This window comes from Spirosoma lacussanchae (assembly GCF_005870035.1).
Classification (GTDB): Bacteria; Bacteroidota; Bacteroidia; order Cytophagales; family Spirosomataceae; genus Spirosoma; species Spirosoma lacussanchae.
The window spans coordinates 483639-714324 of record NZ_SWJG01000001.1 but is presented as its reverse complement, the minus strand read 5'-3'; the positions used below and the strand labels follow the sequence as shown (position 1 = coordinate 714324).

At 55.6% G+C, this 230686-nt stretch carries 205 protein-coding genes and 1 tRNA gene (1 of these 206 running past the window's edge); 120 read left to right on the top strand and 86 right to left on the bottom strand.

From position 1 onward, the window contains the following. On the bottom strand, window positions 1-904 hold the 5' portion of the coding sequence (locus FBR45_RS02955) for a M61 family metallopeptidase (protein WP_138499170.1). 680 nt of this gene lie to the left of the window's left edge; 904 of the gene's 1584 nt are visible here — the first part of the coding sequence; its start codon is at window positions 902-904; the stop codon falls past the left edge of the window. A gap of 173 nt (window positions 905-1077) precedes the next feature. On the opposite strand from FBR45_RS02955, the gene rpmH reads away from it, so the two are divergent. The 15 genes from rpmH (at window position 1078) to FBR45_RS02885 (ending at window position 13433) form a co-directional block, all read left to right on the top strand. Beyond that, window positions 1078-1245, top strand: coding sequence for a 50S ribosomal protein L34 (gene rpmH / locus FBR45_RS02950; RefSeq protein ID WP_077920829.1), 168 nt, complete (start codon window positions 1078-1080; stop codon window positions 1243-1245). A 72-nt stretch (window positions 1246-1317) separates the two neighbouring features. Next, window positions 1318-1731 (top strand): ribonuclease P protein component, encoded by a 414-nt coding sequence (locus tag FBR45_RS02945; protein ID WP_138501891.1) that lies wholly within the window; start codon window positions 1318-1320, stop codon window positions 1729-1731. 65 nt (window positions 1732-1796) lie between these two features. Beyond that, on the top strand, window positions 1797-3464 hold the full coding sequence (locus FBR45_RS02940) for a S41 family peptidase (protein WP_138499168.1): 1668 nt from the start codon (window positions 1797-1799) through the stop codon (window positions 3462-3464). A 79-nt stretch (window positions 3465-3543) separates the two neighbouring features. Further along, complete coding sequence (gene tsaB / locus FBR45_RS02935) at window positions 3544-4260, top strand: tRNA (adenosine(37)-N6)-threonylcarbamoyltransferase complex dimerization subunit type 1 TsaB (protein ID WP_138499167.1); 717 nt, start codon at window positions 3544-3546, stop codon at window positions 4258-4260. Between the two features lie 197 nt (window positions 4261-4457). After that, window positions 4458-5090, top strand: coding sequence for a helix-turn-helix domain-containing protein (locus FBR45_RS02930; RefSeq protein ID WP_138499164.1), 633 nt, complete (start codon window positions 4458-4460; stop codon window positions 5088-5090). A gap of 173 nt (window positions 5091-5263) precedes the next feature. Further along, the gene (locus FBR45_RS02925; protein WP_138499162.1) at window positions 5264-5485 is read left to right on the top strand and encodes a hypothetical protein; all 222 of its coding nucleotides are present in this window, start codon (window positions 5264-5266) and stop codon (window positions 5483-5485) included. A 90-nt stretch (window positions 5486-5575) separates the two neighbouring features. Further along, window positions 5576-5779, top strand: a complete 204-nt coding sequence (locus FBR45_RS02920) for a hypothetical protein (RefSeq protein WP_138499160.1) — start codon at window positions 5576-5578, stop codon at window positions 5777-5779. A 601-nt stretch (window positions 5780-6380) separates the two neighbouring features. Beyond that, entirely contained in the window at window positions 6381-6551 is a 171-nt protein-coding gene (locus FBR45_RS26300; protein WP_171044822.1) for a hypothetical protein, read from the top strand. A gap of 54 nt (window positions 6552-6605) precedes the next feature. Then, the gene (locus tag FBR45_RS02915; protein ID WP_138499158.1) at window positions 6606-7148 is read left to right on the top strand and encodes a hypothetical protein; all 543 of its coding nucleotides are present in this window, start codon (window positions 6606-6608) and stop codon (window positions 7146-7148) included. A gap of 282 nt (window positions 7149-7430) precedes the next feature. Next, on the top strand, window positions 7431-7859 hold the full coding sequence (locus tag FBR45_RS02910; RefSeq protein WP_246082088.1) for a hypothetical protein: 429 nt from the start codon (window positions 7431-7433) through the stop codon (window positions 7857-7859). Continuing rightward, entirely contained in the window at window positions 7856-8377 is a 522-nt protein-coding gene (locus FBR45_RS02905) for a peroxiredoxin family protein (RefSeq protein WP_138499156.1), read from the top strand. Before FBR45_RS02910 ends, FBR45_RS02905 begins: the two co-directional genes overlap by 4 nt. Window positions 8378-8493: 116 nt before the next feature. After that, on the top strand, window positions 8494-10623 hold the full coding sequence (locus tag FBR45_RS02900) for a peptidase domain-containing ABC transporter (RefSeq protein WP_138499154.1): 2130 nt from the start codon (window positions 8494-8496) through the stop codon (window positions 10621-10623). Window positions 10624-10700: 77 nt separating this feature from the next. Beyond that, entirely contained in the window at window positions 10701-11477 is a 777-nt protein-coding gene (locus FBR45_RS02895; protein WP_138499152.1) for a type III pantothenate kinase, read from the top strand. Between the two features lie 279 nt (window positions 11478-11756). Next, entirely contained in the window at window positions 11757-12410 is a 654-nt protein-coding gene (locus tag FBR45_RS02890; protein ID WP_138499150.1) for a hypothetical protein, read from the top strand. Between the two features lie 339 nt (window positions 12411-12749). Then, entirely contained in the window at window positions 12750-13433 is a 684-nt protein-coding gene (locus tag FBR45_RS02885; RefSeq protein ID WP_138499148.1) for a hypothetical protein, read from the top strand. 1 nt (window position 13434) lies between these two features. Here FBR45_RS02885 and FBR45_RS02880 read toward each other — a convergent pair whose 3' ends face one another. Both FBR45_RS02880 and FBR45_RS02875 read right to left on the bottom strand, forming a co-directional pair. Next, the gene (locus tag FBR45_RS02880; RefSeq protein WP_138499146.1) at window positions 13435-13632 is read right to left on the bottom strand and encodes a ribbon-helix-helix domain-containing protein; all 198 of its coding nucleotides are present in this window, start codon (window positions 13630-13632) and stop codon (window positions 13435-13437) included. 77 nt (window positions 13633-13709) lie between these two features. After that, the gene (locus FBR45_RS02875; RefSeq protein WP_138499144.1) at window positions 13710-14564 is read right to left on the bottom strand and encodes an SPFH domain-containing protein; all 855 of its coding nucleotides are present in this window, start codon (window positions 14562-14564) and stop codon (window positions 13710-13712) included. A 208-nt stretch (window positions 14565-14772) separates the two neighbouring features. Between FBR45_RS02875 and lysS the strand changes: the two genes are divergently transcribed. Continuing rightward, window positions 14773-16539 carry a lysine--tRNA ligase gene (gene lysS / locus FBR45_RS02870; RefSeq protein ID WP_138499142.1) on the top strand — a complete coding sequence of 589 codons (1767 nt, stop codon included), beginning with the start codon at window positions 14773-14775 and terminating at the stop codon, window positions 16537-16539. Between the two features lie 107 nt (window positions 16540-16646). On the opposite strand, the gene FBR45_RS02865 is transcribed toward lysS, so the two are convergent. Then, window positions 16647-16853: a cold-shock protein gene (locus FBR45_RS02865; protein ID WP_077920815.1), complete on the bottom strand. Its 207-nt coding sequence runs from the start codon at window positions 16851-16853 to the stop codon at window positions 16647-16649. A 339-nt stretch (window positions 16854-17192) separates the two neighbouring features. On the opposite strand from FBR45_RS02865, the gene FBR45_RS02860 reads away from it, so the two are divergent. After that, the gene (locus FBR45_RS02860) at window positions 17193-17414 is read left to right on the top strand and encodes a PspC domain-containing protein (RefSeq protein ID WP_077920814.1); all 222 of its coding nucleotides are present in this window, start codon (window positions 17193-17195) and stop codon (window positions 17412-17414) included. 32 nt (window positions 17415-17446) lie between these two features. Here the strand turns inward: FBR45_RS02860 and FBR45_RS02855 are convergent, their stop codons facing one another. The 3 genes from FBR45_RS02855 to FBR45_RS02845 all read right to left on the bottom strand — a co-directional run bounded on the left by FBR45_RS02855 (window position 17447) and on the right by FBR45_RS02845 (window position 20967). Beyond that, window positions 17447-18484, bottom strand: coding sequence for a glycosyltransferase family 2 protein (locus FBR45_RS02855; protein ID WP_138499140.1), 1038 nt, complete (start codon window positions 18482-18484; stop codon window positions 17447-17449). Between the two features lie 66 nt (window positions 18485-18550). After that, window positions 18551-18886, bottom strand: a complete 336-nt coding sequence (locus FBR45_RS02850) for a YbaB/EbfC family nucleoid-associated protein (protein WP_138499139.1) — start codon at window positions 18884-18886, stop codon at window positions 18551-18553. 80 nt (window positions 18887-18966) lie between these two features. Further along, window positions 18967-20967 (bottom strand): T9SS type B sorting domain-containing protein, encoded by a 2001-nt coding sequence (locus FBR45_RS02845; RefSeq protein WP_138499137.1) that lies wholly within the window; start codon window positions 20965-20967, stop codon window positions 18967-18969. Window positions 20968-21168: 201 nt separating this feature from the next. Here FBR45_RS02845 and FBR45_RS02840 point away from each other — a divergent pair, with 201 nt between their 5' ends. Next, on the top strand, window positions 21169-22443 hold the full coding sequence (locus FBR45_RS02840; RefSeq protein ID WP_138499135.1) for a bifunctional 3,4-dihydroxy-2-butanone-4-phosphate synthase/GTP cyclohydrolase II: 1275 nt from the start codon (window positions 21169-21171) through the stop codon (window positions 22441-22443). Window positions 22444-22520: 77 nt separating this feature from the next. Beyond that, window positions 22521-22826 (top strand): thioredoxin, encoded by a 306-nt coding sequence (gene trxA, locus FBR45_RS02835; protein WP_077920809.1) that lies wholly within the window; start codon window positions 22521-22523, stop codon window positions 22824-22826. Window positions 22827-22934: 108 nt separating this feature from the next. Here trxA and FBR45_RS02830 read toward each other — a convergent pair whose 3' ends face one another. The 3 genes from FBR45_RS02830 to FBR45_RS02820 form a co-directional block, all read right to left on the bottom strand. Then, the gene (locus tag FBR45_RS02830) at window positions 22935-23123 is read right to left on the bottom strand and encodes a hypothetical protein (protein WP_077920808.1); all 189 of its coding nucleotides are present in this window, start codon (window positions 23121-23123) and stop codon (window positions 22935-22937) included. Between the two features lie 123 nt (window positions 23124-23246). After that, on the bottom strand, window positions 23247-23690 hold the full coding sequence (locus FBR45_RS02825) for a cold-shock protein (RefSeq protein WP_138499132.1): 444 nt from the start codon (window positions 23688-23690) through the stop codon (window positions 23247-23249). Between the two features lie 397 nt (window positions 23691-24087). Further along, complete coding sequence (locus FBR45_RS02820) at window positions 24088-26568, bottom strand: ribonucleoside-diphosphate reductase subunit alpha (protein ID WP_138499130.1); 2481 nt, start codon at window positions 26566-26568, stop codon at window positions 24088-24090. A gap of 477 nt (window positions 26569-27045) precedes the next feature. On the opposite strand from FBR45_RS02820, the gene FBR45_RS02815 reads away from it, so the two are divergent. Then, complete coding sequence (locus FBR45_RS02815) at window positions 27046-27291, top strand: type B 50S ribosomal protein L31 (RefSeq protein WP_077920805.1); 246 nt, start codon at window positions 27046-27048, stop codon at window positions 27289-27291. 198 nt (window positions 27292-27489) lie between these two features. On the opposite strand, the gene FBR45_RS02810 is transcribed toward FBR45_RS02815, so the two are convergent. Further along, entirely contained in the window at window positions 27490-28995 is a 1506-nt protein-coding gene (locus tag FBR45_RS02810; RefSeq protein ID WP_138499128.1) for a peptide MFS transporter, read from the bottom strand. Between the two features lie 165 nt (window positions 28996-29160). On the opposite strand from FBR45_RS02810, the gene FBR45_RS02805 reads away from it, so the two are divergent. Both FBR45_RS02805 and FBR45_RS02800 read left to right on the top strand, forming a co-directional pair. Next, window positions 29161-29841: a peptidoglycan DD-metalloendopeptidase family protein gene (locus tag FBR45_RS02805; RefSeq protein ID WP_138499126.1), complete on the top strand. Its 681-nt coding sequence runs from the start codon at window positions 29161-29163 to the stop codon at window positions 29839-29841. Window positions 29842-29861: 20 nt separating this feature from the next. Beyond that, entirely contained in the window at window positions 29862-30794 is a 933-nt protein-coding gene (locus FBR45_RS02800; protein ID WP_138499124.1) for a D-2-hydroxyacid dehydrogenase, read from the top strand. Window positions 30795-30853: 59 nt separating this feature from the next. On the opposite strand, the gene FBR45_RS02795 is transcribed toward FBR45_RS02800, so the two are convergent. Beyond that, on the bottom strand, window positions 30854-31342 hold the full coding sequence (locus FBR45_RS02795; RefSeq protein ID WP_138499122.1) for a hypothetical protein: 489 nt from the start codon (window positions 31340-31342) through the stop codon (window positions 30854-30856). 175 nt (window positions 31343-31517) lie between these two features. Between FBR45_RS02795 and recQ the strand changes: the two genes are divergently transcribed. From recQ to FBR45_RS02775, 4 genes are all read left to right on the top strand, one after another. After that, window positions 31518-33650, top strand: a complete 2133-nt coding sequence (gene recQ / locus FBR45_RS02790; RefSeq protein ID WP_138499120.1) for a DNA helicase RecQ — start codon at window positions 31518-31520, stop codon at window positions 33648-33650. Between the two features lie 183 nt (window positions 33651-33833). Further along, window positions 33834-34889, top strand: coding sequence for a lytic transglycosylase domain-containing protein (locus FBR45_RS02785; protein ID WP_138499118.1), 1056 nt, complete (start codon window positions 33834-33836; stop codon window positions 34887-34889). Window positions 34890-35203: 314 nt separating this feature from the next. Beyond that, a complete protein-coding gene (locus FBR45_RS02780; RefSeq protein WP_394344354.1) occupies window positions 35204-36286 on the top strand; it encodes a lytic transglycosylase domain-containing protein in 1083 nt (360 codons plus the stop codon). Window positions 36287-36349: 63 nt separating this feature from the next. Then, window positions 36350-37585: a lytic transglycosylase domain-containing protein gene (locus tag FBR45_RS02775; RefSeq protein WP_317128597.1), complete on the top strand. Its 1236-nt coding sequence runs from the start codon at window positions 36350-36352 to the stop codon at window positions 37583-37585. 26 nt (window positions 37586-37611) lie between these two features. Here FBR45_RS02775 and FBR45_RS02770 read toward each other — a convergent pair whose 3' ends face one another. Further along, entirely contained in the window at window positions 37612-38919 is a 1308-nt protein-coding gene (locus FBR45_RS02770) for a cryptochrome/photolyase family protein (RefSeq protein WP_138499114.1), read from the bottom strand. Between the two features lie 142 nt (window positions 38920-39061). Next, window positions 39062-39409 carry a hypothetical protein gene (locus FBR45_RS02765; protein WP_077920797.1) on the bottom strand — a complete coding sequence of 116 codons (348 nt, stop codon included), beginning with the start codon at window positions 39407-39409 and terminating at the stop codon, window positions 39062-39064. Window positions 39410-39825: 416 nt separating this feature from the next. Here FBR45_RS02765 and FBR45_RS02760 point away from each other — a divergent pair, with 416 nt between their 5' ends. Then, window positions 39826-41883: a penicillin acylase family protein gene (locus FBR45_RS02760; RefSeq protein WP_138499113.1), complete on the top strand. Its 2058-nt coding sequence runs from the start codon at window positions 39826-39828 to the stop codon at window positions 41881-41883. Window positions 41884-41890: 7 nt separating this feature from the next. Here the strand turns inward: FBR45_RS02760 and FBR45_RS02755 are convergent, their stop codons facing one another. Together FBR45_RS02755 and FBR45_RS02750 are read right to left on the bottom strand one after the other, a co-directional pair. Beyond that, window positions 41891-42874, bottom strand: coding sequence for a GlxA family transcriptional regulator (locus FBR45_RS02755; RefSeq protein WP_138499111.1), 984 nt, complete (start codon window positions 42872-42874; stop codon window positions 41891-41893). 219 nt (window positions 42875-43093) lie between these two features. Beyond that, window positions 43094-43804: a GNAT family N-acetyltransferase gene (locus FBR45_RS02750; protein WP_077920794.1), complete on the bottom strand. Its 711-nt coding sequence runs from the start codon at window positions 43802-43804 to the stop codon at window positions 43094-43096. Window positions 43805-44163: 359 nt separating this feature from the next. Between FBR45_RS02750 and FBR45_RS02745 the strand changes: the two genes are divergently transcribed. The 3 genes from FBR45_RS02745 to FBR45_RS02735 are packed head-to-tail and all read left to right on the top strand — an operon-like array spanning window position 44164 to window position 48293. Continuing rightward, a complete protein-coding gene (locus tag FBR45_RS02745; RefSeq protein WP_138499109.1) occupies window positions 44164-45483 on the top strand; it encodes an MFS transporter in 1320 nt (439 codons plus the stop codon). A 54-nt stretch (window positions 45484-45537) separates the two neighbouring features. Then, window positions 45538-46335, top strand: coding sequence for an ion transporter (locus tag FBR45_RS02740; protein ID WP_138499107.1), 798 nt, complete (start codon window positions 45538-45540; stop codon window positions 46333-46335). Window positions 46336-46364: 29 nt separating this feature from the next. After that, window positions 46365-48293 (top strand): DNA polymerase III subunit gamma/tau, encoded by a 1929-nt coding sequence (locus FBR45_RS02735; RefSeq protein ID WP_138499105.1) that lies wholly within the window; start codon window positions 46365-46367, stop codon window positions 48291-48293. Between the two features lie 58 nt (window positions 48294-48351). Here the strand turns inward: FBR45_RS02735 and FBR45_RS02730 are convergent, their stop codons facing one another. Beyond that, the gene (locus FBR45_RS02730; protein WP_246082087.1) at window positions 48352-49476 is read right to left on the bottom strand and encodes a UDP-N-acetylglucosamine--peptide N-acetylglucosaminyltransferase SPINDLY family protein; all 1125 of its coding nucleotides are present in this window, start codon (window positions 49474-49476) and stop codon (window positions 48352-48354) included. A gap of 88 nt (window positions 49477-49564) precedes the next feature. On the opposite strand from FBR45_RS02730, the gene FBR45_RS02725 reads away from it, so the two are divergent. The 11 genes from FBR45_RS02725 (at window position 49565) to FBR45_RS02675 (ending at window position 59602) form a co-directional block, all read left to right on the top strand. After that, window positions 49565-50800, top strand: a complete 1236-nt coding sequence (locus FBR45_RS02725; protein ID WP_138499103.1) for a M16 family metallopeptidase — start codon at window positions 49565-49567, stop codon at window positions 50798-50800. After that, the gene (gene ispF / locus FBR45_RS02720) at window positions 50797-51273 is read left to right on the top strand and encodes a 2-C-methyl-D-erythritol 2,4-cyclodiphosphate synthase (protein WP_138499101.1); all 477 of its coding nucleotides are present in this window, start codon (window positions 50797-50799) and stop codon (window positions 51271-51273) included. The genes FBR45_RS02725 and ispF overlap by 4 nt, the downstream gene beginning before the upstream one ends. 16 nt (window positions 51274-51289) lie before the next feature. Beyond that, window positions 51290-52432, top strand: coding sequence for an amidohydrolase family protein (locus FBR45_RS02715; RefSeq protein WP_394344353.1), 1143 nt, complete (start codon window positions 51290-51292; stop codon window positions 52430-52432). 55 nt (window positions 52433-52487) lie between these two features. Further along, window positions 52488-53195, top strand: a complete 708-nt coding sequence (locus FBR45_RS02710; protein WP_138499099.1) for a thioredoxin domain-containing protein — start codon at window positions 52488-52490, stop codon at window positions 53193-53195. Between the two features lie 10 nt (window positions 53196-53205). Further along, window positions 53206-54321, top strand: a complete 1116-nt coding sequence (locus FBR45_RS02705; protein ID WP_138499097.1) for a mandelate racemase/muconate lactonizing enzyme family protein — start codon at window positions 53206-53208, stop codon at window positions 54319-54321. Next, window positions 54318-54998, top strand: coding sequence for a lysoplasmalogenase (locus FBR45_RS02700; protein WP_138499095.1), 681 nt, complete (start codon window positions 54318-54320; stop codon window positions 54996-54998). Before FBR45_RS02705 ends, FBR45_RS02700 begins: the two co-directional genes overlap by 4 nt. After that, window positions 54995-55561: a GNAT family N-acetyltransferase gene (locus FBR45_RS02695; RefSeq protein ID WP_138499093.1), complete on the top strand. Its 567-nt coding sequence runs from the start codon at window positions 54995-54997 to the stop codon at window positions 55559-55561. Before FBR45_RS02700 ends, FBR45_RS02695 begins: the two co-directional genes overlap by 4 nt. A 71-nt stretch (window positions 55562-55632) precedes the next feature. Next, the gene (locus FBR45_RS02690; RefSeq protein ID WP_138499091.1) at window positions 55633-56916 is read left to right on the top strand and encodes a serine hydrolase domain-containing protein; all 1284 of its coding nucleotides are present in this window, start codon (window positions 55633-55635) and stop codon (window positions 56914-56916) included. Window positions 56917-56956: 40 nt separating this feature from the next. Further along, entirely contained in the window at window positions 56957-57598 is a 642-nt protein-coding gene (locus FBR45_RS02685; RefSeq protein ID WP_246082086.1) for a Uma2 family endonuclease, read from the top strand. Window positions 57599-57736: 138 nt separating this feature from the next. After that, window positions 57737-58783 (top strand): aminopeptidase, encoded by a 1047-nt coding sequence (locus tag FBR45_RS02680; RefSeq protein ID WP_138499089.1) that lies wholly within the window; start codon window positions 57737-57739, stop codon window positions 58781-58783. Between the two features lie 30 nt (window positions 58784-58813). Further along, window positions 58814-59602 carry a DUF3108 domain-containing protein gene (locus FBR45_RS02675; protein WP_138499087.1) on the top strand — a complete coding sequence of 263 codons (789 nt, stop codon included), beginning with the start codon at window positions 58814-58816 and terminating at the stop codon, window positions 59600-59602. Here FBR45_RS02675 and FBR45_RS02670 read toward each other — a convergent pair. The 9 genes from FBR45_RS02670 to dnaA all read right to left on the bottom strand — a co-directional run bounded on the left by FBR45_RS02670 (window position 59588) and on the right by dnaA (window position 71267). Further along, window positions 59588-60901, bottom strand: coding sequence for a sensor histidine kinase (locus FBR45_RS02670; protein ID WP_138499085.1), 1314 nt, complete (start codon window positions 60899-60901; stop codon window positions 59588-59590). The genes FBR45_RS02675 and FBR45_RS02670 overlap by 15 nt on opposite strands. A 78-nt stretch (window positions 60902-60979) precedes the next feature. Then, on the bottom strand, window positions 60980-62377 hold the full coding sequence (locus FBR45_RS02665; RefSeq protein ID WP_138499083.1) for a sigma-54-dependent transcriptional regulator: 1398 nt from the start codon (window positions 62375-62377) through the stop codon (window positions 60980-60982). Between the two features lie 165 nt (window positions 62378-62542). Next, a complete protein-coding gene (locus FBR45_RS02660) occupies window positions 62543-63736 on the bottom strand; it encodes an ABC transporter permease (protein ID WP_138499081.1) in 1194 nt (397 codons plus the stop codon). A 92-nt stretch (window positions 63737-63828) separates the two neighbouring features. Further along, the gene (locus FBR45_RS02655) at window positions 63829-65070 is read right to left on the bottom strand and encodes an ABC transporter permease (RefSeq protein WP_138499077.1); all 1242 of its coding nucleotides are present in this window, start codon (window positions 65068-65070) and stop codon (window positions 63829-63831) included. A gap of 51 nt (window positions 65071-65121) precedes the next feature. Next, window positions 65122-65820 carry an ABC transporter ATP-binding protein gene (locus tag FBR45_RS02650; RefSeq protein ID WP_138499075.1) on the bottom strand — a complete coding sequence of 233 codons (699 nt, stop codon included), beginning with the start codon at window positions 65818-65820 and terminating at the stop codon, window positions 65122-65124. A 12-nt stretch (window positions 65821-65832) separates the two neighbouring features. Beyond that, window positions 65833-67392: a TolC family protein gene (locus FBR45_RS02645; protein WP_138499073.1), complete on the bottom strand. Its 1560-nt coding sequence runs from the start codon at window positions 67390-67392 to the stop codon at window positions 65833-65835. Window positions 67393-67394: 2 nt separating this feature from the next. Next, window positions 67395-68654, bottom strand: coding sequence for an efflux RND transporter periplasmic adaptor subunit (locus tag FBR45_RS02640; RefSeq protein ID WP_138499071.1), 1260 nt, complete (start codon window positions 68652-68654; stop codon window positions 67395-67397). Between the two features lie 95 nt (window positions 68655-68749). Then, the gene (locus tag FBR45_RS02635) at window positions 68750-69769 is read right to left on the bottom strand and encodes a GNAT family N-acetyltransferase (RefSeq protein WP_246082085.1); all 1020 of its coding nucleotides are present in this window, start codon (window positions 69767-69769) and stop codon (window positions 68750-68752) included. Window positions 69770-69857: 88 nt separating this feature from the next. Further along, window positions 69858-71267, bottom strand: a complete 1410-nt coding sequence (gene dnaA, locus FBR45_RS02630) for a chromosomal replication initiator protein DnaA (RefSeq protein ID WP_077920913.1) — start codon at window positions 71265-71267, stop codon at window positions 69858-69860. Window positions 71268-71581: 314 nt separating this feature from the next. Here dnaA and FBR45_RS02625 point away from each other — a divergent pair, with 314 nt between their 5' ends. Genes FBR45_RS02625 through scpA form a run of 4 tightly spaced genes read left to right on the top strand, consistent with a single transcriptional unit; the run spans window position 71582 to window position 75814 of the window. After that, window positions 71582-72946, top strand: coding sequence for a methylmalonyl-CoA mutase family protein (locus FBR45_RS02625; protein WP_138499069.1), 1365 nt, complete (start codon window positions 71582-71584; stop codon window positions 72944-72946). 12 nt (window positions 72947-72958) lie between these two features. After that, on the top strand, window positions 72959-73351 hold the full coding sequence (locus tag FBR45_RS02620) for an HI0074 family nucleotidyltransferase substrate-binding subunit (RefSeq protein ID WP_138499067.1): 393 nt from the start codon (window positions 72959-72961) through the stop codon (window positions 73349-73351). Beyond that, entirely contained in the window at window positions 73336-73659 is a 324-nt protein-coding gene (locus FBR45_RS02615) for a nucleotidyltransferase domain-containing protein (RefSeq protein ID WP_138499065.1), read from the top strand. Before FBR45_RS02620 ends, FBR45_RS02615 begins: the two co-directional genes overlap by 16 nt. 4 nt (window positions 73660-73663) lie before the next feature. Then, the gene (gene scpA, locus FBR45_RS02610; protein ID WP_138499063.1) at window positions 73664-75814 is read left to right on the top strand and encodes a methylmalonyl-CoA mutase; all 2151 of its coding nucleotides are present in this window, start codon (window positions 73664-73666) and stop codon (window positions 75812-75814) included. On the opposite strand, the gene FBR45_RS02605 is transcribed toward scpA, so the two are convergent. Together FBR45_RS02605 and FBR45_RS02600 are read right to left on the bottom strand one after the other, a co-directional pair. After that, the gene (locus tag FBR45_RS02605; protein ID WP_171044821.1) at window positions 75807-77033 is read right to left on the bottom strand and encodes a sensor histidine kinase; all 1227 of its coding nucleotides are present in this window, start codon (window positions 77031-77033) and stop codon (window positions 75807-75809) included. The two genes, scpA and FBR45_RS02605, sit on opposite strands and share 8 nt — an antisense overlap. A gap of 286 nt (window positions 77034-77319) precedes the next feature. Beyond that, the gene (locus FBR45_RS02600) at window positions 77320-79479 is read right to left on the bottom strand and encodes a tetratricopeptide repeat protein (protein ID WP_138499060.1); all 2160 of its coding nucleotides are present in this window, start codon (window positions 79477-79479) and stop codon (window positions 77320-77322) included. 108 nt (window positions 79480-79587) lie between these two features. Here FBR45_RS02600 and FBR45_RS02595 point away from each other — a divergent pair, with 108 nt between their 5' ends. After that, entirely contained in the window at window positions 79588-80463 is an 876-nt protein-coding gene (locus FBR45_RS02595; protein ID WP_138499058.1) for a DNA/RNA non-specific endonuclease, read from the top strand. 34 nt (window positions 80464-80497) lie between these two features. On the opposite strand, the gene FBR45_RS02590 is transcribed toward FBR45_RS02595, so the two are convergent. Both FBR45_RS02590 and gnd read right to left on the bottom strand, forming a co-directional pair. Further along, window positions 80498-81571: a fatty acid desaturase family protein gene (locus FBR45_RS02590; protein WP_138499056.1), complete on the bottom strand. Its 1074-nt coding sequence runs from the start codon at window positions 81569-81571 to the stop codon at window positions 80498-80500. A gap of 133 nt (window positions 81572-81704) precedes the next feature. Further along, window positions 81705-82601: a phosphogluconate dehydrogenase (NAD(+)-dependent, decarboxylating) gene (gene gnd / locus FBR45_RS02585; RefSeq protein WP_138499054.1), complete on the bottom strand. Its 897-nt coding sequence runs from the start codon at window positions 82599-82601 to the stop codon at window positions 81705-81707. A gap of 337 nt (window positions 82602-82938) precedes the next feature. Here gnd and FBR45_RS02580 point away from each other — a divergent pair, with 337 nt between their 5' ends. Next, the gene (locus FBR45_RS02580) at window positions 82939-84300 is read left to right on the top strand and encodes a tetratricopeptide repeat protein (RefSeq protein WP_138499052.1); all 1362 of its coding nucleotides are present in this window, start codon (window positions 82939-82941) and stop codon (window positions 84298-84300) included. Between the two features lie 41 nt (window positions 84301-84341). Here FBR45_RS02580 and FBR45_RS02575 read toward each other — a convergent pair whose 3' ends face one another. From FBR45_RS02575 to FBR45_RS02540, 8 genes are all read right to left on the bottom strand, one after another. Continuing rightward, window positions 84342-84698: a VanZ family protein gene (locus FBR45_RS02575; protein WP_138499050.1), complete on the bottom strand. Its 357-nt coding sequence runs from the start codon at window positions 84696-84698 to the stop codon at window positions 84342-84344. Continuing rightward, window positions 84695-85414 carry a gliding motility-associated ABC transporter permease subunit GldF gene (gene gldF / locus FBR45_RS02570; RefSeq protein WP_138499048.1) on the bottom strand — a complete coding sequence of 240 codons (720 nt, stop codon included), beginning with the start codon at window positions 85412-85414 and terminating at the stop codon, window positions 84695-84697. Before gldF ends, FBR45_RS02575 begins: the two co-directional genes overlap by 4 nt. Window positions 85415-85420: 6 nt before the next feature. Further along, a complete protein-coding gene (locus FBR45_RS02565; RefSeq protein ID WP_138499046.1) occupies window positions 85421-85939 on the bottom strand; it encodes a DUF4199 domain-containing protein in 519 nt (172 codons plus the stop codon). Window positions 85940-85950: 11 nt separating this feature from the next. After that, on the bottom strand, window positions 85951-86505 hold the full coding sequence (locus FBR45_RS02560) for a DUF4199 domain-containing protein (protein ID WP_138499044.1): 555 nt from the start codon (window positions 86503-86505) through the stop codon (window positions 85951-85953). Window positions 86506-86518: 13 nt separating this feature from the next. Next, window positions 86519-87817 carry a dihydroorotase gene (locus FBR45_RS02555; protein ID WP_138499043.1) on the bottom strand — a complete coding sequence of 433 codons (1299 nt, stop codon included), beginning with the start codon at window positions 87815-87817 and terminating at the stop codon, window positions 86519-86521. Between the two features lie 116 nt (window positions 87818-87933). Further along, a complete protein-coding gene (gene gcvH, locus FBR45_RS02550) occupies window positions 87934-88317 on the bottom strand; it encodes a glycine cleavage system protein GcvH (RefSeq protein ID WP_138499041.1) in 384 nt (127 codons plus the stop codon). A gap of 62 nt (window positions 88318-88379) precedes the next feature. Then, on the bottom strand, window positions 88380-89432 hold the full coding sequence (locus FBR45_RS02545; RefSeq protein ID WP_138499039.1) for an aldo/keto reductase: 1053 nt from the start codon (window positions 89430-89432) through the stop codon (window positions 88380-88382). A gap of 53 nt (window positions 89433-89485) precedes the next feature. Then, window positions 89486-90643, bottom strand: coding sequence for a BamA/TamA family outer membrane protein (locus tag FBR45_RS02540; protein ID WP_138499037.1), 1158 nt, complete (start codon window positions 90641-90643; stop codon window positions 89486-89488). A 434-nt stretch (window positions 90644-91077) separates the two neighbouring features. On the opposite strand from FBR45_RS02540, the gene FBR45_RS02535 reads away from it, so the two are divergent. Continuing rightward, window positions 91078-91824 (top strand): TlpA family protein disulfide reductase, encoded by a 747-nt coding sequence (locus FBR45_RS02535; protein ID WP_138499035.1) that lies wholly within the window; start codon window positions 91078-91080, stop codon window positions 91822-91824. A gap of 69 nt (window positions 91825-91893) precedes the next feature. Here the strand turns inward: FBR45_RS02535 and FBR45_RS02530 are convergent, their stop codons facing one another. Both FBR45_RS02530 and sov read right to left on the bottom strand, forming a co-directional pair. After that, window positions 91894-93270 (bottom strand): hypothetical protein, encoded by a 1377-nt coding sequence (locus FBR45_RS02530; protein WP_138499033.1) that lies wholly within the window; start codon window positions 93268-93270, stop codon window positions 91894-91896. Window positions 93271-93406: 136 nt separating this feature from the next. Then, window positions 93407-101068 (bottom strand): T9SS outer membrane translocon Sov/SprA, encoded by a 7662-nt coding sequence (gene sov / locus FBR45_RS02525; protein ID WP_138499031.1) that lies wholly within the window; start codon window positions 101066-101068, stop codon window positions 93407-93409. A 263-nt stretch (window positions 101069-101331) separates the two neighbouring features. Between sov and FBR45_RS02520 the strand changes: the two genes are divergently transcribed. From FBR45_RS02520 to FBR45_RS02510, 3 genes are all read left to right on the top strand, one after another. After that, window positions 101332-102102 carry an acyl-[acyl-carrier-protein] thioesterase gene (locus FBR45_RS02520; protein WP_138499029.1) on the top strand — a complete coding sequence of 257 codons (771 nt, stop codon included), beginning with the start codon at window positions 101332-101334 and terminating at the stop codon, window positions 102100-102102. A 239-nt stretch (window positions 102103-102341) separates the two neighbouring features. Next, window positions 102342-103262 carry a DUF1338 domain-containing protein gene (locus FBR45_RS02515; protein WP_138499027.1) on the top strand — a complete coding sequence of 307 codons (921 nt, stop codon included), beginning with the start codon at window positions 102342-102344 and terminating at the stop codon, window positions 103260-103262. A gap of 97 nt (window positions 103263-103359) precedes the next feature. Then, window positions 103360-104190, top strand: coding sequence for a sugar phosphate isomerase/epimerase family protein (locus FBR45_RS02510; protein ID WP_138499024.1), 831 nt, complete (start codon window positions 103360-103362; stop codon window positions 104188-104190). Between the two features lie 24 nt (window positions 104191-104214). Here the strand turns inward: FBR45_RS02510 and FBR45_RS02505 are convergent, their stop codons facing one another. The 6 genes from FBR45_RS02505 to FBR45_RS02480 all read right to left on the bottom strand — a co-directional run bounded on the left by FBR45_RS02505 (window position 104215) and on the right by FBR45_RS02480 (window position 109152). Continuing rightward, entirely contained in the window at window positions 104215-105333 is a 1119-nt protein-coding gene (locus FBR45_RS02505; protein ID WP_246082084.1) for an aminotransferase class I/II-fold pyridoxal phosphate-dependent enzyme, read from the bottom strand. An 11-nt stretch (window positions 105334-105344) separates the two neighbouring features. Beyond that, the gene (locus FBR45_RS02500) at window positions 105345-106361 is read right to left on the bottom strand and encodes a dipeptide epimerase (RefSeq protein WP_138499022.1); all 1017 of its coding nucleotides are present in this window, start codon (window positions 106359-106361) and stop codon (window positions 105345-105347) included. Between the two features lie 17 nt (window positions 106362-106378). After that, a complete protein-coding gene (locus FBR45_RS02495) occupies window positions 106379-107026 on the bottom strand; it encodes a response regulator transcription factor (RefSeq protein WP_138499020.1) in 648 nt (215 codons plus the stop codon). 124 nt (window positions 107027-107150) lie between these two features. Next, window positions 107151-107963, bottom strand: coding sequence for a sensor histidine kinase (locus tag FBR45_RS02490; protein ID WP_171044820.1), 813 nt, complete (start codon window positions 107961-107963; stop codon window positions 107151-107153). Next, window positions 107956-108621, bottom strand: a complete 666-nt coding sequence (locus FBR45_RS02485) for a hypothetical protein (RefSeq protein WP_138499018.1) — start codon at window positions 108619-108621, stop codon at window positions 107956-107958. The genes FBR45_RS02490 and FBR45_RS02485 overlap by 8 nt, the downstream gene beginning before the upstream one ends. 51 nt (window positions 108622-108672) lie before the next feature. Further along, complete coding sequence (locus FBR45_RS02480; RefSeq protein WP_138499016.1) at window positions 108673-109152, bottom strand: hypothetical protein; 480 nt, start codon at window positions 109150-109152, stop codon at window positions 108673-108675. Between the two features lie 490 nt (window positions 109153-109642). Here FBR45_RS02480 and FBR45_RS02475 point away from each other — a divergent pair, with 490 nt between their 5' ends. The 4 genes from FBR45_RS02475 to FBR45_RS26295 all read left to right on the top strand — a co-directional run bounded on the left by FBR45_RS02475 (window position 109643) and on the right by FBR45_RS26295 (window position 112216). Continuing rightward, the gene (locus FBR45_RS02475; protein WP_138499014.1) at window positions 109643-110194 is read left to right on the top strand and encodes a fasciclin domain-containing protein; all 552 of its coding nucleotides are present in this window, start codon (window positions 109643-109645) and stop codon (window positions 110192-110194) included. A 163-nt stretch (window positions 110195-110357) separates the two neighbouring features. After that, entirely contained in the window at window positions 110358-110621 is a 264-nt protein-coding gene (locus tag FBR45_RS02470; RefSeq protein WP_138499012.1) for a hypothetical protein, read from the top strand. 221 nt (window positions 110622-110842) lie between these two features. Then, window positions 110843-111655 carry a class I SAM-dependent methyltransferase gene (locus FBR45_RS02465; protein WP_138499010.1) on the top strand — a complete coding sequence of 271 codons (813 nt, stop codon included), beginning with the start codon at window positions 110843-110845 and terminating at the stop codon, window positions 111653-111655. Between the two features lie 396 nt (window positions 111656-112051). Further along, window positions 112052-112216: a hypothetical protein gene (locus FBR45_RS26295; RefSeq protein ID WP_171044819.1), complete on the top strand. Its 165-nt coding sequence runs from the start codon at window positions 112052-112054 to the stop codon at window positions 112214-112216. A gap of 41 nt (window positions 112217-112257) precedes the next feature. On the opposite strand, the gene FBR45_RS02460 is transcribed toward FBR45_RS26295, so the two are convergent. Together FBR45_RS02460 and metH are read right to left on the bottom strand one after the other, a co-directional pair. After that, complete coding sequence (locus FBR45_RS02460; RefSeq protein ID WP_138499008.1) at window positions 112258-113286, bottom strand: AAA family ATPase; 1029 nt, start codon at window positions 113284-113286, stop codon at window positions 112258-112260. Between the two features lie 91 nt (window positions 113287-113377). After that, window positions 113378-117205: a methionine synthase gene (gene metH, locus FBR45_RS02455; RefSeq protein ID WP_138499007.1), complete on the bottom strand. Its 3828-nt coding sequence runs from the start codon at window positions 117203-117205 to the stop codon at window positions 113378-113380. 343 nt (window positions 117206-117548) lie between these two features. On the opposite strand from metH, the gene FBR45_RS02450 reads away from it, so the two are divergent. Both FBR45_RS02450 and FBR45_RS02445 read left to right on the top strand, forming a co-directional pair. Next, window positions 117549-118436, top strand: a complete 888-nt coding sequence (locus FBR45_RS02450; protein WP_138499005.1) for a Ppx/GppA phosphatase family protein — start codon at window positions 117549-117551, stop codon at window positions 118434-118436. 88 nt (window positions 118437-118524) lie between these two features. Then, window positions 118525-119472 (top strand): GNAT family N-acetyltransferase, encoded by a 948-nt coding sequence (locus FBR45_RS02445; RefSeq protein ID WP_138499003.1) that lies wholly within the window; start codon window positions 118525-118527, stop codon window positions 119470-119472. On the opposite strand, the gene FBR45_RS02440 is transcribed toward FBR45_RS02445, so the two are convergent. Then, window positions 119469-120329 (bottom strand): hypothetical protein, encoded by an 861-nt coding sequence (locus FBR45_RS02440; RefSeq protein WP_138499001.1) that lies wholly within the window; start codon window positions 120327-120329, stop codon window positions 119469-119471. The genes FBR45_RS02445 and FBR45_RS02440 overlap by 4 nt on opposite strands. A 132-nt stretch (window positions 120330-120461) precedes the next feature. Here FBR45_RS02440 and FBR45_RS02435 point away from each other — a divergent pair, with 132 nt between their 5' ends. From FBR45_RS02435 to pfkA, 13 genes are all read left to right on the top strand, one after another. Further along, the gene (locus FBR45_RS02435) at window positions 120462-121451 is read left to right on the top strand and encodes an NAD-dependent 4,6-dehydratase LegB (protein ID WP_138498999.1); all 990 of its coding nucleotides are present in this window, start codon (window positions 120462-120464) and stop codon (window positions 121449-121451) included. Beyond that, window positions 121444-122589, top strand: coding sequence for a LegC family aminotransferase (locus FBR45_RS02430; RefSeq protein ID WP_138498997.1), 1146 nt, complete (start codon window positions 121444-121446; stop codon window positions 122587-122589). The genes FBR45_RS02435 and FBR45_RS02430 overlap by 8 nt, the downstream gene beginning before the upstream one ends. Further along, on the top strand, window positions 122586-123233 hold the full coding sequence (locus FBR45_RS02425; RefSeq protein ID WP_138498995.1) for an acetyltransferase: 648 nt from the start codon (window positions 122586-122588) through the stop codon (window positions 123231-123233). Before FBR45_RS02430 ends, FBR45_RS02425 begins: the two co-directional genes overlap by 4 nt. After that, on the top strand, window positions 123230-124252 hold the full coding sequence (gene neuB / locus FBR45_RS02420) for an N-acetylneuraminate synthase (RefSeq protein WP_138498993.1): 1023 nt from the start codon (window positions 123230-123232) through the stop codon (window positions 124250-124252). Before FBR45_RS02425 ends, neuB begins: the two co-directional genes overlap by 4 nt. Further along, complete coding sequence (gene neuC, locus FBR45_RS02415) at window positions 124249-125361, top strand: UDP-N-acetylglucosamine 2-epimerase (protein WP_246082083.1); 1113 nt, start codon at window positions 124249-124251, stop codon at window positions 125359-125361. The genes neuB and neuC overlap by 4 nt, the downstream gene beginning before the upstream one ends. Beyond that, on the top strand, window positions 125345-126388 hold the full coding sequence (locus tag FBR45_RS02410) for a nucleotidyltransferase family protein (protein WP_138498989.1): 1044 nt from the start codon (window positions 125345-125347) through the stop codon (window positions 126386-126388). Before neuC ends, FBR45_RS02410 begins: the two co-directional genes overlap by 17 nt. Then, window positions 126385-127083 (top strand): acylneuraminate cytidylyltransferase family protein, encoded by a 699-nt coding sequence (locus tag FBR45_RS02405; RefSeq protein ID WP_138498987.1) that lies wholly within the window; start codon window positions 126385-126387, stop codon window positions 127081-127083. The genes FBR45_RS02410 and FBR45_RS02405 overlap by 4 nt, the downstream gene beginning before the upstream one ends. A gap of 167 nt (window positions 127084-127250) precedes the next feature. Next, the gene (locus FBR45_RS02400) at window positions 127251-128825 is read left to right on the top strand and encodes a lipopolysaccharide biosynthesis protein (protein WP_317128593.1); all 1575 of its coding nucleotides are present in this window, start codon (window positions 127251-127253) and stop codon (window positions 128823-128825) included. Window positions 128826-128891: 66 nt separating this feature from the next. Continuing rightward, complete coding sequence (locus FBR45_RS02395) at window positions 128892-129734, top strand: class I SAM-dependent methyltransferase (protein ID WP_138498986.1); 843 nt, start codon at window positions 128892-128894, stop codon at window positions 129732-129734. Window positions 129735-129811: 77 nt separating this feature from the next. After that, the gene (locus FBR45_RS02390; protein ID WP_138498985.1) at window positions 129812-130618 is read left to right on the top strand and encodes an FkbM family methyltransferase; all 807 of its coding nucleotides are present in this window, start codon (window positions 129812-129814) and stop codon (window positions 130616-130618) included. Beyond that, window positions 130615-131883: a glycosyltransferase family 4 protein gene (locus FBR45_RS02385; protein WP_138498984.1), complete on the top strand. Its 1269-nt coding sequence runs from the start codon at window positions 130615-130617 to the stop codon at window positions 131881-131883. The genes FBR45_RS02390 and FBR45_RS02385 overlap by 4 nt, the downstream gene beginning before the upstream one ends. A gap of 21 nt (window positions 131884-131904) precedes the next feature. Next, the gene (locus FBR45_RS02380; protein WP_138498983.1) at window positions 131905-132678 is read left to right on the top strand and encodes a glycosyltransferase family 2 protein; all 774 of its coding nucleotides are present in this window, start codon (window positions 131905-131907) and stop codon (window positions 132676-132678) included. Window positions 132679-132873: 195 nt separating this feature from the next. After that, window positions 132874-133848, top strand: a complete 975-nt coding sequence (gene pfkA / locus FBR45_RS02375) for a 6-phosphofructokinase (RefSeq protein WP_077920726.1) — start codon at window positions 132874-132876, stop codon at window positions 133846-133848. A gap of 51 nt (window positions 133849-133899) precedes the next feature. Here the strand turns inward: pfkA and FBR45_RS02370 are convergent, their stop codons facing one another. Then, complete coding sequence (locus tag FBR45_RS02370; protein ID WP_138498982.1) at window positions 133900-134673, bottom strand: YdcF family protein; 774 nt, start codon at window positions 134671-134673, stop codon at window positions 133900-133902. A gap of 101 nt (window positions 134674-134774) precedes the next feature. Here FBR45_RS02370 and FBR45_RS02365 point away from each other — a divergent pair, with 101 nt between their 5' ends. Next, window positions 134775-136262, top strand: a complete 1488-nt coding sequence (locus FBR45_RS02365; protein WP_138498981.1) for a thioredoxin-like domain-containing protein — start codon at window positions 134775-134777, stop codon at window positions 136260-136262. 140 nt (window positions 136263-136402) lie between these two features. Here FBR45_RS02365 and FBR45_RS02360 read toward each other — a convergent pair whose 3' ends face one another. Both FBR45_RS02360 and FBR45_RS02355 read right to left on the bottom strand, forming a co-directional pair. Then, window positions 136403-137314, bottom strand: a complete 912-nt coding sequence (locus FBR45_RS02360; RefSeq protein ID WP_077920723.1) for a DUF58 domain-containing protein — start codon at window positions 137312-137314, stop codon at window positions 136403-136405. Window positions 137315-137419: 105 nt separating this feature from the next. Beyond that, entirely contained in the window at window positions 137420-137860 is a 441-nt protein-coding gene (locus tag FBR45_RS02355; protein ID WP_138498978.1) for a septal ring lytic transglycosylase RlpA family protein, read from the bottom strand. 271 nt (window positions 137861-138131) lie between these two features. Between FBR45_RS02355 and FBR45_RS02350 the strand changes: the two genes are divergently transcribed. Further along, a complete protein-coding gene (locus FBR45_RS02350) occupies window positions 138132-138461 on the top strand; it encodes a DUF3276 family protein (RefSeq protein WP_077920722.1) in 330 nt (109 codons plus the stop codon). A gap of 195 nt (window positions 138462-138656) precedes the next feature. Next, window positions 138657-139757, top strand: coding sequence for a redox-regulated ATPase YchF (gene ychF / locus FBR45_RS02345; protein ID WP_138498976.1), 1101 nt, complete (start codon window positions 138657-138659; stop codon window positions 139755-139757). A 57-nt stretch (window positions 139758-139814) separates the two neighbouring features. Here the strand turns inward: ychF and FBR45_RS02340 are convergent, their stop codons facing one another. Beyond that, window positions 139815-141089: a type IX secretion system plug protein gene (locus FBR45_RS02340; protein WP_449448570.1), complete on the bottom strand. Its 1275-nt coding sequence runs from the start codon at window positions 141087-141089 to the stop codon at window positions 139815-139817. 390 nt (window positions 141090-141479) lie between these two features. Next, the gene (locus FBR45_RS02335; protein WP_138498972.1) at window positions 141480-143423 is read right to left on the bottom strand and encodes an ABC-F family ATP-binding cassette domain-containing protein; all 1944 of its coding nucleotides are present in this window, start codon (window positions 143421-143423) and stop codon (window positions 141480-141482) included. A gap of 104 nt (window positions 143424-143527) precedes the next feature. Between FBR45_RS02335 and FBR45_RS02330 the strand changes: the two genes are divergently transcribed. Together FBR45_RS02330 and FBR45_RS02325 are read left to right on the top strand one after the other, a co-directional pair. After that, window positions 143528-143600 (top strand) — tRNA-Thr (locus FBR45_RS02330). Window positions 143601-144115: 515 nt separating this feature from the next. Then, window positions 144116-145687 carry a sensor histidine kinase gene (locus tag FBR45_RS02325; protein ID WP_138498970.1) on the top strand — a complete coding sequence of 524 codons (1572 nt, stop codon included), beginning with the start codon at window positions 144116-144118 and terminating at the stop codon, window positions 145685-145687. A gap of 78 nt (window positions 145688-145765) precedes the next feature. Here FBR45_RS02325 and FBR45_RS02320 read toward each other — a convergent pair whose 3' ends face one another. Together FBR45_RS02320 and FBR45_RS02315 are read right to left on the bottom strand one after the other, a co-directional pair. Then, window positions 145766-146131 carry a hypothetical protein gene (locus FBR45_RS02320; RefSeq protein ID WP_138498968.1) on the bottom strand — a complete coding sequence of 122 codons (366 nt, stop codon included), beginning with the start codon at window positions 146129-146131 and terminating at the stop codon, window positions 145766-145768. Window positions 146132-146241: 110 nt separating this feature from the next. Next, complete coding sequence (locus FBR45_RS02315) at window positions 146242-148518, bottom strand: FG-GAP-like repeat-containing protein (protein ID WP_138498966.1); 2277 nt, start codon at window positions 148516-148518, stop codon at window positions 146242-146244. Between the two features lie 132 nt (window positions 148519-148650). Here FBR45_RS02315 and FBR45_RS02310 point away from each other — a divergent pair, with 132 nt between their 5' ends. Further along, the gene (locus FBR45_RS02310) at window positions 148651-149943 is read left to right on the top strand and encodes a UDP-N-acetylmuramoyl-tripeptide--D-alanyl-D-alanine ligase (RefSeq protein WP_138501870.1); all 1293 of its coding nucleotides are present in this window, start codon (window positions 148651-148653) and stop codon (window positions 149941-149943) included. A 45-nt stretch (window positions 149944-149988) separates the two neighbouring features. Next, on the top strand, window positions 149989-150639 hold the full coding sequence (locus tag FBR45_RS02305; protein ID WP_138498964.1) for a GDSL-type esterase/lipase family protein: 651 nt from the start codon (window positions 149989-149991) through the stop codon (window positions 150637-150639). On the opposite strand, the gene FBR45_RS02300 is transcribed toward FBR45_RS02305, so the two are convergent. Together FBR45_RS02300 and FBR45_RS02295 are read right to left on the bottom strand one after the other, a co-directional pair. After that, the gene (locus FBR45_RS02300) at window positions 150640-151101 is read right to left on the bottom strand and encodes a GNAT family N-acetyltransferase (RefSeq protein WP_138498962.1); all 462 of its coding nucleotides are present in this window, start codon (window positions 151099-151101) and stop codon (window positions 150640-150642) included. Window positions 151102-151155: 54 nt separating this feature from the next. Continuing rightward, a complete protein-coding gene (locus tag FBR45_RS02295; RefSeq protein WP_138498960.1) occupies window positions 151156-151647 on the bottom strand; it encodes a MarR family winged helix-turn-helix transcriptional regulator in 492 nt (163 codons plus the stop codon). A 135-nt stretch (window positions 151648-151782) separates the two neighbouring features. On the opposite strand from FBR45_RS02295, the gene FBR45_RS02290 reads away from it, so the two are divergent. The 7 genes from FBR45_RS02290 (at window position 151783) to purQ (ending at window position 159369) form a co-directional block, all read left to right on the top strand. Next, the gene (locus FBR45_RS02290) at window positions 151783-152250 is read left to right on the top strand and encodes a RidA family protein (protein ID WP_138498958.1); all 468 of its coding nucleotides are present in this window, start codon (window positions 151783-151785) and stop codon (window positions 152248-152250) included. Window positions 152251-152390: 140 nt separating this feature from the next. After that, window positions 152391-153701 carry an adenosylhomocysteinase gene (ahcY, locus tag FBR45_RS02285; protein ID WP_129600987.1) on the top strand — a complete coding sequence of 437 codons (1311 nt, stop codon included), beginning with the start codon at window positions 152391-152393 and terminating at the stop codon, window positions 153699-153701. Window positions 153702-153801: 100 nt separating this feature from the next. Beyond that, window positions 153802-154956 carry a hypothetical protein gene (locus FBR45_RS02280; protein WP_138498956.1) on the top strand — a complete coding sequence of 385 codons (1155 nt, stop codon included), beginning with the start codon at window positions 153802-153804 and terminating at the stop codon, window positions 154954-154956. A gap of 48 nt (window positions 154957-155004) precedes the next feature. Beyond that, window positions 155005-156681 carry a M1 family metallopeptidase gene (locus tag FBR45_RS02275; RefSeq protein WP_138498954.1) on the top strand — a complete coding sequence of 559 codons (1677 nt, stop codon included), beginning with the start codon at window positions 155005-155007 and terminating at the stop codon, window positions 156679-156681. 168 nt (window positions 156682-156849) lie between these two features. Continuing rightward, window positions 156850-157593: a 5'-nucleotidase C-terminal domain-containing protein gene (locus FBR45_RS02270; protein WP_138498952.1), complete on the top strand. Its 744-nt coding sequence runs from the start codon at window positions 156850-156852 to the stop codon at window positions 157591-157593. Continuing rightward, the gene (locus FBR45_RS02265; protein WP_138498950.1) at window positions 157571-158503 is read left to right on the top strand and encodes a bifunctional metallophosphatase/5'-nucleotidase; all 933 of its coding nucleotides are present in this window, start codon (window positions 157571-157573) and stop codon (window positions 158501-158503) included. Before FBR45_RS02270 ends, FBR45_RS02265 begins: the two co-directional genes overlap by 23 nt. A 179-nt stretch (window positions 158504-158682) precedes the next feature. Next, window positions 158683-159369, top strand: coding sequence for a phosphoribosylformylglycinamidine synthase subunit PurQ (purQ, locus tag FBR45_RS02260; protein ID WP_138498948.1), 687 nt, complete (start codon window positions 158683-158685; stop codon window positions 159367-159369). A gap of 49 nt (window positions 159370-159418) precedes the next feature. Here purQ and FBR45_RS02255 read toward each other — a convergent pair whose 3' ends face one another. The 3 genes from FBR45_RS02255 to FBR45_RS02245 all read right to left on the bottom strand — a co-directional run bounded on the left by FBR45_RS02255 (window position 159419) and on the right by FBR45_RS02245 (window position 162256). Then, complete coding sequence (locus FBR45_RS02255; protein ID WP_138498946.1) at window positions 159419-160513, bottom strand: alkene reductase; 1095 nt, start codon at window positions 160511-160513, stop codon at window positions 159419-159421. A 93-nt stretch (window positions 160514-160606) separates the two neighbouring features. Further along, on the bottom strand, window positions 160607-160876 hold the full coding sequence (locus FBR45_RS02250; RefSeq protein ID WP_077920695.1) for an ArsR/SmtB family transcription factor: 270 nt from the start codon (window positions 160874-160876) through the stop codon (window positions 160607-160609). 171 nt (window positions 160877-161047) lie between these two features. Beyond that, a complete protein-coding gene (locus tag FBR45_RS02245; protein WP_246082082.1) occupies window positions 161048-162256 on the bottom strand; it encodes an alpha/beta hydrolase family protein in 1209 nt (402 codons plus the stop codon). Between the two features lie 211 nt (window positions 162257-162467). Between FBR45_RS02245 and FBR45_RS02240 the strand changes: the two genes are divergently transcribed. Further along, window positions 162468-163337 carry a glycosyltransferase family protein gene (locus FBR45_RS02240; protein ID WP_138498944.1) on the top strand — a complete coding sequence of 290 codons (870 nt, stop codon included), beginning with the start codon at window positions 162468-162470 and terminating at the stop codon, window positions 163335-163337. A 71-nt stretch (window positions 163338-163408) separates the two neighbouring features. Here FBR45_RS02240 and FBR45_RS02235 read toward each other — a convergent pair whose 3' ends face one another. Both FBR45_RS02235 and FBR45_RS02230 read right to left on the bottom strand, forming a co-directional pair. Further along, on the bottom strand, window positions 163409-164296 hold the full coding sequence (locus FBR45_RS02235) for a hydroxypyruvate isomerase family protein (protein WP_138498942.1): 888 nt from the start codon (window positions 164294-164296) through the stop codon (window positions 163409-163411). Between the two features lie 99 nt (window positions 164297-164395). Continuing rightward, a complete protein-coding gene (locus FBR45_RS02230) occupies window positions 164396-165121 on the bottom strand; it encodes a 3-keto-disaccharide hydrolase (RefSeq protein ID WP_138498940.1) in 726 nt (241 codons plus the stop codon). A 241-nt stretch (window positions 165122-165362) separates the two neighbouring features. Between FBR45_RS02230 and moeB the strand changes: the two genes are divergently transcribed. The 6 genes from moeB to FBR45_RS02200 all read left to right on the top strand — a co-directional run bounded on the left by moeB (window position 165363) and on the right by FBR45_RS02200 (window position 170037). Further along, window positions 165363-166502 (top strand): molybdopterin-synthase adenylyltransferase MoeB, encoded by a 1140-nt coding sequence (gene moeB, locus FBR45_RS02225; RefSeq protein WP_138498939.1) that lies wholly within the window; start codon window positions 165363-165365, stop codon window positions 166500-166502. A gap of 106 nt (window positions 166503-166608) precedes the next feature. Next, a complete protein-coding gene (gene panD, locus FBR45_RS02220; RefSeq protein ID WP_138498937.1) occupies window positions 166609-166962 on the top strand; it encodes an aspartate 1-decarboxylase in 354 nt (117 codons plus the stop codon). Between the two features lie 72 nt (window positions 166963-167034). After that, on the top strand, window positions 167035-168093 hold the full coding sequence (locus FBR45_RS02215; protein ID WP_138498935.1) for a lysylphosphatidylglycerol synthase transmembrane domain-containing protein: 1059 nt from the start codon (window positions 167035-167037) through the stop codon (window positions 168091-168093). 12 nt (window positions 168094-168105) lie between these two features. Further along, entirely contained in the window at window positions 168106-168585 is a 480-nt protein-coding gene (rfaE2, locus tag FBR45_RS02210; RefSeq protein WP_138498933.1) for a D-glycero-beta-D-manno-heptose 1-phosphate adenylyltransferase, read from the top strand. A 148-nt stretch (window positions 168586-168733) separates the two neighbouring features. After that, entirely contained in the window at window positions 168734-169147 is a 414-nt protein-coding gene (locus FBR45_RS02205) for a DUF2147 domain-containing protein (RefSeq protein ID WP_246082081.1), read from the top strand. 224 nt (window positions 169148-169371) lie between these two features. Beyond that, window positions 169372-170037, top strand: coding sequence for a zinc metallopeptidase (locus FBR45_RS02200; RefSeq protein WP_077920687.1), 666 nt, complete (start codon window positions 169372-169374; stop codon window positions 170035-170037). 71 nt (window positions 170038-170108) lie between these two features. Here the strand turns inward: FBR45_RS02200 and FBR45_RS02195 are convergent, their stop codons facing one another. Further along, window positions 170109-170513: a phage holin family protein gene (locus tag FBR45_RS02195; RefSeq protein WP_138498929.1), complete on the bottom strand. Its 405-nt coding sequence runs from the start codon at window positions 170511-170513 to the stop codon at window positions 170109-170111. 160 nt (window positions 170514-170673) lie between these two features. Between FBR45_RS02195 and FBR45_RS02190 the strand changes: the two genes are divergently transcribed. Further along, window positions 170674-171402: a class I SAM-dependent methyltransferase gene (locus tag FBR45_RS02190; protein WP_138498927.1), complete on the top strand. Its 729-nt coding sequence runs from the start codon at window positions 170674-170676 to the stop codon at window positions 171400-171402. A 24-nt stretch (window positions 171403-171426) separates the two neighbouring features. Here the strand turns inward: FBR45_RS02190 and FBR45_RS02185 are convergent, their stop codons facing one another. Next, window positions 171427-172260, bottom strand: a complete 834-nt coding sequence (locus tag FBR45_RS02185; protein ID WP_138498925.1) for an ion transporter — start codon at window positions 172258-172260, stop codon at window positions 171427-171429. Between the two features lie 62 nt (window positions 172261-172322). Then, a complete protein-coding gene (locus tag FBR45_RS02180) occupies window positions 172323-173987 on the bottom strand; it encodes an amino acid permease (protein ID WP_138498923.1) in 1665 nt (554 codons plus the stop codon). A gap of 131 nt (window positions 173988-174118) precedes the next feature. On the opposite strand from FBR45_RS02180, the gene gldA reads away from it, so the two are divergent. After that, the gene (gldA, locus tag FBR45_RS02175) at window positions 174119-175036 is read left to right on the top strand and encodes a gliding motility-associated ABC transporter ATP-binding subunit GldA (protein ID WP_138498921.1); all 918 of its coding nucleotides are present in this window, start codon (window positions 174119-174121) and stop codon (window positions 175034-175036) included. 184 nt (window positions 175037-175220) lie between these two features. Here the strand turns inward: gldA and FBR45_RS02170 are convergent, their stop codons facing one another. Both FBR45_RS02170 and aroB read right to left on the bottom strand, forming a co-directional pair. After that, entirely contained in the window at window positions 175221-175754 is a 534-nt protein-coding gene (locus tag FBR45_RS02170) for a DUF4136 domain-containing protein (protein ID WP_077920681.1), read from the bottom strand. A 176-nt stretch (window positions 175755-175930) separates the two neighbouring features. Continuing rightward, complete coding sequence (gene aroB, locus FBR45_RS02165) at window positions 175931-176968, bottom strand: 3-dehydroquinate synthase (protein ID WP_138498920.1); 1038 nt, start codon at window positions 176966-176968, stop codon at window positions 175931-175933. A gap of 266 nt (window positions 176969-177234) precedes the next feature. Between aroB and FBR45_RS02160 the strand changes: the two genes are divergently transcribed. From FBR45_RS02160 to FBR45_RS02150, 3 genes are all read left to right on the top strand, one after another. Next, on the top strand, window positions 177235-178623 hold the full coding sequence (locus tag FBR45_RS02160; RefSeq protein WP_138498918.1) for a beta-alanine-activating enzyme beta-propeller domain-containing protein: 1389 nt from the start codon (window positions 177235-177237) through the stop codon (window positions 178621-178623). 74 nt (window positions 178624-178697) lie between these two features. Then, window positions 178698-179939: an MFS transporter gene (locus FBR45_RS02155; protein WP_138498916.1), complete on the top strand. Its 1242-nt coding sequence runs from the start codon at window positions 178698-178700 to the stop codon at window positions 179937-179939. Window positions 179940-180075: 136 nt separating this feature from the next. After that, window positions 180076-180984 (top strand): manganese catalase family protein, encoded by a 909-nt coding sequence (locus FBR45_RS02150; RefSeq protein ID WP_138498914.1) that lies wholly within the window; start codon window positions 180076-180078, stop codon window positions 180982-180984. A 118-nt stretch (window positions 180985-181102) separates the two neighbouring features. Here FBR45_RS02150 and FBR45_RS02145 read toward each other — a convergent pair whose 3' ends face one another. The 4 genes from FBR45_RS02145 to FBR45_RS02130 form a co-directional block, all read right to left on the bottom strand. Further along, on the bottom strand, window positions 181103-182242 hold the full coding sequence (locus FBR45_RS02145) for a pyridoxal phosphate-dependent aminotransferase (RefSeq protein ID WP_138498912.1): 1140 nt from the start codon (window positions 182240-182242) through the stop codon (window positions 181103-181105). Between the two features lie 110 nt (window positions 182243-182352). Then, a complete protein-coding gene (locus FBR45_RS02140; RefSeq protein ID WP_246082080.1) occupies window positions 182353-182805 on the bottom strand; it encodes a hypothetical protein in 453 nt (150 codons plus the stop codon). A gap of 61 nt (window positions 182806-182866) precedes the next feature. After that, window positions 182867-184327 (bottom strand): SusD/RagB family nutrient-binding outer membrane lipoprotein, encoded by a 1461-nt coding sequence (locus FBR45_RS02135; RefSeq protein WP_138498910.1) that lies wholly within the window; start codon window positions 184325-184327, stop codon window positions 182867-182869. A 94-nt stretch (window positions 184328-184421) separates the two neighbouring features. Continuing rightward, window positions 184422-187589, bottom strand: coding sequence for a SusC/RagA family TonB-linked outer membrane protein (locus FBR45_RS02130; protein ID WP_138498908.1), 3168 nt, complete (start codon window positions 187587-187589; stop codon window positions 184422-184424). 136 nt (window positions 187590-187725) lie between these two features. Here FBR45_RS02130 and FBR45_RS26290 point away from each other — a divergent pair, with 136 nt between their 5' ends. The 8 genes from FBR45_RS26290 to FBR45_RS02095 all read left to right on the top strand — a co-directional run bounded on the left by FBR45_RS26290 (window position 187726) and on the right by FBR45_RS02095 (window position 197618). Next, a complete protein-coding gene (locus FBR45_RS26290) occupies window positions 187726-187878 on the top strand; it encodes a hypothetical protein (RefSeq protein WP_171044818.1) in 153 nt (50 codons plus the stop codon). Window positions 187879-188200: 322 nt separating this feature from the next. Then, complete coding sequence (locus tag FBR45_RS02125; protein WP_138498906.1) at window positions 188201-191290, top strand: SusC/RagA family TonB-linked outer membrane protein; 3090 nt, start codon at window positions 188201-188203, stop codon at window positions 191288-191290. Window positions 191291-191303: 13 nt separating this feature from the next. After that, complete coding sequence (locus tag FBR45_RS02120; RefSeq protein ID WP_138498904.1) at window positions 191304-192848, top strand: SusD/RagB family nutrient-binding outer membrane lipoprotein; 1545 nt, start codon at window positions 191304-191306, stop codon at window positions 192846-192848. An 18-nt stretch (window positions 192849-192866) separates the two neighbouring features. Then, the gene (locus FBR45_RS02115; protein WP_138498902.1) at window positions 192867-193643 is read left to right on the top strand and encodes a DUF4397 domain-containing protein; all 777 of its coding nucleotides are present in this window, start codon (window positions 192867-192869) and stop codon (window positions 193641-193643) included. A gap of 134 nt (window positions 193644-193777) precedes the next feature. Further along, window positions 193778-194917, top strand: coding sequence for a BamA/TamA family outer membrane protein (locus FBR45_RS02110; RefSeq protein ID WP_138498900.1), 1140 nt, complete (start codon window positions 193778-193780; stop codon window positions 194915-194917). A 55-nt stretch (window positions 194918-194972) separates the two neighbouring features. After that, complete coding sequence (locus tag FBR45_RS02105; protein ID WP_138498898.1) at window positions 194973-195659, top strand: TIGR04283 family arsenosugar biosynthesis glycosyltransferase; 687 nt, start codon at window positions 194973-194975, stop codon at window positions 195657-195659. 95 nt (window positions 195660-195754) lie between these two features. Further along, on the top strand, window positions 195755-196744 hold the full coding sequence (locus tag FBR45_RS02100; RefSeq protein ID WP_138498896.1) for an NAD-dependent epimerase/dehydratase family protein: 990 nt from the start codon (window positions 195755-195757) through the stop codon (window positions 196742-196744). Next, on the top strand, window positions 196698-197618 hold the full coding sequence (locus tag FBR45_RS02095) for an SDR family oxidoreductase (protein ID WP_246082079.1): 921 nt from the start codon (window positions 196698-196700) through the stop codon (window positions 197616-197618). The genes FBR45_RS02100 and FBR45_RS02095 overlap by 47 nt, the downstream gene beginning before the upstream one ends. Window positions 197619-197630: 12 nt before the next feature. Here the strand turns inward: FBR45_RS02095 and FBR45_RS02090 are convergent, their stop codons facing one another. From FBR45_RS02090 to FBR45_RS02075, 4 genes are all read right to left on the bottom strand, one after another. Continuing rightward, a complete protein-coding gene (locus FBR45_RS02090) occupies window positions 197631-198746 on the bottom strand; it encodes a hypothetical protein (protein WP_138498892.1) in 1116 nt (371 codons plus the stop codon). Between the two features lie 14 nt (window positions 198747-198760). Then, entirely contained in the window at window positions 198761-199474 is a 714-nt protein-coding gene (locus FBR45_RS02085) for a hypothetical protein (protein WP_138498890.1), read from the bottom strand. Next, window positions 199446-200003, bottom strand: coding sequence for an RNA polymerase sigma factor (locus FBR45_RS02080; protein ID WP_138498888.1), 558 nt, complete (start codon window positions 200001-200003; stop codon window positions 199446-199448). The genes FBR45_RS02085 and FBR45_RS02080 overlap by 29 nt, the downstream gene beginning before the upstream one ends. Before the next feature lie 132 nt (window positions 200004-200135). Next, a complete protein-coding gene (locus tag FBR45_RS02075; protein WP_171044817.1) occupies window positions 200136-200843 on the bottom strand; it encodes a GIN domain-containing protein in 708 nt (235 codons plus the stop codon). 464 nt (window positions 200844-201307) lie between these two features. On the opposite strand from FBR45_RS02075, the gene FBR45_RS02070 reads away from it, so the two are divergent. Both FBR45_RS02070 and FBR45_RS02060 read left to right on the top strand, forming a co-directional pair. Further along, window positions 201308-201898 (top strand): diheme cytochrome c-553, encoded by a 591-nt coding sequence (locus FBR45_RS02070; RefSeq protein ID WP_138498884.1) that lies wholly within the window; start codon window positions 201308-201310, stop codon window positions 201896-201898. Between the two features lie 440 nt (window positions 201899-202338). Next, entirely contained in the window at window positions 202339-202740 is a 402-nt protein-coding gene (locus FBR45_RS02060) for a PIN domain-containing protein (protein ID WP_138498880.1), read from the top strand. A 109-nt stretch (window positions 202741-202849) separates the two neighbouring features. Here FBR45_RS02060 and glmS read toward each other — a convergent pair whose 3' ends face one another. From glmS to FBR45_RS02045, 3 genes are all read right to left on the bottom strand, one after another. Next, window positions 202850-204688: a glutamine--fructose-6-phosphate transaminase (isomerizing) gene (gene glmS, locus FBR45_RS02055; RefSeq protein WP_138498878.1), complete on the bottom strand. Its 1839-nt coding sequence runs from the start codon at window positions 204686-204688 to the stop codon at window positions 202850-202852. A gap of 140 nt (window positions 204689-204828) precedes the next feature. Then, window positions 204829-206268 carry a DUF4270 family protein gene (locus FBR45_RS02050; RefSeq protein WP_171044816.1) on the bottom strand — a complete coding sequence of 480 codons (1440 nt, stop codon included), beginning with the start codon at window positions 206266-206268 and terminating at the stop codon, window positions 204829-204831. Further along, complete coding sequence (locus FBR45_RS02045; RefSeq protein WP_077920659.1) at window positions 206222-207028, bottom strand: glycogen/starch synthase; 807 nt, start codon at window positions 207026-207028, stop codon at window positions 206222-206224. Before FBR45_RS02045 ends, FBR45_RS02050 begins: the two co-directional genes overlap by 47 nt. 182 nt (window positions 207029-207210) lie before the next feature. Here FBR45_RS02045 and panC point away from each other — a divergent pair, with 182 nt between their 5' ends. Next, window positions 207211-208050 carry a pantoate--beta-alanine ligase gene (panC, locus tag FBR45_RS02040; protein WP_138498874.1) on the top strand — a complete coding sequence of 280 codons (840 nt, stop codon included), beginning with the start codon at window positions 207211-207213 and terminating at the stop codon, window positions 208048-208050. A 128-nt stretch (window positions 208051-208178) separates the two neighbouring features. Here panC and FBR45_RS02035 read toward each other — a convergent pair whose 3' ends face one another. Continuing rightward, window positions 208179-208880, bottom strand: a complete 702-nt coding sequence (locus FBR45_RS02035) for a M15 family metallopeptidase (RefSeq protein ID WP_394344352.1) — start codon at window positions 208878-208880, stop codon at window positions 208179-208181. 121 nt (window positions 208881-209001) lie between these two features. Here FBR45_RS02035 and FBR45_RS02030 point away from each other — a divergent pair, with 121 nt between their 5' ends. Both FBR45_RS02030 and FBR45_RS02025 read left to right on the top strand, forming a co-directional pair. Beyond that, entirely contained in the window at window positions 209002-210237 is a 1236-nt protein-coding gene (locus FBR45_RS02030; RefSeq protein WP_138498872.1) for a nucleoside recognition domain-containing protein, read from the top strand. A 113-nt stretch (window positions 210238-210350) separates the two neighbouring features. After that, window positions 210351-210533, top strand: a complete 183-nt coding sequence (locus FBR45_RS02025) for a hypothetical protein (RefSeq protein ID WP_077920656.1) — start codon at window positions 210351-210353, stop codon at window positions 210531-210533. On the opposite strand, the gene FBR45_RS02020 is transcribed toward FBR45_RS02025, so the two are convergent. Then, a complete protein-coding gene (locus FBR45_RS02020; protein ID WP_138498870.1) occupies window positions 210508-211167 on the bottom strand; it encodes a DUF1345 domain-containing protein in 660 nt (219 codons plus the stop codon). The genes FBR45_RS02025 and FBR45_RS02020 overlap by 26 nt on opposite strands. A 70-nt stretch (window positions 211168-211237) precedes the next feature. Further along, entirely contained in the window at window positions 211238-212077 is an 840-nt protein-coding gene (locus FBR45_RS02015) for a DUF2911 domain-containing protein (RefSeq protein WP_138498868.1), read from the bottom strand. Between the two features lie 378 nt (window positions 212078-212455). Between FBR45_RS02015 and FBR45_RS02010 the strand changes: the two genes are divergently transcribed. After that, the gene (locus FBR45_RS02010; protein ID WP_138498866.1) at window positions 212456-215905 is read left to right on the top strand and encodes a pyruvate carboxylase; all 3450 of its coding nucleotides are present in this window, start codon (window positions 212456-212458) and stop codon (window positions 215903-215905) included. Between the two features lie 22 nt (window positions 215906-215927). Continuing rightward, window positions 215928-216326 carry a DUF4870 domain-containing protein gene (locus tag FBR45_RS02005; protein ID WP_246082078.1) on the top strand — a complete coding sequence of 133 codons (399 nt, stop codon included), beginning with the start codon at window positions 215928-215930 and terminating at the stop codon, window positions 216324-216326. A 41-nt stretch (window positions 216327-216367) separates the two neighbouring features. Here FBR45_RS02005 and FBR45_RS02000 read toward each other — a convergent pair whose 3' ends face one another. Then, window positions 216368-216991 (bottom strand): hypothetical protein, encoded by a 624-nt coding sequence (locus FBR45_RS02000; protein ID WP_138498864.1) that lies wholly within the window; start codon window positions 216989-216991, stop codon window positions 216368-216370. Between the two features lie 140 nt (window positions 216992-217131). On the opposite strand from FBR45_RS02000, the gene FBR45_RS01995 reads away from it, so the two are divergent. From FBR45_RS01995 to FBR45_RS01970, 6 genes are all read left to right on the top strand, one after another. Beyond that, window positions 217132-218400, top strand: coding sequence for an alpha/beta hydrolase family protein (locus FBR45_RS01995; protein WP_138498862.1), 1269 nt, complete (start codon window positions 217132-217134; stop codon window positions 218398-218400). Between the two features lie 19 nt (window positions 218401-218419). Beyond that, window positions 218420-218974 (top strand): NUDIX hydrolase, encoded by a 555-nt coding sequence (locus tag FBR45_RS01990; protein ID WP_138498860.1) that lies wholly within the window; start codon window positions 218420-218422, stop codon window positions 218972-218974. A 113-nt stretch (window positions 218975-219087) separates the two neighbouring features. Further along, window positions 219088-220251 (top strand): pyridoxal phosphate-dependent aminotransferase, encoded by a 1164-nt coding sequence (locus FBR45_RS01985; RefSeq protein ID WP_138498858.1) that lies wholly within the window; start codon window positions 219088-219090, stop codon window positions 220249-220251. Beyond that, the gene (locus FBR45_RS01980) at window positions 220248-221105 is read left to right on the top strand and encodes a prephenate dehydrogenase (protein WP_138498857.1); all 858 of its coding nucleotides are present in this window, start codon (window positions 220248-220250) and stop codon (window positions 221103-221105) included. Before FBR45_RS01985 ends, FBR45_RS01980 begins: the two co-directional genes overlap by 4 nt. A gap of 208 nt (window positions 221106-221313) precedes the next feature. Continuing rightward, window positions 221314-221607 carry a type II toxin-antitoxin system RelE/ParE family toxin gene (locus tag FBR45_RS01975; RefSeq protein ID WP_138498855.1) on the top strand — a complete coding sequence of 98 codons (294 nt, stop codon included), beginning with the start codon at window positions 221314-221316 and terminating at the stop codon, window positions 221605-221607. An 84-nt stretch (window positions 221608-221691) separates the two neighbouring features. Beyond that, window positions 221692-222555 (top strand): aldo/keto reductase, encoded by an 864-nt coding sequence (locus FBR45_RS01970; protein ID WP_138498853.1) that lies wholly within the window; start codon window positions 221692-221694, stop codon window positions 222553-222555. A 112-nt stretch (window positions 222556-222667) separates the two neighbouring features. Here the strand turns inward: FBR45_RS01970 and FBR45_RS01965 are convergent, their stop codons facing one another. Further along, the gene (locus tag FBR45_RS01965) at window positions 222668-223123 is read right to left on the bottom strand and encodes a ferritin-like domain-containing protein (RefSeq protein WP_138498851.1); all 456 of its coding nucleotides are present in this window, start codon (window positions 223121-223123) and stop codon (window positions 222668-222670) included. Window positions 223124-223409: 286 nt separating this feature from the next. On the opposite strand from FBR45_RS01965, the gene FBR45_RS01960 reads away from it, so the two are divergent. Then, complete coding sequence (locus FBR45_RS01960) at window positions 223410-224159, top strand: ferritin-like domain-containing protein (RefSeq protein ID WP_246082077.1); 750 nt, start codon at window positions 223410-223412, stop codon at window positions 224157-224159. A gap of 13 nt (window positions 224160-224172) precedes the next feature. Then, the gene (locus tag FBR45_RS01955; RefSeq protein WP_138498849.1) at window positions 224173-224940 is read left to right on the top strand and encodes a ferritin-like domain-containing protein; all 768 of its coding nucleotides are present in this window, start codon (window positions 224173-224175) and stop codon (window positions 224938-224940) included. A 67-nt stretch (window positions 224941-225007) separates the two neighbouring features. On the opposite strand, the gene FBR45_RS01950 is transcribed toward FBR45_RS01955, so the two are convergent. Together FBR45_RS01950 and FBR45_RS01945 are read right to left on the bottom strand one after the other, a co-directional pair. Then, on the bottom strand, window positions 225008-226441 hold the full coding sequence (locus FBR45_RS01950) for a hypothetical protein (protein WP_138498847.1): 1434 nt from the start codon (window positions 226439-226441) through the stop codon (window positions 225008-225010). Between the two features lie 166 nt (window positions 226442-226607). Continuing rightward, window positions 226608-227927, bottom strand: coding sequence for a hypothetical protein (locus FBR45_RS01945; RefSeq protein WP_171044815.1), 1320 nt, complete (start codon window positions 227925-227927; stop codon window positions 226608-226610). A 376-nt stretch (window positions 227928-228303) separates the two neighbouring features. On the opposite strand from FBR45_RS01945, the gene FBR45_RS01940 reads away from it, so the two are divergent. After that, window positions 228304-230686: tetratricopeptide repeat protein (locus tag FBR45_RS01940; protein WP_212748612.1), on the top strand; the 2383-nt coding region annotated here is incomplete at its 3' end.

The following is a 230686-nucleotide window of genomic DNA, read 5'->3' as shown; positions in this document are numbered from 1 at the left end:
TAAAATCGTAGGGCAGCAGTTCGGCGGGTCGGATGCGGATGATATTCCAGGCATGATACAACTCGTGCGAAGCTACTCCCAGTAGATCCTGGTACAATCCTTCCCCTTCGTCGTTGGGGCCGAGCACCAGCATGGTCGAGTTGCGATGCTCTACGCCGTGGTAATGCGCAACCGGTAAAACCAGGGTCAGAAAGTGATAATCGGGTTCGGGAAACTCACCGAACAGCGCCAATTGCGCTTCCGAGAACCGGCTGAAATCACGCACAAGCCGATCCGGGTCGAACGTTGGGGTGCCGTCGGTCCGGCGTCCACCCTGTATCCAGACGTTGAACTGAACGCCACGCACCGCGTACTGAATATGCTGCATGACCGGCGCGGCCATGAGCGGTCCGTCTACGAGTTCGTAAAAATCGCGCGCGACCAGCGTCCGGGTGTCGCCCCCCGCCGACGACAGGCCACAGGCTACCATCCATCGCTCCGGAATAGCCAGTTCGAGCGTACAGGGCTCATCGATCCGGCCGTCGGCATAGACGCACAGATTGACCGGATTTACGTACAGCAAGGTGTCGCTGATAAAGCTGCTGCCCGCGTTGAGCAGATTAGGCGTCGGCAGCAGGGCGTAGTAGTTGTAAAGCACCGTAAGCGCCGTAGTACCGTTGGTCTGTACCCGCCAACGGTCTTTGGTCACTTTTTGAAACGGCAGCGGCTGCCCATCGGCATCAACCACCGTAAAGCGCTGAATATGTTTGGCAAAAGGCTGCAGTTCATACCGGCCGGGTCGCCAGGCGGGTAGCTGAAGCTCTACGTAGCTGCTGGTAATATCCGTAAGATGGGCTTCAACGGCAATATAGTGCTGCGGATTGGGCGTTCCGGCGTTTTGGTCGGCAGACAGGCGGTAATGCATAGTTCGGCAAGTAAGTACAGTCGATCAGGATAGCCGAGGCAGCCCGGCTATCCTGTTAACTACCAACACAAATAATGACAATTCGTTTTTCGAAATCGGGCTTGGTAAACTGTGCTGGTTCCGCTATCTTTGCGGACTCATTTGGAACCAAGGGTTTTAAGGCAACATAGATCATGAAAAGAACATACCAACCATCGAACCGCAAGCGGAAAAACAAGCACGGCTTCCGCGAGCGGATGTCAACCGCCAACGGCCGCCAGGTGCTGGCCCGCCGTCGTGCCAAAGGTCGCTGGAAACTGACCGTTTCTGACGAGAAAAAAGGCGAGCGGTTCAAAGTTTAATGAGTTTGTGGTTTTCTGTCTGCTGCTTCTCGGGAGTAAACTGACAGAAAACTATAAACTATGAACCGAATGATGCAGCAAACCTTCACCAAATCCGAGCGGCTTTGCAGCAAAAAAATTCTGGGCGAATTGTTTAAGAAAGGTAGCGCGTCGGTCCAGACGTTCTACCTTTTTCCGTTTCGGGTGCTCTATCTGTCGGCACCCGCCCCGCCCGATGCCCCCCCTCCTCTGCCGGCCATTGTGATCACCGTTCCCAAGCGCGGCTTCAAGCGCGCCGTTGACCGAAACCTCATTCGACGACGCGTACGGGAAGCCTACCGGCTCAACAAAGCGCTGCTCAGCAGCCGGGCCGACTGGTTTAGCCCGGCACCCGGCCAGGCGCGCCCTACGGCCATTGCCTTTCTTTATACCGCCAAACAGATTATTTCGTTTGAAGAGATAGAAAAAGGTATGAAATTAGTACTACCAAAAGTCGTGAGCCGATAGCCATCAGTTAGTCCTGCTGAGTGCTGTTTCCGAACGGCTTACGACTACTGACTGTCAACTGACTTATGCGCCTTCCCAAACGTTTTACGCTCCTTGCCTCCTCGGTCCTTGTGGCAGGCGGTATCGGGTTCTTCTCGTTCAAAACCGACGACCGGTTCTTCGAGATTGCCCGTAACCTCGACATCTACGCTACGCTCTTCAAAGAGCTGAATTTGTATTACGTAGATGAGGTGAATCCCAACCGCATGGTCAAGACCAGCATCGATGCCATGCTGAAAGCCCTCGACCCGTATACCAATTTCTTCGCCGAAGATGAAATTGAAGATTACATGACCATGACAACCGGCCGCTACAACGGCATTGGGGCGCTCGTTGGCCAGCGGCAGGGTAAAAGCATCGTGCTGATGATCTACGAAGGTACACCGGCCGAAAAGTCGGGGCTGCAGATCGGCGACGAAATCGTGAAGATCGACGGGATCGACCTCAAAAGCCGCAAAGATGCCGACCCCGGCAAACTGCTGAAGGGGCAGAACAATACGGCCGTTAAACTGACAGTTCGCCGGTTTGGCCAGAAAGACCCCGTCGACGTGAGCGTTACCCGCGATGTGGTGAAGATGACCAACGTGCCGTACTACGGCATGATCAACGACGAGGTGGGCTATATCGACCTGAAAGACTTCACCGCCACAGCTTCGCGCGAGGTAAAAACCGCGTTTCAGGAGCTGAAAGGGAAAGGCATGAAAAAGCTGATTCTCGACGTCCGCGAAAACCCCGGCGGTCTGTTGAACATGGCCATCGACATCTCGAACATTTTTATTCCGAAAGATTCGGAGGTCGTAACGACCAAAGGCAAGGTAACCGAGTGGAACAAAACCTACACGGCCCTCAACCCTCCCCTCGACCTCGATATGCCCATCATCGTACTGACCAACAGCCGCAGTGCGTCGGCCGCCGAGATCGTATCGGGCGTTATTCAGGATTATGACCGGGGCGTACTGGTTGGCCAGCGGACGTTTGGCAAGGGGCTGGTACAAACCACCCGCGAGCTGTCGTTCAATACCAAGCTGAAAATCACCACGGCCAAATACTATATTCCGAGCGGGCGCTGTATCCAGGCCATCGACTACAGCCACCGCAACCCCGACGGTAGCGTTGGTAAAGTGCCCGATTCGCTCAAAACGGCGTTCAAAACCAAGGCTGGCCGGGTTGTGTACGACGGCGGTGGCGTATTGCCCGATGTGGTCGTAGAAGCTCAGACACCAACCCCCATTGCATTGAGCCTGACCAACAAAGGGCTGATCTTCGACTATGCGGTCAAGTACCGGAGCGAACATGCGACTATCAAACCGGCCCGCGAGTTTCGCCTGACCGATGCCGAGTATGCCGACTTTACCAAATGGGTAGCCGATAAAGAGTATGATTATACCACCCAGGTCGAGAAAGATCTCGGCACGCTCGAAGCATCGGCCAAAAAAGAAAAATACTTCGATCAGATTCAGGATCAGCTCAAAGCCCTGAAAACCAAAGTGTCGCACAGCAAAGACGCCGACCTGATGACGTTCAAGAACGAGCTTAAAACGCTGCTCGAACAGGAAATTGCGGGTCACTATTACCTCCAGCATGGCATCAAGGAAGCCTCTTTTGCGACCGACCCCGAACTGAAAGCCGCCCTCGACGTCTTCAAAGACATGGGTCGCTACACCGCCATCCTCAAAGGCACCAAATCAAAATAACGATGAGCGATGAGTGCTGAGCGATGAGCAACTGACAGCACTCATCGCTCAGCACTCATCGCTCAGCACTTTTTACTGAATGCTTCTTCTTTCCATCGATACGTCCACGGCGTCCTGTTCGGTAGCTGTACACGGGGGCAACGGCCCGGATGCGGCTACCTTGCTGGGTTGTTACGAACTCTTCACCGAGCGTACCTCGGCGGCTATGCTCACCACCCTGATCGGTGATGTGGTGCGGCATACGGGGCATGAACTGGCCCAGCTCGATGCGATAGCGATCAGCAAAGGCCCCGGCTCGTATACCGGCCTGCGCATCGGCGTCTCAACGGCCAAAGGGCTTTGTTTCGCCCTCGACAAACCGCTGCTGGCGATCAATACCTTACAGGCTATGACCGAACAGGTGCGCCAGTACGCCACCCTGTCCTCGGAACAGCCCGTACTGTTCTGTCCCATGATCGACGCCCGGCGTATGGAGGTATACTGCGCGTTTTACGACATAACCGGCCGGGAAATTAGGCCCACGGCGGCTGAAATCATCACGCCCGACTCCTTTGCCGACCTGCTGGCCAGTAGCCGGGTGCTCTTTTTCGGCGACGGAGCCGCCAAATGTCAGCCCACGCTGGGGCACCACGCCAACGCTCTATTCCTCGACCAGCTCATCATCCCCTCGGCCCGGACGGTTGGTCAACTCGCCACCAAGGCCTTCGCTAGCGGCCAGTTTGAAGACCCGGCTACCTTCGAGCCGTTCTATCTCAAAGAGTTCATGACGACCCAGCCCAGGCGGGCAATAGCTTGACCGCAAGCTACTTATCGACACCAGAAACATTACATTTTCTCTATATAAGTCGCTACTGCCAGCCGCGAGAAAACGCTGCGCCCATTCTGGTATCATTTTGTTGGTTAGGTAACCATGTTCGTGAGTTAGCATGACTTATAATGCCTCTCTCCGTCAGAGGATAGTTACGTGCTGTTGACGTCTCTACCCCACCGTTCATGTCCCTGATTGCTTTATGTTCCCGGCGCTTGTTAACCCTACAGATATCGGCCGCTTCGGACGCGGCTGCGTTGCTCTGGCGCACTCCGCAAACCAATGCGATTGTGTTTCGGCAACGAGTCAGTACCGAACAGCCACGCTTTGCCTTAATCACCCAGGATTACCTGCAGGACGCTCCGCTGTTTACTGACCTGCGGGCGGGCAGTCCCGAAACACTGCTGATCGTTTGTCTCGAAACCAGTTCGGTGATGACAAAACCGCTCTGGAAACTACTGGACAATCTGGAGTTCGATGTTCTTTGTACGGTTCCCGAACTCACCGACTGTTTAGTAACGCTAAAAGCCGGGCGGTTTTTCCAATCGGCCCTGCTCCAGACAGCAGCTACTTATAGCATCAACGAGCCGTTTCCGGGCTGGCACAGTCTCTCCCCTGCCGAACGCCGGGTACTGCGCGGTGTATCATCGGGACAAACGGGACCGCAAATTGCCGACACCGAGTGCCTCAGCCAGAAAACAGTGAATAACCATAAACTAAATATAAGCCAGAAGCTGGGTATATCGGGTGGCCCCGGCAGCCTGACCCGCTGGGTAATGGCCCACCGCGAAACGCTGCTACTACTGTTGGCCGACTAAGTAAGTTTCGGGTAAGTAATAAGCAAAATTGCCCATCTAAAAAAGGTAAGTTTACCCACAGAAAAAGAGCAAGTTTGCTCATGCGCCGGGGTTGTTCGTGTATCACTTTTGTCTCGTCAAGCGCGCGACAAAGGCGGATGCCGAAAAGCCTGAAAGAGAGTAGGTTAATCATCATGTATTTCATGGATATGAAGCGGTTGTCTGACATTGATATGGCTACTATTGAAGGTAGTGGTAAAGTTGGGTGTGCAGTAGCAGTAGCAGGATTTGCTCTTGGCGTAGCAGGGCTTGCTATGACTGGAGTTGGAGCGCCCTTAGCAGCTACCCTAGTAGCTAGCCAAGGATATGTAGCAGGAACGGTGGGTTTAATGTCCTGTTTTACTAACAAATTTTAGTAAAAGTCAGTAACTTTATTTTGACACTGACATCTATTTTTCTACTGAGTAAATTCAATAGAAAAATAGATGTCATCAACCAAAATTAATATGAATAAGAAATTATTTAAAACGGTGTTGATGTACACATCGTTTACATTCTCAGGCTTAACCTTTGGATATGCACTATACAGCGATCTCAAAGATAAAGAGTTAGTATATGCTCTTTGCACAGGAATAGGCACTAATCTTACAGGTATTGCCATGCTCATAGATTTGAAACAGAGAAACGCCAATCTGAATAATCCAAACTGAATTTTCAAGGCTTACACCCGTTGACATGTATTTCTGTTGAAAATTTCATTGTCGAGCAGAAGTCAGATACAACTCCTTGCAAGCATCCTAACAGGCAACGAGGTAGCGTTTTCACGATAATTAACAAGAAAAAAAATAGGTAGTGGATGCAGTTATACTCGAAGAAAAATTAATTGACAAGCAAGCCAATTACTGTATCGAAAAACAGGTAATTAATAAGCCGATTATTTCGTCACAACCTACTATTGATATTAGAAAGTAGGCCATCAATACCTCATTATCAGTGATCGCTGGCGTGGCAAACTTATATCTACACATAAATCCTTAGGCCGTCTTTGTTTGCGTTGACTTACAAGTCTGGCTGGAATCAATTCTCCTGTGATCCGTCAAGTAACGCTACTCCTGGCCGACTAGCTACGTTATAGGTAAGTAATAGGTAAAGTTGCCCACCTAAAAAAGGTAAGTTCACTCACAAGAAAAGAGCAAGTTTGCTCATGCGCCGGGGTTGTTCGTATATCACCTTTGTCTCGTCAAGCGCGCGACAAAGGTGGATACCGAAAAGCCTTAAATAGAGTAGGGAACGTGTATTATATTTTTCAACATGAAAAAGCTGACTGAAGCACAGATGATAGCCACACAAGGTGGTGCCAATTTCTGGAAATGTTTACTGGGAGTTGGTCTGATAGTTCTTGGAGCAGTTGAAGCCGTTGCCCCCCCTATTGCCGCTGCTGGTATAGCCGGCGGTGTTGTACTGGTTGACAAGCACTGTTAGTTATTTACCCCCGAAAATAATTTTCGGGGGTAATCCTATCCGTTATCTACCAAAATGAAAGCCCTATTAGTTGTAGTAACAATGTGTATTTCTTTACTGGGCAAGTCCCAGCAAATAAATTACACAGGTAACATGATTCTGTCGAGTGCATTCAGTAATAGTTCCATTCAGGTTAATGATGGCAATGAACATTTTGCACGTATTTATCCGACAGATTATGGTCGACTAACTATTGACGTAGGTGGATTACAGTACTTTTTGACTGCCAAGAAGAAGTATTTAGTCATCGCCAACGTAAAAGGCGATTCAATTGGTTTGTTAAAAGGTCGGAAAATTTTCTTCCAGGGCAAAAGCTACAGACTAAGTTACCCGCCAGGCCGTGATTTACGCATCACGGGACCAGATAGAGTGGTAAGAGGCCGCTACCAAGCTAGTAAAGCACTGCGTGGAAGCTTCGAATTAACTATTGAAGCTAACTCTGCAGACAAGTCTCTAGCAGGGATTATGTTATATCTACTTACTCAGAAAGTAGCAATTGATAATGATAGTGGTTCTTATTGGCTCTTAGGCTTGACTTATCTGCTGGGTAATTCTTAGGCAGTAATTGTTCACTGATTTTGCCACAATAAATCGATGAATTTCTTAACAGATCCAGTACAGCGTAAGCGGTCTGCCCATGAAAGTAACATTTGGTTTGTATATACGGCGACCTCTCTTGTCAGTGTTTTTCTAGCTGTTGCGGTAAATCATCTGCTTATATCCGATGGGTTATATTTTAATGCTTTGGCAGAGCAGATGACTTATGAGCAAATTGAAAAGACTATCTCGCAAAACCATAAATGGGCTTGGCTTGGGTATATTTTGCTGCCCCTATACTGCTTGGTAAAGTTTTCTCTCGTCGCGTCCTGTCTGAGCCTTGGTTATTACTTCGCTACGAATCGGTGGGCCTACAAAGCCTTTTTTCGGGTAGCCATACAGGCTGAGTTGGTGCTGCTATTACCCGCTCTAATAAAGCTGCTATGGTTCCTGTTTGTACAAACCGACTACAGTTTACAGGATTTGCAGGTGTTTTATCCGCTTAGTCTGCTCAATCTGCTCGATGTTCATTCCGTTGAACCGTACCTATTTTATCCGTTGCAGCTGCTCAATTTATTTGAGTTGACTTACTGGCTGATGCTGGCCTACGGTGTGGCGGAGGTGGTGGGCTGGTCATGGCAGCGCGGGCTGGGTATGGTAGCGGCTTCGTACGGCTCAGGGCTACTCGTGTGGGTAATGTTCGTCATGTTCTTAACCGTTAGCCTGTCATGAACCGCTACGCAAAATGGGCCTTACCCCTACTAGTGCTGGGTCTGATGACCTACTTCGGTTGGGGATTCACCAGCGCCCTAAGCCGCAAACGCGAAGAAGCTGAGCGCATTCATACACTACCCGCCTGTGCGGTTACGCCCCTGTCGGGCGGGCCGATTCGGCTGGCGGCTACGGGCCGTCCGCTGGTGCTGGTTTATTTCGACCCCGACTGCGACCATTGTCAGCGTGAAGCGGATGAACTACGGCAGAACGCCCACCAACTGGCCCATACCGACGTCTGGCTACTGTCGGCGGCTCCGTTGACGGCCCTAAACGCTTTTGCCCAAACCCACCAGCTTGACACAATCAGTAATCTGCACGTAGCACACATAACCCAACAAAAAGCTTACGACACCTTCGGCTTTACGTCTGTTCCCGACGTACTGATCTATCACGCCGACGGGTCGCTGGCCAAACGCTTTCGGGGCGAAACCAGCGTAACAGCCATAGCAAACTATACAGCCCCTTTACCCAAATAAAAGCGGCCTGTAGCCATCACAATTCTTACTACCCACCACTATGGAACAGATTATATCAGTTCTCTGGCTACTGCTTTGCCTGCTATTTGAGCAATTGACCAAACCCTCGTGCTGACATGAAGCCGTTAAACTACCTGGAACGAACCCTGATACGCCAGCAGGGGCAGGCTGACTGCGGTGTGGCTTGTCTGGCTTCAGTTATGGCGTACTACGGTGGGCATAGCCGGCTCGAACGACTACGCGAACTCAGCGGTACCGATACGCAGGGAACCACTTTACTGGGACTCCATCAGGCCGCGCAGCAACTTGGTTTAGAAAGCGAAGGACTACAGGCCGACTCCATCGAAAACCTGAAAACCGATGTCAGCGGGCCCGTTATTCTGAACGTATTGATAGATGACAGGCTCCAGCACTACGTGGTCTGCTACGGCTGGGATAACATAGCTGGAATTTTCAGTATCGGCGACCCGGCAAGGGGTATTGAGCACTACACCACCGAGGAGCTGACGGCAATCTGGCCCTCCAGAATATTACTGGCCCTGACGCCCAACGCATCGTTCGTCAAACAAACCGACGAAAAGGTCGCCAAACGGCGGTGGCTTCTCGGATTAATTCGCGACGACATACCCTTACTGGCCATTGCCACGGGGCTGGGTATTGTCACCGCAGGGCTTGGCCTGTCAACCGCCATTTTCTCGCAAAAGCTGATCGATGAAATCCTGCCCCGGCATGACACAAAGCGGCTTTTACTGGGACTGGCCCTGTTGGCGTTTCTGCTGGTGGCGCGGGCCGTTGTTGGGTATCTGCGTGGTTTCCTGCTGAACCGCCAAAGCCAGGACTTTAACAACCGCATGGTCAACCGGTTTTACGGAGCGTTGCTCTATCTGCCTAAGTCGTTTTTCGATAGCCGCAAAACCGGCGAGCTGGTAGCCCGCCTGAACGATACCAGCCGCATTCAGCGCAGCATCAATCAGATCACGGGCGTGGTAGTTATCAACGCGCTGGTCCTGCTGGTGTCGGCAGGGTATCTGTTCACCTACTCGGCCTGGATTGGCCTGCTGAGTTTGGTGAGTATACCCCTGTATGGTGGGCTAGCCTGGTTTTTTCACAAACCAATTCTCGACGGTCAACGCGATGTGATGGCTGCTTCGGCCCACACAGAAAGCAATTATGTCGATACCATTCAGGGAATCGATGTCATTAAAACCAGCAATCGGGAGCCGTTCTTTCAGGAGATAACTACTTCCGTTTACAGCTTCTTTCAGAAAAAAGCCTACTCACTGGGGCTGGTAGGTTTGCGTTTCTCGCTGCTGGCAGAAGTTACCGGTGCGTTGCTGATTGTTGGCCTGATGGCTATTACATCGCTACTGGTGGTGCAAAAAAGCCTGCAACTGGGTGAGATGATGGCCATCCTGACACTGACCGGCACCATTCTACCCGCCGTTGCCAGTCTGGCCCTAACGAATATCCAGCTGCAGGAAGCCAACGTAGCCTTCGAGCGGATGTACGAGTATGCGCAGCTTGACCCCGAGCACCCGGCAGCCATACCACAAGCCGATTTTACCTTTAGCTCAGTAACGCTACATGACGTATCGTTCCGGTTCCCGGGCCGACCCACGCTTTTAGATCGCGTGTCATTGACCATCCACAGAGGTGAACAGGTGGCTTTATTAGGCGAAAGCGGCAGTGGGAAAAGTACGCTCCTGCAACTCATTCAGCGATTTTACAAGCCAGAAACGGGACGGATAAGCGTAAACGACACCGATTGGGAACGCATCGACACCCCAACATGGCGGCATGGACTGGGTGTAGTGCCACAACATATTAAGCTGTTTAGCGGCACCCTGCTGGATAACATCTGCCTCGGAGATACCATCGGCGAAGCCGATGATATTGTTGATTTTTGCCGAACCTATGGCTTTGCAGCCTACTTCGAGCAATTTCCACAGGGTTATTTTACCCGCCTTGGCGAAGATGGCGTAAACCTGTCGGGCGGGCAACGCCAGCTAGTCGCACTGGCCCGAGCCTTGTACCGCAACCCGCAATTTCTTCTGCTCGATGAGCCTACATCCGCAATGGACCAGCACACCGAGCAATTTGTGATGAATCTGCTGGACAATTTACGCCCGCAGCTCGCCATTTTACTCATTACCCACAAGCCACAACTAGCAACTACGGCAAACCGGGTTTATCGGCTCATTAACCATACTTTACACGTCTACGAAAGCGAAGTGCTGCCCATATAATGCCTGACTAGCCAGGCCAATCCACCAAACGATATATTTTTGCGTTACTTTGCGTCGGGCCATCTCCCCTTGTTTCCGTGCAGATCATTGTTGATATCGGCAATACCGACGCCGTTTTCGGTCTTTATAACCAAACCTCCTGGCAGCACGTCTGGCGAACACCCGCCCGAATCGATGAACCGGCTCAATCGTACGAAGCCCGGCTACGTCTCTGGCTCCTAGAAACTAACGTTACCCTCAGCGCTGTACAGACAACGGTCCTCAGCAGCGTGGTGCCAAACCTGACGCCTACCATGCGGACCATGCTGACCGAACTGTTCGGCTTCGAGCCGATTGTGGTAGGGCCTGGTGTTTATCCGCTGCTGCCACTCGAGATTCTACGTCCGCACGAGATCGGCACCGACCTTGTTGCCAACGCACTGGCCGCTTACACCCGCTACCGGCAAAACTGCGTTGTGGTCGATTTTGGCACCGCACTTACCTTCACCACCGTGTCGGCCGAAGGGAAAATACTGGGCGTAGCCATTGCACCCGGGCTGAAAACCGCCATCCGGTCCCTCTTCGCCAATACGGCCCAGCTGCCCGAAGTGCCAATCGAGGTACCTGCCTCGGCCCTGGGCACGAGTACCACCCACGCCATCCAGGCTGGCATTGTGCTGGGTTACGAGGGGCTGGTTCGGTCGCTGGTTGAGCGGATACGTGCCGAACTGCATAACGACTGTATAGCCGTAGCTACCGGCGGGCTGTCGGGTCAGATTCCGTCGCTGAAAGATGTGTTTACCGCCGTTATCCCCTCACTGACACTCGACGGGGTTCGGCTGATTGGCGAAACCGTAACGGCTTCACAGGTCTGACTGTCAGGCAGCTGTAGTCTTCGTTTCTACAGAATTGAGGAGCCATTTACTCAAAAAATTTTCGGCTAAAATGTTAGCCTGCACCGAAACAACTGGAGCGGATTTGTATAGTCCGTTTTAAGTCAAATAAATGCCTATTGGTCCAGTGGAATAATACAATTATTGACCTACCAGACCCAATGCCCCGCTGGTAATCGACTAGTGGTCAACCTGGCAGGGTTTTTTCTACACGCACGCTGTCTGGCCCCATACCGGGCCTTTCGATTGATAGACAGCGTTATGAAAAACTTATTTCTTTCTGTAATAACAGGACTCATGCTGACCGGAGCGGGCGGCATAGCAGCCCCCGTCTGGAGTACGGGCGAACTCCAACTGGCTAACGGCACTTTGCTCAAAGGTGAACTCAACTATAACTGGAAAGCAGAAATCGTCCGCTACCGGCAGGGCGATGTTGTCAAGGCCTACTCGGCTCTTCAGGTCAGCAATTTCCGGTACTTCGATACCAATCAGAACACCCTTCGGAAGTTTGTCTCCGTCCTGTATCCATTCAAATCGAAGCAGGTGCGACCCCAGTTTGCCGAAGAGTGCACCGCCGGGCCACTGACTGTTTATCGGCAGCTCCGGCCTACGCGGGAGATGCTCAAAATTGGTAATTCCATCGCTACCGAGGCCGATCCCGAACTGGTTAAAAACATCGATAACTTCGAGTACTTCGTGGTAGACGGACAGGATATAGTTCGTTTGCGGGATTTCAGCCGTACGCTCTGGCCCCGCATGTGCGACGAGTTTGGCCAGGCCCTGCAACAGTATGTCATCAAACGCGACCTGAATGTAAATACCACCCTGACCCGACTGCTGCTGATCAACCATTATAACTACCTCAAGATACAGGCCGTAACGGAACCGGAGGAAGTGCCATCGCTGGGCCGATGACATCCGGTGACCCGATTTTGCGCAGGAGGTAACTCACAAACGGGTTACCTCTTTTTGTATTTTTTCAGGCCATCCGGCTTGCATCTGTAATTCTTTGGACCGCTCAGTAAATTAACTATCTGGTTTTTAGTCTATTGTTTTTTCTACAAATACCATCGATATGTCTATTTCTCCTATCCGTCCAATTTAGTCTGTACATTATTAAAACACAAGGCATATGACTATTTAAAGGCCTGTTAACAAGATACTTAGCTTGTCGTTTATTTCAATAGCTTCGTTTAGATCAACGTGGCGCGGTAATTATCTGTGCTGCCGACATTCCGCAAACTGAATACAGCTATGAAACGACATGACGCATCAACTTTACTGGCATTTATTGTACTTTTCCTCTCTCAGGTAACGTTGGCAAAACCACCCTTGCCTGTCTGGCGATCGGGTCAGCTTACCTTCTGGAATGCGGCTTCAGCGCAGGGCGAGCTAGCCTATAACTGGTCGGCAGAGATGGTGCTGCTGAGGTTGCCTACCGGACAGATTCGTACGTACTCGGCCAGTCAGGTCCGGCAGTTTGGCTGGTTCGATACCAACCAGCACAAACAACGAACCTTTGTCTCGCTGGCCCGCAAACGTGTCGACGAGCAAACGGCGCATGGTTTCTACGAAGTATGCCTCGACGGCTCACTAACGGTAGTTCGCCAGCTTAAACGCCAACGAGGCTGGCTCAGCCGCTCGTTTCATCGGCCCGAACAGCTGATTGATACGCCCGAACTGGCCGATCTGCAGGAGCCGTTCAATTACTTTGTTTACGATGAGGGTCAGTTTCTGACATTCGAACGGTTTTTCCCGGATATCTATCACCCGCATATGACTAGCCAGAGTCGCGAACTGGATGAGTTTGTGCTTAGCCACAATCTGAACGCCCGTACTATTCTGGGTCAGTTGATCCTGGTCGACCGGTACAACAACCTGTCGAAAAACGGGCAGCAAACGGCCTCCGCCCGAACGTCCAGCCCAGGGTCTGAATAAGTCAGTCGGCCCGATTGGCAGGCTCGGGCGGATCGTTTGTTTCGCCCGCCTTCTGTTTCCGGCGTTTCCGCAACGCATCGTTCAGCAGATATTCGATCTGGCCGTTTACGCTCCGAAACTCCTCCTGCGCCCAGCGTTCCAGCTCCTTCAGCGTTTCTGGCTGTATCCGTAATACAAACGCTTTTTTTTCTGATGCCATAAGGAAGCAAGAAAAAGAAACGAACCGACAGAACGGACAGGTATGTACCTGTCCGTTCTGTCGGTTCGTTTCTCCTGTTAGTTATATAGTGTACCGGCATTCACAACCGGACTGACCGATTTCTCTCCGCAAAGTACAACCAGCAGGTTACTGACCATGGCCGCTTTCCGCTCTTCGTCCAGCTGCACCACATCTTTTTCGGCCAGCCGGGCCAGCGCCATCTCAACCATACCAACGGCTCCTTCTACAATCTGCTTCCGGGCCGACACCACCGCCGTAGCCTGCTGGCGCTGGAGCATGGCTCCCGCAATTTCGGGCGCGTAGGCCAGGTGACTGATGCGGGCTTCCATAACCCGAACGCCCGCCTGACTCAGCCGCTCGTCGAGTTCCTGCTCCAGGAATTTGTTGATCTGACCCGTATTGTCGCGCAGGGTGACCGTCTCGTGTTCGTCTTCCATATTGTCGTAAGCGTGTGAGCTGGTCAGGAAGCGCACAGCGGCCTCGGACTGAATCTGCACAAAAGTCTGGTAATTATCGACATCGAACAGGGCTTTGGCAGTATCGGAAACCTGCCAGACCACCACAGCCGCAATTTCGATGGGGTTCCCCATTTTGTCGTTTACTTTGATGGTTTGTCCGTTGAGGTTTCGGGCGCGCAGACTGATCTTTTTCTTGCTGTAGAGCGGATTCACCCAGCGCAGGCCGTTTTGCTTCATAGTGCCTACATAATCGCCAAAGAAGGTGCAGACAACAGCCTCGTTTGGGTTGATAACGGTAATACCGATAAAGAGTACGACAGCTGTCAAAAACAGGAGCGCAGCTACGAATACGTTCAGGTTGGCCCAGGCCACGGCCGTTGAACTGACTAAACAAACGATAGCAGCCAGCAGCAATACATAGCCAGACAGGGAGGTAAGTGGTTTTTCGTTCATGATTCAGGAATTGATAGTAGTTTGATATCACAATAATACTACACAACTCTGTTGAACACTACAGATTGGGACAAACGGTCGGGGCTGGCAATCAGCGGTCAGTTACAAACGCATCCTGTAAAGGCCAATCCTTTTCGCTATTTTTGCACCCTGATTTCGTAGACTGATTCCTGGAAATCATCTAAATCTGATAATCATCGTTCAGACAATGTTGAGTGAACAAGAGATAAATCGCCGACAAAAACGCGAAGAATTGATGCGAATGGGGATTGACCCCTATCCCGCTGAACTCGTTGACGTTACCACCACCGTTGCCGACATCCGGGCAGCCCATCAGCCAGGCGGGCCTGGTACCCATATCGAACCCGAGATGGATTTCTCCGACGATGAACGCTGGGGCAACGTTCAGCTGGCCGGTCGATTGATGATCGTCCGCATCAGCGGGAGCGCATCCTTTGCCGAATTACAGGATTCAACGGGTCGCATCCAGCTGTATTTCCGGCGCGACGACCTCTGCCCCGGCGAAGACAAAACGCTGTACAATACGGTCTTCAAAAAACTGCTCGACATTGGCGATATCATCTCCGTTCGGGGTCATGTGTTCTCCACGAAAACCGGCGAGTTATCGGTCTATGTAAAAGAATTCAAGCTGCTCAACAAAGCCCTGCGGCCGCTACCGGTCGTTAAGGAAGTTATCAACGAGCAGGGTGAACGCGAAACCTACGACGCCTTTACCGATCCGGAACAGCGGTATCGGCAACGGTATGTAGACCTGATCGTAAACCCCCAGGTACGCGATGTTTTTGTAAAACGGACCAAGCTGGTCAATTCAATCCGGCAGTTCCTGAGCCAGAAAGGGTACCTGGAAGTGGAAACCCCTATCCTGCAACCCATTCACGGTGGAGCAACTGCGCGGCCATTCCGTACGCACCATAACACGCTCGATATGGCGCTGTACCTGCGGATAGCCAACGAACTGTACCTCAAACGCCTGATCGTAGGTGGATACGACGGCGTATTCGAGTTCGCCAAGGACTTCCGCAACGAGGGGATGGACCGCACCCACAACCCCGAGTTTACTCAGGTTGAATTCTACGTCGCCTACAAAGACTACATCTGGATGATGGATACCATCGAAGAAATGGTCGAGAAAGTGGCGCTCGACGTGGCCGGTACCACTAAAGTAACCGTTGGGCAGAACGTCATCGACTTTAAGCGCCCCTGGAAACGCCTGACAATGTTCGAAGCCATTCAGGAATATACCGGTGTCGATGTATCGGCCATGGACGAAGCCGAGCTTCGGGAGGTGGCCGAAAGCCGCGGTATCAAGACCGACGCCAGCATGGGCAAATCGAAACTGATCGACGAGTTGTTTGGCGATGCCTGCGAACCGAACCTGATCCAGCCAACATTCATCACCGATTATCCGGTCGAGATGTCGCCCCTGACTAAAAAGCACCGGAGCAAACCGGGCCTGGTTGAGCGGTTCGAGGCCATCTGTAACGGCAAAGAAATTGCCAACGCCTACTCGGAGCTGAACGACCCGCTCGACCAGCGCGAACGGTTCGAAGAGCAGCTCCGACTGGCCGAACGCGGAGACGAAGAGGCCATGGCGCTCGACGAAGATTTCCTGCGCGCCCTCGAATACGGGATGCCCCCCACGGCAGGCGTTGGGCTGGGTATTGACCGGCTCACGATGATTATGACGAATCAGCCGTCTATTCAGGACGTCCTGTTCTTCCCGCAGATGCGGCCCGAGAAAAAGCAGGAGCAGTCGGACGAGAGCGACTTTGTGGCGGCAGGTGTACCGGCCGAGTGGGTGCCAGCCGTCCAGAAACTGGGATACATGACGGTCGACCAGCTGCGGGCCGCCAACCCAAATAAGCTCTTCAACGACCTGGGCGGTGTACGGAAGAAACTGAAGCTGGATGTGCCCATGCCGGATCTGGCTACCGTTCGGAGCTGGACCGAATAAACAGGCTACACGAAACAGCCGGGTCGCGGGTCTGATCCGGCTGTTTTATACACAAAAAACCCCGCTCGGCAACCGGGCAGGGTTTCTTTTTGGTCGGCCATAGAGGCTTAATAGTCCGACTCTAATTTCTTTACCTTAACCGCGTTAAGTCCCTTTTTCCCGTCAACCACTTCAAACTGTACCCGGTCTTTCTCGCGGATGGTGATTCCGTTTAAACCAGTAATGTGAACGAAAATGTCCCGGTTGGTATCGTCTTCTACGATGAAACCGTATCCTTTACTTTCATTGAAAAATTTTACTACACCTGTTTGCATAAAACTTAAACAATTAAACAATTAAACATACAAAGGGTCAGTTAGTAACAAAGACGCGAAACAGGTTCCAGAAGGTGCCTACTGGCCGGGGTACTGGGTTGAGGATCAGCGGGCTTTGTTTACGCACGAGTACCGACACAACACGTAAGTGTCGGCCCCGTTACAACACAAAGAAAATAAAAATGTTCCGACTTCAAATAGCCAGTAACTATTTTTTTGCCCTTCTCACGGGCTTCTGACGCTATTTCTGTGTTATCGGTAAACATTCTACAGCACCTTTGCGTTATTTTTGCTACGTTCGTTAAACGTATACAGGTATTACGGACTTATGTAGTCGGTATGGAAAAGATAAGATATTTCGTTGAAAAACAGGCCTTCGGTGTCTGTTCGCGCCTTGGCGAGAAGATGAATATCTCGGCCAGCAGCATCCGGCTTTATTTCATTTATACGTCATTCCTGACGCTCGGGTCGCCAGTTGTTCTGTATCTGATTCTGGCGTTCTGGCTGGAGATGAACAAGCATCTGCGTCGGCACGCTCACCCCACTATCTGGGAGCTGTAGTATAGCCCCGGCCGTTCAGGCTATCAGACCTTTTATTTCCCGTTATCTACAATTTCTCGGTAGGTCTTTTTGCCCTGCCCGAAATAGCTCCATACAATGCTGCGTGGAAACAGGCCGACGGCATGGGTTTGCTGCTGCCTGAGTGCCCGGCGCTGTTGGTTCAGCTGCGGCAGGTGGGCATAGAACGCAAAATGAGCGCGAATGATCGCCCATACGTCACGCCACTGCCCTACTTTTACAAACAGCAGCGACGATAGACCATCCAGGACCAGCCGCAGGAATATGCGCAGCCACAGTCGGCCGTCGGCAGGCCAGTTCTTGTACAGCATAAACAGGCTGTTGCGGTAATTCAGGTAGGTCTTGTGCGGGTTTGACTTAGGCAGCGTGCCGCCCCCCACGTGGTACACCACCGACTGCCCGCAGGTCCAGATTTCGTAGCCCAGCCGCTGTACGCGCCAGCACCAGTCAATCTCTTCCATGTGGGCAAAGAAGCTGGCATCGAAACCGCCGGTCTGGTGAAAAACACTGGCCCGCACGAACAGACAGGCGCCCGTTGCCCAGAATACGGGACGGTTGTCGTCATACTGCCCCTGGTCGGCTTCGAAGGTGGCGAACACGCGTCCCCGGCAAAATACATAGCCCAGCCAGTCGACGAACCCACCGGCGGCTCCTGCATGCTCAAACAGGTCGCGCTGCTGGTACGATCGGATTTTAGGCTGACAGGCCGCTACCGTCGGGCTGGATGCCATCACGGAAAGGATCGGGCTCAGCCAGCCGGGCGTTACGTCAATATCGGAATTGATGAGAGCATAGTAATCGAACGGAGCCTCGTTTGCACGGATGTAGTCGAGCGCCCGGTTGTACCCCCCGGCATACCCTTCATTACGCGCCAGTTCGATAACCCGCACGGTCGGAAAGTGAGCACGAAGAAAGGCAACGGAACCGTCGGTCGAGGCACTGTCGGCTACGTAAACCGGATGACCATCGGCATGGGCAAGTACGGCAGGCAGAAACTTAGCTAAGAATGACTGACCGTTATAATTAAGAATGACGAGTGCGAGGGAATCCAAAATGGGTGGGCAGTTTGTAGCAGAATGGGCCGCAACCCGCCCATTCTGCTACAAACTTATCAACTTTTAAGACATGAGTCCGTCTAAATTCAAACCGGGTATGTTGGGCAAAAGCCCCTCTGTGGCCTGCCGCAGGTGTTCACGGGCCTTGGTTTCTACGTTCTGCATGGCTTTGTTGGTAGCCGCTACGATCAGATCCTGCAACATCTCGCGGTCGTCAGCCGACTTTAGCAGGTCGGGATCGATTTCCATGCTCAACACGTTTTTCAGCCCGTTTACGGTTACTTTCACCAGACCAGCCCCCGACTCGCCGGTTTCGGTTACGTTCCGCAGGCCTTCCTGAGCGTCTTTCATTCGGGACTGAACTTCCTTCATCTTCCCGAACATATCCATCATATTCATAGTAGTTTCGATTCTTGTGGTCAGTACTGTCTACGCGCGTGAGCTATACCGCCTGGCCGGTAACCGGCCGGATGCACCCGCTAGCGTATTAACAACAACGCACCGGGCCGAACAGTTTTCTGCCCGGTCAGGTCCTGAACCTCGATCTGGTACATATACTGCCCCGCGGCCGCCGGCTGACCATTAACGGTACCGTCCCATCCCTGGTTTTTATCGGTTGTACTGTAGATGACGCTACCCCAGCGGTCATAGATCGTCATCCGAAACTGATCAACAAAAATGCCTTTGACCACAAACGTATCGTTGGTACCATCGCCATTGGGCGTAAAGGCATCGGGCACCAGAATCCGGGCCTCGCGCCGGAAGGTGAAGTAGTTCGAATAGCTCACCAGTGCCCCGCTCGACACGGCAATAATCCGATACCGCTGCGATTGCAGGTTCGGGTCGTTCGGGTCCGGTTCGTAACGCGTGTTACCACTAACCGGGATATCGCGCTTGGTACCGTTCAGCGAATCGATGACTTCTACGGTATAGCTGGCTACCGGTCCTGTCAGGAAGGGCGAATCAGCGGTCCAGTCGATGCTGTTGCTGCTGTTCGAAGCCAGATATACCGTACAAACCGGCTTCGACGGGGGTGAAGTCAGGCCGCAGTTGTTTCGGTAGGTAACCTCGTAGCAGTACGAACCCGCCGATGCATTGGCCGACTCATCGACAAACGTGTTTCGATTAACCACCGACCCGACGGTCTGCATAGCGCCCGATTTTCCGTCGGTCCGGTTTACCACCAGCGTATAGCTAGCCGACGTGCCGCTGACGGGCAACGAGACCACCAGGCGAGGCTGGTTGTTCTCTATCGAAGCGGTTACGCTCCGAAATTCACCGGGAACGTCTCCGTTGATACCCGTCACGCAGACAGGCGCCGATGTGATTGTTGTTGGGCCAGCGCTGGCTTCGATCGTGTAACAGTAAGCGACTCCGCATTCGATGCGGTTATTGTCGACGTAGGATGACGCGGACCGGCTGGTCAGCAGACCTCCAATCGGCGCGCCATTGCGGGTCAGGCGATACGAACGGAAGGGTCTTAGGGTAGTAACCGTACCCGCATAAGGCTGCCAGCTCAGGTTATTCTGCTTACTGGCAGCTTGCGCGTTAAGTACCAGACTACATACCTCGTCAGACCGAACCCCGGCGCTGTTGCAGGCATCCTGCGCAACCAGCTGAAAACATTGTACCTCTTTGGCATTGGTCTGCACCGTGAACGGAGTTGACCCATTTCCGTTCTGCCCCGTGGGCGCATACACGCCCGACGCATCTTTCTGGTACAGCTCTACCGTTGTACCCGAACTGACCTGATACTGAATAGAGATCGAGTTGTCGCTAACCGTAGTTAGTCGAGTGATCAGCGGCTGGGCTGTGGTGGCGAAGTTGATCGGAGCCGAGCGAGCGGGCACAGGCGTGCAATCGGTCAGGGCGGCATACCGCCCGGTAATGATCACCGTATACGTTCCCGGATTCAGGTAGGTGTGCGTCTGCTGTGTGGTTATGGAGCCGCGGGGTCGTTCCTGCCGGTTACCATCGCCCCAATCTATGATATAACTATCATATTTATTCGAGTTTTCGTCCAGCGTGACATCGACAACCGCCCGCCGGTCTGAGCAGGTTCTGACGGAGAGGCTGACGGGGCCCGTAGGCAGTACGGTTACGGTTTTACAGGCAACGGTTCCGGTGGCCTGCCCCCCTCCACTGCCAACCTGAAGAATAGTATAAGAACCGGGTTTGCTGTAGGTATACGTGGTGGCCGCGGTTCGGTTAGTCGGAATACCGTTGCCGTCATACTCATAGGTATACGCCACGTTGGCAACCGTAGCCGGTACACTGACAATCTGAATAGGTGTACCTACGCAGACACTCGCTTTATCAAGCGCAAAGCCGCCCTGGGCCGCACCGCCGGGGTTGATACAGACATTCTGGGCCTGAATCTGGCCGGAACCAGTCAGGTACATGAAGCTAACTACAATCGCTAAAAACCAGTAAATTGTGTGAACAGTTGCCTCTACTCCGGTCAGCCACAATCGAATCATTCGCACAGAAAGTAAATTTTTGTCGTTCCTATATATGGCGCAGTGTCTAGCGTTAAAAACGTTCCGGCTTACATTTTCGCGTTGGTCGAAACGTATCTTTCCCGAAATCAGTTTTGAGATTGACAACTGCCGATTCCGCCGTTGAGTAGATACCAAAACAACTACCAAAGATACTTCCACTGACACGCATCAACCAAACAGATGAGCAATAATAGTACCAAGTCTGCCGAGTTCCAGAACGAACCAGCCCCTATCCGGCTCGACCGCATCGAAGAGGCTATTGCGGATATCAAAGCAGGCAAAATTGTGCTGGTGGTAGACGATGAAGACCGCGAAAACGAAGGCGATATGATCTGCGCAGCCGAAATGATTACGCCCGAGATGGTCAATTTCATGGTTCGTGAAGCTCGCGGTCTTATGTGCGCCCCCCTCACGCAGGAACGCTGCGACGAACTGGGACTTGATATGATGGTGAGCAGTAACACGTCTGTTCATACAACCCCATTTACCGTATCGGTCGATCTGCTGGGCCACGGCTGCACGACCGGTATTTCGGCTTCTGACCGGTCCAAAACCATTCAGGCGCTGGTCGATCCGGCCACAACTCCCGACGATCTGGGTCGGCCCGGTCACATATTCCCGCTACGGGCCGTAGAGGGGGGCGTTATTCGGCGGGCTGGCCATACCGAAGCTGCCGTCGATCTGGCCCGGCTGGCGGGACTCTCGCCGGTAGGTGTGCTAATCGAGGTGCTCAATGAAGATGGCACCATGGCCCGCCTGCCCGAGCTCCGGGTACTGGCCGACCGGTTTGGCATGAAACTGATCAGCATTCAGGATCTGATTGAGTACCGGCTCCGGACCGAAAGCCTCATTCAGCGGCAGATCGGTGTCAATATGCCCACCGAATTTGGTCATTTTGACCTGATCGCCTTCAAGCAAAGCAATACCGACGATACCCACCTGGCGCTGGTTAAGGGAGCCTGGGAACCGAACGAGCCCGTGCTGGTGCGCGTTCACTCGTCCTGCGTCACCGGCGATATTTTCGGCTCATGCCGTTGCGACTGCGGGCCTCAGCTGCACGCATCGCTGAAGATGGTGGAGGCCGAAGGGAAAGGCGTGGTGGTGTATATGTTTCAGGAGGGACGCGGCATCGGGCTACTTAACAAACTGAAAGCCTATAAGCTCCAGGAAATGGGCCGCGATACGGTAGAAGCCAATCTGGAACTCGGCCTGCCGATGGATGCGCGCGACTACGGGGTTGGCGCCCAGATCCTGCGCGACCTGGGTGTTCGTAAACTGCGGCTGATCTCGAACAACCCTAAGAAACGGGCGGGTCTGATGGGCTATGGACTCGAAATCGTTGAGACGGTCCCGATCGAGATTCCAGCCAATCCGCATAACGAATACTACCTCCGAACCAAACGCGACAAGATGGGCCATACCATCATGAACGAGCCGGTAAACGAAGAACAATAAGTCAATCTGCCGGTTTCGGTGTAAGCCTCGTTACAGGCGTTGACCGAAACCGGCAAATCCCAAGACCGCAACACCGCATGAAAAAGCCATCGTTTCATGACCTCATTCACGGCGAAACGCCGGTGCTGGTCGATTTCTACGCCGACTGGTGCGGCCCCTGCAAGCAGCAGGCCCCTATTCTGAAACAGCTTACCGAGCGCGTAGGCGACAAGGTTCGCGTGGTGAAGGTCAATGTCGATCATAGCCAGGCTGCCGCCAACCAGTATCAGATCCGGAGCATTCCGACCATGATTCTGTTTAAAAACGGCAAGATTGTCTGGCGGCAGTCGGGCGTTCAGCCGCTGCATACCCTCGAGGGGCTGGTCAAGCAACATAGCGTGTAGCTCAGACTAATAATGCCGGTGCGCGCTGTTGATGCTTATATATACGTACGCACCGGCTACGTATATCGTATAGCCAGTGCCGTGTATGATTCGCTACCTGAGTAACGGTTATCGGTTTTCCCGCTTTCGCTTGATCGACGTCCGGGCGGCTACTTCGGCCTGAAACTTAACCTTCAGTTGCCGATCCAGCTCTTTGTCACGAGGAATATAGATACTGGTTTTGCCGTCGGAGTACTTAAGCTGCCAGTAAATAGTATCGGTGGTAGGCGGAATGGACGTATACACGGGTTTACTCATGACTTAGCTGATAAGAATGAAAATGGGTGCCTTGCGGCACCGTGTCTGAATGGCCAACCCGTTATACGTCTGTTTCTGGTCAGCAGAACAGCGATACTGGTAGAGCGGTCCGGCCGGATTACGCTACGCAGTTTTTCTGACGCTAACGGCATTAAGGCCCTTCGGTGTACGCGTCACTTCGAAGCTTACTTTATCCTGTTCGTTAACCGCATCGAGCAACCCGTTCATGTGTACGAATATGCTCTCCTGGCTCTGCAGGTCACGAATAAATCCGTATCCTTTCGATGCGTTGAAGAATGTTACTATACCTTGTCTGACAGCCTCCTGAGGAGCTGCATCTTCCTGTTTAGACACCCCGATCTGGATGTTTTCCACATCAATGGTTCTCTTCTTACGGGGGTCGGGGGGCGTTGAGGTGATGTTGCCGTTTTCGTCAACATAAGCCATCATCTCGTCGAGACCCTGCCCTTTTTGCGCATTGGCCCGACGTTCGTCTCTTTTTTCTTCTTTGTCTTTGCGTTTCTTCTGTCTTGCTTTTTCTTTTTCCTTTTTACTAAATGTCTCCATTCTGGATGGTATTAGATGAGATGATCCGACGTGTTTCGCCGGGACTTGTTTCGGAGAGGTGAAGATATCTGTGCGCCGATGGCCGCCAATCCGGGTGGGTTTATACCCCCCACTACTAATCAACCGTATTGTTTCGAAATAAGTTGTACTTTTTAAATATTATTCACGCACACCGTCAAATCGGTTGCAATAATTGGTAACGTGCTCCAGCTTGGTTACCCGTATCAGCTTAACTCGCTGTTAGCTAGTGTACGGATAGAGATGGTGTGTTTATCTGAACGGATGTACATATACGTTTATCAGTGGCCTGTCCAGCCTGTTTCTTCTATACAAGCATAAAATAAAACGCCAGACCGCAGTGGGATCTGGCGTTTTATTTTCAATAAGTAAAGACGGCCTACGAACCACACATTTCGCAACCCTCGGGGTCATCGAGTGAGCAGGTCATAGCGGCATACTGCTGTTCAAGATCGGTCACCATCGGCACCGGCGTGGGCTGGGCGTTGGTCGCGTGATCTTTGGCGTACTGCACATAGTCGAGTGGCTTCTCAACGGGTGCGCTCTCGGCCATAACCGGCTCCAGCTGCGGCTCGGCCTGGGGTTGAACAACGGTGAACTTCACAGCATCGGCAGCGGCTTTCGTGCGGAGGTAGTACATACCCGTTTTCAGACCCGCTTTCCAGGCATAGAAGTGCATCGATGTCAGCTTACCGAAGTTCGAATCCTGAATGTGGATGTTCAGCGACTGCGACTGGCAGATGTACGCGCCCCGGTCGGCGGCCATATCGATGATGTGCTTCTGCTTGATCTCCCAAACCGTTTTGTAAAGATCTTTGATGTGCTGCGGAATGTTCGGAATTTGCTGTACCGATCCGTTGGCCAGAATCAGGTTGTTTTTCATGGCATCGTTCCACAGGCCCAGCTTCACGAGGTCTTTGAGCAGGTGTTTATTCACCACGACAAACTCGCCCGACAGCACGCGACGGGTGTAGATGTTGCTCGTATAGGGCTCGAAGCACTCGTTGTTGCCCAGGATCTGCGAGGTCGATGCCGTTGGCATAGGCGCCAGCAGCAGCGAGTTCCGCACGCCATGTTCAACAACCTCTTTGCGCAGACCTTCCCAGTCCCAGCGACCCGACTTGGGTTTTACCCCCCACATATCGAACTGGAAGATCCCTTTCGAAATTGGCGAGCCTTTCCAGGTTTCGTACGGACCCGATTCTTTGGCCTGCTCCATCGACGAAGTCATGGCGCCAAAGTAGATCGTCTCGAAAATATCTTCGTTCAGCCGACGGGCTTCGTCTGACTCGAACGGCATCCGCAGCATGATGAACGCATCGGCCAGCCCCTGTACGCCAAGGCCAATGGGGCGGTGACGCATGTTGCTCCGGCGAGCCTCTTCCACCGGGTAGTAGTTGATGTCGATAATTTTGTTGAGGTTCCGCGTAGCCGTTTTGGTTACCTCATACAGCTTCTGGTGATCAAAACGCATCACACCATCGGGATCGCGCTTGATGAATTTCGGCAACGCAATCGAGGCCAGGTTACAGACGGCGATCTCGTCGGGAGCGGTATACTCGATGATCTCGGTACAGAGGTTACTCGACTTGATGGTACCCAGGTTCTGCTGGTTCGACTTTTTGTTGGCCGAATCCTTGAACAGCATGTAGGGCGTACCGGTTTCGGTCTGCGACTCCAGAATTTTGTACCACAGCTCCTGGGCTTTCACCGTCCGGCGGGCACGGCCTTCGCGCTCGTAGCGCTCGTAAAGGGCTTCAAATTCTTCGCCATGGCAATCGGCCAGGCCGGGGCACTCGTGCGGGCAGAACAGCGACCAGACGTCATTGTCTTCGACCCGTTTCATAAACAGATCGGGCGTCCAGAGTGCATAGAAGAGATCGCGGGCGCGGGCTTCTTCTTTCCCGGAGTTCTTTTTCATGTCCAGGAATTCGAAAATATCGGCATGCCAGGGCTCCAGATAGATCGCGAACGAGCCTTTCCGCTTACCGCCCCCCTGATCAACGTAGCGAGCCGTATCGTTGAAAACCCGGAGCATCGGTACAATACCGTTCGAGGTGCCGTTGGTACCTTTGATGTAGGTACCCGTAGCCCGAACGTTATGAATGCTCAGGCCGATACCACCCGCCGACTGCGAAATCTTGGCGGTTTGCTTCAGGGTGTCGTAGATGCCATCGATGCTGTCGTCTTTCATGGTCAGCAGGAAGCAGCTCGACATCTGCGGCTTGGGCGTACCGGCGTTGAAGAGCGTAGGCGTAGCGTGGGTGAACCACTTCTCCGACAGCAGGTTGTAGGTTTCGATGGCGGCCTCAACGTCTTCCATATGAATACCGACGGCTACGCGCATCAGCATATGTTGCGGGCGCTCGGCAATGCGGCCGTTGATTTTCAGCAGGTACGATTTTTCGAGCGTTTTGTAGCCGAAATAGTCATATCCGTAATCGCGGTCGTAAATGATGGTTGAGTCGAGCAGGGCTGCGTTGTTACGTACTACGTCATATACCTCACGCGAGATCAGCGACGCGTTCTCACCTGTTTTCGGGTCCTCGTAGTGATAGAGCTGCTTAATCGTTCCCGAAAATGACTTGTTGGTCTCCTTGTGCAGGTTCGAGATGGCAATCCGGGCCGCCAGAATAGCGTAGTCCGGATGTTTGGTCGTCATCGACGCGGCTGTTTCAGCGGCCAGGTTATCGAGTTCGGTAGTTTTAACGCCGTCGTAGAGGCCGTTCACGACTTTCATCGCAACTTCAACTGGCTGCACATAGGCTGGGTCGAGGCCATAGCACAGCTTTTCAATGCGGGCGGTAATCTTGTCGAACTTGACCGACTCCCGGCGGCCATCGCGTTTGATTACGTACATACGTTCTAGGATTAGTGGTTATCTATAGAGAAATGATAAATGCGCGCAGTAGGCTGGTACAGTTATGTTCAAATAGACAGAAAATCACACCTGAAGGTTCGGGTGATTTTCGGTTTCACAGAAAGATTCAAATCTACCGCCAGGGTTAATAAATTGTTAAGCCGTCGTTTCTAGATACTTATCAACTCGTTACGGTAGCTGCTTCTTTCCAAAACAAAATTAAGCGATTTTTTCAGGCTGAACCAGCGCCGGGGCCTGGTCTTGAGAGGAGGTATTCGGTACCGAAAGGTAGAAGAAAAGCCCGACTCAGGCAACGGTTTGTTACGCCATTATTAGGCAACGGATCAACTTTATTCGATTGATTTCTAACCCGTAAAAGAAGCCGCAAAAAGGTTTGTGGGTCTACCGAAAAGACCGTACCTTTGCAATCCTTTTCGGACGGAAACCGAGAAGATGACAAGAAACTGAGAATAAATCATGAAAAAGGGCATTCACCCGGACTACCGCGATGTGGTATTCCACGACCTGTCGAGCGATTATAAATTCGTGACGCGCTCAACGGTTCAGACCAGAGACACGATCGAGTTCGAGGGCCAGACCTATCCGCTCGTTAAGATCGAAGTTAGCTCGCAGTCGCACCCGTTCTACACGGGTAAGAACGTACTGCTCGATACGGCCGGCCGTGTGGACAAGTTCCGCAAGCGTTACGGTACCAAAGCATAACGTTTATCAGCCGTTCGGCCCGAGTCATCTACTGACCAGTCAATTGTGCTGATATACCCAGACCCCCAATCCGCCAGCCGGGTTGGGGGTTTTTCTGTGTCCGGCTCCCTCTGCAGCAGCTCCCCTTCCGACGTTCCATAAAAACGGATGCTGGTCCCGCCTTCCGGCCAGACCAGCATCCGTTCAGCACTGCTTCTATTACTCGATACCGCCCATCCACTTCTTCAGTACCCGCGAGAAAAGAAACATAATGACCCCGCCCCCCAGCGTAAACAGGGCTACACTCTGAAACAGCGCCGGCATCTGGCTCACGTTTTCTTCGTCGAACCCGCCCGCAAACAGGCCGGCAATCAGATTACCCAGCGACGAGCCGACGAACCAGATTCCCATCAGCTGGCTGGTATACCGCTTCGGTGACAGCTTGGAGAAGGCGCTCAGCCCTACCGGGCTCAGGAACAACTCGCCCAACGTAAAGAACAGATATGTTGACGTTAGGTACAGGGGCGACGTACGTACACCCGTCAGGGCCAGCTTTGCCGCCACAATCATGACCACGTAGGCCAGTCCCAGCAAAATGAGGCTCGTAGCAAACTTGGCCGGCACCGAGAAGTCAATCTTCCGGTTAGCCAGAAATACCCACAGCCCGGCCAGCACCGGCGAAAAAATGAGAATGAATGCCGGATTCAGGTTCTGGAACCAGCTCGACGGCATCTGCCAGCCAAACAGGTTCAGGTCTGTATACCGGCTTGCAAAAATCTGTAGCGATGAGCCCTGCTGTTCGTTACCGGCCCAGTACATGGCCGCAGCCAGAAAGAACGCAAATAGCACCACTACCCGCTTTTTCTCGGTGGCATCGAGCCCGCCCGCTACCAGAATGTACGTGAAATACCCGAGCGCAATCAGCGAGATAATGGTTCCCATGGCCTTGGCCAGCCCCTGCGCCGTTGTCAGGTCCAGCACGCCCGTCAGCTGCAGGCCGGCCAGCAGAGCTACCAGCACCGCCACGAAGATCAGCATCGACCGGTTGCCACTCGATGACTGCCCTGCCCCGGTCGGCTCCTTGGCTACGTACTGCCCCCGATCGCCCAGGTAGCGCTGCCCGAATGTACGGTAGGTGATAACGCCAAGAAACATCGCTATCGCAGCCGCGCCGAAGCCATAATGCCAGCCCACCTTCTCGCCCAGATACCCCACGATCGAGATGCCGAGCAGAGAGCCGGTATTAATGCCCATGTAAAAAATAGAAAAGGCGGCATCCTTACGGGCGCCACCTTCGGGGTATAACTCTCCCACAATACTGCTGATATTCGGCTTCAGCAGGCCGGTGCCGATAGCCACCGTGCACAGACCGGCATAAAACAGCCCCGGCCCCGCCGGTACAGCCAGAATGATATGACCCAGCATAATAATGATACCACCGTACCAGATCGATTTCCGCTGCCCCAGCAGATTGTCGGCAATCCAGCCGCCGGGCAGCGACAGTAAATACACCGATGCGGTATAGATGCCGTAGATAGCCGCCCCTTCCGGCTCGCTCAGGCCCATGCCGCCCCGTACGTTGTCGATCAGGAAGAGCAGCAGGATGGCCCGCATACCGTAGTAGCTGAACCGCTCCCACATCTCGGTGAAAAACAACACAAAAAGCCCCATCGGATGCCCGAAAAGGGTGGCCTGGCCGGCCGTTTTATTACTTACTGCTTCCATGCAAGTGGGTCTAAAGTCGGTTGATAAACCAAATAATATAGGTATGTAAACGAAAAAAATAACTGTAAAGATACTCCCAATGCCCGAAAAGCCGTCACGATTCCACCCGCTTGTCCCATCTTTGCGCCCGGTGCTCTTTTTGGGCGCTTTTGCAGCTACAGACCTATGCTCCTCCCCTTCGACTTCCAGACCGAGCCTTACCTGATTCTTGATCTGTCGGCTACGAACCCCGATCTGATGCCTGACCAGCAGACGGGCCGGCGCCCCCTCGACCTGACCGATACCGCCCGTTTCAGCGACTATGTGTTTGGCCAGCTACAGACGGCGGGCGCACGGGTGGGCGTGGGCGGCTACAACGAACATCGGGTCATTTACCGCCGTAGTCCTCACTTTCAGCAGCAAACCGAACCCCGCGAGATTCACTTGGGTATTGATTTCTGGGCGGAGGCCGGTACGCCCGTTTTTGCCCCGCTCGACGGTATTGTGCACAGCTTTAGGGATAACGATAACTTTGGCGACTACGGCCCTACTATCATCCTCGAACATCGGGAGGTCGTTTTGCCAGCTTTCAACGGGAAACCGCTTTATAGCCTGTACGGACATCTGACTCGGGCTTCGCTTAACGGCCTGTATGACGGGAAACCAATTCGGGCTGGCGAAAAAATTGCCGAAATAGGCCCCTTTCCCGAGAATGGCGACTGGCCTCCGCATCTGCATTTTCAGCTGATGACCGATATGCTCGGGCTTCGGGGCGACTTCCCCGGCGTATGCACACAAACCGACCGGGCAAAATTTCTGGCCCTGTGCCCAAACCCAAACCTGCTTCTGGGTATTAATGGATTGTAAGCTATCATTCGCCAACTACCATGATCGCATTTGTTTATACCAATCTCAACGAAGCCTACCGCAGCCAGCTACGCCAACAGTTGCCCGAGGCTGTTGAACCAATTTTCCGGAACGAGCTATCGGCCGAACAATATCAGCCGGCTTTCCGGTCGGCCGACATCGTGCTGGGCAACCCGCCGACCGACTGGTGGATTAACCCGCCGGTCAAGTTGCAATACTGGCAGCTCGACTCCGCCGGTTTCGATGGGTATCAGGGGGTACGGTTACGGGCACAGGTGGCTAACATGGGCGATTACTTTGCCTGGCCCTGTGCCGAAACAATCGTGGCGGGCATTCTGGCCCACTACCGGCATATCGATGAGCTGGCAATTTTGCAGAGTCAGCGTCAATGGTCGGGCTCGGCCGTGCGCGCCAAACTCGGTCTGCTGCGCCGGAAGCAGGTTATTATCCTGGGGTCGGGAGCCATCGGTCAGGCCGTTCGGCAAATGCTGCTCGGCTTCGACTGTAGCGTCCGGCTGCTGGCCCGCACCGATCCGGCCGCCGAACTCCACTCGGTCGACGAGCTGAAGGCGGCTCTACCTGCAACCGATCTGGTTATCAATACATTGCCGGGTTCGGCCAAAGGTTTTTTCTCGGCCGAGCTGATCGGCTCCATGCAAGCCGGCAGCGTTTTTGCCAATGTAGGCCGGGGCAGTACTGTCGATGAACCGGCGCTGATCGCGGCTTTACAAACCGGCCAGCTGGGGGGCGCCGTTCTGGACGTAACCGCCACCGAGCCCCTCCCCGCCGACAGCCCGCTCTGGACCCTACCCAACGTGGTGCTGACCCAGCACACCGCCGGTGGCCAGCCCATGGAGGATGCCGGTAAAGTCGACCTGTTCCTGCGCAACCTGTCCCGCTTTCTGGATGGTCTGCCGCTGGAGAATGCCGTGGAGCTAGGGAAGGGCTATTGAATTCGGTAAAGAATAGCCGTGACCACAGCCAGCAAAGGGCCATGGCCACGGGAAACGACCTATTTCAAGCTACTCAGGTAGGTCTTGTTGCCGTTTTTATTGATGTAATACTTACCGCCACGGGGACCGGTATATACGGTTTCGCCGTTGGGACCTTTGCTACTCCGATCAACCGGAGCTTTGTAATCGGCGGGCGTGGCTTTCTCTTCCCGCGGCTTAGCCTTGGGCGCTTTGGATTCGTTTTTGGCCAGTCTGTTGTCGGCTTTGGCTTCTTTCGTGGCTACGTTGTCGGCTTTGTCGGCTTTTTTATCCACTTTATCCGCCTTCTTATCGACCTTGTCTTTTTTCTTGTCAGATTTGTTTTCGCTGGCGGCCAGGTCGTCGCCCTTGGTTTTCTTCCGGTCGGCTTTCGCTTCCTGTTTCTCTTCTTTTTTCTCGGTCTTCTCTTTTTTGACTCTCTCTTTCTTGGGTTTGGAGTCCTGAGCTGAACCGGGGTACGCAACCAGGAGGCAGAGCAGCAGGCTCCAGCAGGCAAGCATCTTTTTCATACGAATGTAGTGTTACGGTGGTATTGATACGTTACGGTGGTACTCAGTACCACCGACGCGAAAACTACCTATTATTTTCAATAAAGTATATAAGTCATCATCAACCCGGTTCATTCGCCTATACGACTTCCGCCCTTTTTTGTGTATTTTTGATAGCTCTACGCGCCTGTTTCCTATGATACTGACCGACCAATCGCCCGTCGATTTTCTCAAACGTTATTATGGGTACGACCGCTTCCGGCCCATGCAGGAAGACATTATCCGGTCTATTCTGAGCGGGCGCGATACGGTCGTTCTTATGCCGACCGGGGGCGGCAAGTCGGTCTGTTTTCAGATACCGGCCCTGATGCTGCCCGGCGTTACGGTGGTGGTTTCGCCCCTGATTGCCCTCATGAAAGATCAGGTTGGCGCCCTGCACCTGAACGGCATCCCGGCGGCCTATATCAACAGCACCCAAACCAGCCGGGAGCAGCGCGACATTGAAGAAAACTGCCTCAGCGGTAAACTGAAACTGCTGTACGTATCGCCCGAGAAACTCCTGACCGATGCCTTTTTCATCTTTCTGAAACGCATTCGGGTGTCGCTATTTGCCATCGATGAAGCCCATTGTATCTCGTCATGGGGCCATGACTTCCGGCCCGAATACACCCAGCTGAATGTACTGAAAGAACACTTTCCCGACGTACCGACCATTGCCCTTACCGCTACCGCCGACAAGCTGACCCGGCAGGACATTGCGCAACGGCTCGGCATGAACGACCCGGCCGTTTTTCTGGCTTCGTTTAACCGAACCAACCTGAGTCTGCAGGTACTGCCTGGCCAGAACCGACTTCAGCAGATTATACGACTGCTCCGGCAAAAACCCGACACGTCCGGGATTATTTACTGCCTGAGCCGGAAATCGTGCGAGACACTGGCGGGCAAGTTGCAGGAGAAAGGTTTCGGAGCGGCTTTCTACCATGCCGGCATGTCGCCCGACGAACGTGCCAAAACGCAGGATGCCTTTCTGCGCGACGACGTACGCATCATCTGCGCCACGATTGCCTTCGGTATGGGTATCGACAAGTCGAACGTGCGCTGGGTGATTCATTATAATATGCCCAAGAACATCGAGGGTTTTTACCAGGAAATAGGGCGGGCCGGTCGGGACGGCGCCCCGGCGCAGACGGTCCTGTTTTACAGCTTTGCCGACGTAGCTACTTATAAGGATATGCTGTCAGAAAACAGCCCGGCCAACCTCAACCTTCAGCTGGCCAAACTGGAGCGGATGCAGCAATATGCCGACGCCCACACCTGCCGCCGGCAGATCCTGCTCTCCTATTTTTCGGAAGAACTGCCCGAACCCTGTGGCAATTGCGACGTGTGCCGCGACCCGCGCGTAACCATCGATGGCACGGTACTGGCCCAGAAAGCGCTGTCGGCCATCGTCAGAACCGGCGAACGCGTACCGATGAACCTGCTGATCGATATTCTGAGGGGGTCGCGCAGCCAGGCTATTCTGCAGGGTGGCTATGATCAGATCAAAACCTACGGCGCGGGCCGCGACCTGCGCTTCGACGAGTGGCGGAGTTACCTGCATCAGCTCATCAACATCGGTGTGATCGAGATCGCCTACGATAATCACTACGCGCTGCGCCGGGGCATCCTGGCCGACCAGGTGTTGTACGCGGGCCGCAAGATCAATCTGGTGCGCCCCGACGATGTGCCGAAAGCTGTGGTCGAAAAACCAAAGACCAAAACCGAAACCCAGCGCGACGATCTCTTCGAACAACTGCGCACCATCCGGAAGCAGCTCGCCGATCAGCAGAACGTCCCGGCCTACGTCATCTTTACCGATACGACCCTCGAAGATATGGCTCGCCAGCGCCCCACAACGCCCGATGCCCTGCGCAACGTGAGCGGAGTGGGTGAACGGAAGCTTCAGCTGTTTGGTCGGCAGTTTCTGGACGTGATTGTCAGCTACGTACGGGGCCGGGCCGAGTCGGGCGAAAAGCCCAAAGGATCGACCCAGCTGCTGACGCTCGATTTGTATAACCGGGGTCTCAGTATTGATGAAATAGCTACCGAACGTCAGCTGTCGCCAGGGTCGATTGCGGGCCATCTGATTCAACTGGCCAGAGGAGGTTACGACATCGATCTGGACGGCCTGCTGGCCGACGCGGTAACCCCAGCCGAACAGCAGGAAATTGAGCAGGCTATTGCTACGGTTGGTATGCCAGAAGGCCGTTTAAAAGCCGTTTTCGACGCGCTCGGGGCCCGTTACAGTTATACGCAACTGGCCCTGGTAGCCGGGGTTATGAGCAGATAAAATACAAATTCGAGCCGGACCGTTGGATAATTCTTAGATAACTAGTTTGGCAAGTAGACTCTGACTAGGTATCTTCGTACATATCGAGCCGAAAAACCCGTTCTAATCACACGGGTTTTGTCGTCTTTATGTGTCACAACAAATACCGTTATTTTGATAAAAGAAGTTGGCTTTTCACTGCTCATGACCGCCCTTAAACCGGGCGTTGGTTTGCCCCCTTTCGGGTCAGACACGAGCCGAATACTTCCGTCACCGAACGGCCTGGACAACCCCTCGCTGCTGGTTGTCGACTCCACCAAGCGCGTTTTCCCCATCTATTTCTGCGGTGAAGAAGTGCCGGTCGACGAACCTCGCGTATCGCGCCGATGGGTACAAACCCTCCGCACCTACGGCGCTCAGCAGGAGTGCCTGTTCGACCTTCGCAAACGGGCATCGACCTTCTTCCCCATCATCGATCCCATTCTCCGGAAGTACAAAATTCCCCGCGATTTCCGCTTTATGCCGCTGGCCGAAAGCGCCCTTGTCAACGACTGCGTATCTCCCAAAGGAGCCTCGGGCTACTGGCAGCTGATGCCGGGTACCGCCCGCGAACTCGGCCTGAAAGTGGGCAATGGCGTCGATGAACGGAACGATCTGCAAAAAGCAACCGTGGCGGTGTGCCGGTACCTGCACCAGCTCTACGGCGAACTAGGTTCCTGGACCCTGGTAGCCGCGGCCTATAACGGCGGTATCACCCACGTGCAGAACCGCATGGAACAGCAGGGGCACTCCAATTTTTACCGACTCCGGCTGCATCGCGAAACAAGCCACTACCTGTTCCGGATTCTGGCTTACAAAGAGCTGCTCAGTAACCCGCGTCAGTATACGCTTCTGCTTCGCAACTCGACCATCGCCGAGCTCACCCGCCCGCTGCCAAGCTGGAATAAACCGCTCGCTACCCCGCGGAAAATCAAAGATGCCCCGACGGTCGAGCTAGTCGACGAAGATTATACTGATCCGACCTGGGGGCCACGACCCAACCGGGCGCTGACCCAGACCCCGTCTGATACGCAGCAACTCATTGCGATGGCGGCCGCGGCCAAAACCAATCCCGATGCGGGGCTGGAAGACACGAGCAACAAGCTACCGATCAAGAAACTGATGATGGGCCTGACCGTTCTTCGCTTCCGCCGTCCCCGCTTTTTGCAGTGGAAAAAAGGGGAAGGAATCCGTCCGTTACACTTCTGGGACTGGCTCTAAAGAGTCTCCGATTTTATCCTGTCTGATGGTGCCGTTTCTGTATGGATGGCACCATTTTTGTTTTAATAAGTAGCAAAAAAAGTGTAACACTATAGTGTAACCCTAGACTAAAATCTAAGTCACAACCGTAGAGCGTTACCACTTTTACCTGCCGTACGATGAACTTGTCTGCCTCTTTTGCACTGGCGACCGGACTGGTCGTGGCTAGTATATCGTCTTATCCCGTGTACCGGCCACAACTTTCTGGTTTCAGTACCGTTACAGACACCAGAAATGAGCTAGTACTACCCACGTTTGACCCGGGCCTGCGGTCAATGCTCCCGCCTGTGTATTTCTGCGGGGAGTCAGTGCCGTTGCACGAAGAAGCCGTAGCCCGCCGACTTGTTTCGGCACTGGTACGCAACACCGCCCAAAACCGGGCTATTTACCAGATGCGGCAGCGGGCTACCCGCTTTTTCCCAATCATCGAACCTATTCTGGCCCGGCATCGCGTGCCGCTCGACTTCAAATATCTGCCACTGGTCGAAAGTGCACTTACGGGACTGGCCGTTTCGCCCAAAGGGGCCGTGGGGTACTGGCAGTTTATGCCGGCTACCGCCCGCGAACTGGGTCTGAAAATAGACGGCCGTTTTGACGAGCGGCAAGACCTCGTCAAGTCGACCGACGCAGCCTGTCGATACCTGCGCTTTCTGTATAACCGACTGGGTTCGTGGACACTGGCGGCTGCGGCTTACAACAATGGTATCGGTGCCCTGCTCGGCAACATCCGCCGACAGCAGCAACGCGATTATTATTACCTGCGGCTGAATGCCGAAACGGGGAAGTATCTGTACCGGATTCTGGCGTTTAAAGAATTGTTTTCCAATTACAAGGCTTACCAGGCCATCATTCCGGACGATATGATGGCTTACCTGAGCGAGGCCTCGATACCCGACACCGGCGAAGAAGAAGAGGTGCTGATTCCGGAGGTTGTCGTTGACGAAGCAACACGCACCGCCCTGAACACGCCCGTTCAGCCAGCAACAGCCGGCTCGCGAGATATGGACATCCCGCTGCCCAACGCGGCCGACGTGTTCCGGGGCGGTATAAAGGCGCGTCTGGTCGAATCGACTGGTCTTATCAGGGGGCAAATCTGGGTGTTTCACCTGACCCGCGACGGTATGGCCGATGGCAAAGAAGTAGAAGAAGGAGACGTTTTGTACGCGGTTGTTGAGGATATAGATGCTAAAACGAACCGGCTGTACCTGCGGGCCGACAAACTGTATTCGGCCAGCGAAAAGCATACCTACAACCTTGCCCTGAGCGCCGTTGATGCCTCTACCGGACGCATCGGCATTAAATTACCCGATGTCGATCAGATTAAGTCAGGCTGGATTCTGACCTGGAAAGCTTTATAAACCGGTCGAACTAAACCCCAGCTCCGCTTCGTTGTCAATGGGTTATACCATCACTCAACTGTTTTGACGCCAGCAACACAACGTATCTTTCCGGTCTTTTTCCTTGTTGTGCTGTCGCTTTCGGCGGCCGTTGCCCAGAAGAAGGCGGTTACCAAAAAGGGAAGTACGCCCCGAACGGCTCTTATGCAGCCCCGCCCGGCTCTGGGTCTGGTTCGGCCGCACTTCTGCGGGGAAATGGTACCTACTCAGCAGGCGGATGTGTCTGCCAAACTGGCCATTGCCCTGGCCGGTAGCTCGGGGTATGCCCGGCATCTAAGCGCCCTCAAAGCCCGCTCGGCCCCCTTCTTTGCGGTTATTGAGCCAATTTTGAAAAAGCACAGCATCCCGAATGATTTCAAGTACCTGCCGTTGATCGAGAGTGCCTGGCAGGCCAACGCAGTATCGTCGGCCGGAGCGGTTGGGTACTGGCAGTTTATGGACCAGACGGCGCTGGACATGGGACTGCGCATCGACCCGGGCAACGATGACCGTACCGACCTGCGTAAGTCGACCGAAGCAGCCTGTAAATACCTGAAATTTCTATACCGGAAACTGGGGTCGTGGACGCTGGTCGCTGCCGCCTACAACGGGGGCGTCGGTATGGTTGAGCGCAAGATTACCCGCGTGGGTCATCGCGACTACTACTCGATGACCATGAATGCCGAAACGGGTTACTATCTGTACCGAATCCTGGCCATGAAAGAGCTGTTTACCAACCCGGCCTACGGACTCGGTAACCAGGGGCTACTGCTGGCTTCGGCCGGTAACCCCTACGACGCCGAACGTGAGCAAGCCCGGCGCATGGGCTGGCTACGGGATAGTGACCCCGAACCGGTAGGCACCCCCATCGAAACATCGGACATAGCCCCGCCCAGTCGCAGTGAAGCCCTGGTAATGGATAGTGTGCTGGCCCAGTTACTGAAAGACAAGCCTGCTGCCACACCCGTATTTCTCGGCGATGTGTCGGCGAAGCTGGTTCGGGCCGGGCAGCGGAAAATAGGCCAGAGCTGGGCCTTTTCCCTATTGGATGATATCACCGTCGACGGAGACGAACTGAAAGCGGGCGACTTGCTCTATGCGGTCGTTGATGATATTGATGCGAGGGGCAATTTATTCCTGCGGGTAACCAAAGCCATTTCACCCGCCACCAGGCAACCTATTCCGCTGGTGCTGACAGCCATCAACCCCAGCACCGGGCTCGCCGGTATTCCCTGCCCTAAGGTCGTTAAACCCGGCTGGGTTGTTCAGTGGAAACTGTAACCCCACGGCCCGATTCGGGGTCTGGTTCAGGAGCGGGTTAACTCTCGTTTGTACGTATCGATGGCACGCTGCCGGGCAAACGCATGATCAATCATGGGAGCCGGGTAGCCAAAGCTGTTGAATTCCGGTACCCATTTACGAATGTATTCGCCTTTGGGATCGAACTTCTGCGCCTGTAACGTAGGGTTAAACACCCGGAAATAAGGGGCCGCATCAACGCCCGATCCCGCAGCCCACTGCCACCCACCGTTGTTGGCCGCCAGATCGAAATCGCGGAGTTTTCGGGCAAAGTACGCTTCGCCCCATCGCCAGTCGATCAGCAGGTGCTTGATACAAAAGCTGGCTACAATCATCCGGACGCGGTTGTGCATCCAGCCCGTCTCGTTGAGCTGCCGCATGCCTGCGTCGACAATGGGGTACCCTGTTTGGCCCGCACACCACCGCTCAAACTCCGCTTCGTTGTTACGGAACTGAATACGGTCGTACTCGCGCCGGAAAGCGTGTTTTTCTACGTGTGGAAAATGATCGAGCACCTGAAAATAAAAATCACGCCAGGCCAGCTCCTTCAGAAACGTGAGCGACGTTGCTTTGGCCTGCCGCGCCAGATCGCGGATACTAATGGTGCCGAACCGCAGATGAATACCTAACTCGCTCGTACCGGCCTGGGCCGGGTAATCGCGCATTTTCTGGTAAGCCTGCAGCAGCTCGGCCGAAACCGTCGGTTTAGGATACGACTCACCGAGCGGCTTAAAATTCATAGCCTCCAGCGTCGGTATCTCGGGTGGGTCGATCCGATAAACGTGCTGAAAGTACGACTCAGTTGGGTAAGACTGGAGTTGAAAATCGTCCAGTTTGTTCAGCCAGTTATTGCTGTAGGGTGTAAAGACGGTATACGGCGAGCCGCTGCCGGCCAGCACTTCGTCATGATCCAGCAGCGCATGGTCTTTACTGGTATAAAACTCGATACCCCGTTCGGCCAGCCGGTCACGAACCTGGGCGTCGCGCTCTTTGGCGTATACCTCGTAATCGTAGTTGGCGTACACCTCCGCCACGGTATATTCCTGGGTCAGCTGCTGCAACACGTCGAGCGGTTCGCCATAACGGGCTACCACCCCCGACCCCATCGCAATGAGTTCCTTGTTGATCCGGTGAATTTCGGTGTGAATAAACTCGACCCGCCGGTCGCGCCGGTCTTCGAGCCGATCCAGAATCAGCCGGTCAAACACAAATACGACAAGAACGGGGTAGCCACTTCTCAGCGCGTGGTAAAGCGCGGCATTATCGTGCAGACGCAGGTCGCGCCGGAGCCAGCAGAGGGCAATTGGTTGGGGCATTGTACAAGACGGATTATGGCATGCCAACCGCTCGTTTTATTAGAATGTTTGACAAAAAACGGGTAGAATCACGAGCCCTAGCGCGGCCTGTACGGCCTGCGGTGGCACTGATTCTACCCGTATTCACCAGCGCGTAACGCTGTTATTCTGGCTGGAAGCGCAGACGAACGGTATGCAGCTCGGCGGCATCGCTACCGTAGCCTGCCAGCTTCTTACCGGTCAGCTGCTTCACAAGACTATTATTTATCTGCTCATTCTGGCTGAATACCTCAAGCTGACACAGCTCGTTGTCGGCATTGACCCGGAATTGAATCACCACAACACCCGGCCGCTGGCTTGGTCTCAGCGCGTCGGGATAAGAAATGTACTTCGCTAACTGCTGCTCCATCGTGACTTTAGGAGCTTTGGTTTTGCGGGTTTTTGTCGGCGTAGCGTAGGCTTGCGTCGCCAGGAAGCCTACCAGCGTAAGAAGAAAAAGAGACTTTTTCATGACTTCGTTATTTTATAGATGAACAATGCCCAGTCGCCCAAATCCCTCTACCGAGTCGTAAGGACTAATGTTATGTCAATATTACTCAAATATTAACCCAATGTTATCAAAATATGAATAAAAATTTTCAGTGGTCAACAAGTTTATCCTTACATGGACAGGCAAATAAAAGCTGTTTTCGTAATTAGAGGCCCACATACGCCCCTAAAAGGTGTTTTACGCCTATCAGTCGGCTTCTGTTTTTTAGTCGACCAGTCCTCCAATGTTACCCCAATGTTAACAAATTAGTCAAACAGGCTTAACATTGGGGTAAAACAGACCTACGCTCGCCTGCATTGGGCAGTCACCTGAGCCACGATGTGCTCCCTGAGGGCTGACAGCTATTCTTTATCTTTAGCGGTACCAACCCCTCCTCCATGAAAACGCCTGCCCTTTTCCTGATCTGTTTCAGTACCTCCATTGCCCTGTTTGCTCAGATCGATCCTGCCCGCGTAACCATTGCCCGCGACGCGTATGGCGTACCGCACATTTTTGCCCAGACCGATCCTGAAGTAGCTTATGGGCTGGCCTGGGCTCATGCGGAAGATGATTTCAAGACCATCCAGCTGCTGGTACTCCCTGCCAAAGGCATGCTGGGGCGGCATCTGGGCAAGCAGGGGGCCACGGCCGATTACGTGGTCGAGTTGCTTCACGCTCCTGAACTGGTGAAAGAACGGGGCGAAACGGCACTCGATCCCGACTTCAGGGCGGTACTTACGGGCTACCTGCAGGGCCTGAATGATTACGCCCGGGCGCATCCGGCCGAGGTGCTGGTTCGCGGGTCATTTCCGGTCACGCTGAGCGATTACCTGAAGGTATCGGTCTTATCGCTGTCGGTCATTTCGGGCGTAGACCGGGCGCTGCAGCGCATTTACGGCAATCAGGTACCGCTGGTCGACTTCATGAAGAATACCGGCTCCAACGCCATTGCTGTTCACCGAAACAAAACCACCGAAGGCCAGACCATGCTGGCTATCAACTCCCACCAGCCGCTCGAAGGCCCCGTGGCCTGGTACGAAGCCCATTTGTGCAGCGAGCAGGGCTGGAACATCTTGGGAGGCTTATTTCCGGGCGGAGCAACGATTTTCCACGGGGTCAACGAGCACCTTGGCTGGGCCCATACCGTAAACTACCAGGACAAAATCGACATTTACCAGCTCCAGACCGACAAAGCCCATCCTAACCAGTATCTCTTCGACGGGCAATGGCTGCCGCTGGAGGAGAAGCGGGTTCGCCTGCGGGTCAAAGGCATTCCCGTAGCCATCAACCGGAAAGCTTACTGGAGTCGGTACGGCGCTACCATCAAAACCAAACGGGGCTGGTTTGCCATCCGGACCGGTGCCAATCAGGAATTGCGGGGTCTGCAGCAATGGTACCGGATGAACAAAGCCCGTTCGTTTTCCGAGTTCCGGCAGGCGCTTACCATGACGGCGATTCCGGGCTTCAACATCGTTTACGCCGATGCCGATACGATCTATTACGTCAGCAACGGCAAGATTCCTTACCGAAACCCGGACTACGACTGGAGCGGCACCTTGCCCGGCAATACCTCACGCACCCTCTGGACCCGCTTCCGGCCGCTGGCTGACTTTCCGCAGTACCTGAACCCACCCGGCGGCTACCTCTTCAACATGAACAACACCCCTTTTAACGCTACCGCGCCGGCCGATAATCTCGACCCCGATGCGTTTGACCCGACTATGGGCTATGAGCGCTGGAATACGAACCGCAGCATCCGGTTCGGCGAGTTAATCAGCCAGTATGACAAGCTCAGCTACGCCGACTTCAAACGCATAAAGTACGATCTGCAACTCCCCAAAAGGCTCTCGTACGCCCAGGGACCCGACGCCAATGCCCTCTTCGAGCTGGACCCCGATGCGTATCCGGATATTCGCGACCTGATCTACACCATCCGGACCTGGAACCGGCAGGCCACCGTCAACAGCCAGGGCGCGGCTGCCTTCCTGGTTTTTTATCGTTACTGGCAGGATAAGCTCAGCAAACAGACAACGGAAAAAACGGTACTCACGGCCGACGACTGCGCGGCCGGCCTGCGCCATGTGCAGGCTTACCTCCGGAAACATTTCGGCCGGACCGACATTACCCTGGGCGACTACCAGAAACACGTTCGGGGCAAAACCGAGTTGCCGATCTGGGGAATACCCGATGTACTGGCCTCCATATACGCCATCCCCTACCGGCAGGGCCAGGTTCGGAGCAGCCAGGGCGAGTCGTACATTTCGCTGGTGCGGTTTCCCCGGACGGGCCTGCCGCTGATCGAAACCGTTAACTGTTTCGGCGCGTCGGGCCGTCCCGACAGTCCGCACTACACAGACCAGATGGCCTTGTTTGCGGCTCAAAAAACCAAGCCAATGACGCTGGACAAGCAAGAGGTACTACGCACGGCCAAACGCATCTATCACCCCGGCCAGTAACGAGCCATCAGACGGCAGCTACGTTTCTACGGCTGTATTTTTTCCGGTATTCGAGTGGGGTAAGTCCGGTAATTTGCTTAAAAACTTTCCGGAAAGTTTTTACGTCATTATAGCCCGCGTTGTACATCAGTGAGGTTACATCATCCGCGTTTTTTTCGAGGGCTTTTTTGGCTGATTCTATTTTGACGCGCTGCAAATACTCAAGCGGTGTATTCTGCGTCGCATTTTTAAACCGCCGAATAAAATTCCGCTTGCTCATGTTGGTTTGTTCGGCAATCTGATCAACGGAAATGGGCCGGTGGTAATTTTTTTCGATGAAGGTCTGCGCTTTCAGGATAGCCTCGTCTTCATGTTGTCGCTGGCCCTGAAAAACAACAAAATAAGCCTGACTGGACCGGTCGAGATCGATGTTGAACATACGGCTCACCCCGATGCTCACTTCGTGCCCGCAGAACTTCTCGATCAGGTACAGAATCAGGTTCCACGACAGTAAGGCCCCACCACTGGTATAGATGCCATCCCGATCTGTCACGACGGCATCGGCCAGAACCTGCACATCGGTATAGCGTCGCTGCATATCATCAATGGCCATCCAGTGCGATGTACAAGCTTTTCCGGACAAGATACCGGCTTCGGCCAGCAGATAACTACCCAAACACAGACTGGCAATCTCGATACCGGCTGCGTGTTTAGCCCGGAGCCAGTCCAGCATACCGGCTTTCCCGGCCAGGGCCAGATCGGGGTTTCCGTAGAAGGCAGGCACCAGAATAAGATCCGTATCCGTTACCTCATCCAGCGTTTTGTAGCAGATCAGTTGAGCGGGTACGTTTAATTGAATATGCTTCGATTTTTCACTGACCAGTTCCAGACTGAATGCCGGCGATTTACCCAGTTGCTGCAAATATCCATTGGTAGCCAGCAGCAAGTCGATAGCGCCGGAAACCGACGACAAAACCGCATCTTCGTAAACAAGTAACGAAATTCGTTTCATAATTTTTTTAGGAATAGAGAAAGAAAAGGCGCTTTTCTGCTGCGCTATACTGACACTCTAAAATACGAATTTATGCGCTACTTTCCATCTATTTTTCCGACCGGAATAACCGAAAAACGGGCCGTTGACTAGAGCTTTTTGTAACGCAAAAAAGTCGTCTCCAGGCTTGCTGGAGACGACTTTTCGGAATGTATTTCTGGTATGATGAAGCTCTGGCGATCAGGCGGTTTCCAGCTCACGCTCGGTTTTGCGGGAACGGGAGCGGTCGTGCTGCAACCGGAGCAGGATACGTTCTTTGATCCGCATCCAGCGCTCGTACAGTTTCGACTCTTTCAGGAAGTTCCAGTTTTCGGTTTTCTGTTCCGGTTTCTTGTGCTCTTCCGGATCGTAGAGCATACCCGTGCAGAGGCAGTGCTTGCGGTTGGTACGGGTCAGAATATCGAAGTTGGCGCAGGTCTGGCAGCCCTTCCAGAAAGCCTCATCACCGGGCAATTCACTGAGCGTAACCGGCTGATAACCAAGATCTGAATTAATCTTCATTACGGCCAGGCTGGTAGTAATACCAATGATCTTGGCGTTGGGAAAGCGACTCCGCGACAGCTCGAACGCCTTGGCTTTGATGCGCGTAGCAATGCCGCTCTTCCGGTGCTCGGGGCGAACAATAAGGCCGGAGTTGGCTACGAACTTACCGTGTTCCCAGGTTTCGATATAACAAAACCCAACCCATTCGCCCGCCAGCGTAGTGGCCACAATGGCCTTGCCTTCGAGCATTTTTTCCATAACGTAAATGGGCGAACGCTTGGCGATACCGGTTCCCCGGGCCTTGGCGCTTTCTTCCATTTCGCGGCAGATTGTTTCGGCCAGTTGCAGGTGGTTTTCGCTGGCAACCTGCACCATGTATTGATCGTTGACTATTTCGGGCGTTATCATCGTCGTTTATCAGGCGGGTATGAGCCGCAACGCGGAGACGGTGTGATCCGTAGGGGTTACAAAAAAAGTTAGAAAAAAAGACGAGGGGAGTCCACCACGTAGGCAGACAGAGCTATATGGTCCTTTCGGACCTAAACCGAAATGGCGTAGTATGGAAGAAGGTCGGTATGAAAACGAGCTTGGCCATCGGTTGTGCGCAAATAACGCGGACAATGTTCGGGATATTATCCGGGTCGTGCAATAGATTAAACGGTTTTTTTACAGGATAGTTCGCAACTGGCAAAAACATAAGTCCACGACAGCGAGTACAGCTAGTTCTCGGCATCACGAATCATGCCGATCTGCTCGCAACGTTACGAATGACCTCGCCTTTCACCCCGCCTGTTTATGCCCTCACACTCAGCCAGAGCCGACCGCTTCGCTACGGTGTTTTTTTCTATCTGTACGTCATGCAGGGCATCCCGTCGGGCTTCTACCTGACGGCGCTGGCCAACTATTTTACGGCCGAAGGGGTCAGTCCGGACCGGGTTGGTTCATTCATTGCCATCATCGGCTTGCCGTGGGCGTTTCAGTTTATCTGGGGGCCACTCATCGACCGTTTTCAGCACTCGCCCCTGGGCCGTCGCAAGCCTTGGGTGGTGGGGTCGCAGCTGATAACGGTGCTGGCTTCCTGTATCTTGCTGACCGTACGTAATCCGGTGGCCGATATTGGCCTGTTGGGCTGGTTGTTCTGCGCCCGAAGCGTATTTGCCGCCATTCAGGACGCCAGCGTCGATGCCATGGCCATTACCGTTATCCCTGACGGTGAACGGGGCCGCGTCAATGCCTTCATGCGGGCCGGGTTTCTTATCGGTACCGGCATCGGAGCGGCCGTTTTTGCCGTACTCCTGCGCCGGTACGGGTTTTATGGAGCGGCCCTGGCGCAGGTGGGCTGTTTGCTGACAGGCGTCCTGCTGATGCTGTTCGTTCGCGAACGAACCGATGATCAACTGTTTCCGTCCTGGACCCGACATGGCAGCGCGTCGCTGCCCAAACCGGTTGTCCGACAGGCTGAGCAGCCTGACCATACGTTTCGCTGGCTGATTACCGAGTTGTTCAGAGGGCTTCTCTCCCGACAGAGCGTCCTGCTGTTTGGCGCTATACTGATGGCCTATACCAGCGTATCGCTCTTTGCCCGGGCCTACAATCACCACCTGATCGACGACCTGGGCTGGAAAGACGAAGACCTGTCGGTACTGACAGGGACGTACGGCATGGTGGTCGCTACCGTCATTGCTCTGACCGGCGGGTATCTGGCCGATCGGGTCGGAGCGCGCCGACTGCTGGTGCTGATGGTATTTATGGTTGCCCTCTACCTGCTGGGGTTCAACCTGCTGGCAGCGCAGTGGATACAGCGGCCGCTGGCCCAGACGGGGCTGGTCGCCCTTTATTTCATGGACCCGGCCATCAGCGCGGCCGCTATGCCCGTTCTGATGGCCATTTGTCGGAAAGGCGTCGAAGGCTCCCAGTTTACCACCTACATGGCTTTCGTGAACCTCTGCGACATTGCGGGTACGTTTCTGGCGGGAAATGCCCTGCTGTATCTGGCGGCCCCGACCATCGGCCTGGGAGCCGGTTTACTGGCGGCAGGGGCGGCTTCTCTCCTGCTGCTCACATTAAGGCGAGCTGGCTCCAGGTGAGTCTGGCACGTTCGGAATTTGGTGCGTAGCTTGCGATGGACCAACCGTACGGCCATGCTTACCCTCCGCAAAAATCTTTACCGGATTCTGGAAACCTCGACGGGCAAACGCCGGGGTATTAGCCTGATTTTTAACAGCGTACTCCTGTCGATCATTACGCTGAACGCCCTGGCCATCGTCTTGCATACGGTGCCCGAGTACAACCGGCGCTACGAACGGCTTTTCTACGACTTTGAGCTGTTTTCGGTCGGGTTCTTTACGATCGAATACCTCATCCGGCTGTGGGTATGCGTCGAGAACGAGCGGTACCATCACTGGTTCTGGGGACGGCTTCGGTATATTGTTTCGACCCGGGCCATTATCGACCTGCTGGCTATTTTCCCGTTCTACTTTACGCTCTTTGCTACCGATCTGGCCGTGGTCCGGATTCTGCGCCTGTTCCGTATTTTCCGGCTGTTTCGCATCTCGAAATACTCGCACGCCTTCCGGGTCATTGTGGCCGTTATCAACGATAAAAAAGAAGAGCTGATTTTGGTGCTCACCTTCGTGGTATTCATGCTCATCATCGTATCGAGCGTCATGTATTACGTAGAGCACCCCATCCAGCCCGATAAATTCAGCAGCATTCCGGCTACGATGTGGTGGGGAGCCAGCGCCATGACAACCGTCGGTTACGGCGACGTCTACCCGGTGTCGCCCCTGGGCCAACTCATTGGTGGTCTGTCGGCTATGATGGGTATTATGCTGTTTGCACTACCAACCAGTATCCTGGTATCGGGTTTCTCAGAACACATGCGAACCCGCAAAGGCAGCCCCCGGCAACGCTGTCCACATTGTGGGGCGGAGATTTGAAATCCGCCCCCGACCTGCTAACTTGCAGTATGGAAAATTTCGTGGTCTCGGCCCGCAAGTACCGCCCCGCTACCTTCGATACCGTCGTGGGTCAGGAGCATATTACGACTACCCTCAAGAATGCCATCAGGACCAATCATTTAGCCTCGGCGTTTCTTTTCTGCGGGCCGCGCGGGGTTGGCAAGACCACCTGCGCCCGGATTCTGGCCAAAACCATCAATTGCCAAAACCTGACGCCCGAGGGCGAAGCCTGCGACCAGTGCGAGTCGTGCGTCAGCTTTTCCCAGAATGCTTCCTTCAATATTCACGAGCTCGACGCGGCCTCGAACAACTCGGTTGAGGATATCCGGAACCTGATCGATCAGGTCCGTTACCCACCCCAGTCGGGCAAGTACAAGATTTATATCATTGACGAGGTGCACATGCTCTCGTCGGCGGCTTTCAACGCCTTCCTGAAAACGCTGGAAGAGCCGCCGGCCTACGCCATTTTCATTCTGGCCACCACCGAGAAACACAAGATTCTGCCCACGATTCTGTCGCGCTGCCAGATCTTCGACTTCAACCGGATACAGCCGGAACACATTGCCGGTCACCTGGCCAAAATAGCCAGCCAGGAAGGCATCACCGCCGAGTCGGAAGCGCTGGACCTGATTGCCCAGAAAGCCGACGGCGGTCTGCGGGATGCGCTGTCGATGTTCGACCTCAACGTAACCTTCGCAGCCGACCGGATCATTCGGTACAAAGACGTGCTGGACAACCTGCACATTCTCGACTACGACTACTACTTCAAACTGACCGATCTGCTGCTGGCGGGTAACCTGCCGCAAAGCCTGCTGACGGTTGATGAGATTTTGCGCAAAGGATTTGACGGGCACCAGTTCATCGTCGGCCTGTGCCGCCACTTCCGCGACTTGCTTGTCTGTAAAGATGCGGCCACGGTTCAGCTGCTCCAGGTAACGGAAAACGTTCGGCGGCAGTACCTCGACCAGGCAGTCCGCGCCCCCATGTCGTTTCTGCTGTCGGCCCTCAGCCTGGGCGGTCAGTGCGACATGAACTACAAAGCGGCCAAAGACCAGCGGCTGCATACCGAACTGTGGCTGATGAAACTGGCCAACCTGCGCAACGTACTGGACTGGGAAGCCATACCGACCCTGTCGCCCAGCGGATTACACCCAGCCAGCCACCTTGCCAGCGGAGACCCCGCCGGCGAAAAAAAAAACGACGGACCGACCCGCAGCCAGCTACAGCCCACGCCTGATAGCCCCGTACCCAGCCCACCCGTCCTGATCGAGTCACACCCGTTTACGAGTGAACCCGTCAATGGGTACCACCCGACAACGCCCGCCAACGGCCAGCCGGCCAGCCCGACCGCCTATGCGCCCCCCGTCCCTGACCGACGACCGGTCGAGCCGGTGCCCGTAGCCCCCGTTCCGGTTGCCGCTACCGCCGACCGCCCGACCAAGCCCGCCCTGGTTCCGCCCGCGCGACCCGCTACCAGCAAGCTCCGGTCGACGGTGCCGCTGACCACCGCCATGGCAAAGCCAGCAGCAGAAACCGAAACTGACGCGCCGGTAGCTCCTACGCGGCCCGATAAATCGTTTGATTTTGATCAACTTCGTTCAGCCTGGGTGTCGTTTGCCCGGCTCCGCCAGCAACAGAACGACTCGGCCAGCGAACAGCTGATTCTGAACCGCGACATTGAGCTCGACAGCCTGACCGTTCGGCTAACGCTCGACAATACGCTACAGGTAGGCATCCTGAATGACTTCAAAGTAGAGCTGGTCACTTACCTGCGCAACCAGCTCCAGAATAGCCAGGTACAGGTCGAGCACGAAGTCAGGCTTCAGGAGGTGAAGAAAATGATTTACAGCCCGCAGGATAAGTACAACTACCTGGCCGAGAAGAACCCGGCCCTGCACGACCTGCGTCAGGCCCTCAACCTGGAGGTCGACTACTAACCGGAAGCTACCGAAATCAACTCAGCAACGCGGGGCCTCCGTACACAAATCGAGTTGTTTACTTACCCCGGGCCTCCCGGATCAGCGATTTGTACTGCGCTATGGCCAGCGCCTTTTTGTAGTACAGCTTCGCCGTTTGCTGGTTGTTGCTGCGAGCCGCAATGCGGGCCAGGCCAGCATAGGCCATGGCCTGATACTCCTTCGTATAAGCCGCATTAACTGGTTGCCGGAGCGCGGTCTGATAGGCACTGGCCGCTTCTTTATCGTCGCGGTCGGCCTGCTCGGCCAGTATTCCATCGAACGTATACACAGCCAGGGGCAGCAGTTGCCGGTTGCTCATCTGCTTCAGCCGCTGTACATAAGGCCGGGCTTCGGCGTAGCGACCTGCCAGCAACAGCGCTTCGGCGTTAATCATCCCGAACAGCGGGTTATTGGGGTATTTATCGGCCAGGTATTTGGTAAACGCAACCGCCCGGCCCGGCTGGGTTTCGTGTTTCAGAAGCACATGCGCCAGGTAATAGTTGGCACCGGCCCGCATGAACAGCGCCCGTTTGGCAGCAATCTCCATCTGTTTCAACCCCAGGGCCATATCGCCGTCATCGAAAAATACCATAAACGGCCGCACAACCGGATGGTCGATGGGGTAACGCTCTACATAATAGTTGTATAAACCCGTCGTAAAATAAAAGTCGGGGTTTTTGTCCATGAGCTGGAACCCATCTTTCAGATACCCGTACGATTTGCGCGACTCCCCGACGGCCTTAATCGTTTCGTTCTGGTTGTTGTACAACGCAGCCAGATAACTATGCGCCGTCAGTGCAAAGAAAATACCTTCCGGGTCCTTGTCGTTTCGATCGAGCAGGCGCTTCGACAGGTCGAGACCCTGACCAACCGCCTGTATGAACTGGGCTTTAGCCGCCGGGTTCTCGTGAATGGGTACGTATTGCAGTTCCAGCTTGGTAGCCAGCAGAATAGGCCCGATAGGATGTTGCGGATAGCGGGTGCGAATCTGCCGAATCTGTTCATCAGCCTGGGTGAACTCCATGCTGTAGATATTGTCCAGCACGCGCTGAACGGTTTGCTGGGCAGCCGGGTCGGTCAGCACCTGGGCCGGAGCCAGTCCGGGCAAAACCAGCAGCAGGAGCCCGATGAAGAAGCGGAAATGTACAGAGAACGGTGTCAACGTATAGCGGTTGATTCTGTACGGCCGGAACCGTACTTTTGTTGAGTGCGTATTATCTAACGAGGGCTATACGCAAAAGTTTTCATTCATGATTCAGTACGAACAGTTTACGCTGGACAACGGCCTCCGGGTGTTTGTCCATGAAGACGCCACCACTCCCCTGGCCGCGGTCAACATACTTTACAACGTCGGCTCGCGCGACGAAGATCCCGGCCGGACCGGATTTGCGCACCTGTTCGAGCACCTGATGTTCGGCGGTTCGCAACACATTCCGAGCTACGACGAGCCGCTGCAACGCGTAGGGGGCGAAAACAATGCTTTCACCAGCCCCGATATCACCAACTATTACATCACGCTGCCGGCCGCCAACCTCGAAACCGCTTTCTGGCTCGAGTCGGACCGGATGCTGAGTCTGTCGTTCGATCCACAGGTGCTGGAGGTGCAACGGAAAGTAGTCATCGAAGAGTTCAAGCAACGGTATCTGAACCAGCCTTACGGCGATGTCTGGCTGAAGCTGCGCCCGCTGGCTTATCAGCAACATCCGTATCGGTGGGCAACCATCGGTAAAGACATCAGCCACATCGAAAACGCCACCCTCGACGACGTGCGTGCTTTTTTCTTCCGCTATTACCTGCCCAACAATGCGGTCCTGGTCGTAGCCGGCAACGTAACCGTCGAGGAAGTAAAACAGCTTTGTGCCCGCTGGTTTGCGCCCATTCCGGCCGGGGCTCCTTATGTGAGGCAGCTCCCGCAGGAAGCGGTGCAGCACGAAGCCCGCAAACTGGAAACCAGTGCCAAAGTGCCGCTCAACGCACTCTACAAAGCCTGGCACATGCCGGGTCGCTTCGAGCCGAACTTCCAGACGACCGACCTCCTCAGCGATATGCTGGGCCGCAGTAAATCATCGCGTCTGTATCAGAAGCTCCTGCGCGACAATCCGCTTTTCAGCAACATAGGTGCGTACATTACCTCGTCGCTCGACCCCGGTCTGCTGGTCGTACAGGGTACGCTGAACGAAGGTATTTCGCTCGAAGAAGCCGACGCGGCTGTTGAGTCGGTTATTCAGGAATTTATCGATCAGGCCGTACCGGACGAAGAGCTGACCAAGGTAAAAAACCAGGCCGAAGCCACGCTGGCCTTCTCGGAGGTTGAGTTGCTGAACCGCGCCATGAACCTGGCCTACGCTGCCAACGCGGGCGATCCCGAACTGGTCAACCAGGAAGCCGCCCACATTCAGGCCGTCACGCCCGACGATGTGCAGCAGATGGCCCGGCAGGTACTGCGCCCCGAGAATTGTTCGACTTTATATTACCGCGTTGCATGAAAATCCGGGTCGGACAGGGCTACGACGTCCATAAACTCGTAGCAGGCCATCCGTTCTGGCTTGGCGGCATTGAGATTCCGCATACCCACGGCGCCTTTGGGCATTCAGACGCCGATGTGGTTTGCCACGTCTTGTGCGACGCCCTGCTGGGAGCCGCCAACATGCGCAACATCGGTTACCATTTCTCAGATAAAGACCCGCGCTGGAAAGGCGTCGACAGTAAAGTGCTGCTGGCCGAGGTGCTGCGGATGGTGCGCGAAGCGGGCTACGAAGTCTCGAACGTCGACGTAACGGTTGTGCTGCAGGAGCCGAAGCTGAATCCGCACATTCCGGCCATGAAAACCTGCCTGGCCGGGGTTATGCAAATTCCCGAAGACGATATATCCATCAAAGCAACCACCTCCGAACACCTCGGCTTCGTAGGTCGGCAGGAAGGCATAGCCGCCCACTGCGTAGCGCTTATTTACAAATAGCCAGAACCCCGATAGTATGATCCATCTAACTCTACAACCGCGTTACCTGATGGTTGCCCTCGCCCTCATCGTGCTGAATGCCTCGCTTGCGCAGGCTCAGAAACCGGCCGATATGCCGCTGGGATTTGAGGAGTACGATCCGGTATCGACGCTGAAGGTACCCGAGCATAAGCTGACCCGCGCCAAGTTTCCATTTATCGATGTGCACAACCATCAGTTTCAGATGGACAAGGCTGACCTGCGGCCGCTGGTGGCCCAGATGGACAGCCTCAACATGCAGGTGATGGTAAACCTGAGCGGACGCGGCTGGGGTAATGTGGCCGAGAACACCCGGTTCTTTACCGCAGCGGCCACCAATATCCAGAAAACGAATCCGAAACGGCTCATCCTGTTCTCCAACATCAACTTCGATGACATTGGCAAGGCGGGCTGGACCGATGAGGCCGTAAAAACGCTCGAGGCTGACGTAAAAGCCGGAGCCAAAGGGCTGAAGATTTACAAATCGCTGGGTTTTAGCGTGAAAGACGAAAAAGGCCAGCGCATTCGGGTCGATGATCCACGGCTGGACCCGATCTGGGCCAAATGTGGGCAGCTGGGCATTCCGGTGCTGATCCATACCGCCGACCCGAAGTCGTTCTGGGACCCGATGGATCGCTACAACGAGCGCTGGCTCGAACTTAAGCTCCATGCGGGCCGCAAACGCTCACCTAATGACCCCGTTCCCTGGGAGCAACTCATTGCCGAGCAGCACAACGTTTTCCGAAAACATCCCAAAACGACCTTCATCAACGCACATATGGGCTGGTATCCCAATGATCTGGCTAAACTGGATAGCCTGATGCAGGTATTCCCGAACATGAACGTCGAAATTGGAGCCGTCATTGCCGAGCTGGGCCGTCAGCCTCGGGCCTCACGCCAGTTCTTCGAGAAGTATCAGGACCGGATTCTGTTCGGTAAAGACAGCTGGGTGCCGAGCGAATACGCTACCTATTTCCGGGTGCTTGAAACCAACGACGAGTACTTCCCCTACCACAAAAAATACCATGCGTTCTGGCGTATGTACGGCATGGGACTGCCCGACGAGATCCTCAAAAAAATCTATTACAAGAATGCACTGCGGATTATTCCGGGGCTGGACAAGAGCCAGTTTCCGCAATAAATGAGGCTTATCTGTAGCAGACTGGCCGCTGTATATCCTTCAAAAAATTAATCTGATGAACCGGTTCCTTATCCTTTCGCTCTGTTTCCTGTGCCTGATGGGCCCGTCATCCGTCCGGGCGCAGAACCTGTCGACCGATGACTTTGAGCAACAGCTGAAGAAAACGCCTGGCGCTCAGCTTCTCGACGTCAGAACCCCCGGCGAGTTTGGCGGTGGCCACCTGCCGGGCGCCACGAACCTCGATTTCAGAAATCCCGCTTTTGGCCAGAACGTGGCCAGCCTCGACAAGACCAAACCCGTCTACGTCTACTGCCTCTCGGGCGGACGCTCGGCCGAAGCGGCCAAACTAATGCGCGAACAGGGGTTTGCGTCGGTCTATGAGTTGCAGGGCGGCTACCTGAAGTGGACCACCAAACTAAAACCAATCGAAGGCGCCAAAGCCAGCCCGACCGCCAAAGCCATTACCCCTGCCGAGCTGAAAGCGTTATCGGCCAGCAATCAGCTGGTGCTGGTCGATTTCTACGCACCCTGGTGTGCGCCCTGTCAGAAAATGATGCCGATCATGGAGCAGCTGCAAACCCAATACGCGGGTAAAGTGCTGGTGGTTAAAGCCGACGCCGACGCCAGCAAGGCTCTGATGCAGGCTTATCAGGTCGACGAAATACCGACTCTGCTTCTGCTCAAACAGGGTAAGCTGACCGAGCGACTGATCGGCCTGCAATCGGCTGCTTACCTGACCGACCTGCTCGATAAAAACCTGTGACCGGCTGCCCATGATCATTACCCGAATCAACCTCTACGCCTACAACATCCCGCTTAAAGCCCCCATCGCCATTTCGCTGGGCACCATTGACAGCGCCCGGAATATACTGGTCGAAATTCAAACCAGCGACGGGCTGACGGGCTGGGGCGAAGGATCGCCGTTCTGGATGATCGTTGGCGAAACGCAGGCATCGGGCATGGCGGCTGCGCAGGATATGGCCCGGCTGCTGCTGAACCGCAACCCGCTCGATATTGAGGGCTGCGTGACCACACTGACGCGTTATCTGCCCGGCCACGTCACCACCCGATCGGCCTTCGATATGGCCCTGTACGACCTGGCCGCCAAAGCCGCCAACATGCCGCTGTACCAGTTTCTGGGCGGCTCCCAGCGTTCGCTGGTCACGGACGAAACGATCTATATCAACACCCCCGAACGCATGGTCGACGACGCCTTGCGGATTCAGGCAAACGGGGGCGAAGCCATCAAGGTCAAACTCGGCACCAACCGAATCGACGACATTCGGCGGGTAGAGGCCATCCGAACCGCCATCGGCGACACCACCCCCATCCGGACCGACGCCAACCAGGGCTGGGACGTGGTTACCGCCCAGGCCGTACTGCGAGCCATCGGCAACTGGAACGTACAGTATTGCGAGCAGCCCATCCGGCGACACGACATTGCGGGTCTGCGACAGATTCGGCGCAGCTCGCCGGTACCGCTCATGGCCGACGAGAGCCTGTTCGATGCCACCGACGCCATCCGGCTCGTTCGGGATGAAGCGGTCGATTATTTCAATATCAAACTGGCCAAAAGCGGAGGTATTTTCGACGCACTGGCCATCAATGCCATTGCCGAAGCCAGCGGTATTGCCTGCATGATTGGCTGCATGTCGGAGTCGCGGCTGGCACTTACAGCCAACGCACACTTCGCAGCGGCCCGGCAGAATATTCGTTTCTGTGACCTAGACGCCTGCTTCGAGCATGCCATCGACCCCGTACAGGGCGGTATCGTATACAAGGGCTACCAGATCGAGCTGTCTGACGAGCCCGGTATCGGCGCCGACGTTGACCCCGCGTTTCTGAACAGGCTGGAGACAATCAGCATCAGCGGTAGTACGGCCTTATGAATACCATTCCGCCTGACCGTCGGTTCGCGCTACTTTTCGCCCTTGTCACCGGCCTGGAGCTGGTGGGCGATCTGACGCAGATCAGGTGGCTGCACTACATCAGCAAGCCGCTCATTGTTGGGCTGCTGCTGGCCTGGTCATGGCGGCACCGACGGGTTGGTGGACTATCGATGACGGTCTTACGGATAAGTCTGGTTTTTGCGCTACTGGGCGATGTGTTCCTGATGATCCGGGAAGTCGATCTGTTTGGCCTCGGGCTGGCTTCGTTTCTGATCATGCAACTGGGCTACTGCGTTGTGTTCCGAATGCGGGGGGCGGGGCAGTCCGTTTCGCTGCCGACGGTCGGCCTGCTGGCGCTACCGTTCGTCGTCTACGCAGGCAGTTTTCTGCTGATTCTGCAGCCGACCTTCCGAACCAATCCTGCCCTGAACGGCCTCTGGACCCCGGTTGTCGTTTATGTTATCTGTATCAGCACCATGGGTCTGCTGGCTGCGCTCCGCCGGGAACAGCCGGGCTATGGCCCTGTACTGATCGGAGCACTGCTGTTCATGGCGTCAGACTCGGCCATTGCGATCAATGCCTTCCTGACACCTTTTGCCGGAGCTACGGTATTCATTATGAGCACGTACGCAGCGGCCCAATACCTGATCGTTACCCATATTCACCCCACCCAATGATTACTATTACACTGGCTCAGACCGATGACGACCTGCGCGGCATACTGGCTCTGCAACAAAAAAACCTTGTCCGTCACCTACCGGCCGATGTGCAGGCCAACCAGGGCTTCGTCACCCTTCAGTACAGCCTCGACCAGATGCAGCAGATGCACGCCGTGGCGCCGAGCGTTGTGGCTAAAGAAGACGACCAGGTTGTAGGGTACGCCATTACCTCGGCGCCCGAGACGCGGACGTTTCTGCCGGAGCTGGGTTCCCTATTCGACCAGATCGACTCGCTAACCTACGAGGGGCAGTTGCTGAGTCAGTACCCGTATTACGTAATGGGGCAGGTTTGCGTGGCTGACAGTCACCGCGGCCAGGGTATTTTCGACCGGCTTTACGAGCACCATCGGGCTACCTACAGCCACCGCTACCGGATGCTCATCACCGATATTTCGATTCGGAATACCCGCTCCTTCCGCGCTCATGAACGCGTGGGGTTCCGCCCTGTTCACCAGTTTTACGAGCCCGGCGCGGGTGAAACCTGGACCGTTGTTGTGTGGGATTGGCAATTGCCGGGCTGAGTGGGTAGAAACAAACCCGGCCCGCGTTCTTTCCTGGTAAGCCCCCTTTCACCGACTGACCAGACTGTTTCATGCGCTTCGTTCTTTTGTTTTTGTTCGTAACGACTACCCTGCTCGCCCAGCCCCGACCACAAGCTTTTACCACCGCCCGCACACCCACCGAAGCCGGTTTCTCGACCGGGCGGCTCAAGCGGATCGACACCTTTCTGCAAGGATTAGTTGACCAGGGTATGGCCCCAAATGCGGTTACGTTCGTGGCCCGCCGGGGTAAAGTGGTTCATTACAAAGCGTTCGGGTACAGCAACCTGGAGAAGAAGACGCCCCTCAAGCGCGACGACATCTACCGCATTGCCTCACAGTCGAAAGCCATTACGACGGTAGCGCTGATGACGCTGTTTGAAGAAGAACGGTTTCTGCTCGATGACCCCATTAGCAAGTACATACCGGCGTTTAAGAATCCCAGGGTACTGGTTCAGTATGACCGCAAAAACCCCACCGGTGGCAGCTACGAAACCCGACCGGCCCGGAGCGAGATCACCATTCGTCAGCTGCTGAGCCATAACGCCGGTATTCCCTACGAACACCCCCTCGATCAGCGACCGGAATTTACCGTGCCGTTTTTCAATTCAACCGCACCCGACAAACTCGAAGACGTCATAAACCGGCTCGCGGCCCGCCCCCTGCTCAACGACCCCGGCACCGACTCGACCGGCAAAGGCTTCGTTTATGGCCTCAACACCGACATCATCGGGCGGCTGGTTGAGGTGTTGACCAACCAACCCCTCGACGTCGTTCTGCGCGAACGGGTGCTCGACCCGCTGGGCATGGCTGATACCTATTTTTATCTGCCGCCCGGCAAGGCCAGTCGCCTGGTTGAACTATACGACAAAGGCAATGCCGACAAACCGCTGGTGCTACACCCGAACAAAACCTACCGGCAGTATGCTGTTTCGGGCGCCAGAACCTATTTTTCGGGTGGGGCGGGCCTGGTCAGTACCGTAGAAGACTACGCCCGGTTCTGCCAGATGCTGCTCAACGGCGGCACATTCAACAACCGGCGTATTCTGGGTCGGAAAACCGTTGAGATGATGGTTCGTAATCAAATCGGCGCGGCCGAGGTATGGGATCGGCGCGACAAGTTCGGATTGGGATTCCAGCTCATTACCGAAGGCACCCACTATGGCGATCAGGCTACGCCGGGCGCCTATACCTGGGGCGGCATGTATTGTTCGGAGTTTACCATCGACCCCAAAGAAGAGCTGATTCTGCTCGTTTTCACCAACGTTCAGCCCTATGCTCATTACAGCGACTTCGTCCGCAAGTTCCGCACCGCCGTTTATCAGGCCCTGGAATAGATTTCGTATATTTGATTGATGCAGCTCAACCTACTACGACATGGAGTCAATACCCAGAAAGCGCCGGTCTATCGGTAAAGCACCCGCCCAACGCGCTGCTTCGATACCAGATTCACTGATTTACGAAATGCTTGACGGTCGCCCACTGTATTATTATGGCTACCGTGAGGTATTGGCAGGCCGCAAAACCACCGAAGAAATTATGGGGTCGAGTACATTGCAATGGGTGTTGGTGTCTTACTTCATGGAGCTGATGATTTTAACCCTGGACCGCAAAAAATATCGTTTTGCCTCTAATGAAGCAGGCGTTCACCTGGACCACCGCAGCAACCTTTCTCACGACGTGGCCATCTACGACCGGACTATACTGACGCCCGACAAGATCAATAAAAAGTATGCTGATGTACCCGCTACACTGGTCATCGAAATCGATGTTAAGGCTGATTTGTCCAACGTTGAAGATCGTAATTACGTTAACTTAAAAACACGCAAACTGCTCGACTTTGGCACCAGCAAAGTCATATGGGTTTTCACGGATTCCCAGCAGGTGATGGTGGCTGAACGTCAGGCAGAAGCCTGGCTGACGATGGACTGGAACCGGGAACTCGAATTACTGGACGGACAGGTCTTCAACATTGGCGACTACTTGTCTCAGGAAGGTATTGACCCAACCGGTGAGTAGCCGATGCCAGGTAATCACCCTATTTGCTCGAAGCAGCTCGTTACCGACAAGCTGTTGACCGGATAAAAAACCAATATTGGTACGCCCTGCCGACAAATCTCGGCAGGGCGTATTTTTGCCCTTATCTTTTTCCAACCGATGCGTAAAAAAATTGCTCTTATCATAGTGGGGGTACTGGCCGTTCTGCTGGTCTGGCAATGGGAGTATGTCAGCTATGGCTACATGCAGGCCAGGGGTCAGCTCCGTATCATGCTCAACACTCAACCGGTTGAGGAGGTGCTGACCAACCCGGCCTACCCCGACTCGTTGAAACAGAAAATAGAACTTATCCGCGAAATCAAGCGTTTTGCCATTGATTCATTGCAGCTCGATCCATCGGGCAGTTACGAATCGTTTTATGATCTGAAAGGCCAGCCGCTGATGTGGATGCTAGTTGGATCTGAAAAATATAGGCTTGTACCGGTCGAATATCACATTCCGATATTGGGCACGTTTTCGTATAAAGGCTTTTTCGACCGCGACCGGCTTGTAGAAGCGGATACGGCCTTACGAAAGCAAGGATACGACACCCGAATCAGTGAGGTAGCTGCCTATTCGACATTAGGATTTTTTAAAGAACCCATCCTATCGAATATGCTGTCCCGAACGGAAGGTAGCCTGGCCGAACTGATTATTCACGAGCTTACCCACGGTACGCTGTTTGTGAAAGATAACCTGGAGTACAACGAAAACCTGGCCGATTTTGTGGGCGAGTACGGCGCCCAGCGATTTCTGGCCCGGAAGTACGGCGTTAACTCTACTGTTTATAAAGACTATCTGGCATCAAAAATGTACTACGAGCGCTACGATGATCACGTACTGCGCGGTACCCGGGCGCTCGACAGCCTGTATGGGACCTTTAAACCCCAGACGGCCGAGGTAGTCAAAGATTCATTGAAGTGGAAGATGATCCGGCAAATCGTCAGTTCGGCGGATACATTGACCGATGAGCGGAGTCCGTCAGGAGTTCGTTCGGTAAAAAAGAGACAATTGAGCAAACTAAACTTACCGAATAATGCGTATTTTATTGGCTATCTCACCTACCGGAAACAGCAGAATCGGTTTCGGCAGGAGTTTGAAAGCCAATTCAACAGCGATTTCGGGCGGTATCTAACATACCTGAAACAAACCTATCCATCTTTGTAAGTGAGGTCCGGCCAACGGGCTGTTGTTGCTATGAAGAAGTATTTGATTGGTCTTGGTGTTATTTCGGTGCTGGCATCGGGCTTTACAGCACTGAACAGCTACCGGCGTGTCGTCAACACGAGCTTTGGGCCGGGCGAACATCTGGAGTACCGGGTTCACTACGGGTTTCTGAACGCAGCCGAAGCCATCGTAGACGTTAGTCCAACCCTGTATAAAGTAAACGACCGAGCCTGCTACCGCGTTAACGTTGACGGGCGGACGGTGGGGGCGTTTGACCTCGTTACGCGCATCCGCGATACCTGGCGGTCGTATATCGATACGTCGGCCATCCTGCCCCAGAAATTTTATACCAGCCTTCAGGAAAACAGCTATCGCAAGGAAGAAAACATTACGTTCAACCACGCAGCCAATACGGTAAAAGCGGAAGAACGGACCGAGCGCGACACCTTTAAGGTACCCGATAATGTACACGACTTCATCAGCGGCTACTATTTCCTGCGGACGATCGATTTCAACCACATGGCAAGCGGGCAGGTGCTCGAAGTACCCGCTTTCTACGACGATACGGTCTATAACATGAAGGTGCGGTATCGGGGCAAAACGGTCGTTAAAACCAAACAAGGCAAAATCAACGTGATCCGGCTTAACCCGGTGTTGCCGCAGAACAAGCTCTTTAAAGACGAAGAGTCAATCCGGATTTTTGTGTCCGACGATACCAACAAAGTACCTGTTAAAGTTGAAGTAGATCTGTGGGTGGGATCTATGGTGATGGATCTGCGCCAGAACAGCGGCCTCAAACAGCCTTTACGCTTCTTCTAGACCACTGAGCAAAGGCCTGTTCCAGCCAATCTGAAAAACCGTCCAACCGTCGGGGTTGGTACGGAGCGAAAACGGAAACCCGTGGTTGAGCAAAATCTCCCGCGTGAGTGTCAGGCCAATACCCTGCCCGTCGGCTTTGGTACTGAAAAACGGGTTGAACAGATCAGCCGCTACCGAGGCCGAAATGGGTTGCCCGTTGTTTCGAACCTGTACCTGCTGATCGGTTAGCCGCAGTTCAACGACCTGCCCCGGCTGGCAGGCTTCCAGCGCATTTTTTATCACGTTGACCAGCACCTGCTCCAGTTGCCCGACATCGATTGGCGCGTAGACCGGCGTGTCGGGCGCAACCGCCGAGAGGTTGACCCCCCGCTTTTGGGCCTGTGGCTGCATCAGCCGCACCACGTTCTGAACCAGTTCGGTCACGTCGGAACGCACCGGGCTGGGAACCGGCAACCGCACGACATCAGCAAACCGGCGCATGAACAGGTTTAGCCGGTCGTTTCGCTCAATAGCAACCCGCACCGCTTGACGGATGTCGGCATCCGGGAGTTCGGGTTCGGCTATGGTCAGAATAGAGTTAACGGCGCCGATGGAGTTGTTGACCTCGTGCGCCATCATGCGGATCACCTTTCCGTAGGCCTTCTTCTCAGTCTCGACGATCTCGGCCGTTAGTTCTTCAATGAACAGAAACTGCCGCTCAAACCCCCGATCGATGAACTTCCCGCGCATGGCCCGGTAGGTTTCTACGCCGGCCAGTTTAATGGTATGCGGCTGATCGGGAGGGAGAGCGCTCAGTTGGGTCAGCAACGGATGACCGGTGGCCGATAGCGGTTTAGCCAGCAGGTCGTGATCCGATAGCTTCAGCAGCTGACGGGCTTTCGGGTTGAGAGCCGATACGCGTTCATCAAAGTCGAAAATAAGTAGTGCGATCGGCGACGCGTCGATCAGTTTGTTCAGGAAGAACTGCTGCTCGGCCTGCCGCGTCCGTTCGTGACGCAGCTGATCGATCATTAGGTTATACACCCGAATCAGCTCATCGACCTCTTCATTACCCGTCGGGACAAACTTGATGGTAAAGTCTTTTTCGCGAATAGCCTCGATACCCGACGCAATAAAAGCCGATGGTTGCCGAAAGGTGCGGTACAGACGAATGGCCACGTAGAGCGACAGCAGAATGAATACCTCGGAGGCAATGAACAGAAACTTATGCTCTTTCAGCAACTGAAATACCAGCCCGACCAGCACCGCATGAACGGCCAGCATATAAAGCAGGTAACGCGTTTGAAAATTGAGGTGCATATCGTCTAAACGAGCCAGGGCGGGCAATATACCCGGTACCAGCCCGGATACGGGCCCGACTGCCGCTGGTTATGGCCTTTAATCGTCGGTATTGTAAGCGATGCCGTACTTTTCGAGTCGGCGGTAGAGGGCAAACCGGGTGATACCCAGCGCCCGGGCCACGTTAGCGACCCGGTTGTTATGAAAAGCCATGGCCCGCTGAATCATCTGAAACTCCATTTCCTCAAGCGTCATCGTTCCTACGGCCGGCATACCCGCGCTGGCTGCCGAGCCCGCCGGGCGCGAACCCAATGGATTAACGTGCTTCTCGAAATCAGCTACGGTCAGGGTGTCGGCGGGGGCCAGGAGCACCGCCCGTTCCACGACGTTTTTCAGCTGGCGGATGTTGCCGGGCAGCGACAAGCCCTTCAGCCATTGCAGCGCGTCTTTGCCGACCTGTAAGGCGGGTCGATTATAGAGCGTTTTCAGGTTGTTGATAAAGAACGCTACCAGTTTGGGAATATCGGCCGGACGCTCGCGCAGGGCCGGAAGTCGTACAGTAATCAGGTTGATGCGGTAGTACAAATCCTCGCGAAACAGGCCCTGGCTCACCATTTCCTCGAGATTTCGGTTGGTGGCGCAGATGACGCGCACGTCAACGGTTCGGGTCTTGCTGCTGCCAAGCGGTTCAAATGTCCGGTCCTGCAATACCCGCAGTAGCTTGACCTGGGCGGCCGGGTCGAGGTCGCCGATTTCATCCAGAAAAATGCTGCCTTTGTGGGCCAGCTCGAACCGACCCACCCGGTCGGACCGGGCATCGGTGAAGGCGCCCCGCACATGACCGAATAGTTCGCTCTCGAACAGGGTGCTCGATATGCCGCCCAGGTTAACTTTAATGAACGGCTGCCGCTTTCGCCGGCTGTTCTGGTGGATGGCTTCGGCGATCAGTTCCTTGCCCGTACCGCTCTCGCCCGTGATCAGGACCGGCGCATCCGTTGGGGCTACCCGCCCAATGGTCTCCAGCACCTCGAGCAGCCGGGGATCTTCGCCCACAATCGTATCGAACTGAAACCGCTCGTCCAGCTGACGCCGGCCCGCCGATACCGGCTCGCCCACAGAACGACCAGTACCGGCCAGCTGCAGCGCCGTCTGAACAGACTGAAGCAAGTGGTCATTTTGCCAAGGCTTGGTAATAAAATCGCTGGCCCCGGCTTTCATACCCGCTACGGCCAGGTCGATACTGCCCCAGCCCGTAATCAGAATGACCGGCACGCCCGGTACGCGCTCCCGGATGTACCGCAGGAGCCGCAGCCCATCATCGCCCGACGTATCGACCGAAAAATTCATGTCGAGCAGAATCGCTTCGGGAACCTCCTGCTCCAGCACCTCCCGCGTTTCGAACGGTCCGTCGGCCACGCGCACAGCGAAGCCTGCCTTGCGAAACAGCAAAGACAGAGACGTTTGAACAGCGCTATCGTCGTCGATGATGAGGAGCATATAAATCGTTGAGAACGAATGGATTTTGGAAAACCCGAAATACTGTCATTCCAATGATTGCAGTGTAGTGGTGCGGTGTTAAACGTTAACTGACTAGTAACGTAATTCATTGTATGACAAAAAACTCGACCATTCCTCACAAATCAGCCCGAACCTCTGGCTCCGCTACTCGGCATGCAGGGCTACGGCGGGTTGTACGGTAGCGGCCTGCCGACTGGGCAACAAGGCGCAGAGCGTAACCAGCAGGTAGATAACCGCTACCGACACCCCAATAGCCGTCAGGTATACCGACGACTTCAGGTTAAACACGTTCAGCAGCGGAAACTGCCCGGCCAGCAACAGCCCCAACACCAGCGCAAAAGTAGCCAGTACCCACATTTCACCCACAAATTGCCGTGAAATACGACGCTCCGTAGCCCCCAGCGCCCGACGCAGCCCGATTTCGCCCCGGCGTTTGGCAATGCTTACGTTCAGCACGCCAAACAGACCCAGCGCTACGTTGATGAGCAAAAAACCACTTACGATCAGGAAGATAATAACGGGCACCAGCGCGATATTGTGCTGATTAGTCCGCTGGTTTTCGAGGTAGGAGACTTCTACAGGCCAGCCTTTGGTGAGCAGGCCCAGATCGCGGGTCAGTTTTGCCTCGAAGCCGGCATCGGTGCCGGGTTTTACGTTCAGCAGCATTGATCGGGTATAGTTCCGATCCTGACCTTTGTTCATCTGAAAAAGACCGGGCAGGTTTTCCTGGTACTCCCCCCTGGGTTTGAAGTTCCCGACAATACCTACAATCGTGAAATAATCGGTCGACTTGCGTTTATCATCGGCCCCACCGAAAGCAATCTTTTTACCCAGGGCAGGCTCGTCGCCGAAGAGTACTTTCTTCAGGGGGGCGTTGATAACCAGCGTGCGGGCGTCGGGCAGCTCGTCTGACTTATCGAACCAGCGGCCTTCCAGCACCGGCACACCCAGGGTTTTGGGCATATCCAGATCCGTCCGGAATTGCTGAGCCAGCACCGTTGCTTTGTTGTTGGTTACATTCCCATTCGATGAGTTCATAGAGTAAGGCAGGTTGCTGCTGAACACCGTGGCGGATTCTACCTGCGGATACGACAGCACCCGGCTTTTAATCTGCTGCATGATATCGCCGATGGTTGAGTCCGCCTGCCCGCGGGCATCGAATCCCAGCGCCCATCGGTTTTTATACTCGAAGCCAATGGGTTCCTGGTAGTTCTGAAGATTATAAACGATCAGGCTGGTAACGCCGAACAGTACTAGAAACGAAGCCAGAATCTCCACAATAATCAGCAGATGACTTCCTTTCTTATTCCACATAAGTCTGATGATATGACGTAACATAGGAATGAGTGATTGGGTGATTGAGCGGTTGAGCGAGTTAGCGAGTTAGCGATTGGAAGGTTCACTCAATCGCTAACTCACTCAATCACTCATTATACTTTCAGTGCGTCGGCAATGGGGAGTCGGGACATGCGGAAGGCGGGAGCCACTCCCGACAGTAAACCGAAGATCAGGCAGATCAGGATGCTCACGGCAAAAACCGTAAGGTTGAGCGTCAGATCAGCTTTGGCAATCCACCCACTTTGGTTGATGTAGGCAATAATCAGCGTCGACAGCACCAGCGCAATGGCTCCACCGATGAACGTGATGAACAGGTTTTCGACAATGAACTGCCCGATCAGGGTTCTGACGGGCGCGCCGAACGCTTTTCGGATGCCGATTTCAGAAGCCCGCTCCATGATCCGGCTTACATTCAGGTTGACCAGGTTAATAGCCGGTAACGCCATGAACAGGAGCATGAACAACCCCACTACGGTGTAGAAAATACCACTGACCGACCGGTCGAAGAAGTTACGGAGCCAGGTACCCAGATACGTTTCGGCGCCGGTTTCGATGACGCTGAACCGGAAACCGTTCGATTCGTTTGGCAACGGAATCCGGCTGATCGCCTGATTGTATTCATCCTGAATCGCCGACATATCGGCCGGGGTGCGGGCCAGGATCAGGGCCGAATAGCCTCCCGAAAAACCCTTGCTCAGATCGGGCCGGTGGGTGGCCGTAGCGGGCATGTACAAATCGGCCGACGTAACGGGCCGGGTAACCGGCACGCCCCGCACCACACCAATAACCCGGAATTCACGGCTATCCAGGGTTAGGTATTTGCCTACAACGGGCTGGTCTGTTTCGCCGAAGTACTGTTTTTTCAGGTTGTCGGTAATGACCATGACGTTGTCGCCCTGTTTCATGTTCTGCTCGTCATACGGTTTACCCTCTACGAAATCGAAGTCAGTAACGGTCCAGAACTGGGCGTCGGTATGCTTGATCCGGAGTTCGATACGCTTGTTGTTGACGTACGTATTGGCAAACTCGAACAGGGTAGTAAGCCCTACAGTCTCCGGCGTTTTCAGCGTTTTTACGTAGCGCTGCATAAACTCGTAGCTGCCCAGACTGTTATTGTGCGACTGCTGGAGCGAATCACTGAGCGAGATTATCTGAATATACAGCAACCGATTACGCCGGTTTTCGGGGTAGTGGCTCCCGATCAGATGATCCAGAAACGAGGTAATCACCATCAGTACGGTCAGCGTCAGGCTGATGCCGAAGAGCGTGATGAAGGTGTAGAACGGATGCCGCAGCAGGACCTTCCAGGCTATTTTTATGTAGTTCGTGAACATGGCTTTTTAGAGAACGGGTACGTGATGACCGATGAGCAATGCGATACGCGGTTATCGTTCCTCGTTCAGCATCAGCACACTATCGCCGACCATGGCCCCGTCGAAAAGCCGGACGAGCCGATGGGTCCGTTTGGCCATGCTTTCGTCGTGGGTAACCATGACGATGGTGCTGCCATCGGCGTTCAGCTGCTGCAGAATAGACATGATCTCGTTGCCCATGGCGCTGTCGAGATTACCGGTCGGTTCGTCGGCCAAGATGATGGCCGGCTGACCAACAATGGCCCGCGCAATAGCGACCCGCTGTTTCTGTCCGCCCGACAGCTGGCTCGGGAAATGCTTCATCCGGTTGCTGAGCCCTACTTTTTCCAGGGCCTGCCGGGCCAGCTCCCGACGCGAGGGACCGGTTTCGTCGCCTTTTCGGTACAGCAGCGGAATCTCTACATTGTCGAGCACTGACAGGTCGTTGATCAGGTGAAAACTTTGAAAAATGAACCCGATCTTCTGATTCCGAAGGCGGGCCAGGTCCACGTCGCGGTACTGGGTTACGGGCTGTCCACCAATCTCGACCTGCCCCGCGCTGGGTGCATCGAGCAATCCCATCAGATTCAGCAGCGTCGATTTTCCGCAGCCGCTGGGGCCCATGATCGACAAAAACTCACCCGCCCGAACGGTCAGGTTAATGTTGGTGAGGGCCAGCGTCTCGATCGTGCTGGTGCGGTACACTTTTTCGATGTTCTTGAGGGCAATCATGGGCTTGGGTGTTTATTGAATTTTTTGTCCAGCTTCAAAGTCGTACAGTGTGAGCAGCCGTAGTGTGTAGTACGCCTGCCAGTAGTCGCGCAGGGCCAGGATGGCATCGCGCCGGGCCCGGTCTTTATCCTGAATGGCAATACCCAGATCCGTAACCGTAAGGTCGCTCAGCTTGAAACGCTCCTGCGCAATCTGGTAGCGGCTTTGTGCGATCTGATCAGCTTCAGCGGTCAGTTTAACCTGCTGGCGGAGCATATCCAGCAGCGTTACCTGGGTGTAAATCTGCTGCTCGAAGGTGCGTTTGGCCTGCTCAACCGTTTGTAGGGTCAGCTCCTGATTGGCGCGGGCGGTTTCGGTACGGGCGCGGGCCCGCCCCCAGGTCATAACAGGCACCGTAAACTGAATCTCGACAAACTGTCGGTCCTGAGGCCGCACGTACACATCGCCGGGCCGGTTACCCCTATTGGTCAGACCGAAATCAGCGTTTAGGGTGGCGTTAAGGCCGTTTTCTTTGCGGGCTTTCTCCATATCGCGCTCGGCTTCCAGCAGCTTACGCCTGAAAGCAATGGCATCGGAGCGGTTACTGAACGCCTGCTTCAGGGCCAGTTGCAGATCAACCGTAAAATCACGCACCTCAGTGGGTATCACCAGCTCGAACGGGCGGGGCCGACTGGCCATCGACGGGCCGTTTTCTTCTTCCCGGCTGTTCATCAGCGTCCGCAGTTTCAGCGACGCAACTTCGGCCGTTTGTCGGGCCGAAGCCAGATCTTTCCGGGCGTTCAGCACACTCAGTTGCAGCTGCAGCAGGTCATTGCGCGATATTTTACCGAGTTCGAGCTTATGGCGGGCAATGGTGTAGAGGGTGTCATTGTTGGCCCGGTTGGTTTCGGCAATTTGCAGGTTCACCTGCGCTACCAGCAGATCGAAATACAGGCTCGTTGCATCGAGAGCTACCTGCTCCAGGGCTTCAATGTATTGCTGGTTGCTTTCGGCATAGCGCAGGGGCTCGGTCCGGCGATCCCACTTCATGAGGTTGAAGCGAAAGAGCGGCTGGCTCAGACCGATGGCGAACGGAATGCCGTTGTAGAGGGTTCTTCGGTTCAGAAAATCGTCGAACCGCTGAAACTGCTGTTGCACATAAATCGATCCGCCGGTAAACGGAATGTTCTGACTCAGCGACAGATTAAGCAGTGAGTTATTATTCGATACCGGCTGGAAAGCTATGGTGCCATCGGGCTGTACGACCTGAACAAAGGAGCGGGTAAAACTCGGCAGCGACCCATCCAAGCTCAATTGAGGTCTAAAATCGGCCAGAAACGACCGGTATTTCCAATAATTGGTTTTTTGCTGCGTAATGGCCTGTTTGCTGGCAATCGACTGCTCCCGGGCTATCGTCACTACTTCGCCCAGCGTCAGCTTGAGCGGCTGCGCAGCGCCCCCCGCCACCGCTATCACCAGCACGAGCAGGGTAAGCTGCACAAGCCGGCATACCCGCAAAGCCTCTGCGTACAGGCCATACTCGCCGTGGTCCGCGCCTATTCCTACTCCCGCTGAAATAAAGGTAGTTTTCATGATTAGTGGGTAGCGGGGTTGATGGTTAGCTGCTCCACGTTTTCGTACTCGCTCAGGTCGGTAATGATAACCCGTTCGCCGGGGCGCAGGCCACTCCTGATCTCGACCCAGTCGAAGTTGGTCAGCCCGATTTCGACGTCGCGTCGGCGCGCCAGCTGGTTTTCGTCCAGCACGTAGACGTACTGTCGGCGTTTGCCTTTGAAAGCCGGCCCATTAGCCACCCGTACGGCCCGCCCGCTTCGGTTGGTGACGATAAATACATCTACTTTCTGGTTGGGGCGAAGGGATGCGTGGCGGTTGTCATCGAGCGCGACCGCAAACCGAACCGCATCGTTCTGAACCGACGGCTTGATCTGAGTGATCACGCCCCGCAGACTCAGTTCATTGATGCGCACGATGACCGGCAACCCTACCTGAAGCTGATCGGCATAAGCGTCGGAGCAGGACCCCTCGACCCGAAAGCTACCCAGATCGGCCAGCTTAGCCAGCATATCCCCTTCGTTGACCGACGACCCTATCGTTTCGTTGACCCAGGTCAGCACCCCGGCCCGGTCGGCCACGATGTCGGCCTGCCGCAACTTCTGCGACAGAACTTTCAGGTTGGTAGCCTCGATACTGGCCTGTAGCTGCGACTCCCGCAGGCTGGCGCTCATTGACCGACGGTTATAGGCCAGGTCGTTTTCCAGCTGTTTCTTTTCCAGCTGAGCAATGCGTAGTGCGTTTTCGGCGCGGGTTACGTCTTCCGGCGTGCGGCCGCCCACTTTCAACAACCGCCGGGCATCGTCTACCTCCGCACTGAGCCGGTTAATGTTGAGCGATTTGATCTGGTCGTTGATATCCGCATCGTACAGGTTTTTGTCCAGTTTCATCCGCAACTGATCGATGCCATTCTGCTTCAGCGACAGCTGATCCTGCAACTTTTCGTACTCGATCTGCGTCAGTGACTTGTCGAGTTCAATAATGGGCTGGCCGGGCCGCACCCGCGCGCCGGGCGTCAGCAGCACCCGCCGGATGCCGGCCCGAATGGGGCTGGTGATGATTTGTTCATAGGCCGGAATAATCTCACCGGTAGCGTTCAGCGTATTTTCGACCGGGCCTGTCTGCACCACCGCCGTCCGAATCCGGGCCGCATCGACCGATGTTTTAAGCAGCGCACGCATACCGATCAAGACCCCCGCCAGACCAGCGGCAACCGCGAGGCCAAGCAACCAGTTTTTCCGGCGGGAACGGGCAACGACGTCAGAGGCTAAAGCGCGGTCCATAGAATAAGCGTACAAGAGTTCACGCTTTGTACTACCAACGCCGTGCCACCAGGCAAACCCTTACTAAACAGTACCTTACCATAAATTCAACCAAATTAATCCGTGCGAAATCGCACAGGTTGTGCGGTCTGCCAAAGCCAGCTGGCCAATGGCGCTGGTTGGCCGTGCAGGAGCTGTTGCTTCAGCCGCCACGCCAGTCGTTCGGGCCAGGTAAAACGCTGCCAGCAAACAGCCTGGAAAGACATATCTACGGCACCAAAGCTGCGGTAAAAATCCACTATAGCTGGTTTCTCGGGACTTTCGAAGTCGAACCAGCCCGGCGAAGCCTCTCCGGCATAGTACCGGATAACCCGATCGATCAGCAGGGTCCGGGCGTTGCCACGCCGACCTACCGGACTGGCCGCGTTGAACAGGTAGATAACCCGGTTGCCTTCCCGAACAAAGAGCGCTCCCGCTTCTATATGCCCGTCGAGCTGCGCATAGTGCAGCTGGGCAAGCTGACGAGCCCGGAGCGAGTCGTACAGTGCGCTCAGGAAAGCATAGGCCCAATCACCGACCCCGCCCGCTATGGTATTGGCATGGTGGGTTCGGAACAGCCGCAGCAACGGCTCCAGGTCTGTTGATTGGGTGATTGTCCAGTTCATCTCCTCGGCCCGACGCAGATTCCGCCGACGGTCGCGGCTATAGCGACTGTAGATTGTTTCGTAACCGGCCGATAAATCGAGCAGGTGTGTGGTCAGCAGGCGGATCGGCTCGGTTGGCCCGGGCCAGGTAGCCCCTGCCTGAACATGCAGCCCTGAATTATACCGAAACTGCTCGTAAACCGCCCGGTAGAACGGCGCCGGATCAACCGTCGGGTCGGCGCTGAAGAGGCCCAGCAGCTGGCAGAATAGCGGCTGGTGCAGTACCCAACGGCCGTATTTCCGACGCTGCGGCACCGGCAGAACCGCCCGATAACCACCTTCTTCGCCGGGCAGTACCCATCCGTCCCATTGCCAGTCGGGGCCGGGCAGTACCGCATCCAGATACCACGAATACCCGTACACAATCCGCTGGGCCGATGCCATAACGCAGGCATCCCACGCCCGGCTATCGAGCTGGTGGCGACGATACAATTGAGGACAAGGCGTAGTCAAGGCGGCACAGGCTAGCGACCGAGTCGCAGAAGCGACCGGCCTATATCAACCCCCAACTTACGAATGATTACTTAAACTGCGCCTTCAGCTTCTCAACCACATCGCGATGTTCGGCATGTTTGGCTACCAGATCGCTGATGGTCTGAACGGCATGGATGACGGTACTGTGGTCACGACCGCCAAAGTGGTACCCGATTGACTTGAGCGAAAGATCCGTTTTCTCCTTGGCCAGGTACATAGCCACCTGCCGCGGATGCACCAGTTCGCGCTTACGGCTTTTGGCTTTCAGGTCGGCAATGGTGACGTTGAAATAATCGGCTACGGCCTCCTGAACGGTATCGATAGTAACCTCGCGCTCCGAGTCGACCACGATGTTGCGGAGGGTTTTCTTGGCCAGTTCAAGATCGATCTCCCGCCGGTTCAGCGACGCCTGCGCCATCAGGGATACGATAACCCCTTCCAGTTCCCGAACGTTGGTATTAACGCTATGGGCCAGGTACTCGATAACGGCATCGTCGATATAGATCCCTTCGGCCTGGAGTTTTTTCTGGATGATGGCGATGCGGGTTTCCAGATCGGGCGTTTGCAGATCGGCGGAGAGACCCCACTTAAACCGCGATAGCAGCCGGTCTTCCAGCCCATCGAGCGCACGCGGAGCCCGGTCTGAGGTCATGATGATCTGCTTGCCCGACTGATGGAGGTGGTTGAAGATGTGGAAAAAGATTTCCTGAGTCTTCTCCTTTTTCTGCAGAAACTGCACGTCGTCAATGACCAGTACATCGACCTGCATATAAAACGCCGTGAAGTCGCGAATACCGTCTGACCGGACAGCGTTCAGAAACTGGTTCGTAAACTTCTCCGACGTAACGTACAGTACAAACTTGCTCTGATTATTATTCTTGATGTAGTTACCAATAGCCTGCACCAGATGGGTCTTCCCCAGGCCTACGCCCCCATGAATCATCAGCGGGTTGAATGACGTAATGCCCGGCCGTTCGGCTACGGCATACCCCGCCTGCCGGGCCAGCCGGTTACAGTCGCCTTCTACGTAATTGTCGAAGGTATAGGTCGGGTTGAGGTACGAATCCAGCGTGAGCGAGTCGAGGTCTTTGAGCTGGAACGGACTTTTCAGAATATCGGGGTTGACGTTGTCGGGCTTGGCCGTCTGGGGCGACTTGGTCGTTGGCACGTTGACCGTCAGCGGCCGGTTTTTCTCGTCGCCTTTGTCAACGATGATCGAGTACTCGAGCTGCCCGTCGCGACCGATAGCCGTGTCGAGGGCTTTCCGGAGGGCATGCACGAAGTTCTCTTCGATAAACTCGTAGAAGAACTCGCTGGGAACCTGAATAGTCAGCACGTTGCCGTTAAGCCGGAACGGAACAATCGGTTCAAACCAGGTATTGAAACTGTGTTCGGGCACGATCTCCCGAATGACGCTTAGACAGCGGTTCCAAACCGTTGTTAATTCGCGTTGCATATTAGGCTGGGTCGTTCCGTTCACGGGGCACTGACTGATTACGGTGGTATCGCTCAAAAAAGGGAGACAAATGTAGGGATTTATCCGGCCGGATACCCCGCCCTCCGCTACGTTTTTTTCGTCGGCACACTCCGCCCCACCAGTCTCCGCTCCTGTTCGTTAAGCTAAAGTTACGCTTTACCACCAGAACGTCAACGGCATACGCTAATCCCTTCGAATAATGCAAACTCACGAGGCCGCTGGCCCTTGGCAAAGCGGTTTTGCCCCCGAAAAGAGAAAGTACTACTTTTACATCGTATCGTTATCGATTTTGTATGGAGCCGCTCCCTAGCCATGTATTCCCTGCCACCAGCAAAGCCGACTGGCTGGACCAGGTTCGGAAAGAACTGAAAGACGAGTTCGCCGATGAGAGCCTGCGCTGGACCATCGACCCAGTAGACCCGGGCAACGGCCTCACAGTCGACGCGTATTATACCGCCGACGATCTGACCGGATTGCCGCTGGCTACCATTCAGGAAGCCCAGCACCAAACCAACCGCGTTGGCTGGCTCAACGCCCCCGAGTATCACATTACCGACCCAGCGGGCCAGTCAGCCACGCTCCGCGATGCGTTGACGCGCGGAGCCGATGCGCTGGTTCTGTCGCTGCCCGATGAGGTTGGCCAAACCGACGGCAACCTGGCCCGGCTGCTGCATGGCATCAAGCTCAGTGAGACGCCGGTTTATTTTCGGCTGTCGGGCCGTCCAGTTCCTTTTCTTAACGGCCTGCGGCCTATGACGCCTTACCAGCTCAAAGGCGGACTGCTGACCACAGCCTCCGTTAAGGAGATTGTTGAAGCCACCCGGCTAACGGCCGACTCACCCCAGTTCAGAACCATCAGCGTTGGCAGTCACGATTTTCACAATGCAGGAGCTTCTGCTGTTCAGGAACTGGCTTTCACCCTGGCACGGCTGGCTGATCAGTACCGGGCGCTCCTGGCAGCGGGGTTATCCCTTGACCAGCTGGTGGCCCGTACGCTGCTCTCGGTATCGGTGGGCACCAGCTATTTTGTCGAAATAGCCAAGCTGCGGGCCCTGCGGGTACTCTGGCATCGGCAAATGGCGACCTACGCCGACACCGGGTTTCCGGGTCCTCTGCTCCTGGCCCAGACATCTACTTTTTACGATGCAGCTGTTACGCCTTACACCAACCTGCTTAGGGCCACTACCGAAGCGATGGCGGCCGTCATTGGGGGCTGCAACGTGCTGACCGTTCATCCGTACGACACGGTTCTAAAGGCTCCCAGCGAGTTCAGCGAGCGAATTGCCCGCAACGTGTCGATTCTGCTGAAGGAAGAAAGTTACCTCGACCGGGTGGCCGACCCCGCTGCGGGTAGCTACTACATCGAGACCCTGACCCACCAGCTTACCGGGCAGGCCTGGTCATTATTCAACCAGGTACAGGCCATGGGAGGCTTTCAGACAGCAATGGAAGCCGGTTTCATCCGGGCCGAAATTGATCGGGCGTACCAGGCCAGGGTCGAAGCCGTTCGTAGCGGCAAGGTGCTGGTGGGCGTAACGAAGTTTCGATTCGACGACGATACGACCGCTGAAGCCGCTGCCCCCCTGGCTGGCCTTCCCCGTTCGACCGGACTGCCCGACCGCCGACTTACCGCCGAGTTCGAGCAGCCATATCAGTAACCTTAACAAACCATGGCAAAACGCTGGACAGAACGGCTGGACTCTTTTACCCGAGCGGTTGGACAACTCCGCTCCGCATCAGCAAAAAACGACTATAGTGAACTCGAGCGCGCCGGTCTGATTCAGGTGTTTGAATACACCTTTGAGTTAGGCTGGAAGCTGATGCAGGATTACTGTCGGGAGCAGGGTTTCGAGGTTAACTCCCCTCGCGAAGCCATACTGACAGCACTGGTTGCCAGGCTGATTACAGAACCTGAGGGTTACGAGTGGTTAGACGCCCTGAAGCAACGTAACTTACTGGCTAATACATACGATGAACAACGCAGTCTGGAAGCAGAAGCGCTCATCAAACAACGCTATCTTGTCAGCATCGAGCGTTTATACGAGACATGTCAGCAGCTATAATAGTTGGGTTACGCGACTCGGATCTGGCCTATATGCGTGGGTTGTTTCAGCAACATAGCGACATTGAGCAGGTATGGATCTATGGCTCCCGCGCCAAAGGTACTAACCGCCCCGGCTCCGATATCGATCTGGCCCTGACCGGACCGGCCTTACGACCCGAAACCGTCCGTCAGGTACATTTTGAGCTGGAAGAAAACAGCCCCATGCCTTTCTTCTTTGATGTCGTACACTGGAATACAGTTGGCAACGAGAACCTAAAAAACGAAATTCAGCGAACGGCACAGCTTCTGTACCAACGCCCTTCCTAAGCATATGGAACCTACTCTCATCAACACACAGCCTTCATCGCCAGCGTCACCAGCCAGCCCGCCAGCCTTCACTACGGCCGAAGGCATCCGGCTCAAACCCCGCTTTACCGTTGCCGATATCACCGGCCCCGACGGGCACCTGGCCAGCCATTTGTCCTACGCAGCGGGTATACCGCCGTTTCTGCGGGGTCCCTATGCCAGCATGTACGTACGCCAGCCCTGGACCGTACGGCAATACGCCGGTTTCTCAACGGCCGAAGCCTCGAACGCCTTCTACCGCCGAAATCTGGCAGCTGGTCAGAAAGGGCTATCGGTTGCGTTCGACCTCGCCACCCACCGGGGCTACGACTCCGATCATCCACGCGTCGTCGGCGACGTCGGTAAGGCGGGTGTAGCCATCGATACGGTCGAGGACATGAAAATCCTGTTCGACCAGATACCGCTCGATCAGATGTCGGTCAGTATGACCATGAACGGTGCTGTGCTGCCGGTTATGGCGTTTTACATCGTAGCCGCCGAAGAGCAGGGGGTTCCGCCCGAAAAACTGTCGGGTACCATTCAGAACGACATCCTGAAGGAGTTCATGGTGCGCAACACCTACATCTACCCGCCCGAGCCTTCGATGCGGATTGTGGGGGATATTTTTGCTTATACCAGCCGCCATATGCCCCGGTTCAATTCCATCAGCATCAGCGGCTACCACATGCATGAAGCGGGTGCCCCAGCGCATCTGGAGCTGGCCTACACCCTGGCCGACGGGCTGGAGTACATCCGCACGGGCCTGCGGGCCGGTATGGGAATCGACGAGTTTGCGCCCCGGCTCTCATTCTTCTGGGGCATCGGTATGAACCACTTTATGGAAATTGCCAAACTCCGGGCCGGGCGGCTCCTCTGGGCAAAGATCGTGAAACAGTTTGGACCGACGAATCCAAAGTCGCTGGCGTTGCGGACCCACTGCCAGACGTCGGGCTACAGCCTGACCGAGCAGGACCCGTTCAACAACGTAGCCCGCACGACCATTGAAGCCCTGGCGGCCGCGCTGGGGGGCACCCAGAGTCTGCACACCAACTCGCTCGACGAAGCTATTGCGCTACCCACCGATTTCTCGGCCCGGATTGCCCGGAACACCCAGCTCTATCTGCAGCACGAAACCGACATTACCCGTGCTGTTGATCCCTGGGGCGGCTCTTATTATATAGAATACCTGACCAAAGAACTGGCCGAGCGAGCCTGGGCGCTTATCGAAGAGGTAGAACAGCTGGGCGGCATGACCAAAGCGATCGAAACCGGTTTACCCAAGCTCCGCATCGAAGAGGCAGCCGCCCGCAAACAAGCCCGCATCGACGCCGGAAAAGACGTAATCGTAGGCGTAAACCGGTATCGACCGGTTTCTGAAACCGAAATCGAGCTGCTCGAAGTCGATAACAAGGCCGTTCGCGATGCGCAGATCAACCGGCTGAACCAGGTCAGGAGCAGCCGCGACAACGAGCAGGTCGAAGCCGCGCTGCGGGCCATTACCCGGGCCTGTCAGCCAGGTGCCAGCCAGCCAGCCCAGACCGACACCAACCTGCTGGCCCTGGCCGTTGAAGCCGCCCGACACCGGGCCACGCTGGGCGAAATATCAGACGCTATGGAAGATGCATTTGGCCGACACAAAGCCACGATTCGGGCTGTATCGGGGGTTTACTCCGCCGAGGTTTCGGACGACGAGAATTTCCGGATTGCCCGCCAGATGGCCGATCAGTTTGCCGAACTCGACGGTAGGCGCCCCCGCATACTGGTGGCCAAAATGGGACAGGACGGCCACGACCGGGGCGCCAAGATCATTGCTACCAGCTTTGCCGATCTGGGCTTCGATGTCGACATGGGTCCGCTGTTCCAGACACCCGCCGAAGTAGCCCGGCAAGCGGCCGAAAACGATGTGCACCTGGTAGGGGTGTCGAGCCTGGCTGCCGGTCATAAAACCCTGGTTCCCCAGCTCATCGATGAACTCAGACAACTTGGTCGCGATGACATCATGGTCATTGCAGGCGGGGTTATTCCGGCGGCTGACTATCAGTATCTCTACGACGCAGGGGTCAAAGGGGTTTTCGGGCCGGGTACGGTTATTTCGGTAGCGGCCCAGAAAATTCTGACGGAGCTGATGGCTACGTAGCCGTTTCGTCGGCCGGCCAGTACAGCGTGAAGGTAGCCCCGGCGCCGGGCTGTCCGTCGGCGGTGATGATCCCACCGTGATGGTCCATGATACGCTGGCAAAGCGCGAGCCCCGTCCCGGTGCCGGTGGGGGTATCGCCAGTGCTGTTCAGCCGCTGAAACAGACCAAAAATCTTCTGGTTGTAGACCGGATCGAAACCCATACCGTTATCAGCTACCGTAAGCCTGTGGCAGGTAGCCGACTTGATGGCGGCCTCTACGGGCACCTCGCCGGACGAAACTTTGCTGTAAGTAATCTGAATTACCGGTTTTACGTCGGGGCGGGTATACGTAAGCGCGTTTCGGAGCAGGTTTTGCAGCAATTGCCCGAACATGAACTCCACAACCGATACTACAGGCAGCGTATCGGTTATAAGGGTTGCTTGCTGCTGCCCGATAGGCTCCTCCAGCTGGTTTTGAAGCTGAGTCAGCAACTCGTTCAGATCTACCAGCTGACGCGGGCGGACCACCAGGTTGGTGCGGGCATAAGCGGCCAGGTTTTTGATCAGCGCCTGCATCCGTTCGGCGGACTGCATCGACCGGTTAAAATAGCTCTGCCCTTCTGTCGAGAGCCGATTTGCTTCGCGCTCCAGAATCAGGCTGTTGAACATCCGGATCTTACGCAGCGGCTCCTGCAGGTCATGGCTGGCCGCAAAGGAAAAAGCACTCAGTTCGGCGTTCCGCTTCTCAAGCTCGCGGTTTTTTTCGGCTAGCTGGCGGTTCAGCTGCTCCAGATGCAGTTCCTGCTGCTTGCGGGCAGTAATGTTCATATCGATCCCGAACACGCCCAGCGGCTCGCCTTTCTCGTTATGAATAATACGCCCGATGGTGTGGATAAAGATTTCCCGGCCCTGCTTGTCGTAGCGCCGGTACTCCATCTCCAGATCCTCCCCGTTCAGCGCCCGCCCGATAGCACTCTGGAGAATAGGCAGATCATCAACGTGGGTAGTCTGAGCCACGCTGTCCAGGTCTACCTCTATCTCGCCGGGTTCGTAGCCCCAGAACAAATACATTTCGGGACTCCACCGAATCTGGGTATCACCAAAGTACCATTCCCAGCTGGCCATACCAGCCATACGCTGCGCCTGACTCAGCTGAGCCTCACGCAACAGCAATTTCTCACGAATAGTGCGCTGCGATTCTTCTGAATCAGTATCGGCAGGCACAGAATTAACGGGCATGTTCTTCATACACAGCAACCGGCCATACACAGGCTCATCAAAAGTACTCCCTTTTCCGGCTGTGCCCCCCAGCAATACTCAATAAAACCAGCTTAGCTTATTATCTACACAAAACTCACCAGTTGGTATGAAAAACAAGCCAGCCCGTAAACTGTTTGCACGAAGCCAGGCCGGGCGCAGCCAGCCAGCCCCCTCCCGGCGGTACTGCTGTCTGAAGACACATAAAAAAACTGGGTACCTGACCAGCAAATCGGTCTGATACCCAGCGTATGTACAGCGACGAAACTTAGTACTTGTTCAGAATCGAGTCGGGCAGAGCTTTTACGTCAAGTCCGGTTGCCTTCAGTAACGAAGCCCGATTGTTCTGCCCGTCAACATAAGCCGGGTTAACGATCATGGATCGGTTGTAATAGTAAGAAGCCAGCTCAAGTTTTTGCCGGTTGTTCTGCGCAAAACCTTCGCCCTGATAAATAACCCCCAGGTTATTGTAGGCAGGGGCATAGGCATTGGCCGCCCGAATGGTCTGCTTGTAGTAATACTTGGCAGAGTCTACGTTTGGCGTAATTTTCTGGAAGACATACGCCATCGAGAAATAGGCTTCGCCGAAGTTCGGGTAGATACGGGTCGACTCCTGCAGGTGATCGAGCGCCCAGCGGCCGTGCTTGTTGGCCCGGGCAATGTTACTGTCGATCAGGGCCTGCCCTTTTTTCACCTGCTCGAGGGTTGGCTTAGGCTTAATGCTGTTCACGGCATTGGCAATGGAGTCGGCTTTGGCCCGGTCTTTCAGCCCTTTCTCGATCCATTCGTTAGCCACGTGACGCTGTACCTGACAACTGGTAGGCGCATAAGGCAGGGCCGAGTTGAACAGCACGAAGTTGTTCTCCCAGTCGCGGTTACGCTCCACGGTTTTGAACGAGTAAAGGCCGGCCACTACCGCCATGAGCCCCAGCAGAGACGCATAACGAACCGGTACGGGCTTACCGTCCGTTGCCTCGGCACCGGCAGTCCCCCGCACCAGCAGTTTTTGCAGCGCCCATATCAACACAAAGGCGAAGCCCATAACAGCCGCGTAGGTAAACCGCTCAGCAAAAATACCGCCCCGCATCCAGATGAAGCCGAGTCCGGGGGCCATGGTCACAAAGAACCAGAAGATACCGAACCCCCAGAGCGTGCGCTGAACGAAGCCGCGCCAGGCCAGCACCAGCAGACCAATCAGCGAGAAAAAGCCCGCCCAGGTCATTATATCGCCTTTGCTACCCGACGGAATTACGTTGAACGAGTAGTCGTAGACCAGCGGATGCGGCAGCACGAGCAGCCGGATGTAGTACAGCAGGAATTTGAACGTGGTCGATTTTTCGGTCTGCAGAATCTTGTAGGGGTAGTTGGCCCAGTCAACGGGGGGCGTACCGCTGAGCGTACCGATCATCTTCTGTTTCTGGTAGAAGAACAGAGCCGCCACGATCAGGAACGGCCACAAACTAATCAGCGACTGCCAGACGTTCCGGCGGGCAAACCAGTACTGCATGGCCGGAATCAGGGCCAGGCTTACGATAGATGACTCTTTAGAAAGGAACGCGAAATAGAGCGAGGCACAGGCCAGCCCCAGCCAGCTTCCAGACAGGGCACCCATGATAATGACGCCCATGATACCACCTGCCGTGCTGCCAAACGTATTGACCATCAGACTGCTACCGATTACCCAGCCGGCAACCACCGAAAACAAGCCCAGCAAACCACCCAGCGGCCAGTCAGCAACAGGGCCTTTGAACCAGAGCGATTCGGCAGATTCGAGGTGTTTCCAGTACGAGAGCAGCATCAGGCCGATGAACAGAAAGCTCAGGATCTCGTCACGACCTTTGATGTTGGCCACGATCTCCGTATGAATCGGATGCGCAATAAACACCAGCCCGATCAGGAACGCGATAATGGTTTTTCGGTCGAGCCATTTCTGCAGCAGCACGCCCAGCACCAGGCCGGTCAGCGCATAAAGCCCGGTATTGATCATATGGCTGATGTTCGGATCGTCTTTGAAATACTGCTGCTCAAGCGCGAACGTTATCAGCGACAGTGGGCGGTAGTAGCCAAGGGATATGTTGCTGAAGTGCCAGAACTCAGTCCGGAGCAGATCTGGAATGCCGGCAAAGCCTTTTTTCACGAACAGGTTCTGCCCTATGGCGGCAATATCATCGAGCGCGTACTGATGACCGAAGGTATTTACGTAAAGAACCCCACCAAGCAGGGCCAGCAGGACGGGTGGCCACCAGGCTACCGGGCGTTTACTAATTGGCAGATCGGAAGCCGACGACTCGGCCAGACGCGTGGCAGCTGGTCGGACCGACGACTCGGCCGGCCGTACCGGTGCCGTCCGTACAGAACTGGTGGCAGGCGCTGGGGCTGGTTTGGGGGCCACCGGACGGGGGCCGATGGGTTGTTTTTTTTTGGCCATAACAGCAGGGTACTGTCTTTATTTTAGGTCAATTTTGCGGTCCCCTAGGTTTACTCGGTAGAGTAAGAAGAAACCGGTTACGTATATTCATTGTAAAGTTCCGCAAGAATGTCAGCAAAATCAATTCAGGTGATACATCAGCTCAAAACTATTGCGCTTCTGGTAAGCATAGCGGCCACCCTCAGCGCCTGTCGTGGCATTCGTACACCGGCTCCGCAGGCGGCTGATCTGAACAGAGCCGACAACCTGGCCCTGGGCAATCCCAGCGCGGCCTCTACCGCCAACCCGGATAACTACCTGATTGTCAAACATCAGTACACCTTATCGTACAGCCGCAGCCGGGGCATCGCGAACTGGGTAAGCTGGCACCTCAACCAGTCCTGGAAAGGGAATGTCCGCCGAACGGATGAGTTCAGACCCGACCCTACCCTGCCTGCTGGCTGGTATGCTGCCCGCCCGGCCGATTACACCAACACGGGCTTTGACCGGGGCCACCTGTGCCCCTCCGACGATCGTGACGCTAGCCCGGAAGATAATGCAGCTACCTTTCTCCTATCCAACATCGTGCCACAAGCCCCGCGCCACAACCGCGAAGTCTGGCGATCGCTCGAAGAGTATGAACGGCAGTTGATAGCCGACGGTAGCGACGTATATGTTATTGCCGGTACCAGCGGCACCGGGGGCACCGGCCAGAACGGGTATTCCACCTCGCTGGCAGGCGGAAAGCTGACCGTTCCGGCCGCGCTCTGGAAAATTATCGTCGTGGTTCCGGCCGGGGCTGATAAAACGTTTCAGCTGACCACAGCTACGCGGCTGATTGCCGTCACGATCCCCAACACCCAAACGGCAGCCGACAAACCCTGGCGCGCTTACCTGACTTCTGTCGATGCGCTGGAACGGCTGACCGGGTATGATTTTCTGTCGGCCGTACCGACCGATATTCAGCAGGTTATCGAGGCCCGAATCGATAGCGGAAGCCTGTAACAAAAAAGCCCGGCAACTCAGCCGGGCTTTTTTGTTACACCAGTGTTGGCACTGCCGGCACCTCCTGCCGAAGCGGTATGCGCTGGGTTCTGTACCGGAGAAGCGCGATCGCGTCCTGATCGTCGGCAAATGTATTGTTCAGGTTGACCATGTGCGCAGCCAGCACATCATAGCGCCCGCGCATAAGCAAAAAGAAGATCTGCAGAAAATCGAGCCCGTCGAAAACGATGGCCCGGTGCTGAGCATACTTATCGATGGTCTTCTGGAAAAAAGTCGGGTGCTCGGTCCAGTGCATGGCGGGCCGAACGTGGTGGCTGATGTGGTACCCGTCGTTCCAGCACTTCTTGTTATACTTCACGTTGATGCAGGTAATGCTGTTTTTGTACGCATTGCCGGGGTCCTGCCCGTCGACGAAGGCGTGCTGAGTCCAATTGCCGAGCATGGCAATCAGCCGGTAGATCACCAGCGGCAGCAGGAAGACCAGCACCGTTGCCGGCCAGTTGATAAAGCACAATCCAACGCAGACGATCGCAAAAATAGTTTCGCCGATCAGCGCCCGCCTGGCCAGCTTGGGCCGGTTTTTCCAGCGCAGATAGGCCAGCAGGTCGTATACACCACGCACGAAAAACTGCCCGAAATAAGCCAGAAAACTCCGAAAGCTATCCCGCTGGAACATCATCGTGCTGCTTTCGTCGTCCTCCAGGTTATTTTCCGGATGGTGCATGCCTATGTGGTGGCTGTAGTAGGTTTCGGGGGTATGGCCGAAGAAAGGCGCTACGATCCAGGGCAGGTAGTTATTGAGCCAGCCGTACTCCGGTTTGAAAAAAGGGCGGTGACTGGTGCAGTGGAGCATCAGCCCAAACGGTCCTTTAAACATGAAGTTACTGATGAAAAAATGAACCGCAGCAGCCGCCCACCACTGCCAGCTGAAAAGCGGGAGCAGAAAAAGCGCCACCGCGAGCGGAATGAGGGTAAAGGTGATACGAAGGGTCAGGTAAATGAACGGCAGATCGCGCTCGTCTTTGATGTACTGGAGAAAGAAACGATCGACCTGGTTGTAGGAACGGCTCGTAAAGACAGGGTCATAGATAGCGTTCAGCGTTTTCATCGAAGCGGTACAACGTACAAGATTACTACTTATAAAAAAGAGCCTGATCGTTTCAATTGCTGTTACGACAATCGAAACTGCCCAGGCCCTCTGACAATTATAACGAAAAAATACTAATTAGATTGGACTACGTCTATTTTTTTGCAACCGCGTGACCGCCAAACTCATTGCGCAGGGCCGCCACTACTTTACCCGTGAAGGTATCATCCTGAAGCGACCGGTAGCGGGTAATGAGCGATAGGGCGATAACGGGCGTAGGTACGCCGAGATCGAGCGCCGTTTCCAGGGTCCATTTTCCTTCACCCGACGAGAACATACGGCCCTGAATTTCGTCGAGCCGGGCATCCTTCCGGAAGGCGTTTTCGGTCAGTTCCATCAGCCAGCCACGAATTACCGACCCGTTGCTCCACATGCGGGCCACGGCCTCGAAGTTGAACGGAAACTGGCTCTTCTCGAGCACTTCAAAACCTTCGGCTATGGATTGCATCATGCCATATTCGATACCATTGTGGACCATCTTGGTAAAGTGTCCGCTGCCCGCCGGGCCGGTATACAAATAGCCATTATCGACCGAAATATCGTTGAAAACGGGGTGGAGCGGTTCAATTACGTCAGCATCGCCCCCGACCATGGTACAGGCTCCGTTCAGCGCGCCGTTGATACCACCACTGGTACCACAATCCAGATAACCGATGCCTTTTTCTTTCAGGTAGGCATGGCGCCGGATTGAGTCCTTGTAGTGCGAGTTACCACCATCAATGACCGTATCACCGGCCTGCATAACAGCCAGTAGCTGCTCAATCACATTGTCGATCAGGGGACCGGCCGGAATCATCATCCATAAGACGCGCTTTTCGGGCAGGGCATTATAAAGGTCCTGAAGGGAGGTAACCCCCTGTGCGCCAACCGTTGAGATCGCTTTTGCCAGATCCTCGTTGATATCATAGCCGACAACCGTATGTCCGTGTTTCACTAAGTTACTGACGAGATTAAATCCCATCTTGCCTAAGCCAATGAATCCAATATGCATAACTACCAATGGTTTGAGCGGTCAAATTGGCGATTTTTTCCCAGAGTACGGCCCCAACTACCGACAGTTTTATGCAACAGGTTCCCTCCATACGCGAGTTTGGCTTCCAAAAGATCGAGTTTATTATACTAAACCATTCAGTTAAATATACCTATCTCAATCAAAAATATACTTATTCCATCAAATAATATAATTCTAATGATTACTTAAAAAAACACAATAAATAAGCAGATAACTAATTTCTGGTTACAAAAAGAGCAACTATCATACCAACAGCAGCCTGTTTCTGGTTAGATTTGGCTGATACGTTTACCGTTCACCTAGCCCACTATTCTGTATGCGAAGCCTCTCTGTGTTTTTCATCGCCTGCTCAGTTTACCTTTCCGCCTTAACAGTATATGCCCAGCAAACGGCAGCTGACTTTTTCAACGAAGGCATTACCAAGAGTAATACAAAAGACTATCCGGGTGCCTTGCAGGCCTTTACGTCAGCCATCATTCTTAACCCTGAAAATGCGCCCAGTTATTACAATCGGGCACTGGCAAAAATCAGTCTGAATGATATTCAGGGGGCCAACCTTGACCTCGACATAGCGCTGGACCTCAATCCTGGCGATGCCAATGCCTATCTTTACCGAGGTCTTAACCGGACCCGGCAGGACGATTTTCGGGGTGCTATGCAGGATTTTAACCGGGCCATCGAGCTGAGTCCCAACGATGCGCTGCTGTATTACCAGCGAGGTCTGTGCCGATTACAGATCAACTACATCAACAGCGCCCTGTCTGACTTCAACAAGGCAGCCGCCCTGGCGCCTACCGACGCCAATATCCTGACCGCACGGGGTAATTGCAAGATGCAGCTCAACGACTACAAGGGCGCACTGGCCGATTACAGCCTGGCCCTCGAGAAATCGCCCAACAAGCCGCAGGCACTGGCCGGACGTGGCTACGCCCGTTTCAGGAGCGATGATTTTAAAGGGGCCATCAGCGATTTTAACCGCGCCCTCGAGATCGCCCGGGATGATGCCGAACTCTACTACCGACGGGGACTCGTTAAGGCCAGACTGGGCGACTTTGCCAGTGCCATTGTCGATTTCGACAAAACGGTTTCGCTGGCTCCCAATCATTTTAAAGCCCTGTTCAGCCGGGGCTTCTGCAAAAGCCGACTCGACACGCCCAAACAGGCAGTGGCTGACATTGACAAGGCAATTGAAATGGGGAATCTGACCGCTCAGACCAAGGCTTACTACAGTGACTTTATCACGGCCAGTACGCTACCCCTGCTCAACTCGGTCGTGCAGGATCGCTACAAGGTTACCGAACTGGCCGAAGACCGCTCCGACGCGTACCTGGTCAGAGGTATCCTGCGAAACTCAACCGGCGACGGAAAGCTGGCCCTGCAAGACCTCAACCGGGCGGTTGAACTCAGCCCCACCAACGCTGAAGCGTATTTTATCCGGGGGGTTATCCGTTCCTCGCTCGGTGATCAGAAAGGCTCACTGATCGACTGTAACAGCACCATCAAACTGAATCCGCGTCATTCGGAAGCGTACTACCTGCGGGGAATTATTCGCTACGACTCGGGCGATGAGCAGAACGCCTGTGTCGACCTGAGCCGCGCGGGTGAGTTGGGCTATACCCAGGCGTACAAGATCATCACCGAGAAATGTAACGCCCACCGCCCAACGGCTATGCGCTAGTCCGGCCACCTGCTTCTGAAACTACTAAAGCCGCGATACAATCACGGCTTTAGTAGTTTCAGGATGAGCCAGGCCAGGCCCACGCCAAGAACCGTTCCGACGGCATCGGCCAGCGCGTCGTAAAGGTCGTATGACCGATGAATGAAAGGCATCAGTCCCTGGTATACCTCAATCAGGTACCCGTAGGCAATACCCGCCGTGATGACCCAGCCGGCCGATCGGCCCGAGAGTCGCCATAACAGACCGAAGCCGACAAACACACCCGCGTGTATCCATTTATCCTTGTTGGTCAGATCAGGAATGCCATTACCCGGCAACGAGCAGCCAATAAATATGGCCAGGCTCCAGCCGAGCGCCAGAAACTGCATGATCCGGTAGCGATTGAGTACAACATTCATCGGGACAGACGATTGACGGTCAACAAGAGGAATAAGCCAATCAGGCTAAGCAAGTATACGACATTACGCGAATCGATCAGCCCCCGACCCAGGGCCCGGTACTGTTCGTCGAGCGCAAAATAAGACAGATAATAGGACAGGCCGCCCAACACCGACAGCCCCGCCAGCGCCGACAGGCCGACGTACAGCAGGAAGCAGAAAAATACGCCCAGCACGAACGCCACGACCTGGTTATCGTTAAGCGACGAGGCCCATACTCCTACCGCTACAAATACTCCGCCCAGCAATAGCAACCCGATATACGACCCGAACACGCCCGCCGAATCGATATTACCTACCGGTGCCCCGAGCTGGTACAGCGTTACGTAATACAACAAGGTTGGGAGTAACGTCAGCGCAACCAGCAGCCAGCTCGCCAGGAATTTACCGCCAACAACACCCCAGCGGCTAACCGGTTTGGTCAGTAGCCACTCCAGGGTACCGCCCCGCACCTCGTCGGCAATCGAGCGCATGGTTATGGCCGGTACCATAAACAGCATCACGTAGGGCGTCAGGTTGAAAAACGTACCCAGGTCAGCGTAGCCGCTTTCGAGCAGACTCGTATCCGGAAAAACCCACAACAGCAGGCCAGTAGCCGCCAGAAAAACGCCCATGATGATATAGGCGATCGGCGACGAGAAAAATTGATTTATTTCCTTGCGAAATATGGCCAGCATGGCGGGTTACTCAAACGGATTTGCCTTGTTCCGGCGGATGAAGGCAGCAATGATCAACGACAGGATAAAACCCAGCACAATTGACCCAACAATCCCGAAAACAAACGTTAAACCGGGGCTCTGGAACATTTGCATGAACTCCATCTGCTGATCGATCTGATCGTCAGACAGGCCGCTGTCTTCCAGTCGTTCGCGGGCCTGGTCCATCATCCGCTCCATAACGCCCGAATCGATCACTGTGGTATAAAAAACCGAAAACAGGCTCGATAGCAAGCCCGATACGGCCGCGGTCAGCGTGCCTACGCTCAGCCCTTCGCCGTAGCTCATGAAACCGCCGTTCAGCGTTCTGAAATCGCGCATGGCCAGCGTAATACCAACAATACTTAACAGGTACGTGATAGCGCCCAGTCCGGTGTTTCCGATGTTATCGGTTAAGAACAGAAAGAGCGAATACAGAATCAGGGCAATACCGAGCAGGCCGCCCCATTTGAGGGCAACGCGGGCGGGTGATGGTTGATCAGTCATGACGTTATGGTTTAAGGATTCAGAACGCTATAGTCCTGTTTGCGGAAGATAAGCGAAATGATCAGCACGGGCAGCACCGCCAGCGCAGTTTTCTTGGTCAGCTCGTCGGGCAGCAGGACGCCGGGTTGCATGGACGTTACTTTAGCCCACTGTTCGTTGAACGTTTCGGGGCCAAACTGATCCACAATCTGCTTCTTGCCTTCGAGCAGCAGTTTTCTGGAATTGGCGACGTACTCGACCCATACCGCCGGGTCAACGTAGCTCACGAACAGGTAGATCAGCCAGCCCGTCAGCAGGGCAGCGGCCGTATTCAGCACGTAACCGATGGTCAATCCTTCCCAGAGGTGCATGTGCCCCTGACCGATATTTTTCCGGTAGTACCAGACCGTTCCGACCAGCATGATGATATGAATACCGTAATCCAGCACCCGAACGTTGCCCAGCGCCGGTACCCCCAGTGCGTACAAAGCCAGAAAATACAGGAAGCACAACACACCCGTCATCAGTCCGGCCAGAAGCGGGATTTTCAGGAGCGGATGGCTGAAATAAGCGAGAATGCTTTTCATAAGATGGAATGGATCAGGCCTTGGTAAACAGACCCTGATGAACGATACCAACCACCCGACTGGCGAAGGTATGCCCAAAGAACGGCGAATTTCTTGATTTTGACTGCGTTTGGTCGTACGTCCAGGCACCGGATGGGTCAAAGAGCGTCAGGCTGGCGGGTTGCCCTTCGTCGATCCGCAGGGGCTGAAGCCGCAGAATCTGCCGGGGCCGGGTAGTCAGCTTGTCGATAATCTGTTCGATCGAGAGGCCCTGCCGCTGCGACAGTACCGACACTACGGCCGTTTCGAGGCCGATTATACCAAAGTCAGCCTGGTCGAATTCCAGGTTCTTGCTCTCCGCATCCTGCGGAGTATGATCCGATACAATGGCATCGATGGTACCGTCGGCCAGGCCAGCCCAAAGAGCGGCTACATCATCGGCCGAGCGGAAAGGTGGGTTCACTTTCAGATTGGTATCGAAACCAGCCAGGGCCGAATCGTCGAACAGCAGCTGGTGGGCGGCTACGTCGCAGCTGATGCGTGCCCCCTGCGCCTTGGCCTGCCGGATCAGCTCCACCGACCGGGCCGTTGAGATGGTTGAGAAATGCAATACAGGCGGCAGAGACACGGCCTCATCGGTTGCGGGTTCGGTGGCCATTACGTAATCCAGCAGCCGCAAATCGCGCTCAATCATCAGTTCTTCGGCCAGGGCCGGAATACCTTTCAGGCCCAGCAGGGTACTCTGAATGCCTTCGTGCATCTGCCCGAACCGGGTCAGCATGGTTTCTTCGGGCCGGTTCATGAGTAAACCGTCTATGGGCTGCAGGTATTGGAGGGTCTTGAGGAGCAGATCCGGGTTCTGCAAGGGATGATGCCCATCCGAAAACGCAACCGCTCCCGCATGGTGCAGGTCGAGCATGTCGGTGAAGTCCTCGCCGGCTGCTTTTTTAGTAATTGCGGCAATTACATGAACGCTCACCGGCTGCCCCTCGGCCATGCGCCGAACGTAGCCCAAAGTTCCTTTGCTATCCATGACGGGCTGGGTGTTAGGCAGTACTGCAATGTCGGTGAAGCCACCAACGGCTGCCGCCCGACAAACGCTGGTCAGGTCTTCTTTATGCTCAAAACCGGGGTCCTGGGCCAGCACGCGCAGGTCGACCCAGCCGGTCGATACGTGCAGGTTATCGGCTTCCAGTACACGTACACCGTCCTGGGCCTCCAGGTTTTCGCCGATTTGCCGAATCAGGCCGTTTTCGATCTGAATATCGCGCAGCTGGCCGTGAAAGGGCGAGGCTGCATCAACAACACGGGCGGAACGAATGAGAAGTTGCATACAATGTCCCCGTACGGTTTTAACGGAAGGGGCCGGGGAGAGATAAAAAAAAGCTATAAAAAAGGCTCCACGGGCGCGTTGCCTGTTGGAGCCTTGTTCATGTTCCAGAAAAGGAATCAGGCACCAACCAGTTCCTGATAGGCGCCGACCGTCAGCAGACTGTCTTTCTGCCCGGCATCGACGGGTTTGAGCCGAATCAGCCAGCCTTCGCCATACGGGTCGGTATTAACCAGCTCGGGCGATTTTTCGACGGCCGGATTCAGCTCCAGCACTTCGCCATCGATCGGCAAAAACAGATCCGATACCGTTTTAACGGCTTCCACCGATCCGAATACGTCACCCTGCTTCAGCGACTGACCAAGTGCCGTAATGTCGACGAAAACAATATCGCCCAGTTCGTGCTGCGCGAAATCTGTAATTCCGATAACGGCTGTACCGTCCTCGTCAATCCGAACCCATTCGTGATCTTGTGTGTAACTCAGTTCTGCGGGGAAATTCATGCGGAGGGTGATGATTTATATAGCCACAAAATACGGTAGCGGGTGCCGGATTTGCAAACACCCTATTTGGCCACGGCCGACTGAGTGGGGTTGAAAACGCCGAGCCGGTCGTTGCCCTGCCGCGCAATCATCCACTGCGGATAAGGTTTGGGACGCGCGCTGACGGCGTCGAGCTGTTCGAGCTGTTCGGTGGTCAGACTCACCTCGGTAGCGCTAATATTATCGTTGAGCTGCTCGGTGTTTTTAGCTCCGATAATAACACTCGTTACGCCCGGTTTGGCCAGCACCCAGGCCAGCGCAATTCGCGCTACCGAAACGCCGTGGGCTGCGCCAATCGCCTGCATCACCTCAATAATATCGTACGCCCGTTCCTGGTCTACCGGCGGGAAATCAAAACCCAGTCGACGCGAATCGCCTTCGGGTTTGTTATCACGCGTGTACTTCCCGGACAGGAAACCGCCCGCCAGCGGACTCCACGGCAGGATAGCCATCTGCTGATCCTGCACCATGGGTACGATTTCGTTTTCGAGGTCGCGCCCGGCAATGGAGTAGTAGTTCTGGGTCGATATAAACTTGGTCCAGCCGTACTTGTCGGCAATGCCGTTGGCTTTCATGACCTGCCAGGCCGCCAGGTTCGAGCAGCCAATGTACCGCACTTTGCCGCTCCGGACTACGTCTTCGAGGCCACGCATGGTTTCTTCGAGGGGCGTTATAGGATCAAATCCGTGAATCTGATACAGATCGACATGATCGACCTGCAATCGCTTCAGGCTATCGTCGAGTTGCTGCATGATCTGTAGCCGCCCCAGCCCGACCTGGTTTTTGCCCTCGCCCATGCGCCCCCGCACTTTGGTAGCAATAATCAGTTCGTGACGCGGCAGTCCCAGCGTTTTGATCGACTGTCCCAGCAGGGTTTCCGACTGGCCGAAGGAGTAGACATTGGCCGTATCGATGAAGTTGATTCCCTGATCGAACGATGTCTTGACAATGTCGTTAACGGCATCCTGCTGCAGGGTGCCCATGGCCTGCCAGTAGCCATTTCCGCCAAATGTCATCGTGCCCAGACAAAGTTCAGACACCAGCACACCCGTGTTTCCCAGTTGATTGTAGTTCATGTTACTGTTGGTTTATAGTTCTGTTTTGGGTCTGCCCTATCACTTCATGGCCGTTAAAATGCTTCGCCGAGCGAAAAGTACAGGCCCGTGCCTTCGCGGGTAACCCCGAGGTCGGCGCGGAGGTAAACATCTTTCTTTTGAAAGAACAGGAACCGTACCCCGCCCCCGGCCGCCCACCGAAACCGGTCGAGCTGCACTTGGCTGAGCGTCGGCGCTACGGTGCCGATGGCTGCAAACAGGGTTCCGCCCCAGCGACGGCTGAAGCCAAACGGCAGCCAGCGCAGCTCGGTCTGGGCCGCCAGCAGGTTTTTATCGCGATACCGGCCAAGGTAATAGCCCCGCATGGTACTTTCGCCCCCCAGCAGGGCGAGGTTATTGAATGGCACCTTGCCACTCATAAACGTGCCGGTAGCCTGGAACGCCAGCACCCGGTTTCGCCGACCCAGCGGCCGGTACAGGCGCCCGTCGAAGAGCAGCCGCTGAAACCGGAAGTTGCTGCCAAAGGCCGGAACACTACGGAGCGCAGCAGCCTCAAAAAAAGCACCTTTCCGCACATTCAGTACGTTTCGCCGGTCATCGTATACCAGGGTGCCCCCCAGCTCCAGGGTGGTCGAGCCGGTGCCGCCCGCGGGCAGTTCGAACGAACCAGGGTCGACCCGCTCGAACGATACCCGCTGCAGGTTTTGAAAATCGACCTCGACGCCGGCGTACCAGTTTTCTATGATCCGGCGCATACCACGCTGCCTGATCTGTACATAGCTTGAGTTCACCAGGGCAGGGTCGTTAGGATCGGTATCGGGTCCGATGCCGTAATACAGCAGCGGAAACTGCTGGTACCGGGCCCGTCCCAGCAGGTAATAGGTGTTCTTATCGGAATAAATGGCGTTTTCGAGCTGCGCGCCAAACTGCCCCCGCAAGGTCACGAATCCGTACAGGACGAGTTCGCTCAGGCGGTTTACGAGGGTATCGTTTTTGGCATAATACAGCGAGAAAACCCGCACCCCAAGCTCCAGGCTGGTCTCCGGCGAAAAGCCCGCCGTCGGAAAAGCCAGTATCTTCGACGAAGCCGCCGAAGAGGTATCGTTGAGCGTATTGTAGATGAACCGGCCAACACCCCGCTGGGCTATTTTAGGAACGCGCTGCTGGGCTATAAGCGGTATTGCCGTAAGCAGCCCGAGCACCAAGCCCGCTATTAGTTTCGAGTGAATCAATGGGTACTTGCTTTTAAATAAGAAACGGTTTTGAACGATCTATGTTCCGGAAAAGGGGGCAAAACAGAGTTGGTAACAGTCGGTTAGTCCGGCACAAACGCAGACTCGCCTTGTCGACCGGTCAGCCAACCGAAACCCCTATGCAGCGGGTGAGTTGCCGGACCTTCTCTCTGCTTCATTACCAACCGCCAGGCCAGATCGTGCCATACCAGTCTACCGACGTTTGGTCTGACAACGGTTCTTTACGCGTCATTCGTTGCAACAAGACCCTTCATTTTAGTATTCTTTACAAGAATTCCTTCTGCTGGTGTATGTATGCCCAACATTGTAAAACTATCTCACCCGTTCGTTATATATTTACTTTACAAAATAAGGCTTTAGCTAAAACTGGTATCTACCAGAATCCACACTTCTGAACCCACTTCGCACCATTTATGCGCTGGCTGTCTGTACTTCTCCTGGTATTTACCACCCTCCTTTCTCACCTGACGTCAATAGCGCAACCGATTATTCAGCGGCAGACAGGCGCCATTGAGCAACGCGGGCGTATCGATGAAAACACCCGTATTCTTGACCAGACAACCGGAAAACCGATCTCTTATACTGAGTATATGGCCCTGATGAAACGTGATGCGAACGCCTATTATCTGGAGCCGATGCCTGATGAATACGGCGAATTCAGCGCCTACAAAATCCGGCTAAAAACGGCCGACGAGCGAGCCACCGGTCAGCTCAACATGCGCGATCCTGCGCAGCAGCCCAAAGTTGGGGAGCCTATTTCTGCGTTTATCATGAAAGGTATCGATGGCAACGTGTACCGATCTGCCGACCTGAAGAGTCGCGTGGTCATCCTGAGCTTCTGGGTCAGTCTGCGCAAGCCATTCTGGAGTGCAGACCAGAGCAAAAAACTCGCGCAGACACTACGCCCTTATCAGTCCGAGACAGACCCTCTCGTTCTCGGCGTTGTGAACGATTCGAAAGAGGAGTTAGAAGCCATACTGGCAACCCAGACCTTACCCTTTATTCCTATACCCAATTCGTACGGCTTTCACAAACGATACAACGTACTGTCAACGCCCTCATTCGTCGTCATCGACAGGGCCGGCAATGTGGCTGCCTACCTGGAAGGACCGGGCAGCTATGAGCGGCTTCAGCAGGTGCTACAAACCGTAAGCCGCTAGCTGCGGCTGCGGTCGGTGCTGTGCCTGCTGAAGCCGTTGGCCTGTAGGAAGGGCCTAAACCAGGGCGATTTATTTTTTCCGGCGGTTAGCAATAACGAAACCGCCCCACACTGCTTTCGTGCTGAGCGTATCGGTACCGACCCGCAGCGTACCGCTTAGTAAACCGGCCATGTATTCGTTCCCGTTGCGAACGGCGCGGGCTTTGATTTGCGAATTGCGCGGAAAAACGGGACTGTCAAACGACACGCCATAGCTTGATGCACTCGACTCGGTCGGCTTCTGGGGGTTGAACAGCAACCGCGTAAAGCCATAGGGTGTGCTAACGGTATAGGTCTTTCCGAACGCTGTCAGGTTAGGCCCGTGATTCAGGGTCAGCGCCATCGTGCCATCGGTCTCGTCGAACAGGCCCGTCAGGTAGTCGGTATCGTTGCCCGACAAAACGGTCGAGTAATCGGGGGTTTGGTTCCGGAAACGGGTCAGGTATACATCGTCTTTCCGGCTGCTGCGGAGCGTATCGCGGCCAAAGATAAACGGCACCCGCTCGGTCGTGAAAGACGTACCGAACCAGAGATTATCCTGCTGATCAACGGCTAGATACCCTTTTGGTTGCAGAAATCCGGTAACCTGCTCAAACGACCATACTTCGTTGCCCGAAAAGTCCCATTCTTTGATCAGAACGACGTTCCGATCCGTAAAGCGCTGGCCGCCAACCGTCAGCGAGTAGAACGTATTATGTCGGCTTAATTTCAGGTCATCGGGATTGTCGAACAGCTCTGTATCGATCTGTTTTTGCCATAACATCGTCCCGTTGGCGTTGAAAGCAAGCAGGTACGTATCGTCGGCACCCGAGTTGCTGCCGTCGCGTTTTTTATTCTGCCCCAGTGCTACAAAGTTACCCGTTGGCAACGCCAGTAGCTGGGTCAGCATCAGGCTAGCCGTACGCCGAAACTCTTTCGCCCAGATCAGGCTCCCGTTTTTATCCAGCTTCGCTACAAAACTCCGGAATACACTATCGTAGGGAAATACCGGCCGGGTCTGGTACGTCAGCGAGCCGTAGAAACCACCACATACCAACACGTTGCCAGTCTGATCGAGTGTTATTTTATTTAGGAAACACCGGTCGTCGCTGCTGCTGGTATTCTTTACGGTGAACTGATTGAACCACAGGCAGCTCCGATCGGGCCGAAAGCGAGCGATAGCGCCGTGAAAATGAGCCCCAGCATCCTGACGCTGGCCGCAGAACGATGTATTACCAAACAAGGTCCCGCATACGTATAGGTCTTCATCGGCATTCGCCAGCAGATCGTTGGTCGAAAAACCTACATTGGCGGTACCATTGGCAAAGAACCAGGCATCGGTGGTGATCGGAACGGGGCGGGGTTTGAACAGGCAGCAGGCGGTAACAAGAACGGCCAGTAAGGCCGGCAGAATAGCATGTCGTATCATGTTGCGGTGGGTTTGGTAACAGGCCTCTAATTACCAAACTTTTACCTCATTTTACAGACACCACTACTTAAGTATATTTACTATACCGCATCTTCCATCTGATTGCTCGTTCACGGCAGGGCACAAATGAGCTACCCTATTCGGCCAGATTGAACTTAACCTGTACCCCACCCGACGTAGTGGCCCGCCGGAACGAGTTCGAAACAAGCGGGTCGTTGAACGTCCGGTCGAAATAGAAGTTGACGTTCAGTCGTCGGCTAACGATATAGCTGACCTGTGGCCGCAGCTGGAAGTTAACATTACCCGCCGTCAGAATCTGCTCCGCGTCGATTTTGCGCTGGATAGCCCGGGTGTCGCGCAGGGTCAGGTTGGCCGAGAACGTCAGATCGTTTTTCAGGCGTTTGTAGGCCCCGTTAATCCGGAATGGAATCCGGATGTTCTGCCGCGTGAAGCCAATGGAGGCCGTCAGGTCTTTATTACTCAGCTCAGCAACCTGAATATTGGACAGGTTCAGCGCAATATCGCGGCTCTGGTTGTATTCGAGTCGGCCGCTGATCCGGCTTTTGGTCTGAAACTGCACCCCAATCATCGGCGCAAATTTCTCCGACATGGTGATGGTACTCATGGCAAATACCGGTACGTACTGGCCCAGCTGGTTCACCGCGGCCCCTAACGGGTAACCCTGTACGGCCAGATTCACGAAGGCGGCTCCGTACTCCAGGTTGGAGATAAAGTTACCCACGCTGTAGTTGGAGGTGTAGCTGTGCGTGATGGTGAAGGCGCTGAACCGCTTCCGGATAAAGTCGAGCCCCGACAGGCCGTTGTAGTCGATCCGCCAGTTAGGCAGCGGGAAACTATAGAACGGCGACAGCTTTGCTTTCTCGATCGGCTGTCCGCTATAAGCCGCGAAGAAGGCCGGAATCAGCACATCCTGCGAAGTAGCCGTATAGATGCCCTGCCGGTCCGGATTCGCCTGGGTCAGCTTATCGATGAAGTACTGCCGGTAGCTTTCGAAGCGGTCGAAGATGGGTGATGTATTGTCGCCCCGCAGCCCGATGAAAGCTGTCCGGAACGACCAGAACGACATCGAAAACTGTCCGTTACGCACCGGCGACTGGGTTTCGAAAGGACCACCTTGCGAGCCCGGCCGGAAAAACTCCTGGTACGCGTCGGTCCGGTCCAGTCGCCACTCTACCTGCATCCGGAAATCCCTGAACGGCTCGAGCGTGGTGCGGGCGTTGAATTTTTTGGTCAGGTTCTGCTGGAATGCCGTATTCTGCACCGTACTCGGGGCCAGCCAGCCGCGTTCGGCCGCCCGGTACTGAATGGACCTGTCCTGACTGCCCAGTACGAAACCCAGTCCCGGCGCGTTGTTTTCGTCGACGCCGAAGTACCTGGGCGTTGGCAAAAAGCCCGGCAGGATGGTCGACTCCTGCACCGTGTACTGAAAATTGATCCCCCGCACGGTCAGCAGCGCCCGCGTGAAATTCTTGAGCACCCGGCTCTCGCTCCGCTGAATCTCTTCAATATCACCGGGGTTACGGGCAAAGTTCTTCCGCACCGGCGCCGGCGTGTTGGCAAAACGCAGATAGCGTATTTTGTTATAGAGCCGAATCAGATCGACCCGTCCCGTAATGCCCCGCTCGCGGTTGTTTCTGACGACGTTACCAAACGGCACACCCAGCGTATCGGCAATGCCGAACGAATTGGCCTGAAACTGATACCCTACCCCATATACGGCATCGGCCGCAATCCAGTCGAGCAGCGGAATTTTGTCCAGTGGCAGCCGGTAGGTGGCGCGGATGTCCTGCACAAAATTCTTCAGTCGGCCCAGTCGTTTGAGGCTATTGATGATCGAGTCGCGTTTGGCCTGGCTGTTTATATCGCCCGCGGGTTCGTCGATGATCGAGTTGGCCTGCGACCGGTAGGTCAGCACCAGACTTCGGGTCAGGTTCCAGGTCAGGTCGTAATAGCGGTTGAACAGGAAATACTTCTCAAACTGAGCCGGAATCCCGTTTGTGGTCAGGTCGGACGAGCGCAGCTGGGTTTTCACGAAACTACGGTCCAGATCGGAACGGATACTGACCAGCGACGGCAGCAGCGTCAGGTTAAAATCCTTGAGCCACCGCAGGTAGGGCGCTTCGAAACTGGCTTTGTTGCGGAACGGCTCAAATGCTTTTGGCTGCCCGCTAAAGGTGTAGGCGATACCACCCCGCTGCTGCCGCTGCAGAAACTCGTCGGTCAGAATGTTGCTGCGCTTGGTATCGTTGAAGGCGTAGGTAAACGCAAAGTTCTCGACATCCCAGAAGTGCGTTTTGGCGTTTGGGTTGGTCTTTACCTTTCTGACGTTCGAGAAGTTTAGCCCGCGACGGGTGGTATTGTCCTGCACCATGCGTCGGTAGTTATCGCGCACCAGGCCTTCGGGCAGGGTCGAGAGCGAATTGTCTAGCGGCACGTCGGGATCGAGCGGATCGAAGTGCGGGTCTACGTTCCGGTAGTCGTAGTTAACGTACATCGGAATACGCAGCCCCCAGTTGGCGGGCAGAAACTTATCGACCGAAACGGCCGATGAAAGGCCAAACTCCTTGGTTGTCTCGCGGGCCCGTTCGCCAATGCGCGTCTGCACACCGCCAAAGCCAAAGGTGGTAATCCGGCCCGATGCCGTCACTGTGGCCAGATCGGCCAGCTTCATATTTACAGAACCAATGGCCGCCATACCCGCCTGCTGGTCGTAGCCGTTGGCGCGCAGTTCGTTAACCCAGATCGTAAACGTTTTGGCCCCTTCGCCATCGCCGGCCTGGCGGGGGTTGCGCACCCCGATCATTACCGACTGTACGGAACTCAGGTCTGGGTTGCCGACCACCGTCAGTATGTACCGCCCCGTCGACGAAGGCAGGGTGAAGGGTAAGGAGGTTCGGCGGGTAAGCTGGCGGTTCCGCTCCGTTTTCAGGTTGGTCAGCTCTTCCAGCGCGATATCAAGTTCGTTAGCGGATGGCCATACTATGTCGGGGCCCCAAAGGCCTTCGGGCGTTGCCTGCAGGCGGGGAATCTCGATCTCGTAATAGTTGTCGGTATAATCGGTGCCGAGCCGGACGAAGGCCGACACCTGTCCATCCACATCCTCCTTTCTGTCGCCGTGCATGTGAATGAACATCTTGAGCTGCTTACGGAACAGCAGGTCGAAATTCACGTTCCGGAACGCCCCGCGCGAATCGCCGTCGCGGAGGTTGGTTACGCTCAGCCGCATCGACTGCTCGTTCAGTTCAACGGTGTTCACCTGCGTATAGTCGCGGTCGCGCTGGTAGCCCGGCGGCACCGAGTACACGTATTTGTTGCCCCCTGCCTGCGTAGCCAGAGCGCTGCTATTTTCTTCTACGTTCACCGTCGAGACGGTAAAGTTGGCGTCGTAGGGTTCGGGTACCTCCTGCAGGCCACGCTGGTTCAGATCGCCCAGGTATTTGCGGTACTGATTGGCTTCCATCTGCAGCTGTGCAAACCGAAGCACAACCGGCTGGTCAAAATCAGTCAGGTACATCCGCGCAAACCGGATCGATTTGAAGCCGTTGATGTTACCCACCTTCCGCAGATACTCGCGAATCGGAATCCGAAACTGATACCAGGTAACCGTACCAGCCACATCGGTCGGCACCGTCACCTTGTCGACAATATAGCCTCGCCCTACCTCGAGCTGGTCGGGCCGCAGATTCACTTCATATTCGTAATAGGCTTCGTTATCGTTGATGGTATTATCGGCGTTGAGGTCTTCGATATCGGGCAGGGTCGACGACGCGGGGGTCAGAAACTGGTTGGTGGAGGTATTCTCGGGCGAGTTGTTCTCCATACCCATGTAATGCTTGTACCGGGCCACGATGTACTTCTGCCGGTCGGCCTCTTCGCCCAGGTAGAATCGGAAATCGTCGCCCGAGGGGTCCTGCTCGATGGAAGCGCGGGCCTCCGGGTCAGTAATCCGCGGCAGCACCGTATCGAGGTAGCTTTTGAAGAACTGCTGCTCCGACACCACACCGGGAGTTGAGTTGGGGCGGCTGGTCAGGCCGTCGAGACCGATGTCCTGGTTGTCGCGACCACCACTCTGGAACGCATTGGTCACAAATTGCTGCTTGGGTGCCCGACCCCAGGGGGTTGGCTCTACGGTGCCGTTGCGGGTGCTGTCCAGGCTACCGTTGGCCGGGAAACCGTTCTCAAACGTATAGCGGCTATCCTTAACGACATCTTCCGAAATATCGCCGAGGTTGAAGACCAGCCGGCCGCCCGTGCTGTTGGGCTGGTTTTTACTATCGTCAGCATTGCCCCTTACTTTTCCGCTTTCTCCCTTTACGAACGGGTCCATGAGCCAGAACGTGAGGTTCTCAACGTTGGCATTGTCGAAGTCGTTGTCCGAGGCAATAGCCCGCGTTACAGCGCCGAAGTTGCGCCGGGGATCGTTGTTGAGCGTTCCGTCGGGTTTCAGGTTCGGGTTATAGTTGTACATACCCCGCTCGCTGGGAAAGTACGCTACGTCCAGAATGCTCTCGGGCAGCTGCACCGGCCGGGGCGACCGACCCGGAAACAGATCGGTGGGCAGGAAGTACCGCTCGTATACGTAGTTCTTCACCTCATCGGGGTCGACGTTCGACACGGCGCCCTGCAAACCGGGCGTGTACAAACTCGGGTCTACGGAATAGACCGAGATACGGGCGCGGTTATAAGCCGATTCCAGCGGATTCTGGAACGATCCCTGCGGAAACTGCTGCGGGGTAGCCCCCAGCCGCCAGCGGGTGGGTTGGCGGGTCAGGTCGAAAATGGTTCGGGCGGCTTCGAAATCGTCGAGATAGCTATCGCCCCGGGCGCGGGGGTTGGTCCCCGGAAACAGCTGCGCTACTTCGGCACTGGCCTGAATGGTCGACATTTCTTTGGTCTGCACCAGCGGCAGGCCATCGAGCAGGCGCGTCAGGCCGGGCGAGTCTTTGCGGTAGTTGGCGTGCAATCCCAGAATGGAGTTGTTGACCGGTTCGTTGCCAATGGCCACGCGGGTCAGGAAACCGGCGGGGGTTTCGCGCATGTGCATGGCCGTCAGTCCGAAGTTGATATCGGGGGTGAGCAGGTAATCCAGCCGCGTACCGATCAGCGTTCGGATCTGGTTCTGGAACAGGTCGGGCTGCTCGAAGCTAATGCGGATTTCGCGGCCCGAGTTGGTCACGCTCTCATTAATGATCCGCAGGCGCCCCGTCTGGCTCTCGAAGACATAATCGGCCCCCGGCATCATCGGCACGCCACCCGCCGTTACCTGTACCGACTGCTCGTTGACGCCATAGGGCAGCTGAACTTCGGCCCCATTGCCCGACTGAAACGAACCGCGCAGGAAGAACTTATTCCGGTCGGCCAGCTGCTGGGCATCGGCCAGGGTTGTCCGATACAGCTGATCGAAAACGTATTTGGAGCGCAGGTTGTCTTCGTCGGGGTCGAACTGGCGGCTCAGGAACGACCCGAACGGTTCCAGGACCGGGAATATGATTTTGCCATAGCGCGGATCGACCGTAATGTTCTCCACGTAATCGAAGTTACCGTCGGGCTGGGCGTCGAGTTGCTGGTTGAGCCGATCCATATTGAATACCTGTACCAGCGGCCGGTTCTGCAGGCGCCGACCTTCCTGCAGGTTCGGGTTGTCGATACCGGTAACATCGTCTTTGTAAACAATCCGCAGCTGAAAGCCCTGTCGGCTAATCTGGGCATTGTTAAGGGAATAGATGTTTTTCATCATCAGGTTCCACATCGGCAACTGAAGATTGTTGCGCAGCGTGGCCGACTTCAGCAGCTTCAGTACCAGCACTTCGTCATTGCGCCGGGCCTGGTAGTCTTCGGTCAGTTCACCCACTTTATAGCGTCGGCCCTGATAGGTATATTCGTAGGATACCGCCAGAATCTCATCGTTGCGCAGGGGCGTCACGAGCGAGATATACCCCAGTTCGGGCTGCAGTTTAAACTCCCGGTCGGTCAGGCGTTTAGCACCCCGCAGCAAGTCGAAATCGGTACCTTTAGTAAGCTGATAATCTGTGACGAGTGCTTCGTTGGTCTGGTCAACCTGCCGGAGCCGGTTGCTGGCGTTACTCGTGAGCCGGTCAAACAGACCATTGGCGCGGTTGTCGGACGGGGTGCGGGTGTTGCGGGAAAACGGTTGCAGGTTGGGGTTGTTCTGGCTGTAGGGGTTGCCTTCGCCCAGGTCCTGAAAGCCAACAATGTTTCGCAGCGTCTCGGTGGTATTGGTCCGGTTGGTGACGTACACCTCTACCCGTGTTACATTGACGCCCGAGGTTACCTGCGGCAGGGTTCTGAGCGAAGCTTCGTAGTTGGATCGGAAAAACTGCGACAGAAAGAAGTGTCGGTTCTCATCGTACTGATCGGCCCGCAGTTCGAACGGCCGGTTCGAGGTACCGCCCCGCAGAACGATCTCGCTCTTTCGCGACCGCTGCTGCGAAGCGACCACCGTAGCGTTCAGCTTACCAAACCGGAGCTGGCTTTTGATACCAAACAGGTTCTGCACCCCCGGAATTAGCTGGCTGTTGACGGCCCAGCTGATATTACCCACCTCAAGCCCCTGCAGGATACTTTCGTTCTGCGGCTGAAAAGCGGGCAAACCCGGCGCCTGACCGGTAACGCCTGGCACACCGGGTAAGGTAGGCGCATTGGGCAGGCTGGGCATACCGGGCAGACTGGGCATACCGGGAAGGCCCTGCCCCGTTCCGATACCGGGCAGACTTCCGCCGGGCCGGTAGTTGACCTTCAGCGCATTCTCGAAATTGAAGCTGGCTTTGGTATCGAAGTTGGCCATCACGCCCAGCTTCTCCCCGATCTTGCCGTTGAAGTTAATACTGATCTGCTCGTTGAACAGGAAGTTTCCGTTCCGGCGCTGTCGAACCGGCAAGACGGGGTTATCGATAAACTGGTACAGATAGCCAAAATCGAGCGTGACGAAGCCGTTCGGCTTAAAATCGATCTGGCTCCCGCCAAACAGGCGATCGATGATGGGCGGCAGTTCGAGTTTGGGCACCAGTCCACGCCCACTCAGCGCGCTTTGGCCATCGCGCCGGGCGCCGTATTCGCGCCAGATGCTTTGCTCGACCCGCTGGTTCTGAAGCTGGTTATACGTCGAAAACGGAATTGTTTCGGCGGGGCGGTAGGGTAAGCCATACTGCGACGGGGGCAGCGCCAGCCCCGGCACGCCCACACCCGGCGTCGTAGTGGCCGATGAAGGCGTCGATATACCCGGCGCGGTGACCCCATCCGTACGGCCCTGCACCGAATTGGGCGCAGGCGCTCCCGAAAGCGAGACACCCGTCTGTACGCGTTCGGTAACGGCCACGCGCCCGTCGGGACTCAGCCGAAAATCGGTCGATACCCCTTTGGGATCACGAAGAATGAAAGGCGATTTGGAAGGCCGCTCCGAGAAGCGGGTAGCCCGGCGGTCGGGCCAGTTGATGGTTGGCCGGCGGTTGGCCGAACGGGCCGCCCGTATACTATCGGTCCGGTTCTGTACGGCCTGTTTGATAGAGTCGGCCCGGGCAATGGCCCGTCGGCGCGCATCGGCCCGCGCCGAGTCGGCAGCGGCCTGTTGCTGCCGTCGGCCGGCAGCCCCCCGACGAGCGGGCGCTGCCGCTGGCTGATCCTGCCCGAAGATTGTTCCCATACCCAGCACCAGACAAAACACCAGCAAAATCCATTCGCGCGAAACGAACAGAAGGTGGCTAGCGGTCAAGAAACGGGTGCTGACAGTAAAGTTGTGAACAAAGTAAGGGTTCACCATTGGGGTACTAAGCGGTTCAAAAAGGATATCGTACGGTACGTACTTCTTTCAAACGGCCAAAATCGGGCCAATCGTCTAATGAATGAATAGATTTTTTGAGGAATAGCTTACTATATGGTTTTAATCGCTTTTCGAAAAAATGTTTTGTAAAGATACACGGCGTTCGGGGCTGATTTACTACATAGACGTAAATTAACACATCGGTAACTGTAGGCTATACGCGATTAGTGGCTCTGGCAGCCTGGTGCAGCTATCTTTGCTCTATGTCTGCTATTCAATCTGATACCTACGACCTGCGCGGTTACGAATGCGACGCGCTGGGCCGCATCAGCATTCCGACGCTTATGAACTGGATGCAGGAGTCGGCCAACCGCAACGCCATCGCCTATGGAATCGGTATCGACGAGCTGGCCCGCCGGGATCTGGACCGCTCTCCGCTGGGCTGGATGCTCATGCGCTTTCGGCTCCGGATGCACCACTATCCGCTTTATGGCCAGTCGGTACGGGTGGTTACGTATCCAACATTCGTAGAGAAGTACTTTATCCACCGCGATTTTCGGGTACTGGCCGAAGACGGCTCGCTGCTGGCCGAGGCCGGTAGTACCTGGCTGGTTTTCGATATGGACAAACGGACTATGGTGCCGCTGCCGGGTTTCATCCGGACACTCACCCCGCCTGCCGACATCGAGCCGCTGCCCACGCTACCCCTCAAGCCGCCGTTTCAGAACCAGACCTGGGAACCCACCCGGCAGACCGATGTACCGGTTGGCTGGTTCAGCATCGACCAGAACCAACACGTCAACAACGTAGCCTACATCCAATGGCTGCTCGAAGCGACAGACCAACAGACGCTGGAAACGGCAGCCCTGGCTGAACTCGATGTGGTGTACCGAACAGAAAGCCACTGGCAGGATCAGCTGCTTATTCAGTCGACGCCCGACACAGCCGACGCCTACCTTCACCGTATCGTTCAGGCCAGTTCAGGCCGCGATGTCCTGCTGGCCCGGACTCAGTGGCGCCCCAACCCTTCATGATTCGTCGAAAGATTTTCCTGGCTGGCGCAGTACAATGTGTGGTCCGTATGGTCACCGTGGTCCGTGCGGTCGGCGCCCCGATCCCCACGGGCCATGGTGAAGATAGGGTTACCGAGAAGAGCCGCGTTTATACCGCTGGGGAAGTGCAGCGTTCGATCGATTAACCGTATTTTTGGTTATTCAGGCTTATATTTGGCCAGGCCCGACTCGGACCGAACCGACAGTAAACCCTATTGATTATGACCACTTCACCCAACATAACCAACACCCTCGACGGCGTATTGCAGGGGCTGATGCGCCGATACAGCGAACGCGTACCCGATGTACAAACCATCATCGATGCTATGGTTGAAGACGGCATCATCGCGTCGGCCGAGGAAATCGAGAATGACCATATTGCCTTCCGAACCATGGGGGTTCCGCATTTGGGGCTGGCATCATTTGAGAAGATCTTTACCCACTACGGCTACGAAAAACGGGATCGTTACGACTTCACCGAGAAAAAACTGACGGCCTACTGGTACAGTCCGCCCGCTGGTACCAACGCCAACCTGCCCCGTATCTTCGTCAGCGAACTGCGCGTGCATGAACTGTCGGCCGAGGCCCAGCGTATCATTCATCGGTATACCGACACCGTTACCAGCGACCCGGTCGATGCGCTCGATCTCGACGATGCTGCGGCTGTCGATGCCTTTCTGCACCGGCCGCTCTGGCAAACCCCTACCCTATCCGATTACCAGACGCTGCTGGCCGAGAGCGAATACGCAGCCTGGGTCATCTACAACCGATACTACCTCAATCACTTCACCATCAGCGTTCATAACCTCAAAAAAGGCTACAATACTATCGACGAGTTCGTTGCCTTTCTCCAGGCCAAAGGGCTCCGGCTCAACTCGGCGGGTGGCACCATTAAAGTCAGCCCGGACGGGGCGCTTCGGCAGGCCTCAACGGTGGCTCAGCTCATCGAAGCGGAGTTTGCCGGGGGCGATGTGTTCCGGATTGCCGGTTCATACGTAGAATTTGCCGAACGGCGCGTACTTCCCTCGTTCACCCACCTTTCGCCTGATCAGATCGGGCGGGAGCACCGGCGCGAAGGCTTCGAGGCTGGCAATGCCGACAAGATTTTCGAAAGCACCTTCACCACGCAAACAAATCGGTAGAAAGTATAGTAGTTGCGGCTTATGCCATGCAGCTAGTCGGTCTGGTTCCTAAGCCGGACCGGCCAGCCTGTACGCCGTATCGTATAATCAGCCAACCATGAACCGAATCATCCTTGTCGCGCTGTTAGTAAGCAGCTTTGCCACCCTGGCGCAGAAAGCCGCCCCCGTCGGTATTCAGCTGTACAGTTTCCGGGATCAGTTTGCCAAAGACGTGCCGGGCACTATGGCCAAAGTAAAGCAGATGGGATTCCGACAGGCCGAAATTGCCGGCACCTACGGATTGAGTCTGACCGACTTCCGCCAGCTGCTCGACCGGAACGACATCAAAGCCATCAGCACCGGAGCCAGCTTCGAAGACCTCGACAATAACGTACCGAAAGTGCTGGCCGAAGCCAAAGCTCTGGGAGCCAAATACGTGGTCTGCGCCTGGATACCGCATCCGGGCGATACGTTCATGATTCAGGATGCCGACCGGGCTATCGACGTCTTCAACACCGCCGGTCGGTTGCTGGCCGACAACGGTATTCAGCTGTGCTACCATACCCATGGCTACGAATTTCAGACGTATCAGGACGGCACCTTCTTCGACTACCTGGCCGAGAATTTCGACCCGAAGGCCGTAAACTTCGAGATGGATGTGTACTGGGTTAAGTCGCCGGGCTACAATCCGGTAGCCCTCCTGCAGAAGTACCCCAAACGGTTTCCGCTGATGCACCTCAAAGACCGCAAGCCCGGCACCCCCGACAGCATGAGCGGCCACGCCGACGTAGAGTCGAACGTAACCCTCGGCACAGGCGACGTGGGCATCGCCGACATCATGAAGCAGGCTAAAAAATCGGGCGTCAAATACTTCTTTATCGAAGACGAATCATCGCGCTCCATGCAACAGGTGCCCGAGAGTATTTCCTTTCTGCTAGGGCTGAAATAACAAGCGTATTGGTGCGCCGGGCGTTCACGCAATACTACTTCCGAGGGTAAAGTCGTAGACGGCGCGGGCCAGGGCCTGAATATCATCGAAGGTATGAAAGGCACTGATAATGACCCGTGTGTTAGGATTATCGGCAGGCGTAGGGTACGCGAAGGAATAGATAAAAATACCGCGCTCCAGCAGAAAGGGGTACAAGTCGTTCTGCTCCGTAAAAAATACCGGAAATCCTTTGGCATGCTGAAACAGGCCGGTCCGGTCGAGCAGGGCTTCGGCCAGGGTTATGTTCTCGCGCAGTTTGGCCCGCTGGTCGGCATAGAGCGCATCGGCTCGGGTCAGTACATCCATGTAGGCGGGCGGCATGGGCGAACAGGCCCCGAAAAAAGCGGTTTTGCGCAGTTCATCCAGTACGTCGGTATTACCCAGCACCACGCCCCCTGGCACGCCCATTGCTTTTGCCAGCGAAGCCGTTATCAGCAGGCGAACCGAGCCCGGGCGCGGAATCTTCGGCCCTATGCCCCAGCCGGGACCGGGCAAACCATTGGCGCGGGGCAGGTCGTTGAGAATACCGATCCCGTGCGAATCATCAACCAACAGCGTAATGTCCCGATCTGTTGGCAACGCATCGACCCAGTCGAACGGGTAATAGCCGGAATGGGCCGCATCAAGCGCATTCAGCAGGATGGCGACGGGACCAGGCGGCAACGCCCGCACCTGGTCGGGCAGTTGGGCCACCCAATCGCTGAACGGCAGACCAGGCAGCGCCACTGCCGGATCGTGCCAGAGCGCCGGGTGGGCCTGCGGGCCATAGATGAAGCAAGCCTGCTGCGCCCGCAGGTATTGCACAACGACCTGACCAGCCATCATACCCGACGATACCGTCAGGGCCGCTTCGGCACCCGACCAACTGGCCAGCCGGGCTTCGGCTTCGTCGTAGATGCCCAGTTGCAGATTACCGTTGCGGGAGCTGCCGAACGCCGTGCCGTAACGACCGATGGCGTTGGTCAGCAGCTGCTGAAAGCCGGGGTGCTGTGGCATACCCAGATAAGCCGTGCCGCTAAAAAACAGATAGTCCTGTTTGCCATGCCGGATGGTACGGCCCGGTAACTGATCGATGGTAAACGGATGGATGGGTTGTTGACTCACTCGTTCGTTGGTTAAAGCATCAGCCGGGCGCCGGTGCCGTTTTCGCTGGCGTAGATAACCCGGCCGTTGTTAAAGGTAACCCCCGTAGCGGGATCGTTGGCAATGAGCAGCGACCCGTCCAGGTCGGCGTAGTCGAGCAGCGGCAGCAGCTGGGCAATGGCTGAAATGCCCACACTCGACTCGGTCATGCAGCCGACCATCACGCGTAACCCCAGCGAACGGGCGGTAGCAATCATTCGCCGGGCGGGCGTCAGGCCCCCGCACTTGGTCAGCTTGATATTGACCCCATGAAAATAACCAGCGCAACGGGCTACGTCACTTTCTACGATGCAGCTCTCGTCGGCAATGATCGGCAGGGGTGACTGCTCGGCGAGTTGCCGGGCTCCGCTCCAGTCGGTGGCCGGGAGGGGCTGTTCAATGAACTCAACCCCCAGCTCGGCCAGCTCGGGCGCAAAAGCCAGTGTTTGTTCGGCAGTCCAGCCGCAGTTGGCGTCGACCCGAAAGCGGGCGCTGGTATGGGCCCGGAGCGCCCGCATCACGTCCAGATCGGTATCGGGTCGGCCAAGTTTAACTTTATACAACGGCCAGGGCCACTCCAGGAGCTTGCTCACCATCCGGTCGGGGGTGTCGAGCCCGATTGTATAATTCGTCAGCGGACTTCGTGAGGGGTCGAGGTTCCAGCACGCATAGAGCGGCTTTTGCTGCCGCTTGGCCCACAGATCCCAGGCAGCCTGGTCGAGGGCGCAGAGCGCAAAGGGATTACTGGCCAGATACGGCTGCATCTCGGCCCAGAACACGGCCGGGTCGGCTAGTTCGTAGGCTTCGATCCGATCGCGAAGCGGTTCGATGGCCTCCACCATCCCATCGATGGTAATGCCGTAGTAGCGCGTAGCGGTCGCTTCCCCGTACCCACTCAACTCGCCATCGCGCAGTTCGACGAGCAGCGACGGTTGCACATCGCGGCTATCGTGGGCAATGGTAAACGTATGTTTCAGACGGAGATCAACCCGGTGAAAAATCAATTGCATGAAGCAAATATAGCACCTTACAGCTCGACGAGCCCACACCGGACGGCAACGATCACCATCCCGACCCGCGTACGAACGCCCATTTTCTGAAAAACTGTTTCGCGATAGCCGTCTACCGTACGGGGGCTGACGCACATCCGATCGGCTATGTCGTTATAGGTCAACTCGCTACAGGCCAGCTTCAAAAAATCGGACTCCCGGTTGTTCAGTCCGAACATAGGCGTGCTGGTAACGGGATCGGTTGTGTTGAGGCTACGAATCAGCCGGTGGGTCAGAAAATCGGAATAATAATACCCTTTCTCCATCACGTCATCGAGCGCCTGTCGTAGTTCCGTTGATCGACATCCTTTAAGCAAATAGCCGCGGGCCCCGTTGCGGAGCATGCGCACGATATGTTCTTCCCGGTCGGTCATGGAGAGCGCCATAACCCGCACCGATGGATAAAGCTGCCGGAGCTGCACCGCCGTTTCGAAGCCATCCATCTCGGGCATATTCAGATCGACCAGCGCAATATCGGGCAGCGGTCCCCGCTGGAGCCGGGTTAGCAGATCACGGCCGTTTTCGGCAATGAACAGCACTTCGTAGCGATCAAATTTTTGAATTAGATCAGCCAGCGCTTCGGCCAGCAGGTGATGATCGTCGGCAATGGCGATTGAAGTTGGCATGGGGTATACGAGAGGATAATTATCTTCTTGAAATATAGATAGTTATATAACAAGCCACTAAACTAAGCCCGCAAACAGCAACCAAAATGAATATGAATGTATTATACGGTATACCCGCCGACCCCTACCGGGTGTAATTACGCGGCAGATGTACGGTAACGGTTGTGCCGGCACCCAAACGGCTCTGAACGTTGAGCGTGCCGCCGAGTAATTCGGCCCGGCGGTGCAGGTTGCTCATGCCTGACCCGGACTCGTTAATTGGGCGGGCTGCCACATCGTCCTGGCTGAACCCCTGCCCATCATCGGCAACCGTAAGCGTAAGTCGATCAGGCTGATAATCGACCAACACCGTTACGGTACGGGCGCGGGCATGTTTCAATACGTTGTTGAGCAACTCCTGACTCATTCGCAACAGGACAATATCGACCTGCTCCCCCAGCGCATATACCTCCCCCGATTCGATGAGCCGGGTTTGTAGGCGGCCCGTTCGCTGAATACGATCCAGCTCCAGCGACAGACTCGGCAGCAACCCGAACCGCTGAACCGTGCTGTGGTCCAGGGTCTTTGCCAGCGCCCGCACGTCGGTGATGATGGTACTGACAACGTCGCGCGTTTGCCGAACCGACTGCTGCACCGCGGCATCTGTACTGTCATCTTCGAGCTGGTTCAGCCGCATGGCCGCTACCGTCAGTAACTGCCCGATATGATCGTGTAATTCTTCGGCAATCTGCTGAAGAGTTTGGTTCTGAATTTCTAGTTGAGACTGTAATAATTCGCGCTGGTATTTTTCCTGCATTTCTTTTCGTTCACGAATTACTTCTCTACGCCGACGCCGGTGAAAAATAATGAAGCTGGCGCTAAACAAAGCCATGATCACGAGTACAATACTTCCTACAACAAAGGCAACAAGTACTGCATTGGCTGACTCGCTATTCATGGTTCCGCAATGAAGAAGGGAGCAAACAAACTATCCCAATTGTTACATACAGTATGTAGTTAAAAGGAAAGCTGGCATAGTATATAAAAGTAGCCAGTTTTTGATTGCTGATGATGAAATAATCGATCAGACCAATGGTAAAAAAAGTACCCGCAAAGTAGATCAGGATAGCCACAAACAGCCAGAACAGGCCATCACGTTCCGGTACGTACAGATCCTGCCGATCAAGCAGTGTTCGAAAAAAAATAAAGCACCAGTATATGACCAATGCGCTCTCGATCATGTAGGTAATCGAGTTGTTATGAGCTGGCGACTGCCAGAAAATAGTACTGATCACGACAACAATAATGTACCCAATTATGGAGCCGATGATTCGCTTTCGATGCTTTTCGGATGGTAAGGCAAGGTAAAAAATGGCACCCAGGCAGGTGTATTCTATAGGTGCATACAGATGATAGATGAATAGGTTATTTCCGTTGGTAGTTACTTTGATATAATCAGTCCAAAGCTCGACCAGTAAATTACTGATGACCAGCAATAACAGCGGACGTAGCGTATTGTCTATCCGCGTAAAATTTATGAGTATGATTATAACATTAGTGGCCAGCAAACCCAGGTATATTTTATTGGGCGTAGACACCAAAAGTAGCCATTCCATATCGTCTGTTGAAAGTATGAGCCACTCCGCCGGCGGAGTGGCTCATTGCTCTTATTCTTTATACCCATCGGGCAACAGCTTACTGCCTTTATACGGGCGCAGACAGGGCGGATTTCTACACAAAAAATTCGTAACCAGTCCGCTTTTTAACGGCTCCTGGTCATCACTGATCAAATCCGTATACGTATTGGCTGCGTCTGGATGACTTACCGGCACCAGTAATGGCCAGATATCATTCTCGACCCCCGAATTAAAGGCAGTATCCTTAGTCAGGTAAATCCGTATGCCACCGCAATTCGGGTTGCTGGCAATAATCTTCAGCAAGGTGTCGATACGTACTGTCGCGGCCAGAAACACATTGTCGGGATCGACACTTCGACCTTTTACCATGTAGTCGATGTAGTTTTTCACCTGTTTTTGTAATTCACCTATAGTGACCGGTTCGGCCTGGCTGGAGGTCGGATCGAGTTCGCAACTGGCTTCTACAAATCTGAATCGATTAGCGGGTGTGTGTGAAATAAGGAGGGGCATAGGTTTGGGGTTTTGATTTTTGCGTCAAATTATACTGTACAGCTATAAAAAGTGATGCGGTTCAATCGCTTGCCTAAGATAACAAAAATAAAGCATTGACCATCAATGTATTATTAATATTTTATAGGCCTTTTACCCCGTAAATACGGGAAATTCCCCGTATTGAACACTGGCTTTTCCAACGCCCGTTTCGGGTTGATTTCTCCTTGCCTCGTGCTTGTCAGACCATCACCTTTGTACAGTATTTCTATCCACTCCATAATCACATCGCTGACGAGCGTCAGTACCCAGCCGCCCCGGGCAGCTGGGTATTTTTTTGAAACGGCACGCGGGCATATATACGCACACAACTAAGTCATATTTTCTGATTATCAATTTATTACCAACTAATTTTTTATCTGTCAAATCTAAACAATGCCGTTAAACCGTATGTCTTCCCGTTGATCGATCACACTTCACTATCAGTTTACTTAAGACACAATTTATCAGCATGAAAACGTTAAAATTCTTTTTCGCACTGGCTGCGCTGGTAGCGGTAAGTCAGGTTTCGTTTGCTCAGGAAAAAACCGTGACGGTAGGTGGCGCGCCCATGTACCCATCGAAAAATATCATTGAGAATGCCGTCAACTCGAAAGACCATACAACCCTGGTAGCGGCTGTTAAAGCGGCTGGGCTGGTTGAAACACTGTCGGGTCCGGGTCCCTTCACGGTCTTCGCGCCAACCAACAAGGCGTTTGACAAACTACCCAAAGGCACCGTTGAGACGCTGGTCAAGCCAGAAAGCAAAGAAACGCTGACCGGCATCCTGACCTACCACGTAGTACCGGGTAAGGTAAGCGCGGCCGATCTGATGAAACAGATTAAAGATGGCGGTGGCAAAGCTACGCTGACAACGGTTGCGGGCGGTACGCTGACGGCCATGATGAGAGGCAAAAACGTGGTACTGACCGACGCCAAAGGGGGCAACTCGACCGTTACCATTGCTGACGTAAACCAGTCGAACGGCGTTATTCACGTTATCGACACGGTACTGATGCCGTAAATAAACCACATCGATGGAACAGAAAACCCGGCCAGGTGGCCGGGTTTTCTGTTTTTAGCCCAGCCGGAAACCGGATAACCACTGAAAAAGAAGCCTGAACATCAGCCCCCCGAGTCGGTTATCAACAACAAATACATATAGCTTCATAAAATCTGATCAACGTATGAAAAGTGCAGTAATGATGGTAGCTCTGCTGACCACGCTGGCTTCGGCAGGCAGTTTTGCCCAATCGGGTAGTTCGAGCAAGAACAGTACAAAGCCCGGATCAAGCAGTGGGCTGCAGCAATCCGTTAAGGGTGGTGCTACGTCGGGTGGTCCATCTAACGGAGCCGGTAGCATAGGTGCTCAGAAGGGCAGCACCAGCAAGCAGGGGTCGATGACCGCGACAACGAAGTCGACCACCCGCAAAAAAACGGGTAGCCGGTAAGCCGTATCAACGTTTTTGATTTCCTAACAACAGCGCGCACCTGACCAGCCTGGTTGGGTGCGCGCTGTTGTTAAAACCGACCGAAGCCACCGTTACAGAGATCTGCCGGTGCTTCGTTCTTATTTTTCAGGGCGACTGTTGTTCACGGAGGTGCTGTCAGCGACTAATACCCACAAAAGCTGTAGTTTTTGTATGTATTAACCTTCTAAACCAAACAACAGATGAATCCGAACCAAATACTATGGGAGAAAGGTGACTTTACCCAAATTGCCCGAACCATGCGGGAAAGCGGGGAGAAACTGGTGGCTCAATTTGATATCACCCAGGGACTGGAGGTTCTTGACCTGGGTTGCGGGGATGGAACCACCGCCCTGCCGGCAGCCAGGCGCGGGGCTATCGTTTTAGGGGTCGACATAGCCCGCAACCTGGTCGAAGCAGGCAACAAGCGCGTACAACTGGAAGGCGTTTCTACCTGCACGTTTCAGGAAGGAGATGCCACCAACCTGTCAGAGCTGGATGATCATCGTTTCGATCTCGTTGTGAGCATATTCGGCGCCATGTTTGCCCCGAAGCCGTTTGAAGTGGCGAGGGAAATGGTTCGCGTGACCCGACCGGGCGGGCGGATCATTATGGGCAACTGGATTCCGGGCGACCCTACCCTGGTGGCTCAGATTCTAAAAATTAGTTCGGCCTATACTCCGCCACCGCCCGACGGGTTCGTGAGCCCTATGCTGTGGGGTATCGAGAGCCATGTCATCGAACGGTTCGAGAAAGCGGGGATAGCCCGATCGGCCATTTCGTTCAAGAAAGACACATTTACCTTCAACGCGCCCTATGCCCCCGCCGAATTTGTCAGGGTATTCAAAACCTATTACGGGCCAACCATGAATGCGTTCGAAGCCGCCGAAACGAACGGAAAGACGGCCGAGCTACAGACTGAACTGGAAGCCCTGTTCAACAGCCAAAACAAAAGCATCGACCCGACTACCACCACGGTTGATGCTTCTTTCCTGCGGGTAACGGTTCAGTGTTGACTATATACTAGCCAGTTTGGGCTGACTAGTATACCTTTTATTGTCTTATTATCGCAATCGATTTGTCTCGTCAATAAGCCAGTTTACATCTGCGGTGTATGGGTTAGTCTTTAGGTAATTGACCCATAGTCGTAGTATTGAGACAGCCGGTGAGTTTGATTGTCTGAGCGCTCTGAATAGTTTCTGAAAGTTATCGGAGTGAGGATCACGATCTTCACTTTTCGATGTTTTAGAAATTTTTCTGAGTTTGTCAAAATCATGGGGTAACCCATACGTGGTTAATGAAATTTGAGCCTCATCAGCACAAAATATGATCCATCGTTCGACTGCCGGACATAAGTAGATAAGGAAGTGTGGTCTTGTTCTGTGTTGCAGCAGTCTGAGACAACCTTCTATATGATAAATCGAGTCAAAATTCTGTGCATATTCCCGGTCCTGCACATCTTCATCGACAATACCCAGGGCAAACTCATCAGCCAGGCTCTCCTTCATTATTTTCAGGACATTGGTACCTTTTTGATGATTATACTGACGTTTAGGCGGTACAAGTGCTTTAACTAGTTTCGTGTCAATATAGCATTCAGGGAGCACATTCAGGTCCATCAGGATAAATAAGCTTCGCTGTTAAAAAATAAATCAACGCCATATTTTCTGACTTCGTAAACCTCTTCTGTTGTCAGTCCTCTCACGACGGTCTGTCCATCCTTAAAGTCGACCATGAATATGCCTAACTCATCGATGGCATCGGTCAGAAACTCCTCAACGATCAACGGGCTATGCGTTACTATGAAGAATTGATTGGTCAACGAACGGATTACTTCCTGCGTAAATTCGCTTATATAAGGTGGATAAGCGTGTGCTTCCGGCTCTTCAAATAAGAGCACTGAATTTTCATTGGAAGCAACAGCTGTTTTATAAAAAATAATACGTTGCAGGGTGTCTGCTACCGACGAGTAGGGCAACTGAAAAACTTCATCTTCCCCTTTCTCTTTTTGTACTTTCAATGATTGACTGGCGGTATCTAGTACCAACCGCAAACCGTACTGCCGAAACCACTGAGCATATAGCTTGCGAAGCTCAGGCATGAGTTCAAGAACGTACAAAATATTTTCCCCAAAAGGGGGAAGCAGGTAAGATACCCTTCTTTCTAAGAACTTCACATCAGGCCTATACGCATATCGTTTTGTCTCTGGCTCAAAAATTTGGCTGTAACCTTTAGGCTTATGTACGCTAAAATTATCATTTACTGTATAGGCGTACTTTTGATTAGTGTGAACATCATTGGGATCAAAGGTGTTAATACTTCTCGCTGCAACAAGTGTTTCAGAGGCAGATTTAAGGAATATAAGCTTACATACCTCTTCGTATTGCAAGTTTTTATCCCGCCTGATTTTTATTGAAACTTCTTGGTTTATATCTCCATTGAAATGGAGCTCCCTGAGATTCTCTACCCGGACAATATCTGTTAATTTCTCCCAGGATGTATTCAATAGCGACAGCGCTTCTATAATATTTGATTTTCCTACGTTTGGCCTACCGATGAAGAGGTTGATGCGCCCGAAACCGTCAACCGTCAACTGCCGGATGGATTTAAAATTGGTGATTTCCAGTCGATCAATAAAATGATTCATGTCTGATTACCGATTACGCGCCTAAGTTAATAACAAAAAGACGGCAGTGCGTAGCCGTCTTTTTGTTAGAAATGTGTCTATTCAGGCGGTATCAGTAGCCCAGCACCGGGCTTAGCCACCGCTCTATCTCGTCGACCGGCATGTCTTTGCGCATCGCGTAGTCGAGTACCTGGTCTTTGCTGATCTTACCCACCGCAAAATATTTCGATTCGGGGTGGCTGAAGTAAAAACCACTCACCGACGAAGCCGGGTACATGGCAAAGCTCTCGGTCAGCTCGATACCGATTTTATTGGCGTCCAGCAACTCGAACAGGGTCGCTTTCTCTGTATGGTCGGGGCAGGCCGGATAGCCCGGTGCCGGTCGGATGCCCTGGTATTTTTCTTTGATCAGCTCGTCGTTACTGAGCGTTTCATCGGTTGCGTAGGGCCAGAATTCTTTCCGAACCCGCTCGTGCATCCGTTCCGCGAAGGCTTCGGCCAGTCGGTCGGCCAGCGCTTTTACCATGATGCTGTTATAGTCGTCGTGGTCGCGCTCGTATTTTTCCAGCAGTGCTTCAATACCGATACCCGCCGTTACCGCAAACCCGCCAATGTAGTCTTCTCGGCCGCTGTCGAGGGGAGCCACAAAGTCGGCCAGGCAGAAGTTGGGTAAGCCCGGTGCTTTCTGATTCTGCTGCCGCAGAAAATGCAGCACCGTACGGGTGTCGTATACCAGCGTGCCGGCGTTGGAGACGCTTACCGCAGCCGCCGATTCGGCCCGGCTGATTTTGTACTCGATGTGCCGGTGTGACCCGTGGCGTTCGCAGGGGATATCGCGGACTTCCTCTTCGAACTCATGCAGCAGCACGTCGTCGTCGGTGGAGTTGGCCGGGTAGAAGCCGACTACCGCCTTCGCCCCTAGCAGCTTGCCGTCAATGATCTCCTGCAATAGCCGGTTGGCATCGTCATAAAGCCGACGAGCCTCGCTACCCACGACGGCATCGTCGAAGATGGCCGGGTATTTGCCGCTTAGCTGCCAGGTCTGAAAGAAAGGTGTCCAGTCGATGTATTTGGCCAGTTCAGCGATATCGTACTCGTCGAAATAACGATTGCCCAGAAACGCAGGTTTGGTTGGCTGGAAGGCCTGCCAGTCGATGGGCGTACGGTTGGCGCGGGCTTTTTCGATACCCAGCAGATTCTTCTCTTTCTGCCGCTTGGCGTGGTCTTCGCGCAGCCGGGCGTACTCGGCTTTTATTTCGCGGAAAATCTCTTCTTTAGTGCCTTCGGTATCGCTGACCAGCCGACCGGCTACCGGTACGCTGCGGCTTGCGTCAAGCACGTGGATAACCGGCCCCGAGTAATGCGGGTCTATTTTCACGGCGGTATGCATCCGGGAGGTCGTAGCGCCCCCGATCAGCAGCGGGATCGTAAAGCCCTGTCGTTCCATCTCCTTCGCCACCCCCACCATCTCGTCGAGCGAGGGGGTTATGAGCCCGCTCAGGCCAATAATGTCGACCTGGTGTTCGCGGGCCGCGTCCAGAATCTTCTGGGTCGGCACCATCACCCCCAGATCGATGATTTCGTAGTTATTACAGCCCAGCACGACACCAACGATGTTTTTGCCGATATCATGCACATCACCCTTCACCGTGGCCAGCAGTATTTTACCGGCATTGGTCGAGGTATCTCCGCCTACCAGTTTCTCAGCTTCGATAAAGGGCGTCAGGTAAGCCACGGCTTTTTTCATGACCCGCGCCGATTTGACCACCTGCGGCAGGAACATTTTCCCTTCGCCAAACAGATCGCCCACGACATTCATACCGTCCATGAGCGGTCCTTCGATCACGTGCAGCGGCCGCTCGACCTGCTGCCGGGCTTCTTCCACGTCCTGATCGATGAAATCCGTAATACCTTTGACAAGCGCGTGTTTGAGCCGCTCCCGAACGGGTTCACTCCGCCACGCATCGTCCTGTACCACGACCTTACCTTTGGCTTTTACCGTTTCGGCAAACTCGACCAGGCGTTCGGTAGCGTCGGGCCGGCGGTTGAGCAGTACGTCTTCGCAGCGCTCGAGCAGGTCGTTGGGGATGCTGTCATACACCTCCAGCTGACCGGCGTTCACGATACCCATGTCGAGCCCCGCCCGGATGGCGTGGTAGAGAAAAGCCGAGTGCATGGCTTCGCGCACCACATCGTTGCCCCGGAACGAGAAGGAAATATTCGACACGCCCCCGCTCACTTTCGCCAGCGGCAGGTTCTCTTTGATCCAGCGGGTGGCATTGATGAAGTCGACGGCGTAGTTGTTGTGCTCTTCGATACCCGTTGCTACGGTCAGGATATTGGGATCGAAGATGATATCCTGCGGGGGGAAGTTGACCTTGTCGACCAGAATCCGATAGGCGCGTTCGCAGATTTCGATGCGCCGTTCGTAGGAATCGGCCTGCCCATTCTCGTCGAAAGCCATCACCACCGCAGCAGCTCCGTAACGCTTAACGAGCTGGGCTCGCTCGATGAATGCCTCCTCCCCTTCTTTCAGCGAGATGGAGTTCACGATGGCTTTTCCCTGCACGCATTTGAGACCGGCTTCGATCACTTCCCACTTTGACGAGTCGACCATGATCGGTACGCGGGCAATATCGGGTTCCGACGCAATCAGGTTCAGGAACGTGGTCATGGCCTCGACCGAGTCGAGCATACCCTCGTCCATGTTGACGTCAATCACCTGGGCGCCCCCTTCCACCTGGCCGCGCGCAATGCTCAGCGCTTCGTCGTAGTTGCCTTCTTTGATCAGCCGCGCAAATTTCTTCGAGCCGGTCACGTTGGTGCGTTCGCCAACGTTCAGGAAGTTGGTTTGCTCGGTAATTTTGAGGGGTTCAAGCCCGCTCAGCTTCTGGTAAGGTTCAGGCGCCGGCAGCTGGCGGGGTGGGTATTTGGCCGCCACATCGGCAATAGCCCGGATGTGGGCCGGGGTAGAGCCGCAGCACCCTCCTACAATATTGACAAACCCGTCGCGCACGAATCCTTCGATCTGAACGGCCATCAACTCGGGCGTCTCGTCATACTCTCCGAAGGCGTTGGGCAGTCCCGCGTTCGGATACGCCGACGTAAAAAACGGCGCTTCTTTGGCCAGCGTCTGAATATACGGACGCATCGGCTCAGCCCCGAGCGCACAGTTCAGCCCCACGCTCAGTAGCGGCAGGTGCGAAACAGAATATAAAAAGGCTTCCGTTGTCTGTCCCGACAGGGTTCGTCCAGAGGCATCGGTAATCGTGCCAGACACCATGATCGGCAGCGGAGACTGGGCTTCGGCCAGCTCACCGGCCTGTACCGCGACGCGCTTTCCGCCTTCCTTGAAGTACTTGTCGATGGCAAACAGGGCAGCTTTGGCGTTGAGCGTATCGAAAATGGTTTCGACCAGCAGCAGATCGGCTCCTCCATCGACCAGCCCGGCTACCTGCTCATAGTAAGCAGTCACCAGATCATCGAACGTAACGGCGCGATAAGCAGGGTTGTTGACATCGGGCGACAAACTCGCCGTGCGGTTGGTTGGCCCCATAGCGCCAGCTACAAACCGGGGCTTATCGGGGTTTTGCCGCGTAAACTCATCGGCTACTTCTTTAGCGATCCGGGCCGACTCGCGGTTCAGTTCGTAGGCCAGCGACTCCATATGGTAGTCGGCCATGGCGATACTGGTGCCGCTGAAGGTATTCGTTTCGATAATGTCGGCACCGGCCTCCAGATACTGCCGGTGTATCTCCTGAATAACCTCAGGTTTGGTCAGCGACAGCAGGTCGTTATTGCCTTTGAGATCGTGGGGCCAGTCGGCGAACCGATCACCCCGGTAGTCGGCCTCGGTGAGCTGGTACTGCTGAATCATGGACCCCATCGCGCCGTCGAGGACGAGGATACGTTCCCGGAGAAGTTCGGTAATAGGCTTCAAAGGATGCAAATCGTTTTGGCTATATTCAGAATCAACATATTGTCAGCCCGGAATAATTCAAGTGCCGTGAAATAATGACTGACTGGTAACGGTTGTGGTGAAGTGCTTAGGGCTGGTAAAATTACGCAAAACAGTTGGTCAACGAAACGCTTTCTGGTCTATTGGGTATACGGCCATTCTGAACAGGAACCGTTCGTAACCAGTTTATTTCGCACGGGCTGGGCCTGCCGTCCGCTCTCAACGTGGCAAACCGGTGCGTTCAGGCCTGTACGCCACTGGTAGCAAAGCTCCCGGAAGTTGGTATCTTTGGCCGTTTTGTTCATTAAAATTAGCTCTTTTTGTTTTGAAACTGGCAGCTATTGATATCGGGTCGAACGCGGCTCGGATGCAGATTTCGACGGTTCTCCACAACGATGACCTCGTCAGTTTTAAGCGGGTCGAATACGTCCGGTTCCCGCTCCGCCTGGGCCACGACGTCTTTAATTTCGGCGAACTGACCCCCGAGTCCGAAGCCCGTACGACCAAGCTCATGCAGGTCTATAAGTTATTGATGGAATTGCATGAGGTAGAAGGCTACATGGCCTGCGCCACCTCAGCCATGCGCGAGGCCAGTAACGGTCCCGATATAGCCCGGCGTATCGAAACGGCAACCGGGGTAAAAATCCACATCATCGACGGCCAGAAAGAAGCCGAACTAATCAACAATGTGGTTGTTCAGGCCCTCGACGACCGGCAGTTTCTGCACATCGATGTGGGCGGTGGCAGCACCGAGCTCAACCTCTATGTGAACCGGCAGAAAGTCAATTCCAGATCGTTCAAGATCGGCTCGGTACGGCTGCTGGAAGGCAAAGAAACCAAAGGCGCCTGGCGCAAAATAGAAGACTGGGTCGAGGATAACGTCGACGCGTCCCGCGAGATTATTGCCGTCGGTACGGGTGGCAACATCAGCAAACTGTTCAACCTGGCGGCCAAAACCTCGGAAGAAGGTACGACCCTGACCGAAATTGAGCGCATCCGGAATCACATTGCTACGTTTAGCCTGGACGATCGGATCAATAAACTCCGGCTCAATGCCGACCGGGCCGATGTAATCGTACCGGCCGCCGACATTTATATTTCGGTCATGAAATGGGCCAGAGCCAGCCAGATTATCGTACCCGACCTCGGTCTCAAAGACGGTATTATTCAGCTGGTTTACTCGCAGCACATGAAAAAGAGAAAAACGCACTGACCCGCGCTTAAGGGCTCATTCGTAACGGCCGGCACGCTCTCCAGGGTTGCCGGCCGTTACGTTTACCCGGTTCCTGCGTAAGGAAGGTATGCTCTACCGTATTGAACTCGACGCCGATCTGCACGCGCCCACCCGATGGCCGTATGTGGAGGACGGCTTCTTTTTCAATACACCCGCCCACGTTCGTCAGCAACATCCGGGCACGGGCCATACGTTGCTGGCCGTAAACACCCGCACCGGGCGGGCCGAAGCGCGCTGCACGTTTTTCGTCGATGGTCGCCAGGCCCGTAGCCCCGCGGCCGCTCCGTTCGGCTCGGTCGAGTTTACCGACACGCTGCCCGACACGGTACTCGCCCACTTTCTGGATACCTTACTGGCGGTGGTCTCTGCCAGCGGGGTGAGCAGCTTCCGGCTGGTCAACTACCCCCACGGGTACGCTCCCCGCCAGGCGCAGCAGCTTACGGAGCAACTGATCCGGCGCGGGTTCGGCATCGTGGCGACAACGGCGAGTTACCTACTGTCCATTACCGACGACCCTTTCGACGCCCGCATCGATGCGTCTGAACGGCGACGTCTTCAGAAATGCAGGAACGCCGGTTTCCGGTTCGAACACTGGGCTACCCCCCATATCGACCACATTACCGCCTTTCTGGTCAGCACCCGGCAGCAGCAGGGCTACGCGCTCAGCCTGCCCCCCGACCGGCTGGGCCAGTTGCTCCGAGCGTTCCCGAATCAGTTTCTGGTTTTCGCGGTCAGCGATACCGTTACGATAGCTGCCCTGACCATAGCCGTACGGGTCCGGGCCGATATTCTGTACAGCTTTCTGCCCGCATCCAGCCCCGACTATCATACCTACAGCCCCATCGTGCTACTCACCGACGGGCTGGTTGGCTACTGTCAGCAGCAGCATATTCGGCTACTCGATCTGGGCGTAGCGCTCGATGGCAATCACCAGCCCAAACCCAGCCTGAGCCGATTCAAACGCAGACTCGGCGCTCAGGAATCGCCCAGGCTTACCTTCGAGAAGCAGTTCTAGCCTACCTCATCCCTATAAATATCGAGCGAATGCTGCTTGGGGAAACAATCGACCAGTCCCTGCTGGTTGAGGTTGACGATGGGATAGCCTTTGAACTTTTCGAGGTCTTTGAACAGAAAGTGATGGGAGTACAGCAACTCGCCTACGCTGCCCGCGTTCGTGGTACGCACCTTCGACGGCGGATCGCCCGACTTATCGTAGAAATGCCGGTCGATGTAGTACATATCGTTAGTCTCGTCTACCACCAGGTTGAGAAAATAATCGTTGTCGAAACCACAGATATAGATTTCGCGGTAGCCCATGTAACAGGCCGCGGCCAGGGCTTTGTAGGCCGTCATGGATATGTAGCTCCGGGGGCCGGTGATGGTAATCCGGTTCAGAAACACGTTTCCCCGGTCGTAGTAGCCGTATTTTTTCCGAAAGGGCGATGCATCGACATGCTCCAGCGGTACGAAGCAGGTGATGTTTCGTTCGGTCAGCAGGGCCATGTCCCGTTTGAGCCGCTCGGTCAGGTGCGGGTATTTCTCGGGAAAGAAAAAAGCCGGATCGCTCAGCAGGTAATAGTCGGGCACAACGACATCGGCCAGTGGCGAGCTGATGTATGAGTTCACCGCAAACACATCGAAGTCATGCGCCTGCTGCAGCCGCCTGATCTTATCGGGATCGAGCCGCCCGACCGACGGTCCATTGGCCAGCACCAGCGCCTTCCGACCCGACATACTTCCTTTGAGCCTACGGGTCTGCCGCAAGTGACCATAAGTACGGCTCACCACCTTCAGGCGGTAAAACCAGTTACGGGCCACCGTATCGAACCAGAAACCAAGAATGCGGGGTATGCTCAGACCAAGATAATTCATCGACGAGTGCGGGGCGGTAGTGACAGCCCGCAAAACTACTACGAATCCGGCAAATGGCCGGGCGGGGCCGCTCAGCTTGGCCAGCCAGCATTTATTTGCTACTTTTGACCTATCTCGAACACGCCACCGTGGATGAAAAAAAAAGTATTGGTTACCGGCGCTGACGGTTTTATCGGCAGCCACCTGGTTGAAAAATTGCTGGACGAGGGGTACGCGGTAAAAGCCTTTGTGTATTACAACTCGTTCAACAGCTGGGGCTGGCTCGACACCCTCCCGACCGAAAAACTGCAGAACATCGAAATTTTTGCCGGCGACGTGCGGGACCCGAACGGCGTCCGGACCGCCATGAACGATGTCAGCATCGTGTTTCACCTGGCCGCGCTCATCGCCATTCCCTACAGCTACCACTCGCCCGATAGTTACGTCGATACCAACATAAAAGGTACGCTCAATATTCTTCAGGCCGCCCGCGACCTGGCCGTTGATAAGGTACTCGTCACCTCAACGTCGGAAGTGTATGGCACGGCCCTCTCGGTACCCATCGACGAAACCCACCCCCGGCAGGGACAGTCGCCCTACTCGGCCACCAAGATTGGCGCGGACTCGATGGCCGACGCGTATTTCCGCAGCTTCGGTCTGCCCGTGGTTACGGTGCGGCCTTTCAACACCTACGGCCCCCGACAGTCGGCCCGGGCCGTTATTCCGACCATTATTACCCAGCTGCTCAACGGCTACCGGGACATAAAACTGGGTTCGCTCCACCCGACCCGTGATCTGGTATTCGTTAAAGATACGGTGAGCGGATTTGCGGAGATAGCCCGACACGATGCACTGATCGGTCAGGAAGTGAATATTGCCACCAACACCGAGATCAGTATTGGCGACCTGGCCCACAAAATCATCGATCTGATGGGCGTTGAGGCCAGCATCATCTCAGACGACCAGCGATTACGCCCCGAAAAGAGCGAGGTAGAGCGACTGCTCGGTTCTAACCAGAAGATTACGTCGGCAACCGCCTGGCGCCCGCAGTACAGTTTCGACCAGGGCCTTCAGGAGACCATAACGTGGTTCAGCAATCCGGAGAACCTTAAACAGTATAAGGCGCATATCTATAATGTTTGACCTGTTTGTTCAGTTCGTCCGCGATACATTCAACGACAGCGACGGTTTCATCCCCCTGCACGAGCCCCGCTTTACGGGAAATGAAAAGAAGTATGTCAACGACGCCATAGACTCTACCTTCGTGTCGTCGGTGGGGCAGTATGTGGATCGGTTCGAAGAGCAGATCCGCACTTATACCGGTTCGTCCTACGCCATCGCCACCGTAAATGGAACCGCAGCTCTGCACATGGCCCTGATCCTGGCGGGCGTTCAGCGCGACGATCTGGTCATTACCCAGCCGCTCTCGTTCGTGGCCACCAGCAATGCCATTGCCTATACCGGTGCAACGCCCTGCTTTGTCGACATCGATCTCGCCACGCTGAGCCTCAGCGCCGAGAAGTTAGCCACCTTTCTGGATACGCAGACCGAGATCAGAGATGGGAATTGTTATCACCTGGCCAGCGGAAAGCGGGTGAGTGCCTGCGTACCCATGCATACGTTCGGCCATCCGGCCCGGATCGATGCCATCGTCAGGATTTGTACAGCCCACCATATTGCCGTTGTCGAAGATGCCGCCGAGTCGCTGGGCAGCACCTACCAGGGTCAGCAAACCGGCACGTTCGGGCTGCTGGGTACCTACAGCTTCAACGGCAACAAAACCATTACCTGTGGCGGGGGTGGCATGATCGTTACCAACAGCGAGCAACTGGGGAGGCTGGGAAAACACCTGACTACCCAGGCCAAGGTGCCGCACCAATGGGAGTTTAACCACGACCAGACCGGCTATAACTACCGGCTGCCCAACCTGAACGCGGCCATGGCCTGCGCGCAGATGGAGCAGCTCGATGCGTTCATTGCTAACAAACAGCAGCTGGCCAGCCTGTATCAGGCCTTTTTCCAGACAACTCCTTACCAGTTTGTGCAACAGCCGGCCAACAGTCAGTCCAACTTCTGGCTGAACGCCATTCTACTAAACAACCGGCAGGAGCGCGACGAATTTCTGGCCTATACCAACCGCAAGGGTGTTATGACCCGGCCAGCCTGGACCCTGCTGCCTAAACTTCCGATGCTGAGCCACTGCCCGCACGATGACCTGACCCACGCGCAGTACATCGAAGATCGGCTCGTTAATATTCCCAGCAGTGTACGACTGACATGAGCAAGCCACAACTGATACTGGTAGGGGGCGGTGGACACTGCAAATCGGTGATCGATGTCGTGGAAGCGTCCGGCCAGTTCAGCATTGCCGGCCTGGTAGATACCCGCGATAAGCTGGGCACCACCCTCTCGGGCTACGCTGTTATTGCCACCGACGACGACATCGACGCACTGGTTCGGGAGTACCGCTATTTTCTGGTAACGGTAGGCCAGATCAAGTCCAGTGCCCTGCGGTATCGGCTGTACCAACTCATCAAAAGCCAGGGCGGGCTGCTGCCAACGCTGGTTTCGCCCCGGGCCTATGTGTCGCCACACGCCCAACTTGGCGAAGGCACGGTTATTCATCATCAGGCGTTTGTGAATGCGGGCGCCCGGATCGGCGTAAATTGCATCATCAATACGGCTTCCCTGATCGAGCACGATGCCCAGATCGGCGATCACTGCCACCTATCGACGGCGGCCGTTGTCAATGGCGACTGTCGGGTAGGTGACCATAGTTTTGTAGGGAGCCGGGCCGTGCTGTCGCATGGCGTTCATGTGGCCCCCAACGGACTGATCGGCGCCGGGGCCGTTGTGCTGAGCCATACCGAAGCAGGAAGCCTGTACGCGGGCAATCCGGCGGTTCTGAAAAAACGAGTATCATGAGTAAGACACTGATCATCGCCGAAGCCGGCGTCAATCATAACGGAGACATAAACCTCGCCAAACAGCTGATCGACATTGCTGCCGACGCCGGGGCCGATATTGTTAAATTCCAGACCTTCAGGACCGAGAAACTGGTCAGCACATCGGCCCGAAAGGCAGACTATCAGGTCAACAACATGCCCGACGAGGCCGACAGCTCCCAGTTTGCCATGCTGAAAAAGCTGGAGCTGAGCCCGGCCGATCATCAGGAACTGATGGCCCACTGCCAGCTGCGTAACATTCAGTTTTTGTCTACCGCCTTCGATCTGGACAGTCTCGATTTTCTGGCGGGCCTGAACCTGACTATTTTCAAGATTCCGTCGGGCGAGATGACCAATCTGCCCTATCTGCGCCGGATCGGAAGCTACAACCGGCAGGTGATTGCCTCAACCGGTATGGCTACTATGGATGACATTTCGGCCATGCTGGATGTGCTTATCAGCGCCGGTACGGCCCGCGAAAATATTACGGTGCTGCACTGCAATACCGACTATCCGTCGCCTTTCCAGGATGTTAACCTGCGGGCTATGCAAACCATTGCCGACACGTTCGGGGTTGCGGTTGGCTATTCCGATCACACCCCCGGCATCGAGGTACCCATTGCGGCCGTTGCCCTCGGCGCTACCGTCATCGAAAAGCATTTCACCCTCGACCGGTCGCTGAAAGGGCCCGACCACCTGGCCTCTCTCGAACCCGATGAACTGGTTCACATGATCCGGGCTATCCGCAATATTGAGGTGGCGCTGGGCGACGGTATCAAGCAACCGACCCCATCGGAGCAGAAAAATCTGGCCGTAGCCCGAAAAAGCATTCACCTGGCCCGGCCACGGCTGGCGGGGCAGGTACTGACCGAAGACGACCTGATCATGAAACGGCCGGGCACCGGAGTCTCGCCCATGCTGCTGGATCAGGTAACGGGCCGTAGGCTGGGCGTCGACGTCGAAGCCGATCACCTCTTACGCTGGGAGGACCTGCTATGAAAATCGGCGTATTGACCAGCTCCCGGGCCGATTACAGCATCTACTACCCGCTGCTGACGGCCCTGGCCGAAGACCCGTTCTTCGATCTCGACATCCTTGCGTTCGGCACCCACCTGTCGGCCCGTCATGGCCATACGGTAGACCAGATTGTAGCGAATGGGTTTTCGGTCAGGCACCAGATCGACACCCTCCCGGCGGGCGACGCCCCGGCCGACATCAGCCACGCGATGGGCAGCGTGATGCAGGCGTTTTCGGCGCTGTGGCCGCACGAAAGCTACGATCTTGTGCTATGCCTGGGCGACCGGTTCGAGATGTTTGCCGCCGTGGCCAGCGCCGTACCATTCAACCTGCCGGTGGCGCACATTCATGGGGGCGAAACCACCCTGGGCGCCATCGACAATGCTTTCCGTCATGCTATCACAGTCATGTCGACCTACCACTTCACCACCACCGATGCGTATAAAGCGCGGGTGATCGAACTGACCGGCTCGGCCGAAAATGTCTATAATGTCGGGGCCCTGAGCATCGACAACCTCCGCCACCTGACCCTGCTGACCAAAGCTGAGTTCTTCGAGAAATTTGCCATTGACCTCGACCGACCCTCGATTCTTATTACGTTTCATCCCGAAACGGTTTCGTTCGAGAAGAACAGAGAACACGTAGCCGAACTGATCGGGGCACTCGGGCAGCTGTCGGCCTACCAGCTGATCATTACCATGCCCAATACCGACACCATGGGCAACTACGTTCGGGAGCACCTGCTGGCCTTCATCGACCGGCAGCCCAACGCGGTGGGTGTCGAATCATTCGGGACAATCGGCTACCTTTCGTGTATGAACTACTGCCGGTTCATGCTCGGCAACACCTCGAGTGGCTTTGTGGAAGCCAGCTTTTTCCCGAAATACGTGATCAACCTGGGGAATCGGCAGGAAGGGCGGCTAATAACACCCCATATTATCAACTGCGCCATTGAGGCCGACCAGATCCTGGAAGCGGTACGGGCCATCGAAAACGCAGGCCCGCCCGCGCCGGTCGACGCCTACGGCAACGGTACCACCGCGCAACAGATCGTTTCTATTTTAAAACAGATTCGTGGCAGACTACAGTAAACATATCGTTCAGCAGGACGTACCCGTTACCCGGGCGCTGGAGCAGATCAGCAGCCTCGGTCAGTACCTCACGCTCTTCGTAACCGACGAAACCGGCAAACTGCTCGGGACCCTCACCGACGGTGACATCCGGCGCGGACTGATTGGCGGCAAGCAACTCAGCGAGCCCGTTAGCCAGTTTATGAACCCGAACTTCCGGTTCCTGCGCCATAACGAATACGACACCGAAACTATCCGGCGCTTCCGGGCGCAGCTGTTGCAACTCATTCCGGAGCTGGACAGCGAAGGGCATATCATCCGCATCGTCAACCTGGCCCAGACAAAAGCACTCTTACCAGTCGACGCCGTCATCATGGCTGGCGGCAAGGGCGAACGGCTGATGCCCCTGACGCGCGATACCCCCAAGCCCCTGCTCAAAGTCGGCGATAAACCCATCATCGAGCACAACATCGACCGGCTGACCCGTTACGGAATCAACCATATCCACATCACCACCCGCTACCTGGGCGAACAGCTGGAACACTATTTCGGCGATGGCTCGGCCAAAGGGGTAAGTATTCAGTACACCCGCGAAGATGAACCCCTGGGTACCATCGGATCGATGCGCCTGACGGACAATTATCAGAACGACACCATTCTGCTGATGAACTCCGACCTGCTGACGAACATCGACTTCGAGGATTTCTACGAAGCCTTTCGCCGGCAGAACGCCGACATGTCGGTAGCGACGGTGCCGTATCAGGTCAATATTCCCTATGCCGTTCTCGAAACGAATGAGGGAGCGATTCGGTCGCTCAAGGAAAAGCCGACCTATACCTACTACATAAACGCCGGTATCTACCTGATGAAACGCAGCATGGTCGATCTGATTCCCCAGGGCGTGTATAACGCCACTGACCTGCTCGAGAAGCTCATAGCCGGGCAGCATACCGTTACTTATTTCCCAATGCTGGGCTACTGGCTCGACATTGGCCGACACGAAGATTACCAGAAAGCCTGCGTCGACATCAACCACATTACGTTATGAAACCCCTGTTCCTGATTACGGCGCGGGGTGGCTCGAAAGGCATTCCCGGCAAAAACATCAGGCCCTTTCTGGGGAAACCACTCCTATACTACGCCATCGATACGGCGCGGGCGCTGGCTCCGGACGAGGATATCTGCCTCTCTACCGACGCCGACGAGATTATCCGGGCGGCAGAAGCCTACGGCTTGTCGGTACCTTTCAAACGCCCCGATCAGCTGGCAACCGACCAGTCGGGCAGTTATGAGGTGATGCGCCATGCGGTCGACTTTTACAGGCAGCAGCATCGGCCGTACGATACGCTGGTGCTGCTACAGCCCACCTCCCCGTTTCGTACCGCCCAACACGTTCGGGACGCGATGGCGCTCTACTCCGGCGAGCTCGACATGGTAGTATCGGTAACGGAATCGGCCAATAACCCGTACTATAACCTCTTCGAAGAACGCGCCGACGGGTTCCTGCAACGGTCGAAGGCGGGTAACTTCAGCCGTCGGCAGGACTGCCCGGCGGTTTATGCTTACAACGGAGCGGTGTACGTGATCAATCTGGCTTCGCTGGCCGAAAAACCCCTCAGCGAGTTTAGTAAGGTCAGAAAATACGTCATGAGCCCCCACGACTCCGTCGATCTGGACACCCCGCTCGACTGGGCCTTTGCCGAATTTCTGGCTACGCATCGCTCTCTGACGGCCACCCCCTAAGCCAGCCCGTTGCGGCACCGGACTGCTGGCTGGGCCACAGGTGGCAGTTCTCGCCCGAAAGCCGTAAATTTGAGGGGCCAAGTCTGGCCGGATGCGCGTGGCTGCGGGATAACGTTACCAACACCGACTGCCACATCCGCTTATCGGGCCCGGGCTGGCAAACCTGATTGACGCCTGCACAACCGGCCGGGCCCCTGTTTCCCGATCCCCGATTCTTCGTCATTCGTTTACTCGTTCAGTACGTGGGTATCATTAAACGGCAAACCATACAGAGTTCGATCTATTCCTACGCGGGGGTAGGCGTGGGTTTTTTAACGCAGGGCGTCTTTTTTCCAAACCTGTTCTCCCCGGCGCAGATCGGCCTGATGGCGCTGCTCATCGCCATCGCTCAGGTGCTGGTTCAAGCCTCAAGTCTGGGCCTAAACAACGCCGGGGGCCGTTACTTTCCGTATTTCCGGAACATCGACCGGCAGCATAACGGCTACCTGATTATTAGCAGTCTGACCACACTGATCGGTTTTGGCCTCTGCACCCTCATTCTTTGGCTGGGTAAACCCTGGGTCATTGCTCACTACGGTTCCCAGTCGCCCCTGTTTGTCGAATATTATTATCTGCTCATTCCGCTGACCTTTTTTACAGCCTATTTTGCCGTCTTCGACAACTACGCCAAGCTGCTCTACGATCCCGTTACCGGTACGCTGCTCCAGCAGTTTGTACAGCGGGTGCTGGTGCTGGCAGCAGGCGGATTGTACTGGGCGGGCTGGCTCACCTTTGAGCAGTTTATGGGCGTCTGGCTGATGGCCTTTTTTATCCCGACTCTGTTGATGATAGCGAGCGTGGTCCGCGATGGCAACCTGTTCGTTAACCCGGGTTACGTAGCGGTCAGCCCGGAACTGCGCCGGAATCTCATCCGGTATGCCAGCCTGAGCCTGACCACGGCCCTGTCGACCCAGATCATCCTGACTATCGACAAGGGCATGATCAGCAACTCGCTGGGGCTCGACGCCACGGGGATCTACAGTACAGCCTCCTATTTTGCCGCCGTCATTGCCCTGCCCGCAACGGCGCTGTATAAAGTTGCCGCCACCCTCATCGCCGAATCCTGGAAAGTGAACGACCGCGCCAATATTCTGATGATCTACCGCAAAAGCTGCCTCAACCAGCTCATTGCCGGCTGTCTGGTCTTTATCGGCGTAGCGGTCAACCTGCCCAGCCTCTTTACCATACTGCCGGCAGGCTACGAAACGGGTTATTTCGTTATTTTGTGGCTGGGACTCAGCAAACTCATCGACATGGCAACGGGCGTCAACGGCCTTATTTTGTCTACGTCGCGTTTCTATGCGCTCGACTCGGTGCTTTTTATCGGTTTGATTATCATCACTATTCTGGCCAACAACTACCTGATTCCCCGCTATGGCATCGACGGAGCCGCGATGGGTGCCGTGCTGGCCACGTTTCTGTACAATTTTGTCCGGACGCTGCTCGTCTGGATCGCCTTCCGGATGCAGCCTTTTTCGTGGCGCAATGGAGCCGTCATTCTCGTTGCCGGGCTGGTCTGGCTCATCAGCGAGCAGGTGCCACATTATAGCGGATCAATCTGGCAGACCGGAACCGACGTACTGCTTCGGTCGGGTGCCGTTACTCTGCTTTTTGTGGGTCTTGTTGTTGTATTGAAACTCTCGCCCGATGCCAGCGAACTCCTGACGGGTGCCTGGCAGCGGGTGAAAAAGCTACGGTCCTGACAGCCCGTAGCGCCTGATCACGTTTGTGTTTACTAACCGCTCACCAGTAACGCTGTGAGTTCATTGATGCGAAAACTTCTTATTAAGGTATTTGGCCTCGACACCCTGTATAAAGTACGAAAGTCGCCCGTCGTTAATTTTTTGCCCCGGCTGAAAATGGCCAGCGGGGTCTATAACTACCGCTACGGCCAGATTCTGCGCTGGGGCCTTCAGTCGCGGGAAGATACCAACTTCACCTATGAGCTAAGCGACGACAATCTGCTGTATCTGGCTCATACCGTTGCTGTGGTGGCCGGCGTGTCGCCCAAACTGGTACAGCAGTACATCCGCGAAGCCCAGACCGACGAGGCCCTGCGCCAGCATATCCTCGAAAAAACCCGCACCTCATCGTACCGGCGTGTGGCCGATCTGCGGGTGGAGTTCGGTCGGCGGCTGGGCTGGTATGCGCTGGTCCGGCTCCGTAAGCCAGGGGTCGTAATCGAAACGGGCGTTGACAAAGGGTTGGGGGCGGTGCTGCTCTGCGCGGCCCTGCTGCGTAACCGCGAGGAAGGTAAACCCGGCCGCTACTACGGCACCGACATCGCCACCAAAGCCGGCTACCTGCTCGATGGCCCCTACCGCGAGGTAGGCGAAGTACTCTACGGCGACTCCATCACGAGCCTGCGCGCATTCAGTCAGCCTATCGATCTGTTTATCAACGACAGCGACCACTCGGCCACGTATGAAGAAGACGAGTATCGGGTCGTTCTGCCCAAGCTGGGGCCGGGCGGCCTGCTGCTCAGCGACAACGCCCACGAAACAAGTGCCCTGGCCCGCCTGTCGCTGGAGGTAGGGCGTAAATTTGTCTTTTTCAAAGAGATTCCGAAAGACCACTGGTACCCCGGTGCGGGTATTGGCTTTTCGTACTAAAGAAGGCGCTCTAAACGGGGGCAGGCCAGACAACAAACAACCTGCACTCGCTTCTGTCCTTCCTGTTCTTTCCGCTTATGTGGCTCTTCAAATACCTGTTTACGAACCTGTACCGGGCCCTGCAATCGGGCAACGGGCGCCGGCTGTTGTGGCTCTTTTTCCGGTACGCCGGCCAGCCCCGTCACCAGTTACGTGTTATTCCGTTTCTGCGTTACCGCTTTCAGGTGCCGGACCCGCTGTCGTTTGTCTGGCAGTTCAAGGAAATCTTTGCCGATGAGTCGTACCGCTTCCAGACCGATGTGGCCAAACCCGTCATTTACGACTGCGGAGCCAACATCGGCACCAGCCTGGCTTATTTTCGCCAAACCTATCCGCAAGCCCGCATTATAGCGTTTGAGGCCGATCCGGACATCGGGGCGGTGCTGGCGCGTAACCTGCAAACCAACGGCATCAACGACGTTGAGGTCATTAATAAAGCCGTTTGGATACATGAGCAGGGGCTCGATTTTGGCAGTGGCGAAGCCGATGGCGCGTCCATGTTTTCGGAGACAGACCGGCGGCTGGTTCCGTCGGTCCGGCTGCGGGACTACCTCCTGCGCGAAACCCGCATCGACATGCTCAAAATCGACATCGAAGGCGCCGAAACCGAGGTGCTGGTCGACTGTAGCGATGCGCTCGCGCACGTCAGAAACCTGTTCATCGAGTACCATGCCTACATCGGCCATCCGCAAACGCTGGGCCTCATCACGCGGCTGCTCGAGAACCAGGGCTTTCGGTATTACATCGACAGCAACCAGTCGCGGGTGCGGCCGCTGGTCAACCATCGCTACCGGGGCAACGACCTGATGGACCTGCAGCTCAACATTTTTGCCTATCGTCCATGAATGTTGTCATCCTCAGCACCTATCAGCATTTTGGCGGGGCGGCCGTAGCCACCAGTCGGCTCCATCGGGCGCTGCTCAACCAGGGCGTTCGGGCAACCCTGCTTATCGGTACGTCGAACCGGCAGGAGAAACACCAGCCCGCCCCGGAGGTTGCGTTTCTGGCCAACAATTTCCTGGCCGAACAAACCGCCTTTGGCCGGTTCGTGGCCGAACGGCTTTATTTTCTGCCGTTCGAGCGCGACCCCTCCGTCCGTTTTCAGTTTTCACCAGCGGTATTTGGCGCCGATCTTGATTTTCACCCGGCTATCCAGCAGGCCGATCTGCTGCATATTCACTGGAGTAACTTCGGCTTTTTATCCCTCAGCGGGCTGCGGTCGCTGTTCAGCCTCGGCAAACCCGTTGTCTGGACGCTGCACGACCAATGGGCCTTTACGGGAGGATGCCACTATACGGGAGGGTGCACCCGCTTCCTGACGCACTGCCACCATTGTCCGTACCTGAAAAAACCCGCCAGCAACGACCTGTCGGCCAGGCGGTTCGACCGTAAGCAATGGGCCTATGCCAACGCTCCGCTGCATGTGGTACACCCGAGCCGGTGGCTGGCCGAACAGGCCGAAGGCAGTGCGCTGCTGGGCAACTTCCCGCATCAGGTCATTCCTAATACGCTCGATCAGCAGGTCTTCGCGCCAACGACTTCCTCCCGGGCCGGAGGTCAGCCCCAGCGGCTGTTATTCGGCAGCGCCAACGTAACCGATACCCGCAAAGGATTCAGGTACTTTGCCGAAGCCCTGACTCTCCTGCACCAGCAACATCCCGAACTTACGCCCGAGATTCTGGTCTTCGGCAAAGGACGCTCGTACCTCTTCAACGAACTACCCTACCCGATCCGGCAACTGGGCCTCCTGACCAGCGAAGCCGATATCGTGGCTGCCTACAACGCAGCCGACGCCATGGTTGTCCCCTCGCTGGAAGACAATCTGCCCAATACAATCGTCGAAGCGCTGTCCTGCGGAACCCCCGTGGTCGGCTTCCGCACGGGCGGCATCCCCGAGATGATCGACCACCGGCAAAATGGCTACCTGGCCGCTACCGGATCGGCGCAGGAGCTGGCCGACGGGCTGGCGTTCGTGCTCACCCATCCGGACCCGGCCGCTCTCCGGAATCAGGCCCGCCAGTCGGCCGAGGCCCGGTTTTCGGAAAATGTCGTTGCCGGTCAACATATCGATCTGTATCAATCGCTACTGAGCGCACCAGCTAACCGATAGCGGAGAACGCCCCCTCTGATCATGCCGCCGACCGTCTCCATCATTACGATCACCTACAACGCCGACCAATTTCTGGAGCGTACGATCCGGAGCGTCATGGCCTACGCCACTCCTGAAGTTGACTATATCATCATTGACGGAGCCTCGACCGACCGCACGCTAGACATCATCCGGCAGTACGAAGCTCACGTAACGAGCTGGATTTCGGAGCCCGACCGGGGGCTGTACGATGCCATGAACAAAGGCCTTCATCGGGCGCAGGGTGAGTACGTCTGGTTCATGAACGCAGGTGACGAACTCCACGACCCCGATACCCTGCCCAGGCTGCTCAGTCTTATGCAGACAAACCCGGCGGATGTGTATTACAGCGACGCCCTGTTCGTTGAGGACACGGCAGACCAGCGAACCAGCGTACCTATTGGCCTACGCAGCGTGGTAACGCCACATACCCTGCCCGTTCCGTTGACCTGGCGCGATATGGCGCTGGGGATGAAAGTATGTCATCAGGCGTTTGTGGCCCGCCGGTCCATCGCGCCGGATTATATACTCGACAACCTCAGCGCCGACCTCGACTGGGAAATTCGTTGTCTGAAGGCAGCCCGGCGTATTGAGTTCGTTCCCTTTGTCCTGTGTCGTTACCTGGTTGGCGGTTTGTCAGTACAGCAGCACCGGCAGTCCCTGATCGACCGCTTCAGAGTGCTGGTTACGCATTTCGGCTGGAGAGCAACGCTGCTCAATCACGGCCGAATTGTCTGGCGGGCTCTGAATCGACGCCGTAAACGTCTGGGCAGCTAACAAAAGAAAATCAATAAAGTAGCCATGCAGCCTCGTTGCTCTATATTATTTGGCCGGTATGAATTTTGCGTGAAGCCGACGGGATTAATGACTAAAAAATACCTTTACATCGAGAATTGCAGATAAATTTGCGGGATTTGCTTCGCTAAAGCCTGGCCTTCTTGTCCTTTTCCTGTAAAAAAATAGATTTAACCAATGAAACGAATCGCTGTATTTACTTCGGGGGGCGACGCACCGGGGATGAACGCTTGCATCCGGGCCGTTGTCCGGGGAGCAGTTTACCACGGACTCGACGTATTTGGCATCCGCCGGGGGTACAACGGAATGATAAACGGTGACATTTTTCAGATGTCTTCCCACTCGGTCAGCAACATCGTACAGCGCGGAGGAACCATTCTGAAATCGGCCCGGAGTAAAGAGTTCATGACGCCCGAAGGCCGTAAAAAAGCCTACGACCAATTACAGAAATTCGGGATTGAAGGCCTGATCGCCATCGGCGGAAACGGTACGTTCACCGGCGCAACGCTCTTCTACGACGAATACGGCATTCCGACCGTGGGCGCGCCGGGTACCATTGACAATGATCTCTACGGCACCGACTATACCATAGGCTTCGACACCGCCGTTAACACGGCCCTCGAAGCGATCGACAAAATCCGCGATACGGCCGACTCGCACGACCGCATTTTCTTTATTGAAGTAATGGGCCGCGACTCGGGTTATATCGCCATTCAGTCGGGGATTGCGGGTGGGGCAGAGCTGGTCATGGTACCGGAGGTACTCACGCCCATTTCTGAAGTTGTCGAAACGCTCAAGGCTGGCTGGAGCCGCCAGAAATCCTCGTCGATCATTGTCGTAGCGGAGGGTGAAGAAGAAGGAAACGCCAACGAAATTGCCGAGAAGATCCGGCAGCAGGTACAGTCGGATATCGACATGCGCGTAACCACCCTGGGCCACATCCAGCGGGGCGGCATTCCAACGGCCTACGACCGGATTCTGGCCAGCCGTCTGGGCCTCGGAGCGCTCGAAGGACTCATGAACGGCGAGAAAAACGTGATGGCTGGTGTGGTCAATAACGAACTGGTCTATACGCCCTTCAAAGACACCATCCGACTGCCTAAGCCCATCAATGAGGATTTGCTGCGGATGGTAAAGATTCTCTCGGTCTAGACAGTCAGACGCCGGAACAGGCCCCGCGTCCCAGCGCGGGCCTGTTTCGGCTCAAATGTACCCGGCCAGGCGGTACGCCATATACCCCACCCCTTCTTTAACGAGGTAATATGCGTCCTGAAAAGCCTGCGCGTTGGGCAGCAGCCAGTCAGCCGGCACGAACGTGCGCTGATGGCTCATGAAGCTGCCCGGAAACGGCACCACCTCAACACCCGCTTTTCGAAAACAACCCACCGCCCGACGCATGTGCCAGGCCGAGGTGACCAGCACGCAACGGTTGGTACCAAACTGCTGCCGCAGTAGACGAGCTGTGAACAGGGCATTTTCGCGCGTATTCTTCGACTTGTTTTCGAGTATGAGATCTTCCCGGCGAACCCCCGCCGTTTCCAGGAAACGCGCCGTCATCTGACCTTCGTCACTTACGATCCCCGGCTGAAACGGAAGGTCGCCGTTGCCGCCACTAATCAGAATGGTATGGACTGCTCCCTGTTTGTACAGATACAGCGCCTGCCCGGCCCGATCGGCCTCTCGGTCGAGCAGAAACCGCCGGTCCGGTATGGGCGTCATCCCATCCATCATGCCGCCGGTCAGGACGACAGCAATGCGGGCTGTGGTATCAGTCGGAACGGCTACGGGGCCATATTCCCACCCGTGGGCAAACTCATTGATCAGGAAGGTATTGCCAAATAACCAGAAGACGGCCAGCGCCCCACCCACCAGCCGGCGCCGGTGGTTTTTGGTGAACAACGCCAGCACCAGCAGAGCCACCAGCCAGCCCGCCGGCGTGATAAAGTAGCTGAGAACTTTAGAAAAGAAATAAAACATAGACTACAGCCGGGATGGCAAGCGTTTTGTAGCTGACGTATTTACAAATCGAAACCTGTATTTTTGACATTTCACAGCCGCGAAGATACGTACCACCCCCTATGAACAACCGTCTTATACTAACCTCTATACTTATCGTAGTGCTGACAACGATCGGCTGGGCGCAGTCGCCGGCGCCGGCTGACGGCTTTGCGATCAAAGGTCGCATACAGGGCCTCAAAGACACGACCTGCGTGCTGGCTCATTACTTTGGCGCTACCCAGTACATTCCGAAAGATACGGCCCGGGTCGACGCAACCGGGTCGATGACGTTTTCCGGTACGAAGCGCCTGCCCGGTGGGTTGTATATCGTTGTGACACCCAAAAATCGCTACATCGAATTCCTGATCGACGAGGCAAACCAGAATTTTTCGTTCGAGACCGACACGGCCAATACCGTACGGGAGATGAAAATCACCGGCTCAAAAGAGAACACTCTCTTCTATACGTACCAGCAGCAGCTTGGCAAGATTTACGAGGAAGCTCAGGCGCTCAACGTTCAGAAAAAACTCCGCGACGACGCCGTATCAGCCGCAGTCACCAACAAACAACTGGCCGACCTGCAGAAGCAGGCCCAGACCTACCGCGAGCAGTTTCTCAAAGACAACGCCGGTACGTTTGCCGTCAAACTTCTGAAAGCCACCGCCGAACCCGACATACCAGCCGCCCCCAAACTCGCCAACGGCCGCGCTGACTCAAACTGGGTCTTCAACTATTACAAAAGTCACTTCTGGGACGGATTCGACTTTGCCGACGAGCGGTTTGTTCGCACCCCTATCTTTCAACGCAAGCTTGACCGCTACCTGAAAGAACTGACCGTCCAGACGCCCGACTCACTCATCAAAGAGGCCGACTTCATCGTGAACAACGCCATAAAAGGGAAGTCGAAAGAAGTAAAGTCGTATGCCATCTGGTATATCACCAGCCAGTATGAACAACCCAAAATTATGGGCACCGACGGGCTCTATGTTCACATGTTCGAAAAGTATTACGCGACGGGCGTGATGCCGATTACCGACTCGACAACGATCCGGCAGATTGGCGAGCGGGTTAAGTCGCTGAAGCCTACGCTGGTTGGTAAAGTACTTTCGATACCTAACGTCAGCGACACGCTTCGCCGACCCATTGCCTTTGCCAACATCAGGTCGGAGTACACGGTCGTTTTCTTCTACGATCCGCAGTGCGGCCACTGCCGCGAGAGCGCTCCGAAACTGCAGCAGTTTGTCGATGCGAACAAAAGCAAAGGCGTTGAGGTAGTTGCGGTCGCGGTTGAGCAAAGCCCCGACGAGTGGAAGAAATTCATTCGGGAGTTCAAACTCCAGAAAGCCATCAACGCGTACGATTACAGCTTCCGTACCGACTATCGCCGTCAGTATGATGTCTGGACCACGCCCACGATTTACGTGCTCGATAAAGACAAAAAGATCATTGCGCGCAAGTTGCCCATGGAGCAGCTGGAAGACTTTATCGGTTTCCACAGACGCCAGCAGGCAACCGCCAAAAAGCCGGCTGCGGCCCCAGCCAACGCCAAGGCCAGCGTGAAAAAATAAGCCAGTTCCCGGCATTCGATGCCCGGTCAGACGAATAAAGCCAAAGGCCAGCGCGACTAGGTACGCTGGCCTTTGGCTTTATTCGTCTGACCGGATTCGTAGTAGTTTCCTGGCCCGTTGGCAATAACCGTTCTGGGGGACTACCTCATTTTTGTCCGCTTTACCAGGTAGGCAGTCAGAATCTGCTCGAACCCCTGGGCTATATCGGCTTCGATGAAGTCGATCTTGTACTGACCGCAACGGAGTTTTAGCTCCTGAAAGTAGTTTTTAACGGCCTGCTGGTACGTATCGCGCACCTGGCCGGGCTGTACCTTCACTTTCTCGCCCGTTTCCAGATCGATAAACTCATAAGGCCGCTCATCGAAGGCAAAGTCTTCTTCGGTTTTTTTGTCCGTAACGTGAAACAGAAGCACCTCGTGCAGATTATGGCGCAGGTGTTGCAGCGCCGAAAACAAGGCATCTGATTTCTCCGAGTTATCGAACATATCGCTGAAAATCACCACCAGCGACCGCTTGTTAATTTTTTCGGCTACTTCATGAATCACCTCCGCAGCCGATGTCCGGCGCAGGGGCTTGGGCTGAAGCATGAGCTGGTCCAGCTGGGTAAAGATCTTGTGTACGTGCGAGGGTGTCGACTTGGTAGGCGTCTGCAGGTCGATCTGATCGGCAAAGGCCGTCAGGCTCACCGCATCTTTCTGACGCTGGAGCATATAGGCCAGACAGGCCGCAGCCATTACGCTAAAGGTTATTTTGCCGTAGTTGCTCTCGGGGTAATACATGGACGAGGACGTATCGACGAGCAGGTGGCAGCGGAGGTTTGTTTCTTCTTCGTAGCGTTTAACGAATAGTTTCTCCGTTTTGCCGTATACTTTCCAGTCGATATGCCGCGTGGTTTCGCCGGTGTTGTAGAGCCGGTGTTCGGCAAACTCAACTGAGAAGCCATGAAAAGGTGATTTATGCAGGCCTGTAATAAACCCTTCGACCAGCTGGCGGGCCAGGAATTCGACATTGCCGAACGAACGTACCTGCCCCAGGTTAAGTGGTTGTTTCATAGGGGTAAGGTACACAAAAAACGAACCCGCCCGACACCCCCGTCAGGAATTGCACAGCGGGGTATCGGGCGGGAACAGGACCGGATTAATACATCCGGGCGGTTGTTAAAGAACCGGCTCCAGCAAGGGCTGGAAAGCAACGGGTGCACTGAACGCTGAGGGAGCGGGTGCGAAAGCAACGGACTGGCTTTTGCCAATAACCCGGAGCGAAACATTGGCAACGCCCTTCGAGATCATGCCTAAAGCACGGGCGGCTGCGTGGGTCAGGTCAATGACACGGCCTTTGGCAAAAGGACCACGATCATTGATTCGTACAATTACGGTACGCTGGTTGTCAAGGTTAGTAACTTCAACCAGGGTGTTCAGTGGGAACGAACGATGGGCGCCTTCGAGGGCTTCGGCGCTGACGCGCTCACCGTAGGCCGTCTTTCGGCCGTTAAACTTTTTGGAATAAAAAGACGCTTTGCCTTTCTGTATGAGACTCGGTAGAGTCTCCGCCGGTTTTATGCTGCTAAAGAACAGCATAATGGACATGATTACACTCATACAGCTATTGGTTACGTGAATAATGCAATGGAGCGGCTGCATTCGTTGCAGGGGCCAAATCTCCATCCCCAAAAAGTGCAATTCCTATTTTACAAAGATACATCATATATGCCTAAAAGACAAGGCTTTACCGAAAAATCTGTGGAATGGTCTCCACAACCTGGCCCGAATGTGAGGGTTTTTCGCCCCAAAATATTGTTGTTCAATTCTTTTTGTTCTCATACGAATGAACGTACTTTAGCGTTTACGAACGCACTAAACCTAACGCATTGTGGACGAAAGAGAACGGGAAAAGATTTACTCCAAACGGGTTCGGGCGGGCAAACGAACGTATTTCTTCGATGTAAAAACCACCCGCGCGAACGACTATTACCTGACCATAACTGAAAGCCGCCGACAGCCGCAGGGCGAAGGATTCACCTACGAAAAACACAAAATGTTTCTTTATAAAGAAGACTTCGACAAGTTTATCGAAGCCCTTCAGGAAACCGTAGATCACGTTAAAACGGAGCTCATGCCCGATGTCGACTTTTCGCAGTTTGCCCAGCGCGAACGCGACGAATCGGACGACTACGCCAGCAGCGAACTCAAGTGGGAATAACTGAACACCAGCTGCATGATCTGACTCTACTCACTCGTTTTCAAAATCCTATTCAGCCCTTGGCCCATGCCGAAGGCTTTTTTTGTTGTAATTTTGTCTAAACTATTTAGCGATAGAGCGAATGGGAAGATGGGCCAGCTAAACCTGTAGCTACGGCTCCCGCCCCCTCTCAATCGCTCCATCACGCATTCTCTTATGGGCTTACAATGTGGAATTGTGGGGTTACCGAACGTCGGCAAATCAACCCTGTTTAATGCAATATCGAGCGGCAAGGCCGAAGCCGCCAATTACCCGTTCTGTACGATAGAACCCAACGTTGGTGTAGTCACCGTACCCGACGAACGGCTCGACACCCTCGAAAGTCTGGTGAAGCCGCAACGCGTTGTTCCAACCATTATCGAGTTTGTCGACATTGCCGGCCTGGTCAAAGGAGCCAGTCAGGGCGCGGGTCTGGGAAATAAGTTTCTGGCTAATATCCGCGAGGTGGATGCCATCGTTCACGTGATCCGCTGCTTCGAAGACGATAATATCGTTCACGTAGAAGGTAAAGTGAACCCCATTGCCGACAAGGAAATTATCGACGCCGAACTACAGCTGAAAGACCTCGAATCGGTCGACAAGAAAATTCAGCGGATCGACAAGGCAGCCCGCGTGGGTGATGCCAAAGCCAAAGTCGAGCTCGAAATACTGAAACAGTTTAAAGCAGCCCTGGAAGCCGGTCGTAGCGCCCGCACTGTACAGGTGTCGCCCGAAGAGCGCGAAACCGCCATCGGCGACATCTCGCTGCTGACGGTGAAACCGGTCATTTACGTGGCCAATGTGGACGAAGGCAGCCTGCCCAATGGCAATCAGTACTCCGACGCCCTGCGCGAAGCGGTAAAAGACGAAGGTGCCGAAGTCATTATTATCAGCGCCGGTATCGAGTCACAGATTGCGGAGATGGAAGACCCCGATGAGCGGGAGCTGTTTCTGGGCGAGTACGGCCTGACCGAGTCGGGGCTGAGCCAGCTGATCAAAGCATCGTACCGGCTGCTGGGACTGATTACCTACTTCACGGCCGGTGTGAAGGAAGTACGGGCCTGGACTATCCACCGGGGCTGGAAAGCTCCGCAGGCCGCCGGGGTCATCCACTCCGACTTTGAGCGCAAGTTCATCCGGGCGCAGGTCATGAAACTCCCCGACTTTGAGCAGTTCAAGACCGAAGCGGGTGTTCGCGAAGCTGGTAAGCTGTCCGTCGAAGGAAAAGAATACGTCGTGCAGGATGGTGACATCATGGAGTTCCTCCACAGTGCCTAGCCAAAGTATCCAAAAGGCCCGAACGATTGTCTAATCATTCGGGCCTTTTGATATTCATTACCGCCGGTTGACGCCCATACGCCGGTAGCCAACTAGCTGGTCGGCGCGGGCAGCTGGCGGACGGTGGTAGACAAATACTTCGTACTCGTTTTCCGTAGCCGAGTAGTTTCCTTCGATATACCCTTCATCGACCCGAGGGGGCTGGCCATTCGTCCGAACGATGTAATCATAGTTATAAACGCCCTGTTTGAGCAGGATAGCCGCCTGATACGTACCCGATACCGCGTCGAAAGCCATACGATTGCGGTCGTCCAGTCGCCAGAGGTTAAAGGCGCCATTCACAAATACATCTACGCCCGGCAACTCGGGTATTCGCAGCGTAAATACGGTTTCGATGTAGTCAGCGCCGGTAGCGCCGTTGCCCGTTTCGCGGTGGTCGATCACGTATTGCCCGTTGAAGTCGTCGCTCTGGATATAGGCCCCCCGACTACGCGCCTGGTCGGGCTGAACATAGGCAATGTTGCGGTCGGCAGGGCGCTCGATGCGGTCAATGAAGTTAGCCCGCGATAGTACCGTTCGTATGTCGAAAAAACGAAATTCGTTTCCGCCGGGCATGGTGTTGCTCAGATCGATCAGCCGGTATTCCAGCACCTGATCGAAGGCACGCACGTTGGTAGGCCGCAGTCCGCCGATAGTCCGGTCGTCGCGGTAGTTCTGCCGGACAACGACCCTGAAATCGTCCTGGGGCGAAATCACCTGATACCCCCGATAGTCGATGGCCAGATCGATTTGCTGATCGGTAAACTGCCGCGACGGATCCGACGAGAAAGCAACGGCTGCGTTGACCCGAATCCGATTCTGGTAGGTGCTGAACCGGCGCGTCAGGATAATATTGCTCCGGTTACGTTCGTCGTAAACGATAAGCAGGTAATTGCCCGGCAGTTTGACCCGCGGCACCGGAAACTTGTAGTGATAGTACGGCACCTTGGTGTTGATCGATACGGCGTAGTCGGTGATGGGATTGTCGTTATACTCGTAGGTAAACTCGATATCGTTCAGCACAGACTGCTTCCAGTCGGCATTACAGTGCATCAGTTTAGCCCGGAACGACCGGTAATTGGCCGTCAGGTCATCGAATTCAAGCTGAAGAAAGGCCGTCTCGTCGAGCGCGATAACTGGCGGGTTTAGCGTTTCGGACGGGTTGTCGGCTGCGTTGGCGACCAGCTGCGGAAACAGCAGGACGGTCTGAATTTTGGGGTCGTAAATCTGATCAACCGCCGGAACGGACTGGGCAGAGACAGGAACGGCAACCGAGGCCATCCACAAACACATAATCAGCAGGCGGTACGAAATCATGGGCGATGTTATCAGCAGAAGCAGGTATCTACTAAACGGGTTTTGGCAGCAAACCGTCAGTTGCGATGGCGAAATTAGGCGTCTGTATGCAGGGTTGGCCGGTTTAATCAGTTTACTTTGCTCAACAAACGAGCCAATTTCCTGTCGGCCTTCGCAGGTGTGGGGTTTCCGGGTTTTCTACTGGTATGCGATCAACTTGGCCATTCAGATACGGTCAGGCAATCCGTTTCTATCGATATACCGCCCCTACGGCACCAGTCGAAAACCCGACCACAGGGAGAATGTCAGGTAGGGAGCCACGGGCAAGCCCGTCTACAGTCCCCATTACATGAAAAAACCCAGCCGGTTAGACTGGGTTTGTCGGGATCAGGCTAGTTTCTTTTCCCACTCTTCGGCTTCGAGCATGGCGTTCTCCCACTCGTCCTGAAGCTGACTGATTTCGGCTTTGACGCGGTGGTATTCGTCGTTTTTAGCCTGCATCAGCTTGCTGTCGCCGTAGGTAGCGGGGTCGGCCAGTTCGGCTTCGAGTCGTTTTTTGCGTTCCTCCAGCTGGCTAATCTTGGTTTCCGATTCTTCGGCCTGCTGGGTCAGTTTCTTCAGGGTTCGCTGCCACTCCTTCCGTTCGTCGTCGCTGGCGCGCGGGGCGGTGCTGGCTGGCTGGGGGGCAGGCGTGGGTTTCTTGTCAACCGCTTTGGTATTGCCGCCCTGCTCCTTTCGCTCTTCCATCCACCATTCGTACTCATCGTACGTACCCGGATATTCTTTGATCTGCTCATCTTCGATGTACCAGATCTTATTGGCAATCTGCGAAACGAAATAGCGGTCGTGCGATACGACTACGTATGTTCCTTCATATTGTTCGAGCGCTTGAATCAGGATGTTCACCGACTGCATGTCGAGGTGGTTGGTTGGCTCGTCAAGCAGCAGGAAATTGGCCTGCGACAGCAGCACCTTGGCCAGGGCTACCCTCGATTTTTCGCCCCCCGACAAGACCTTAATTTTCTTGAATACCTCATCGTTGGAAAACAGAAAACAGCCCAGTACGCCCCGCAGCTCACCTTCGCTCTTGGTCGGGTTGGCATGTTTCAGTTCGTCGAGCAGCGTATCCTCAACGCTCAGCGACTCCAGCTGGTGCTGCGCATAGAAGCTGAACGACACATTATGGCCCAGCTGGCGTTTACCCTCGTTAACCGGCTCCGAACCAGAGATAATCCGCAGCAGGGTCGACTTACCACGACCGTTGGCACCGATCAGCGCTACTTTGTCACCCCGCTCCAGCCGGATATCGGCCCTGGTCAGAATCCGCTTGGGCCCGTAGGCCTTCGTGATGTCGTCCAGGTGCAGAATATGTCGGCCGGGCTGAGTCGAAAACTGGAATTTGAAGTTCACCCGGGCCGTTTCGTCGATCACCGCATCGACCAGCTCCATGCGGGCCAGCTGTTTAACGCGGCTCTGGGCCTGTTTCGCCTTCGTGGCTTTGGCCTTAAAGCGTTCGATAAACCGCTCCGTCTGCCGGATTTTGGCCTGCTGGTTTTCGTAAGCGCCTTTCTGGATTTCGTTCCTCAGCGCCTTTTCTTCGAGATAGAACGAATAATTGCCAGGGTAGTAATTTAGTTTGGCACCAGCTACTTCAACCGTCACGTCAATTACGTTATCGAGGAACTCGCGGTCGTGCGATACGACGATGACGGCTCCTTCGTAGGTCTGAATATATTTCTCGACCCACTGAATAGAGGGTAAGTCAAGGTGGTTGGTCGGCTCATCGAGCATCAGCAGCGACGGCTTCTGGAGCAGCAGTTTAGCGAGCATCACGCGCATGCGCCATCCGCCGGAGAACGTCCGCAGGGGTTTTTGCAGGTCATCGGTCGAGAAACCGAGTCCTTCCAGGATTTCTTCGGCCCGGGCCTGTACGGTATAGCCATCGAGGGCGTCGAACTCTTCCTGCACTTTGCCGAGTTTATCGACCAGCTCATCGCGATAGTTGGTTTCCATCTCGTGCAGCAGCTCGTCGATCTGCCGCTGGAGCTCGTTCTGCCGCGCGAAGGCCTGCATGGCTACGGACAGGATGGAGTCATCGGTCTGGTAGCTGAGCAGATCCTGGTTGAGGAAACCCAGCGTAACGTCGCCGGCTTTGGAGATAGTACCGCCATCGGCCTGATATTCGCCATTGATGATGCGGAGTAAGGTGGACTTGCCGGTACCGTTGAGGCCAATGAGACCGATTTTCTGGTTAGGCTTAATGTGCAGCGATGCGTTTTCGTAGAGCGCGCGGCTGCCGAGGTAATACGACAGGTTCGTGATGGAAATCATGGGGCAAATTTACCGAAAAATGCCTGGTCGGCTGCAAAAAATTGTATCATGAGTTGTGCATTATGGGGCTTTGGCCCTATATTTGCACCCGCTAACAGCAAAAAGCCTCCTTAGCTCAGCTGGTAGAGCGACGCATTCGTAATGCGTAGGTCGCAGGTTCGAATCCCGTAGGAGGCTCATATCCCCGCTCAATCGAGTGGGGATTTTTTATGCCTCCGGCATGAATGCCGTAACTATTCATTTGTCGTAGCTGGCTGGCTCGTTCGTTTTTGCGGTCTATTTTTTTGAGCTGCATCTTGGCGGATATAGTCCCTTTTTTCACGGCATGAATGCCAGGGCCAGGCATTTGTCGTAGCTGGCCGACTCATTTGTTTTTTTGTCTATTGTTTCGACTTGATTATTGCTGGTCGGTCCCGGCTCATCCGACAAATGAATAGCCTCGGCATTCATGCCGTGGAGTTGTTGGCCATACCCCTCTCCGATTCATGAATAGCTCCGGCTTTTATCCTGGGAGAACCTGTTCTGGCATTTCATTTGCATCTGATGACTTACCCGGTATGTACTATGTACGCCACACAGGTGACAACCCACTGATTGACAGGTATCCAGATGAAACAAACCGATTCCATCATACGTTATATGGCTGATTTTTATTGCTTTGTATGAAGTTAGTGCCGTAGCTCAACGACGTTATGAAAAGCCCATCTATGACCCCGTCCGAAAACCCGGTTCAACTCCGGGCCGCACTCAGCCTGTCAGGCAACGCCATCATGCTGTTCGAGTGCCTCCGTACGGCGCTGGGCGAGATTCAGGACTTTCGGCTCATACTGGCCAACCGAAAAGCAGAAGAAATAGTGGGCATGAGCGAACAGGACATGCTCAACCGCAACTCTACCGACTTATTTCCTACCGCCAATACCGTCAACATCTGGGAGCAGGCCCGACGCGTTGTAGAAACTGGGCAGCCGTACGAGGTTGAATTTCAGCCACAACTTAACGACCAGCTCAGTATGAACTGGTTCTCGCTGACCCTCCAGCGGTACGGTGACGGACTGGCTGCATCCTTGGTCGATATTACCGCCCTCCGCCAGCAGAAAGAACTTACCGAACGTATTCTAAACGGCTCTATCAATGGGATGGTCACCTGCGAGGCTCTGCGCAACGAGACGGGCACGCTGTACGATCTCCAGATTCGGCTGGCGAACGACGCAGCCGCCCGCCTGATCCGGAAGCCAGTCAACCAGCTGATCGGCGATACACTGTTCAACCAGCCTGCCACGCTGGCCCAGCCGGAGCTGCTGCCGCGTTGTATCCACACCGTCGAAACGGGCGAAGCTCAACGCTTTGAAAGCCGGATCAGCATCAACGGTATCGAGAACTGGTACGACATATCGATCTCGAAGCTGGGCGACGGACTGGTAATAACGTTCATCGATATTACGGTGGCCAAGCACCACGAGCAGGAACTCAACCTGCTGATCGAAAACCTGAAACGGTCAAACCAGAACCTGGAACGGTTCGCCTACGTAGCTTCTCACGACCTGCAGGAGCCACTCCGTAAGATTCAGTCGTTTGGCGAAATTCTGAGGAGCCAGTCGAGTCCGGCCGTAGACGATCACAGTCGTGAGCTGATTGACCGGATGCAGTCGGCCGCGAGCCGGATGAACACGCTTATTCTTGATTTGCTGACGTTCTCACGGCTATCGACCCAGTCGCAGCCTTTCCGGACAATATCCTTGCAGGAGGTGGTGAGTGATGTTCTGACCGACCTCGAAGCCGCCATTCAGGCGAAACAGGCGCAGATCGAAGTAACGTCGTTGCCCGCTGTCCTGGGCGATGCGCTTCAGCTCCGGCAGGTGTTTCAGAATCTGCTCAGCAACGCGCTCAAGTTCGTCAAACCAGCCCCTGCCCAACAGAAGCCACATATCCGTATCGACTGCGAACAAGTTTCCGGTAGTGCTGTGCGACCTCTGCCTGGTCAGCCGATCGCTGCGTCTGACAGTAGTCGGTTGTTTTATGCCATCAGCGTGATCGACAACGGTATTGGCTTCGACGAGAAATACCTGGACCGGATTTTCACCATCTTCCAGCGACTCCATACCCGCTCCGAATACGACGGCACCGGCATAGGCCTCACCATTGTGCAAAAAGTAGTGGAAAACCACAAAGGCTACGTTAGCGCCCGCAGCCAGCCCGGTCAGGGCGCTACGTTCACCGTCTATCTGCCTGCTTTACCACAAAAAGAGGTGGTTTCCCAAGGATGATCGGTGGCTGTACGACGTGGCGCCCTACCCCTGGTCATCGCTGAAAAACCACCCACAAAACGCTGGTTTCGTTGCTGGCTAATACCGCTCGTTGCTGGCTTCCTCGTCTTCGGCGAGTTCGGTTATTTCCCGATCCAGTTCATCATCGGAGATATCGTCTTCGAGCAGATCGGCGGGGGTGTCGTCCATGTCTTCGGCGTTCGATACTTCATCGGTCGCATGGCGGGCCGTGGCGGTATCGGTGTAGAGCAGCGTGTCGGTCGCTTCCTCATCGCCGGGGTTCATCACGTCAGGGTCGTTATTAACGCCCAGCCCTGCGTAGACCACTGCGTCCATCTCGTCATTGTTCTCGGGTACGTTGGTGTTCTGGGGCGACATACCCTCCAGCGGGCCACCCGTATTCTGGTCGACGCGCTGCTGATCGGCGTTGTTTGTATTTTCCATACTGGTTTTTCGTAGCTGAGATGATCAGGTTATGGCTGGTCAGGGCACGTTACAGGCCATGACTCAGCCGTATGTGTCTCTAACCGCCGAAGCCCCAAACTGTTTTTTTGCTACTTCCAGACAACCACTTTCTGCACCTGCACCGACCGGTTTTCGCCCGTGAGCCGGAGCAGGTAAGTTCCATCGGCCAACTGACTGACATCCAGCAGCGTCTCTTCACCAGCCCGTACCGGCTGGGCGGGCAATACCGCCTGACCGGCTAACGACAGCAGTTCGACCTGACCGGTAAAGGCGGGACGCACCGTCAGAAAATGATCGGTCGGGTTTGGGAAGGCCCACGGACTGGCTGGCTCTTCGGGTTTGGTACTCGTAACGACTACTTTCTGCGACGTGTTTTTGAGGTAGCGCAGCCCCCCTGCCCGGCTACCCAGCATCAGGTCGGGCAGCTGATCGCCATCGAGGTCAGCCACAGCCGCCACCAGTCCCGCGCCCGGCAGACCCAGGCGCGGCAGCGAGTCGAGCAGGGTGAGAGGCTGGTCGGGCCGGTCGGGAAAGCGGTAGATGCGGAGCTCGCCGTGGTCAGATGCCGAAATCAGCTCTGCTTTCTGGTCGCCGTTCAGGTCAGCCACGACCAGCGACCGCGCCCGATCCTGAAACACATTGGCTGTTAACCCGCCGAAGGTCTGGTTCTGAAGCTGAAACGAAGGGCTGGTCGCCGAGCCAGCGTTGCGGTAGTAGCTGATGGTGCCGTCGTTTTTGCCGAGCAGCAGGTCGAGCAGACCATCACGGTCCACATCGCTCAGCGTCGGTCGCTCGCCGATCTGCTGCGTACCGGGCAGCGCCCAGCTGACAGCCCGACTCAGGTCGAACCGGACAGCCGACCCTTTCGGAGCCGTATTCACCAGCGCCCGCATCTCTACGTTGCGCGCACCGGTACCGGTCAGCACCAGATCAACACTGCCGTTGGCATCGATATCTACGAGCTGGGGCAGCACCGACGTCAGCGCCAGCGACTGGCTGATACCCAGATAATCGGTCGTGACGAGCACAAAGGCCGGATTCTGGTTGGTGCCCTGGTTTTCGAACTGCCATAAGCCCGCCCGGTAATTGGTTCCGGTACGCAGCCCGTCGAAGCCCACCAGCAGGTCGGCATCCCCGTCGCCGTCGAGATCAGCCAGGGCCGGCGTAGCATTCTCTCCCAGGTCGAGCATGTCTTTCTGCAAAAAGTCGGTCTGTACAAACTGAAAATTAGGGTTGCGGTTGTTGCCGCGATTTTTATAATACCAGCCCGAAGCCCGGAAATCGAAGACCTGATTTTCATTATACCCGACGTTGGGCGAAGCCAGTAAATCTTTTTGCCCGTCGCCGTCTACATCTTCCCAGGATACCGCCGGAAACGCCGGAAACACAATCGGCTTGCTGGCCGGAAACAAACTGTCGAAGCCGACAAAACGGGCTACGTTCGAGTTGGGACCCGCCCCCCGCAGCCGGGCCAGGTTAGAGCAGGTAACAAACCCGAACAGCAAATCTTTATTGCCGTCGCCATCGGTATCGACCACCGTCAGCGTATTGCCCGAGTGCAGCGGCCGACCGTTAGGATTCGTACCGGCCAGGGGTGGCTTTATGGCTACCGCCCCCGCCGTAATCGGTTCAACGGAGGCCGGGGCGTCGCCACACTCCAGCCCGAAGACAAAGTCGTTGCAGAAGTTTTTCTTAAAATAACCCCAGCAGGGTCCCGACGTGCGTTTGAAGTCGAGGCCGTCGCGTTTGCCGGTGCGCTCCACGCTCATGTTCTGCTGATACGAAATCTGATCGCCCGAGGGGTCGAAGGTGAGTACGTCGATATCGCCGTCATTGTCATAATCGAGAATGGCCGGTGTATCGACACCCGCCACGTAGAGCGACTGTCGGCCGCCGTATCCTTCGGTCATGAGCTCGGCAGATACCAGCCGGAATACGGGTCTACCGTTGACGGGTTCGTTCCGGAACAGCCGGATGCTGCTGGCACCGTTGGTGAAGAGGTCTTTTTGGCCATCGCCGTCGTAATCGACCAGCAGCAGCCAGCTGTAAACGGTTGGAAAAATGGCTTCATACTCGGGCGCGTACCGCCAGGCAATTCCACTACCGGTCGGGTTATCGATGGCCACAAAAGTGCTGAGCTTGTTGGTAGTCCGGTCAAATACAACCAGATCGTCGCGGGTATCATCGTTGAGCCGGAGGGTCGAGTACTGGGTTGCGTTCAGCCCGCCCACCCAGGGGTTCAGCACGGCCTGGCCGTTGACGCTGACGGTTGGCCGCTGGTCGTATTGAAACCCGAAGGCCCCGTTCGATTGCGCCATACTCCACCACGGACTTACCAGAAAACAAAGCGTAAACAGCTTTTTCATTCTAATTTTGACTGGATTATTCAACACAGAAACACTGAGGTCATCCGGTTTGCCGGCAACGAACCCAGACTTGCTCCTGACACGACGTTGTTTTCTGTGTCTATTTGAAACGATGAAACCCGCCCGAATGTGATGGTGAACACCGAGCAACTGTATCATAAATTTCTGGAATGCACCGGCGTATCGACCGATACCCGACGGATTACGACCGGCTGCCTGTTTGTAGCCCTGAAAGGCGGCAATTTTGACGGAAACCAGTTTGCCCAGGCGGCTCTGACGGCCGGGGCCCGCTACGCCCTCGTCGACGATCCGGCCGTAGCGGCTCAGCAGCCCGACGGTTGTTTGCTGGTAGCCGACACCCTCACGGCCCTGCAGGATCTGGCCCGCCATCACCGCCAGACGCTGACCATTCCGGTAGTGGGCCTGACCGGGTCGAATGGCAAAACCACCACCAAAGAACTCATTGCGGGGGTGCTGTCGAAACGCTACATCACCTACGCCACCCAGGGCAACTTTAACAACCACATCGGAGTACCGCTTACGGTTCTGTCCATCACCGATCAGTACGAGATGGCGGTCGTCGAAATGGGTGCCAATCACCAGCGCGAGATTGCCCTACTCTGTTCAATCTGTCAGCCTACCCACGGACTTATTACGAACATCGGCAAGGCCCACCTCGAAGGGTTTGGTGGTATTGAGGGGGTGCGGATCGGCAAAGGCGAACTATATGATTATCTGGCCACTACCGGCGGAACCGTGTTCGTCAACGCGAACGATCCTGTTCTGACGGCCATGCATCACGAGCGCAGCGGCTTCGGACAGACCGTTTTTTACCTGGAACATAACCAGCCCGAACTCGTGCAGGAGTCGCCGGTAGCCGTGTACCGAACCGACACCGGCCAGACCATCACGACCCACCTGCCCGGCCGTTATAACTTCGAGAATATGGCGGCCGCCCTGGCTATCGGGCAGCATTTTGGGGTATCGCCGGCCGAGGCTCACCATGCCGTTGCCGACTATAACCCGACCAACAACCGCTCGCAGGTGGTTCAGAAAGGCAGCAATACGGTACTGCTGGATGCCTACAACGCCAACCCCAGCTCTATGGCGGCTGCCATCCGGCAGTTTGCCGCTACCCCCGCCAAACGCAAAGTCGTTATTGTGGGCGATATGTACGAACTGGGCGACGAGAGCCCGGCCGAACACGAAGCCCTGGGGCAGCTCATTGCCGATGCCAAGTTCGACCTGGTTATTCTGGCGGGGAAAGACATGAAGTACGCGCTCGGCGCCCTGCCCAAGGCCTATTATTTTCCCGACAAATTTTCACTGCACAACTGGCTGATGGACAACCCCATGACCGACACCCATGTGTTGATCAAAGGATCGAGGGGCATGAGTTTGGAGAGCGTTGTGCCTTTTATCTAACGCCCGGCGGCTACTGATGGCCGGCTTTCTCTCCTGTCGACACGTATGTCTGTTTTCCGAATCCTGTTCTTCCTTGTTTTTACCCTGCCCGTCCTGGCGCAGGACCTCCCCCGGTTCGAGTCGGAGATTCGTGCTTTCGAAGCCGCCGATAAAACCACCCGCCCACCCCGACGGCCTATTCTGTTCACCGGTAGCTCGTCGATCCGGCTCTGGGACAACCTGGCCTCGTATTTTCCGGGCAAGAAGCTGCTGAACCGGGGCTTTGGCGGATCTGAGCTGAGCGACGTCATTCGCTATGCCGATCGTATCATCATTCCCTACAAACCCAAACAGATCGTTCTGTACGCTGGCGAAAACGATATTGCCACCGGCAAAGTGAGCGGCCATCAGACCTACGAGCGGTTTGTTACCCTGTTCCGTTACGTTCGGAAACGATTACCGGGTGTGCCTTTCGTGTTTATATCCATCAAACCCAGCCCGTCGCGCCGGCAATACCGGGCTCAGGTCGACGAAGCCAACCGGCTCATCAAACAATTCCTGGCCGGACAGTCGAAAACGAATTTTGTCGATATCGGCCCGGTTATGCGCCAGCCAAACGGGCAGACCATCGGCGCCCTGTTCAAGTCCGACAGCCTGCATATGAACGAGAAAGGCTATGTTTTGTGGGCCAGAGAACTGCGCCCTGTACTGCGGTAATTACAACCGCATTTCCATGCAGATATCGGCCCGGGTGTAGGGCGACGGCCGGAGCGGGACTTCCACGAACCCCACCCGTTTGTAAAGTTCAATGGCGGCCACCGCTTTCCGGTTCGATTCGAGCCAGATCAGGGTGGCGCCCACCTCCCGAGCATACGCAATAGCCCCCAGCGCCAGCAGCTTACCTACGCCCTGGCCGCGAAGCGCCGAAGCCACCGACATTTTAGCCAGTTCGTAAGTCCCCTCGCCCGTAGGAACCATAGCCGCCGTACCTACGATTTCATCGCCCTGTTTCGCCAGCAGAATCTGCCCGCCGTTTGGCAGGATGTAGGTTTCGGGGTGGTCGAGCTGTTCGAGGTCGTGTTCTTCTACGGTAAACGATTCGCTGATCCAGGCTATGTTAAGCCGTTTGAAGTCGGGCTGGTACTGCGGTTGGTAATAAATAATGGAGATGTCGTTCATACTGAGTACAGGTGGAGGTGATTGATTTGATTACGCCAGGTGGTAAAACGGACTCTATGGCTGGCCTCTGGCGTCCAGCTCGGCCCGTACCCGATCAAAAAAGCTCTGCTCGGCCAGCTGGTCTTCCATTTCCTGGACCGATATAAGCAGATTGTGCGTTTGCTGCATGAGCATCTGACGGTTTACCGTTACGAAAGCATCCCAGAGCGGCTGTAGCCGGGGCAGCATCGCCAGTCCCGCTTCGCTCAGGGCCAGGAGTCGTTTGCGCCCATCCTGATCGGACCTGGCCGATGTAATGAGATGTCGCTTTTCCAGTTCGTTGATGACCTGGATAACCGCCGGATGGGTAATGCCGAGCCGGTCGGCTATTTCCGTAACCGCAACGGGCCCCTGCCGGGCAATCAGGATGAAGATGGTAGCCCACCGAACATCGAAATCCAGACCCGATTGCCGATAAATAGCCGTAACCGCCTGCCAGTACGTTTCGCTCAGCCGCCGAAGACGGCTGGCCATAGCCAGCTCGGCCAGTTCTGCCATGAAATCCATATAAGTAAGTATTTACGTAAGCGCTTACATAGTTAGCTATTCTCTGGTCGGATGTCAAGCTGGAATGGATTATTTTTTTTGTTTAGCGGTTATCAGCCCGTACAGTCCTTGTCTTCTGGTCTCTATTCATCATTTATGCGCCTGTTTGTCTACCGCTACGTTTTTCTGGTCGGGTTGCTGAGCAAGACGTCTACCCTACTGGCCCAGTCCATTCAATACATCAACCCACCCGGTCTGCTGGTGTCTAAAGGGTATACCCAGGTGGTTGTTGCGCAGGGCGGCCGAACCGTGTACGTATCCGGGCAAGTCTCGGCCAACGCCAACGGGGAGATTCTGCACAAAGGCGATTTTCAGGCGCAGGTCAGGCAGGTATTCGATAACCTGAAAACGGCGCTGGCGGCTGCAGGGGCGACGTTCAGCGACGTCGTAAAACTGACAACCTATGTCGTGAACAGCACGGACGACAAATTAAACGCCGTACGCAGCATCCGGACGCAGTACTATACGGGTCCTAATCCGCCAGGCAGTACCTATGTTGGCGTCCAGGCGTTATACGATAAAGACGTGCTGATTGAAATTGAGGCCATTGCGGTCGTCCGATGACTGGTTAAAATACTGAATGGTTAGTCTTTCTGCCCGTTGGCAGCTAATTTTGCACTTTGCTAAGAAATCAATCCGGTCTGCTGATGACCCACTGAGCTAATTGTGGGCGCTTCCGTAGACTGAAACATGTAAACTACTGTATGCAAACCTCCACGTACGTTCCTTACAAGGTTAAGGATATCGCGCTGGCCGACTGGGGCCGCAAGGAAATTCGGCTTGCCGAAGCTGAAATGCCGGGTCTGATGGCTCTGCGTGCTGAATATGGCCCGTCGCAGCCGCTGAAAGGCGCTCGTATTGCGGGTTGCCTGCACATGACCATCCAGACGGCGGTGCTGATCGAAACGCTGGTAGCCCTGGGCGCCGATGTGACCTGGTCATCGTGTAATATCTTCTCTACGCAGGACCATGCCGCTGCTGCTATTGCCGCTGCGGGTATTCCGGTATACGCCTGGAAAGGGATGACCGAAGAAGAGTTTAACTGGTGTATCGAGCAAACGCTGTTCTTCGGCGAAGAACGCCAGCCGCTCAACATGATTCTGGACGACGGCGGAGACCTGACTAACATGGTATTCGACGTGTATCCGGAGCTGATTCAGGGCATTAAAGGGCTGTCGGAAGAAACCACCACGGGCGTTCACCGCCTGTACGAGCGGATGAAGAACGGCACGCTGCACCTGCCCGCCATCAACGTCAACGATTCGGTCACAAAATCGAAATTTGATAACAAATACGGCTGCCGCGAGTCGCTGGTCGATGCCATCCGTCGGGCTACCGACCTGATGCTGGCTGGTAAAGTAGCGGTTGTAGCGGGTTATGGCGACGTAGGTAAAGGCTCGGCCGAGTCGCTGCGGGGCGCCGGCTGCCGCGTACTGGTAACCGAAATAGACCCCATCTGTGCCCTGCAGGCCGCTATGGACGGATATGAAGTGGTACCGATGGACGAAGCCGTTACCCGGGCCAACATTTTCGTGACCGCCACCGGCAACGTCCGGATCATCAAAGACCGGCACTTCCGCGCCATGCGTGATAAGTCGATTGTCTGCAACATCGGTCACTTCGACAACGAGATCGACATGGCGTGGCTCAACGAAAACTACGGTCACAGCAAAAGCCAGATCAAACCGCAGGTCGACATGTACGAAATCGACGGCAAAGAAATCATCGTACTGGCCGAAGGTCGTCTGGTGAACCTCGGCTGCGCGATGGGCCACCCCTCGTTTGTGATGTCGTGTTCGTTTGCGAACCAGACGCTGGCGCAACTCGAACTGTGGGCCAATTCGGACAAGTACGAGAACAAAGTATATGTATTGCCCAAGAAGCTGGACGAAAAAGTAGCGGCTATGCACCTGGCCCACGTTGGCGCCAGGCTCGAACCCCTCGAGCAGGAGCAGGCTGACTACATCGGCGTTACGGTTGACGGCCCGTTCAAATCAGAGATGTACCGGTACTAACCGCGTACATCCCTACCTCGCTTTAGTTGGCGCAGCTTCGGAAACGGGGCTGCGCTTTTTTAGTATATTTGTTGATAGACAACCCCATCATCCTTCTTTTATGAACCGACTGTTCGCGGTGCTGCTGCTTCTGACGTCGTCTCTGCTCTGTTCAGCGCAGCAGACCACGATCGATACGCTGCATTGGAGCGCTACCCGTCGGCTACAGCTCAGCGACTTTCACAGCCCCGCCCAGCCCGGGCTAGGCGGGTCGGAGTTCTATTACCAGATCGGCTACGAAGTGCGGCCAACATCGATCGGAAGCCTGCCCGCTATTGATGCCTTCTGCCTGATGTTCCGCAACCTGTCGTGGGTTTCCGAAACGGCCCGCTCGGAGCGTACACTGGCTTATAATCAGGTCCTGTTCGATCTGGTTGAAGTGCATACCCGTCAGATGAAAGCCAAGCTGATTGCGCTCGGTGCCGACCGGCGGTTTAAACAGCAGGCCAAGCAAATTGAATACCTGACCAACGCCGAGCTGGGTGCCGAAGTAAACCGGTTCCGGGCCGAAACCGGCGGGGGCGACGACCTCGCAGCCCTGCAGCGATGGCAGCGGCAGGTGGTTCAGCGACTGTACGATGTACCCGACCTGGTAACGACCTACCGCTCGTCGAAAGTAGGGTACGGCATATTCTTCGGTGGAGGGGGCGCCCTTGCCACCGGCCCGCTGGCCCAGCACCTCAACCCATCGGGCGGTATCGTGTTCGGTCTGGACCTGGCCTTCCGGCGAACGGTGCTGTTTATCCACCCCACGCTCTACAACGGCAGCATCCGGTCCGGCTTTTCGCACCAGAACAAAAAATGGGAAGCCGGTATGCCTGTCAGCCCCACCCAGCTAGAAATCGGCCTGGGAGCTATCGCCTACGAGTCGGCCCGGCAGCGGCTGATTCCTTATGTTGGCTACCGGCTGCTGGAACTGACGCCCCGTAACCGGAACGATGAACGGTACAAAGGCTTTGTGGTATCGGATCATGCGCCCGTAGTAGGCCTGGCGCTGGACATCAAGCTAGGCAATAATACACCCCGGGCCGATCGTTCAGAAAATAGCTTCTGGTTTGTTCGTACCAAAGTATCCTACAGCCCGGTGCTGATTGGCAAACCCTTTTCCGGTGGCCTGTTCAACCTGCAGATCGGGATCGGCGGCTTCGGACGGCTTCGTAAAGTCAACTACCGCCCCGAGCGAACAACCATTGTGCTGCCGGGCAACCTGATTTAATCACCTGATCGGCATGGTGTTTTTTGTCGCGTCTCCAGACTTCCGTTTATGAACGCCGTTGGCAAGCTGGCTTTTGCCCTATTTATTTCGATCCTAAGTCAGCCGTTGATCCAGGCGCAGACACCGACCAGCCGGTTCACCCATGCCGACTCGCTGCGGGGTGGTCTCCGCCCCGAACGCACCAGCTACGATGTGCTTTTCTACGACCTGAACCTGAGCGTCGATCCGGCTACCCAAACCATCCAGGGCAGTAACACCATCCGCTACAAAGTCGTGAAGCCGTTTCGGCGGATGCAGGTCGATCTGTTTGCCAGCATGGCGGTTCGGGCCATTACGCAGAAAGGCAGCAACGGCCAGCTCAAACCGCTTGCCTATACCCGCGACGGCAACGCTCTTTTCATTACGCTACCCGACTCACCAGCTACCGGTCAGGTTCGCGAGATCACCATCAAGTATGCCGGCAGGCCCCAGATTGCCAAAAATGCACCCTGGGATGGCGGCTTCGTCTGGCGGAAAGATACCACAACGGCCCGACAGGCCGACTGGGTAACGGTAGCCTGCGAAGGAACGGGCGCCAGTTTATGGTGGCCTAACAAAGACCACCTCTCCGACGAGCCCGACTCGATGCGCATCCGCTGCCGGGTGCCGAAAGGGCTGACCTGCGTCTCGAACGGAAAGCTGGTTGGGCAGAGACCGGCCGCTGGCGGTACACAAACCGAATGGACCTGGTTTGTTCACTACCCCATCAACAATTATAACGTTACCCTCAACATTACCGATTACGCCCACATCTCGGACACCTATACCGCCAGAGATGGCCAGAAACTGGCGCTGGACTATTACGTATTGCCCGGCAACCTGGCCAGAGCCAAAGCGCACTTCGCCCAGGTAAAGCCCATGCTGGCCTGCTACGAAACTCACTTCGGCAAATACCCGTTCTGGCGCGACGGCTACAAACTGGTTGAAACCCCTTACTGGGGCATGGAGCACCAGAGCGCGGTTGCGTACGGGAATAAATACCGCAACAACGCGTACGGGTTCGACTTCATCATCATCCACGAGAGCGGGCACGAATATTTCGGCAACAGCCTGAGTTGCGCCGATCAGGCCGAAATGTGGATTCATGAGTCCTTTACGACCTACGCCGAAGCCCTGTACCTGGCCTGTACGCAGGACGAAGCCCGCACCATCAGCTACCTCAACAACCAGCGGAAGCTGATTAAAAACAAGTTTCCGATGCTGGGGCCGCTGGGTGTCAATGCCGAGCAGGAAGACACCGACATCTATTACAAAGGAGCCTGGATGCTCCATACTCTCCGCTATGCCGTTAACAATGACAAAATCTGGTTCGCGGCCATCCGGGCGCTGGCGACCGAAAAACAACGCTCTACCGTATATACCGATGAGATCATCGATTTTTTGGTCAGGCAGACCGGGGTGAACCTGCGTCCGTTGTTCGATCAATACCTGCGCCATGCCGACCTGCCCACGTTCGAGTACAAGCTGACTGGCAAAGGCACCGACGAGCTGGAGATGAGCTACCGCTGGGTGGCCGACACGGATGGGTTCAACCTGCCCGTGTGGGTCCAGACCAGCACCAGCGACTGGCAACAACTACGGCCTACCCGCTCCTGGCAGAGCCTGATGCTCAAAGCTAGCCCCGGCCCGGTCAGCGTAGACCGGGATAAAGGCCTGTTCGACGTACGCGTCACGGCTGTCGACTAGCTGCAAACCCAGCCAGGGGCTACGCCCACTGATTGGGTTTGCTGGCCAAAGCCGGGCGTTGGCCCCACCGGCTGGATACGGTACTACATTATGCCACTATTATCAGTCTGGCTTGCCAACATAAGCGGCTGGGGCTGCTGGACCCGTTTCGTTATCTTTACATCCATCATGAAGCAACTCCTAGTATTGATTACCCTTGCCGGGTTGTCGGCCTGCCAGCCGGGGGGATACCACCTGACCAGCCAAACTGCCCGCCGAATCGGTATTGACTCGGCAAGTGCCCCAGCCGACAGCAGCGTGGCCCGCTTTCTACTTCCCTACCGGCAGGGCCTCGATCGCAGCATGAACGAAGTGCTGACCCGGTCAACGGGCCGGATCGAGAAAGGCCCGCCCGGCGCCCCGCTCAACAATCTGCTTACCGACGCACTGCTGCAACAGGCCAGCCTGCGCTACGGCAAACCCATCGACTGCTCGCACCTGAACTACGGCGGTATCCGGAACAACCTGCCCGAAGGCAATATTACCACCGGCTCGATCTTCGAAGTGATGCCGTTCGACAACCAGCTGGTAATCCTGACGGTTACGGGCACCATGCTCCAGCAGCTACTCGATCATTTTGCGAAGGACGACCGACTAGTCGTTGGTGGTCTGCGGGCCCGAATCCGGGGGGGGCAGGTACAGGACGTTACGTTCACCAACGGCCGGACTCTGCAACCCAACGAAACCTATACCGTGGCCATGAGCGATTACGTGGCCGACGGGGGCGACAACACCGGCTTCCTGAGAAATCCGGTCCGGCGCGAAACCCTTACCTACCTCATCCGCGATACCCTGATCGATTATTTCCGGCAGCAGGGGAAGTCGGGTCAACCTATTACTCCTACATCTGATGGACGCTTTACAGTTGAATAGACGCCAGTTTCTGAAGCTGCTCGGCACCACCGCCGTCATTGGCGCGGTAGCCCCCGACGCCCTGGCCCGGCGCGGCCCCACTACGCTGACCATTCTGCACACCAACGACGTACACAGTCGGCTCGACCCGTTCCCGATGGATGGCAGCCGAAATGCCGGTCGCGGTGGCGTGGCCCGGCGCGCTACGCTGGTCCGGGCCATTCGGCAGGAGCAGGTCGACGGGCGCCCCCGCAACGTGCTGCTGTTCGATGCGGGCGATATTTTTCAGGGAACGCCCTACTTCAATCTGTACAAGGGCGAACCCGAAATACTGGCCATGAACCAGCTCGGCTACGACGCCGGCACCATCGGCAACCATGACTTCGACGGCGGCATCGACAATATGGTGACTCAGTTCGGCAAGGCTACGTTTCCGATGCTGATTGCCAACTATGACTTCAAAAACACCGTACTGGACGGCCGCACCATGCCTTACAAAATCTTCACAAAAGAGGGCGTTAAAGTAGGTGTCTTCGGCCTCGGTATCCGGCCGGAGGGGCTTATTCCGAAAGACGCCTACCGTGAAACGAAATACCTCGACCCCATCGAGATTGGGAACGACATGGCGGCTACCCTGCGCAACGACAAAAAATGCGATTATGTCATATGCCTGTCGCACCTGGGGTTCAAGTACGACGGTCCAACGGTTTCGGATAACGTGCTGGCGGCTCAGACGCGCCATATCGACGGTATCATCGGCGGCCATACCCATACGTTCCTGGATGCTCCCGTGCAGGTCAACAACCGCGATGGGCAGCCCGTCTGGATCAATCAGGTTGGCTTTGCCGGCATTAACCTGGGCCGGATTGACCTCACGTTCGAAAAAGGAAACGTAACGGCATCGGGTCAGGCCGTAGCGGTTAAAGGCTAAGCTATTAAGCACGGACTACTCCGTATACGCATAGCCTTTTGGGCCGCCTGTTTGCCTTAAACAGCGTCTAAGTTCGTATCTTTACAGCATCAACGGGTAACCCGGCCACCGAGCGATCAGGGCCACTGCCGGTCTGCTACCGCCCCTGGTTACTCTTTCACTCTTTCGCTCTTTCGTCCATGAAATTTGGCGTTGTTGTATTTCCCGGCTCTAACTGCGATCAGGACGCGGTAGACGCCCTTGAACTGATGGACCAGCAGGTTGTCAAACTCTGGCACAAAGACCACGACCTACAGGGCTGCGATTTTATTATACTTCCCGGCGGCTTCTCCTACGGCGACTACCTCCGTACGGGCGCTGTAGCGCGGTTTTCGCCGATCATGAACGAAGTGATTGCCCACGCCAACCGGGGCGGTTACCTGATCGGTTTCTGCAACGGCTTCCAGATTCTGGCCGAAGCCAACCTGGTGCCGGGGGTACTGCTCCGGAATACGAACCAGCAGTACATCTGCAAAAACATTTACCTCAAGCCGGAGTCGACCGATGCGCCGCTCACGGCCGATCTGGAACGCCGGGCGTATAAAATTCCGATGGCCCACGGCGAGGGTCGCTACTTCGCCGACGCCGATACGCTCAAAGCGCTGACCGATAACGGGCAGATCCTGTTCCGCTACTGCGATGAACAGGGTAACATTACCGATGCGGCTAATCCCAACGGAAGCCTCGACAACATTGCCGGCGTAACCAACGACCGGAAAAACGTATTCGGCATGATGCCCCACCCCGAACGGGCGGCTGATCCCATCCTGGGCAATACCGATGGGCGGCTTATTCTGGAGCAAATGCTCAAAGTCGTTCTGGCCTAAACATAAAAGGGTGGCTCGGAGAGCCACCCTTTTATGTTTCATATACAGCTTACTGCGCTACCGCTACCAGCGCCGGATAATCGGTATAACCTTTCTCACCGGGCGTATAGAACGTGTTGAAGTCAGGCTGGTTCATGTCAGCACCACTTTGCAGCCGCGCCACAAAATCAGGGTTGGCAATGACCGGGCGGCCGAAAGCCACCAGATCGGCCTGGCCGCTTTCCAGAACAGCTTCGGCCCGCTCCGCATCATAGCCTCCGCTCAAAATCAGCGTGCCGGTGAAACGAGCCCGAATGTCGTCAACGATATGGGCCGGTACGGCGGGCGCACCCATAGCCGCGTGATCGACCAGATGTAGGTACACGATACCCAGCGCATTCAGTTTTTCGGCCAGATACCGATAGGTTTCGTCGGTTTCCGGATAGGGATGGATGTCGTTGAACACACCGTAGGGCGATAACCGCACGCCCACCTTATCAAACCCGATAGCCTTTCCAGCCGCTTCGGCCGCTTCGAGCAGAAAACGGCTGCGATTTTCAACACTACCGCCGTACTCGTCGGTACGCTGGTTAGAATTCGGGCTGATGAACTGCTCAATAAGGTATCCGTTGGCGCCGTGCAGTTCGACCCCGTCGAAACCGGCCTCGATCGCGTTTTTCGACGCTGTTACGTACTCCTGAATGGTTTGCTTCACCTCATCGGTTGTAAGGGCCCGGGGGGTTGGGTGATCCTGCATCCCTTCGGTATCGGTATAGATCTGACCGGCAGCCGCAATGGCCGACGGGGCAATGACTTCGGCATTACCCACCAGATGACTGGCGTGGCCGATCCGGCCGGTATGCATGAGCTGGATAAAGAGTTTACCACCTTCGGCATGAACTGCGTCGGTCACTTTCCGCCAGCCAGCTACCTGAGCCGCACTATGAATACCCGGAATACGCGCGTACCCCTCGCCGTTGGGCGAAGGCGATACCCCTTCCGTAATGATCAGGCCAATAGACGCGCGCTGCGCATAGTAGGTAGCCATGATATCGGTCGGCAAGTGATCGGCCGTGGCCCGGTTGCGGGTCATGGGTGCCATAACCAGGTGGTTCGTCAGCGTCAGATTGCCCAGACGAGCTTCTGAAAACAGTTTTTGTGCCATGTGTTTATTTCGGTTGTGAACGGTTTTACTCCGTGAATACCCTCCCTCAACACAACCAAATATTTAAAAGTTTGGATGTTTACGGATAAAATTTTAGCCCAGCTTCTCCAGGAAGCCGGATAACTGCTGCAATGACTCCTTATTGAGCGACAGGTACAGGTTTCGGCCTTCCTTGCGCGCGTTGACCAGGCCGCTCTCGGTGAGCTGCTTGACATGGTGCGACACGCAGGGTTGCGACAGCCCGGTCAGTTCCTGAATATCGGTGCAGGTCATACTGCCTTTGTCCGACAGCTCCAGCAAGATGGACAGGCGGTATTTATCAGCAATAGCGCCCGTAGCTTTTTCAACAAACCGGTGTTCCATAGTAGCGAGGGGCTTCGTCCCCAACTAATGACGAAGAAACAAATTATCTATATGCGAACAAAATCCAGCGACTTATAGTGCCTGCCTGAACGCCAGCGGATTCCGTGGCTGATAATCAGTCGGTCGTTGTCTGCTTTGTACGTATACAGCAGACAACGACCGGTTGGGGCTTTACGGTATACTGGCGAAGAACTGAAGCGTTTGAAGCAGGTAACCCGGAATAGCGCTCGCGTGCGACTGACCCTGCAGCGGGAACAACTGAACCGTCGTGGCGCCTTTTTGCTTCATCGCGTTGAAGGCATTCTCGCTGTTGAGCGGATAGACCTGCTGGTCGGCAGTGCCGTAGATGAGCAGGGTCGGCGTCTTAGGCACGAAATTGTACGTATCGTTATCCTTCAAGGCATTGATAAACTCCGTGTCGGTACCGTTCAGGATACCGTTCTTAAACCCATCCGTAGCGGCCTGGTTGAAGCTGACGTCGATAGTAGCCAGGAAACCCTGGGTCTGTACCCGGCTCGCATACGGCTCTTTCAGAAAGAAAGATAGCGGTCGGTTCAGGTTATAGATCCGGTTGTAGGTCGTCATGACCCACAAATACTGGCTGTTGGCCAGGGGCAAACCGGAGGTGGGGCTTCCCAGCACGTATTTAGTAAAGTTGAGCTTATCGTAGGCTCCGGCTCCTGCGCTAACGGCTTTAAGGGTAAAGGGTTGCGAATTTTCGGTTTCCATCTTCTGCTGCAGCGCCATCGTAGCTCCGCCCCCCTGCGAGTAGCCCGACAGATACAGGTTGTTGTTCCAGCTGATGTTGTTGGCAGTACAGAACTCGCGGGTAGCCTGAATCATGTCGTAGGTCGACGAGGCCAGGGTTTTACGGTGTTCGTAGGGATGCGGCACCTGCTTACTTTCGCCGTAGCCGATGTAGTCAGGGTAGATAATCAGGTAGCCCAGCGCGGCTCCCAGTACGCCCACGGTAGCCGACTCCCCCCCGGCCACGAAGTACGAAGGCGCTTCCTTTTCGTCGAAGATCGTGCCGTGCTGAACGCTGATGGCCGAAAAAGCGCCGGTCCTGGTAGGTACCAGCACCGCGCCCGATGCCGTAATGTCAGTGCCGTCGACATTTTTGGTTTTGTAGGTAATGCGGTGAACCGTGCAGCCGTACTGGATAAAACTGGCAATCGGAATACCACCGCCCAGCTGTGCGCTGAACTGGCTGAGCTGGGTTACAACCTGCTCTTTGGTCAGCTGGGCAATTTGAGAATTCCCAACCAGGTACTGGTTTTGCGGGGTCGGCGTATCGGTCGTGCTGTTGTCGCAGGCGGTCAGCACCACAGCCAGCCAGAGTACCCAGACGTACCGGAATGACTTTACGGTAGAGATCATATGATTAGAACGATTTGACAAGGTTGCAGAGGAAATAAGCGATCAGATTACCTACAAATATGCATTCGTTTTCGGTCTGTTTTTTGCCGATTATAGGTGAGCAGCGGAAATCTGTTGGTGAGCGGGTCTGGCAGCGGGGCGAACTTGACCCGGTCGGCTGGACAGAATCAGCGGGGGCGTAGTACCTTTGTGCTTTCTTCTCGCTTATTTCATGAAAGTAGCCGGTTTCACCTTCATTCGGAACGCCATCCAGTACGACTATCCTATCGTGGAAGCCATCACCTCTGTACTGCCGCTCTGCGATGAGTTTGTAGTTGCCGTGGGTCAGTCCGACGATGAAACCCTCGCCCTGATTGAAGCCATTCCGTCTGACAAAATCCGGATCATCCAGACCGTCTGGGACGATACGGCCCGCGCGGGTGGTCGGGTTCTGGCGCTGGAAACCGACAAAGCCCTGGCTGCGGTTTCAGCCGATGCCGACTGGGCGTTTTATATTCAGGGCGACGAGGTGCTGCATGAACAGTATGTTCCGGTCGTTCGCCAGGCCATGGAAACTTACCTGACCGACACCAGCGTAGACGGTCTTCTGTTCAACTACCTGCATTTCTACGGCTCCTACAGCTACGTCGGCGACTCACGCCGGTGGTATCGGCGTGAGATACGCGTGGTTCGTAATACGGGCAATGTGGCTTCGTACCGCGATGCGCAGGGATTCCGCACGCGCGAAAACAAAAAACTGCGGGTGCGCCTGATCGACGCCTGGATTTACCACTACGGCTGGGTGAAGCCCCCCGAAACGCAGCGAAAACGGCTTCGCAACGCCAACCAGTTCTGGCACAGCAGCACCACCATCGACAAAGCCAACGCTGGCGCCGATGTGTTTGACTACAGCCAGATCGACTCACTGGCGCCGTTTACCGGTACTCACCCCGCCGTCATGCAGGCCCGGGTAGATCGGCTCAACTGGCCATTTACCTTCGACACCCGCCAGAAACGGTATACGCCCCGCGTCCGCTTCCTGACCTTTATCGAGAAACTGACCGGCTGGCGCATTGGCGAGTACAAGAATTACAAGCTATAAAAAGGGGGACGGGCCAGTAGAGCAGTCGATTGACTACTTTACTGGCCCGTCCCCCTTTTTCAGTTCTTTAGTTAAACGTCACACAGCAGAACGGCTTCTTTCAGGCTGGTAAGCGGGTCGCGTTTGGGAATAAACTCCTGCGCCACAAATCCTTTGTATCCCGTCTCCACGATGGCTTTCATCACGGCCGGGTAGTAAATCTCCTGCGATTCGTCGATTTCGTTCCGCCCGGGGTTGCCGCCGGTATGGTAGTGACCAATGTACTGGCTGTATTTACGGATGGTTCGGATAATGTCGCCCTCCATGATCTGCATGTGGTAGATGTCGTACAGCAGTTTGAAGTTCTCCGAGCCAACCTGTTTGCAGACCTCTACGCCCCAGGCCGTATGGTCGCACATGTAGTCTTTGTGATCGACCTTGCTGTTGAGCAGTTCCATGATCATGGTGATGCCGTGCTTCTCGGCGCTGGGCATCAGGCGTTTTAGACCCGTAGCGCAGTTTTTAGCGCCTTCTTCGTCGCTCATGCCGCGCCGGTTGCCCGAGAAACAAATAACCGTTTTGTAGCCGGCTGCCTTGAGTTTCGGGAAGATGGCTTCGTAGCTGGCCACTAGCTCATCGTGTAGCTTGGGGTCGTTGAAACCGCGTTCGATTCCCAGCCCGGCTCCCTGCGGCAGGGCGCAGGTCAGACCGTATTTTTTGAGGGTGGGCCACTCATCAGGGCCTAACAGCTCAACAGAGGTGAGGCCAATTTCTTTGGCCGACTTACAAAACTCATCAAGTGGAATTTTGCCGTAGCACCATTTACAGACCGAATGGTTAATGCGCCCTTTCAGCGCTGTAGCTCCACTGGGAGACAGATCGGTTTGAGACGTATTCATAGAAGCAGCAAGCGATTCAGTCAGGGCGGGTAGCGCAAGGGCGGTACCGGTTAAGGTTCGGAGGGCCGTTCGGCGAATCATGTTGGTAGGTTTTACGTAGAGACGCAACCGACTGATGTTGACAATCGGTTGCGTCTCGCTAGATCTGCCGGTATCAACACCGGCGCAACTGGTTTAGGATTAGAGTTCCCGGACTCGGATATTGCGGTACCAGACCTTGTCGCCGTGATCCTGGAGGGCAATACGACCGGTCGGAAATTTGTTGAAGCCTTCCCAGCCCTTGAATTTGCTCTGCGCTACCATAGCGTCCCACTCAGGCCCGCTGGTTGGGTAGTCGGCTACTTTTTTACCGTTCAGGTAATGCTCGGCGCGGCCGTTATTAACGACCAGCCGGGCTTTGTTCCACTCACCGGCCGGTTTAGCGGTGTTCATCGTGATCGGCTTCTGGATATCGTACAGCGCGCCGGCCGTGCGGTTACCATCGCGGCCCATCTTAGCATCGGGATGACGCTCGTTGTCCAGCACCTGCATTTCAGGGCCGGTATTGTAGGTAGCTTTGAACTTCGGATCTTCGTTTACGTGGTAGATGATGCCGCTGTTGCCTCCTTCGGCAATTTTCCACTCGATTTCCAGTTCGAAGTTGCCATACTCTTTATCGCTGACGAGGTCACCACCACCCCGGCCACCGGCAAAATGAATTGCCCCGTCGTCAACAACCCAGTTGCTCGACACGGGCTGATTCGTTTTGAGGTAATTGTGCCAGCCGGTCAGGGTTTTCCCGTCAAACAGCGTTTCCCATTTTCCTTTTTTAGGGATTGCCGTAGCGGGTACTGGGTTGGCAAACAGGGTTCCACCAAGGGTCAGTACCAGAGCCAATGCGGTAACTGAAGCACGCAGGTAGTTCATAGTTGAGATTTGTTAGGATTATTACGGAACAATACTACTGAAAAAACCCGTAGCTCGTATAAATACCAAAGAGGCAACCGGGCCGCTCATACCCGTATTAACGGAAATCTCCCCCCTATACGTCTGTCTGTCAGTAAGCAGCAGGTACCGGTATCGAAATTTATGGGAGCGACGCAATTTTCGTTCTGAAAAATCTGTTGGACTATAGCAACAATAGATTGCGCTGCCCGATCATCATCCCATGGAAGCGACTACCCTGATTCCCGCCGAAAAAGAGCGCTATCAAAAACACCTCAATCTGCCCGAACTTGGCTCTGCCGGCCAGCTACGGCTCAAGAACGCCCGTGTGCTCGTTGTTGGGGCGGGTGGTCTGGGGTGTCCGGTACTGCTGTATCTGACCGCTGCCGGTGTCGGTACAATTGGCCTGATCGATCCTGACGTCGTGGCCCTGAGTAACCTGCAGCGGCAGGTCCTCTACACCACCGACGAAGTGGGCAAGCCTAAGGTCAAGATGGCGGTTAGCCACCTGAACCGGCTCAACCCCGACCTTACCTTCGACACCTACAATATGGCGCTCGAGATTGGCAATGCCCGTTCCATCATCGAGAAGTACGATATCATCGTCGACTGTACCGACAATTTCACGGTGCGGTATCTGGTCAACGATATGTGTGTGCTGCTCGGCAAGCCGTTCGTTTACGGTGCCATCCATCGGTTCGAGGGACAGGTAGCCGTCCTGAACGCCAGCCTGCCCGACGGGAGCCGGGGACCTACCTACCGCTGTATCTTTCCGGAAGAACCTAATTCCATTGAGATTCCGAACTGTAACGACACGGGGGTGCTGGGCGTATTGCCGGGGGTTATCGGCACTTACCAGGCCAGCGAGGTGATCAAGCTGATCACAGGGATTGGGCAGCCGCTGAACGAACACCTGCTGATGGTCGATCTGTTGAGTATGGGGCAGCAGAAAGTCAAACTCAAACGCCGGGCCGACGCCGACGAGTTGGCCCGGCAGGGACTCAGCAAAGCCGGAGCCCGACCGGTATCAGGCGCTTCGGGACCGCAAAAAATAACCCCGGCCGAGCTGGCCGATCGGCTGGCCCAGGGCGAATCGATCTTCCTCCTCGACGTTCGCGAACGCCCCGAGTACGACCTCTGCCACCTCGACGGAGCAGTCCTGATTCCGGTGGGTATGATTCCGAACAACCGTAAGCGCATTCCAACCGACCGACCCGTGGTTGTTTATTGCCATCACGGCATCCGGTCGGCCAACGTAGCGCAGTATCTCTACGCCCAGGACGGCCTGACCAACCTTTACAACCTCGATGGCGGCATTAACGCCTGGGCCCGCGAGATCGAACCCGAAATGGCCGTTTACTAATCCTTCGGCCCGTATGACCGGCCCGGCCTGGGTACGACGGTTACTGGCTGTACCTGTTGCGACTGTTTTAGTCGTACCTTTGCCGCGCCATAACGGTAAACAAATCATGTTTGTCAACATTCTGAAATCGAAACTCCACCGCGTTCGCGTGACGCAGGCTGAGTTAAACTACGTCGGCAGCATTACCATCGACGAAGATCTGATGGATGCCGCCGGGCTGCTCGAAAATGAGCAGGTGCATGTCGTCAATAACAACAACGGCGAACGGCTTATTACCTATGTCATCAAAGGAGAACGCGGTAGTGGTATTATCTGCCTCAACGGGGCAGCCGCCCGACGCGCCCAGGTCGGCGATATTGTCATTATTATTTCATACGCCATGATGACCGCCGAAGAGGCACGCACCCATAAACCTACGGTCGTTTTTCCCGACGACAATAACAAACTCGTAACGGATTAACCCAATACCCAGAGCGTAGCCCCTCATACCGGTTACGCTCTTTTTTTACACACCCCGTTTGCTCCCTCCCCTATGAATCTGAAAAACATCCTGAAGTACCTCATTTCACTGGCCATTGCGGGCGGGCTGCTCTGGTTCACCTTCCGGCAGAGTAACCTGAACGCAGCCGATCTGTGGGCTAAAATCAGCGCGGCCGATTATCGCTGGGTCATGCTCTCGATGGTACTTACGCTGGTGGCCCACTGGAGTCGGGCCGAGCGCTGGCGGCTGCTGCTGGAGCCGGTTGTTCCGCAGCGGCCTTCGTCGGTCGAGGCAACGGTGAGCGTACTGATTGGGTACCTGGCCAACATGGCCCTGCCCCGCGCGGGTGAAGTGGCTCGTTGCGGCACCCTGTATCGGCTGTCCGACGTACCCGTTAACGTCAGCTTCGGTACGGTAGTGGCCGAGCGCCTGTTCGACGTGCTGGTGCTGTTTATCCTGCTGGGCGTCACCTTCATCCTGGAGTTTGACCGGTTGAGTCAGTTCTTCATCGAGTTTCTGGGCGGCAAACTGCCCAACGGGAGCGCCGGTGGCGGGTCGGGCGTACTCGTGCTGGCGGCCGCTACGCTGGTAGGGCTGGCGCTGCTGGGCTGGTTTCTGTTCCGCCGATACCGGGCTGTGCTGGAACGTCAGCCGTTCTATCAGAAGATCAGCGGTTTTGTCGTCGGTTTGCTCGAAGGGCTGCTGAGCGTACGGAAACTACGCCGGCCGGGGGCTTTTGTGCTGCATACGATCCTGATCTGGACTATGTACTACCTGATGTCGTACACACTCTTCTTCGCCATGCCTGCCACGGCTAACCTGGGTCCGCTGGCCGGCCTGACCATTCTGGTAGTCGGTACGCTGGGTATGGCCGCGCCAACACCCGGCGGTATCGGCTCGTTTCACCTCCTGGTTGGGCAGGTAGCGCTGCTCTATAGCCTCACCGCGCAGGACGGCCAGATTCTGGCTACGTTTATCCATGGCGTTTCTACCCTGATGATTATTATTTTGGGCGTACTGGCCCTGCTGGTTGTGCTGCTGCGCCGGAACCGCGTGGTCAGTTCATCCGCTTCGTTACCCGATACCAATCCTGTTAACCTGGAACGGTAATCGTTTCCCTGTATGACTGAACATAAAATTCTTTCTCGCGACGAGGCCATTCAGCAGGCCGATCAGTGGCGCGCCAATGGCGAGCAGATCGTATTTACAAACGGCTGCTTCGATATTGTTCACCTGGGCCATATCGACTATCTCGAAAAGGCCCGCCAGCTGGGCGACCGGCTGATTCTGGGTCTCAATACCGATGCGTCGGTAAGCTGCATCAAAGGCCCCCTGCGGCCGGTCGTAAATGAGTACGCCCGGGCCCGGCTGATGGCGGCTCTGGCCTTCGTCGACGCCGTCACCCTCTTTGGCGAGCCTACCCCTCTCGAACTGATCGAGGCCGTACGACCCGACATCCTGGTGAAGGGCGACGACTATAGCGTGGCTACGATTGTGGGAGCTGATTTTGTTCTGGAGCGGGGCGGACGCGTCGAAACTATTGCTCTCGTTCCGGGCTACTCGACCACCAAACTGATTGAACGAATCAAGGGCAGTTATTAGACGAATTAGTAGTATTTCAGTAGATTCTAATAAAAATTTAATCTACTGATGTAGTGGAACTTACATCCCAAGTTGTCTAACTTTAAAATCCTGATGTCCTTAATACAGTTATCAGGGTGTAGATTTCTACATAGACAGCAACATACGGATGACCTTACAAAAAACTCGATTCACCCTGCTCGTTCTGGTCCTGCTGGTCGTTTGGCCCATGGCCGTTCAGTCGTCAGCCGGTCCCTCCGGCGATCAGATTCTGGGGCGCTGGCTCTTTCCGGCCAAGGGGTCGAGCGTTGAAATATACCGATCTGGCAATCAGTATTTTGGCCGCATGGCCGATGTCAGCTCAACGGGTAAACAGCAGTTTGGTGTTACCAAGAATCAATTGCTGATGAGCAATCTGTCGTTCGATGGGCAGGTCTGGTCGGGGGGCGAACTGATTCATCCCAGAACCGGCAATCGTTTTGGCGTTGAACTGAATCTGGAAGATCCACGTACCCTCCGAGTCAAGGTTTATAAAGGCTTCAAGTGGATTCATAAGGAGTTTACGCTGACTCGCCCAATGTAGTTCTGCGCTCCGTTTCCCTGAAAATTTCCTCAACGCTCTGCCCTTAAAACGGCGGAGCGTTTGTATTACCAGCCGGCCAGACGGCGGCAAAACCTGATAAATGGCAAAAAGGCCGGGATACTTTTTGGTAATAATCGTTGTTTTACTATCGATGGGTCATTAAGTTGCCCAGCAATTGAAACCACAAACCTGACTAACGAACGATGTCATCCATTTGGTTAATTATGATTTTGATCTTCGGCGCCAGTGCTTTTGTAAGCTGGCGGCTGCGGAGCAAGTTCAACGAATATTCACAAGTCGGCCTGAGTAACGGGCTCAGCGGAGCTGAAATAGCTCAGCAGATGCTGAATCAGAACGGCATTTACGATGTGCGCGTGCTGTCAGTAGAGGGTATGCTCACCGACCATTACAACCCGCAGGACAAAACGGTGAACCTCAGCGCCGACGTCTATTACGGGCGAAGCGTAGCGGCTGCGGCCGTAGCGGCCCACGAATGCGGACACGCGGTGCAGCATAAGGTAGCTTACGGTCCTCTGCAGTTCCGGTCGGCTATGGTACCCGTGCTGACTGTTTCGTCGCGCTACCTGCAGTGGGTACTGTTGGCCGGGGTACTGTTGCTACAAACCACGCCCCTGCCGCTGGCCATTGGTGTAGGCTTGTTCGCGCTGACTACGCTGTTCGCGTTCGTAACGCTGCCGGTCGAGTTCGACGCCAGCAAACGGGCCCTCGCCTGGATTCAGACCAACGGCGTTGTGAACCAGCGCGAATACGGTTTCGCGAAAGACGCCCTCTGGTGGGCCGCTATGACCTACGTCGTTGCCGCCCTGGGTTCGCTGGCTACGCTGCTGTACTACGCCAGCCTGCTGCTGGGTGGTCGCCGGAGCGACTAGTCCAAACTAGTTAGAAGGCAGAAAAGCCTCGCCCATATCGGGTGAGGCTTTTCTACTTATTAGGGAGCTGACTACGCCAGCTGGAGGGAAGCCATAACCTGCCGGATCACCACGTACCCCGACTCAACCATTTCGGGTGTGGGGGCCTGCCGGTCAATCAGGGAACCTACCACCGCCACAACCAGGGCAATGACCAGCGCTGGCCAGAACCCCCGAATCGTGAAGCTGTCCAGAAAACTGTCAATGAGTTTGAGCAGGATGGCCGTAACCACAATCCGTACCAGACCCGTCAGCAGGAAAAAGGTGACGAGGTTCAGCGGGAAGCGGATAATCCAACCCAGGACGAAGTTAAGCAGCCCCAGCAGCACCGCAATCAGCAGTGCCGTACCGAAATTTTTCACATCGATCTGGGGCATGAAATACGCCAGGCCAAAAATAACGCCAGCGTCAATAAGCAAGTGTAGTATCAGATTCATAGGGGAATCGTTCGAGTTGTTTTCAGCAAAACAACCTGATTGAGCACGAGTTGTTTGATCGGCGTCGGCGCCGGGTCAGTTACCAGTGTCGATCCGCTTCTGCTTTTTCCCAAATCAAATGGGTTGGTTTAACGGTTTTACTCCGTAAAGCCCTCTACTCATGTACCGTCTTCTGATTTTCCTCATTACTTCCCTGATGGCCTGCGGACAGGGATCGTCGCAACAGACCGCGACCCGCCCTTCTACCGACTCGACCCGGATCTACCAATTTGGCGAAGCCAGCCGCGACGGCATCGGTAAACGGTATCAGGGACGCGAGATTGCGCAGGTTATGGGGCACCTCGGTGCGTCGTGGCTCGACCGGCCGGAGCGGGAACAGGAAGAGCGAACCGACCTGCTACTCGAAGCCCTTGCTCTCAAACCAACTGACGTGGTGGCCGATATAGGGGCCGGAACGGGTTATTTCACTTTCCTGATGGCCCCCAAAGTACCGCAGGGGCAGGTTCTGGCGGTCGATATTCAGCCCGAGATGATCGACTACCTGAACGAAGGCAAAAGCAAGCGGAAGATCCGGAACGTAACCCCCGTACTCGGTACCGAATCCGATCCGAAGCTAGCAGCCAACAGCGTCGACCTGGCTATTCTGATCGATGCCTATCACGAGTTTTCGTACCCGCGCGAGATGATGCAGCACATAGCTACGGCCCTGAAACCGGGCGGGCGCGTGGTGCTGGTTGAGTACCGGGCCGAAGACCCCAGTGTTCCTATCAAGGAGCTCCATAAACTCAGCGTGGCGCAGGCCACCAAAGAGATGAAAGTTGTTGGGCTCCGGCTCCTGAAGAATGACAAACGGCTGCCGCAGCAGCACATCATGTTTTTCGGGAAATAACCCCGTTTCTCTGACGGAGGTTATCTAGAGGTGATTACCGCAGTATTTGCAGAAAACAGCGTCGGAGTCGTGCCCCTCTGCCCCGCAAACCGGACATGACTGAGTTGTTACCCGGCGGGCTTTGAGGGCTGCCTGCGAGATCTCGACCGTAACGATGCCGGTCGGCACGGCAATGATGCCGTAGCCCATGACCATAACCAGCGAGGCCAGCGCTTTTCCCCAGGGCGTCTGCGGAGACAGATCGCCGTACCCAACGGTAGTTAGGGTTACAATAGCCCAGTATATGCTGGTCGGGATGCTGTCGAAGCCGTTTTCTTCGCCCTCGATCATGTACATGATCGAGCCGATCACCACCACCAGCGACAGAATTGTCAGAATAAATACGCTGATCTTCCGCTGACTGGCTTTGAGCGCGCTTGTCAGAATAAACGCTTCGGAAAGGTATTCGGAGAGTTTCAGGACGCGGAACACCCGCAGCAGCCGCAGAATCCGGATGGTGAACAGGTACTGGCTACCGGGCAGAATCAGGCTCAGGTACGTTGGCAGCAGCGCCAGGATATCGACGAAGCCAAAAAAGCTGAGCATGTACCGCAGCGGACGCCTGACGCTGATCAGCCGCAACATATACTCGATCGTGAAAAGTATGGTGAAGAACCACTCGATCCGGATCAGAACCTGACCGTAACGGACCCGGATACTCGCCACGCTCTCAAGCATGACCACCAGCACACTCAGCAGGATACTCCCGATCAGAACAATATCGAAAGCACGTCCGGCGGGCGTGTCGGCCTCGAAGATGATTTCGTGTAAGCGAACCCGCCAGTGGGCATCCGGTTGCCGGGAGTCAGAACGGTTCATACAGTCGGGAATAACGAAGGCCGGATGGCAGGCGCCGGGTTGGTTCAGCCCCCGTCGGGCGGTTAGGCGGTAGCCAGTTTGCTTTTCCGGAATCCGTACGAAAAATAGATAACCAGTCCGATGGCCAGCCAGCCGACGAAGATCAGCCAGTTGCTGGCCCCCAGCTCGGTCATCAGGTACAGGTTGGTCAGTACACCAACAACTGGCAGCAGCGAAAAGTTATACCGGAATCCCTGCACAGCCAGGACCGCCCAGGTACCCCAGAAAACGAACAGCAGTGGTTTGGCTTCCATGTGCTCCAGCAGGTTGGCGCCGGTCAGGGTATAGCCGAAAGCCAGGATCAGCAGGGCACCGATGATGTATTTCCCGTTGATGTAAGGCACCCGAAACTTCGACTGACCCGACAGCCCCCTGGCATCCAGGTACAGAATACCTCCACAGACCAGAATAAACGCGAAGAACGTACCGACGCTGGTCAGATCGACGAAGAACTTAAGGTCCATAAACATGGATGGCACCGCCACCAGAAACCCGGTAACGATCGTAGCGAACGAAGGCGTTTTGTAGCGCGGGTGGATGGTGGCGAACCGTTTCCAGAGCAGGCCGTCGCGGCTCATGGTCATCCAGATCCTGGGCTGGCCCAGCTGATACACCAGCAGCGCACTTGTGATAGCCACTACGGCACTCACCGAAATAACCCCCGCCACAAAGTCCAGATTTACTTTCTGGAACACGTAGGCCAGCGGGTCGCTCACGCCCAGTTCTTTATAGTTGACCATACCAGTCAGTACGAGGGTAATCAGCACGTACAGCACGGTACAGATTGCCAGGCAGTAGAGCATAGCCCGGGGCAGATCGCGCTGAGGATTCTTGCACTCCTCGGCCGTGGTAGAAATCGAGTCGAAGCCGATAAAGGCGAAAAATACCGACGCCACGCCACTCAGCACGCCCGCTACCCCATTTGGTGCAAACGGCGACCAGTTGGCGGGTTTCACGTAAAAGGCACCTACACCGATAACCAGCCCAATAACGGCCAGCTTCAGCACCACCAGAATGTTGCTGGCGGTGCGTGACTCTTTAATACCAATGTATACCAGTGCCGTTATAAGTACTGTAACCGCCCCGGCTGGCAGGTTGGCAATCAGATGCAGATCGCCCAGCTGAGGGGCCTGTGCGTAGGCATCCGCCAGCACGCGTGTGTTCTCCGGAAGGGTGTCGAGCGGAGTGCCTGCCTGGCGGGTCTGCTCAACCAGCGCAAACGCCCGCAACGCCGAGCCGTAGTCGGTAGCCAGATACTTGGGAAAGGTAATTCCGAAGCCGCTAAGCATCGACGTAAAATACTCCGACCATGAAATAGCCACAACCATGTTGGAGACGGCATACTCCAGAATAAGCGCCCAGCCGATGATCCAGGCAAAAATCTCTCCGAAGGCTACGTAGGCATAGGTGTAGGCGCTGCCGCTGACAGGTACCGTACTGGCAAACTGAGCGTAGCTAAGGGCCGTAAAGACGCAGGCGATGGCCGTAAAGACAAACAGCAGCGACACCGCCGGACCGCCATTATAGCTCGCCAGCCCGATGGTACTGAAAATACCGGCTCCGATAATAGCCGCAATGCCAAACGAAGTCAGGTCGCGTACGCCCAGCGTCTTTACCAGCTTGCCGGAATCGCCTTCGGCGGCATCACTTAAAATTTGCGTTACGGTTTTTTTACGGAGAAGAGACATGTATCGATCAGAAAAACGGTGCCTATTTGCGTTAAACCGCTAAAAATAGAGATACTTTCCGGTTTTTTGTACGTTACATTCGTACCAGAGGCTGCAATAGTCAACCTGGTCAGGCCAATTTAGTCGTATCCATGTCGATCCGTGTTCAGAATTTGACCAAGGTATATGGTCATCAAAAAGCAGTCAACCAGATTTCGCTGGTTGCCCAGCCGGGCGAGATCGTCGGTTTTCTCGGTCCTAACGGCGCAGGGAAGTCGACGACCATGAAAATTGCGACGGGTTACCTGCCCCCTACCGACGGCACGGTCGACGTGAACGGCTTCGACGTGCGCACCCAGCCGATGGACGTGCGCCGGAGCGTTGGCTACCTGCCCGAACACAACCCCCTGTACCTCGATATGTACGTGAAGGAGTACCTGCGCTTTGCGGGGTCGCTCCATGGCCTGGGCGGAGCCGACCTCAGCCGACGCATTGCCGACATGATTGAGCGGGTGGGCCTGGGCCGCGAGCAGCACAAACGCATTGGTCAGTTGTCAAAAGGCTATCGACAACGGGTTGGTCTGGCGCAGGCACTTCTCCACAACCCGCCCGTGCTGATCCTCGACGAACCCACTACCGGCCTCGACCCGAACCAACTGGCCGAAATCCGGCAGGTTATCCGCGAGGCCGGCCGCGACAAAACGGTGCTGTTTTCGACCCATATCATGCAGGAGGTCGAAGCCGTCTGCGATCGGGTGGTCATCATCAACCGGGGGCAGATCGTTGCCGACGGACCGCTGAGCCAGCTTCGGGGGGCGTCGGCGGGCGCCGGGGTTGTCGTGATGGCTGAGTTCGAAAGCGAGCTGGCCACAGCCGATGTTCTGATGAACCTGCCGGGGGTCGAGCGGGTCGAGCCGCTGGGAAAAGGCCAGTATCGCGTCACGGCCAGCCCCGATACCGATCTCCGGGCGGCTATCTTCCGCCTGGCGGCCGATCAGAACCTGACACTAGTTGGGTTACGTCAGCAGGAGAATTCGCTGGAAGGCATCTTCAAGGAGCTGACCCGGTAGGTCATTGACAGGTCGCCCCGCCGGGGCTTGAGGGGTGGCTGTAACTTCGCCAACTGATAGCGTGTAAAGCCGTGTAGCTGGCGGCATATGGTCGGCAATGGGCTATAAACGACAAAAGCGGGTGTTGCCCGCTTTTGTCGTTTATAGATATATCTATGTGCCTGTTTCTCCCTGACGGTTCAGCCTAGCGGGCCGTTGCCATTAGTGGGTACTGGTCAAATATGGATCGGACAATCCCTTTGAAATAGTTGTTCTTGAAGTTGGGGTTGCGCATCATCTTCGACGCGTAGCCTTTCCAGATCACCTGATACGACTCAGCATCGATCAGCGAGATCATCAGCGTTCCTTCGTCGAGGTTGTAGTCGATGCGTTTGTAGGTGGCGTCATCGTCTTCACGAACAACCCAGTCTTTGATGACCGGCTGCTGATAACCGCGGAAACGCAGGTCCGAGCGGAAGATGTTGTATGAGATCAGCAGGTTCGGGTTGCGGTTACTTACGCGGTAGCCGCGGGCCTCCATCTGGTGCCGGATGGCATCCTGAATATCGGAGCAGAGCAGCGTTGAATCCACAAACTCACACTCCAGGAAATTGAATGATTCGTAATTTTTGAAGTGACCTTCGTAGCTGTAGTCGTGCTCGACAAACAACCGACTCGGCGAACAGCCCGCCATCGCAATAACGGCCAACGCAAACAGGATACCGATATACTTCTTCATACTGCGTTTGTAAAAGTTGCTGATAGGAGATTCTGATTTAGTAGAACGATGGTTTATGTCGTGACCAACTCAAATATAAGCGGTTATGTTTGGTTATTCAAGGTAATGTTACCAAAATTTAATTGCCAGATGAGTTATCGGCAAAATCTCCGTACCGCTGCGAAACGCGCTTTTTCTTACCTGGATAAGCCGCTGTAAAAAGCCAGCCCCCGGCGCATGTCAGCCATGGTAACCGGCAGGTCGAACGCGCAGCTGCCCGGCCCGTCGAGCAGCGCCATCCGAACCTGATTGCCCCGGTTTTTCTTGTCCTGAAGCGTCAGTGCCAGAATAGGCTCGGTGTCTGCCTCGGTTAGTCGTACATTCCCATATACGGCAAACACGTATTCTTCGATTTGCGTGAGCAGCTCCTGATCGATCATCTTTTTCTGGAAGGCAATGAACGCTTCGGCTACCATACCGACCGCAATGGCTTCGCCGTGGAGCAATCGCTTGCGGGGTTGTGTCAGGAAGTAGGTTTCTACCGCATGACCGAGCGTGTGGCCGAAGTTCAGGATCTTCCGCAATCCTTTCTCCGTCGGGTCCTGTTCAACCACCCGCTGTTTTACGGCTACCGAATGCGCCACAAGCATAGCCCAGTCCTGCTCGTCGAGGTCGCGCCGACGAATGTCGTTCCACATGCTGGCGTCGGCAATGAGGCAATGTTTGATGATCTCGGCAAAGCCCGACCGCAGCTCCCGCTCGGGCAGGGTAGCCAGCAACGACGGGTCGATCAGCACGGCGTTCGGCTGCTGAAACACGCCGATGTGGTTTTTGAAGCCGTTGAAGTCGATACCCAGCTTGCCGCCAACGCTGGCGTCGACCTGGGCCAGCAGAGTCGTCGGCAGTTGAGCAAAGGCAATACCGCGCTTGTAGGTAGCGGCACAGAAGCCGCCCATATCGCCAATAACACCACCGCCGAGGTTCAGCACCAGCGCATGCCGGTCAAAATTGGCGCGGGTCAGCGCATCCCAGATCAGCTCGCAGGTAGCCAGGTGTTTCTGTTCTTCACCCGCCTTGATGCGTACCAGCGTATGCCTGGGCAGCAGGGCCTTTATTTCGGGGTAACAGAACTTAAAGGTGTGATTATCGGCAATGACGGCTATGGCCGAAAAATCGGAAGAGTCCAGAAAAGCGGGCAGGCTTTCGGTAAGGGAAGCAATGGTTACAGTTGACATACAGCAAATGTACGCAACAGCAACGGCTGGTCGTAACGATACCCTGCATCTGTTAACAATCCGGAGTAGCCATATCCTTCCGTGCCCAAAAGCTATCTCTTTTTCGCCTATGTAGCCAGCTCTGAGACCGGCTGTTTCGAGTCGCGCCAGTACCTGGTTTATAGTTTGGCATTATAAATGTTTTCAGACCAACTACCAGACCCACCCCCAGGCCCCTATGCCTGACTCTGGTCTGCTTCTCTCATATATAGCCATCTATTGTGCTGATGTCTCGGAATGTATCTTCTCCACTGCTCCGGATAACTGGGCTGCTGTTACTCGTGGCGGCCTGCAAGGAATCAATCGATACGGCACCTATCAACACGGGCAAAGCCATCGAATCCTTTGTTTTTTCGACTCTAACGCCCCCGGTGTCGGCCGTCGTCGACTCCGTGGTGTACACCGTTCGGGCTACCGTTCCGGCCGGTACGAACCCCAGCCAGTTAGTACCCGCCATCACGATTTCGGAGAAAGCGATTATCTCGCCCGCTTCAGCTACGGCTCAGGATTTCAGCAAACCAGTTTCGTACACCGTTACGGCCATGGACAAATCGGTACAGCCCTACGTGGTCACGGTCAGCGTAGCCAGCCTGATTCCCAACGGGGGCGCTCTTGTTTATCTGGGAAACAGTATTGGTAATTTTTTCGCCCTCGACGGGGGCACCGGTACTGTGAAATGGCGCATCTCGACAGGTGCCTCCATTACGTCGAGCGCTTATGTGGCCGCCGGGCAAGTCTTCACCGCCAGCGAAAATGGTAACCTCTACGCGCTCGATGCCCTGACCGGTACCCAGCGCTGGAAATTCAGCGCCGGCAAGAGTATTCTGTCGAGTCCGGTCGCATCGGGGCGGCTGGTACTAGTGGGTAGCGAAGACCAGAACCTGTACGCCCTCGACATCCTGACCGGCGCCCAACGCTGGAAGTTCAGCACCGCGGGCGGAGTTACCTCAAGTCCGGTTGTCGCGAACCGGTTGGCCTATGTGGCCAGTAAAGACCAGACGCTCTACGCCCTCGATGTGGACTCAGGTACGCAACGCTGGAAGTTCAGCGCCGGTAACAGCATCACCTCCAGCCCGGCCGTTGCCGGCGACCTGGTCTACATCGGCACCAACGATTATAACCTCTACGCCCTCGATGCCGCAACCGGCGCCCAACGCTGGAAATTCAGCACGGGTGGGGCCGTAAGCTCAAGCCCGACGGTTGTCAACAGCATCGTATACGTAGGCAGCGACGACCGGAATCTGTACGCGCTCAATGCCAGCTCGGGCGCTGTAAGCTGGAAATTCAGCACCGGCGGCCGCATAACGTCGAGTCCGGTGGTGGCAAACGGGCTTGTCTACGTGGGCAGCGACGACCGGAATCTGTACGCCCTCGATGCGGCTACGGGTACGCTGCGCTGGAAATACAGCACCGGCGGCCTCGTTAGCGCCAGCCCAATCGTTTATAACGGCTTTGTTTACATCAGCGGGCAGGATACCAGCCTGTATTGCCTCAACGCCACCAGCGGGGTTCTCCGGTGGCGGGTTCCGCTCGATGCCCGGCTGCTGGCCAGCCCCTGCCTGGCTACTACAGACCTCGTACCGGTGGCAGCGGGTATTAGTGGCGGGCAGCAGTAAGGGGGCGGTTAGGACAGAACAGGCAGAATTGCTTAGCTTGCCCGGCCAAACCCTATCCCCTTCGCGCCCAGCCGATGAAAGTCCGATACCGCGTTCTAACCGGTTTATTTCTCCTGTCGACCATCACCTACCTCGACCGCGTTTGCATGAACGTAGTCAGCAAGTACGTGAAGGCCGACCTCCAGCTCGATAACCAGCAGTTCGGCTGGATTCTGGGGGCTTTCTCGCTCTCGTATGCCCTGTTCGAAATACCGACGGGTACGCTCGGCGACCGGATCGGGCCAAGACGGGTGCTGACCCGGGTGGTGCTCTGGTGGTCGGGTTTCACGGCCCTGACCGGCACCGCCTTCTCGTTTCTGTATCTGCTGGTGGTTCGGTTTCTGTTCGGCGCCGGTGAGGCCGGGGCTTACCCGAACTCGTCTATCGCCATTGCGCGCTGGTTTCCCGCTATTGAGGTCGGCCGGGCGCAGTCGGTCATCTGGGCCGCCGGTCGACTGGGTGGTGCGCTAACTCCGCTTATTGTGATTCCACTCGTCCACTGGGCGGGCTGGCGCTGGGCGTTTGCCATCCTCGGTTTCATGGGGGTTCTGTGGGCCATCGGCTGGTACGTGTGGTTCCGCGATGAGCCCGCTACCCAGCCCGGCATTAGCCCCGCCGAAGTTGACGAAATTGAAACCGGCCGGAACCTTCGGCAGACCGACCACCGTATTCCGTGGCAGACCATTATCCGTAACCCTGACCTCTGGGCGCTGATGCTGATGTGTCATCTGTTTTTTTACGGATCTTATTTCTTCACGAACTGGTCGTCGGTATATTTTCAGGAAGGCCGGGGCATGACCGAAGATCAAACCAAAAATTTCATTTCACTCTCGTACTTGCTGGGGGCCGTTGGCTGCCTGGCCGGGGGCGCGCTGAGCGATGTGCTCACCAAACGCTACGGCCTCAAGATTGGGCGCCGGGCGGTAGGCATGGGGGGGTTGGGGCTATCGAGTCTGTTTTTTCTACTGGCCGGCCTGACAACCGACAATCAGGCTGCAGGCTACCTGCTGGCCACCTGTGTGCTACTGAAGGACCTGGCTCTGCCGGTGGCCTTTGCCGTATGCGTAGACATTGGGCAGCGCAACGCCGGTACCGTTACGGGTTCCATGAACTTTGCGGGGCAGCTGGGTGGCTTTTTTATCACCATCCTATTCGGCATCATCGTTGAGCAAACCCATAACTTCAATTATCCCCTCTTCATGATTGCCGGCTGCCTGCTGGTCAGCGCTTTACTCTGGCTTAAGATCGACCCGACCCGGCCGGTGGCCATCCGGTAAATTGTGAGGTTCCGGTCTCCCCGGCCCGATATTCACCATGATTCACGTAAAAGGTCTTCTTTTTTATAACTAATCTCTATAGGTATAGTTGGTTTTATAGATACGCGTCATCTCTAACCAACAAACCCAGAGAGCCATGATATTAAAAATGGACCGGTTGCCGATCGAGCTACCTCGCCCCAACAACCCGTCGCCTAACAGCGCAGCTGCCGTGCAGGAGCTGCTGGGTGGTAAATTCGGGGAGATGTCGACCCTGATGAATTACACGTACCAGTCGTTCAACTTTCGGGGACGTAAGAAACTACGGCCTTTTTATGATCTGATCTGCTCTATTGCGGGCGAAGAATACGGTCATATCGAGGTAGTTTCGTACACGACAAACCTCCTGCTGACGGGCGTAAGCAAACGCGGCATGGACCCAACCACCACCCCGCTGGCCAACGGTGTAGATGCGCGTAATACCAGCCACTTTATAGCCAGTGGTCAATCATCCTTGCCGATGGATTCGATGGGTCGGTTCTGGTCGGGCGAGAACGTCTTCAGTAGCGGTAATCTCAAGCTCGACCTGCTCCACAATTTCTTTCTCGAATGCGGAGCCCGGGCCAACAAGATGCGCGTCTACGAAATGGTCGACGACCCAACGGCGCGGACCATGGTGGGATATCTGCTGGTACGGGGTGGTTTACACGTGGTAGCGTATGCCAAAGCGCTCGAGAAACTGACGGGAGTAGAGGTTACCAAACTGCTGCCCATTCCGGATCTGAGCAACGATGCGTTCCCCGAAGCCCGGAAGTTCATGGACGAGAAGCTTCACCTGCAGCTGTATACATTTAGCCAGGAAGACTACAAACAGGCCGGTCTGATCTGGAACGGGCCCCACCCCGAAGACGGGCAGGAGTGCGTAGTCATTGAAGGGGCCATACCCGGCTACCCGGTTCCCGACCTCGACGAAGAGCCGCAGCTAAACGCGCCCGGCGCCGACGATTTCGACCCGCAGATGTTTGCCGATATGGCCAAGAAGATGGGAATCGATTATAAATATTAACCGAGTCTCGTCATCCCAACGAATAAACAAGACGACAAAACCATAACTCGGAAGTGATCAGAAATGGAAAAAGGCACTGGCTAAAGTCAGCGCCTTTTTCCATTTCTGGAGTAGTCAATTACGATATCACTTTCAGCCCTTCTGCAAAGGCCTGCATCTGGGGCATGGTACCCAGGCTCACGCGGCACCAGTATTGACCGTCAAATTTCCACTGACGAATACTTACGCCCTGGCTCATCATCTTGGCTACGAAATCCTCGCCCTTCATCCGGATCGGGAACAGCACGAAGTTAGTGCCCGATGGCAGATAGGTATAGCCGTTGCTTTTCAGGGTTTCGTACAGGTACTCCCGCGCTTCGAGCCCTTTGGCCAGCGAATACTTGATAAAATCCTGATCGGTATAGCAGGCAAGACCGGCCCGGATGGTGGTCATTGTCAGACCGCCGGGTCCCCCGCCCCACTTGCTGATGGCCGCCAGCGTATCGGGCTGACCAACCAGGTAGCCCAGCCGCAAGCCAGCCATGCCGTAGATTTTTGAGAACGTACGCGCGACCAGCACGTTCTGGCCTTTTTTCACGTTGTCGATCACCGAAAATTTGGCCGGGTCGCTGGTGTAGTGAATATAAGCCTCGTCGGCAAATACCGGCTTCTTGGCCGACACCCGGTCTACAAACGCCCGCAACGCTACCGGATCGATGGTTACGCCCGTTGGGTTGTTCGGGTTGTTGATGTAGACCATGCTCGTATTGTCTCCGATGCGCTTTTCCATCTCGGTCAGGTTGTGGTCGTAGTTACCAGCCGTCAGGGGTACTTTTTCCCATTTGGCGCCGTGCTGAACCGCGGCCCGCATCAATTGTTCGTACGTAGGATCGGCCGAGATGATCGTACCGCCGGGCTTGGCATAGCTGTAGTGCATCGCAGCCGATATCAGCAGCGATCCCGAGCCGGGCGCCAGCAACACCTGTTCTTCAGCTACCCCTTCCTGCTCAGCAATCATCTTACGCAGCTGGGTAGCATACTGAAACGGATACAGGTAGCCTTCCTGCGCAGCATCGTTGATGGCTTTCAGCGCCTTGGGCGACGGGCCATAGGGGTTCTCGTTGGCCGACAGACGGGCTTTCATGGCCCCTTTGGGCGGCAGCACCGGCGCCGTTGGAGCGGCATCGAGCCATGGTTCACAATATCCGGCCTGTGCCGTTGCAAGACCTAATCCAGAAACCAGACCAGCCCGCAGCCAGTCACGACGATTGATTGACATAATTATTTTTTGAGTTATTGGTAATGGGGTTTCCTGTAACGGATATTGGTTTACGGCCAGCCGCTGCCCCAGGGCAATAAGCCAGCCGTAAACCAACCTCTGCTTACGTATTAGTTGACACCTTGTACTCGGGACAGCCGCGAGAAAGCCTGCCCTTTGTACTCGCCTGACCAGGTCAGTTGAACACTACTTCCCGCTCTTGGCGCCGTTACGCCCAGTTCAGCCCAGGTTTTTGTGAGGCTGGCTTTACCGGTTCCGTCGGTTTTGAGATCACCGAGTGCTTTCCCGTCGCGCGTGGTCAGCCTTACGGTCAGCGACGTCACCGGAATCGAATCGATCCCGACTTTATTATCCAGAATGCCACTTTTGTCGAGTTCGTAGATCCGCACGCCCATCACAACGGGCCCCGTCACTTTCTGCGATACCACGGGCTCGGCCGTCAGGCCACCCCCATCGCCGGTAGCGTTGTCGATCACAACCAGCACCGGAGCGGCTACACGGTCGATGAACGGATCGTCTTTCTTCATGCAGCCAGCCAGCGAACCCAGAGCCAGCAGTGCCATTATCGGGTAAATTCTATATCGTTTCATTGGTCGATAGTCCTTGTTTGTTGTACATGTGATTTTACTTCTCCGACCACCACAGTTTCGACTTGGTGTCGTTTTTACCGCCAATCATCTCGACGCCTTTCTTGTAGTTGGCTTCGTTCAGCGACACTTCTGAGCCCGGATAAGGCAGGCGGGTGGGCAGAACGCCGTCGTTCTCGAACACCGCGCGCGGATCTTTGGCCGGCAGCACCGGCAGGCCCGTACGGCGATACTCGGTCCAGGCTTCGAGGCCCTGGCCAAACAGCGCGATCCATTTCTGCTCCATGATTTTCTCTTTCGATACGGCCCCAACGGTTTTCAGATACGCGTCAGACACTTTCAGCCCATACTGATCGAACGAAGCGGTTATGCCTCTCTCGAAATAGCTCTGGGCCGACCCGCTGATATCGCCATCCTGAGCCGCTTCGGCCAGGATCAGGTTCAGCTCGGCAAACGTCATCACCACTTCAGGCGCAGTTTGCTGAATGAAATAGGAACCGATGTTCGAGCTGACACCCAGGTAGGTTGTGGCAACGGCATCGGGCAAACCGTTGGCGTGGCCGAGGTATTTACCATCCTTGTTGGGTTGAGCAAACACCGTCAGGCGGGCGTCGCCAAGTTCGGTGAGCCGGTCAACAAACGTTTTGCTCATATTCCAGTCCGTACGGCTGTCGTTGACCATCACCATGTACAGTTCGTTGCTGCTCGACAGGACCGTGGTGCATTTCAGGCTTGCGTTGTCGGCGTTGCTCGTGAAGATGGGGTACTTGGCCGGATCGCCCAGAATTTCGGCCATGATGGCTTTCGACTCGGCGGGTTTCTTAACCGCCTGCCGGTTAGCCAGCCGCAGCCGCAGCGAGTTGGCAAACTTCTTCCACTTGGTGATGTCGCCGTTGTAGAGAATATCGCCCGATACAGCCGAACCACCAACGGTCAGCTTATCGTTGGCCGTTTTTAGGTCGGCCAGCAGCCCAGCGTAGATCTTATCCATCGAATCGTAAGACGGACTGTAAACGGGCGTGTCGGTCGTGCCTTTGAGCGCTTCCGTATACGGAATTGGTCCGTACAGATCCGCCAGCAGCGAGAACGTCCAGGACCGCATCACCAGCGCAATACCTTCAAAGTTCGTATTCTGATAGGCGCCACCGGGCTGCGACAGGGCAATGATCCGCTGGTAGTTGACGAGACCGTCGTTAAACAGGGCTTTCCAGTTGTTATTGTAAAAAGCCGGGCTCAATCCGTAATTGTCGCCCTCGTTGGAGTAGATATTGCGCGAGAGGTACTGCATCCAGAGCATAGCCCCGTCCAGGTTGAGCCGCTCGAAGCGGGTTCGGCCACCCCAGGAGCGGTCAATAGTGTATTCGAGTGCGTACGGCAGCAGAAACTGCGGCCCAAGACTGGTTGGGTTGTTGGGGTCCACGTTCATCTTGTCAAATTCCTTGGTGCAGGAAGAGACCGTCAGAAGTGCCGCTATAGCGAGTAAGAATGTGCGTTTCATAGTTAGTCGTTTTCCGTTTTCAGCGTCCGGCTGGCGGTACTGGATGGCCTCGTTGCAACCTGTCCGGTACCGCGGCCTGGCGTGCCGATCCCCATTAAAAACTTAGATTCAGGTTAACCCCTACACTGCGCGACGAGGGTAGCTCGCCATAGGCAAAACCCTGCTGGTTACCACCAAACCGGTCAACTTCCGGATCGATGTGCGGGTGGTTGCTGAACAGCATCAGCAGGTTCCGGCCTACGACCGAAATCTTGGCCGAGCGGATAAACTTACCGGCCAGCAGCGAGGCAGGCAGGGCATAGCCGATGGTAGCTTCGCGCAGTTTTACGTACGATCCGTCGTAGATAACCGCTTCGTGGTACCGGCGTGGGTTGTTGTAGCTATAGAGGGTGCTGGCGGGCATGATGACCGTGTTAGGCACATACTGGGGACTCTCGGCCGTACCGATGTTGACAACCCCCTTGCCGATGATTCCTTCTTCGCGACCAACGGCCGTTTCTTCATACTGGCCTGTCCAGCGGGCGGTACCGGTTCCTTCATCGTAGAAGTCACCCCCCATTTTTACATCGACCAGGGCCGAAAGAACGATGCCTTTGTAGCTCAGCGTGTTCAACCAGCCACCGGTCCACTTCGGCTGAATGTTACCCAGCACTTTGGGGTCCGTAGCGACGACAGGCAACCCGTTCCGGTAAATGATCTGGCCATCCGGTGCCCGCTCGAAACCGATGCCGAACAGGGTGCCGTAGGGTTGGCCCACGCGAGCCTCGGAGTTAAGGCCCTGGCGGGTGTTGAGCACGTAGGTGGTCAGGCCGTCGGCGAGGGCGTCGACCCGGTTGCGGTTGCGGGCGAAGTTCAGCGTGGTTTCCCAGGTCAGGCCCATGGGCAGCCGCACGGGCGTACCGGTCAGTACGATCTCGACGCCCTGGTTGGTCAGCTGACCGGCGTTCAGAATCCGCTGGTTGTAGCCGCTGGCTTTCGAGATGTCAACGGCCAGAATCTGGTTGCGCGATGTCTGCTTATAGTACGTCACGTCCAGACCAATGCGGCCTTTCAGGAAACGCAGGTCAACCCCCAGCTCGGTACCGGTAGTAATTTCGGGCTTGAGCGTTGCGTTGGCGATGGTCGTGTTTTCGTAGAACTCAGGGATCGATCCGTTCCAGGAACCACCCGCCCGGAAGGTCTGGGCCAGTTGGTATGGGTCGGTGTCGTTACCCACCTGCGCTACGCTGGCCCGGATTTTACCGAACGACAGCACGTTGCTCTGAATGCCCAGCAGCTCGGTCAGGACCGCCGAGGCCGACACCGATGGGTAGAAATACGAACGGGCTTCGGTGGGCAGCGTGCTCGACCAGTCGTTACGGGCTGTAGCGTTCAGGAAGAGCGAGTTGCGCCAGCCGAACTCGACCGAACCGAATACGCTGTTCATCTGCGACTCCCGAATGGCACTTTCGGCCGTGTTCTGGCTCGGGTTCGAGTTGGCCAGGTTGTAAACGCCGTCTACGACCAGCTGACCCACCCGGGTGAAATTCCGTTTGTAGTAGTTGATGCGCTGTACGCCCCCCAGCTGCACGGTCGTAGTCAGCTCAGAGGTGATGTTTTTGTTGAAGGTGAACAACAGGTCGTGGTTCGTCTCCTGCCGGCGCAGCACCTCTTCCGAATACTGGCCCGGCGTCTGGTTCCCGTTCCGAACCCGCTCAAAGTTGATGATGTTGATCCGCGTATCGGACCAGTAGTCGGTACCGCTCCGCAGCATGACACTCAACGACGGCAGGATTTTGTAGTTCAGGGCGATGTTGCCTACCAGCCGGTCTTTATCGTTGGTGTAAGGCAGTAACTCGGTCAGGTAGTAGGGGTTGGTAAAGAACGTATGCTGCCAGTTCGGCGGATCGGTATCGGCCGGGCGACCGGGTAGCGCACGCTGGATGTGCGTAGCCGAATAATCGCGCCAGTTGCGGATCTTGGTCCAGTCGGTCTGGCGGTGTGCCCAGATAAACTGCTGCCCTTCCTGGTAGCCCCGGTTACCGCCCGATTTTACGTACTCGGCCGAGACCGATACGTTTAGCTTGGGTGTGAAGTTGTAATTGGTGTTCAGCTTATAGTTATTCCGGAAGAAATCATTGTAATACATGATGCCATCCTGGGTGAGCCGCCCCACACTCAGCCGAAAGTTCCCTTTATCGTTACTACCCGACAGCGCCACGTTGTTGGTAAACGTTTTACCCGTTTGCCAGTAATCGGCGTAGTTGTTGGGTGCTGGCGTCAGAGGTGCCACTTCGGTACCGCTCCACCAGTGGCGAACCAGACGCCCGTCCATAGGCGCGCCCCAGCTTTCGTCGGTCCCTTCGGTGCCGCTCAGCGGAGCCAGCGGACCATAGGCGGCCCGGTACTGCGCTATTTCGGCCGGGTTGGTGATGGCCCCGCTCCAGCCGTCGGTATACCAGGTGCGGTAACCGTTACCACCGGCATAGGTATTCTGAAACTGTGGGGTAATCCAGGGGCGCTCGAACGTGGTGTTGGAGTTGATCTCGACCCCAATTCCTTTGGTACCCGCACCCGATTTTGTCGTGACCAGGATAACCCCGTTAGCCGCCCGCGAGCCGTACAGAGCAGCCGCGTTGGGCCCTTTCAGTACGCTGATATCCTGAATGTTGTCCGGATTGATTTCAGAAAGGCCACCACCAAACTGTTTTTCGCTGGTTTGCTGGATTGGTACCCCGTCTACAACGATCAGGGGCTGGTTGTTACCCGAGATCGAGGCTGCGCCCCGAATCTGAATGGCGGAGCCGCTGCCGGGACCGCCGTTGCTGCTGATGCGCAGACCCGCTACTTTACCCGACAGGGAGTTAGCTACGTTGGTGGCCCGGGCTTCGGTGAGCGAACCGCCTTTGATTTCCTGCACCCCGTAGCCCAGTGATTTTACTTCTTTCTTGACCCCGAAGGCCGTTACGACCACTTCGGAGAGCGAGCGCACGTCGGACCGGAGGGTAAAATCCAGTACCGACCGGCTACCAACTTTCATTTCTTCGGTCATGAACCCAATGGAGCTGAAGGTCAGAACAGCCTCGTCGTTGGGCACACTCAACGTATATTTTCCTTTTGAGTCGGTCGTGGTACCGACCGACGTCCCTTTCAGCACGACGTTCACGCCCGGTAGCGGCCCCTCCTCGGCCGAACTCACCGTGCCCGTCAGCAGACGGGACTGCGCCTGAGCGGTTAGTCCGGCCAGGCACCAGAAAAGAGCATAGAGTAATAGTTTTCGCATGTTAGTTAGGTTGTTTTAACGAGTTGCCTGCGCCCGGTCGTCCAGGCGATGCCGAATACTAGCCGCCCGATCCGAATCGCCCGAAACCAACCGGGCGCAATGCAACCGCTTCTGCAAACCGTGGGGTCGCAGATACATGAAGTACATTCAGCTAAAAGGGTACGTGTTGCTGCCTCGGCCTATCCACACGCGCATGGATCAGGAGATGGGCAACGCTCGTTCTGACAGCATCCCGTCCAGCAGACGGCTAGCTATACTCCTGACCGTTCGCCGGGCGAAACGGAAGTAGGATGTCATCGACTGCCCCACAAGTGCGGCCAGTGAACAGTCGATACGTGAAGTTGTTCTGTTGTACTAAAAACGATGTACCAAATATAGGCCCTTAATCAAATATCCAAATAACATTTTGATAAATTTTATCGATACATCAATAATATTCTACATAATCATACTTTATCAGAATATACTACAAGTCTTGGAGAAAACTTTTTCTTGCTTTAGTCCTACTTTAATTTCTTTCTGTAATAATCCGATCATAGTTGTATATCTATAGATTTAGGGGCAATTTTGACCCCGTTTTCCATACAATTCTTATTCTCTCCTAATTGCTTATGACGTTATTTGTACGCAGTATACTCCTCATACTGCTTTGTTCATCAACATTCCTGGCTGCGCTGGCTCAGGATCGGACGATCTCAGGTCGGGTCACGTCGGCCGACGATAACCAGCCTATTCCCGGAGCCAGCGTGGTGGTGCGCGGCAGCACACGGGGCACAACAACCGACGCGAACGGTAACTTTCGCATCCCGGCCACCCGCGGTCAGGTACTTCGGATCAGCTTTATCGGCACCACTACGCAGGACGTTACCATCGGCAATGCCGACGTGATCAACGTGGCGCTGAAGCAGGAAGCCAACGCGCTGAACGAAGTCGTGGTTACCGCACTCGGTATTGAGCGGGAGAAACGTCAGCTGGGGTATGCCGTTACCGAAGTAGCCGGTCAGGATCTGGCCAACTCCCAGCGCGACAACTTCCTAAACGCCATTCAGGGCCGGGTGGCTGGGGTGCAGGTCGGCACATCGAGCGGTATGCCGGGCTCGTCATCGTCGGTCATTATCCGCGGTATCAACTCGCTCAGCGGTAACAACCAGCCCTTGTATGTGGTGGATGGTATGCCGATCAGCAACAATACGATCTCAAGCAACAACTTTGCCTCGTCGCGGGCGGCATCGGGTCAGTCGACCGAAAACCGAACGGTCGATTTCAGCAACCGGGCGCAGGATATCAACCCCAACGACATTGAAACGATTACCATCCTCAAAGGCCCCGAAGCTGCCGCCCTCTACGGGGTCGAAGCCGCCAACGGTGCCATTGTGATCACTACCAAAAAAGGTCGGTCGGGTCAGGGCCGTATCAGCTATACCAACAGCTTCACCTGGCAGCAGACCGGGCCGCTGCCCAAAACCCAGCGCGTTTACGGGCAGGGTAACAACGGCGTCAGCAACAATACCAACTTCAACGCCTTTGGGCCGCGGATTCCGGAAAACGACACCTTGTACAATAACGCCGAGAATTTTCTGCGCACCGGCACCGGCCAGCGGCATAATCTCTCGTTCGACGGCGGTACCGATCGGTACACGTACCGGCTATCGGCGGGATATACCAGCTCGGAGGGCGTTATTCCAACCACTGATTACAAACGACTCAATATTACCCTGGGCGGTACGGCCAAACTGACGGATAAACTCTCGCTCGAGTCGACGATTCAGTACATCAATACCGACAACCGGAAGGTATCCAAAGGAGCCAACAGCTTCCTGATCGGGATGCTCTCCTGGCCCGTTACCGACGACATGAGCAACTACCTCAACCCGGACGGATCGCGTCGGCGGGCTACGGTAGGCAATACTGAAGTAGAGAACCCGTATTTCGACATCAACAAGAACCTGCTGCGCGACCGGGGCAACCGGGTCGTTACCAACGTGGGCGGTAACTATACCGTAGCCGACTGGCTAACGCTGTCGGCCCGTGTCGGTCTGGATGCCTTCTCGACCCAGTACCTGATCAAATACCACCCCGAGTCGAACCGGTCGGGCGGTGTCATTGGCGGAGCGCTCGACCAGGCAACCGACAACAACCGGACGCTTACGGCGCAGTACTTTGCCACGCTGAAACGCACCTTCGGCAAACTGGATGCGTCGCTGCTGGTTGGTCAGGCCATCTACGACTACCGATACGAAGTGCTGGCCACCCGGGGCGAAAAATTCCTCGACCCCAACTTCACCTCGATCAACAATACCGATCCGCTGACGCAGAAATCGCTGTCGACGCTTCGGCAACGGCGGCTCATCGGGGCATTTGCCAACGCTACCTTCGATTATGACAATACTGTTACGCTGACCCTGACGGGCCGTAACGACTGGTCGTCGACATTCCCGATTCAGAACCGCTCGTTCTTCTACCCGTCGGCTTCGCTGAGTTTTGTATTCACCGAACTGCTGCCCGATGGCGGCTTTCGCAAAGCGCTGAGCTACGGCAAACTGCGTTTCTCGGCCGCTCAGGTGGGTAAAGAAGCCCCCGAATACGCCACCACGCAGGCGTATGAGAACCAGACCACCACGGGCGGTGGCTTCTCGTACGGTTTCACGGCGCCCAACCCGGTGCTGCGGCCCGAAAAAGTGACCTCCGTAGAGGTAGGTACCGAACTGAAGTTTTTCAACGGCCGGTTTGGTATCGATGCGGCTTACTACCGCACAACGAGCATAGCCCAGATTATTCGCGATCTGCGCATCAGCTACGGAACCGGCTTCGTGCTGAAAACCATCAACGGCGGTAAACTCTGGAACAACGGAATCGAACTATCGCTGACGGCCGAGCCGATCCGGCAACCGAATTTCGGCTGGAACACGACCATCAACTTCACCAAGACCGACAGCCGGCTTGAGCAGCTGGCCCCGGGTCTGACCGAGTTCTACAATTCTGACTCAAACGTCTACAGCAACATCCGTAACGGATCGCGGCTGGGCGGCCCGCTGACCACCCTGACCGGAAACAGCTACCTGCGCAACACGAAAGGCGACATTCTGATCAGCCCCTTGTCGGGTCTGCCCCTGACCGAAACCGTCTGGAACGTCGTGGCCGACCGCAATCCTGACTTCGTGATCGGTTTCCTGAACTCGTTCCGCTACCACGACCTGTCGCTTAACTTCCTGTTCGACATCCGGAAAGGGGGCGATGTGTATAACGCCACCGAGTCGTATCTGTACCGCACCGGCCTGAGCACCAAAACGCTCGACCGCGAAACACCCCGCGTATTTACGGGTGTGCTGAAAGACGGGCTCGAAAACTCCGATACCCCTACCCGCAATTCGATTCAGGTTGTTCCTTACTACAACAACAATTTTTACACATCGCTGGCCGACGAGACCTTCATCGAGCGCGACATCAACTGGGTTCGGCTGAAGGAAGTAACGGTACGGTATAACCTGCCGACATCGGTGCTGGGTCGGTCGCGGATATTCAAATCGGCCAGTGTGTTTTTCACGGGCAATGATTTGTTCCTGCTGACGAACTACACCGGTGGCGATCCGGGCGTAAACGCGGTCAACACGGCTACGGGTGGCTCGGGCGGCTTCGGTATCGACTTCGGTAACCTACCCCTGCCCCGGGTATTCAACGCAGGTATTAACATTGGCTTATAACGTATCAACAACCATGCAGTACAAAAAACTAACCGGACTCCTGCTAACTGGCCTGGCCCTGATGCTGAGCAGTTGTAACGAGTATCTGGATATAAATAATAACCCCAACAACCCCGATAAAGTCGAGGCTGCTCTGTTGCTGGCTCCCATCGAGAATCAGTACGTTTTGGGTATTCAGTTCGATGCCCGCTACATTGGCTCTTATGTGCAGAACTGGCATAACGCAACCTCGGGCGTTGTCTGGGATGCGCAGGGCTACGCTCCGTCGTCCGATGCGGGTGGCGAGCTGTGGCGCAGTGTCTACTGGAAAGGAGGCCGTAACCTGCTCAACCTCATCGACGATGCCCGCGCGGGTCAGAAGTGGGACTATCTGGGAGTTGGCCTGCTGATGCAGGCCTGGGGCTGGCAGATGCTAACCGACGTACACGGTGAGATTATTCTGTCCGAAGCCTACGACCTCGATCCGAACAAAAACACCTTCGACTATGACCCCCAGGAGGCCGTATACGCCCGGGTGGTCGAGCTGAGCCGCGAAGCAATCCAGAACCTGAACCGGGCCGACGGGGCCGTATCCCAGGCCGCTCTGGCCCGGGGCGACGTCCTCTACAAAGGCGACCGCCTGAAATGGAAGAAGTTTGCCTACGGCCTGCTGGCAATCAATGCCCATCACCTGTCCAAAAAGGCCAGCCTGTACAAACCCGACCAGGTGATTGCCTACGTCGACAGCGCCTTCACGAGCAATGCCGACGATGCGCTGTTTACCTTCAACGGTCTCAGTACCGCCGATGCCTCGTTCTTCGGCCCGGTGCGGCAAAACCTGCAGGTATACGGCCAGTCGACGTTCATCACCCGGCTGCTCGACGGAACCAATACGGCCTTTGGTGGCGTAAAAGACCCACGGCTCCCGATCATGCTGGCCGCCAGTGGCGACGGTCAGATCCGGGGCATTACCATCGGTCAGGGCCAGTCGACCGCAGCCAGCGTTCCGCTGCCTACCCGCGTGGTAAGTCCTTGGGGTACGCAGCTGGGTATTAACCCGCCCGCTGGTACAACCGGCCGGTACATTTTCACCGACCGGGGGCCGTTTCCGCTCATGACCTACGCGCAGCTCCAGTTCATCAAAGCCGAAGCCGCCTTCATCAAAGGCGACAAGGCAACGGCGCTGGCGGCTTACCGCAAAGGCATCGAAGCCCACCTGACCGCTCCTTACGTAAACGTATCGGCTACCGATCGGGCGGCCTACCTGGCCAACCCAGCCGTAGTACCCACCGCCGAAAATCTGGCGCTGAACCAGATCATGCTGCAGAAATACATTGCGCAGTGGGGATGGGGTTTCCTGGAGCAATGGGCCGATATGCGCCGGTATAACTACGATGCCAACGTATTTACGGGGCTGACCCTGCCGACTACGTTCTACATCAATAACAACGGCAAAACGGTACAGCGGCTGCGTCCGCGCTACAACTCAGAGTACGTCTGGAACGCCGATGCACTGGCCAAGATTGGCGGTCTCGAACTTGATTTTCACACAAAACCGCTGTGGTTCACCCAGCCGTAACCGCGATTTTCTCTCATTATGAAGCATACATTCATTCAGTTTATTGCCCTGGGCGCGGCCGTACTGCTCGGCTGGTCGTGCGAAAAGAACACCCTGACGCTCCCCATCGAATCTGTAACGGGCGGAGCGCGAGTCAAGCTGATCCATGCGGCTCCTGAAGCGCCGGGCGTCGATCTGCTCATTGGCGGTAAAAAATTCAGTGGTTTTACCCCGGCCGGCGCGTCGACGACCAGCCCCGGAACACCCGTTCCGATCCGATACGACAATACCTTTCCGGAGCGCGGTGCCAACTACACCATCGTACCGGCGGGCGCATCGGAAGTGACCATTACGGCCCCCGCCACCACCACGGCAGGTAGCGCGACCGTGATCAGTACCCAGAACCTGACGCTCGACGACAACAAATACTACTCCCTCATCGTAGCTGGCAGCGCGGCCCGGCAGGAAGTGGTCCTGGTCAACGATGATTTCAGCGCGGCTCTCGATCCGACTAAGTTTTATGTTCGCTTCGTGAACCTGATTGCCGGTCAGAACTACGACCTCGCCCTGGCGAGTGCCAATGCGCCGGCGCTGGTAGCTAATCTGCCCTACAAAGGCGTGTCGCCGTTTGTGCCGGTCGATGTAAGTAACAATGCATCGTTTGTCCTCCGGGCATCCGGCTCTGTAACCCCCGTCGGCACTGCTCTTTCCTTTACCAATACCGCTAACGGTCGGGTACTGACTATCTACGCACGAGGCATTGCCGGCCGCACCGGCACCGTTGCGCCTGGTATCAATATCTACACGAACCGATAGTTTACTAATTTTTCTATTTCGACGCGCTCTGACTCTAGGGTCGGGGCGCGTTGCCATTTCCGGCATACCTGTAGCTGAACGAAATCCGGTTTTGTGAGTTACTCGTATATAACCGGGCACCTGTTCATGGCCCTATGGGGTATCGCACTTATATATGTATCTGGCTGATTTGTATTGGCGGATTCGGTCTGGCCATTGCCCAGTCTCCTGATTCGACCCAGAAATCTACGCCCCAAAAAGCGTTCAGTCTGTTTCCAATTCCGGTTGTTTATTACACGCCCGAAACCCGGTTTGCCTTCGGAGCGGCCCTGTCGGCCACGTTTCGGTTCCGGCGCGACCATCGGCAGGTGCTGGCCGATACCGGACAAACCACCCTGACCGACCCTGACCGGCCGCGCCCCTCCAACGTTCAGTTCATCGGGGCCTATACCCAGAACCAGCAGATTTTGCTTTATTCACCGTTTCAGATTTTTTATGATCAGAATCGGTATTACATCTACGGCGAGGCTGGCTACTACCGCTATACCTACAACTTTTACGGTCTGGGCCTCCGCGAAACCCCGGCCGAAACCTACGGAGTCGATTTTCCGCGTATCCGGCTGAATGCGTTCCGGCGGGTTCGGCCAAACCTGTACGCCGGCCTGCGGTACGAGTACGAAAAATACACCATTACCTCGGTCGAACCCGACGGACTACTGGCTACAGGTACGGTCCCCGGCGGGCTGGGCAGCCGCATTTCCGGCCTGGGGCTCGGCCTCTTATACGACACCCGTAACACCATTTTCTACCCCGACCGGGGCATCTTCGCCAACATCTCGTACCTCGGTCATGGACGCGCCGTGGGCAGTGAGTTCAGCTACAACCGCTACGTAGCCGATGTGTCGTTATACTACTCTCTTACCCGCCGGGCCATTCTGGCCGTCAACTCGGTCGTCAGCCTGACGGGCGGCACCGCTCCGTTCAACGCCTTATCGCTGCTGGGAAGCGGCAAACGGCTGCGCGGCTACTACGAAGGCCGTTACCGCGACGAAAATATGGCCCTCCTGCAAACCGAATTGCGGCTCAACGTCTGGAAACGGCTGGGTGCGGTGGTATTCGGCGGGGTTGGTATTCTGGGTGATAGTAATGAATTCCTGCGGCCCGGCGCGCCCAAGGTGGCTGCCGGGGCCGGCCTGCGCGGACGCATCAACGCCGATGGCCTCAACGTTCGGGTTGACTACGGCGTCGGTAATCGATCAACAGGTCTCTATGTAACAATTGGTGAAGCGTTTTAACCGGGCCGGATCAGTACGCCACCCCGTTGGCCAACCTCCTGCCCAGCCAGTGCCTATGACTCTCAGTATCGTAATCCCCACGCTGAACGAAGCCGCCAATATTGGCCGGCTGGTGCGTGACTTAAAAAAATACGGAAACGATCAGCTCGCCGATCTGATCGTTGTAGACGGCGGCAGTACCGATGCTACCGTCGATGAAGCCCGGCAGGCCGGAGCCCGGGTGGTGAACTCGCCCCTGCCCGGCCGCGCCAACCAGATGAACGCTGGCGCCAGCCTGACATCGGGCGAGGTGCTCTATTTCGTTCATGCCGATGTGACGATCAACCCCGATTTTGTTCAGGACATCACCCAGGCCATCGCCAGTGGCAACGAAGCGGGCTGCTACCGGTTCCGGTTTGCCTCGTCGCACCCGCTGCTGCGGCTCAACAGCTACGGCACCCGCTTCTCGGGCCTGATGAGCCGCGGGGGCGACCAGACCCTGTTCATTACCCGGTCGCTCTTCGACCGGCTGGGTGGCTTTCGCGAACGGTACGTCATTATGGAAGACTTCGACATGATTGCCCGCATCCGTCAGGTAGCGCCGTTCTGCATCATTCCTAAAGACGTAATCGTGTCGGCCCGGAAATACGAGTCGAACAGCTGGTTACGGGTACAGGTCGCCAACTTGACCGCGTTCTCGATGTTTTTCATGAAGGTATCGCCGGTACGCATCGCCCAGACGTATCGGCGTATGCTGCATTGACAAAGTAAAACTCAGGATAAAGTGTATAATATTAATATAGTATCACTTTATCATTTTTACTTTCTGCGAGTTATATACTTGTCATTACTCAATGTATGAAAACAGTCTTACTAACGGGCGCCAACGGTTTTCTGGGCGGGCATCTGTGCCGCGAGCTGCTGACACGCGGCTATGCGGTACGGGCGTTTGTCAGGCCGGGCAGCGATCTGCGGGCGTTGGCAGGACTGCCGGTCGATATCTGGACAGGCGACATCCGGGATTCGGCCAGCGTACGGGCTTCGGTATATGGCTGCGATCAGATTATCCATGCCGGTGCACTGGCGCAGGTAAACCCGGCCCGTTCGCCCATGGTGGTCGAGGTGAATGTGTACGGCACAGCGGCCGTGCTGGCGGCAGCGGTACAGGCGCGGGTAGAGCGGCTGGTCTTTGTCGGAACGGCCAACGTGTTCGGGTTCGGCAGCAAGAAACACCCCGGCGACGAGTTGTTTCCGTACATGGGCAGTCGCTACGGCCTCGACTATATGGACAGCAAGCGGGCCGCTACGGATCTGGTGGTACAGGCCGTTCGGCAGGATGGACTGCCGGCCGTACTGGTGCATCCTACGTTCATGCTCGGCCCGCTCGACTACAAAATTACCTCCAACGCCCTCCTGCTTGCTCTTTACAACCGGCAGCTTGCGGGCATACCGATGGGCGGTAAAAATTACGTACACGTAGCCGATGTGGCTACGGCCACCGTTAATGCTCTGACCATGGGGCGTATCGGTCATTCATATATTCTGGGCAACGAAAACCTGAGTTACCGCGAAGCCTTTACGTTATTTGCGGAATGGATGCAGGTCCAGCCGCCCCGACTACCGGTTTTGCCCCCGCTGGCGTCGGCCATCGGGCGACTGAGCGACTGGAAACATCGGTTTACCGGTCAGCTCGCCCGGCTGAATTCAGCCATGACGGCCGTTGCCAACGACGGCCACTATTTCAACGTCTCGAAAGCTCGTAATGAACTCAACTTACCCACAACTGCCCTCCGCAACGCCGTTGAGCAAGCCCTCGACTGGTTCAAATGTCAGCAACTTCTCGATTGATTCGTCTCCTGTAGCACCGGCCCAGCCTGACTATGTGGCCCCCGTTCCGGCCGACAGACCTCGACAGTTATTGACGGGCAAGGTAGCCATTGTAACGGGTTCTGAGTCGGGCATTGGCCGCGAAACGGCTCGTCAGCTGTGTGAGCAGGGCGCCAGTGTGGTTCTGAACGGCCTGAACCCAACCCGGCTTGAACAGACAGTCCGGGCCTTTCGGCAGGCGGGCTATTCGGCCGTGGGCTGTCTTGCCGATGTTACCGACTACGAACAGTGCCAGACCCTGATCGATACTGCGGTCGAGAACTTTGGCCGAATCGATATCCTGATCACCAACGCCAGTATTTCCATGCGGGCCTACTTTGCCGACCTGACGCCGGACGTGTTCAGGCGGGTGATGGACAGCAACATCTACGGATCGGTTTACCCGCTCAAAGCCGCCCTGCCTTACCTGACCGAATCGGCCGGCAGCGTTACATTTATCTCCAGCATTTCGGCCCTGAACGGGATGCCCAGCGGGTCGGCCTACTGCGCAGGGAAAGCCGCCCTGTCTAACCTGGCCCACACCCTCCGGCTCGAGCTCCGCAGCACCGGCATTCACCTTGGCGTGGTGCATATCGGGTTTACCCAGAACGACTCCGACAAGCGCGTTCTCGACGCTGCCGGGCAGCCCGTACCCATTGCGTACCGAAACCCGCGCTGGCAGATGAGCCAGACGCAGGTGGCACTGGCCATTCTGCGGCATATCCGCACCCGCCGGCAACGCACCATTCTTTCGCCCACGGGTATGCTGATTCATGTCATGACCACGTATTTCCCTCGCCTGGCCGACCGCATCATACTCTGGACCATGAAGCAGTGGCCCCGGTCGTATGAGTGACAGGGTGGGTCATTACAGCCCGATCGCCAATCGCACGCCCGGATACACGTTCTTGAAGAAGCCGTTCATGTATAGCTCCGGCTGTACCTTGAACAAGCCTTTCTGGTATACCGTACCACCCAGCTGGATGGTATTTCGGTCGAAGTAAGGCCCGCTTCGGTACACTGGCAAGCCAACGAAGAACGACCCTAACTGCCGGCTGAACGGATTGGCTTTGCCCCCGCTGGCCGGTTGGTAAAAAGCGACCCCCACAGTCAGGAAATCGTTCCGGAAGGTCTGAAACCGACCGTCGGCGGCTGTCTGCGCGAAGAAGAAGCTGGACGAGTAGCCGATGCCGTAGCCAACGTTCCGGTATCGGTTCGGAATCAATTGCAGATCGAGCTTCAGCGACGGTACCCACTGGTTTCGGACCAGCCCAACGCCAAAACCCGGCTGAATGCTGAGAAACGGAGCCCGCGCCAGACCCGGCCCGATAAACTCTGCTTTCTCGTCGGTGCCCTGTACCATATCGAACGCCATTTTCGGGTTGGTCAGGTCATGCGCCTTGTACTGCTGTACAGCCGCCAGCGCCGTTTCTACTTTTCCGTTGACGCCACCCCGCGCCAGCATCGGCCCGATATCGGCCAGGCTGTTGATGAACAGGTACATCATGAAAGCCTCCGACGACCCTTTCTTACGGACTTCGCTACTGGCGGGTACGTCGGCCGTCCAGCTGATCTGCAGCGTATCCTGCTGCGTTTTCACGCTGAGCGGGGCATTCCGGTTGCGAAGCCGAAACGACGACACGACCTGCGGCCAGACCCGCACCTCCAGCGATCGGTCGGGCTGCCCCAGCCGGAACCTGGCATGAACCGCATGGGTAGGGTTTTGGGTGGTGTCGGCAACCTGCTGATAATCGGCCACGAACAGGCGAAGTACCGAGTCGACGTTCTGCCGCTGACGAACCTGTGCGTACCGGTCAAAGCCGACCAGGAGTGTGTTGCGCTGCCCCAGATCGATCTCGATATGGCTCAGTCCGTCGAAGTTGTGTTTGTGGTTGGGCGTTTGCAGATGCGACCCGGTTTGCTGGGCCATAGCGGTTCCGGTCATGCTCAGCAGGAGCACAACGAGCTGGTTAATAAGACGCATACTAAGGGGTTGATTTAAGGATTCAACGGGAGAGTTAAGGTTGGCGTGACGGCATCGACGGGAACGGGTCCGGGCGCACCCGTTCCCAGCCGCACCAATCGGTCGGTGCGGTGCGGAGCAGGTCTGATTTCGTCTTCGGCTTGTAATTCATTCAGATGCACGACCTGAAACCGGCGGGTTTTAGCCACCACCGCCGATGTCGACGCGGGCTTACCGGCACTGGCAACCAACGCTGGCGTAGTAGTTGCTACCGCTTCGGGGGCGTTTGTATTGGCTACAGGTTCTGCCACAGTTTCCAGTAGCTGCGGGTTAGCAGTAGTCTGGACCGGGGTGACGGCCGGCGTGGGCAATTTCCTGATTCGGTCCGGCGCAACCGCTGTTTCGTGCGGTACTGAAACGGGCTCCGGCGCGGGGCTGTACGGCCGATCGGGCACCGAAGCAGCCAGTGGCGGAGCAGGCTGGCGCTCTGTCCGGCGCGCCAGCCCGGTTGCCGGCTCCGGCCGGGGGTAAAGGCCCAGCCAGACCAGCAGCAGCCCGATCAGGCAGGCGGCTACCGCGCCCCCAACCCGCCACCAGGGCCAGCGGACGGGTTTTTCCTGCATGGCTGGCCGCAGCTGCTTCCAGACGCGGTCGGGGTCGAAGGCCGACCCGGGAGGTGGCCCATCGGGGAGCCGGTCGAGCGCCTGCCGCACCCACTGATCAAGCGTTTCGTCGGGTTGCTGTTTCATAGCCGTATTGGGTTAACCAGGTCTGTAACAAAGCGCGGGCTTTGCTCAGCTGCGATTTTGATGTGTTCTCCGAAATACCGAGCTGATCGGCTATTTCGCGGTGCGAGAAGCCCTCGATGGCGTATAGGTTGAACACCGTCCGATAGCCAGGCGGCAGCTCCCGAATTAGGGCGTAGATCCGCTCGGCATCCAGCCCCGCATCGGGCAGCGGTTCCGGGTCGGCATACGCTTCGGCGCTGTCGTCGGTCTGGAACACCGGCAGGCATCGGTTGGCCCGCAGGTATTGCAGCGCTTCATTGACCACGATCCGGCGGAGCCAGGCTTCCAGACCAGTATCGGTGCGGTAATTGAAGTCACCAATGGCCCGGAACGCTTTCAGAAACCCATTCATCAGTACCTCCTCGGCTTCTGGCTCATTCCGAACATACCGCAGGCTCACCCGAAACAGCCGACCGGCATACTGATCGAACAGCCGCTTCTGGGCGAAGGCGTTACCCCGTTGGCATTGTTCGACCAGTTGCTGTGACATGCGATGAGAACGATTCGTATGGGATTCAATGACAATAATGCCTGCCTCGGTAAAAGGGTTGCCTGACCAACAAAAAAAGGGTCACTGCTCCCCGGCAATGACCCTGTCGCGTGGCCCTACAGCCCGACGCCCTTACTCCCGCTCTACCGAACTAGCCCCCGACAGTTGTGAGTTGACCCGGGGCGTGCCCTGGTAGCGTACTTTGCTGGCTCCGCTGGCTTTCACCGTCAGTGCATCGGCGACCCGCACCCGCGCTGTACTGGCGCCCGACAGGTCGAGTGAGGCCGTTATAACGGGGTAGTTGAGGGTTTCGAGGGTACTGGCGCCCGAGAGGCTGGCGCGCAGGTCGGTGCCGCTGCCCATACTCGTCAGTACCGACGCGCCCGACAAGTCAGCTGCCAGCCGGGTTACGTTACTGTTCACGGCAGCTTTCGACGCACCCGTCAGGTCAACACGCAGGTCGGTCAGGTTGGTAAAGCCGGTCAGGGTCGACTGGGACGCGCCCGAGAAGCTGACCGCCCGAATCGTTGGCATGGTGATGGTGAACATCATGGCGTACCGGCGTTTACGCGTGTAGTTGCGATACTGCGCATGGAGCGTTCCACTGCGAACGCTGACATCCAGATCGTCAACGTCGCTCCGATTGCCTTTCACCTCAACGGCAAAGACTGAACCCGACCGGACATCGACCCGAAAGGCGCTCCCCATGTCGAGCCGGTCAAAATTTTCGACTGCCAGCGAGCGGGTCGTTTCTTCGTACGGCCCGCTGTCGGGCTGACAGCCAAGCAGTAGGCCGATCAGTGCCAGAGCGGCCAAGCGAAAAATGAGTAGGTGATTCACAGTAGTTGTTGGTTTACCCCGCAAAGTTCACCCTCAGCCGTCGGTCCGAAAGTAGATAAGGCACGAATCAGCATAGGAACCCGCTGGAACGTCGTATTTATGAGATGAGCAGCTGCGGAACAGCTTTACCTACCGTTTACTCAAGCCCGCCCGGTCTATTTGGAAGTAACCGCTGTCCTGCCTTTCTTTAAAGCTGCCAACAGTACCTTTCGGCAGGAAACAGAATACGAAGAAGCCATTGACATACAACCTGTTGCCCACTGACTACCTCCCATCCAGCTTCGTCCGGGTGTCGATACACAAAGAGCGCTAGCCAGCTTATGAGCAGCGACCACCGGGGCCTGAATCACCCCGCCAGGTCAACGTTTACCTGTTCATGCAGCCGCGAGCAGTGTTGAGCCATTCGTATTAGCAGACCAACAATTTCAGCCGTCAATCATAACCCGTTTAACCAATAAGTACCCATGAAAAAACAATACCTGGCTCTCGCTTCCTTGACCCTGTTTCTGGGCACCGCTGCCCTGGTCTCCTTCACCAGCAAGCCCGCCCCGGCGAAGCGGGTCGTCAACAACCCGCCCTATACCAAAGCGCAGATCGAGAAAGGCAATTATCTGGTAAAAATTATGGGCTGCGCCGACTGCCACGCGCCCAAAACCATGACCCCGCAAGGCCCCGTTCCTGATCCGATGCTGGGTTTATCCGGCCACCCGGCTAAAATACCGGTGGGCAAAGTAGCCAAAGATGCCCTGACCGACTGGGTTTTGTTTCACCCCATGAATACCATTGCAGTAGGCCCGTGGGGCGTATCGTTTGCGGCCAACCTGACCCCCGACAATACCGGCATAGGCACCTGGACAGAGGAGCAGTTTATCATTGCGCTGACCGAGGGTAAAAGTAAAGGCATCCGCACGGCCCGTCCGCTGCTACCGCCTATGCCATGGCCCAACTACGCTGACATGAAAAAGGAAGATCTGGTAGCCATCTTTGCTTACCTGAAAAGCTGCAAGCCCATCGAAAACGCGGTTCCACAACCCATCAGCCCTGACAAATTATAAACTAAATTTTCAGATTAGTCCATCAACAAAAACGCGGTCAGACCAAGCCTGACCGCGTTTTTGTTGATAACGTTGGCTGAGCGGGTTAACACTGCGGTCTCACTCAATGCCGATGTTGACTTGCTGTCTATGAACGAATTAATAAAAAACGACTCACAGAATGAGCCAGAAAACGGATAACTTTGTTAAGTCAGCACCAACAGCAACAAAATGCCAACTCATAAAACAAAAAAGCCTGCTTCTCCATTGGTCATACGTGGACGAAATGCGGCAGGTAAACTTATTGAAGGTTCGATTCCAGCTGGCGAGATACCAGCCGAAGACCCAGGCCTGGTTATTCAACGGATACTAGCCAGACACAGTAATATCGTACCTACGCCTGTGCTCCTCGAATGATTAGCTCATCGTCAAGTCCTTTTGTGTTGGTAGATACAGGGGTGATGAGTCGTTTCTTTCTGAACAAACCCCAAATTGTCAAAGCATATCATGAGCTGACCAGGCTGGCTGCACCCGTTATATCAGCCAGCATTTATATTGAGCTGATGCGCTGGTTGATTCATATCAGAGGGCGTACCGTTGACCCCATTACAAAAAGCGAGTTTGACACCATCCGTAAGCAGTTAGACAAATATGTACAGCTCAACCACGGCGATTCCATCGAACTGGCTGTAGAGGTCTCCCGGCTTTACCCCGACACCGGACTGGGCGATTGTTTCACAATTGGAGTCGGCCTGTTTTTCGACGTACCCGTTTTTACGCTCAATCGGAAACACTTTGAACGAATACCAGGCATTCGGCTCTATCTACCTACCAACTACGAGCTTCTGGAAACCAATTTATGAGTATGTCATCGAGCAACTGCTTAATCATTCGTGTGTTCCGTCTATACAGTCCATCAACAAAAACGCGGTCAGACTAAGCCTGACCGCGTTTTTGATGGTACTATTCGTTTTACTCAACCGTTACGGACTTGGCCAGGTTGCGGGGCTGGTCAACGTTGCGGCCGCGCATAACAGCAATGTCGTAGGCCAGCAGTTGCAGCGGCACTACCGATACCAGCGGCATCAGCACGTCGTGTACGTTCGGAATCTCGATGGTGAAATCGACCATGCCCGGCAGCTCGGTATCGCCTTCGGTCGTGATAGCAATGACACGGCCTTTGCGGGCCTTTACTTCCTGGATGTTCGACACCACTTTCTCGTACGAGCTGTCTTTGGTAGCGATAACCACCACCGGCATATCTTCGTCGATGAGCGCAATGGGGCCGTGTTTCATCTCGGCAGCAGGATAGCCTTCGGCGTGGATGTAGCTAATTTCTTTCAGTTTCAGCGCCCCTTCCAGCGCCACAGGGAAGTTCATGCCCCGGCCCAGGTAGATGAAATTGCGGGCGTAGGTGAAGATGTAGGCAATCTCCTTGATCTTGTCGGCCGACTGCAGCACTTTTTCTACTTTGGACGGAATACTTTCCAGCTCGACCAGCAACTGCCGGAACAGCGAGTCTGAAATAGTACCTTTCCGCTGGGCAGCCGCCAGGGCCATCAGCGTCAGTACGGTGACCTGAGCGGTAAAGGCTTTCGTACTGGCCACCCCGATTTCAGGTCCGGCATGAGTGTAAGCGCCCGCATGGGTAGCCCGCGCAATCGACGAACCGACCACGTTACAAACCCCAAAAATGGTAGCGCCTTTCGATTTGGCCAGTTCGATGGCCGCGAGCGTATCAGCCGTTTCGCCCGACTGCGAGATGGCGATCACAATGTCACCTTCTTTGATGATGGGGTTTCGGTACCGGAACTCCGATGCGTACTCGACCTCTACCGGTATGCGGGCCAGTTCTTCGAAGATGTACTCGGCTACCAAACCGGCATGCCACGACGTACCGCAGCCGATAATAACGATCCGCTTCGATTTAGCCAGTTTGTCCATGTAGTCGCGCAGGCCACCGAGTTGCAGCATGGCCGCGTCGGCGTTGACCCGGCCGCGCATGGAGTCGGCAATGGAGCGGGGCTGCTCAAAAATCTCCTTAAGCATGAAGTGGTCATAGCCTCCTTTTTCGATGGCTTCCAGCTCCAGCTCGATGGTATGTACGTAGGGCGTCGTGGTCGTGTTGTCGAGCGTGACGACCCGCAGCTCGCCGTTTCGGATGACCGCAATTTCGTAGTCGTTGAGGTAGATCACCTCCTTGGTATACTCAACGATGGGCGTCGCATCCGACGCCAGGAAGAATTCGTTGTCGCCCACACCAATGACAAGGGGTGAGCCTTTACGGGCAGCAATGAGTTGGGTCGGTTCGCTTTCGCTCATGACCACAATGGCGTAGGCACCTACGACTTCCTGCAACGCGAGCCGTACGGCTTCTTCGAGCGTACCGCCGTTATTTTCCCAGATGTCCTCGATGAACTGACCCAGCACTTCGGTATCGGTCTCGCTCTGAAACGTATGCCCTTTTTTGAGCAGCGCCTGCTTGATAGCCGCGTAGTTCTCGATGATCCCGTTATGGATAATAGCCAGTTTTCGATGGAACGAGTAGTGCGGGTGCGCGTTCACGTCGTTCGGTTCGCCGTGGGTAGCCCAGCGGGTGTGGCCCATGCCGACGGTAGCGTGCAGCGCGCGCCCGGCCAGTTCCTGCTCCAGGGCGGCCACCTTTCCTTTCTTCTTATATACCTGAAGATCCGTACCGTTCAGTAGCGCTACACCGGCGCTGTCATAGCCCCGGTATTCGAGCCGTTTCAGCCCTTTCAGTACCAGCGGACACGCTTCCCGGTGCCCAACATATGCTACAATACCGCACATAAGTCGATTCTTGATAAAATGTTAACAGGGTTACAAACATAAACCAGATCGGCCAATGTCCGGTCCTGGGTATAAAGCAAATACAAAAAGCCGGATAATCCGGCTTTTTGGAAAAAGTCAATCTGACGGTCCGGCGGCTCCTAGTTCGAGGTGGTATAGAAGACCACCAGCTTCACACTGGATTTGCCGTCAAGCGCGGCCCGCCAGACCCGGTCGGTCAGGAAAGCCTGGGTGGCATCGCTAACGCCCCCGTTCGCATTCTGCGGAAAGAGCGTGCCGCCCGGCGCTACCAGTGCCAGCCCCGTATTGGGCGTAATGCCAATTACGATCGACTGCAGGTAGCCCGTCATATCAAAGGTATAATCGCGGGTGCGATCACGCAGTTGCACCTGTTGTGGCCGCGCAAAGCTGATGGCGGTCCGGTCGGTCGGGCCCGTTGTAGGAACGATGAACGGGAAGCCGCCAAACCGGCTCGTACCCGAACCCGTTACGTCTACCCGGCGCAGCACGTTTTTCTCATCGACCTCGGCCAGCGACATCAGGTAGGGCGCATAGATATTGTCATTCGTTGATCGGGTTGGCGTAATGATCAGATCGGCCCGGTTGATAGCTACCCGCGCCTGCTGTACAAACCGGGTTAGCGTCGGGAACGTGAGCCGGGTGGTTACGCCCGTACCCGGCTGAACGAAGGTACGATCATTCGTAGCCGAGGCTGGCAGTACATGCCCCCGCTGTAGATTGGCCAGCGCGGTACCGGAACGGTCGGCCGTGATCTGGTTGAATCGCTTCCCGGCCAGCGAGAAAATCTGGAACCGCACCCGTCTTTCGCCTTCAACGTGGTAGTAGACTACCACCGCCGACCCGGTCGAGAAGCCGATCACAGCCGCCTGGTTGGAGGAGGTCGTTGTCAGCATCAGCCCGCGCCGGACCTGCGCCCGGAACAAGGCCGGATTGGTTGTTTTCCCCGCTTCCGTATTGGCCAGCGCCATCAGTTCCCGCCCAAATGCATCGGGCACGGTCAGCTTGAACGACAGCGAATCCGTTGTGTTGGGACGCGGCCGGATGGTTTGCCGAATCAGCGGCTGGGTTTCGGCCGGTACGTTGCTGCTGATATCGTAGTTAATTGATGTGTTCAGACTGTCGGTGAGCCGGTAAATCTGGAGTTCCTGCGTCTGGGTAGTATCGCCGTAATACAGCTGATCGTAGTCCAGAAACAGGCGCGTCGAATCATAAACGATACGGCTGGCGGGCGTTACATTGGTCGTGGCCGAGTCGGTCACGACGAAATTAGACCCCAGCGACAGCTGCACGAACGACCGGGTCTGCACCCGGCCAAAGATGGGATCGGTATACCGGCCCACCAGCATGGTACTCTGGTCATTGCTCCGGACCGAGTCGAACCGAATGGTTTCGCGCGTAACGGTCAGCGTATCAGTATAAGAAACAGTAACGGGCGTGGTGGGAGTCAGCCCAATTTCTTTAGGTTCTTCACAGGCCAGAACGCCCGCTACAGCACCGGCCAGTAGAGTTAGTCTACCCAGCCAGCTGCGTGTACAGGTTGTAATAACGTTCGGCAACATCTTCATCGTCGGCAGCATCAAATTTATGTTCGGGTAAATCAGTTAAAATGGCGTTGAGACTTTCGCTCGACTCTTCTTCGGCGCGAACCACAGCGTCTGCGTAGGTCGAGCCAATCCGAATGAAGCCGGGGAAATCAGCCGTTTTCAATTCTGCCAGCATTTCGTCGTCGATGTCCATCATCCGGGCCTTTTCGATGATGTCGCCTTCAAAGCGATGCTCAAAGGCGTTATTATAAACCGTAAAAACCGACTTGGTGTCTTTAAACATGGGGTCGTTTTTATAGGTTGTCTTGAGGTACAGCGGAATCAGGGCGGTCATCCAGTCGTTGCAATGGACAATATCGGGCGCCCAGCCTAACTTTTTGACGGTTTCGAGCACGCCTTTGCAGAAGAAGATAGCCCGCTCGTCGTTGTCTTCGTAAAAGCGATTCTCTTTGTCATGGAAAACGTACTTCCGCTGGAAATAGTCTTCGTTATCAATAAAATAGACCTGTAGCTTGGCCGTTGGAATCGAAGCCACCTTGATAATCAACGGTTTCTCTTCATCACCCACGGCAATATTGATACCCGACAACCGTACTACTTCGTGCAAGCGGTTTTTGCGTTCGTTGATCAGTCCAAAGCGCGGCACCAGGATTCGAATTTCCATGCCCCGCTCCTGCATAGCCTGCGGCAGTTTACGGACGAAATCGGCAACATCGGACGTTTTCAGAAAGGGATTAATCTCGCTGGCAACGTAAAGAATACGTAATTTGCTCATAAGAACGGGAAGCGGGTGTTGTCTGAGAGAACCAAAAAACTTGCAAAATTATACAATTTTTTCCCGTATTTCAATAAGATTTGTGCAAAAAAAGAAGGATCGCATAGCCTGAAAAATAAGCCCCACGGCTTGTTTCAGCCCGGTTTCCTACGCCCGGCTCTGCGTCCAAGCTCGTCTACTTTATGCTCCTCATTCACTCAATTGCTTCGCTTCGTCAACAGCTTTCTTCCCGCCAACCCGCTCAGTCTGTTGCGCTTGTGCCTACCATGGGCGCCCTGCACGATGGGCATCTAACCCTGATTCAGCAGGCCAGGCAGGAGAACGATCTGGTTGTCTGCAGTATATTCGTTAACCCGGTGCAGTTTAATAACCCCGACGACCTGGCCCGGTACCCGCGCACGCTTGAGGAGGACTGTCGGCTGCTCGAAACGGCGGGCTGCGACGTAGTTTTTGCGCCTTCTGTCGACGAGATGTATCCCGAGCCCCCCCTGCTCAAACTGAACTTCGGCGAGCTGGAAACGGTCATGGAAGGCGCTATGCGTCCGGGTCACTTCAACGGCGTGGGCATCGTAGTCGCCAAACTCTTCAATATTGTTCAGCCGAATCGGGCGTATTTCGGCCAGAAAGATCTGCAACAGGTCGCCGTAGTGCGCCGACTCATCCGTGATCTAAGTTTCCCGGTCGAGTTGATTCGATGCCCTACCGTCCGCGAAACCGACGGACTGGCTATGTCGTCGCGCAACCGCAACCTGACCCCGGCCGAACGGGAGCAGGCACCCGCCCTGCACGAAGCGCTGACGCTGGCTCATGATCTGCTGCGCGAGGGCCAGAGTACGACACAGGCGAAGGCGGCTGTAACCGGTTTTTTCACTAACCACCGCAGTTTCCGGCTGGAGTATGTCGAAGTAGCCAACGCCGATACGTTGCAACTGGCTAACGAAGTGCTGGCGCCCGGCCAGACGGCTATCTGCCTGGCTGCCCACCTCGGTAACGTCCGCCTGATCGATAATCTGGTATTTTGAGAAAACCTGTTTCGGGAGGTAGGCGGGGTCGTGATGGTTCGTTGTTTATGAAGGCACAGCGCCCAGCCGAATACGCCATTGTTGCACCTGGCCAATATGTCGCACCGACAGCGTTGGGTGGTAACGGCTCAATCGACAATCCGGAACATCATTTTGGCTTTTTCGCGGGACAGGGCGTTGAAATGCCACCACTCGAACTCGATGGAGCTGAAACCACCCGCCCGCATCGCCGTGCGAAGAATACGCCGGTTCTCTACCTGCTGTTTCGTGAGCTTACCGGCTTTAAGCAACCGTTCCTCTTCGGACGGGTACGCCAGTTCACCGAAGAAATCGTATTTGGTGCCCATATCGAGGGGTTTCCCCTCCGTTGTGGCCACAGTCAGGTCAACCGCGCAACCGTAGTTATGAATAGATCCTTTGCGCGGGTCAGCTACGTATTTCTGGCGTTCGCCCTCAGCTAGCTCAGGCAGGGCGTTCCAGAGATTCCATTGCGCCTTGCGCGGGCGGGCCGCATCGTAGACCAGCAGGCGAAGGTCGGGGTGCCGGGCCTGTAACGCCCGGCTGGCACTGGCTAGCTTTTGGGCCGCCATTGGCTGCATGTACGCCCGCGTCAGGTCGCCGTAGACATCTTTCCCGACAAAATTATCGGTCGTCGAATACTTCAGTTCGACCAGAATAGACGGGTCTACCGCCTGTACGTCGACAAGGCCTTGTTTTTTCATAGCGCCTTCGAGCGACTGGGCCGTAAGCGAGGTTGTCAATGACGGAAACAGGGAAAGCAGGAGCAGAAACGCGATAAAATGGGGCTGCTTCGTGAGGTAGTCGTTCATGAAGATTGATTTGTGCCGGTCGATCGTGTAAACTTACAGGATTTATAACCAAAGCTGGCGCAGGGACGCAGACGAAGTCGATCGCTCTTCTCTTCATTCGCTCTTTCACTCATCGAGACTGATGGCTCTAAATTACATCTGGGTTGCTTTTTTTCTGATTGCCTTTCTGGTGGCGCTGGCCAAGCTCATTTTTCTGGGCGACACCGAAATTTTCAAGATCATTGTTGAAGGCCTGTTCGACTCGTCGAAGGTAGCGGTCATGGACATTGCGTTGCCGCTGGCGGGCGTAATGACGTTTTTTCTGGGGCTGCTGAACGTAGGCGAGAAAGCCGGGGCCATCAATTTTCTGGCGCGGATCATCGGGCCGTTCTTCCACAAACTCTTTCCCGAGGTGCCGAAAGATCACCCGGCCAACGGGCAGATGATCATGAACTTTTCGGCCAACATGCTCGGCCTCGACAATGCAGCTACGCCCTTCGGCCTACGGGCCATGAGTAGCCTCCAGGAGTTAAACCCCAACAAAGACACAGCCTCGAACGCGCAGATCATGTTCCTGGTCCTGCACACCTCGGGGCTGACGATCATACCGCTCAGCATCATGGCTCAGCGGGCTATTCTGGGCGCTAAAGACCCGTCTGATATCTTTATTCCCTGCATCATCGGCACTTACGTCACCACCGTGGTAGCGCTGGTAGCCGTTGCGCTCAAACAGCGTATCAACCTGCTGAACACCACTGTACTCGGCTGGCTCGGGGGCATCACCGGCCTGATTGCGCTGGCCCTGTGGTGGCTATCGGGCAAGCCAAAAGAAGAAATCGAAGTCATCTCGAAAGTAACGGGCAACCTGATTCTGCTGACCATCGTTGTGTCATTTCTGCTGGGGGCCATGCGTCGAAAAGTACCTGTTTTTGAGACCTTTATCGAAGGCGCCAAAGGCGGGTTTGAAACCTCGGTGCGCATTATTCCGTATCTGGTTGGGATGCTGGTGGCAATCGGTGCGTTTCGAAATGCAGGCGCTATGGACTACCTCGTGGGCAGCATGAAATACCTGTTCGACCTGACGGGGCTGAATACCGACTTTACCGATGCCCTGCCCGTGGCGCTCATGAAACCGCTGAGTGGCTCGGGCGCACGGGCGCTGATGATCGACGCCATGAAGCAGTTTGGCCCCGACTCATTCGTGGGGCGGCTGGTGTGTATCTTTCAGGGGTCGGCCGATACGACGTTTTACATCGTAGCGCTCTACTTCGGCTCGGTAGGCATCCGCAACACGCGCTACGCCATTCCGTACGGTCTGTTTGCCGATCTGGTCGGTGTTATTGCCGGTATCGCGCTCGGCTATTTCTTTTTTCACTGACCCAAAACGGGCGCTGGTGCGTTATAAGAACAACCGGATATACGCAGCCGGGACGAAAATCACCTCTATTTTCCGTACGCGTCAGCTTAGTGGCGTGTCACCCGATAAAACGAATGAATATTACCCAAGTCCGAGAACACCTGCACCGGCTCATCGATGAAGTAGACGACATCTATGTTCTCAACGGCCTGTACCGCACCCTGGAGTCAGACAAACGGCATCGGGAAGAATATGAGCGCGAGCAGGCCGAGAAAGCCCGCAAACAGCAAGCTAAAGCAGGGGGGCGAGGCCGCTGATGGTCAGCGCGATGATGGTGGTATTGAACCCAAACGAGAGTACCCCATGGATGAGCGCTGTCCGGCGCATGGCCTTCGAGCCAATGGCCACGTCAGACACCTGGCTCGTCATCCCGATCACGAACGAGAAATACGCAAAGTCGAGGTAATCCGGTTCGGGCTCGTGCGGGAAATCGAGTCCACCCGGCCGATGCGTTTGTCGGGGGTCGTTGCCGTAGTAGAGGTGCGCGTATCGCATAATGAACACGGTATGCACCAGCGCCCAGGCACTAAAAACGGCCAGCACAGCCAGTGTACTGTGCGTGGCCCGTTCGGTTGGCTTCATGCTGTCGAGCAGGGCCACAACGGCAAACAAACTCGCCACAGCCGCCACGACCACAAACGCAAAAATAAACGTCCGGCTCGAATCCTGCAGGCGCGAGAGCCGGGGCAGATCGCGGGGATGCGCCAGCAAAATCGACGTCCACATCAGCCCCAGTACCGTGAAGGCATACCCGATCCAGATCAGGGTTAGCTTTACGGGCATCTGATAGTTGGTCGGCATCACCACCAACGCCGTTAGCAGGGCAACACCCAGCGCCAGATAGAGCCGCTGGTGAGCATCGAAACGACTGACGCGCTCAGAAATAGACATCAGGAATGGGGTTCATGTATCGCCCACCGACGCGCCGGACCGCAACCCGTCCGGCGCGTCGGTGCGCTGCTTACTTACAGTCGGCCAGAATGCGCTCGTTATTCTTGATATACGCATCATCGCCGGCTTTCTTAGCCAGTTCGAGCGATTGCTGGGCATCGGCACGAGCCTGTTTACAGTCGCCGGTTTTGGCCGCAATCTTTGCCCGCAGGTGATAAGTCCAGTATTGCTTTTCTGACTCGACTACTTTATTGGCCCAGGTCAGGGCCTGCTTCATGTCCCGGTTGGTGTCGTAATAGTAGTTGGCAGCGGCCGATAACACCCCCGGCTTAACATCAGCTTTGGCCGTTTGCTCGGCAATCTGGGCCATGATTTTGGCGTCAGGATCGTTTTTAAGGGGTAAACGCGCCACCAGTTTTTCCCAGCGCAGCGTCAGGTTGGCCGACGTGGGAGTAAAGTCGGTAAACTCGAAGGTCAGTGCTTCGGCCGGGGCGTTTGCCGTCTCGGTTTTGACCGCGAACCGGGCCACGTCGTTCGCTTCTTTGTAGTCATACGCGCCCCAGCTATTCGCATCCTTGTTGACAATAAACGTAAAGTCAGCAGCAGTCGGAATGGCATACAGCCCGTACCGGCCGGCGGGAATGGTTTTGCCGGCCACCAGCATATCTTCTGACAGCACGATATTGGTTATTTTATTCGCGCCGGTCCGCCATACTTTACCGTAGGGAACCTGGTCGCCGAACATGGAACGGCCTTTGAGCGACGGGCGGGCATACTCGACAGTAACGGTACCCAGACCGACCTGCTGCGATACGGTAGCCGACGGGCTGGCGGCTGGTAACTGAATTTGTGCATACGCCGTACCGGTCAGGCAGGCTACGGCAGCCATTGAGAGTAAACGAGCAAACATTGTCGTGAATGGTGATAGATTTTTTTAGTGCAAGTTTACGGCTTAATGCCATGCCATCCAGCTGACTTTCCTACTTATCCACCCCGAAGCCAATGGTATCTCCGGTTTCTGTAGACGTTGGTTACTGTAGGCGTCTGCCCGATAGAAATTTATAGATGATCTGGTCGCTTACCTACTGTCAGTGGTCGAAGATCCTGACAGTAGGTAATAGCGAATAATAAGTAAACTAACCTATACGAATACAGACGCTTGTGAGGGTCATTTACCATGAAAAACAATTCCTTTCTATGGCAACTTCTCCATTTCCCAAAATTTTCGATAATCTTGCCTTGTCGTTTCGACACCTGTACAACCTGAAGCCACGCTGGCCTGACTACCATGAAAGATTACATCCGCCCGATTAAACGCCTGCTCGTCGCCAACCGGGGCGAAATTGCCATCCGCATCATGCGGGCTGCTACCGAACTTGGCATCACCACCGTAGCTGTCTATACCTACGAAGACCGGTATTCACTCCACCGCTACAAAGCCGACGAAGCGTACCAGATTGGCCGCGACGAAGATCCGCTGAAGCCGTATCTCGATGTGGAAGGAATCATCCTGCTGGCTAAACGTCACCAGATCGACGCCATTCACCCCGGCTACGGATTTCTGTCCGAAAACGTGAAGCTGGCGCGCCGATGTCGTGAAGAAGGCATAATTTTCATTGGCCCGTCGCCCGAAGCCATGGATGCCCTGGGCGATAAGGTACGGGCTAAAAACCTGGCCATGAGCGCCAACGTACCGCTCATTCCCGACTCGCGCGAAGAAAATATGTCGCCCGAGTTTGCCCTGCAGGAAGCCCAGCGCATTGGGTTTCCGGTCATGGTGAAAGCGGCTGCCGGCGGAGGAGGGCGCGGGATGCGCGTTGTCCGGAACGTCGACGATTTCGAGAAAGCCTTCACCGAAGCCAAGAACGAAGCCCGCAACGCGTTTGGCGACGATACCATCTTCCTCGAAAAATTCATTGAAGATCCCAAACACATTGAAGTACAGCTCCTGGGCGACCAGCACGGCAATATCGTTCACCTCTACGAACGTGACTGCTCGGTACAACGGCGGTTCCAGAAGGTAGTCGAAGTAGCGCCGTCGTTTGGGCTGCGGCAGGAAACCAAGCAGAAACTGTACGATTATGCCCTGCAGCTGGGCCGGGCCGTGAACTACTCCAACGCCGGAACAGTCGAGTTTCTCGTCGATAAAAACGAGAATATCTATTTTATTGAAGTCAACCCCCGCATTCAGGTAGAACATACCATTACCGAAGAGGTAACCGGTATCGATATCGTTCGGACGCAGATTCTGATTGCGATGGGGTATCAGCTCTCCGACAACGGCATCTACATTAACCACCAGGACGAGGTGCCCCTCAACGGCTTTGCCATCCAGTGCCGCATCACGACCGAAGACCCCGCCAATGGGTTCAAACCCGACTTCGGCACCATCATCGCGTACCGGAACGCAGCCGGTTTCGGTATCCGGCTCGATGAAGGCAGCAGCTACGCGGGCATGAAAATATCGCCGTATTTCGACTCGATGATTGTGAAGGTGTCGGCCCGGGGCCGTACGCTCAAGGGCGCTACCCAGCGTCTGACCCGCGCGCTGGTCGAGTTCCGGATTCGGGGGGTTAAAACCAACATCGGCTTCCTGCTGAACGTCATCAGTCACCCAATTTTTCAGCGGGGCGAAGCGCGGGTGTCGTTCATCGAAAATCACCCCGAACTGTTCCAGCTCCGCGAACCGCAGGATCGCTCTACACGGGTACTCAACTACCTGGCCGATGTGATCGTAAACGGGAATCCGGAGGTAAAGAAAAAAGACGACAGCAAGGTTTTCCGGACGCCGGTCGTGCCGCCCTTCGACACCTACGGGCCCTACCCGGCCGGCAACCGCAACCGCCTGAAAGAGCTGGGTCGCGAGTCGTTTGTTCAGTGGGTCAATGACCAGAAACCGATCCTGTATACCGATACCACCTTCCGCGACGGTCATCAGTCGCTGCTGGCGACGCGGGTCCGGACGCAGGATCTGCAGCGGGTGGCCGAAGGCTTTGCCAAAGCCCATCCGGAATTATTCTCGATGGAAGTATGGGGCGGAGCCACCTTCGACGTGGCGATGCGTTTTCTGTACGAAAGCCCCTGGAAACGGCTGGCAGCCCTGCGCGAAGCCATGCCGAACATGCTGCTCCAGATGCTCTTCCGCGGCTCCAACGCCGTGGGCTACTCGGCCTACCCCGATAACCTGATCGAGAGATTTGTGGTGCAGTCGTGGGAAACCGGCATCGACGTGTTCCGGATTTTCGACTCGCTGAACTGGATCGACGCCATGAAGGTCAGCATCCGGGCCGTCCGCGAACGAACCGATGCGCTCTGCGAAGCCGCCATCTGCTACACGGGCGATATGCTCAGCCCCGCCCATCCAAAATACACCCTGCAGTATTATCTCGACCTGGCCCGTCAGCTCGAAGACGAGGGGGCTCACCTGCTGGCCATCAAAGACATGGCTGGACTGCTAAAGCCGCTGGCCGCCGAGGTGCTGGTCCGCGAACTCAAACAGGCTGTCAGCATCCCGATCCACCTCCATACCCACGACACGCCGGGTATCCAGGCCGCTTCGTACCTGAAAGCCATCGACGCCGGTGTCGATATTGTCGACTGTGCGCTGGGGGCCCTGTCAGGACTTACGTCGCAGCCCAACTTCAACTCGGTAGTTGCCATGATGCAGGGCCACGAACGCGAGTGCCCCATCAACCTGTCTTCGTTAAACGCGTACTCCAACTACTGGGAAGATGTGCGGGAGTATTATTATCCGTTCGAGAGCGGCATGAAAGCCGGCAGTGCGGAGGTCTACGAAAACGAGATTCCGGGCGGGCAGTACTCCAACCTCAAACCGCAGGCGATGGCAACCGGACTGGGCGACAAGTTCGAGACGCTGAAGAAAAACTACGTCGTCGCCAACCAGCTCTTCGGCGATATTGTGAAAGTAACCCCGTCCTCGAAGGTAGTCGGCGACATGGCCATTTTCATGACCGCCAACAACCTGACCGCCGACGACGTTCGGACCCGTGGCGAATCGCTGGCGTTTCCGGAGTCGGTGAAAGGGTTCTTCAAGGGCGAGCTGGGCCAGCCGGTCGGTGGTTTCCCCGAAGATGTGCAGCAGGCCGTCCTGAAAGGCGAAGAGCCAATAAAAGGCCGCCCGAACGAACACCTCAAGCCCATCGATTTCGACAAGGATTTTGCGGCTTTTCAGGAGAAATACCCGAACAACGACGGCTTTGTCGACTACCTCTCGTACCAGATGTACCCGAAGGTCTATGACGAATATTACAAGGCCAACGAGCAGTATGGCGACGTCAGCGTTATTCCGACGCCTGCCTTCTTCTACGGTCTGAAACCCGGCGAAGAGATTCTGATTCAGATCGAAGAAGGCAAAAATATTCTGGTCCGGCTCCTGTTTCAGTCAGAACCGGACGCGTTCGGGATGCGCACGATCACGTTCGAGCTAAACGGCCAGACCCGCCAGGTGCAGGTCCGCGACCGGGCGTCGAAGGTAGAGAAGCAGATGAACGCCAAAGTGAGCAAAGACGGCGACGTAGGCGCTCCATTGCAGGGCCGGCTGACGCGTATTCTGGTGAAAGAAGGCGATGCGGTGAAGAAAAACCAGCCGCTGTTCGTCATCGAAGCCATGAAGATGGAAAGTATCGTGGCTGCGCCTAAAGAGGGAAAAGTAGCCAAGGTCGTGCTGACCGAAGGGATCGTAGTTGAACAGGACGACTGGGTTATTGCGCTGGATTAAGTAATCACCAAACCGTGTTTCTATGCAGAATCAACCACCCCCGCCCCCCCTGGGTGGCCCGCCCGTTGGTCCACCGCCCATGAGCCAGTCCGACGAGCGCATGTGGGCCATGCTGACGCACCTGAGTTCGCTGACGGGTTTTTTCACCCTGGTAGGCAGCCTGGTTGGGCCGCTGATTGTCTGGCAGGTTCAGAAAGAGAAGTCGGCGTTTATCGACTACCACGGCAAGGAAGCGGTTAACTTCAACATCACCATGGCTCTGGCCGCGGGCGTGGCGTTTCTGCTCTTCCTGATCCTGATTGGTTTCGTACTCTTCTGGGTGGTTGGAACCGTCTGGTTGATTTTCACGCTGATTGCGGCCATCAAAGCCAACAACGGCGAATACTACCGGTATCCGCTCTCGATCCGGTTTATTAAATAAGCGCATCATTTCGGCCTGACCGCCCGGTCAGGCCGAAATGATCAGAACCACGGCCGACGCACCTTGAACGACCGGCGCAGACCACTGATGAGCAGGAAGGCCCCCAGCAGCCCAAAGATCACGGCCAGGATCGTTACGTGGAAGATGGCAAACAGGATGGCCACCAGAATGACAATAACCGAAGCTTTCAGTTTCCAGCTGATGCGCTGCCACCAGTTCAGCTCTTCGCGCAAAGGCATACCCAGCGCCTGCCGGATCTTGTTGCCCAGCCGCATCTGCTTTTTCGGTTTGGGGCCCGGCCCCTGCTGCTGATCAGCAACCGACGCGGGGCGGGTCAGCATCGATTCGACCCGACGCATGCGGTGGTCCAGGCGCGTCTGGGCCGAGTTGCCGACCTGCGTTTGCCGACTAGCCAGGAGCGGGCCGGCCTGGATAGGGCCAGCCTGGATGGGTCCGGCCTGGACAGGTTCCGTTTGTGACGGCTCAGCCATAGCGTCAGCTACCAGCGCCAGGGTGTCTTCCGGCATGTCGGCAGTGGGTTCAGGAGTCGCCTGCGCCAGCCGGGCCGGGCTGTAGGGCGTACGCTGAAAATAAGCGACGGGACGGTGGCAGGACGTAGCGAACAGGCAAAGAGCAGCAGCACAAACAGAAAAAGCGTTTCTCATCAGGTATCTCGAACAATCAGCACGCGAAGGTAAAAATCGTTTAGACAACGAAACAGACAAGCCGGTTAATATGAATTGGCTAAAATCAGTATGAAAAAGGCGGTTCGCTGCTTTCCCGACAGAACCCATTCCCTATCCTGATGACCCGCCTTATTCCTGGTTTAGCGCTGTTAATCACCCTCCTACAGCCCGCCCTGGGCCAGGCTCCCGAGCCGCCCGCCAATTATGACGAAGCCAGGGTAGGTACGTATACCCTGCCCGACCCGCTGGTTTCGAAGACAGGCAAACGCATAACCAACCCAGCCGACTGGCAAAAACGCCGGATCGAACTGCTGCAACTCTTTGCCGACAACGTGTACGGGCAAACCCCGTCCAGGGCCATAAAACTTCGGTTTCAGGTCAACAACGTAGACCCCTCTGCCCTGAACGGGCTGGCCACGCGGAAACAGATCTCTATTTTCTTTGCCGACTACCCGCAGCTACCCCCCATCGATGTGCTGCTGTACGTACCCAAAAGCGCTAAAAAGCCCGCGCCTGTTTTCCTGGGCCTGAACTTCTGCGGTAACCACTGCGTCACGACCGAAGCCGATATTCCGCTCTCGACCCGCTGGGTCAGCAATGTGATTGGCGAGGTGTCGGTCAATAACCGCGCTACCGAAAAAGCCCGTGGCCTCCAGGCCACCCGCTGGCCCATAGAAACCGTGCTGAAGCGGGGCTACGCCCTGGCCACGGCCTACTATGGCGACATCGAACCTGACTACCCGCAGGGCTGGCATACGGGCATCCGCTCCGTACTGGGCGACACCACCAACGCCAGCAACTGGGGCGCTATCGGAGCCTGGGCCTGGGGATTGAGCCGGATCATGGATTACCTGCAAACCGACCCCGCCATTGACAGCAAACGCGTCCTGGTGATGGGCCATTCGCGGATTGGCAAAGCTGCTTTATGGGCCGGTGCACAGGATACCCGGTTTGCGGCCGTCATCTCTAACGAGTCGGGCGAGGGCGGGGCGGCCCTGGCCCGGCGCTGGTACGGCGAAACCCTGGAGCGCATCAGCACCCATTTCCCGCACTGGTTCTGTCCGCGCTACACCACCTACAGCAAGCGGGTAGCCGAACTGCCCGTCGATCAGCACGAGCTGCTGGCGCTGATAGCCCCGCGCCCGCTCTATATTGCCAGTGCCGACGGCGATCAGTGGTCCGACCCGCGGGGCGAGTTTCTGGGTGGTGTCGAAGCCGAGGACGTTTACCGGCTGTACGGCAAAACCGGGTTGGGGCCGGTCAGCTTTCCGGGCCTGAACGAACCCGTAGGCCAGACGGTACGCTACCACAACCGAAGTGGCAAACACGACGTAACCGACTACGACTGGGCGCAGTATCTGCGCTTCGCCGACGAATTAGTCCGCTAGTCGTGGCTACCTTTGCGGCATGACAACGCCCGACAACGACCCGCAGCCCTGGCAGGTCGAATCCTCCGAATACATCCATCAGCTACCCTGGTTTACCGTTCGGAAAGACGCCGTCCGGATGGCCAGCGGGGGGTATATCCCCGACTATTTTCTGCTCGAGTACCCCGACTGGATCAACGTAGTGGCCGTTACGACCGCAGGCCAGCTGGTGCTGATTCGCCAGTACCGGCACGGATCGGCCGATGTTCGCTACGAGCTTTGCGCCGGCGTAGTCGATCCGGGCGAGTCGGCCCTGGCCACGGCCCAGCGCGAACTCCTCGAAGAAACCGGATTTGGCGGTGGACACTGGGAGCCGCTGCTCACCCTGTCGGCCAACCCCGGTACCCATACCAACCGCTGTTACTGTTTTCTGGCAACGGGTGTCGAGCCCGTACAGGCGCAGGAGCTGGAGATTACCGAAGAAATTACCGTACACCTGGTGTCGCGGGAGCGCGTCCTCGACATTATCGAAACCGGCGAGATGCTACAGGCGCTGCATGTGGCTCCCCTGCTAAAATACTGTCTGCAATCGTGATTCATCGGATTAGCTGTCCAACCCGACCCGCTTCGGCCTTATCTTTGCGGTTCGTTTTTTCATCGACCGGCCCAAACCACGATTAATCTGCCGACTCCGACGCATTCGTACCAATGATCATTCCCGTAGCTCACCGTGCCGACCAAACGCAGGAGTACTACTTTTCGGTTAAACTCGCCGAAGTACGTACCCTCCTGGCGGCTGGTCACGACGTCATCAATATTGGCATCGGCAACCCCGATCTGATGCCCTCCGACTCTACTATCGACGCGCTGATGGCTTCGGCCCGGCAACCGTCGGCACATGGCTATCAACCCTATAAAGGTACCCCCGGACTCCGGCAGGCTATTGCCCGCTTCTATCAGCATACCTACGGCGTTACGCTGAATGCCGATACGGAACTGCTGCCCCTGATCGGGTCGAAAGAAGGCATTACCCACCTGTCGCTGACGTTTTTGAATGAGGGCGACGGGGTGCTGGTACCCGAGCTGGGCTACCCTGCCTACCGCGCCGTGAGCCGTATGCTCGGGGCCAACGTGCTGGAATACCCGCTCCGGGAGTACCATGGCTGGCAACCCGACTGGAGCACCATGGCCGATCTGGTAGCGGCTACGCCCAACACCAAAATCATCTGGCTGAACTACCCACACATGCCCACCGGCGCGCCCGCCACCCGCGAGCTATTCGAGCAGGCCGTTCGGTTCGCCCATGACCACCGGGTACTGCTCTGCCATGACAACCCCTACAGCCTGATTCTGAACAAAAAACCGCCCATCAGCCTGCTGTCGGTCGACGGTGCCCGCGAGGTGGCGGTTGAGCTGAATTCACTCAGCAAGTCGCACAACATGGCGGGCTGGCGCATTGGCTGGCTGGCCGGGGCCAAACCGTATATCGATGCGGTTCTGACCATAAAAAGTAACGTTGACTCGGGCCAGTTCAAACCCCTGATGGATGCGGCTACGGAAGCCCTCGGCAACTCCGACGACTGGCACCGCGAGCGAAACGCCGTCTATCAAGGCCGCCTGGATGCGGTTCATGAACTGCTCGACACCCTCGGCTGCACCTACAGCCCCGATCAGGAAGGGTTGTTTATCTGGGCCCGACTGCCTGACTCCGTAGCCTCGGCCGAGGACCTCGTGAACGAGCTGCTGTATCAGAAACATGTATTCATTGCGCCAGGCTTCATCTTCGGCCCCAAAGGCGAGCGGTATATCCGCATCTCGCTCTGCGTACCCAAAGAACGAATCCAGCAAGCTACCCAACGCATACAGGCATGACAATCAGCATCGTAGGCATCGGCCTTCTGGGCGGTTCATTCGCCCTGGCCCTGCGCGACAAATACCCCCGAATGCGGTTCATTGGCGTCGATGCGTCGGCGGTGAACGGACAGCTGGCCCTCGCCAAAGGCATCGTCGATGAGCTGCTGCCGCTGCCCGAAGCCGTTGCGCAGAGTACCCTCGTTGTGCTGGCCACGCCCGTCAACGTCATTCTCGACCTGCTGCCTACCGTACTCGATCAGCTGCCGGCGGGTGCTACCGTCGTTGATCTGGGCTCTACCAAAGGACTCATCTGCGACCTCGTCGATGCGCACCCCAACCGGGCGCAGTTCGTAGCGGCTCACCCCATGGCGGGTACCGAAAACTCCGGCCCCGGCGCGGCTTTCCGCGAGTTGCTGCCCGGCAAAAACCTGATCATCTGCGACCGGGACAAAAGCGATCCGGACAGCCTGGCCCTGGTCGAAAGTCTTTTCCGCGACATCGGCATGAAGCTCTTTTTCATGACTCCGCAGGAGCATGACCTGCACCTGGCCTACGTCTCGCACCTAAGCCACATCAGCGCCTTTGCACTCGGCCTGACGGTACTGGAAAAAGAGAAAGATGAGCAAACCATCTTCGATATGGCCAGCACGGGTTTCAGCAGTACGGTGCGGCTGGCCAAAAGCTCTCCGCAGATGTGGGCACCGATCTTCGACCAGAACCGGGCCAATGTTTCTGACGCGCTGGGGGCCTATATCGACTTTCTGCAACAGTTCAAACAGATTGTCGACAGCCAGGACGTAACGACCTCGCTGGAGTTCATGAAGCGCGCCAACGTAATCCGGCGGGTGCTGGACGGCATAGAGAAGCGGTAATTTTTTATCTTTGGTAAAAAGAATACGATCATGACAAAGACGGCCGTACAGGAATCCCTCGACAAACTGCCTGACGAATTCCCAGTTGAAGCCCTGATTGAACGTTTGTTATTTATCCAGAGTGTTCAGGAAGGCCTACTGCAATCAGAGCGGGGAGAAACGGTACCTTTAGATGAAGTCAGGAAACGGTTGCGTGGATGATTAGCATATCTTTCACGAACCGGCCATTGATGACCTCGATGCAATAAACGAGTATCGTTCTGCTTACTCACCGGCTTATGCCGATCATCTGATCGATACTATCATCGCTAAGATCGACCGACTCAGAACTTTTCCGCAATTGGGACGTAAAGTACCCGAATTCGATTTGCCTACCCTGCGCGAGCTGATTCATAATGATTACCGCATCGTTTACAAACTGGTCGACGATGAAAAAATCGACATCATTACGATTCAGCATAGTTCGCGCAACTTGCAAGAGCGATTCTTCGATGCAACCTGATTTGACGGCATAGAGAAGCGGTAATTTTAAACAGTTTGGGTTTGCGGTTTGTCGTATTACTAAACCTAAAACACGAACTGTTGTATGCAATCGACAACCGACAAACCCGCTACCCAGGCGGGTACGATTACCCTGGGGGGCGACCTGACCGTAAACCGGATGGGGTACGGCGCCATGCGCATCACCGGCGACGGTATCTGGGGGCCACCCCGCGATCATGACGAGGCCATTCGGGTGCTGAAGCGCTGTCTCGACCTGGGTATCAACTTCATCGATACCGCCGATTCGTACGGGCCTTATGTATCCGAAGAGCTGATTGCCGAAGCCCTCCATCCCTATGCCGACGGCCTGGTTATTGCCACCAAAGGCGGTCTGTTACGCACCGGTCCTAACCAGTGGCCGGTCGACGGGAGCCGTAAACACCTCGAAGAAGCGCTGAACGGAAGCCTTAAACGGCTGAAGGTAGAACAGATCGACCTGTATCAGCTGCACCGCTTCGATGATAAAGTACCCGCCGAAGAGTATCTGGGTTTTCTGCAGGAAGCGCAGCAGGCTGGTAAGATCAAACACATCGGCCTCTCGGAGGTAGACGTGGAGCAGATTGAGCAGGCGCAGGACTATTTCGAGGTCGTGTCGGTACAGAACATGTACAATTTCGGTCAGCAGAAATGGAACGACGTGCTCAAATACTGCGAAGCGCAGAACATTGCCTTTATTCCCTGGTATCCGCTGAGCGCCGGTAACCTGGAAGCCGAGCAGGCCATTCACCGAGTGGCCGAACGGCATCAGGCAACCGAATATCAGGTAGCTCTGGCCTGGCTGCTGGCGGCCTCGCCCGTGATGCTGCCCATCGCCGGTACTTCATCGGTCAAACACCTGGACGAAAACGTACAGGGCGCCACGATCAAGCTGACCGAAGAAGATTTTCAGGACATGCCGCTGCCGTAAGCGAGAAGTAAACAAGAAGAAGGGGTACAGAGAGTCGCTGATGCGATTCCTGTACCCCTTCTCTTTGTAACCTACTCACCGTGAATAACGGCTGGCAGGCCCCTGTCACTGATTATTTATCCCCACGGAGTGCCTTCACTTTTTCGTAGGCATCTTCGAGCTGGCTCATCTGCTTCATCAAATCTTCCTTGATGTAGGCGGGCAGGTGGTCTTTCTCGATAGCATCCTTGTAAGCCTCCAGGGCAGCGTTCTCACCGAACTCAACCGAGCTCAGCACCGTATCGCGGTCTTTGCCGGTCAGGGCTGCCTTGATATCGATCCAGGCGCGGTGCACTTTGCTCGATACGTCGGTCGAAGTAGCGTCGGTAACGGCCGTGCCGTCGATGCGCACGATATGATCAGCCAGCTGGCTGCGGAAGTTCTGGCTCTGTACAACATAGTGCCGGAACAGATCGTCCAGTTGAGCATCCTTGTTGTCTTCAATGGCTTTTTCGTACCCCTGAATCCGGTCGTTATTGATTTTGACCAGGTCGTTCAGGTCTTCTACGATTTCTTCGTTCTTAATCATAATCGCTGACTTGTTTGATAGAATGTGAATCAGCTAGTAGAACCGTAGGAGCCGCCGATTGTTTCGGCAGTTACTCCCAAGTAACCTCAAACTGCCATGCCGTGTACCAGTTTGTCGACCAGAAGAAGGAAAAAGAGATTTGTTGACTAAACGGTGTTTTTTAGCCCGCTCAGTCGGATACAACTTTTTTTTTTAAAAGTACAAAACTGCCGGGTCACCTTCTCCGTATCTATTCCAGTTCTCTCGACGAACGGGAGACGATTTCACTAAACGTTTATACAACTCAATGGAAAAACTACCCAACGACCAGACTGACGTACGTCAGATGTTGACGGGCAGGGAGTCGGCCGCACTTGGGCGTCGTCTCTTCATGCGCTACATTGGAGCAACAGCGGCTGCTGGCGTAGCCCTGAGTGCCTGCCAGAATGAACTGGTTGATCCATCGGCCCGCGGTGCCGCCCGCGCTGGTGATGTCATTGACCTTGGTGACATCGGCTATGACGATATCGGTGTTCTCAACTATGCCTATGCGCTGGAGCAGCTGGAAGCCGCTTTCTACATGCAGGTAATCATGACGCCTTATGCCGGCATGAACGGCTACGAGCGCAGCGTACTGACCGAAATTCGTGATCATGAGATCATTCACCGCGAGCTGTTCAAAGCCGCATTGGGTGCCAAAGCGATTCCGGGCCTTACCCCCAACTTCAGCAGCATCAACTTCGGTAGCCGGGCCGCCGTACTGGGCGTAGCACGTACGTTCGAAGCGGTAGGTGTGTCGGCTTACAACGGCGCTGGCCGTCTGCTGAAAAGTGCTGATTACCTGACCCTGGCCGGCAAAATCGTTTCGGTTGAAGCCCGCCATACGTCGATCATCAGCGAACTGCTCAATCCTATGACGACTTCGTTCGCTGGCGACGATATCGTAAACCCAGGTCCTGCTTCGGGTCTTGGCGAAGCACGCAAACCGGAAGAAGTACTGGCTCTGGTCAGACCTTTCATTCAGGAAACCATCAACGGACGCACCCAGCCGCAATAATTAAGCTACGACCATGAACCTACAAAACATACTGAACGAAATTGAAAAGGTTGATGCCGAAGTGTACGAGCGGCTTGACCACGTATCGCGTCGTCACGTTTTTCAGAATCTGATGAAGAAGGCGGTAATGGGCGTTGCCCCGGTCGCTTTCGGTTCGATCCTGAACAAAGCCTATGCGCAGAACAGCGCCGTGGTTGAAGTGCTGAATTTCGCGCTGACCCTCGAGTACCTCGAAGCAGAGTTCTACAACATCGGTACGGGCCGGTCTGGCTTCCTGACAGGTGAGGCCATGACGACCTTCATGCAGATTGCCAAGCACGAGAACGCTCACGTAGCCCTGCTGAAGAGCGCGCTGGGTGGTGCGGCCGTTGCCAAACCAAACTTTGATTTTACTGCCAAAGGCGCTTTCCCAACTGTATTCACCAGCTATCAGACATTCCTGGCCGTTGCTCAGGCGTTTGAAGACACCGGTGTTCGGGCTTATAAAGGACAGGCTGGTCGGCTGATTCCGGCTCCCGATATTCTGACGGTAGCCCTGCAGATTCACTCGGTAGAAGCCCTTCACGCAGCCAAAGTACGTTACCTGAACGGGAACAAAGGCTGGATCGTGAACTCGAACGGCTTCCCGGCGGCTGTATACGCTGGCGACGACGTCGTGTCACAGGGTGGCGTAAACCTGGTCGGCCTGACGGGTCTGAGCATGGAGCGCGTAACCGAAGCCTTCGACGAGCCGCTGACCAAAGAGCAGGTACTGGCTATTGTCACCCCGTTCCTGGCGTAACGGAAACGTTTAGTGCCGAAAAAGGGGACCCGCCAATTGGCAGGCCCCCTTTTTCATGGCCCGTTGGTTAGCCGTTTGTTCGGGTGGCGCTCACGCTGCGGAGCCGGAACACCGATCCTTTCTCGAACTGAATCTGGTTGGCCGGGTACATAAACTGAATCTGCGTGATCACCCCGTCCCAGCCGGGCAAGCCCTGCATGTTGACTTCGTAGGTACGGAACTGCCCATCGCCGATGATCGGAATATCGACCGAGCGCGTCGGAATGTCGTAGATGTCAACCTCGCCGGGTCGGCGCCAGGCCAGCCGGACCGAGGTGGCTTTTGTCTGGAAAGCGGCCTGAATGTACAGTTTTGGAATTTCGGCCGCCCGCCAGAAGACCAGCGGACTTTTGATACCGAGGTTATTCTTGGTCAGGTCTTCGCGCTGGAACAGGATTGCCAGCTCGTTCTGAATAGGCCAGCCCCGGTCCCGGGCGTTGTAGTAGTACCAGCCCTGCCGGTCGGTGGTGAACTGATAGTTGGGCCGGGTAGCCGGGCGCGGCTGGCTTACGGCATACTGCCGGATATCGGTCAGGCCACCCACCACCAGCGTGTACTCGTATTCATACTGGCCGTTATGGTCGATCAGCAGAAAACTATCGCTGTTGAGATAGCCGCTGTGCTCGTCGAACTCCCCCCCTACTTTTGGCGTACCGAATCCGGCCGACCGGTACCGGAACTCGTTGGCCCGGTATAAGCCCACGCCCCGGCCTTTGTCGTTCAGCAGGGCAATCCAGTTTTCAGTGGCGTAACGGGTAATGATATCGCGGTCGGTATACTCAACGGTGGGCGCGTTGGTGAAGGGCTGCTCGCCTTCGTAGGTGACAATTCGGTACCAGGGGCCGTTCAGGTAGACGCAGGGCGTTTCCTGGGTCCGGGCCTGGTATTGGGTGGTGTCAGCACGGTTGACGGTAATGCGGCAGCGAACCCGAACGGTATTGTTCTGAATCTCGTACCAGTGTTCCATGGAGCAGTCGGCCGGCTCGTTGAGCAGGGGCCAGATCAGCGGCACCGACTTCACGTAAATCCGGTTCTGGTCCTGCTGGTAGCTGACAATGCGGGCGGGATTATTGAACACGTCGCCGGTTTGTACCGGGTTCCAGCCGAGGTATTTCCATTTCTCGACGGGCTGCTTGCCGTTGATCGAATACGGAAAGGGCCCGCTGTAGATCGACGTCTGAATTTGCCGCCCCAGGTCCACGTTATTGACCATATTTTCGCTACTACCGGCTTCGGCCAGGTAGGTGATGGCCCCCCCGGCGTTAAGGTCGATACCGACGCGGAGCTTGTCGTTACCCAGAAAGAGCCGCTTCTGGGGCGAAGGTGTGGTCTGCGGAGGCAGGCCGGGAGTAGTCGTGGGTGGCGGTGGCGTATAGGGAACCGTAGCCGGATAGTCGCGGACACAGGTAAACGCCAGCGCACTGATCAGAACGGACGAAAGTAGAACGGGTAAACGAGCCATAAATAAGAAAACTATGCCATAACCTACTCAAAAGTAGCCCCGCAACCAACGTTTTCCAACTAAACTTAGCGACCAACCGGCGCAACCGGATTCACGCCCCACGGATTAAAAAAACCGCCCTCTGGCCTGACTGACCCGATGTAGATTGGTCTGGAGCGAGTAGTTGTTACCGGTTGGCTTCGGAGAGCCAGTGGAACTGGCGTTCGGCGAGCTGGAAATGGCGGTTGGTGCGTCGGAGGGCCACCGTCAGCGAGTCGCCCCGGAACAGGCCGCGCAGCAGCAGCCGGTTGGTATCGGGCCGGTCGATGTGCAGGGTGAACAGCGCCAGGCTGTCATCGGCAAATTTCCTGAAGGCAATGGTTTGTTGGGTAGAGTCGAGGTCGTAGCTGAAATAGCCCCGGCGGTAGCGCTGCCGGAACAGCGTATCGGCCGTCTGGATACTGCCCGTTGTTTGTTCCTCGAACACCACGTTCTGCCACCGCAGCGAGTCGGGAAACGATACGGGCACCCGGAAGTCGGCCACTTCGTAGAAACCGGCTTTCAGTTTGGGCTTAGGCGGTTTTTTACCGGCAACCGGCTCGGGCTGGCTGTACTGGTAAGCCCGGTAGAGCGGCAGCAGGCCAAAAAACAGCACAAAGCTGGCTTTGAGCACCAGCCAGCCAATACGCGCCCGGCGGGTCGTAAACGCATACGTTCGTTTGGGTTGCGTGGGCCGGTTGAAGACAAAAAAATCAAGCAGTCGGCGGGCGTCGCCGAGCAGCAGCAGGTTGCTGAAAACGAAGAGATGGATGGAGAACAGCTTGACCGGAATGTCGTAGCAAAGGTTCATCATCATGACGTTCAGAAAAACGCTGGTGGCCACAAACGCGCCCAGCGTAGCCGTACGACGCCAGAGCAGCAGCACCCCGGCCAGCACCTCGACCGCGCCCGAAAAAAACTGATACGGCTCCGAATACCCGATAAACAGCCAGGAAAAACGCATCGGCAGCAGATCGCCGAGGGGCGTAGCGAGCTGGCTCAGCGACGGAAAAATCATCTGCTGGCCAAAAAGTTTGATGGTTCCGTAGAGCAGCGCCACCAGCGCCACGTAGTAGCGAAGCGCCACCAGAAACCAGTACGACAGCCGGTCATAGGCCCGCCGACGGTCGAGGGCGCTCCAGACCGCGGTCCCGATCAGGGCCAGGAGGGTAAAAAGACAGAGCTGGGCGTAGCCGTACGAGGTATCGCCACTGCCGTTGAACGGCACCAGTTGCTCCTTGACGTGAAAAAGGTGCCGGTTAGCCAGGGTTACCAGCCAGCTCTCGCCCATCGAGTAGTAGTTGCCACCCAGGTTGAGCAGCGGCACGTCACCGGCCCATTTCAGGGGCGACATGTAGAGACCGACATAAATAACCGTGAACCGAAACAGCAGCCGGCGCCAGACCGGCCAGACGACATCCGGGAAACGAGCATCGGCAAGTGCGGAAGGAGCAGAAACAGCCTGCATCACAAAAACCAGGGTTAAAGGATTTTAGACATACTATAGCCGCTAGTAATATACAACTTTTATTATTGGTCATTTACCTGCTGCCGGGCCGCAGTGAATTGTCAATTGCGGGCAGCGGGTCCATTATTTCCAGAAAAAAGCTATCTGGTTGCTAGTCAGTCGGTATTATAGTTTACATGCCATCATTTCGACAAACGCGTAGCAACCCGTTAGACTATTTCAGAATTCAAACACATTTATTATCGACTTACGGATCAGTGGTTTTTATATTGAAGCTCTTCTATGGTGATTGGCATTTTGCACTGATACAGATTGCAAAATCACTCCAATATGGATAATTTGCTATACACTTTTCTACCATCCATACCATCTTATCATGACTGCTGAGGTCAAACAGAATTTATTCAAGGCGGTGGCCGGTTTGGCCGCTTTTGGATTTGCCGCCACCGGACACGATGCTGCCAGCCCGCTTATGACTGCCCTGGTGAGCATAACGGGGGGCTGGGCGGGTCAGTTTGGGGTAGAGCTGTGTATGCCCTTCATAACCAAACGCTGGCTGTCAGGAAGCCGTGAGCCAGCGGTTAATCACCACATTCAACGGTCGCTGGTAGTGGCTATCCAAAAGGCGCTGGACGACATTGAGACGGACTACCTAAGCCGCGATGGCATAAGCCCCAAAGAAGACAGTTCGCTACGGTTGTTTTTTCAGACGCTGCGCAATCGCAGTCAACAAGAGTATGTAGAGGCTACTCAGGAGGAACTGGCTAAGCAAGAGGTGCTGGACTATGTGTATAACCGCGCTGCCAGCCAACAGCAGTTGCAGGCAAAACTGAAGATCGACTTCGACACTCAGGACGAGGAATTTTATTTTACGCCAGCTTTCATTGACTACTTTCCCACCCGTTTTGCCGAACGGACGCAGTTCTATTTCCGCGAAGAGCTGAAAGGCAGTGGCGACCAGCAGGAAAAAGCCAAAAAAGCAATGGACCTGCTTTTCTTCGAGACCTTGCAGGCTACGTTGAACAACCTCCGCGACACACAGCAGGCCAGCCAGATCGATCTGAAACAACTGCTGGACCAGGCACTGACCACAGGAACACAGACCCTGCAACAGATTGACTTCTACGGCGAACTCTGGATCTCCGCCATCCGTCAGAACCGTAGCCAGCTTGACCGCATTGAGCAGCGGCAGGACAAACTCCTGGAGCAGGTTGGCTACGTACGGGCCGACATGGCTACCAAAGAAGATGTGGCGGCTCTGGGACGCCAATTTAACCGGATACTTAGCCAGCCCGTATCGGCCGGACTACTCATGTCAGAGCAGTTCTTGCAACTGACGCAGGCCGTACGCGAAAGCCGCCAGGCCTTTGCCGACGCAGAAATGGCACTTACCCAAGCTGAAGCCAGCTTGAGCGCGCTCGAAGCCGCCTTAACCCAGAACCCAGCCTTGGCAAGCTCGCTGGAGATGGTGCTCACGCAGCAGCGTACCACCCGCGATCAGGCCAACCAGACGGTTTTGAGCAAAGACAGGGAGCAGCAACAAGCCCAGCAGGCCTTAAGCCATTTCCTCGATGAGGTGGCCACCGTACAAAAAGCCATCCAGAATTCTACTTCCCACCGTGCCGATGAAGCACGTAAATTAGTTGAGCAAGGCCGCTTTGCCGAAGCCCACGCTGCCCTCAATGCCGACGAGCTGCGCCGGGACTTAGCCGATTTGCTACAACAACGCGATGCGCTGCGCCAGCAATCGGCCCAACTGGCACAGGACTTCATCCTGAAAGCTAGTACCACGGTGCTGACCAAAGAACCCGGCTGGCTGGCGGAAGCTTGGCGGCTATATGAAGACGCTGTCAGTGCTGATGAAACCTACGACACCTGCTTTGCGCTGGCCTATTTTCTTCAAGCCCACAATCAGCATCTGGATGCAGTTGCCTGGTACGAGAGAGCTTTACGTCTGTCCAGCGATGAGTCTCAAAGAGCCACCACGCTCAACAATCTGGCTGTTCTCTACAGGGCCAACCAACGCTTTGCCGAGGCCGAAGCCGCCTATGATGAAGCCCTGAGCATTCGTCGGCAACTGGCTCAGCAGAGCCCAGCGGCCTACCTGCCCAATGTGGCCACCACGCTCAACAATCTGGCTATTCTCTACAGGGCCAACCAACGCTTTGCCGAGGCCGAAGCCGCCTATGATGAAGCCCTGAGCCTGTATCGGCAACTGGCTCAGCAGAGCCCAGCGGCCTACCTGCCCAATGTGGCCACCACGCTCAACAATCTGGCTGTTCTCTACAGTGACAACCAACGCTTTGCCGAGGCCGAAGCCGCCTATGATGAAGCCCTGAGCCTGTATCGGCAACTGGCTCAGCAGAGCCCAGCGGCCTACCTGCCCGATGTGGCCACCACGCTCAACAATCTGGCTGTTCTCTACAGTGACAACCAACGCTTTGCCGAGGCCGAAGCCGCCTATGATGAAGCCCTGAGCATTCGTCGGCAACTGGCTCAGCAGAGCCCAGCGGCCTACCTGCCCGATGTGGCGATGACACTCAACAATCTGGCTATTCTCTACAGTGACAACCAACGCTTTACCGAGGCCGAAGCCGCCTATGATGAAGCCCTGAGCATTCGTCGGCAACTGGCTCAGCAGAGCCCAGCGGCCTACCTGCCCGATGTGGCCACCACGCTCAACAATCTGGCTGTTCTCTACAGTGACAACCAACGCTTTGCCGAGGCCGAAGCCGCCTATGATGAAGCCCTGAGCATTC

What these genes read in the sequence shown, in the direction of transcription:
- FBR45_RS02880 (WP_138499146.1), bottom strand. Translation starts at nt 13,632, where the DNA reads ATGGCATCAGAAAAAAAAGCGTTTGTATTACGGATACAGCCAGAAACG.
- FBR45_RS02485 (WP_138499018.1), bottom strand. Translation starts at nt 108,621, where the DNA reads ATGGAATGGCTACTTTTGGTGTCTACGCCCAATAAAATATACCTGGGT.
- FBR45_RS02945 (WP_138501891.1), top strand. Translation starts at nt 1,318, where the DNA reads ATGCAGCAAACCTTCACCAAATCCGAGCGGCTTTGCAGCAAAAAAATT.
- FBR45_RS02755 (WP_138499111.1), bottom strand. Translation starts at nt 42,874, where the DNA reads ATGAAACGAATTTCGTTACTTGTTTACGAAGATGCGGTTTTGTCGTCG.
- FBR45_RS02660 (WP_138499081.1), bottom strand. Translation starts at nt 63,736, where the DNA reads ATGTTACGTCATATCATCAGACTTATGTGGAATAAGAAAGGAAGTCAT.
- FBR45_RS02800 (WP_138499124.1), top strand. Translation starts at nt 29,862, where the DNA reads ATGATCGCATTTGTTTATACCAATCTCAACGAAGCCTACCGCAGCCAG.
- FBR45_RS02120 (WP_138498904.1), top strand. Translation starts at nt 191,304, where the DNA reads ATGCAGTACAAAAAACTAACCGGACTCCTGCTAACTGGCCTGGCCCTG.
- dnaA (WP_077920913.1), bottom strand. Translation starts at nt 71,267, where the DNA reads ATGCAACGCGAATTAACAACGGTTTGGAACCGCTGTCTAAGCGTCATT.
- ahcY (WP_129600987.1), top strand. Translation starts at nt 152,391, where the DNA reads ATGCAAACCTCCACGTACGTTCCTTACAAGGTTAAGGATATCGCGCTG.
- FBR45_RS02325 (WP_138498970.1), top strand. Translation starts at nt 144,116, where the DNA reads ATGAAAAGCCCATCTATGACCCCGTCCGAAAACCCGGTTCAACTCCGG.
- FBR45_RS02385 (WP_138498984.1), top strand. Translation starts at nt 130,615, where the DNA reads ATGAATGTTGTCATCCTCAGCACCTATCAGCATTTTGGCGGGGCGGCC.
- FBR45_RS02445 (WP_138499003.1), top strand. Translation starts at nt 118,525, where the DNA reads ATGCTCTACCGTATTGAACTCGACGCCGATCTGCACGCGCCCACCCGA.
- FBR45_RS02250 (WP_077920695.1), bottom strand. Translation starts at nt 160,876, where the DNA reads ATGGAACACCGGTTTGTTGAAAAAGCTACGGGCGCTATTGCTGATAAA.
- FBR45_RS26290 (WP_171044818.1), top strand. Translation starts at nt 187,726, where the DNA reads ATGAAGTACATTCAGCTAAAAGGGTACGTGTTGCTGCCTCGGCCTATC.
- FBR45_RS02105 (WP_138498898.1), top strand. Translation starts at nt 194,973, where the DNA reads ATGACTCTCAGTATCGTAATCCCCACGCTGAACGAAGCCGCCAATATT.
- FBR45_RS02475 (WP_138499014.1), top strand. Translation starts at nt 109,643, where the DNA reads ATGAAAACGTTAAAATTCTTTTTCGCACTGGCTGCGCTGGTAGCGGTA.
- FBR45_RS02125 (WP_138498906.1), top strand. Translation starts at nt 188,201, where the DNA reads ATGACGTTATTTGTACGCAGTATACTCCTCATACTGCTTTGTTCATCA.
- FBR45_RS02170 (WP_077920681.1), bottom strand. Translation starts at nt 175,754, where the DNA reads ATGAAGAAGTATATCGGTATCCTGTTTGCGTTGGCCGTTATTGCGATG.
- FBR45_RS02290 (WP_138498958.1), top strand. Translation starts at nt 151,783, where the DNA reads ATGCGCCTGTTTGTCTACCGCTACGTTTTTCTGGTCGGGTTGCTGAGC.
- FBR45_RS02090 (WP_138498892.1), bottom strand. Translation starts at nt 198,746, where the DNA reads ATGCGTCTTATTAACCAGCTCGTTGTGCTCCTGCTGAGCATGACCGGA.
- FBR45_RS02655 (WP_138499077.1), bottom strand. Translation starts at nt 65,070, where the DNA reads ATGTTCACGAACTACATAAAAATAGCCTGGAAGGTCCTGCTGCGGCAT.
- FBR45_RS02275 (WP_138498954.1), top strand. Translation starts at nt 155,005, where the DNA reads ATGAACGCCGTTGGCAAGCTGGCTTTTGCCCTATTTATTTCGATCCTA.
- FBR45_RS02295 (WP_138498960.1), bottom strand. Translation starts at nt 151,647, where the DNA reads ATGGATTTCATGGCAGAACTGGCCGAGCTGGCTATGGCCAGCCGTCTT.
- FBR45_RS02575 (WP_138499050.1), bottom strand. Translation starts at nt 84,698, where the DNA reads ATGAATGTTGTACTCAATCGCTACCGGATCATGCAGTTTCTGGCGCTC.
- FBR45_RS02795 (WP_138499122.1), bottom strand. Translation starts at nt 31,342, where the DNA reads ATGAAAAAGATGCTTGCCTGCTGGAGCCTGCTGCTCTGCCTCCTGGTT.
- FBR45_RS02100 (WP_138498896.1), top strand. Translation starts at nt 195,755, where the DNA reads ATGAAAACAGTCTTACTAACGGGCGCCAACGGTTTTCTGGGCGGGCAT.
- FBR45_RS02185 (WP_138498925.1), bottom strand. Translation starts at nt 172,260, where the DNA reads ATGAACCGTTCTGACTCCCGGCAACCGGATGCCCACTGGCGGGTTCGC.
- FBR45_RS02280 (WP_138498956.1), top strand. Translation starts at nt 153,802, where the DNA reads ATGAACCGACTGTTCGCGGTGCTGCTGCTTCTGACGTCGTCTCTGCTC.
- FBR45_RS02725 (WP_138499103.1), top strand. Translation starts at nt 49,565, where the DNA reads ATGATTCAGTACGAACAGTTTACGCTGGACAACGGCCTCCGGGTGTTT.
- FBR45_RS02020 (WP_138498870.1), bottom strand. Translation starts at nt 211,167, where the DNA reads ATGTCTATTTCTGAGCGCGTCAGTCGTTTCGATGCTCACCAGCGGCTC.
- FBR45_RS02355 (WP_138498978.1), bottom strand. Translation starts at nt 137,860, where the DNA reads ATGAGTGTAATCATGTCCATTATGCTGTTCTTTAGCAGCATAAAACCG.
- lysS (WP_138499142.1), top strand. Translation starts at nt 14,773, where the DNA reads ATGTTGAGTGAACAAGAGATAAATCGCCGACAAAAACGCGAAGAATTG.
- FBR45_RS01960 (WP_246082077.1), top strand. Translation starts at nt 223,410, where the DNA reads ATGGAAAAACTACCCAACGACCAGACTGACGTACGTCAGATGTTGACG.
- FBR45_RS02080 (WP_138498888.1), bottom strand. Translation starts at nt 200,003, where the DNA reads ATGTCACAGCAACTGGTCGAACAATGCCAACGGGGTAACGCCTTCGCC.
- FBR45_RS02310 (WP_138501870.1), top strand. Translation starts at nt 148,651, where the DNA reads ATGGTGAACACCGAGCAACTGTATCATAAATTTCTGGAATGCACCGGC.
- neuC (WP_246082083.1), top strand. Translation starts at nt 124,249, where the DNA reads ATGAAAATCGGCGTATTGACCAGCTCCCGGGCCGATTACAGCATCTAC.
- FBR45_RS02230 (WP_138498940.1), bottom strand. Translation starts at nt 165,121, where the DNA reads ATGAACTACCTGCGTGCTTCAGTTACCGCATTGGCTCTGGTACTGACC.
- FBR45_RS02360 (WP_077920723.1), bottom strand. Translation starts at nt 137,314, where the DNA reads ATGAAACAACCACTTAACCTGGGGCAGGTACGTTCGTTCGGCAATGTC.
- FBR45_RS02480 (WP_138499016.1), bottom strand. Translation starts at nt 109,152, where the DNA reads ATGCCCCTCCTTATTTCACACACACCCGCTAATCGATTCAGATTTGTA.
- FBR45_RS02645 (WP_138499073.1), bottom strand. Translation starts at nt 67,392, where the DNA reads ATGAAAACTACCTTTATTTCAGCGGGAGTAGGAATAGGCGCGGACCAC.
- FBR45_RS01955 (WP_138498849.1), top strand. Translation starts at nt 224,173, where the DNA reads ATGAACCTACAAAACATACTGAACGAAATTGAAAAGGTTGATGCCGAA.
- FBR45_RS26295 (WP_171044819.1), top strand. Translation starts at nt 112,052, where the DNA reads ATGATAAATCGAGTCAAAATTCTGTGCATATTCCCGGTCCTGCACATC.
- FBR45_RS02315 (WP_138498966.1), bottom strand. Translation starts at nt 148,518, where the DNA reads ATGAAAAAGCTGTTTACGCTTTGTTTTCTGGTAAGTCCGTGGTGGAGT.
- FBR45_RS02300 (WP_138498962.1), bottom strand. Translation starts at nt 151,101, where the DNA reads ATGAACGACATCTCCATTATTTATTACCAACCGCAGTACCAGCCCGAC.
- FBR45_RS02070 (WP_138498884.1), top strand. Translation starts at nt 201,308, where the DNA reads ATGAAAAAACAATACCTGGCTCTCGCTTCCTTGACCCTGTTTCTGGGC.
- FBR45_RS02875 (WP_138499144.1), bottom strand. Translation starts at nt 14,564, where the DNA reads ATGAACGAAAAACCACTTACCTCCCTGTCTGGCTATGTATTGCTGCTG.
- FBR45_RS02785 (WP_138499118.1), top strand. Translation starts at nt 33,834, where the DNA reads ATGACCGCCCTTAAACCGGGCGTTGGTTTGCCCCCTTTCGGGTCAGAC.
- FBR45_RS02155 (WP_138498916.1), top strand. Translation starts at nt 178,698, where the DNA reads ATGAAAGTCCGATACCGCGTTCTAACCGGTTTATTTCTCCTGTCGACC.
- gldA (WP_138498921.1), top strand. Translation starts at nt 174,119, where the DNA reads ATGTCGATCCGTGTTCAGAATTTGACCAAGGTATATGGTCATCAAAAA.
- FBR45_RS02665 (WP_138499083.1), bottom strand. Translation starts at nt 62,377, where the DNA reads ATGCTCCTCATCATCGACGACGATAGCGCTGTTCAAACGTCTCTGTCT.
- FBR45_RS02840 (WP_138499135.1), top strand. Translation starts at nt 21,169, where the DNA reads ATGAGCAATAATAGTACCAAGTCTGCCGAGTTCCAGAACGAACCAGCC.
- FBR45_RS02545 (WP_138499039.1), bottom strand. Translation starts at nt 89,432, where the DNA reads ATGAACTACAATCAACTGGGAAACACGGGTGTGCTGGTGTCTGAACTT.
- FBR45_RS02925 (WP_138499162.1), top strand. Translation starts at nt 5,264, where the DNA reads ATGTATTTCATGGATATGAAGCGGTTGTCTGACATTGATATGGCTACT.
- FBR45_RS02640 (WP_138499071.1), bottom strand. Translation starts at nt 68,654, where the DNA reads ATGGACCGCGCTTTAGCCTCTGACGTCGTTGCCCGTTCCCGCCGGAAA.
- FBR45_RS01990 (WP_138498860.1), top strand. Translation starts at nt 218,420, where the DNA reads ATGACAACGCCCGACAACGACCCGCAGCCCTGGCAGGTCGAATCCTCC.
- FBR45_RS02740 (WP_138499107.1), top strand. Translation starts at nt 45,538, where the DNA reads ATGCTTACCCTCCGCAAAAATCTTTACCGGATTCTGGAAACCTCGACG.
- FBR45_RS02140 (WP_246082080.1), bottom strand. Translation starts at nt 182,805, where the DNA reads ATGGCACTGCTGGCTCTGGGTTCGCTGGCTGGCTGCATGAAGAAAGAC.
- purQ (WP_138498948.1), top strand. Translation starts at nt 158,683, where the DNA reads ATGAAATTTGGCGTTGTTGTATTTCCCGGCTCTAACTGCGATCAGGAC.
- FBR45_RS26300 (WP_171044822.1), top strand. Translation starts at nt 6,381, where the DNA reads ATGAAAAAGCTGACTGAAGCACAGATGATAGCCACACAAGGTGGTGCC.
- FBR45_RS02240 (WP_138498944.1), top strand. Translation starts at nt 162,468, where the DNA reads ATGAAAGTAGCCGGTTTCACCTTCATTCGGAACGCCATCCAGTACGAC.
- FBR45_RS02270 (WP_138498952.1), top strand. Translation starts at nt 156,850, where the DNA reads ATGAAGCAACTCCTAGTATTGATTACCCTTGCCGGGTTGTCGGCCTGC.
- FBR45_RS02920 (WP_138499160.1), top strand. Translation starts at nt 5,576, where the DNA reads ATGAATAAGAAATTATTTAAAACGGTGTTGATGTACACATCGTTTACA.
- FBR45_RS02595 (WP_138499058.1), top strand. Translation starts at nt 79,588, where the DNA reads ATGTCAGCAAAATCAATTCAGGTGATACATCAGCTCAAAACTATTGCG.
- FBR45_RS02565 (WP_138499046.1), bottom strand. Translation starts at nt 85,939, where the DNA reads ATGACTGATCAACCATCACCCGCCCGCGTTGCCCTCAAATGGGGCGGC.
- FBR45_RS02805 (WP_138499126.1), top strand. Translation starts at nt 29,161, where the DNA reads ATGCTCCTCCCCTTCGACTTCCAGACCGAGCCTTACCTGATTCTTGAT.
- FBR45_RS02820 (WP_138499130.1), bottom strand. Translation starts at nt 26,568, where the DNA reads ATGTACGTAATCAAACGCGATGGCCGCCGGGAGTCGGTCAAGTTCGAC.
- FBR45_RS02265 (WP_138498950.1), top strand. Translation starts at nt 157,571, where the DNA reads ATGGACGCTTTACAGTTGAATAGACGCCAGTTTCTGAAGCTGCTCGGC.
- FBR45_RS02555 (WP_138499043.1), bottom strand. Translation starts at nt 87,817, where the DNA reads ATGCAACTTCTCATTCGTTCCGCCCGTGTTGTTGATGCAGCCTCGCCC.
- gldF (WP_138499048.1), bottom strand. Translation starts at nt 85,414, where the DNA reads ATGCTGGCCATATTTCGCAAGGAAATAAATCAATTTTTCTCGTCGCCG.
- FBR45_RS02060 (WP_138498880.1), top strand. Translation starts at nt 202,339, where the DNA reads ATGAGTCGTTTCTTTCTGAACAAACCCCAAATTGTCAAAGCATATCAT.
- FBR45_RS02515 (WP_138499027.1), top strand. Translation starts at nt 102,342, where the DNA reads ATGACCACTTCACCCAACATAACCAACACCCTCGACGGCGTATTGCAG.
- FBR45_RS02930 (WP_138499164.1), top strand. Translation starts at nt 4,458, where the DNA reads ATGTCCCTGATTGCTTTATGTTCCCGGCGCTTGTTAACCCTACAGATA.
- FBR45_RS02615 (WP_138499065.1), top strand. Translation starts at nt 73,336, where the DNA reads ATGTCAGCAGCTATAATAGTTGGGTTACGCGACTCGGATCTGGCCTAT.
- FBR45_RS02425 (WP_138498995.1), top strand. Translation starts at nt 122,586, where the DNA reads ATGAGCAAGCCACAACTGATACTGGTAGGGGGCGGTGGACACTGCAAA.
- FBR45_RS02865 (WP_077920815.1), bottom strand. Translation starts at nt 16,853, where the DNA reads ATGCAAACAGGTGTAGTAAAATTTTTCAATGAAAGTAAAGGATACGGT.
- FBR45_RS02890 (WP_138499150.1), top strand. Translation starts at nt 11,757, where the DNA reads ATGAAAAACTTATTTCTTTCTGTAATAACAGGACTCATGCTGACCGGA.
- FBR45_RS02940 (WP_138499168.1), top strand. Translation starts at nt 1,797, where the DNA reads ATGCGCCTTCCCAAACGTTTTACGCTCCTTGCCTCCTCGGTCCTTGTG.
- FBR45_RS02600 (WP_138499060.1), bottom strand. Translation starts at nt 79,479, where the DNA reads ATGGCCAAAAAAAAACAACCCATCGGCCCCCGTCCGGTGGCCCCCAAA.
- rpmH (WP_077920829.1), top strand. Translation starts at nt 1,078, where the DNA reads ATGAAAAGAACATACCAACCATCGAACCGCAAGCGGAAAAACAAGCAC.
- FBR45_RS02490 (WP_171044820.1), bottom strand. Translation starts at nt 107,963, where the DNA reads ATGAATAGCGAGTCAGCCAATGCAGTACTTGTTGCCTTTGTTGTAGGA.
- FBR45_RS02305 (WP_138498964.1), top strand. Translation starts at nt 149,989, where the DNA reads ATGTCTGTTTTCCGAATCCTGTTCTTCCTTGTTTTTACCCTGCCCGTC.
- FBR45_RS01970 (WP_138498853.1), top strand. Translation starts at nt 221,692, where the DNA reads ATGCAATCGACAACCGACAAACCCGCTACCCAGGCGGGTACGATTACC.
- FBR45_RS02815 (WP_077920805.1), top strand. Translation starts at nt 27,046, where the DNA reads ATGAAAAAGGGCATTCACCCGGACTACCGCGATGTGGTATTCCACGAC.
- FBR45_RS02750 (WP_077920794.1), bottom strand. Translation starts at nt 43,804, where the DNA reads ATGATAACGCCCGAAATAGTCAACGATCAATACATGGTGCAGGTTGCC.
- FBR45_RS02735 (WP_138499105.1), top strand. Translation starts at nt 46,365, where the DNA reads ATGGAAAATTTCGTGGTCTCGGCCCGCAAGTACCGCCCCGCTACCTTC.
- FBR45_RS02685 (WP_246082086.1), top strand. Translation starts at nt 56,957, where the DNA reads ATGGAGTCAATACCCAGAAAGCGCCGGTCTATCGGTAAAGCACCCGCC.
- FBR45_RS02195 (WP_138498929.1), bottom strand. Translation starts at nt 170,513, where the DNA reads ATGAATCTGATACTACACTTGCTTATTGACGCTGGCGTTATTTTTGGC.
- FBR45_RS02885 (WP_138499148.1), top strand. Translation starts at nt 12,750, where the DNA reads ATGAAACGACATGACGCATCAACTTTACTGGCATTTATTGTACTTTTC.
- ispF (WP_138499101.1), top strand. Translation starts at nt 50,797, where the DNA reads ATGAAAATCCGGGTCGGACAGGGCTACGACGTCCATAAACTCGTAGCA.
- FBR45_RS02770 (WP_138499114.1), bottom strand. Translation starts at nt 38,919, where the DNA reads ATGCCCCAACCAATTGCCCTCTGCTGGCTCCGGCGCGACCTGCGTCTG.
- FBR45_RS02050 (WP_171044816.1), bottom strand. Translation starts at nt 206,268, where the DNA reads ATGTTGCCGAACGTTATTACAACCTGTACACGCAGCTGGCTGGGTAGA.
- FBR45_RS02150 (WP_138498914.1), top strand. Translation starts at nt 180,076, where the DNA reads ATGATATTAAAAATGGACCGGTTGCCGATCGAGCTACCTCGCCCCAAC.
- FBR45_RS02915 (WP_138499158.1), top strand. Translation starts at nt 6,606, where the DNA reads ATGAAAGCCCTATTAGTTGTAGTAACAATGTGTATTTCTTTACTGGGC.
- FBR45_RS02115 (WP_138498902.1), top strand. Translation starts at nt 192,867, where the DNA reads ATGAAGCATACATTCATTCAGTTTATTGCCCTGGGCGCGGCCGTACTG.
- FBR45_RS01945 (WP_171044815.1), bottom strand. Translation starts at nt 227,927, where the DNA reads ATGCAGGCTGTTTCTGCTCCTTCCGCACTTGCCGATGCTCGTTTCCCG.
- FBR45_RS02900 (WP_138499154.1), top strand. Translation starts at nt 8,494, where the DNA reads ATGAAGCCGTTAAACTACCTGGAACGAACCCTGATACGCCAGCAGGGG.
- FBR45_RS02825 (WP_138499132.1), bottom strand. Translation starts at nt 23,690, where the DNA reads ATGGAGACATTTAGTAAAAAGGAAAAAGAAAAAGCAAGACAGAAGAAA.
- sov (WP_138499031.1), bottom strand. Translation starts at nt 101,068, where the DNA reads ATGGTGAACCCTTACTTTGTTCACAACTTTACTGTCAGCACCCGTTTC.
- FBR45_RS02850 (WP_138499139.1), bottom strand. Translation starts at nt 18,886, where the DNA reads ATGAATATGATGGATATGTTCGGGAAGATGAAGGAAGTTCAGTCCCGA.
- FBR45_RS02695 (WP_138499093.1), top strand. Translation starts at nt 54,995, where the DNA reads ATGATTACTATTACACTGGCTCAGACCGATGACGACCTGCGCGGCATA.
- FBR45_RS02245 (WP_246082082.1), bottom strand. Translation starts at nt 162,256, where the DNA reads ATGATCTCTACCGTAAAGTCATTCCGGTACGTCTGGGTACTCTGGCTG.
- FBR45_RS01965 (WP_138498851.1), bottom strand. Translation starts at nt 223,123, where the DNA reads ATGATTAAGAACGAAGAAATCGTAGAAGACCTGAACGACCTGGTCAAA.
- FBR45_RS02535 (WP_138499035.1), top strand. Translation starts at nt 91,078, where the DNA reads ATGCGCTGGCTGTCTGTACTTCTCCTGGTATTTACCACCCTCCTTTCT.
- FBR45_RS02465 (WP_138499010.1), top strand. Translation starts at nt 110,843, where the DNA reads ATGAATCCGAACCAAATACTATGGGAGAAAGGTGACTTTACCCAAATT.
- FBR45_RS02030 (WP_138498872.1), top strand. Translation starts at nt 209,002, where the DNA reads ATGGCTCTAAATTACATCTGGGTTGCTTTTTTTCTGATTGCCTTTCTG.
- FBR45_RS02590 (WP_138499056.1), bottom strand. Translation starts at nt 81,571, where the DNA reads ATGAAAACGCTGAACGCTATCTATGACCCTGTCTTTACGAGCCGTTCC.
- FBR45_RS02000 (WP_138498864.1), bottom strand. Translation starts at nt 216,991, where the DNA reads ATGAGAAACGCTTTTTCTGTTTGTGCTGCTGCTCTTTGCCTGTTCGCT.
- tsaB (WP_138499167.1), top strand. Translation starts at nt 3,544, where the DNA reads ATGCTTCTTCTTTCCATCGATACGTCCACGGCGTCCTGTTCGGTAGCT.
- glmS (WP_138498878.1), bottom strand. Translation starts at nt 204,688, where the DNA reads ATGTGCGGTATTGTAGCATATGTTGGGCACCGGGAAGCGTGTCCGCTG.
- FBR45_RS02045 (WP_077920659.1), bottom strand. Translation starts at nt 207,028, where the DNA reads ATGAGCAAATTACGTATTCTTTACGTTGCCAGCGAGATTAATCCCTTT.
- FBR45_RS02810 (WP_138499128.1), bottom strand. Translation starts at nt 28,995, where the DNA reads ATGGAAGCAGTAAGTAATAAAACGGCCGGCCAGGCCACCCTTTTCGGG.
- FBR45_RS02680 (WP_138499089.1), top strand. Translation starts at nt 57,737, where the DNA reads ATGCGTAAAAAAATTGCTCTTATCATAGTGGGGGTACTGGCCGTTCTG.
- FBR45_RS02340 (WP_449448570.1), bottom strand. Translation starts at nt 141,089, where the DNA reads ATGTGTTTGTGGATGGCCTCGGTTGCCGTTCCTGTCTCTGCCCAGTCC.
- FBR45_RS02620 (WP_138499067.1), top strand. Translation starts at nt 72,959, where the DNA reads ATGGCAAAACGCTGGACAGAACGGCTGGACTCTTTTACCCGAGCGGTT.
- trxA (WP_077920809.1), top strand. Translation starts at nt 22,521, where the DNA reads ATGAAAAAGCCATCGTTTCATGACCTCATTCACGGCGAAACGCCGGTG.
- gcvH (WP_138499041.1), bottom strand. Translation starts at nt 88,317, where the DNA reads ATGAATTTCCCCGCAGAACTGAGTTACACACAAGATCACGAATGGGTT.
- FBR45_RS02520 (WP_138499029.1), top strand. Translation starts at nt 101,332, where the DNA reads ATGTCTGCTATTCAATCTGATACCTACGACCTGCGCGGTTACGAATGC.
- FBR45_RS02495 (WP_138499020.1), bottom strand. Translation starts at nt 107,026, where the DNA reads ATGCCAACTTCAATCGCCATTGCCGACGATCATCACCTGCTGGCCGAA.
- aroB (WP_138498920.1), bottom strand. Translation starts at nt 176,968, where the DNA reads ATGTCAACTGTAACCATTGCTTCCCTTACCGAAAGCCTGCCCGCTTTT.
- FBR45_RS02370 (WP_138498982.1), bottom strand. Translation starts at nt 134,673, where the DNA reads ATGTTTTATTTCTTTTCTAAAGTTCTCAGCTACTTTATCACGCCGGCG.
- scpA (WP_138499063.1), top strand. Translation starts at nt 73,664, where the DNA reads ATGGAACCTACTCTCATCAACACACAGCCTTCATCGCCAGCGTCACCA.
- FBR45_RS02745 (WP_138499109.1), top strand. Translation starts at nt 44,164, where the DNA reads ATGACCTCGCCTTTCACCCCGCCTGTTTATGCCCTCACACTCAGCCAG.
- FBR45_RS02560 (WP_138499044.1), bottom strand. Translation starts at nt 86,505, where the DNA reads ATGAAAAGCATTCTCGCTTATTTCAGCCATCCGCTCCTGAAAATCCCG.
- FBR45_RS02710 (WP_138499099.1), top strand. Translation starts at nt 52,488, where the DNA reads ATGAACCGGTTCCTTATCCTTTCGCTCTGTTTCCTGTGCCTGATGGGC.
- FBR45_RS02365 (WP_138498981.1), top strand. Translation starts at nt 134,775, where the DNA reads ATGAACAACCGTCTTATACTAACCTCTATACTTATCGTAGTGCTGACA.
- FBR45_RS02650 (WP_138499075.1), bottom strand. Translation starts at nt 65,820, where the DNA reads ATGATTGCCCTCAAGAACATCGAAAAAGTGTACCGCACCAGCACGATC.
- FBR45_RS01950 (WP_138498847.1), bottom strand. Translation starts at nt 226,441, where the DNA reads ATGGCTCGTTTACCCGTTCTACTTTCGTCCGTTCTGATCAGTGCGCTG.
- FBR45_RS02760 (WP_138499113.1), top strand. Translation starts at nt 39,826, where the DNA reads ATGAAAACGCCTGCCCTTTTCCTGATCTGTTTCAGTACCTCCATTGCC.
- FBR45_RS02015 (WP_138498868.1), bottom strand. Translation starts at nt 212,077, where the DNA reads ATGTTTGCTCGTTTACTCTCAATGGCTGCCGTAGCCTGCCTGACCGGT.
- FBR45_RS02010 (WP_138498866.1), top strand. Translation starts at nt 212,456, where the DNA reads ATGAAAGATTACATCCGCCCGATTAAACGCCTGCTCGTCGCCAACCGG.
- FBR45_RS02190 (WP_138498927.1), top strand. Translation starts at nt 170,674, where the DNA reads ATGTACCGTCTTCTGATTTTCCTCATTACTTCCCTGATGGCCTGCGGA.
- FBR45_RS02335 (WP_138498972.1), bottom strand. Translation starts at nt 143,423, where the DNA reads ATGATTTCCATCACGAACCTGTCGTATTACCTCGGCAGCCGCGCGCTC.
- FBR45_RS02035 (WP_394344352.1), bottom strand. Translation starts at nt 208,880, where the DNA reads ATGAACGACTACCTCACGAAGCAGCCCCATTTTATCGCGTTTCTGCTC.
- FBR45_RS02860 (WP_077920814.1), top strand. Translation starts at nt 17,193, where the DNA reads ATGGAAAAGATAAGATATTTCGTTGAAAAACAGGCCTTCGGTGTCTGT.
- FBR45_RS02405 (WP_138498987.1), top strand. Translation starts at nt 126,385, where the DNA reads ATGAAACCCCTGTTCCTGATTACGGCGCGGGGTGGCTCGAAAGGCATT.
- FBR45_RS02145 (WP_138498912.1), bottom strand. Translation starts at nt 182,242, where the DNA reads ATGTCAATCAATCGTCGTGACTGGCTGCGGGCTGGTCTGGTTTCTGGA.
- rfaE2 (WP_138498933.1), top strand. Translation starts at nt 168,106, where the DNA reads ATGACTGAACATAAAATTCTTTCTCGCGACGAGGCCATTCAGCAGGCC.
- FBR45_RS02005 (WP_246082078.1), top strand. Translation starts at nt 215,928, where the DNA reads ATGCAGAATCAACCACCCCCGCCCCCCCTGGGTGGCCCGCCCGTTGGT.
- FBR45_RS02130 (WP_138498908.1), bottom strand. Translation starts at nt 187,589, where the DNA reads ATGCGAAAACTATTACTCTATGCTCTTTTCTGGTGCCTGGCCGGACTA.
- FBR45_RS02675 (WP_138499087.1), top strand. Translation starts at nt 58,814, where the DNA reads ATGAAGAAGTATTTGATTGGTCTTGGTGTTATTTCGGTGCTGGCATCG.
- FBR45_RS02110 (WP_138498900.1), top strand. Translation starts at nt 193,778, where the DNA reads ATGGGGTATCGCACTTATATATGTATCTGGCTGATTTGTATTGGCGGA.
- pfkA (WP_077920726.1), top strand. Translation starts at nt 132,874, where the DNA reads ATGAAACGAATCGCTGTATTTACTTCGGGGGGCGACGCACCGGGGATG.
- FBR45_RS02200 (WP_077920687.1), top strand. Translation starts at nt 169,372, where the DNA reads ATGATTTTGATCTTCGGCGCCAGTGCTTTTGTAAGCTGGCGGCTGCGG.
- ychF (WP_138498976.1), top strand. Translation starts at nt 138,657, where the DNA reads ATGGGCTTACAATGTGGAATTGTGGGGTTACCGAACGTCGGCAAATCA.
- FBR45_RS01995 (WP_138498862.1), top strand. Translation starts at nt 217,132, where the DNA reads ATGACCCGCCTTATTCCTGGTTTAGCGCTGTTAATCACCCTCCTACAG.
- FBR45_RS02500 (WP_138499022.1), bottom strand. Translation starts at nt 106,361, where the DNA reads ATGCAATTGATTTTTCACCGGGTTGATCTCCGTCTGAAACATACGTTT.
- FBR45_RS02765 (WP_077920797.1), bottom strand. Translation starts at nt 39,409, where the DNA reads ATGAAAAAGTCTCTTTTTCTTCTTACGCTGGTAGGCTTCCTGGCGACG.
- FBR45_RS02435 (WP_138498999.1), top strand. Translation starts at nt 120,462, where the DNA reads ATGAAAAAAAAAGTATTGGTTACCGGCGCTGACGGTTTTATCGGCAGC.
- FBR45_RS02530 (WP_138499033.1), bottom strand. Translation starts at nt 93,270, where the DNA reads ATGATACGACATGCTATTCTGCCGGCCTTACTGGCCGTTCTTGTTACC.
- gnd (WP_138499054.1), bottom strand. Translation starts at nt 82,601, where the DNA reads ATGCATATTGGATTCATTGGCTTAGGCAAGATGGGATTTAATCTCGTC.
- FBR45_RS02845 (WP_138499137.1), bottom strand. Translation starts at nt 20,967, where the DNA reads ATGATTCGATTGTGGCTGACCGGAGTAGAGGCAACTGTTCACACAATT.
- panD (WP_138498937.1), top strand. Translation starts at nt 166,609, where the DNA reads ATGTTTGTCAACATTCTGAAATCGAAACTCCACCGCGTTCGCGTGACG.
- FBR45_RS02380 (WP_138498983.1), top strand. Translation starts at nt 131,905, where the DNA reads ATGCCGCCGACCGTCTCCATCATTACGATCACCTACAACGCCGACCAA.
- FBR45_RS02625 (WP_138499069.1), top strand. Translation starts at nt 71,582, where the DNA reads ATGGAGCCGCTCCCTAGCCATGTATTCCCTGCCACCAGCAAAGCCGAC.
- FBR45_RS02780 (WP_394344354.1), top strand. Translation starts at nt 35,204, where the DNA reads ATGCTCCCGCCTGTGTATTTCTGCGGGGAGTCAGTGCCGTTGCACGAA.
- FBR45_RS02395 (WP_138498986.1), top strand. Translation starts at nt 128,892, where the DNA reads ATGCGAAAACTTCTTATTAAGGTATTTGGCCTCGACACCCTGTATAAA.
- neuB (WP_138498993.1), top strand. Translation starts at nt 123,230, where the DNA reads ATGAGTAAGACACTGATCATCGCCGAAGCCGGCGTCAATCATAACGGA.
- recQ (WP_138499120.1), top strand. Translation starts at nt 31,518, where the DNA reads ATGATACTGACCGACCAATCGCCCGTCGATTTTCTCAAACGTTATTAT.
- FBR45_RS02205 (WP_246082081.1), top strand. Translation starts at nt 168,734, where the DNA reads ATGACCTTACAAAAAACTCGATTCACCCTGCTCGTTCTGGTCCTGCTG.
- FBR45_RS02830 (WP_077920808.1), bottom strand. Translation starts at nt 23,123, where the DNA reads ATGAGTAAACCCGTGTATACGTCCATTCCGCCTACCACCGATACTATT.
- FBR45_RS02440 (WP_138499001.1), bottom strand. Translation starts at nt 120,329, where the DNA reads ATGAATTATCTTGGTCTGAGCATACCCCGCATTCTTGGTTTCTGGTTC.
- FBR45_RS02470 (WP_138499012.1), top strand. Translation starts at nt 110,358, where the DNA reads ATGAAAAGTGCAGTAATGATGGTAGCTCTGCTGACCACGCTGGCTTCG.
- FBR45_RS02670 (WP_138499085.1), bottom strand. Translation starts at nt 60,901, where the DNA reads ATGCACCTCAATTTTCAAACGCGTTACCTGCTTTATATGCTGGCCGTT.
- FBR45_RS02510 (WP_138499024.1), top strand. Translation starts at nt 103,360, where the DNA reads ATGAACCGAATCATCCTTGTCGCGCTGTTAGTAAGCAGCTTTGCCACC.
- FBR45_RS02580 (WP_138499052.1), top strand. Translation starts at nt 82,939, where the DNA reads ATGCGAAGCCTCTCTGTGTTTTTCATCGCCTGCTCAGTTTACCTTTCC.
- FBR45_RS02905 (WP_138499156.1), top strand. Translation starts at nt 7,856, where the DNA reads ATGAACCGCTACGCAAAATGGGCCTTACCCCTACTAGTGCTGGGTCTG.
- FBR45_RS02430 (WP_138498997.1), top strand. Translation starts at nt 121,444, where the DNA reads ATGTTTGACCTGTTTGTTCAGTTCGTCCGCGATACATTCAACGACAGC.
- FBR45_RS02255 (WP_138498946.1), bottom strand. Translation starts at nt 160,513, where the DNA reads ATGGCACAAAAACTGTTTTCAGAAGCTCGTCTGGGCAATCTGACGCTG.
- FBR45_RS02705 (WP_138499097.1), top strand. Translation starts at nt 53,206, where the DNA reads ATGATCATTACCCGAATCAACCTCTACGCCTACAACATCCCGCTTAAA.
- moeB (WP_138498939.1), top strand. Translation starts at nt 165,363, where the DNA reads ATGGAAGCGACTACCCTGATTCCCGCCGAAAAAGAGCGCTATCAAAAA.
- FBR45_RS02235 (WP_138498942.1), bottom strand. Translation starts at nt 164,296, where the DNA reads ATGATTCGCCGAACGGCCCTCCGAACCTTAACCGGTACCGCCCTTGCG.
- FBR45_RS02180 (WP_138498923.1), bottom strand. Translation starts at nt 173,987, where the DNA reads ATGTCTCTTCTCCGTAAAAAAACCGTAACGCAAATTTTAAGTGATGCC.
- panC (WP_138498874.1), top strand. Translation starts at nt 207,211, where the DNA reads ATGCTCCTCATTCACTCAATTGCTTCGCTTCGTCAACAGCTTTCTTCC.
- FBR45_RS01980 (WP_138498857.1), top strand. Translation starts at nt 220,248, where the DNA reads ATGACAATCAGCATCGTAGGCATCGGCCTTCTGGGCGGTTCATTCGCC.
- FBR45_RS01985 (WP_138498858.1), top strand. Translation starts at nt 219,088, where the DNA reads ATGATCATTCCCGTAGCTCACCGTGCCGACCAAACGCAGGAGTACTAC.
- FBR45_RS02690 (WP_138499091.1), top strand. Translation starts at nt 55,633, where the DNA reads ATGCGCTTCGTTCTTTTGTTTTTGTTCGTAACGACTACCCTGCTCGCC.
- FBR45_RS02460 (WP_138499008.1), bottom strand. Translation starts at nt 113,286, where the DNA reads ATGAATCATTTTATTGATCGACTGGAAATCACCAATTTTAAATCCATC.
- FBR45_RS02700 (WP_138499095.1), top strand. Translation starts at nt 54,318, where the DNA reads ATGAATACCATTCCGCCTGACCGTCGGTTCGCGCTACTTTTCGCCCTT.
- FBR45_RS02390 (WP_138498985.1), top strand. Translation starts at nt 129,812, where the DNA reads ATGTGGCTCTTCAAATACCTGTTTACGAACCTGTACCGGGCCCTGCAA.
- FBR45_RS02160 (WP_138498918.1), top strand. Translation starts at nt 177,235, where the DNA reads ATGTCTCGGAATGTATCTTCTCCACTGCTCCGGATAACTGGGCTGCTG.
- FBR45_RS02715 (WP_394344353.1), top strand. Translation starts at nt 51,290, where the DNA reads ATGATCCATCTAACTCTACAACCGCGTTACCTGATGGTTGCCCTCGCC.
- FBR45_RS02085 (WP_138498890.1), bottom strand. Translation starts at nt 199,474, where the DNA reads ATGAAACAGCAACCCGACGAAACGCTTGATCAGTGGGTGCGGCAGGCG.
- FBR45_RS02605 (WP_171044821.1), bottom strand. Translation starts at nt 77,033, where the DNA reads ATGCCCGTTAATTCTGTGCCTGCCGATACTGATTCAGAAGAATCGCAG.
- FBR45_RS02135 (WP_138498910.1), bottom strand. Translation starts at nt 184,327, where the DNA reads ATGAAACGCACATTCTTACTCGCTATAGCGGCACTTCTGACGGTCTCT.
- FBR45_RS02320 (WP_138498968.1), bottom strand. Translation starts at nt 146,131, where the DNA reads ATGGAAAATACAAACAACGCCGATCAGCAGCGCGTCGACCAGAATACG.
- FBR45_RS02025 (WP_077920656.1), top strand. Translation starts at nt 210,351, where the DNA reads ATGAATATTACCCAAGTCCGAGAACACCTGCACCGGCTCATCGATGAA.
- FBR45_RS02215 (WP_138498935.1), top strand. Translation starts at nt 167,035, where the DNA reads ATGAATCTGAAAAACATCCTGAAGTACCTCATTTCACTGGCCATTGCG.